The sequence below is a fragment of the Arthrobacter sp. Soil762 genome (assembly GCF_001428335.1).
Classification (GTDB): domain Bacteria; phylum Actinomycetota; class Actinomycetes; order Actinomycetales; family Micrococcaceae; genus Arthrobacter.
In genome coordinates, this window is sequence record NZ_LMSG01000012.1 from 1 (window position 1) to 230686 (window position 230686).

The following is a 230686-nucleotide window of genomic DNA, read 5'->3' on the forward strand; positions in this document are numbered from 1 at the left end:
CTGCAGTGACGGCCGTGCACCGTACCGGACGCCCGCAGATGCCGCACTCGTCCTAGCAACACCCCCGCTGACGACGCGCATCTGACCTGACTGAATACTGGCTTCCAAGGGAGCCACCTGCCGTGCGCTCCAGAGCCACCTGCCCAGATCACGGATCGTGTCGTTCAGAGCCACGATTGGCGTGGTTGAGAGCCACCTGAAAAGCTCCTCCCACCATGTGATGGCCACGTGGTGGGAGGAGTACCGGTAATGGTACGGAAGATCAAGGCGAAACTTGTCTTGCAGTTACGAAATCAGGGTTTATCAGGCAGGTCGATCGCCTCGGCGCAGGGCATCGCGCGCAATAGCATCCAGGCGGTGCTCGATGCAGCGGACCGGCTCGGCGTCGTCTGGGATGACGTCGCGGAGCTGTCGGAAGCCGAGGTGTATGCGGCCGTGTTCCCCGGCCGCGGCGTTCATGAGAGCGTCTTCGCGCAGCCGGACTGGCCCCGGGTTCACACTGAGTTGGCCCGGGTCGGGGTGACGTTGAAGCTGTTGCATCAGGAGTATGTCGACGCAGCGTCCATGGCGCAGGCAACGATGAGCTATGACCGGTTCTGCCGCCTCTATGGCGAACACGCCGCCGTCTCGGGGGCGACGTCAAGGGTCGGGCACAAGGCCGGCCGCAGTATCGAGGTCGACTGGTCCGGACCCACGATGCAGCTGTTGGATCCGACGACGGGTGAGCTGTCGAGGGTGTATTTGTTCGTCGCGTGCCTGCCGTTCAGCCGGTATGCGTTCGTGGAAGCGAGCCTGGACATGAAGCAGGAGTCGTGGCTGCGCGCCCACACGGCGATGTTCGCGTTCTTCGGTGGCAGCGTCCCGCGCCTGGTCCCGGACAATTTGAAGACCGGGGTGATTTCCCACCCGAAGGAGGGCGAGGTCGTGCTCAACGACGCTTACCGGGAGATGGCGGCGCACTACTCGGCCGCGGTCCTCCCGGGCAGAGTTCGCCACCCTCGAGACAAGAGTGGTGCCGAGAACACCGTCTCCCATGTCGCGACCTGGGTCATCGCCGGCCTCCGGCACGAGCAGTTTACGTCGCTGGCGCAGCTGCGCCTGCGGATCCGGGAACAGATCGATGCCTATAACCGGGAGCCGTTCCAGAAGCGTGACGGGTCACGCCTCAGTGTGTTCACCGCGGAGGAGAAGCCGTTGTTGCAGGCGCTGCCGGCGGCCCCATTCGAGATCAGCACGTGGGTCTATAAACGCAAGGTGAACGCCAACGCTCACGTGGTTTGGGCGAAGAACTTCTATTCCGTCCCTTTCAGCCATATCGGCGCCCTCGTTGACTTGCGCGTGACGGAGACGATGCTGGAGGTTTACCGGCGTGAGGAGCGCCTGACCAGCCATTTGCTGCTGCCGGCCACGGCCAGCAACCAGTATCGGACGAACGAGGCGGACCTGCCCGAGGGGCGCAGCTTCCAGGCCTGGGACCGGGGCCGGATCGAGGAGTGGGCGGCGCGGGTCGGACCTGCGACGGCGGCAGTGACAGCCAAGATCTTCGAGACCGTGTTCATCGATGAGGTCGGCTTCGACGCGGCGCTGGCGGTGCTGAAACTGTCGCGCCGATTCTCCCCGGCACGCCTCGAAGCGGCCTGCGCGCTGGCGCTGCGGGGCCCGATCCGCTCACCCCGCTATGCGCACCTGCGGCCGATCCTCGACACCGGACAGGACAAAACCGGACACACCCCCGAGCCCGAGCCGGATGATGGCGGTTATGTTCGCGGCGGCGCCTACTACGCCGGAGGCACCCGATGAGCGTCTTGGATGGGGAGACCAAACGCAAGCTCCGCGAGATGAACGCCGGCGAGCTGGTGGAGGCCATCGACCTCCAAGACGACACCCTCAGCATTGGCTTGTCGTTCGAGGAACGGGTCCGCCTGGTCGTCGACGACGCCTACTCCACCTTCATGCACTCGAAAGTGGACGGGCTGATCCGACGGGCGGGGCTTCGTTACCCCAACGCGGACCTGCGGCGCATCGACCTGCTCGACGAGCGCGGCCTCAACCGGCAGCTCCTGACCCAACTCGGGACCTGCTTGTTCGTCACTCGGCAGCAGAACGTCGTCTTCCAGGGGTTCACCGGGTCGGGGAAGTCGTATCTGGGCTGCGCGATCGCGAAACGCGCCTGCGAACATCGGATCCGCGCCCATTATGTTCGGATGCCCGACCTCGAAGAGGCCTGGGTCGCAGCTCAAGACACCCCCGGCGGCGCCGGCAAGTTCCTCCGGAAATACGCTGCCTTCACCCTGCTCGTCATCGACGAGTGGTTACTTGATCGGCCGACGGAATCGATGCGGACGATGTTGCTGGAGTTGATGGAGCGCCGTTACGGCGAGACGTCGACGGTGTTCTGCACCCAGTATCAGCAGAAGGACTGGCATCACCGCCTCGGCGCCGGCGTCCACGCCGACGCCATCATGGACCGCATCATCCACAACACCACCTGGGTCGACACCGGCACCTACAACATGAGGGAGCAGACCGCCCTGGCCAGCGCCTAACGATGAGGTCGAGGGCCAGTGGCTCCCAGGCACACCACCACTGGCTCTCTTCCGCACGATCGGTGGCTCTGAAGCGCAAGATTGGGTGGCTCTCAAGGCATCAAATACTCANACCTGGCCGCCGGCAACATCGTCATCCCCAAGTCGGTTAACCCGTCCCGTATCCGCGAAAACTTCGGGGGAGGGCCAGTGGCTCCCAGGCACACCACCACTGGCTCTCTTCCGCACGATCGGTGGCTCTGAAGCGCAAGATTGGGTGGCTCTCAAGGCATCAAATACTCACTCCGGTGGAGCAACCCTGTCGGAACTTCTTAGACCTGCTGAGTTCGGCACCCTGCGCCATAACAAATACACCAAGTTTTCCAGGGTCTCACCTAATGGCAAACGCCACACAGTGACCAGACGAAGCAGCCGACAAATTCCAATGCGTAGACGTGGCGGATACGTCGTCTATCCGGCCGCTGGTCGCGCCACGAAGCGCATAGTTTCACTCTCAGTACAGACAGTAACCAAACGAATTTATGACTCCATAGGGGGTTAACCATGGCTGGACGCCCAATTGAAATCCCAATCGCGATTACCTCAGACAAAGCTGAGCAGGGCGCTGAGAAGGTAGTTGACGCCTTAGAGCAGGTTGAGGATGGTCTTAAGGACCTCACCAAAGCCGGTGACAAAGCCGCAGATAACCTCGCAGATGATATGTCTGATGCAGCTAAGAAGATTGATCGTGATCTTACTAAAGCCCTTGATGAGGTAGAAGACAAAGCTAAGACCACAGGTAAAACAATTGGTAGGTCCGTTAAGGACGGAACTGATAAAGCTGGTGAGGGTCTTGGTGAACTCAAGGACGAGTCCAAGTCAACAGCTAAAGAAGCCGCTGCATCATTTGGATCTATCGAAGACGCCGCAGACGCACTACAGGAAGTTGTAGCTAACGCGTTCGTTGGTTTCGGTCCTGCTGGTATGGCTGCCGGTTTAGTCGCAGCTGTTGGTATTGGTTTTGCTATCTCTGCTCTTACTGAAAATGCGGACAAGATCAATGAGAACAAAGAGAAGATGCTTGACCTTGCTCAAACGATCAAGGACAACGGTGGCACCTTATCTGAGAGCGACTACATCCAATCAATGGAAGATTACGGCTATGCCATTCAGGATACCAAAGAATGGTTTGAAATCTTTCAAGAAGATGCAATCTCAGGCTTTGATAAAATCCGTGATGGTGCTGATAAAGCAGGCGTCTCACTCAAGGATTCTTTCCTAGGTCAATTCGGTTCCATTAATGATTCCACAAAGGTTCTTGCTGACCTTGATACCCAACTAGCTGACCTCGAAAAGCAGTCTCAAGCTGCGGGCTACGAGTTCGACATGATGGGCAACATGATCGATAATACCGATCCTGCAATTCGTAAGCAGATTGAGGGCAACAAAGAGCTTTCCCAGAAGGTACGTGACCACGTACAGCAGCTTCAAGATGCCGCTGAGATTGAGCGTATCCGACGTGCAGCAATTGAGGGTACTACTCAAGCAACCCTTGAGGATATTGAAGCTATTGAAAAGCGCACTGATGCAGTCAAGGGCTCCATCTCTTCTGAGCTTTCCTACCTGGATTCAGTTGATGATCTAACCGCAAAGCTTTCTGAGAACGGCGCACAGCTAGATAAGAACACCACAGCAGGACGAGATAATATCCGCGCTGTTCTTGATCAGGCATCCGCTATCGAAGAGATGGCTAAGGACTCCTTGGCGGCTGGTGAATCAACGGACACTGTGACAGCCAAATTCAACTCCCAGAAGGACTTGCTGGTCAATCAGCTTATGCCTGCTTTTGGTGGGTCCAGAGATGCCGCACAGCGCTACGTAGATACCGTTCTAAAGGTTCCTGGCAACGTCAAAACAGATGTTCTCGTGAACGACCAAGAGGCCCGAAACAAGCTGGACGCGCTCACAAAGGCGCGTACTGCTCCACTCCAAATTCTTCCTGACGGTACCGCCGTTGAGAAATTCATTATGTCTCAGCAGGGACGCAAAATCTTTGTTGAATTCGCACCTAGAGGGGGTGGGCAGGCTATCGCTCTGCCATAACTATGACCACAATTACAGCAACTCCTGATACTGCGACCGGCTCTATAACTCTTACAATTAACCAGACTGATTCCATTACTGCTATTACACGCACAAACGTGAATGGTACCTCTAGCGTGCGTGTAGCTACAGGACAGATACCCTCAGTATCACCAGGTACCACAATTGTTACCGACTACGAAACTGCACATGGTCTAAATACTTACAACGCTTACCATGCTGACGGTTCCTTTGTTACAACATCGGAAACTCTGGTAATTGATAAGCCATGGCTCCTGGTTCCTATTGCACCAAACTATTCGGAGCAAGCCGAGACAATCACTAACTACTCAGCAGGCCGTGATAGCTTCTCAACTATTCACCAAATTATCGGACGTGCTGATCCCCTTGTTGTTATGGGTAAATTGGGTACCCGTATTGGAAACCTTGAAATCTGGACTGAGAACCTGGAAGATGCTAATCGCCTAATCCGCGTATTTGATCGTGGTGAAGCTGTACTCCTAAAGCAAACGGTTCCAGGCATGGATATGTACTTCACGACTACAGGCCTTGACGTTACTCCATATTCCGTGGAAGGACCTGAGCTAACCAGATACCGCTTCGCTGTTCAGTACCAGGAAGTTGTCCGCCCGTTCGGTGACCTTGCTGGAGCTCTTGGCTGGAACTTCGATGCCCTGGCTGCTGAGTATTCATCCTTTGATGCTGTTACCGCAGCATTTGCATCCTTTGATGATCTAACACTTCAGGATGAAATCTAATGGCTATTACTTTCACAGCAGGTACGTCTGTAGAAGGCACAGCCAGTGCTACCAGTACGACCGTAACCCTTCCTTCTGGCCTTGCTTCCGGCGATTACACGATCATTATCGTTTCGCTAAATGCCACGTCAGGTGTTATAACAACCCCATCAGGTTGGACTAATATTCTGGCATCTACAAACAGTGCTAATGGTTCTACTTCCTATGCAATGGCTATTTTCTATCGCAAATGGGTTTCAGGTGATACTAACCCAGCTATTACAACAAGCAATGGGCGTGTTGCTGCAACTCCTATTCGTGTACAAGGGGCTGATGGAACTACTTTCGTAGATGTATCTGCAACTGTTACACAGGCCGCAGACGCTGCTACGACATTAACAGCCCCTACTATTACACCCGCCCAGGTAATGTTTTTATCTGTATTTGGTGGCCGTCGTCCTACTGGTGGCATATATCTGACCCCGTTTACTAATCTTTCGGGTTCTATGACCTCAATTGCGGAAGCATCGGCTAAGTCCACGACCACTAATGGTGGACATCTTATAGCCTTTCAGACAGTATCAACTGGTACTCCTACAGGCACCCGAGTAGCCGATCCAGCAGGTGCCACTTCAGGTGCTATGGGTGTATCTTTCTCGTTGAAACCAGCTTCTGGTGGTTCTTCAGATTACTCAGGAACAGCTGCATTATCCGGTTCGGGAACTCTTTCTTATAGTGGAACAGCAGCTTTTGCAATCGCAAGTGCTGTCTCTGGTTCAGGCACACTTTCTAAATCCGTGACAATGGGTGCAGGTGCTAGCATCTCCCTCATAGGTACTGGCACGCTAACTGCTGAAGGTATTTATACTCCTGCTGCTTTTGTTATACCGGATGATCACACCTATCCATACAAATACGATGCAGAAGACCGCATTAGATTCTCCGCTATGCACATTGTTTCAGCTACCGCATACCCTGACGGTGCTGATCCTGTGGAGTTGGATATTGAAACCGGTTGGGTAAAGTTTGACGACTCGGTTGCACCGCGTATTCAGGCCAGCCTGACATGTAAGATTCCGGCTGACACTTCAGTTCTTGAGTCCCTGGATGCCCGTAGAACCTTCCGCGTGCGAATCTATGCCGGTTACAAATGGAACTCAGTAGAGAAGGACGTGCAGCTTCTGGCTGACCTTCATGTGCGTAGTCGCTCTATCACTCGTCCTAACAACAGGATGGAACTGGAGTGTTGGTCTGATGAAGGCCTTGCAATGGATTACAAGCGTCTTGCCTGGGACTCTCAGCCTCCGCAGACAAACCTTTTGGATGCTGTGGCCTACCACAGACTTATTGCCACTATCGGCAGTGAGCTACCGGATATCGTTTCGGATTATCCACCCGAATTCGGTACATCCGCTGTAGAGGATCTGGTTCAGGAACCTGGGCAAAGTGGATGGGATTTGACTGTTGAGTCTGCCTCACGCGCTGGAGTATCTGTTTATTGCGATCCTGACCGTACATGGAGAATTGCCAAGCCTCAGGAACTCTCGTCTAAAACTGCCTTGAACCTGACCACTGGTGGCGGCGGTATCATCATTGATTCCAACTCCGTCTACAGTCGTGAAAACTTCCACAATGCAGTTTGTATTAAGTACGCGTGGAAGGACGATAGCAACGTTGATCATGTGGTTTACGGTCACGCCTTTATTGCAACAGGTCCGCTCTCGCTAATTGAAATTGGATACAACTCCTATTTCGAAGAGCGCAATGTACCGGCAACTCAGGCACAGGCAGATGCAGCCGCTTCAGCGGTTCTGACAGCACATTCAAGACGTGGCCGCAGCTTCTCAGTTGCAGCTGTATCCGCGTATTGGCTAAGACCTGGAATGACCGTTACAGCAACCCTTCCCGAAGGCGAACAAGAGCGCGTGCTTGTGTCCGCCGTTTATTACAACTTCCCTTCAGGCTCTATGTCGGTTCGCCTTCGTCAGCCCGAAGACATCGATATCTCAAACACCGAATAAGAAAGGCCTCAAAATGGCAACAACTATTACTCACAGTATCTACTATCCATCAGGCTCCCAAGCCCCTAACGTTCCCGTTGTCATGCAGACCGCAGCCGAGTCTGTTGATGCAGCCATCACCGCAGCCAAGGTACACCCAATGGGTCACATGGGTAAGACAGACGGCTTTCAGGCTATAACGTCGTTGGCCAAAAATACATTTTCGGCTGCTCAGATACTTAGGGGTGACGTTACCTTTAGTAATGCTGACGATGCCTTAGTAATAGGCACGACCGGTATATATAGAATTAATTTTCAGGTTTATGCCACAGGTGATGGGGCCGGTACTCAGAAGGGCATTGTTTACGTAGGCAATACTCAGATCGGTATAGGTACTCGTTACTTTAAAGAGGCTTTTACAGATACCGTTTCGCATGGCACTGGTCTTTACCTTTTGACAGCAGGGGACAAAGTATCCCTTCACTCAGAACACGCAGGTGCAAGCCTCAGTAGCTGGGGCAGCACCGGCTATAACGGCACCTACCTTGAGGTTGAGTACATCCAGCCATAGCACTTCCGGCCCCGTCTACCTCCTGGGATAGGGCCGGAACCACTTGTAGCACTGAAATGTTCATGCCCAACCGGGTACGTCGCCACGTTCCGGGTGGTCTTGGGCCGGCGCGTCGGGATCTGTCGCGGCGTACCTCAGGCGGCCTGACACAGTTTCATTGGTCCGTGCCCACAGGCCGGCCAGCAAAGCGAGGAGCAGCAGGCTGCTCGAGATTCCCAGGTTTTTCATTTCGGTCCCATTCATTGTGTAAATGACGCGGTGTAAGTCATGTGGCGGTTAGGGGATGTGACGGCTTGGCCATGCTCTTGGCTACAGTCCGAGGCTGATGGCCGCGATGCCGGGGAACACCGCGAAAACCACTGTTAGCGGGAGGACACCAAAGACCAAAGGAACCATCATGGCGATTTCTTTCCTGCCGGCCGATTCCATGAGGTCCCGTTTTGCGGTGTCCCGGACGTCCTGGGCCTGAGCCCTCAGCACATCTGCCAAGGGTGTGCCCCGCTCGACCGCGACGATGATTCCGTCGACAAATCTGACGAGCGGCCCCAGATCTGTCCGCGCGGAAAACTCCTGGAGCGCTTCCACCAGCGGTTTCCCCGCTCTGGTCTCAGCAAGAATCTTGGAAAACTCCTTGGCCAGCTCGCCACTGGCACTGCGACAGACGCGGTCCAGTGCACCAGTGGCACTTTCACCGGCACCGACAGCCAGGGCCATGAGCTCGGCAAGACTGGGAAACTCCGCCATCATCCGGGATTCCCGCCTGCTGATCTGGACGCCCAACCAGAAGTCACGGAAGAGAAAGCCGCCGAGCGCGCTTCCGAGGACGGCCACAACCGCGAGGAACGGACTGAACCGGCCGGCCACCGCGCCCAGCACCACCGCGGCCACGGCGGCGGCGAATCCAGCGGCGGCCCAGAGGAGCTGTTCGGCCCGGAAATCTATGGGTGATTTGTTGATGCCGGCTTGGGCGAGCCTGCGGGTCAGCGCCTCGGACCCGAGGTTCAGCTTCCCAAAGGCTGCGAGTCCGTCGTGGAGCAGGGGACGCGCGATCCGTTCCAACGGTCCGAATGGCGTGGCGTTCTGTCCGCTGGCCCGCAGCAACCGCGATTCAAGGTTTTGCGATTTCAGCTGCGGATCGATGCGTTCGACGAATGTGAGCGGCCGCATAAAGGGCAACCGGACGAAGAGTAGCCACAGGCCCGTCCCGAGGACGATGCCGCACACAATCGCAGCCGCCGAGATCCCGTTCATCGCAGCACCCGTTCGTCCTGCGGAAGGGCGCCGATGCGGAGCATGATGGAGTAGCAGACCAGCGACACCACGAGCCCGCCAAGGAGGACGCCGGCTCCCATGGGCGTGTTGTAAGCGTTCACGGCTTCAGGCCTGGTGGCCAGGAGGAGCATAACGATCCAGGGAGCGGCAACCGCGAGCCTGGCGGCGTTGACAGTCCAGGACTGCCGGGCCTCGAGCTCGCTGCGTGTCCGCGCATTTTCCCGGAGAAATTCCGCAAGGGTGCCCAACAGTTTCCCCAGGTCCGAACCGCCCACTTCACGGGTCAGCCTGAGTGCCTCGACGATCCGGTCCGCCACCGGGTCCGCCAGTCGGTCCTTGAGTTTATTAAGAGATGCATCGAATTGCCCGCCCGCGCGGTAGTCGGCACCGAAGTCCCGGAAAACATGCCGAAGCTCCTCGGGGCCTTTCTCCCCCAGCTGGATCAGGGCCTCCGGCAGTGAAAGCCCGGCGCGGATGGCCGAGCGCAGGTGGTCCACCACGTCCGGCCAGAGCTGGCGTAGGACAGCGGTTCTCCTGTTCGCCCGCCACCGGACAATGCTGACGGGCAACCACGCGCCGAAGAGTCCGAAGCAGACGGATATAGGCCATGACCGGCTGACGACAAAGAGGATGAGAGCCACAAATATGCCCAGTCCCAGGCACGACGCGACGAGGCCCGTCCCGGTGACCTTTTCGATTCCGGCGGACGCCAGCAGGTCCTCGAGGCGGCTGACCCGCGGGCGGCGCTTCAGCGCTGCCGGCTTTTCCCAGAACGACCACCAGATCAGGAAGAGCCCGGCGCCCGCAAGCACCCCTACCAGAGGCGCCATCAGCGCGGCTCCAGCAGCGCCGCGACGTCGTACCCTGCCCGGGAAAACTTCTCCGCCGCGGGCATGGAGTTGGCCCGCGGCTGCAGCTGGCCGTCCTCCATGGCGAAAACCATGGAGGATTCGATGATGCCGTTTTCCACCCGCCGGCCGAGGGAAAGGATCTCGGTTACTTGGCGGCGGCCGTTGGCGTGCCGGCTGCAGTGGACCACGAGGTCGATGCAGGATGCCACAGTGGGGACAACGAAGGCAGACGAGATATTTTCACCGGCGAGTAGCGGAAGGGTGCAGATCTTGGTCACAGCGTCGTGGGCTGAGTTTGCATGGACGGTGCACATCCCCGGAAGTCCACTGTTTAAGGCGATCAGCATGTCCAGGCTTTCCGCTTCCCGTACCTCTCCCACCACGAGTCTGTCCGGGCGCATCCGGAGGGCTTCCTTTACAAGCCTGCGCAGTGGGATCTCGCCTTCGCCTTCGAGGTTAGGCTGCCTGCATTGGAGTCCGACGACGTCCCTGAGCGGGAACTGAAGTTCGAAGATTTCCTCGACCGTAATGACGCGCTCACGGCTGCCGATGCTCGCGGCCAGGCAGTTGAGCATGGTGGTCTTGCCCGCCTGGGTTGAGCCCGACACGAGGATGTTCAGTCCGCTGGACACCGCTGCACCGAGGAAACGGGCAGACTGAGGTGTCAGGGTTCCAAGCTCGACCAGGTGCTCCAGGCGGCTGGCCTTCACCACGAACTTGCGAATATTCACGGCCCAGTGCCTGCGGGTGACATCTGGAATGACTACGTGGAGTCTCGAACCATCAGGCAAGGCTGCGTCCACGAAGGGCGATGACATGTCCAGGCGGCGGCCGGAACTCTTCAACATGCGTTCCACGAGATCGCGGACCTGCTGGTCCGTGAGGCTGAGTGAGGTCAGTTCCGACTCGCCGTTCCTGGCGACGTAGATTTCGTTGGGCGCGTTGATCCAGACTTCCTCGATAGTCGGATCGTCCAGCAACGGCTGGAGGACACCGAAGCCGGCCACCGCATCAAAGACAAACCTGCGTGCGGCCTCCAGCGGACCAATCGGAGGGAGCGGCCCCATCAGGGCCCGTTCGTCGTAGTCGCTGACAGCCGCCTCGACGAGACGACGGACCTCGCCCGCCTGCCTCAGCGGGTCAAGACCCCGACGGCGGATCAGCTCGCGGACTTCATCTTCCACGATTCGCACAGCGTCCAAGTTGTTCCCAATACAACTGCCGCCCCCGGCGGAGGCAGTTCAACTGGGTACAGCCTAGGGAGCGTATCGCACGCCGCCAAGTCAAATTCGCAACACTGTGGATAAGTATCCGTAACCGCATACCTTGTGACGGATAATGTGGCGACGGCAACGAGGTGCGGAGCCGTTTTTGAAATCAACTACAGGCCTCTTGGGGGAAGAATGAAAAATTTGCGTGCAGGACTGGCGTCGCTGGCAGTCGCAGGCTCTTTGGTGTTATCTGGCGTCGGAATACCCGCCGTTGCCGCCGACCCTTCCGTGGGCGGTGCTATCGGGGTCAAATACTATTCGATCGGCGGACCATCTTCTCAGTTGGGACGGTCCGTAAGCAGCGAGTTTCCAACTTCCGGCGGAGCCATGCAGAGGTTTCAAGGGGGGATTATTTTTTGGTCACCCGTCGGAGGAGCACATCCGTTATGGGGGGCAATCGAAAATAAATGGTATGTCGGCCACGATGCTGGCTGGCCCATCCGAGACGAGGAATCACTGGGCGGCGGCGCAATTGCCCAACACTTCACAAACGGAACGATGTACTACACACCACAAATCGGTCTTCACTACATCGGAGCAGGGATACGCGAGGCCTGGTGGAACAAGGGCGGCCAGACTGGCGTTGCCGGCTATCCAGTATCCGACGAAGGCTACTGGTATGCAGGCGGCGCCGTACAGACCTTCCAAGGCGGTACCTTCTACTTCACGCCCCAGTACGGGACCCGGTTACTGCAGGGAGCGATCCGGTGGGAGTACGAAACCAGCGGAGGATACTTCTATATGGGGCGTCCCGTGACCGACGAGTACGCCGCAAATGCAAGCACTCGGGCGCAGCGCTTCGAAGATGGCATCATCTACTGGTCCAACGGAAGAACCTGGACCGAACGGTACTAGAGGTAGAGGGTTAGGTGACAAAAACCTTCGGCCGCCTAACGGCGGCCGAAGGTTTCATCACCCCCTTGCCAGCCACACACCAGGCAGGCGACCCGGGGACCATGGGCACGAACATAGAGGGATTAGCAGCAATGAAGCCCTTCTTGCCCCGACACAGGACCCCCGACAGCGGTACGTCGGCGGGTACCGGTAAGGCGTCCGCATTATCCGCTGATCAGCCCCAACTACGGTTAGGGCAAACAGATCGCTCCGGGACGAGGAGGCACCGGGCATGCGGCGTCACCACGCTACGACCCACAGCGAGCGGTCGAAAATCACATTAGTAACAACTGAACCACTGGTTCCTCTGGTAACAGAGTGTTATGGTGGGCGCGTTAATCATCGAATACCACTGCCTGGTGCTTTCCCTGGGGGGAAATCACCTATGCAGCAACCAAATGAGCGCTCGGCGGAGCGCCACATTGTCTCCGGAGCAAAAATGAAGCGGAACCTGTCTCAGTCCCGTCGCCCTGCGTTTATGTCGTTGGGGATAGCGCTTCTGGCTGCCACCCTGGTAGCTTGCCCGGGCCTAGTTGGCGTTGCATCCGCCACCGAACCTGCGCCTACCCCGACTGTGTCCGCTTCCGGGCCTGCTCCGACGCCGACTGCGTCCGCCGATACCGGTGCTGCTTCAGCGACTGTGTCACCGTTTCCCCCCGCTTCGACAACGCCCACTACTCCCGACGAAACAACTCCATCAGCGACGGCATCTGCCCAGGCGCCGTCAGAGGATGCAGTGTCGATGGCGGAAGCAGTTGGCGTCGGCGGAGCCGAAATGGGCCAGCGGTCCGCTCGCGTCACTTCGACCACTCCCTCCAATTCCGTTAGGCGGCTTAGCACGGAATCGTTGTCCACCGAAGGCACTTGGATGCCCACGTTTGGTGTTCAAGGACTGGACGTAAGCGGACACCAACCTAGTGTGGACTGGCAACAGCAGTGGAATATGGGTGCGCGCTTTGCCTATGTGAAGGCCAGCGAGGGCAACTACTTCACGAATGACTACTTCAACTCCCAGTACCAGGGATCGCGCAACGTCGGCATGATCCGTGGCGCTTACCACTTCGCAGTCCCCAACTGGTCCTCCGGTGCCGACCAGGCTCGCTTCTTTGTGCAAAACGGCGGTGGCTGGTCTGCCGACGGTTACACCATGCCGCCGGTGCTGGACTTCGAGTTCAATCCTTACGAAGGCCGAACGATCAACGGCTTTTACTTCGGTAATACCTGCTACAACATGTCGCCGGGGCAACTCCAGTCCTGGGTTATGGATTTTGGCAACACTATGTTGTCGCTGACTGGCCGCCTGCCGGTCATTTATACCAACACAAGCTGGTGGAACCAGTGCCTAACTAATCCTTCAGGCTTCGGCGACTACCCCCTCTGGATCGCGGCCTACCCCAGCTCTGCAACGAATAATGCAGGCCCAGTTCCTACTGCGAGCTGGAGCAGTTACAGCATATGGCAGTACAGCAGTACCGGGCCGTTCGCCGGTGATTCGAATGTGTGGGATGGCGACTATGCGAGTTTGCAGCGATTTGCCCGGGCGGGCAGCGGCGTCGACGAAGCGTTTAGCCGTGAATACCAAGCGTCCAGCACATGGCTTGGAAACGCATGGGGACCTATTGCCTGCGGCTTGGTAAACAACGGGTGTTATCAGATTTACCAAGGTGGGTCGATCCAGTGGTCGCCCGCTTCGGGAGCACATTCAGTCCGGGACGGGGCGATACGCGGGACGTACCAAAGGACGGGATCAGAAAACGGACCTTTGGGATACCCCGTTGTAGGACCAGAAATATGTGGACTTAAGGGCGGCGGCTGCTACCAGATGTTTCAGGGAGGCGCCATCATCTGGACCGGCACGGGTATCCAGATCAGCCCTGCGGGCCCAATCCGCGACCGCTACGCAGCGATGGGCTTCGAAAACGGAGTTCTGGGCTACCCGACTTCGGGCCAGGTTTGCGGATATGTAGCTTCAGGATGTGTCCAGACGTTCCAGGGAGGTGACATCTACTGGTCTCCCTCATCCGGAGCCTACGCCGTCACTGCAGGTGCGATCCGTGCAAGCTTCCAGCGGCTTGGTTCCGAGAATGGCCAGACTGGTTATCCGGTCAGCAACGAAGTATGTGGCTTGAAGAACGGCGGTTGCTACCAGTTCTTCCAGGGCGGCTCAATGATCTGGTCGTCCACGACTGGAGCCCACTTCAGCCCCTTCGGATCGATCCGGTACGTGTGGGCGACTCAGAACTTCGAAAACGGTTGGCTCGGATATCCCTACACTGACGAATACTGCAGCTCTTCAGGTGAATGTCGGCAGGACTTCCAGGGAGGGTCACTGATCTGGACTCCAACCACCGGGGTGAACGTCTACCGTCGCTAGCCGTTGCTGAGCGCGGCGTCCCATGGTGTTGCTTGGCAGCCCTCTGGCGGAAGTAGCCGGGCTGGCCTTGAGACTCACCAGCAACTCTAGCGGCGACTCAAGGCCTCGGAACTTACAGCTAATGGATAGGCGTGTCTATACGACTTTGTTGTAAAGACACGCCTATCCAAAGGCAGTGTAACCAGAGCCATATTCAGCCAATAGCGACGGTCTCGGCTGGACTCACGACACGGCGAACCCGCGGCCTATCACTGCTGTGGGCGAGGACCCATCGATGCTGGGATGATCTATCGTTCTTCTTGAGATCGGAGCCCTCGGACATACTCTTCCAAGGCTTCTTTCGAATTCCGCGCAATGTAACCCTGCGAAGCGATTTTGCTGAGATCGAGCGTGCTGTTGAGCGGCCTCGGGGCGGCCTCTTTATCTCTGAAGTACTCAGCTGTGCTCACGCCCGTCACAGCTTGCCCGCTTACGCCGAGCAACTCATAAACCACAGCCGCGATGTCTGCCCAAGTCTGTGGCGCCCCATCGTTGGTCAAGTTGTAGGTTCCATAAGTAGTGCCGCTTTCAAGGAGGTGCCTAATCCCTGACGCTATGTCTGCGGCGAAACTTAATCGACCCGTCTGATCATTGACAACGGATGGTTTGACTCCGCGCAAGGCCAGATTCGCCATGGTCTTCACAAAGTTGTTTCCGTCACCAATTACCCAACTGGTCCGCACGATGTAGTGCCGCGGCACCACACTGACTATCGCGTCGCCTGCTGCCTTCGTCTGGCCATACACACCCAACGGCGTGAACGGTTCGCCTTCGTCATGAGCATCTCGGCCGCCGTCGAACACATAATCGGAAGAGACATGTACCAGAGTGAGGTCATGCTCGACGGCGGTCCTCGCTAGGTGTGACACCGCTGAAACGTTGACTGCCCAAGCTGCCGCCCTGCCTGCTGTGGTCTCCGCGTTGTCCACGGCAGTGTATGCAGCCGCGTTAATGATGGTGGAATAGTTCTTCCAGTTCAGGGCCTTGTAGGCGTCCTCGTTGCCGAGGTCGAATTCTGCGCGACCAGCAAATTCGACTGATTCGTCACCGTCATAGAGCTCCCGGAGTGCTTTGCCGAGCTGTCCATCGGCGCCTACTACCAGTATCTTCTTCCCTGGCATTGGGACCACGTCTGCCAGCCTTGGGTGGGCTTTGTCCTTATCGGAAAGTTCGGCCAGCTCCAAGGAGATGGGCCACTGTATGGCCGATGTCTCATCCGCCAGATTCAGGAACGTGTACTGACCTTGTGCTTCAGCAGACCAGTGATCGTTGACCAGATATGTATAGGCGGTGTTGTCCTCGAGGGTCTGGAACGCGTTGCCTACTCCGCGGGGGATGAAGATTGCTTGGCTGGCATCCATCACCGCGGTGAAAACGGTGCCAAAGGACGGGCCTTCGCGGAGGTCAACCCAGGCGCCAAAAATGCGTCCTGTGGCGACAGAGATGAACTTGTCCCACGGCTCGGCATGAATCCCGCGGGTGGTTCCAGCCTTCTCATTGAAGGAGATGTTGTTCTGCACCGGTCGGAAGTCGGGCAGGCCCAGAGACACCATCTTCTCCCGCTGCCAGTTCTCCTTAAACCAGCCACGATTGTCCCCGTGCACCGGAAGGTCATAGAGGACAACTCCTGGAATCGGGGTCTCGCGAGCGGTCAGTTTTTTCGAGAAGTCGATCGACATCGTCTACTGGCCCTGTTCTCTATATTTAGCTTCTGTGGCTGCTTTTTGGGGCCTCCACCAGTCTTCGTTATCGCGGTACCAGGCGATGGTGTCTTCGATGCCGGCGTCGAAATTGGAGAACTTCGGCTCCCAGCCCAACTCATCGCGGAGCTTGGTCGAGTCGATCGCGTAGCGCAGGTCGTGGCCCGGCCGGTCAACAACGTGGTCATATGCGTCCGGCGCCTGGCCCATGTGCTTGAGGATGAGCTCCACGACGTCTTTGTTGTTCTTTTCGCCGTCGGCGCCGATCAGGTAGGTCTCCCCGATCTTGCCGCCTGCGATGATGGCCAGGACGGCCGACGAGTGGTCGTTGGCGTGGATCCAGTCGCGGACGTTTTCCCCCTTGCCGTAGAGCTTGGGGCGAATCCCGTCGATCACGTTGGTGATTTGGCGCGGGATGAACTTCTCCACGTGCTGGTACGGGCCGTAGTTGTTCGAGCAGTTGCTGATCGTTGCCTGTAGCCCGAAGGAACGCACCCATGCGCGGACAAGAAGGTCTGATCCAGCCTTCGTGGAGGAGTACGGGCTCGACGGGTTGTACGGGGTCTGCTCCGTGAAGCGTTCCGGGTCATCGAGCTCCAGGTCTCCGTACACCTCGTCGGTGGAGATGTGGTGGAAGCGCTTGTTGTGCTTCCGGGCGGCTTCGATCAGTGTGTATGTGCCTATGATGTTCGTATCCAGGAACGGGCGCGGGTCGTGCAGGGAGTTGTCGTTGTGCGACTCGGCGGCGTAATGAACAACCACATCGCACTGTGCGACGAGCCCTTCCACGAGGATGGCGTCCGTAATGTCGCCCTGGATAAAGCTGAAACGGTCCTCGGAGAGGCCCCTCAGGGATTCGAAGCTTCCTGCGTAAGTGAGTTTGTCCAGCACCGCGACAGAATGCTCGGTGTGCTGCAGCACGTAGTGGACAAAATTCGAACCAATGAACCCGGCACCGCCGGTAATGAGGAGTCGCGACATACTCTTAGATTACCTGCTAGCCCGCAAGCCCCGGTTTACATGGCTCCGGCCGCGGGCGCTGTCCCTGACTCAGTACCCGGGCGCCGGCGGATAGCCGTAGTACTGCTCGAGTGTGCTGATACCGCGGTGGCGCATATCCCGGCCACGCCCTTGCCCGCGTAATGCAGGTGCCAGGGTTCGTACGCTAGCCCGTCCACGACGTCAGCCCGTCGGGGTAGCGGACGATGAAACCGAACTCATGGGCGCGGCTGGCCGCGAACCGGCCCGCAGGCGTGGTGGCAAAGCATTCCTGCAGCCCACAGCCACCATCAGGGTTTCCGATGTCCACAGCCAGGCCGCTCTGGTGCTCCGAGAATCCGGCGCGTGCTGAAATAGTGTCGGCACTGGCCTGGCCGTAGAGGGCCACGTAACTGTTGTAGAGAGAAGCCTGATCGACGTAACTGCGGAAGCCGCTGACCACGGTGACCGGGATGCCGGAGGCTGAGGCGGCGTCAGCGAACTGCCAGAAGGCTAGGGCCATCTGGTATCGAAGATAGCGCCCGCCCACATTCACCAGATCCGAGGGCGCGTAATCAATGGGTGAGAGAGGATTACGCTTATTGATTACCCGCTGGTACTCCCCAGCCTGACTGTAGGTGACGGTGACGCCGGTGGCCGGCTGCCAGGTCTTGGAGCCGCCCTGGAAGTTCTGGGTGCAGCTGCCGTCCACGGCGCATGTCTCGTCGCTGACCGGGAAGCCCAGCGGGCCGTCTTCCCAGCCGAGGCTTCCCCAGACGTAGTCGATGGAGCCCCCAGTGGCGTAGGCGCCGATACCAGGGGCCCAGTGGATCTGGCCGCCCTCGAAGCTCTGGTAGCAGCCGCCCGCGGCCAGCCCGCAGACCTCGGCAGCGAGAGGATACCGCAGGGCACCTGATTCAAAGCCACCGGCCGCCCACCGGTTCCGAATGGCTCCCCAGGTGGTGGGCTGCGCTCCGGTGTCCGGGGACCAATGGATCTGGCCGCCCTCGAAGCTCTGGTAGCAGCCGCCGCCGCGCAGTCCACAGAACTCGTCTGATACCGGATAGCCCAGGCGGCCGCGTTCCCAGCCCTGTTGCTGTCAACGGACTCCTATGGCGCCGTACGTTGCCATGGCACCGGTAGCCGGCGTCCAGTGGATCTGCCCGCGCTGGAAGTCCTTGTAACAGCCACCGGCGGGCAGCCCGCACGTCTCGTCGCTCATAGCCGCACCGAGTGTTCCACCGGCTCCTCCCAACACCTGGTACTTCGCCTCGATAGGTGTGACGGCCGACGCCGGGGCGGTCCCCAGGAGCACGGCAAGAAGGGCCAACAGGGTCATCACAGCAGAGAATTCGGTAAAACGCGAGCGCTTTATGATTGCCTAACTGATTAGGGGTGGGGGCTCCTGTTTGGGCGGCCAGACCCGGGAGCGCGCACTGCGTTGTGCGACCGTGCAGCAAATTCTAGTAGCTCCGGAACAGCAGTTACACTTGTTGCCGGCGCCTTGCAAAGTACGGGCGCGAAACGTTCGACATTCCGCAACGAGGACCGGCAGGTCACGAAAAATCTGAGCAAATGAGCGAGGACACACAGGGGACTGAGCCAAGGAGCTTACCGTAAGATCGAAAGGCACCTGGGAAACCCCGGTCTTCGCGTCGCCACGGAAAGCCCCACATGAATTTGCCTTGGAAAAAGCCCGCCACCGTACCGTCGATGCGGGCTGCCGAAGCTTCCATCGATCGGACGATCAGTACCAAGAGCGCGTCCGGGGTGGGCGCCGCTTCCATCGTGGCAGCGGCTGCAGGTTTTGTGGTCCTGGTTATTGCCGGAAATCACCTGCGCCCGGAAGAGTACGCACAATTCAGCGTGTTCTGGGGCGCGCTGTTCGGCGTTTTCGGCGTCCTCTCTGGCATTCAAAGCGAAACCACCCGCGCAGTACGCTCAGCCGAAACCCTTGGTGCCAATCATGTCGGGAACCGTCCGCACCCCACAGTGATGGCCAACGGGCTCCTCGTGGGAACCATCCTTGCCGTGCTGGTGGTGCTGTCCTCTTGGTTGTGGGCTCCTTCCGTGCTCGGCAGCAAGACCCCCTGGCTCCTGCCCACACTGGCTGTCGCAGCCATTGCCTACTCCGGGCATTCCGCACTTGCCGGCGCAGCTGCCGGAAGGCAGGACTGGACCCTTTACTCTAAACTGATGGGTGCTGAGGCGCTCGTTCGACTGGCCATCGTGGGTGCTGTGGTGCTTATCGGGGTCGGACTCCTTGGCCTGGAAGTTGCCTGTGCCCTGGCAGCCTTCCTCTGGCTGCTGTTCTTACTGTTGTCACCCGCGGCCCGGCGCGCCGCCGCCGCCCGCGCCGATGCGCCGAGCAGTGCCTACCTAAAGCAGACGGGACACGCCGTACTCTCGTCCAGTGCGACGGCAGCCTTGATCGTAGGTTTTCCGGTGATCCTCAGCTTTACCAGCACTACGGAGGAGTTGACTACCGCGGGCGGCCTACTGCTCGCCATCCAGCTCACCAGGGCACCGATCATGGTGCCGCTGCAGGCATTCCAGGGTGTTGCCATATCATCATTCGTCAATCAGCGCCATCGGGGCATCCGTGCGCTCGTCCGACCGGCGGCCCTATGTCTCGCCGTAGGTATGGTTGGCGGCATCGGCGCCGGACTCCTCGGTCCTTGGCTGATGGAGTTGCTATTCCCGGGAAAGTACGACGTCCCTGCGTGGCTTTTGTCCACATTGACCTTCGACGCCGCTCTGATGGCCATCCTGACGCTGACCGGTACCGCTGCTCTCGCCGTGGGCATGCACCGTGGTTACTCAGCGGGATGGGTCAGCGGCACCGTCGTGAGCCTACTCTGCCTACTGCTTCCCCTTCCTCTGTCCGTCCGCACCGCGGTAGCGCTCGCCGCCGGACCCGCCGTTGGAGCGGCAATTCACGTCGCAGCCATTTTCCGCGGCGGTCGGACCGTTGCTACCGCGCACCCCTGATTTATCTCCTCGACAAACTACAAGTGAAGGACGTCTAGTGCCCCACAATCCCGTCAGTCCGCGGACCACCGTTATCCTGCCTGCCTACAACGCAGCCGAGTTCCTGGAGCGGGCTGTGCGGAGCGTAATGGCGCAAACCGACACGGACTTCGAACTGATCGTGGTGGACGACCACTCCACGGACGGGACCTTAGCCTTGGCCAGGAAACTCGAAGCAGAATTCCGCAGCCAGCTTACGGTAATTGCCCTGCCCTTCAATGCCGGGGTTTCAGCAGCTCGCAATGCCGGGCTGGATGCCGCCCGTGGCGGCTGGTTGAGCTTTATCGACAGCGATGACGAGTACCTTCCAACATTCCTGGAGACCATGCATGCAGCTACTTCGCCGGGCGTGGACCTAGTGGTGGGAGGGCGGATCGTGGTCCAGTCCGACGGTCAGGAGCGTCCCAACGCCTCACGGGCTCTTGGCGAGTTCGACGGCGCTGAGGCGTGCCGGTTGGCCATGTGCGATGCGCTCACCCCGTTCCCGTGGGACAAGCTGATCCGGCGGGGGCTATTTGAGAAGGTTCGCTTCGCCGAGGGAGCCGCCCGCTTCGAGGACATGGCCAACAATGTCGTACTGCATTCGCTTTCCCGCCGTGTCCGGTCCATCAATACGCCCGTGTACCGGTACTACATCATGGACAGCTCCCTGACCTGGGGCCGGATCCCCACAGTAGCGGACACCGCAGTGGCCATGAAACACCTCGATGAACATTTAGGCGCGCGGTTCAAGGAAGGCAAGTACACGCCGGCCTACAACTGCATGCGCACGTTGGTGATCCTGCAGGTGGCTCAAAGCGCTATTGCCCGCGGCAGCGACTCGCCCGCAGCGGCGGCCACTGTGGCGGCGTGCCGCCGTGACATCTCATGGGCGATGCTGGCAAAGACTCTGGCCGCACAAAAGGTCATCGGCGCGGGAGCTACTTTGCTCAAGCTGGCACCCAGGGTGTATTCGTTACTCTACCTCCGCCACATCCACGCCGCGTACGGCGTCAGGAAGGCTATGACTCCCGGATCCGAGGCCCCTGGGGCCGCGCCGTCCTCCGTTCCCCGCGGCGGTTCTGGTATAGATTAGTAGCTATGTCAATACCCCCTTACACCCGCGCCCTCGTCATCATGCCGGCGTGGAACGAAGCAGAGTCGGTAGGCAATACAGTCCGGGAAGTGCTGGCACTTCCCGAGACGTATGACGTCCTGGTTGTCAACGACGGGTCCCTGGACGCCACTTCCGCAGTCGCTTCGGAAGCCGGCGCAGTAGTACTGGACCTTCCGTTCAACCTCGGTGTGGGCGGCGCCATGCGCGCCGGCTTCAAATACGCTAAGCGAAACAGTTACGACGCCGTCATCCAGGTAGACGCAGACGGCCAGCATCATCCTAAGGAGATTTCCCGGGTCCTTGCAGCACTCTCGGAAGCGGACATCGCAATCGGCGCCCGCTTTGCGGAGCGCGGCACGTACAAAGTCTCAGGGCCCCGGCGCTGGGCCATGGTCCTCCTCGCCAAAGTCATTTCCGGCCTAGCCCACACTCGCCTGACAGATGTTACCTCCGGGTTTAAGGCGGCCAACCGCCGCGGCATCGATCAGTATATTGACCACTACCCGGCCGAATACCTGGGAGACACCATCGATTCCCTTGTTGTGGCCATCCGTTCCGGCTGCGTGATCACACAAGTTCCTGTGGAAATGCGCCCACGTCAGGGCGGCACTCCCAGCCACAACCCGGTCAAATCGGCGATCTACCTCGGCCGCTCGGTTTTCGCCCTGCTCTTCGCCCTGATGCGGCGACGCTCGCAGATTGGAACACCTTCACCCCTACCCGAGAGAGCATGATCTTGTCCGTTTTGGCCCCTTTCGTCCTTTCCTTAATAATCGTCGTCATCGTCGTCGAGATGCTCCGACGGAAAAAACTTCGCGAAAAATACGCAGCGCTGTGGCTGGTGGTTGGCCTGGCGACGCTGGTTCTGGCAGCCTTCCCACAGCTTCTGGCCCTCACGGCCCGGCTGCTCGGCGTCCAAGTTCCCTCCAACCTACTGTTCGCAATGGCCATCGTGCTGGCCCTCGGCGTCTGCCTTCATCTTTCGTGGGAAATCTCTGTAGTAGAGGACGAGACCCGCACCCTTGCCGAGGAAGCAGCAATCCTCCGGACGCACATCGAACGGCTCGAAGCCCGGCTGGACGCTGAACGGCCCAAGCCAGCAGCGCCCGCAACAGCAGCCGAGCCCGCCCCCCTTGACCGCGGCTGACTCCCGCTCAGCCCCAATGTATTGGATCCCTCATGGCACTTGATATTTTCATTCCCTACTGGGGCCACCCAGGCTACATGAAGGAAACGGTCCGCAGCGTCCTCGAACAGGACTCTGGCGACTGGCTCCTCACCGTTGTGGACGACGCATACCCCAATGATGAGATCCAGCAGTTCATGGCCGCCATCGAAGATCCGCGCGTCAAATACATACGCAAGGATCAGAATGCCGGAATCACCGAGAACTACAAGACCTGCGTTTCCCTGGCCACGGAAGAGGTCATGGTCATCCTGGGCTGCGACGACATCCTGCTGCCCAACTACGTCCGGGTAGTGACTCAGTCTCACGAGCGCTTCCCAGAGGCGGCCATTATCCAGCCTGGTGTCCAGATCATCGATGGCGGGGGGGCGCTAGTGCGCACACTGGTGGACAGCACCAAGCAGTACATCGTCCGGCCCCGCACGCAGGGACCCCGGCTGCTGTCCGGTGAACACCTCGCCACCAACTTGATGCACGGTGACTGGCTCTACTGGCCGTCACTGGCATTTCGCACGGACAAAATCCGAGCCGTCGAATTCCGCTCCGGATTCCCCATCATCCAGGATCTCGCCCTGGTAATGGACATGGTTTATCGAGGTGGCCAACTCCTTCTCGAGCCCACTGTGTGTTTCTCCTACCGCCGCCACTCTGAAAGCGCATCCTCCACCAAACTTGTTGACGGCTCACGGTTCGCTGGCGAACGCGAGTATTTCGCAATGTCGGCAGACCAGGCAAAACTCAACGGGTGGACTAGGGCCTCACGCGCTGCGAACCTGCGCCTGACATCCCGTGCCCACGCTCTCAGCCTCCTACCCAAGGCCCTGGCGAGCAGGAATTTCCCGGCCGCCAAGGTCCTCCTCGGCCATACGTTCGGAAACTAGATGTCAGCCACAGAAAGGCCCACGATGACTACACCCGCCCCCGAAGCACAGACCAAGGGAACGATCCTGGTAACCGGCGGTGCCGGTTTCATTGGCTGCGCCATCTCAAGCGACCTGGTGGCCAACTTTGACCGTGTCGTGGTGGTGGACAACCTGCATCCGCAGATCCACGCCTCCGGTGACCGTCCCGCGGAACTCCACCACGGTGCCGAGCTGGTGGTAGCGGACATCACCGAAGCACACACTTGGGACAAGGTCCTCGCTGACGTCACCCCCGACGTCGTCATCCACCTGGCAGCCGAGACCGGCACCGGACAGTCGCTGGAGGAATCCACCCGCCACGCTCACGTCAACGTGGTGGGTACTACTCAACTTCTCGATGGCCTGAACCGCCACGGCAAGCTACCGCGGCGGATCGTCCTCTCCTCGAGCCGCGCCGTCTATGGTGAGGGCCCTTGGTATGACACCGACGGGCAACGGTTCTACCCGGGTCAGCGCACCAGCACCACCCTGGACCAGTCCCAGTGGGACTTCCCCAATTCCACTCCTGCAGCAATGAAAGCCTCCGAGACGTTCCCGGCCCCGGTCAGCGTCTATGGTGCCACCAAGCTCGCCCAGGAAAACATTATTCAAGCCTGGGCAAAGTCCTATGGCGTCCAGACCGTGATCCTGCGGCTCCAGAACGTCTACGGCCCTGGACAGTCTCTGATCAATCCCTACACAGGAATCATGAGCCTCTTCTGCAGGATGGCGATGGGCGGCAAGTCCATCCCACTGTATGAAGACGGCGAGGTCCGTCGCGACTTCGTCTTGATCGACGACGTCGCTGCGGCCATTGTTGCTGGCGCCCTCTCCCCTACCGTCCAGGGCGAACCGATGGACATTGGCTCCGGTGAATTCCAGACCATCGGCACCGCGGCGCAGATCATCGCGGCCCGCTATGGCGCGCCCCAGCCGCACGTCACTGGCCAGTACCGCCAGGGAGACGTCCGCCACGCGTGGGCAGACGTGACGGAAGCTCAAGCCACGCTCGGCTGGAAGCCCCAGTACAACCTGGAGCAGGGCATTGATAGGCTCGGCGCCTGGATTGACGCGCAGCCGGACGTCCAGCCGTACTAAAAGTAAGGCGACGGCGGTACCGAAAGGTACCGCCGTCGCCTTACTTTAGGCCGAAGTTACGTTTGTCGTGACGCGTGAAATCCCCGTCGTGGCGGGGATTTCGTGGGTTCCGGTGGTTGTTTGTCTGGCTACTTGCCTCCGATAGTGGTCGGGATGGGCTGGCCGATGAGTTCGAAGGCTTGGCGCTGGATGGGTGTGGGCGTGGTGACGAGGTCGAAGCCGGCGTTCTTTCCGGTGCCGTTGACGTGGAGTCGGTTGCGGGTCAGGGTCCCGAGGTGGTCGAGCAGGGAGCGGAAGCTGTAGGCAGGTTGCCCGTCGGCTGTGGTGCGCCGGGACGCTTTGGTCTGCGCGGCGGTCGAGCGGGCGGCGGGCGCGACGGGGTTCTCCGGTTCGGGCCGGTGTTCGTCCGTGAACGTCAGCGGTGCCCAGGCTTTGCGGAGGTGCCAGGTCAGGTAGGCGGCGAGCATGCAGATGAACACGTGGGCCCGTACCCGGGTTTCGGTGTAGTGGTGGACGGGGCGCAGTTGCAGATCGATCGCTTTGATTGAGCGGAAGTCGCGTTCGACGTTGGCCAGGGACTTGTAGGTCGCCACGACCCTGGCGGCGTCCATGTGGGTGTCCTGGATGGTGGTGCGGATGATGTAGATCCCGTCCAGGGCGGCTTCGGCGGCGATCTGTTCCTCGTCGCGGGCGAAGGTGAAGGAAGTCTCGGTGATGGTGAGCCTGTAGTGCTTTTCCATCTTGTATCTGCCGATGACTTTGCCGGCACGGAGCCCGATTTTCCCGGCGTCTTGGAGGCGCCCGGCTTCGGCGGCGGCGGTGATTTTGACCAGTTCCGTCTCGGTGGCGGTGAGCAGTTCGCCGCGTTTGCGGGCCCGTTCGGCGGCGAGGGCGGGGTTGCGGCAGGCGATGAGGCGTTCGCCGGGATAGTCGGGGTGGGAGATTTCGGCCAGGTCCGTCTGGTCGAACAGGGACATCTGCAGGGGCCCGTTCTCGGCGGCCAGGGCCATGATCGCCGGGGCGCGCAGCGCGGTGACCCAGCCGAGGCCGCCGAGTTCCTTGAGTTGTTCGATCCTGGCGCTGGTGATCATGCCGCGGTCCCCGACCATGACCATCTCGCCAAGCCGGTACCGGGTCTTGAAGTCCGCCGCGAGGTCCTCGAAGGCTGTGGGATCGGCGGTGTTGCCGGGAACAACGCGGACGGAGACCGGCCGGCCGTGCGGGTCGGTGAGCAGCCCGTATTCGATCTGCTCCAGGCCCTTCTTCCCGTCGCGGGAATAGCCGCGGGCCGCCAGCGGGCACTTGTGTCCGGTCACCCAGGACGAGGACAGATCGAACAGTGCCAGCCGGTCCGGATTCGCTTCTTCGGACAGGTGCCGGGACGCCAGGGCTTTCTCGAGCGCTTCCTGCCGGCCGGCGAGCCAGTCCATCGCGGCGTAGACCTCGTCCGTGGTCGCGTCGGCGACTCCGAGGTCCTCGGCCAGGGTGGTGTCGGTCCACCAGCGGGTGGTCGCCAGCTTCGAGGCGGGACGGCAGACCCGGGCGATCACCAGGGCGACGGCAATGTCGCGCATCCGCCCGGCCCGTCCCAGCAGCGCGGGCATCCCGAGCGCTTTGGCCTGGGCGGCCACGGCGGCAACGTGGCCGTGGGGCAGGGACCGCACAACTTCCAGGCCCTCGGCGGAGAACACCGCCGGGTTGCCGGCCAGCGCGCCGCGGACCGCTTCGATTGCCGGTTCCGGCAGCGCCGAGAGGTTCGCCAGGGTCTCGTGCTTGACCTTCCCGTCCTGCCGGAAGGACCGGCGGAGCAGCACCGATTCGTACTCGACCGTTTCCCCGGCCTTGTTCACCCGCCGGCTCTTCGTCCGGGCTACGTGCATCGCCTGCGTTGTCCGTGCCATGCCCTGATTCTACAGCGACCCACGGTGACCATTTGTCAGCGACACGCACAATTTAGTGGCTACAAATGACGGTACAAAAGTGGCCCCTTGGCCGGGAACGCAACGGAACCCGGCCAAGAGGCCAACGTAACTTCGGTCTAAGCTTGGCTGCTCACGCCTACTGCGGCCCATGCACTGTGGTGGAGCGCAGCAGTTCAGTCGTCCAACGTGGCCAAGATGTGATTAAGCGCCGCCTGGTTGTCCGGATCGACGATGATGAGCGCAGACGGGTCTGCCTTCACGATCTTGTTGACCACCAAACGCAGGTTGTCCACGCCGCCGCTGAGCTCGAACATGTTCAGCGACAGTCGCCAACCACCCTCGGTGTAGGTTGCGGTGAGGCCGTCATACCACTGCTTGGCTAGGATGGCGTCAATGTGCGTGGGCTGCGTGGTGACGTACACGGCAGGCTGGCCCTCACGGTCCTTTGTGGCAGCCATCAACATCGCCACGGACGGGGGCACCTCCTTCAGGACGGCCAGTTCCTTGGCCATGGCCACCGCCGAAGGGGACGACGGCGGGAGGCCCTTTGCAGCCAGTGGAAAAGTGAAACCGAAGGCCTGGGTGACGGCAACTGTGGCCAGCACCGACGCGGTAATGGTTCCGGCTACCCTCAGCCCGCCTGAGTGCACGATTTCATCCTCCTGACGCTGCGCGTCCGCAGAAGGACGGCGAATGCGCGAGACCTCTAGTAGTGCAGCCAAAGACAGGCAGAGGGTCACCAACCCTGCCAGGAACAATGCAATCCCCAGCTTGTAGGAATAGTACGTCAGCGTGCCGCCCTTGGTCAGCTGAGCCACCGCCATATAGACTGCCAGCACAAACCCTGCGGCCAGGCCAGCGAAGGACCACCGCAGCCGCTGCAGGGCGCCGCCAGAAAGTCGGGACGATTTGACGAACACCAGCAGGGCCAATGCCGCGCTACCAATGATGATCAACGCCAACTGGCCCAGGTCCGGAATAGGTACGCCGCCCACGCCATAGAGGACGGCCTCTGTGGAGACCCCAGCGAGCTGAACTAGGGCCGGGACAATTCCCACCAGGCCTACCAGCCCGATTCCGGCCGCGGTCAAGTAGCCGGCGCGGGTGGCACGCCAGCGCCGCAGGTTCCAGGGCAGCAGCACTGCCCCTGCGGCACCCAGCACCAGCACCTCGAGGAGCACCCAGTTGTGGGCCACGCCCACTGCGCAGGCCACGAAGGAAAGCAGCGGGGCCGATCGGAGGGGTCTGTCCATGCCGGTGGCGAGGACGATGGCCACCGATGCCAGCCCGACGGCCAGGAAAAAATTGGGGAAGCCATGGAGGGATGCCGAAGATCCCGGACCGAAAATCCAGCCTGCGGCCACGAGCATCAACGCTGGGAATGCGATGACGGGCCGGCGTCGGAATGCGCGTACGGCGGCGAGGGCTGCAAGAACCATCACAACCACCAGAACTGAAACCAGTGCGCTGCCGTTGGCATAGTTGACCAACTCTGAGGCGGCCGTCCCGGCGGCTTTGGAGGATGTTAGCTCGGCGAAAATGGCCACAATGCCGTGGAAGCCCTGCGGGTAATCTTTGAAGGACCAGCCGCTTCCATCCGGAGAGGCTCCAAGCAACGGAATAACCTGGCCGTAGACCCTCTGCATGTGGAAGATATCGAAGTGGGAGGCGTTGTCCCAGTTCATGGTTAGCAGACTCAGGGCCTTGTCATAAGCGCGAACCGACAGAAGTCGGAAATGGACCCAGACGGACAGGGCTGCAGCGATTATCGGAAGTGCATCGAGCCAAGTGAATTCCGGAACGAGCCTACGCGCGCCCGATGGGAAGCCTCTCGCCACCACAAATGCGACAGCCCCGAGCACAGTGGCGAGCACCAGTGTCCCGCGGCCCAACGCACCGAACCCCGAGGGAATCCACCACAGCAGCGGCACCAGGCCCAGCAAAATGCTGAGGGAAAGCGTCACGCGGCCGGAGAATGTCCGGGCGGAGGGTAATGCCACTAGGCAGGCCAGCAGCAGTGCTATGGCCCACCCGGCGGTCAGGAAGCCGCTAAGCCGCAGGGCGATCACGACGGCGGCCACGATCGCCCCTGCTGCCACGCCCCTCAGGATGGCCGCAAGCTCAGTTCGATTCGGCTGGGCATAGAACAAGCCGCCGACACGCCAGCGTCCCCGAAGTCCGCCCGCGCCCGCTTTCCGTCGAGTTTCCAACGCGGTCACGAAGACGTATGGACGGCAACCGCATCCTGGGCCAGCTTGCGCGTGGGCGGCGCCAGGGCGCCCGTCTCTGCCGCCACAGGCTTAGCGCCATGGTCGTTCCGGCGGACTCGGCGCATGACCGGCCGCTCAATCAGCAGCCAGCTCGCGATGGCCGTGGGGATCGTGAGGGCAGCGGCGGACAGGGAGAATAAGACAAGGCCCATATGGTGTGCACCAAAGACAGCCAACAGCTGCTGGAACGCGAAAGCGTAAATGTAGACACCGTAGGAAATATCGTTCTTGGCAATAACCTTGGGCTGCGGGAGTCTCGAGGAGATCCAGAGCGTGCCGTAGGCAATCAGGGCACCGGACGCCTGTCCGCCCCAGGAGGGGAAGACAGACACCATCAGGATCGCAACAAGGAGGCTGGCCACCGCGGGTGCCCAGTGAATCCCGATTCTGGATTTCCATGCAAAGACCACAGCGCCACCGAGAAAGAACGGCAAAAGTTTGAGGAGCAGCACCACATCGAAGTTTCCGTCGGTGTATTTGTTGATGAATTCAATGTTCGCCTGGGCCAGTACCGAGACAGCGAAGAACACCGTGATAAACCAGGGCGACTTGCGGAAAATCGCAAAGCAGCCAATGACCGCCACCACTAGGTAGCAAAGGAACTCATAGTAGAGACTCCATAGGGAACCATTCCAAGCCCCTGCGTACGGGACATTCAAAGGCGTCCCTGCGATGTCATAGTGGTTCATTTTCAATGTCAGGTTTGAAATGACGAAATTCAGCGGCGACGTTGCCGTTCCGAAATACCCTGCAAGACTGCCTTTGGCCGCAACGTAACCGATGGGACCAAAGAAGACGACCATGATGACCAGGCAGACGATGAACGCGGGCATGATCCGTGCAACGCGGTGCACCAAATAGTCTCCGAGTCCATGGCTGAACCTGCTGCCGGTAATTAGGTAACCACTGATGACGAAGAATCCTGAGACGGCCCAGCCGCCCAACGTGTCGCCAGCGAAGATTGGTTCGTCCGGAGTTCCGGATAACGGCCAACTGTGGTGGACCAACACGGCGAGGGCCAATATCAGTCTGATGAGATTAAGGCTGTTGTTCCGTGGATCAAGTGGTCGGCCCACGATGAGTCCTGAACGGGCTTTTTTTGATGACACGCGGGCTCCGGGTTCGGCTGATTGGAATTGGCGGCGACACGCTATTCTACCTCGCGGACGTTACCGTCCCGGTTTGCCTCGCGCCAAGGCTGCGACAATGATGGACGCATGCGCGGAATCATCCTAGCCGGGGGCACCGGATCACGGCTTCACCCCATCACCCTTGGCATCAGCAAGCAACTAGTCCCGGTTTACGACAAGCCAATGATCTATTACCCTCTATCTACATTGATCCTGGCGGGCATCCGCGACATCCTGATCATTACGACGCCCCACGACGCGGACCAGTTCAAGCGACTGTTGGGTGACGGTTCGCAGTTCGGCGTAAACCTCACCTATGTTCAGCAGCCCAACCCGGACGGCCTGGCTCAAGCCTTCATTCTTGGCGCAGATCACATCGGCGATGACACCGTTGCCCTGGTCTTGGGTGACAACATTTTCTATGGGCAGGGCATGGGCACGCAGCTGCGACGGCACGCCAACATCCAGGGCGGTGCCGTCTTTGGCTACTGGGTCAAGGATCCATCTGCCTACGGCGTGGTGGAGTTTGACGCGGATGGCAAGGCGCTCTCGCTTGAGGAAAAGCCAGCAAACCCCCGCAGCCACTACGCTGTCCCGGGCCTGTATTTCTACGATAACGACGTCATCGACATTGCGAGGAAGCTCAAGCCCTCCCCACGCGGAGAGTTGGAAATCACCGACATTAACAAGGTGTATCTAGAGCGCGGCGACCTTCAGGTGGAGATCCTTCCCCGCGGCACTGCGTGGCTGGACACCGGAACCTTCAACGACCTCAGCGACGCTTCGAATTTTATCCGAACGGTAGAAACCCGGCAGGGTCAAAAGATCGGCGCTCCTGAGGAAATCGCGTGGCGGCTGGGCTTCCTTTCCGACAACGACCTCCGCCAGCGAGCAGAGCCCTTGGTGAAAAGCGGCTACGGCGCCTACCTTTTGGAACTCCTGGACGCCTGACCAATCATTTCCTGTTCGCACCAACTGACGAAGCCTCAATAAGGTGAGCCCGCTGAACACGCTTGTGGAACGCTCTCTCAGTCTCAAATCCGGTCGACCCTACTATCGAACTGTCACGTGCTTTCCCTTGCGTACCGGTCGATTCGCATCGCTTAGGAGCCATGATGTGGGCATCGTTGCTCTCGAACATCAGGATGGAATGCGAAAGAACAAGGTTGGCACGCCGGCCAAGGGAATCCACAGAGGGTCCGACAAACAGAGATTACAACTGCCTTGCGGCAGATCCAGTATCGTGAAGGTTGCCGTTCAGCCAAGGAGCTTCATGCGAACCCCCCTCAAAGTCATGCTTTCGATAGCCACTGCCGCTATAGCACTCAGCGCCTGCAGCATCGCGGATTCATCCCCCAGAGATTCGCCGACACCCACTCTTCAACCTACTCAAACCAGCAGCCCCACATATCCAGCATCGGCCAAGGAACCAAACGTGCGGCTAACAGTGACCACTCTCAAAGGAAACGCTGCCGCCCAAGCGACACGCCACCTTGTCTGTGTTGGAGCTTCAGCTGTAGACGGGACAGATTTCCCCGATGCGGACCAAGCGTGCAGTGTTTTGGCCAGAAAACCGAGTCTCCTTGACTACAAATCCGCCGAGACCAGCGAAGAATGCCATGCCGTCGATCAGCAGAACATCGCTGATGTTTTCGGCGAGATCAACGGCGAGGCAGTCCGGACCAATTTCCGACGCGACAACTCATGCAACGTCGGCACCTGGGACGAACTCAAATCACTTCTGGGAACGATCACAGAAGAGTAACCCAGTCAGCCGTGGGCTTGGAACAACTTCTGATTAGGCACAACACATCACATTGTGGGTCCGTGGGTGCAAGGACTTGCAGAACGTGGAGGTGTCCAAACGGACCAAGGAGCTGAAAGCGGAGAACGCCACCGTCAAGCGCCTGGTGGCGGAGAATGATTGGCCATCGACATCCTCAAGGAAGGCCCGCTGGCCCAGCCCGGCTCGGACGGCCTGGTGGCACTGAACGGGTAGGGGATCCGCCGGCTCTGGCGCGATGAAGGTCTGATCTGCAAACTCAGAGCGCGGACGAAGCGACGCACCGGGCTCGGCGCCGGGGAACAGAACCGCCTCGCGGCCGAGTACCCGAGGCATGTGGTCACCTTAGACATGCAGTCCGAAGTGACCTCCTGAGGGCCGCACGCTCCGGTTCTGTAACCACATCGATGCCTACACGCGCACCGCGATGGCCATCATCCCGCGCCGGTCGTTCAAAGGGTCGGACGTATCGGCGGCGGTGCTGGGAGAACAGTATGGCCGAGCCTGCATCCCCCGACCTATGTCAGACGTGATAGCGGGCCGGAATTCACCCGCTGCACGGGTCGATTTGGTGCGACACCGCGGGCGTCGACACCGCATTCACCGACCCAGGATCACCCCGGCAAACGGCTTGATCGAGTCCTTGAGCGCCCAATTCACAAGGAAACAACTCTCCGGAGAAATCATGGACACCATGGCCTAAGCGAAGTATTTTCGCCGAGCAATGGAAAGCTATCTGCAATCATGAAAGGCCCACGGATGCCCAACGGCATGACGCTGAAACGCTACGTCACTCCCAGCATGCTGTGACTCGGAACAAGCGCGCACTAGGACCTTCCGAATCGATGAGCTTTAGACTCTCGTTCGGTTCTAGATCCATTACACCGCCATAGCCAGCTAGCGTTCCTGTGACCGTCCGGGTTCCAAAATCCAGAACATATCTAACATTCAACTTGCGGACTGATTCACAGACCGAAGGAAAAGTTGCGGCATCCTTTAAGCCGGCGTTGATCACGTCTACATCAGAGCCATGCGTCGTGAGGATGTGGGGCTGTATGACAGCTCTGTCCGACAACGCATATGCAAGCGACGTGCCGCTGCTCGGGAGACCGGCAATGGTGGCGCCGGATTCGACGATGCCGGGCAGGCGCGCTAATAGTCTCCTCTCATCCGGTGACAGGAGCCCAGAGTGTTCGCTGTTCTTATACTGCCAATGTGCCCGTTCTACGGCGAAACTAACAGGCCCCAACTGGGCAACTAAGACGATCACCGCAAGAGCTGGCACTGCGAGCATTGCAAAAGCCCTGCGGGACGTCATCGATTTAGCAATTCGGCCATACCGGGCCGGCACTGAATCCGGGATCTTTGCGAGTCGCCGTCGCAAAATGTCTTCGAGATAGACGGCTCCGATCACAGACGGGCCGATGGTAACGACCGGAAGGAGCGCTGCCAAGCGGTAGCTGTCAAAGTACCATACTCCTGTTACAAACCATCTCGGCTCCGCATTGAACCCTGCGGCGAGGAAAAAGAACAAGGCCCCGACCCAGTACATTCCAATAAGCCACCTTCGAGATTTGTCCACCCAAAGTCGGATCAGACCAACGGCAAGGCAAAGGCTAAGGACGCCAAGAGTCGGACGGCCAAGGGGCGCGTTGAACAGCAACTCACCGATGGCCTGAGGCGGAGTTTCGACAACCCCCCAAGTGGCTGCGTCGGCGGGCGGGCGTAGATACCCCCACAGAATGGTGAGACCAACAAACCCGGCCAATAACGCCAGCGAAAGAACGACGACGCGCCGCCTGTTGGAGGGGGACCGCGGTGGCCATGACCCTCGGACGTTTAAGTAGTAAACAGCAACGATTGCCGGCACGCTGAAGGCCAGGAAGGCCATGAACGTACTGGGATGAGCTAGCGCAACACCCGCAACTACGACGCCCAGGCTGAGCCAGGCCACTAGAGAGTTCGGCCGGTAATGGTGGCCTAAGCCCATGGCTGTAAAAGCGAGTCCAAGGGCCGCAGGGAGTACTGAGATCGACAGTAAATTGGGGTACAGCACGCCCCAATCGATCATCAACATGGGGAAGGTTGAAAAACCTGCCGCGAAAATGAACGAGAAGATTGCAACGCTTATACGATGTCCGGCCACCGATTGAACCATGTAAAGGCACCCGAGCGGCCAGACGACCGCACCGATGGCGAGGTTCGTAGCGTTGACCGCCACCGGAATTGTTGATCCACTCAACTCGCAAATAATGGCCACCAGGCCGTGCCAACCAGCAGGGTAAGCGCTGATTCCGGTGAGGGCGCCAAGGTTCAGCGGAGATGCGTCTCGCGTCTCCATTGCCCAACGCACGGCGTTGAGATGGAACACGTTATCGTACGTTTGCGAGATCGAGTCCGGAGAAATCATAGCCGTCGCCATCTGGAGCCCAATTACAAGAGCCGCCGCGAGTGCCCCAAAACCGACGACCACGCATAAAGATCGTGGCGGCGAATCAATTTCAGGATCAGGCCGCTTTCGGATCACTAGGTATCTGATACCCCACGCCACGGCGGCGACTACCAGCACCCCAAGCAGGAGACTCACTGGACCCCAGGAGATTCCCAGGAACGGAAAAACGGCCGCTAGAAAGCCTGTAATTCCGACTGTAAAAGCCGGCGCAAGGAGCACCGAATTGACGCCTCGAATCCGGATGGCCAGAGACAGAATCAAGCCAGGCACGATGAACACCAGCACGGCAAGAAGAATCACTGGCAATGACTGCCACCAGGACACGGAAACACCACTCTCAAGTACTCGTTAAATGGACACCAGCGAAGGTCGACTGCGCTGGACGGGACTAGGTAACTTTACTTCAACAGAGGCGTGCCGCTCAGGCGGCCGTACGGCTCCGCAGCTCGGCCACAACCTCGTGCACTTCGCCGTCCATGATGACTCGGCCTTGTTCGAGGAGAATCCCCCGCTCGCAAACAGTCGACACCAAATCCAGGTCGTGGCTGACAACAAAGAGCGTTTTGCCTTTGGCCGAGAGTTCCTTGATCTTGGCGATACACTTCCGCTGGAAGGGCTCATCCCCCACCGCCAGGATTTCGTCAATGAGGAACACCTCCGGGTCCGTGTGTACGGCAATGGAGAATGCCAGCCGAAGATACATGCCTGAGGAGTAAAACTTGACCTCGGTATCGATGAACTCGCCGATCTCCGAGAATTCAACGATGGAATCGAACATCTCGTCGATCTGCTTCTCGGTCATGCCCAGAATCGCACCGTTGAGGTAGACATTGTCCCGCCCACTGAGGTCGTGGTGAAACCCCGCACCGACTTCAATGAGGCCGGCAACACGCCCTCGGGTGTAGACGGTGCCGCCGTCGGGCTGAAGGACTCCCGAGATCAGTTTCAGGAGAGTGGACTTCCCGGAGCCGTTCAGCCCCAACAGGGCCACAGTCTCCCCCTGTTTCACTTCCAGAGAGACATCCGTCAGTGCCATGAACTTCTTGGATAGGTCACCCTTGCGCCCCTTGACCAGCCAGACGACAGCTTCCTTCATGGAGCGCGTGTGGCGGAGTATGAACTGCTTGCGCAGCCCACTACAACTGATGGCTATATTGCCGAGTGCACTCACGTCACAGCTCCTGAGCGAAATGGACGGCCGCGTGGCGGAAGGTCAGTTGCCCTACGAACAACACGGCCAAAGAAATAAGGAAGGCGACGGGAAGCCAGACCGTCATGAGGTCCGGGGGCATCGAGGCGAGCCCCAGCTGGTCTTCCTTCAGTGTTGGGAACCAAAATGCCCAGTGGAAGATTTCCACGGCGACGGTCATGGGATTCAGCTGATACAGCCAGTACCAGGGGCCCATGACGTTCTGAACCATCGTCCAGACGTAGAGCACCGGCGAAGCCCATGTGACCACCATGAGGATCATGTCAACGATGTTCTCCGAGTCACGGAAGTAGACATTGGCGGCGCTGAACAGGAGGCCCAGTCCGGTGGCCAGAATTGAAACCAAGACAAAGGCCAACACGGCTGCCGCCAGTTGAAGGACGCTGGGGGTCCACCCTGCCATCAAACATGCCCCGATGAGTACAACGATTTGTGGCAGGAAGTGCGCTGCCGACACCCAGACCGTGGCCACCGGAAACAGCTCACGAGGAAGGTAAATCTTTCTGATGAGATCCCGGTTATCCACGATGGATCTGGTGGCGTTGCCCAGGGACTCGGTAAAGAAGTTCACCAGCACGATGCCGGCAAACAGATAAATCGCGTAGTTGGGCGTTCCGCGCTGCAGATTCAGGAAGATCCCAAGAGCCACGAAGTAGATGAGGAACTGCATCAGTGGTTTAACGTAAGACCACAACAATCCCAAGACCGATCCGCGATAGCGGACCTTGATTTCCTTCCGCACTAGCAGCTTGAGCAGGAACCGGTGGTCATAGACGTCAAGCAGGCCGCGCCCTTGGCCGGGGCGGATCATTTCGTCAGTGGTGCCGTACATCTACTTTGAATCCTCCGACGCAGCATCGAAGGTCTTCTTCCACGACTCCATAGAGCTGACCTCGGCAACGGCGTTGCGGTACTGCACGGCCAGCCGATCCCACTCGTGGAAAAGCCTTACATGCAGGCGGGTGGCTTCTGTCAGCATCGATTTCAGCTTTTTCGGGTCGCGCTGGTACCACGAAGCGCCCGTTCCTTCGGCGTTGGAGACCACCACGCTGTCGTAGTGAGCAACCCTGAACCAACGGTTGTCCCGGTGGGCGAGATATCCCTGGGGCCGCTCGGCACTTTCCGGACCCGGCGCCTTGATCAGCTGCCGCGCAACAGTCTTGATGCCCCACGGGATCAGGTCCTTCTTGCTGGGCATCCCGACGAGGGTGCCTCCCATCGGTCCGCGCCCCAGTTTCGGAGCAGGGAAGTCATCAACGTCGTCCTTCAGCTGGGCGTCGGGATAGGAAGCCTTCAGCGCGTTGATTTCCGGTAGCTTAGTGCCGAGTACCCGGTGGAGGTCCTCGGGCCCCTTGAAGAGGTCTTTCAAGGCCTCGATGCGCCCGTGTTCGGTGAAGTACTGCATCGATACCAGGTGCTTTACATCTGACTGAACCGATTCCCGCAGTACTCGCCCACCCTTGGGATAGGGGCTGTGGATCAGGGTGGTGATCAGGCGGTTGCGTTCGTGGAAGTACGCCTGCCATCCCACCAGGTCGTCCTTGTCGATCCATGAAACATGCCACACCGCGGCGCCGGGAAGGGACACAGTGGCGAATCCGGCCTCCCGCGCGCGAAGCCCATATTCGGCGTCGTCCCATTTAATGAAGAGGGGCAGTGAAAGGCCGATCTCCCGGATGACCTCGGTGGGAATCAGGCACATCCACCAGCCGTTGTAGTCCACATCCACTCGCCGGTGCAGCCAAGCCGTTTGGCGGAGGTTTGCGATGCTGAAGTCGTGGCGTACTTCCATGTCCGCGTGGGGCAAGGCCGGGACGATCCGGAACGGATCAACAACCTCGCCGAATGTGTGGAGCACACTTCGGTTGTAGAGGTCGAACATGTGCCCGCCAACAATGGTCGGCTTTTTGCAGTGGTCGGCGAAGGTCAGCAGCCGAACGATGCTTTCCGGCTCCACCACAATGTCGTCGTCAAGCAGCAGTACGTAGTCGCTGCCATTCTCCACGGACTCATACATCCCGCGCGCGAAGCCACCGGATCCTCCAAGGTTTGCTTGGTTAATGACCCTGAGTTTTCCGCCCAACGATTCCTTGACGGCTGCGAAGCCATCCTGTGCCTCGACCTTTTGTGTCCCCTGGTCCACGATCAGGATCTCCTTGACGTTCTCAAGGACATCAGGATTCTCTGCGAGGATGCGGGCGTTGTTCAGGCAGAAATCAGGCTTGTTCATCGTGGTGATCTGCAGAGTGACCTGGCCTTTGGATTCGAGGCTGGTCTCGGCCTGCCACTCACCGTTCTCCAACAGGAGCTCTCCGGAACTTGCGGCCAGATCAAACCAGTACCAGCCGCCGTCTCCGAACGGCTTCAACGTGAGATCAAAGACAGACGTTGCGTCTCCGTCGACATGTTTGCCGTCAACGCGCTGAACCGACCCGCGCGCATTGGATTTGTATACGGTGACAGTTCCGGCGCCGCTGGTGCGGACGACAAGGCGTACGTCCCGGACGGAGGTCCAGCGCTTCCAGTAGCTGGCAGGGAAGGCGTTGAAGTAGGTGCCAAACGACATCTGCTCACCCGAACGGACACGCATCGACTGCCTCGTCAGCAGGTCCTCGAAGTGCGCCTCACGGCTGCCGGAGCTGAACATCTGCAGCTTCTGTTCCGGGAGCTTGGGGGTGCGGGCCAGTTCGTCATTCTCCCGAAGCCTGATCCCGCTGGCCGTTCCGGCATCAACGTACAGCGAAACAGTGTCCATCTGGTCGCCCGACGGTAGTATCACGCGCTGCAAAGTTGACCATGTGTTCGCCGATGCCGTCTCGCTCATGCGTCCACTCCTCCACTTTCAAGCTTGGCGCCGCCTTCAAAGTGCGGCCGGATCTGGTTGTCGAACATGGTCAGGGCCGAGCCGATGGCCATGTGCATATCGAGGTATTTGTAAGTGCCCAGCCGTCCGCCGAAGAGCACGTCCTTCTCGGCTGAAGCAAGGTCGCGGTACTTGAGAAGGCGTTCCCGGTCCGTGGCCGTGTTGATCGGGTAATAGGGCTCGTCGCCCTTTTCTGCGGCACGGGAGAATTCGCGCATGATGACGGTCTTTTCCGTCTGGTAGTCGCGTTCGGGGTGGAAGTGGCGAGGCTCGATGATACGCGTGTACGCCACATCGGCGTCGTTGTAGTTGACCACCGATGTTCCCTGGAAATCGCCGACGTCGAGCACTTCCTTTTCGAAATCGATCGTGCGCCACGAGAGGTCGCCCTCTGCGAAGTCGAAGTAACGGTCCACCGGACCCGTGTAGATCACGGGGATGTTCCCGACAACCTTGGTTTTGCTGTACTCGTGCGACTCGTCGAAGAAGTCGGCGTTCAGCCGGACTTCGATGTTCGGGTGTTCCGCCATCTTTTCGATCCAGGCAGTGTAGCCGTTGGTCGGCAGGCCCTCGTACTTGTCGTTGAAGTACCGGTTGTCGTAGTTGTAACGCACCGGGAGACGGGAGATTATGCCGGCCGGCAGGTCCTTGGGATCGGTCTGCCACTGCTTGCCGGTGTAGTGCTTGATGAACGCCTCATAGAGCGGCCGTCCGATGAGCTGGATGCCTTTGTCGTTCAGGTTCTGCGGATCGGTTCCGGCGAGCTCGCCGGCCTGGTCCTGAATCAGTGCCTGCGCCTGACCTGGTGTCAGGTTGGCTCGGAAGAACTGGTTGATGGTGGCCAGGTTGATGGGCAGGGAGTAGACCTCGCCCTTGTGCACGCCATAGACCTTGTGGACATAGTTCGTGAAGGTGGTAAACCGGTTCACGTACTCCCACACGCGCTCGTTCGACGTGTGGAACAGGTGCGCGCCGTAGCGGTGCACTTCGATCCCGGTCTGCTCTTCCTTTTCGCTGTACGCGTTCCCACCAATGTGGTGGCGGCGGTCGAGGACAACCACCTTCAAGCCGAGCTCAGTGGCGGCCTGTTCTGCGATTGTCAGGCCGAAAAAGCCCGACCCTACGATGACGAGGTCAGCGGTCACAAAATCTCCAGTTTCGAGTGAGGGCAGCACAACGCAGTGCATTGTCTGCTGTTCCAGCCTACCCGAGACCCCATCGTGACCTACTAATCCGCCAGCTCAGTCCTTATCCACATACGGGCATCACCCCCGCGACACGCTCCACCCTGATGGCTAGCTTAGAGACAAGCTGACCGTTAGGACTTCACATCATGCCGCTGCACTGCACACTCGTTCGGAGCCCGGGCGCAGCTCTCCAGGAACCACCCGTGGAGCTGACCATCGAGGGTCCGCACGGGGCTGCCGGTGCGGAACTGCAGGCCGCGCTGAGGGCAAGCTTCGGGACCGGGATTGTGTCTGTCGCCGGCCAACACGTCGCTGACCTCAGGCTCGGACAGCCTCCTCTGGTCAATGGAGCCACGCTCGTCGACGGGGCGGACCTGACGGCGCGCAGGTCGCGGCAGCGCACCTCCGAACCTCCGGCGTCACTGGCATTGGCAGTCCACAGCGGTGCCGGCGCGGGGACAGTTGTGCCGCTGCGGCGGGGCACTTACACCATCGGCCGCAGCAATGCCGACATACTCATCCCCGACGCAGACCTTTCCCGCACCCACGCGCGCCTGGTTGTCACTGAAACTGCCATCACGATTATTGATCTGGACAGTGCCAACGGCACCGACGTGGACGGAGAGCGCGTGCGGAATGCCGAGATTTCGACCGGCTCCAGCATTCGTTGCGGCAACTCCACCATGGCGTTGGTGTTCCTCGAGCTTGCCGGTGACGGACTGGCCGACGCGGGGATGGATGTCCACGAGCCGCTGGTTGTCAGCCGCCGCGACGATCCAACGAATCGCGCGGCCCTGCTCCTGGCTGCTGTGCTCCCATTGGTCATCGGCGTGGGCCTTGCCGTCATAACCGGAATGTGGATGTTCCTGGCCTTCACCGCCGTCTCCGCAATCTCCATCCTGGTGCCGGTGATCGGTGGACGCCGGCAACGCCGAGAACTCGCTGCCGCGGTCAGTGCCGCTGTCACCCATGACCAGGAACGACGACGGCGGGCCGCGCCGCCGCTCTCGGACCTGACCATCGGGGATACAACAGGGAGGGACCGTGCCGGGCCGCGCACCAACGAGGGCATCTGGCTGCGGCTGGGCCAGGCGATCCAGCCGGCCAGCCTCCGGTTCGAGCCCACGGATCCGGGCCGCTCTGTCCCTTCAGCCGGCATGCTGCCACTAACGTTGAGTCCAGCCCGACCCCTCACCACCATCCGCGGGCCACGCGCCGCCGTCGACGGGCTGGTGCGCGCACTCCTGATGCAGCTTGCCGGTTATCCGCTTGGCCGGAATACCCGGGTGGTCATCCATGGCAAGGCGGAGCAGCTCCCCCTGGCCGCACGGTATCTGGACGGCGTCACCCTTTCCAGTAACTCAAGTACTCTCGGGACCCTGCTTAAGCGAGGCTTCGGACCTGCTCATGGACACGGCGTGCTCCTGCTTTTGGACGGCAAGGAGTCCTCGGCCAGGATCACAGCAACGGCCTTGGAACACGGGTGGCAGGTCATCCATGCCCCCGAAGGCGGGTCCGCGCTGACGAATGCTGACGTGAAACTCGGTGAACGCTCGTCTGTGTTCAATGACAGTGATGACAGCATCCGATTCGCTCCTGATCTGGCGCCCGTTGACGTCTTCAACAGGTTTTGCCACCGCATGGCGCGGGAGGCAAACCAGCCCGTCGGTGCGGGACGGTCCATCCCCACGTCCTGCCGGCTCGCAGAGCTGCTCCCCCACTCCACGCCCGAAACATCCAGGCGATGGTCAGCAAACAGCAGCTTGCCCGGGCTTGCCGTTCCCATAGGGCGCGGTCTTGAGGGTGTCCGGACACTCGATCTCCAAAACGACGGACCCCACCTGCTGGTCGCCGGGACCACTGGCTCAGGAAAATCCGAACTCCTGCGCAGCCTCACTGTTGCTCTCGCCCTCAGCTACGCGCCGGACCGCATCAACTTCCTCTTTGTGGATTTCAAGGGCGGCTCCGGACTTGGACCCCTGACCGAGCTCCCGCACTGTGTGGGTATGCTCACCGACCTGAGCAGCCATGAGCTCGAACGCGCCCTGCAGTCCCTCCGCGCCGAGATCAGATTCCGGGAAGAGCGCCTTGCGGCAGTTCAGGCGCCGGACCTGACGTCATTCCGGGCAACGTCGGCGGGCCGCGCGTCGCCGCTCCCCCATCTTGTGATTGTCATAGATGAATTCCGGATGCTGGTGGAGGATGCCCCCGAATCACTGCGGGAATTGATGAGGATCGCCGCCATCGGCCGTTCCCTGGGCATCCACCTGATCATGGCCACACAACGGCCCCAGGGCGCGCTGACGGCTGACATCCGCGCCAACGTCACCACCAGCATCGCGTTGCGCGTCCAGTCGGAGATGGAATCCGTGGACATCATCAATTCGAAAGCCGCGGCCGGGATCAGCGTCGATACTCCGGGCCGGGCTTATCTGGCCCGCGGAACGGAGGCTCCGCTTGAGTTCCAGGCCGGATCCCTGACAGCCGGGGCCATCCGATCCGAACCCGCCGGAATCTCGGTATGGTTGGCCTCCGAGTACATCGATGCCCCTGCAGTGATGGGGGGTTCCGTATCCGCCGGTGATGAACCGACTCCGGCCGAGGCAACAGCCCCGTTGATAGCTTCCATGTCCGCGTTGTGGGAGACCATGAACCGTCCGGCCATCCGGAAGCCAATGGCTGCACCGCTCCCTTGTCTCCTCCCCGAACCTGCAGGCTCGCCTACCGCCAGGACCGTAGAAGGCGACGCTGACGACGACGATGGCGCCAGTGACAGGACCAAGGCCGACGCCGGTGCCACCAGCTGGTCCGTGACGCTCGGCCTGATGGACCTGCCCGCCGAACAGCGAACCGCACCCTTGATCTGGGAACCTGCCGGCCACGGACACCTGGCCCTTATTGGCGGACCGGAATCAGGAGTGCCCGAGGCCATCCGGCTGGCAGTCCTCGGCTTGGCATCCCATGCCGGGGAATCCCACTTGTATGTGCTGGACCCGGACAGTTCGTTCGTGGGGTTGGCTTCCCACTGCCGGGTGGGCGCCACGGCAGGACTGCACGAGCTTCGCCGTGCGGTACGCATCCTGGAGCGTCTGGCACGGGAGCAGTCACTCCGGCTGGGACGTCCCGCCGCTGGCGACGACATACCGCTGGTGCTCGTGATCGCCGGCTGGGGATCCTGGCTCTCGGCCTTACGTGCCGGGCCGTTGGCGTGGGCTGAGGACGTTCTCCACGACCTTGTCCGGGATGGAAACCGGGCCGGTATCACGGTGATCATCTCGGGACAGCGGGAACTGGTCACTTCCAGGTTCTTCGCAGCCGTACCCAACCGGGTGTACTTCCCGACCGGATCCAGCGACGACAGCCGGATTGCCTGGCCGAAACTGCCTCCGACAGCGCCCGCGGTGGGAAGGGGCGTCGCTGTGGGCGCGCTGTCGGGTGGAAGAACTACAGTCTGCCAGTTCTACACGGCTGCCGGCGCTGCGGCCGCAGATCCGCGGGTAGCCCAAGCACCGGAGCCCTCCCTGCGGCGTCGACCATTCCGAGTGGAGCCCCTGCCGGCCGTGGTTCCCGCGGCCCGGATCCTGAACCGGGCTACCCCTCAGATCCCGGCTGAACTGAAAGGCAGGATCCCGCTGGGGCAGCGCGTCCTCCGCATCGGCGTGGGCGGCGACGAACTTGAACCGATATCCGTCCGGGCGCCTGCGGGTGGAGTGCTGGCCGTGCTGGGCGGCCCTTCGTCTGGCAAGTCGTCTTTCCTCCGGCTCCTGCCAAAGGTCAACCCTGAAGCAGGACCGTGGCTTATGCCGGAGCAGGACACCGACCCGGGTGCCTATTGGTCCGGGATCCTGCGCCAAGCCACCACGGGCGGTCTGGAGCGGAACCCGGTTGCCTTGGTCGACGATGCGGACCTGTTGCCGCAGGACGTCACCCGCGACCTCACCGAGCTCAACACGCTCGGAATCACGGTGGTGATGACCGCGGGGTACAGTCCGGTACTCGCCCAGCGGGTCCCACTGGCGTTCCAGGCGCGCAACCTGGGCTGCGGCATCCTGATCGCGCCCCGGACCTTCATGGACGGCGACCTCTTTGGGGTCCGCTTCGAGGCGGATCCCAACCCGCCACCGGGACGGAGCGTTCTCATCCAGAACGGCCGCGCCACCGCAGTCCAGCTGGGCTGGGTACCGCCGGATCAGGCGAAGGACGGATTGGCCGCCGAAAGTGCCGGTGGTGCCTAGAACGCCGGAGGCGATTCGCCTGTCCGGGATGCGTAGCTGATGACGCGTTTGTCGAACAGGAGCACTAGGGCCGCAAGCGCCGGCACCACCATGGCGATCCCCGCCCAAATGACGCCGCCGGTAAGGGTCGGGACGCCGATAGTAAGGACGAACAACTGGGCTACCAGCGCCGCTGCCCTCGTCCACCGGCGCCCACGGAAGAGGAAGTGCCCCACCGAATAGAGCCAGGCCGAGAAAGCGAGCAAGAGGACCAGAGTAAATACGGCTCCCCAAAAAGACAGGACCGGCGCACCGGTCAGGAGTTCGTAGCCGTACCAGGCGGCGGCAATCAATAGCGCGGTGGCCTCGGCGGCAACAACAAGGGCTATCGCCACAATGCCGTGCGGGCGCGTGGATGGCGACGGATCTGCAGGGTTCGTGGGGGGTCTTGACACACTGGCACCCTACCGGAGATAGTCGGACAGTGGCGGGGGTCGGCAATGCCCGTGTGATGTATCGCTCAGCTATCCGGGGATTTCAAGCGGTATTACCCCTTGTTTACACAGCGTTAACATGACAGGCTTGACTGAGATGACCAAGGGGGCCCCTCAGGGCCCTTTTCCTTTGTAGCTACTAGTGAATTATTTCACAAAGAGCTTTTCCCAGAATTGGAGCAACTGATCAGCATGGATTGGCGTAACCGCGCGGCGTGCCTCGACAAGGACCCGGAACTGTTTTTCCCCGTAGGAAACACAGGGCCTGCCCTCCTCCAGATTGAGGAAGCCAAAAGCGTTTGCCGCCGCTGCCCCGTCGTTGACACGTGCCTCCAGTGGGCTCTCGAGTCCGGCCAGGACGCCGGCGTCTGGGGCGGAATGAGCGAAGACGAACGCCGCGCCCTTAAGCGCCGCGCCGCACGCGCCCGCCGCGCCTCCTAGGCCCGGTCCTTAAGGCCTAGCACCAACAGCCTCACACAACGATGGCCGCAACCCTTCCGGGTTGCGGCCATCGGCCGTTAAGTCACGGGCAAGGTCCCCGGGCTACCTAGCCGCCAGGCTCAGGCGGATCTGGACAGCCGTTCCGCCGCCGTCGCGCGGGTGCCACGCGATGGTGCCGCCCAGCTCACTGGTGACCAGCGTGCGGACAATCTGCAGCCCCAGCCCCTCGACGTGCGGCGTATCCGGCAGTCCCACACCGTCGTCGGCAATCGTGACGGTCAGCAGTTCCTCGCCGTCTTCCTCCTCGGAACGGTCCGCGATGAGCCACACGGTGCCCGTACGTCCTTCGAGCCCGTGCTCGACGGCGTTGGTCACCAGTTCATTGATGACCAGTGCCAGCGGGGTGGCGAAGTCGCTGGGCAGTTCCCCAAACAGTCCGGACCGCTCGGTCTTGACCTGCTGCGATGGCGAGGCGACCTCTGCGGAAAGCCTGAACTGGCGGCCGATCAGCTCGTCGAAGTCAACACTCTGCGCCAATCCCTGTGAGAGAGTCTCGTGGACCAGCGCGATGGTGGCCACGCGGCGCATCGCCTGCTCCAGGCCCTGCTTGGCCTCGTCGCTGACCATCCGGCGGGACTGCATACGCAGCAGGGCTGCAACGGTCTGCAGGTTGTTTTTAACCCTGTGATGGATCTCGCGGATGGTCGCATCCTTGGTAACGAGTTCCATCTCCCGGCGCCGCAGTTCGGACACGTCCCGGCACAGCACCAGCGCACCAAAGCGCTGCTGCTCATCCCGCAGCGGGATGGCCCGCAGCGACAGGCTCACACCACGGGATTCAATCTCACTACGCCACGGCATCCGCCCCGTCACCACCAGCGGAAGCGTCTCGTCAACCAGCCGCCGGTCCTTCAGCAGGCCGGCGGTCACCTCGGCCAGGGAACGGCCTTCCAGCGACTCGCCGTCGCCCAGCCGGCGGAAAGCCGACACCCCGTTGGGACTTGCGTACTGCACAATTCCTTCGGCGTCGAGCCTGATCAGGCCGTCCCCCACACGAGGCGCGCCGCGGCGCGAACCGGTGGGCGAGGCAAAGTCAGGCCACAGCCCCAGCGTTCCCATCCGGAGGAGATCATAGGCGCACTGCCGGTATGTCAGCTCCAGGCGGGACGGCATCCGGGAACTGGACAGGTCCATGTGAGTGGTCACCACAGCCAGGGTGCGGCCATTGCGGACCATCGGCACAGCCTCCACCCGCAACGCCATGTCAGTGCTCCAGTTGGTCTCACTGGACCGCTCGATGGCACGGCTGCTCCAGGCCTTGTCCACCAGCGGCTGCAGGTCCTGCCGGATGGGCTCGCCCACAAAGTCGCCGTGGAACACGGTGTGCGTGGTGGACGGCCTGACGTGCGCCAGCGCCACATAGCCGTGATCCGGGTGCGGGAACCATAACGCCAAGTCGGCGAACGCCAGGTCAGCGACCATCTGCCAGTCGCCCACCAGGAGGTGCAGCCATTCGGCATCGCCCGGCCCGAAATCAGCGTGTTCCCTGATGGGGTCCGTAAAGATTGCCACTGCACCTCCAGTTACGACGCCGGGATTCCTAGCGTCGGACGATTGACCTCAAGAGCCTCAATGCTACCGACAGTGAGGCCATGTCGTCGGCCTCGAGCGAGTTGACCTCGTCAAACATGCTCTTTGCCCTGCCCAGCTGCTCGGCATTCTGGCGTTCCCAGTCCTTCAGCCTGTCCTCCGCGGAGTCCCCGGACGCCGTCGACTCGAGTACCGCCGTCGTCATGTCCGAGACGGTGGAATAGAGGTCATCCCGGAGTGCGGCCCTGGCCAGTGCCTGCCACCTGTCCTGGCGTGGCAGGCTGCTGATCCGTTCCAGCAGCGAGTCAGCGTGGAAGCGGTTGAACACTGTGTAGTAAACCGCCGCGATCTCCTCCACCGGCTCCTTACGGGCATGCACGATCTTGGCGATGTCCAGCAGGACAAAGCTCTCGAAGAGCTCGGCCCACCGGAAGGCAAGCCCCTCCGGGAGTTCCCACGCACGCGCGGTCTCCAGCCAGTCCGCAACGCGGTCACGGTCATCGCCACGCAGGTAGTCCAGGAGCCGGGCCCGCATCGGGTCCAGGAGCGGCTTGAACTCGGCCACGGTGTCTGCGATGGGCCGGGACGTGCCGCCCTGCGCCAGCAGCCACCGGACAGCGCGGTCCAGCAGACGGCGGATGTCCAGGTGGACGGTGCTCCAGTGCTCTGTGGGGAACGACGCCGGCAGGCTGTTCAGCTCCCCCACCATGGTGTTCAGGTCGAAGATCTCGCGGAGCGCCACAAATGACTTGGCCACAGCCACTTCCGTGGCCGAGGTTTCCTCCATGGTCCGGAAGGCGAACGTGATGCCGCCCAGGTTGATCATGTCGTTGGCCACCACCGTGGCAATGATCTCGCGCCGCAGCGGATGGGTGTCCAGTTCGGCGTCGAACCGTTCGCGCAGCTGCTGCGGGAAGTACGCCCGCAGCGTCCCCCGGAACCACGGATCGTCGGCGAGGTCGCTGTCACGCAGCGCCGAGGCCAGCTCGATCTTCGCGTAAGCCGCCAGCACCGAAAGCTCCGGTGACGTCAGCCCCTGCCCCTGGCTCAGGCGCTCCCGCAGGGTTTCGGTGCTGGGCAGCGCTTCAAGGTCACGCTTCAGGTCCGCCGACTTTTCCAGCCAGTCCATCAGGCGCTCATAGCTGGGGCTCCACTCGGCCACCCGCATCCGGTCATTCAGGAGCAGGATGTTCTGGTCCACGTTGTCCTCGAGGACCAGCCGACCCACCTCGTCCGTCATGGAGGCGAGGAAGCCTGCCCGTTCCTCCGGGGTCAGTTTGTCCGCAGCCACCATCCGGTCCACAAAGATCTTGATGTTCACTTCATGGTCGGAGCAGTCGACGCCGGCCGAGTTGTCGATCGCGTCGGTGTTCAGGATGACCCCCTGCAGGGCGGCTTCAATGCGGCCGCGCTGCGTCATGCCCAGGTTTCCTCCTTCGCCCACCACTTTGACCCGCAGGTCCTTGCCGTCCACGCGAATGCTGTCGTTGGCCTTGTCACCCACGGAGGCGTTGGACTCGGTGCTGGCCTTGACGTACGTTCCGATCCCGCCGTTATAGAGCAGGTCGGCGGGGGCGAGCAGGATGGCGCGGAGAAGCTCCGGCGGGCTGAGCTCGGTGGTCGCCTCGGGCAGGCCCAGGGCCGCCCTGACCTGCCGCGAGACCGGAATGGACTTGGCTTGGCGGGCGTACACGCCGCCGCCTTCGCTGATGAGGGATTTGTCGTAGTCGTCCCACGAGGACCGCGGCAGTTCGAACAGCCTCCGGCGTTCCACGAACGACGATTCCGTTTCCGGTGCGGGGTCAAGGAAGATGTGCCGGTGGTCGAACGCTGCCAGCAGCCGGATATGCCTAGACAGGAGCATGCCGTTGCCGAATACATCGCCGGACATATCACCCACGCCCACCACGCTGAACGGCTGCGTCTGGGTGTCCACGTCGAGCTCGCTGAAGTGGCGCTTGACCGACTCCCAGGCGCCACGGGCCGTGATGCCCATGGCCTTGTGGTCGTAACCCACCGAACCTCCGGAGGCGAACGCGTCACCGAGCCAGAACCCGTATTCTGCGGCCAGCCCGTTGGCGATGTCCGAGAACGTGGCCGTCCCCTTGTCCGCCGCCACCACAAGGTAGGAATCGTCGTCGTCGTGCCTGACAACGTCCGACGGCGGCACTACAGTTTCGCCCCCAGCTCCGGTGACGAGGTTGTCAGTGAGGTCCAGGAGGCCCCGGATGAACGTCTTGTAGCTTTCAACACCCTCCGCCATCCAGGCGGCACGGTCCGCGGCAGGATCGGGCAGCCGCTTGGCGAAGAAGCCGCCCTTGGCCCCGGTGGGAACGATGACCGCGTTCTTGACGGTCTGCGCCTTCACCAGGCCAAGGATCTCCGTCCGGAAATCCTCGCGCCGGTCAGACCAGCGCAGGCCGCCGCGGGCCACCTTGCCGAAGCGAAGGTGGACGCCCTCAACACGCGGGGAGTAGACCCAGATTTCGAACATCGGCCGCGGGAACGGCAGGCCCTCAATCCGGGCAGGATCGAGCTTGAAGCTCAGGTGCGTCTTGTACTGGTAGTAGTTGGTGCGGAGGGTCGCCTCGATCAGGTTCGCCAAGGTCCGCAGCACACGGTCGGCGTCGAGCGTTGCAACCTCTTCAATGGCAGCTGACAGCTCGCCGCGGACCTCTTGCTGCGCCGCGAGGCGCTCTGTCCCGCTCAGGGCGGGATCGAACCGGGCCGCGAAAAGGGCCGTCAGGGCCTTGGTGACAGCGGGATTGGCGAGCAAAGTGTCCGCCATGAAGCCCACCGAGTTGGTGTTCCCCATCTGCCGCATGTACCGGGCGTAGGCCCGCAGGACCGTGATCTGGCGCCACTGCATCCCCTCACGCAGCACCAGCCGGTCAAAACTGTCCGACTCGACGGCGCCGGATACGGCCGCACCGAACGAGTCAGCCAGCAGCTGTCCCGTGGCCAGCGGATCAATGCCGGCGGGGTATTTCAGCCCGAGGTCATAGAGGAAGAAGTCCCGCTGGTCAGCCGTCTCGATCTCAAAGGGCCGCTCATCCAGCACCTCGAGTCCCAGGTTGTGGAAGAACGGCAGGATCTGGCTCAGGCTCTTGGGCTCCAGCATGTACAGCTTGACGCGGGCGTCCTCTTCCAGGACTTCACCGGCACCCTTGGGCAAGTACACATGGACGCCCGGCCGTTCCTGCCTTGCACCGGCTGTGCGCTCGGCTTCAGCCCCGTATTTCTCGAAACGGGCGATGTCCTCCAGAGCGTCTTCGACCTCGTAATCCACCCGGTAGCCGGCCGGAAAAGCCTCCGACCAGATCGCGGCGAGCTCCTTCGCCTGCTCATCGGCGCCGCGTTCCCGCAGGACTTCAGCGATGCCCTCACTCCACGAACGGGCTGCCCGGACCAGCCGCGCTTCAAGCTCATCGGCGTTGAAGTGGCTGACCTCGCTGCCCTTGGGCAGGCGGATCCGAAAGAACACGCGGGCGAGCGCCGATTCGGTCATCCGCGCCTCGTAGTCGATGGACTCAGCCTGGAACGTGGTGCGCAGTTCTTCTTCGATGCGGAGCCTGACATTGGTGGTGTACCGGTCACGCGGAAGGTAGACCACCGCGGACATAAAACGGCCGTAGATGTCCGGCCGGAGGAACAGCCGGGTCCGCCGCCGCTCCTGCAATTTCTGGATGCCGGTTGCTGTGGCCGCCAGGTCCTCGGTCTCGATCTGGAACAGCTCGTCGCGGGGGTACGTCTCCAGGATCCCCAAAAGGTCCTTGCCGGAGTGCGAGTCCGGCGGGAAGCCGGCATTGCCCAGCACGGCGTCAACTTTTTCGCGCACGACGGGGATGTTCCGGACGGATCCGGCGTAGGCACTGGTTGCGAACAGGCCGATGAAGCGGCGCTCGCCGTTGACGTTGCCTGCCGCGTCAAAACTCTTCACGCCGATGTAGTCAAGGTACGCGGGGCGGTGGACGGTGGACCGTGAGTTTGCCTTGGTGATTACCAGTGCCCGCTTTTCACGGGCCTTCTTTCGGCCGGCGTCAGTGAGGTGCTGCATGTGCGGAGCGCCCGGCTTAGCCCGGAGCAGTCCGAGACCGCTGTCTTCACGCAGTTCCAGTACATCTTCACCGTCGACGGTAACGAGGTCGTACTCACGGTAACCGAGGAAAGTGAAGTTGCCGTCGTCGAGCCAGCGCAGAAGATCCTGCGCCTGCCGCAGTTCGGCAATCTGGGCTGGGTGGGACACCTGGTCCAGGCTCGCGGCAATCTGTTGGGCCTTGTTGCGCATCTTGGGCCAGTCTTCGACGGCGGCGCGCACGTCTCCCAGGATGCGGTCCAACCCGTCCAGCAACGACGCCTTTGCCTCGTCGGAGACGCGGTTGATTTCCACGGCGATCCACGACTCCATGTGGGAGGCGTTTTCGCCCTGCGCGATGAGGTGCGACAGCATGGGCATCGCCGCCGTATCACCGCTGGACAGACCGATGTGGGAGGGTACGCGGTCAACTTTAACCAGCTGCCCCGTTTCCCGGTTCCGGGTCACCACGAACAGCGGATGAAGCACAAGCCCGATGGCGGCGTTCTGGCGCACAAGCTCGGCGTTGACCGAGTCAACAAGGAAAGGCATATCGTCCGTGACGACATAGACGACGCTGCTGTCCTTCTCGTTGACGATGGAAACCTTCGCCTGGCCCGGCTGCCGGTTCGCGGCGACACCGCGGTGGGTGTCCGCCCGGCTGGCCAGCGCCTCCGGGGAATAGGTCCGGGCATCCTCTTCGGCAAGATGCTGGTAATAATCCGCCAGGAACCCCTCCCGGTCACCAATAGCCAAGGCTTGATCCTCCACGCTGGATCCAGACGACATCAACAAACGCCTCCATCACAAGTTTGATGCTGCACCGTTGCAGCTCCTACGGTGAGCCTAGCCCTTTCGCTGAAGCCTCGGTGTGGAAGAAAATACAGAGGATCGGGAAGATCGCTGGACAGGTGCACAAACCATTTTGGCGATCGCCTGCCTGAGCTTGGAATCCGGCGCCGTTTCGAGCAGCAGAAAGCCGCCCAGCAGCGCCGCGTCAGCTACGGGGCTGTCCGCCGGCAGGAAAACCGAAATCGGCGACGACGGGCCATACCGCCCCCACGCATCCTTCAGCTGGCGTTCCGGGGATCTCCCCACCGCCGCTGCCCGGACCTTGTTCATCACCACAACAGGCGACACGTGCGGTACTGCCAGCTCGAGCTCCGCCAGTCCGCGGACCAGCCGGGGAACCCCCACCGGATCGGCGGCCCCCACCGCATAGACGGTGTCCGCCAGTTCCAAGCTTCGGAGTGTCGCGGCATTCCGGCGCGGAGCCATCGTGTCGAAGCTGAGTTCCTCGTCCGCCTCCAGGCAGAAGCCGGTGTCCACAACCACGACGTCGGCAACTTCCTTCGCGCGTTCCAGCACCAGCGACAGGGCTGCTGCCCGCAATTCGGTCCACCTGTCCGCCCGCGTGATCCCGGTCAGAACCCGGAAAGTTCCAAGCTTGGTGGTGACAGGTGTGGCCACCTTCAGCAATGCATCGGCGTCGAGCAGTCCCTGGTCCCCAAGCCGGCAGGCCTGCGCGATCCCCGCAGATTCATCCAGCAGGCCAAGGACTGCCGCGATGCTGGCGCCGTAACTATCGGCATCGACGAGGAGCACGGACTTGCCATCCGCAGCCAGCTCCCCGGCAATGTTGGCCGCCACAAAGGTCCGGCCGGGTGAACCGGCGGGACCCCACACGGCAATGATCTTGCCCGCCCCGGAGGCCGGCGGCACGTCCGCCTGGTCGACAGGACGCTGACGCAGCGCAGCACTGGTATCCCCCAGCCCACTCCCGAACGTCGCATCCTTGGCGGTGCCTGTCAGCTGGGCAACGGCATCGGCAATCCTGCCGGCCAGGGCGGCGGACTCTACTCCGGTCAGTGCGGAGGCCACACCGATCCCGCGCAGCCTGGCAGCCTCGTCGGCGTCATCCGTGAGGGCGATGATCGCCACGCCCACGGCACCAAGCCGATCAACGAGCGAAGCAGTGAGGCCCTCGCAGCCGTCGGCCACAACCGCGGCCCGCGCCAGGCCGCTTTGGCAGGCCGCCAGCAGTTCCGTCAGTTCGGTGCAGCGTCGGACCACCGTGACGGGGCCGTGGAGCCGCTCCAACCCGCCCACCACGTCCTCGCGGGCCTGGCCCACGGTAACCACGGGGATACTCATGAGGCCCCGCCCGGGTTCCACACCACTGAAATCTTGGCCTGGTTCGCCTGCGCGCCGAGGATGGCCGGCATCTGGCCGTCGGCAACCAGCACCATCAGCACCGTATTGCGGGAGGACCCCAAAGCCGTGGAGCCGGCTGTCACCTGTGCAATTTCCGCGCCGGGCAGCAGGAGCTTCGGCTCACTGAAGCCGTTGCGGGCATCCGGCAAGGCAACCCAGACGTCCACCCGGGTCCCGGCAACCGCCTGCGGCGGCAGTGCTTCCTCAATGGTCACGGCCACGGGCTTGCGGTCCAACGAATCCACAGTGGCCAGACTTTCCTTGGGCACCAATTGGTTCTTGCCGATCCTTTGGACTGCGACCAACCCGTCGGGGAGCCCTGCTTCAACGGTGATGTAATGCTGTTCGGTCTCACCCAGGCGGACCTTGGCCCGGACCACGTTGTCCGCGGTCAGCTTCTCACCCACCGCAATGGAGTCCCGGGCGGCGTAAACCTCGGTGGTCTGATCAGCGCTGCCAACCAGCGAGATCACTCCCACCACCGATGCCAGGACCAGCAGCACGCCAACCAGCAGCCGGGGATCCTTCCACGACGGCGGTTTCAGCCTGGCACCTGTAGTAACAGCATCGTGGCTCATGCTCTTCTCCCCCTAGCTCCGGTCCAGGCGGCTGGCTGCGTCCGGACACCTCATTGTTACGGCATGGGCCCCGGAACAAAAGTCAAAAGACCAAACAACATCAAACTGTGGATAACCGCACCAGATGACGCCTTCAATGGCAAAATGGAGCTATGCCCAGATTCCTGACTCTCGCCGATGTTGCTGAACAGCTGCAAATCAACTCGCCGGCGGCCTATGCCCTGGTCCGCAGCGGAGATCTGAAGGCCATCCAGGTGGGTGGGCGCGGGCAGTGGCGCGTCGAGGAAAAGATGCTGGAGCAATACATCGAAGAGCGTTACGCCGAGGCCAGCCGCATGATCCAGGAAGCCAAAGCCAAGCAAGGCTGATTCTGGCTTTACGAATCAGCCCTCGCAACCGCTTGTCCGCTGAGTTCTTGTCCAGATAATCGCCTCAAACGGGCGGCAAAGTCCCATTAGGTGGACAAAAACTCCGGCCCGCGGCTACAGTTCCCCTGCACTCCGTGACCGCAGGGCACCCAGCGCCGCAAACGGAATCGTGGCTACCTGCCGAACCTGTGATGCCCGCCGGGACTCCCCGGGGCTGACCAGCGCCAGATCCAAAAAGTCACTGCCCACCCGGTCGATGACTCCGGCCAGCCCGGTATCCCTTTCCGGCGCGTGGCGCAGAGTGACTGCAAGTTCGGCCCGGTCCCGCGCCAGGCCCCGCAGCGCATGCGCCAATCCGATCCGGCGCCGCACCTGCGAAGTCTCGGCCACGGAGCCGCGGCCAAGGCCCGCATAGCGCGCCACCGCGCCGTACGGGACCAGGACCTGGTGACGCAACTCGTTCAGGACCAGCGCATCGGCGCCGGCATGGCTCAGGGTTCCTTCGAAGGCGCGCCCACACGCCAGGTACACGGCCACGTGGCTGTTCAGGGAACCCCGCAAGCGGTCAGCCAGAGCGACGGAGGCCGTTTCCGCTCTTGCCCGCTCAGAGATCTCGGCATCGACGGCCAGCCGCTCGCCCTCGGCGAACTGTGCCTCCATATCACTGAACAGAGCATCCCAACGCATGGGGCCAAGCGTAGGGTGCGGGTTTGTTCGCGGTCAATTCACCAACAACTTCACTCCAGTCTCTGGACAAATCCAGCACAGCTGCGTCAAACTGAACCTAGATTCATCAAACTGCATCAAACAACATCAAACATGAGATAGGAACATCATGACGGCAGCTACAGCACGTGGGTTCCGCGCAGACGCCGTCATGGCGGCGTCCATCCTCCTGTTGGGATTCTTCCTCTGCGTTGCCGGCGGGGGCATGGTGGGTCGATGGCAACTGTCCACAGCACGCCGGCAAGGCCCGGACCTCGATGACCTGCTTGGTGCCGTGGCTGTCGCTGCCGGGCTGGCCATCGTGGCGTGGTGGATCTTCTCGATGGTTTTGGCGTCAGTGGCTGCCGTCCTGGACAGGTGCGGCAGGCGGCGGGCCGCCGACAGGGCCGGCCAGTGCTGCCCGGCATTTATGCGCCGGCTCGCTGTGGCCGCACTGTCGGTGCAACTGCTGTCAGCACCGCTGGCTCACGCAGCCGTCCCACCGGCCGGACCCGCCTGGGTACCCACGCAGGAAGTGGCGGTCCAGGACGTACCGGTCCACGGCGCAGCCATCCAGGCCCAGTGGTCTCCCACAAGCGGCCACCGGCACCTCCAGGAACCGGAGGGCAAACACCCCGCAGACACGGGAGGACAGACCACCGAAGCTCCTGCGGCGGCGGTCCGGCCAGACTGGCGTCCCAGCCCGCCGGTCCCGGACCCCGGCCTGCTGGCGGCCCAGCCCGTCCGGGCGGAACAGGGCCCACCGGCGCCATTGAGTGAGGTCACGGTACTGGCGGGCGACACACTCTGGGACATCGCCTCCCGCCACTTGGGCCCGGCGGCTTCGGATGTGGATGTCGCCTTGCACTGGCCCCGCTGGTACGAGGCCAACAAATCCCGGATCGGCGAAAGCCCGCATGTCCTGCTGCCCGGACAGATTTTGAAAGCACCTTCCACGGCCTAACCGACGTTCCGATATTCAGCTCACGATTAAGGGGAATCACATGTACGCAGTTACGCCAATCCGCTCCGCCACGGTCAACCCGGGCGGCGCGGCAGCAGTCCGCCAGGTTCCTCCGCGCACCACTACCGCGCCGGTCGTGCCGCTGCGTGCGGCAGACGAAGCCTCCGAAATCCTGGCGATCACACGCAGTACCGTGCAGGCGGCCATGGAAGTCCTCGCCGGCATCCGGCCGATCCACCAGCTCGCCCGCCGTCTGGATCCGCGGTGCCTCGCCGTGCTGCAGCACCGTGCGGCCTTGATCCGCCGCGAACAGTCGCGCTCTGCCTCGCCGTCCCTGGCCCGGCTGCACAAGAACTCCATCGTGCGTTCAGTCCGCGCCTGCGAGGTCGCCCCGGGCATCTATGAGGCAAGCGCCGTGGTGGTTGATGACATCCGGGCGCGGGCTGTAGCGGTCCGACTTGAGCGCAGTAAGCAGGTCTGGCGCGTAACCGAGTTTATGGTCGGCTGAACCGCTGGCCCGCGAATGCAGAAGTGCCCGGAGCTGAGGCTCCGGGCACTTCCAGTGTCGAACTATTTCAGTGACGATCTATTGCAGTGCCGACCTATGGCTGATCAGTCTCGATCCCTGCTGTCAGCGGCGCTTTTTCCTGGCCGGACGCTTGGTGGCGTCCTGCGCTGCAGCCTTTGCGGGATTTCCGGACCGTGAAGAGACACGACCCTCCACCCGGGTCTGGGATGCGCCGTCTTCGCCGGGAGCCGTGTACTGCAGCTGGGCCGGCTTCTCCGGCGCCTCCAGTCCGGCAGCGTGGATCTGCGGCTCAACGTGCTCGGTGTGGCCACCTGCTGCGTCGGGCACCACCACATCCTGGGCCGGAGTCACCTCAACTTCAAGGTTGAACAGGAAACCGACGCTTTCCTCGCGGATGGCCTCCATCATGCTCTGGAACATAACGAAGCCCTCGCGCTGGTATTCCACCAGCGGGTCACGCTGTGCCATGGCGCGCAGGCCGATGCCTTCCTTGAGGTAGTCCATCTCGTACAGGTGTTCCTGCCACTTGCGCCCGATGACCGAGAGCACCACGCGGCGTTCCAGCTCGCGCATGCTCTCGGCGCCGATGGTCTCTTCCCGGGTCTGGTAGACCACGCGGGCGTCGGAGAGCAGCTCCTCCTTGAGGAATTCAACAGTGAGCTTGGACTTGCCGCCGGCTTCCTCGATGATCTCTTCCGCTGTGACACTGACGGGGTAGAGCGTCTTGAGGTTGGTCCACAGCTGGGCGTAGTCCCAGTCGTCGCCATTGCCTTCGGCCGTGGCGGAGTCGATCAGGGCGGTGATGGTGTCCTCCACAAAGAACTGGACCTTCTCGTGCAGGTCGTCACCTTCGAGGATCCGGCGGCGGTCACCGTAGATGGCTTCGCGCTGGCGGTTCAGGACGTCGTCGTACTTGAGGACGTTCTTGCGCTGCTCGGCGTTGCGGCCTTCAACCTGGCCCTGGGCAGACGCGATGGCCCGGGAAACCAGTTTCGATTCCAACGCCACATCATCCGGGACGGAACTGTTCATCAGCCGTTCTGCCGCGCCGGAGTTGAAGAGCCGCATCAGGTCATCGGTCAGGGAGAGGTAGAAACGTGATTCGCCGGGGTCGCCCTGGCGGCCGGAGCGGCCACGGAGCTGGTTGTCGATGCGGCGGGACTCGTGCCGCTCAGTTCCCAGGACATACAGCCCGCCGAGGTTCAGTACTTCCTCGTGTTCGTCCTTCACGGACTGCTTGGCCGCCTCCAGGGCAGCCGGCCACGCGGCTTCGTACTCTTCGGAATTCTCTTCCGGGTCCAGCCCGCGCTTGGCCAGGTCGGCCACCGCAGTGAATTCGGCGTTGCCACCCAGCATGATGTCAGTGCCGCGGCCTGCCATGTTGGTGGCCACCGTAACAGCACCCTTTCGTCCGGCCTGCGCAACGATGGCCGCTTCACGGGCGTGGTTCTTGGCGTTCAGGACTTCGTGCCTGATGCCCTCCTTGGCGAGCAGCCCGGAAAGGTATTCGCTCTTTTCGACACTCGTGGTGCCCACAAGGATCGGCTGGCCCTGTTCGTGACGCTCGGCAATGTCCTTGACGACGGCGTCGAACTTCACCTTTTCGTTCTTGAACACGAGGTCCGACTGGTCGATCCGCTGCATGTCCCGGTTGGTGGGGATGGCCACCACACCGAGCTTGTACGTGCCCATGAACTCGGCGGCCTCAGTCTCGGCCGTGCCGGTCATGCCTGCCAGCTTGGAGTACATCCGGAAGTAGTTCTGGAGCGTGACCGTGGCCAGGGTCTGGTTTTCGGCCTTGATCTCCACGGCTTCCTTGGCCTCGATGGCCTGGTGCATGCCCTCGTTGTAGCGGCGGCCGGCCAGGATGCGGCCAGTGTGTTCGTCAACGATGAGCACTTCGCCGTCGAGGATGACGTAGTCCTTGTCCCGCTTGAACAGTTCCTTGGCTTTGATGGCGTTGTTCAGGAACCCGATGAGCGGAGTGTTCGCGGATTCGTAGAGGTTCTGGATGCCCAGGTAATCCTCCACCTTTTCGATGCCGCTCTCCAGGACACCGACGGTGCGCTTTTTCTCGTCCGCCTCGTAGTCCTCGCCGGCCTTCAGGCGCTGCACCACCTTGGCAAATTCGCTGTACCACCGGTTGGTGTCGCCCTGGGCAGGGCCGGAAATGATGAGCGGCGTGCGGGCTTCGTCGATGAGGATGGAGTCGACCTCATCAACAATGGCGAAGTTGTGGCCGCGCTGGACCAGTTCTGATTGGTCCCACGCCATGTTGTCGCGCAGGTAGTCAAACCCGAATTCGTTGTTGGTGCCGTAGGTGATGTCCGCGGCATACTGCTGCCGGCGCACCGCGGGATCCTGGTTGGACAGGATGCAACCGCTGGTCAGGCCAAGGAATCGGTAGACCCGCCCCATAAGGTCTGACTGGTATTCGGCAAGGTAGTCGTTCACCGTGATGACGTGGACGCCGTTTCCGGTGAGGGCATTAAGGTAGGCCGGCGCGGTGGCCACGAGGGTCTTGCCTTCGCCGGTCTTCATTTCGGCGATATTGCCGAGGTGGAGGGCGGCGCCACCCATAAGCTGGACGTCAAAGTGACGCATGCCCAGGGTGCGGGATGAGGCCTCACGCACGGCGGCGAATGCCTCCGGGAGGAGATCGTCCAGTTGCTCGCCGTCCCGGTGGCGGGCGCGGAGGTGGTCAGTTTCCTCGCGGAGCTCAGCATCCGTGAAGGTTTTGAACGAGTCTTCGAGCGCATTGATGGAGTCGGCATAGTTCCGCAGTTGCCGCAGGGTTTTTTTGTCACCCGTGCGGAGAAGTTTTTCGATAAGTGATGCCACGTGAAGATACTCCCAGTCTTATGCTGCCGAATTCTGGCGTTTTTAGTCTACGGGAGAGACACAGGCCACGCGGCCGGTGTTCCCTGAGAGCGGACCGGCGCGGTGACGCAGGGCGGCGCCGAGGGACTCCGCCAGGTCCCCGATCGGGCTGACCACAATGTTGTCCAGCTCCAGCCATTCAGCCATCAGTTCCAGCTCGGCGGCGAGCTCGACGGCGGTCCCCGGCGGTGCGTCCGGCTCACCGTAGGCAGACCTGACCAGCAGATTTCCTGCCGCCCGGTCCGCTTTGAGGTCCACCCGCGCCACGATGGTGTCACCCAGGAGAAAGGGCAGGACGTAGTACCCGAAGCGTCGGAGGTGTGCGGGCGTGTAAATCTCGATCCGGAAATGGAACCCGAAGAGCTCCTCAAGCCGGCGCCGCTCGAAGACCAGGGAGTCAAAGGGGCTGAGCAAGGCCCGCCCTGCCGCCCGCCGCGGCAATGTGGCGTCGGCATGGAGGAATACCTTCCGGTCCCAGCCGGCGACAGCCACCTGCTCCAGCCTCCCTATGCTGACCAGATGGTCCACAGAGGCGGCGGCTGCCTTGACCGGTGTACGGAAGTAGTCCGCGAAGCACTTCACGGTTCCGATGCCATGGGCTTGTGCGGCCGCGTCGATGAGCCGATGCATTGCCTCAACAGGGTCCGGGGTGGGCTCGAGGGCCAGCCGGCGCGGCAGCACCCTTGCCGTCAGGGTGTACTTTCGCTCGAACTGTTCGGTTCTGGACGCCGCGGAAATGGTGCCCGCCTCGAACAGGTCTTCAAGCACGCGTTTGACGGCGCTCCAGTTCCATCCCCAGTTGTCGTCCCGGCGGTCCTCCACGTGCCCGATGTTCACCGTCAGTTCCGCCGCCGTCATGGGCCGCCCGGCGGCGAGGGCGTCGAGGATCTTTCCGGCCACCCCGTCGCGCAGCCCAGGGTCGAGGGCGGATGCACCCACCCACGTGCGTTTCTGCCACAAGCGGAGGTCCTGGAAGTGCTCGGGCCGGATGAAGCTGGCCTCGTGGGCCCAGTACTCCATCATGCGCCTCGGAGGCGAGCTGGCCATCCGCTGAAGGATGGTGCGATCGTAGTTGCCGAGCCTTGAAAAGAAGGGCAGAAAGTGACTGCGGGACAACACGTTGACGGAATCGATCTGGACAAGCTGGATCCGGGCAAAGGTCCGGCCCACCGTCCGTGAGGTCACGGGGCCGGCGGGCCGTCCTTTGTCGAGCCCCTGAGCTGCCAGGGCGATCCGCCGGGCCTGGTTAAGGCTCAGCGTCGCTGGCACATCAGTCCTTTCATTGAGGGGTGTAAACCGCCCTAGACTTTTGCAGCCTCGTCATCGGAACGGTAGGCGAGGATTTTTTCTTCGACGGCCGTCTCCCCCGGTTCGCATTCGTGGTCCAGGGTGATCACCCCGTACGTCCAGCCACGGCGCCGGTAGACCACCGAGGGCGTGTTGGTGGCCTTGTCCACAAACAGGTAGAAATCGTGGCCCACCAGCTCCATGTTGTCCACAGCATCGTCAAGGGTGAGGGAGGCCGCAGGGAAAACTTTGCGCCGGATCAGCACCGGGGAGTCCCCAGCCGGAATGTCGTTCTCGACATCGTAGGGCGATCGTTCAACAGGTGCTGCCTGGGGTTCGCTGCGATGGCTCGCCTCGACATAAAGGGGCTCACTGGTACTCGCGGGTTCCAGTGATGCGGTGGCCTCACGTACTGCCTTGGGGGTGTGGCGCCCGTGGTGGACCTTCTTGCGGTCCTTGGCGCGGCGGAGACGTTCCAGCAGCTTGGTGTAGGCGAGATCGAACGCAGCGAATTTGTCTGCGGCGCTGGCTTCGGCACGGATTACGGGTCCCCGGCCCAGGACCGTCACTTCAACGGTGAGCTGGTCGCCGGTCTGGCGCGCATTCGTTTCCTTGGAAACCTTCGCGTCAACCCGCTGGACCTTGTCGCCAAGTGACTCGATCTTCGAGATCTTCTCACCGGCGTATTCGCGGAAGCGGTCTGAGACTGTCAGATTTCGTCCGCTGATCATAAACTCCATGGTGCCCTCCAAATGACTTCGGTGACACGACGGCGGCACATCCCACGGGCCGATCTGCTTGACAGTCGAGCCCCTTTCCGAGCCGCCATCGAAAGGTACAACTTGTTCTTGGTACCCACAACCGACGTTAGTTCATAGCCACCTGTTATTCATCCTTTCTTCGTTTATTTTTTTCTAAGACGGGCAGCGTTCCGCCAGCTCCCGGGGCGGGGCTATTCGCCGCCAGCTGAATCGGGCGGGCGTGTCGCGGCAAGGACAACCGCCCCCACCACCACGGCACCGCTGAGGTGCAGCGCGCGGGCGGCTTCCGCGAGTGTGGCCCCGGTGGTGAGGACGTCGTCGACAATGATGCAGCGGCGTCCGGCCACCCGCGCGCGCTGGCGTTTCGGGACCTTCATGGACCCCTTGACCCGGCTCGCCCTGGCCCCGCGGCCGAGTCCCTTTTGGCCTCCAGGCAGCCGCTCCAGTGCGGCGCGGCGCCTGGATTTCCGGATCACGTCCACCACCGGTGTACCGCGGCTGGTGGTCCCCCGACGCAACTCTGCGATTAGGAGGTGGACCGGGCTGAATCCCCTCTTGATGTAGCCGGCCGTACTGCTGGGCACCGGCACCAGGCAGACGCCGTCGACGCCGGCCACGGACGCGGCAATGCCCTGCCCCAGTCCGCGCGCCAGGACTGACGTGAGCTGGTGCTGGCCATGGCTCTTGAACGAAAGCACGGCCTGCGCCAGCTCCTCGCGGTACACCCCGGCCGCCACCACGGGAAGGATCAGGCCGCCGTCGACGTTCATCAGGGCCGGCGCCTGCTCCTCTGCCCGGAACGGGTGCCTGGTCAACAGGCGGACGTTGCGTTCGCACATGACGCACAGGGACAGGTCCTCCGCACCGCAGCAAACGCAGTCCACAGGGACGGCAAGTGCCAGCAGCTCCGCGGCGGCCACGCCTAGCTGGTCGACGGCCCGCAGCCAGCGGCGGCGGTGGCCGCCGCGATGCTTGGCGGACTGCAGCGGAGGCGGCAGGAGGTCCGGATCCAGGCTTGCCGCATTTCTGGCGGGACTTCCCCCGGAGCGGCCCCCAACGCCGCCCCCGGACCGGCGGGCAGGAGCGTGGCGAGCAGGAGGACATCCGGGCTGAACTTCGGTCACACCCCATGGTGGCCTGCCGGCCGCGGCCCCGGAACCCCTGGTCCGCGCTATGTGGAAAGCTACCCAGGGAATGAGGGGTCGATGGGGCCCTTAAGCTGGGGCGACCAGCCGTTGCCCAGCCGCTGGAAGATGCCCTCGGCCGACTGGCCGTAGATTTCCTCCAGCCCGTTGCCTGCGCTGAGCCACACCAGTCCGGGCCACGGCGCCAACTGCTGCGGTTCTCCGGACGTGAGGGACAGCAGCTCCGGCGTGACGTTCGAGCCTGCCGAGGCTTTCATCACGGCGACCGTTGTGTCGTTCACCCAGACGCCCTGGTCCGGGTCACCGGAAGCCACCAGCGTGATCGGGGCAGTCAGTTCCCGGGGTGTCCCGTCGGCGTTCCGGATGATCCCGGCAATCTGCACCTTCGTCTTGCCGTTCTGTTCCGAAATGACCAGCGCCCGGACGCCCTCACGGGAGATCCTCAGCTCCTTGACGGTTCTTCCGGCCAACCACGACGGCGTGAGCGTAACGGTGGGAACGGCGGCACCTTCGGCAACTCCGATGGGCCGGTAGGCCACCACCTCCGTACCGCCGGTAGCTCCCGGCCCTGCGGCCCACACCCAGTCATGAATGCTGAAGGACGGATGCGTAATGGTGCTGCGCGTTGTCAGCGCACGGGCGGGTTGTCCCGGCACCATGCTGTAGAGCGTCGTCCGGCTTTCGTTGAGGAAGGCAACGGTCTGGGACACCGGGGATTCCGACGGGTAGCGGGGCCCGAGCGATGAAACTGGCTGCATATCCGGCAGCGGGGACACCCTGTTGTTTTCGTAGCGAACCAGCTCATTGCCGCTGACGGCGATCTCGCGGACCGGCACGTTTTTGTCCCGCACCGGGGGCAACACCGAACCGTTGTCTTCGACGCGGACCAGGTCCTGGTTGGCATGCAACTCCACATTAACGACGTCGGGCTGGCTGCGGAACGTGAGCGAAAGCTGCGTCTGCATCCGGAGCCTGTCCTCCGTGGACGCCTCGGTGAGTTCCTTGGGGGTGAGGTCCACCTGCGCGGCGCCGGACACCACCGGAACCGATTCGCGGGCGAGTTTGATGCCGGACGGGAAGGCGCTCACCACCGCGCCGCGAAGGTACGGCGCGGGGCCGGCCAGCAGGGCACTGGTCATGGCTTTGACAGTTTTGTTCTTGATGAACCAGCGGACGTCAGGCACGGCATAGGTGAAGCTGGGATCGTAGAAGTAGATAGGGTAGGCGCCGTAGATGACCTTGAAGGTTTCCTCCGGGATCGCTGTTCCGTCCGGGATCGCTGAGATCCGCCATTCGCCGTCCACCTGGGTGAGAGTGGCCGGAATGTTCTCGATGGTGCCTTCGGGCATCTGGGTGGCGATGCCGTCAACATCCACGCTGTACGCAACGTCCAGCTGGTAGTTGTAGACGTTGTCGACGCCGGTGCCCACCACTTTCGCCTCGCGGTACACCAGCGCGCGCTGGTCGGGTTTCCAGGACACTGACGCTGCCTGCGTCAGGTATTCGCGGGCCACCGCGTAGTCCCCCTCGTAGCCAGTACCGGCACGGTAGAAGTAATCAATGATGTTTTCCGGAGTAGCGCCGGGCTGGGGAGCGGCCGGGAGGAACACCGGTGCGTTGACGTTGCCGGCGCTGCCTTCCGCGCTCTTCCCCACCGGCCCGGCCGTGGGAATGCGCGCGCAGGAGGCCAGCACCAGGACAACGACGAACAGCACAACGCTCCTCTTCAGCATCGCCCGCACTTTTCGTCCCGTCATGAAGACTCCGTCGGTGTTGCGCCCGTCCCGGCGGGGGTACGCCCGGCGCCCTGGCCACGCCCGCCCCCAGCGGGGACCTCAGGCGCCCCAGTGGGGCCGGGCCCCAGGACCAGCACGTTTTTCGAATGTGGGACGTCGGGGAGGATGATGTCCTCAGGCTCAAGCTGCACAGGTGAGCGGTCGATCTCCGCGCCTTGGCGCAACGGAATGGTCAGCCGGAAGTTGGCCCCCCTGCCCTTGTTTCCCCATGCCTGCAGCCAGCCGTTATGGAGCTTGGTGTCCTCCATTGCGATGGACAGGCCCAGTCCGCTGCCTCCGGTGGTGCGGGCCCGCGCCGGATCCGCACGCCAGAACCGGTCAAAGACCCGGGCTGCTTCGGCAGGGGTCATGCCGATCCCCTGATCCCGGACTGCAACTCCCACCGCTGACTGGTTGGCTGAGACAGTCACGGTGACCGGCCTGCCTTCGCCATGCTCCACTGCATTCAGGATGAGGTTCCGCAGGATCCTGTCGATCCTCCTGGCGTCCATCTCCGCGACAATTCCCACGGCGGGAGCCCGGAGGATGATCTCCGAGCCGTATTCGGCCGCGACGGGCGCTGCCCCGTCAATGACATGGGCGATCACCTGCAGGATGTCCTCGGGCTCGGCGTCGAGCATGGCCACGCCGGCGTCGAAGCGGGAGATCTCGAGCAGGTCGGCCAGCAGGGACTGGAACCGCTCCACCTGGTTGTACAGGAGTTCCGCGGACCGCTTGTTGATGGGGTCGAAGTCGTGGCGGGCGTCGTACAACACTTCCGCGGCCATCCGGACGGTGGTCAGGGGCGTGCGGAGCTCGTGGGAGACGTCGGAGACAAACCGCTGCTGCATCTGGGACAACATGGCCAGCTGGGTGATCTGCTCCTGGAGGCTGGCGGCCATGTGGTTGAACGATGCCCCGAGGCGGGCAACCTCGTCTTCGCCTTTGACCACCATCCGCTCCTGCAATTGGCCGGCAGCGAGCTTCTCCGACACCAGGGCAGCGTGGCTGACCGGGCTGACAACATTGCGGGTGACGTACCAGGCGATGGCCCCGATCATCAGCACCAGCACCGCGCCGCCGGCCAGGAGGACGCCCTGGATTTCGTCGAGCGTCTGCTGGGCGGTGTTGACGTCATAGATCAGGTAGAGCTCGTACACGGTCCCGTTGAAGGTCACCAGGTTGCCCACGGCGATGCCCGGCCTGTCCTCGGTACCTACCGGAATCACGGTGGAGGCCCAGTACTGGTCCTTGCCTGAATCCTGTACGGCCGTACGGAGCCCAGGCGGGATGACGCTGACGGTCAGCTGGTCCGAGGCCCGCGACTCCACCCAGCGGTTCCGGGGCTTGGTCTGTTCGGGCTTGGCTTCGAAAACGTAGCGGCGCTGGATGACGGAGCCGCGGCCCTCCACCGCGTTCAAAGTGTCGTAGACCAGGGTGATGACGCTGGACTGGTCGGTGACCTGGGCGCCGTCGAACGTCTCCTGGACCTGCTTGACGTAATAACGGGTCTCGGATTCGGCCTGGGTGAGGCGCTCCTGGAACAGGTTGTTGGCGATCTGGTTGGACAGGTAGGCGCCCACGGCGCCAAAGGATGTCACGGCCAACAGCAGCGTGGTGAGGACTGTCCGGAACTGTAGGGACCGGCGCCAGCGCCGACGCATGGCCCGCCCGGCAAAACGGACCGCAGGGAAGAAACGGGTCACGCCGAGACGGACAAGGCGGCCCACCCGGAGCCCCACGATTACTCCACGGCGCCGCCAGATCCGTGCCCGGAATGGCAGCGTTGCCAGCTCCGACGGCAGCGCATCCGTGTGCTCCGGGCCCTTGGCTGCGGGAAGGTCCGGGGCGCGGTGCGCTTCTGGTCCTGAGGGCTCAGGAACCTGCTTTGTAGCCGACACCACGAACCGTCAATACAACTTCGGGAGCTTCCGGATCCCGTTCAATTTTTGACCGGAGGCGCTGGACGTGGACGTTGACCAGCCGGGTGTCCGCCGCGTGGCGGTAGCCCCAGACCTGCTCCAGCAGCAGCTCACGGGTGAACACCTGCCAGGGCTTCCGCGCCAGGGCTACGAGGAGGTCAAACTCCAGGGGCGTGAGGGAAATCCGCTCATCGGCACGCTTCACGGTGTGGCCGGCCACGTCGATGGTGATGTCAGCGATCCGCAGCGTTTCAGGCGCCTTCTGGTCGCCGGGCCGCAGGCGGGCACGCACGCGTGCCACGAGTTCGGCGGGTTTGAACGGCTTGGGCACGTAGTCGTCTGCGCCGGACTCAAGGCCGCGGACGACGTCGGACGTATCCGACTTGGCCGTGAGCATGACGATGGGCACGTCCGATTCGGAGCGGATCTGCCGGCAGACCTCGATGCCGTCCACGCCGGGCAGCATCAGGTCAAGCAGCACAAGGTCAGGCTTCGATGAACGGAAAATATCCAGCGCCTGGCTGCCATCGGCGCAAAAAACCGGCTCAAAGCCGTCATTGCGCAGAACAATCCCAATCATTTCGGCCAGCGCTTCGTCATCGTCAACTACCAGAATGCGTGCCTTCATAGTTATATATTCCCTTATTGAAAAGGGTTTGTCCTGTTGAACGGCCCTACGGCATGGCGCCACGCTATGACGCCCGACGCCGGAACTATAGGCTGGCAACACGCGGACAGTCCCGCACGGGGGAAGGAACAGGGTTGCCACACCAGGATCCGAACATGCAGCAGCCGCATCCTGCCGGCGAGGCTGGGAAGGGCCAGCCGCCAGGGAACCAGCCTCCATGGGGGCCGCAGCCCGGCCCGGAACAGCAGGCCTGGGGCGGCCAGCCTGTGTGGGGTGGCCCGCCGACTTGGGGCAATCCTCCGGGTGGCCCGCCAGCTTGGGGCACTCCGCCGCACAATCACTACGGCGGTCCGCCGCCGTACCAGCAGCCGCGTTATGTTGCCCCGCCCAAACCCGGCATCGTTCCCCTGCGACCGCTGATGTTCGGCGAGATCCTGGACGGTTCCTTCCAGGCGATCAGGCGCAATGCCAAGGCCATGCTGGGCGCCGCGCTGCTGGCGCAGACCCTCGCCGCAGTGCTGACGGCAGTCCTCACGGCATTTTCCGCCACGTCCGCGGCGTCGCTGGAGAGCTGGGCTGAAGGCCTGACGGAGCAGGACCTGGTGCCGATGGTGCTCACTTTCGCGTCCGGCATCCTACTCGTCTCGGTGCTGACCGTTTTTCTGTCGGCGGTGCTTCAGGGCGCCATGGTGGTTCCGGTGGCCAGATCCGTACTTAACCGCCCCACGGGCTTCAGGCAGATGTGGGCTCTGGCGCGGTCCCGCGCGTGGGCCCTGATCCGCCTCGCGGCCCTGCTGGTGGGCGGCGGGCTCCTCATAGCGCTGCTGTTTGTGGCGCTGGCAGTGCTGCTGGTCAGCACGGTGGGTGGAGTGGGCGCCCTGATCCTGATCCCGCTGGGGCTCGTGTGCTTTGTGCTGTACGTGTGGGTCTACATCAAGCTGATGGTGGCTCCGGCCGCCGTTGTGGTGGAGGAGCTCGGGGCGGTGGCCGGCATACGCCGATCCTGGGAACTCACACGAAACAGCTGGTGGCGCCTCCTGGGCATCACGCTGGTGGTGGGCATCATGGTGGGGATTATCGCCCAGATCGTCACCATTCCGGTCTCTCTTCTCTCCGGCTTTTACACCGGCGTGGTCTCACCGCACGGCGGTGCCGAGCAGGCCATGACGGCGGCCGTGGTGGCGGGCGTCGCCACCGCCATCGTTGGTGCGGTGGTGGGGGCGGTGGGATTCGCCTTCCAGACCTCCGTGATGGCGCTGCTCTACCTTGACCTCAGGATGCGCCGGGATGGACTGGATATCGCCCTGCTCCGGTTGCTGGAATCGGGCGCGGATCCCGACGGAGTTCCGGGCCGCGGAGTCCCGGTCTACAGGGCAGAACCCGGCCAAAATCCGTGGCCGCACTACGGGGCACCGCCAAACGGGGCGCCGCCCGGCGGGGCATGGCCGAATGGCCGCTGAACCACCGGTCCTGCCCGGCCGCGACGAGGCCCGCCGCTGGGCCGAAGAAGAACTTACCAAGCCGGAATACCGTGACGCGGCCCCCGGCTGGCTGGACAGCGTCTGGGCGGACATCCTGGACTGGCTGCGGTCCCTGGACGGCGGCTCCGGCCCGGACAGCACCGTGGCGGCGCCGTGGATCGGCGTGGCCATCGCCGTGCTGATCGGCGCCGCGGTCATCCTGGCCCGCCCGCGCCTCAACGCGAAAGCCAAGCGTGCCGGAGAAGTGTTCGACACCGACGCAACAGTCAGTGCCACGGCCTACCGCCAGCGCGCGGAAGCTGCAGCCGCAGCCGGCAACTGGAGTGCCGCCGTCGTGGACTGTTTCCGTGCGCTGGTGCGCACTGCCGAGGACAGAACGCTTTTCGACGCGCGGCCCGGCCGGACCGCCGACGAGGTGGCGCACGAACTGGCCACACCGTTTCCGTCAGAGGCCGGCCGCCTGACGGAAACTGCCCGTACTTTCGACGGGATCCGCTACGGAAAGGAGTCCGCAGGCCAGGCTGACTACGCCGCCGTGCGCGAACTGGACATTGCCCTGCAGTCCCTCATGCCGGCGAGCGCCGCCCTGCCCGCTGAACGTGACGAACCGGCGCTTCCGCGATGACGCAGGGTCCCACGATGCAGAACCCTTCGCCGGATCTTCTGACGCCCAAACTTCCGACGTCGGGTGCACCGGAGGCGCAGCCGGGTTCCGCCCCGGCACTCCGATCCGGTTCCGAGTCCGGCGCCGGTGCCGTGTCCGGTGCCCGTGCCTGGCTCCGGCGGCACCGCGGCGGGGCAGCGATCGGCGCGGCGGCCGCCGTCGGACTGGCGGTGGTTATTTCCACTCAACTCGCGCCCAAGGGCGATTCCCTGCCCTTATCCGTGCATAACGCCGGGCCGGGCGGCGCCAGGGCGGTCAGCGAGATACTGGGCCGCCACGGTGTCAAGGTCCAGGATGTTGAATCCTTTGACTCGGCCACGGCAGCACTCGCGGACCGGCCGGGTGCCACCCTCCTCCTGTACGACCGGAGCGGATTCCTGGACCAATCCCGGCTGGACGAGCTGGCCGCAAGTGCGGGACGCGTAGTGCTGGTGACGCCGCGGCTCAGCACGCTGAAGGCCCTCGATACCGGCATCAGCCAGGCCGGTGTGGTGCCTGAGTCAACGGCGCTCCTGGAACCGGGCTGCGATCTCACCGATCCCGCGGCGGCAGGTGCTGTCTCCGGAACCGGCGGATTCCTGTACGACGGCGGCACGGTGTGCTTCAGCCCGCCGGGAAGCACCGCCGGGCTGCTTGCCCGCACGGATGACGGCGGCCTGACCGTCCTGGGCAGCACCGCCCTCCTCAACAACGGCGGGCTGGCCGGCCACGGCCATGCCGCGTTGGCCCTGCGGACGCTGGGCAGCTCAAAGGACCTTGTCTGGTACCTGCCCGGACTGGGCGACGCGGCCGCTGCGGAGTCAACGCAGACACTGGATGACCTCGCCCCTGACTGGGTGGCATTCCTGGGGCCCTGGCTGGTCTTTGTGGCCGTGCTGGCCATGGTGTGGCGGGGTCGGCTCCTCGGCCCGCTCGTGTTTGAACCACTCCCCGTGGTGGTCAAGGCCGTGGAGACCGCCGAAGGCCGCGCGCGCCTTTATCAGGATTCCCACGCACTGGACCGGGCACGGGACAACCTTCGGGCCGGCACCCTGGTTCGTCTGGCGCAAGCCCTTCGAGTGGGATCCCAGGCCACCGCCGACGACGTCGTGCTGGCAGTAGCCCGGCACCTGGGCCGGCCGGCCGCCGATATCAGCGGCCTGATCCAGGAACGCCCCATGACCGCAACCAGGCTGGTGCAATGGTCACAGGAACTGGACAAACTAGAGAACGAGGTCAGGACCCGATGAACGAACCGTACGGCGCCCCGCAGATCATGGATTCTTCCCCGCAGACGCTGGATCCGGCCCGGCAGGCACTCCTCGACGTCCGCCACGAGGTTGCCAAGGCCGTGGTGGGCCAGGATGCCACCGTAACGGGACTCCTTATCGCGCTGCTTTCCCAAGGGCATGTTCTCCTCGAAGGCGTGCCCGGGGTGGCCAAGACACTCCTGGTCCGTGCCCTGTCCGCCGCGCTGAGCCTGGACACCAAACGCGTACAGTTCACCCCTGACCTGATGCCCGGCGACATCACCGGTTCCCTGGTCTATGACTCGCACACCTCGGAATTCAGTTTCCGCGAGGGGCCGGTCTTCACCAACATCCTGCTGGCCGACGAAATCAACCGGACGCCCCCGAAGACGCAGGCCTCCCTTTTGGAGGCCATGGAAGAGCGGCAGGTCTCGGTGGATGGGGTGTCCAGGCCGCTGCCGGCGAACTTCCTGGTGGCGGCAACCCAGAACCCCGTGGAATATGAGGGAACCTATCCCCTGCCCGAAGCCCAGCTGGACCGGTTCCTGCTCAAGCTCACCATGCCGCTGCCCAGCCGGACTGACGAAGTGGAAGTGATCCGGCGGCACGCGGCCGGCTTCAATCCCCGGGATCTTGCTGCCGCCGGTGTCCGGGCGGTGGCCGGCGCCGAGGACCTCGAACGGGCGCGGCGGGCTGTGGCCACCGTTGCCGTCGAACGGGAAATCATCGGCTACATCGTGGACCTCGTGCGCGCCACCCGGCAGGCGCCGTCGTTCCAGCTGGGCGTCTCGCCCCGCGGCGCGACTGCACTGCTTAATACCGCCCGCGCCTGGGCCTGGCTGTCGGGCCGCAGCTTCGTCACCCCTGACGACGTCAAGGCACTGGCGCTGCCGTGCCTGCGCCACCGGGTGGCCCTGCAGCCTGATGCCCAGATGGACGGGGTCCGCGTGGACGACGTCCTGGGCAGCATCCTGGCGTCCGTCCCCGTCCCCCGCTGATCCGCCTGCACATGGCACTCTCCGGACGGTTTGTCCTGCTGGCACTGCTGGGCCTGGTGCCGGTGTTGCTGTTCCCTGGCGTGGGAACGGTCCTGTGTGTGGTCGTGGCACTCGCTGCCCTCTTGGGCCTGGACCTCGGCCTGGCCGTTTCCCCGCGGGCCATCATCGTCACGCGCGCCGAACCCGGCAACGTAACGCTGCACGGCACGGCCGCTTCAGTCCTCACACTTCGCAACAGTGGCCGGCGGCGCCTGCGCGCCACTGTCCGGGACGCGTGGCAGCCATCTGCCGGGGCCGTGAATCCGGTCCAGGACCTGGACATCCCGGCCCTGGAAAACCGCCGGATGACCGTCCGGTTACAACCGGTCCGCCGTGGCGACGTGGGCGCCCGGCACGTCACTGTCCGCTCCCATGGACCCCTTCGGCTCGCGGCACGCCAGCGCACGTTTGACTGTGCCGGCCTCCTGCGGGTCCTGCCGCCGTTCCATTCCCGCAGGCACCTCCCCTCGAAGCTCAGGAAACTCCGCGAACTCGACGGCAAGGCCGCCGTGCAGATCCGGGGTGCCGGCACCGAATTCGACTCGCTGCGTGACTACGTCCGCGGGGACGACGTCCGGTCCATCGACTGGCGCGCAACCGCCCGCCGGTCCGCCGTCGTCGTCCGCACCTGGCGCCCGGAGCGCGACCGGCGCGTGGTGATCATGCTGGATACATCCCGCACGTCAGCCGCGAGGATCGAGGACGAACCAAGGCTGGATACCGGCATCGAAGCGGCGCTCCTGCTGGCGGTCCTGGCCGAGCGTGGCGGTGACCGGGTGGATTTCCTGGCCTACGACCGCCGTCCGCGGGCCAGGGCCGGTTCCGCCACCACCGGCAACCTCCTGGGGCAGCTGGTGCAGGCGATGGCGCCCCTGGAGGCTGAACTGATCGAGCTTGACTGGTCCAGCCTTCCGGGCCAGATCCGGGCGGTCTCCGCCCACCGGTCCCTGGTGGTGCTGCTGACGGCCTTGGACAGCGGGGCCCCGGAGGAAGGGCTCATTCCCGTGGCCGCGCAGCTCGCGCAGCAGCACGTTGTGGTGGTGGCGGCTGTCCGTGATCCCATGCTGGGGCAGATGCTGCGGGAGCGTGAGAACGCCGCCGGCGTGTTCCGGGCGGCAGCGGCCGAACGCGTGCTGCTGGAACGGGCGGCGGTCAGCGCCGAGCTCCGGCATCACGGGGTGGAAGTGGTGGATGCAGAGCCACACCAGCTGCCGCCGCAGCTTGCCGACATGTACATCCGGCTCAAGGCGGCCGGTAGATTGTGAGTCACAGCAGCGCCGCTGACGGTACCGTCCAGGAGGTCACCATGAACGTCCCTATTTACCGGCAGGCCCTGGGCGAGGATTTCCACCGGCTGCAGCCTGAGCTGCAGGAGTACTTTTCCCTGGCCCCCGGCTCGGGGCACTACGGCGTCGGGGAGGGCGTGTTCGACGTTGTGGGCTGCCGGCAGGCGTGGCTGCGGCCGCTGCTCAAGCTGACCTCCGGGGAGGACGCGTTTTTCCCGGATTACGGGGAAGGCATCCCCTTCCGGATTGAAAACCATGCCCACCAGGATCCGTTCGGCCGCTCCAGCCTGACTGCCCGGCGGGAAATCCGTTTCCCCGGGCACGTGCGGATATTCCAGGACACCACCAGCCTCGTGGATTCCGACGGCGGCCCGCGGCTGGTGGACTACCTGGGCCGTTTCCGGCGCATGGTGACCGACCTCAAGCTCAGTGTGACGAACGAGGGTAGGCTGCGCGGCGTTTCCGAAGCGTCGCGGCTGTTCCTGGGCCCCCTCCGCCTGCCGCTGCCGGCCACCGTGGATGCCAGGGCTTACGCCGAGCAGTGGTGGGACGGCGCCGCAGGCGAGCACGGACAGCACCGGATCCAGGTCAAGGTCATCCAGCCGCAGATCGGGCTGGTCCTGGTCTATGCGGGCGGTTTTGACTACCGCCTGCGTCCCTACATCGGCGGCAGTTCGGCGCAGAGTTTCCTGCCCCGCTACGCCCGGCCGGACCGTTGGGAGAACCGGACGTAGAAGTCTTGCCCTTAGGTCCGCTCAGCGGTGGCCCGCTCAGCCGTGCGCGCGCTGGTTCAGTCCGTCGGCCACCTGGGTGAGCCGGCCCAGCACCGCTGTGGCGGTGGCCGGCGTGTGGCCGGCAAGTCCCGCCGAGGGGGTGACCCGGATACTGCCCAGGGACGACGCCGGGAGCCCCAGCTCGTGCCACGGCCGCCATACGGACTCCACGACGTCGGCCACCCTGGGCAGTGTGCCGCGGCTGACGTCCAGGGCACCGGCCCAGATCCGCTTGCCTGCCTCCACTGCCGTGGCCAGCTGCTCCCACTGCCGTGTGGTCAGAGCCCTGAGCGGCACGGCCACGCCGTCGGCACCGGCGGCCATGATCCGGTCGATGGGGGCCTCAATTTCAGGCACGGAGATGACGATTTCGGCGGCGCCCGCCTCACGGAGCGCCTCGATCACCACCTGCCAGGACTCGGTGACCTCCTGGCCACCCACCGCCCGCAGCGTGCGGTAACCGCTCGACGTCGGAATAGTGCCGGCCAGTACGGCGGCGATATCAGGCTCATCGACCTGGACCACCAGCCGCGCGCCCGGAACCGCGCTGGAGATCCGGGACAGGTAGCCACCGACCCCGGCGGCCAGCGAGTCGGCAATGTCCCGGCGTGCGCCGTAATCAATCAGTGCCCGTTCGCCGTTGTGCAGGTGCAGCCCGGTGGCAAGACCCAGCGGTCCCAGCAGCTGGACCTTGAGTTCGGGGGCCGGGGTGTCCTCGGCGCCGGCGACGTCTGCCAGGACGTTGATGTCGGTGGACAGGGCCGACGCGGCCCGGCGGAAATCCTTGCCCGGACGGTCCACCAGGCGCCAGCCGTACGGCTGGACATCCACGGCCATTTCAACCAGGAGTGCGGCCGTCCGCCCCAGGGCGTCGGAGCCGACGCCGCGGTCCGGAAGCTCTGCCAGGAACGGCAGGTGCGGGCTGCCGAGCTCGCCGCGGATAATGCGGGCAGCCTCCACGGGGTCCTCCCCCGGCCAGGGCCCAAGCCCGGTGGCTGTTACTTCCACTCTGCAGCGGCCTGGTGGTCCTCGGCGATGGCTTCATGATGGCGGATGACCTCGCCGATGATGAAATTCAGGAACTTCTCCGCAAACGCGGGATCGAGGTGGGCATCCTCCGCCAGCCGCCGGAGACGGGCGATCTGGGCGGATTCCCGGCCTGGATCCCCCGCCGGGAGCCGGTGCGCGGCCTTGAGGAAGCCCACTTTCTGGGTGGCCTTGAACCGTTCGGCCAGGAGGTACACCAGGGTGGCATCGATGTTGTCGATGCTGGAGCGGATGGACAGCAGTTCCGCCATCACCGAGTTGTCCACCTGGCCTGCCAGCGAACTCGCGGCGGCATCGTAGGTGTCGGTGTCGGGAACATCGTGGTTTTGCTGCGTCATGGTCCAAGTCTATGGGGCGGCCGCGGAAATCCTTCCGGTGTTAAGCGGCGGACGGACACCCCGACTGGTGGGGCGGGATGTCCGTCTGGTGGCGCCGCGACTGTGGGGTCGCTGGTGGTGCCTACTGGGCCAGCAGCGCCCGGTGCGCCTCCCGGCGTCGTGCCTGTTCGTCCGGATCAGGGACCGGCAGCGAGGCAATCAGCCGTTTGGTGTAGTCGTGCTGCGGCGCGCCCATCACCTGGCTGCCGATGCCCTGCTCCACCAGCTTGCCCTTGTACAGGACGCCCACCCACTGGGACAGGATGTCCACCACCGCGAGGTCGTGGCTGATGAACAGTGCCGCGAACCCGAACTCGGCCTGGATTTCCTTGAAGAGTTCCAGGACCTTTGCCTGCACCGAAACGTCCAGGGCCGACGTCGGCTCGTCAGCGATCAGTAGCCGCGGGTTCAGGATCAGTGCCCGCGCCAGCGACGCCCGCTGGCGCTGCCCGCCGGACAGCTCATGCGGGTACCGCTGGGCGTACGACGCCGGCAGCTGCACTGATTCAAGCAGCTCAGCAACGCGTTTGCGCGCCTGCGCCGGGCTCGGGTTGGTGTGGATGATCATGGGCTCCGCTACGCAGTCGCCGATGGTCAACTGGGGGTTGAAGGACGCAGCCGGATCCTGGAACACAAAGCCAATATCCTTCCGGAGGGGCTTGAACGTCCGCTCCTTGAGGTTCAGCATCTCGTAGCCGAGTACCTTCAGGCTGCCGCCTGTGGTCCGGTTCAGGCCCGCGATGGCCCGGCCGATGGTGGTTTTCCCTGAGCCGGATTCGCCCACCAGTCCAAAGACTTCGCCCGGGGACACGGTGAAGCTGACCCCGTCCACGGCCTTGAAGGCCGGAGTTCCCAGCCTGCCGGGGTACTCGATGGTCAGGTTGGTTGCCTCCACCAGCACCGGCGAACCCTGGTGGGCGCGTTCCCGCAGGCCCTCCGACGCCGAGTTCCGGCCCAGGTGGGGCACGGCGGCCAGCAGCTTCTTGGTGTAGTCCTGCTTGGGCTCGGCAAACAGCACGCGCACCGGCGCCTCCTCCACCACATCACCCTGGTACATCACCACCACGCGGTCCGCGAGATCGGCCACCACGCCCATGTTGTGGGTGATCAGCACGATCGAGGTGCCGTACTTGTCCCGAAGGTCCCTGAGCAGCTCCAGGATTTCGGCCTGGACCGTGACATCCAGGGCAGTGGTGGGTTCATCGGCCACAATGAGTCCCGGATTCAGGGCCAGCGCGGCGGCGATCACCACGCGCTGCTTCTGGCCGCCGGAGAACTGATGTGGGTAGTAGTTGACCCGATGCTCCGGATCGGGGATCCCCACTTTGCGCAGCGCCTCAATGGCACGGGCCTTGGCATCCCTGGCCGAAACCCGCTTCCCGCCGGCACCGCCGGCGTGGGCACGGATGCCCTCGGCAATCTGCCAGCCCACGGTGAACACGGGGTTCAGGGCCGTGGAGGGCTCCTGGAACACCATGGCCACATCGCGGCCGCGGATCTGCCTCAGCTTCGCAGCGCTGACGCTGATCACGTTGTTCCCGTTAATAAGGACAGCGCCCCCACTGGTGGCGGTCTCCGGCAGCAGCCCGAGGATGGTTTTCGCGGTCACGGTCTTCCCGGAACCGGATTCGCCCACGATGGCCAGGACCTCGCCGGAGCGGACGTCCAGGCTCACATCCTTCACGGCGTAGACGTCTCCGCCGTCGGTGGCAAAGGTGACTTTGAGGTGGTCGATCTCCAGTACGGGCTGGTCTGCCGGCCTGGACTGGTCAGCTACGGAATCAATATTGATGGTCACAGTCCTCTCACATCCGCTGCGATGGCGGCGTTGGCGGCCGCGGTTGATGGTCCCGGGGCGCCCTTGGCGCCGGCAGCCTTGCGTCCGCGCAAGCGCGGATCGTTCAGGTCGTTGATGCTTTCACCCACGAGGGTCAGGCCAACCACCGTCAGCACGATGGCGAGGCCGGGGAACACGCCGGTCCACCAAATGCCTGAGGAGGCGTCGGACATCGCCTTGTTCAGGTCAAAGCCCCATTCAGCGGCGGAGCTTGGCTCGATACCGAAACCGAGGAAGCCCAGGCCTGCCAGGGTGAGGATGGCTTCGGAGGCGTTGAGCGTAAAGATCAGCGGCAGGGTCCGGGTTGCGTTGGCAAAGATGTGCCTCCTGATAATCCTGGTGCTGGAGGCACCGACTACCTGGGCGGATTCCACAAACGGTTCAGCCTTGAGCCGGATGGTTTCAGCACGGATCACCCGGAAGTACTGCGGTACAAACACTGCAGTGATGGCAAACCCGCAGGCGAGGATTCCGCCCCAGAAGCCAGACTGTCCCTTGTTGATGGCAATCGACATCACGATGGCCACGAGGAGTGTCGGGAAGGCGTAAATCGCGTCAGCAATGACCACCAGCACTCGGTCCAGCCAGCCGCCGAAGTAGCCGCTCACCAGTCCGAGGAACACTCCCAGGAAGATGGACATCAGCACGGCAGCAACAATCACCGCCATGGCTGTCTGCGATCCCCAGATCATCCGGGACAGCACATCGTAGCCGCCCACGGTTGTTCCCATCAGATGCTTGCCGCCGGGTTCGGCCTGCGCCGGGAAGGAACCGGCGTCATCGGAAATCTGGGAATACCCGTAGGGCGCCAGCACCGGCGCAAATATTGCGGCCACCACAAAAACAGCGCAAAGGACGACGCCGATGAGCAGCATGGTCCGTTGCAGGCCAACGCTTTGGCGGATGTGGGACGAGACCGGAAGCCGGTCCAGCAAGGACTTCTTTCTCGGTTCCAAAACTGTGGTGCCCATCAGTACCTCACTCGCGGATCAATCAGGGCAGCGGCAATATCCACTGCGAAGTTGGTGATCGCCACAATGACGGCCAGCAGCATCACGATGCCCTGGACAGCCACAAAGTCACGAGCCGTAAGGTACTGCGCCAACTGATAGCCCAGGCCCTTCCACTCGAAGGTGGTTTCGGTCAGCACCGCACCGCCGAGCAGCAGGGCAATCTGCAAACCCATCACCGTGATGATGGGGATCAGCGCAGGTTTGTAGGCATGCTTGGTCACCAGGCGGTATTCACTGACACCTCGGGACCGGCCTGCCTCAACATAGTCCCTGCCCAGCGTGCCGATCACGTTGGTGCGGACCAGACGGAGGAAGACGCCCGCGGTCAATAGGCCCAGCGCGACAGCCGGCAGGACTGCGTGGTGGACGATGTCGCCAAAGGCTGCCAGATTGCCGCTGCGGAGGGCGTCCAGCCAGTAGATACCGGATGACGCTGCCAGCCGGCCCATCGCCAGTTCCGTTGTGGTGGATGCACGGCCAGCCACGGGGAACCAACCCAGTCCTACAGAAAATGTCAGCTTCAGCAGCAGGCCGGCAAAGAAGACAGGGGTGGCATAGCAAAGGATGGCGAACATGCGCAGGACAGCGTCCGGAACCTTGTCGCGTTTGTGGGCTGCAAACATTCCCAGTGGAATGCCTACCAGCAGCGCCACCACGAGGGCGTTGATGCTCAGTTCCAGCGTGGCCGCACCAAACTTGACGAGCATCTCAACAACGGGGCGGCCATCCGAGATGGTCCGGCCGAAGTTTCCAGTGGCGATGTGGCCAAGGTACTCGATGTACTGGATGAAGAGGTTCCGGTCGTAGCCGGCCTGGTGCACCAGGGCGTCGATTTGTTCTTGCGGAAGGCGGCCGCCCTGGGCTGCCGTAATGGGATCGCCGGTGATCCGCATCAGAAAGAAAACGAGGGTGACGAGGATGAAGATCGTCGGGAAGATCAGCAGGAAGCGAATCAGGATATACCTCCCGAGGCCACCTCCCGCGGATTTGGATATGGGGGCTGCCACCGTTGGCGGCGGCGCATCTATCAAAGTGGCCATACTGAACCTGCTTGGTCTGGAAAGCGAAAAGTGTGGAGCCAACACGTAGGAGGTGGGGCCGGCCGGCCCCACCTCCTACGCAGGTGTAACAGGTGTTACTTGGAAATGGTGCCGAGCCGGAACTTGAACGACGCATCCAGCGTCGAATCCACGCCCTTCACTTTGGTCCCCGAAACGGCCACCTGGGCGCCCTGCAGCAACGGCAGGGTGGAGATGTCCTTGGCCAGAAGGTTCTGGACCTCCTGGATCGTCTTCTCGCGCTCTGCCGTGTCAGCCGTGACCAGCTGCTTGGCGATCAACGATTCGACCTCAGGGTTGGAGTAGTGGTTGTTCATGAAGCCACCGCCCACAAAGAAGGGTGTCAGGTAATTGTCCGCGTCGCTGAAGTCCGGGAACCAGCCCAGCTGGAAGACGGGGTAGCTGTCTTTCTTCGACGCCGAGTTATACGTGACCCACTCGGTGGACTGAAGGTCCACAGTGAACAGCCCGCTCTTCTCCAACTGGTCCTTGACCATGGCGTATTCGTCACCGGATGACTTGCCGTAGTGGTCCGGATTGTACTGCAGTTTGATGGTTACGGGACCGGTGATGCCGGCGTCGGACATGACCTTCTTGGCCTTGTCCAGGCTGGGTTTGCCGGAGCCATCCCCGTAGGCCTGCTTGAACGATTCGTTAGCGCCGACGAAACCGGACGGGACGTTGGACCACATGGGCAAGTACGTGCCCTTGTAGACCTGATCCGAGATGGCCTGGCGGTCAATGATGTCCGCAACCGCCTGACGGACGGCAAGCGCCTTCTTCGGGTCAGCTTCCGGAGCCTTGGCGCCGAAGGGCATGGTGTCGAAGTTGAAGACGATGTACCGCATCTCGCCGCCGGGACCGACGTGGACCTTGACGTTGGAGTCCTTCTTGAGGTCATCGATGTCCGTGGCGCTCAGGCTGCGGTTGGCAACATCGATCTGGCCGCCCTTGACCTCCAACTTCATGTTGGTCTGGTCGGTGTAGTACTTGATGGTGGCCCCGGCGTTGGCGGGCTTGCCAAGCACGCCCTTGTAGTCCGGCCATGCCTTCAGGCTGACCAGCGTGTTCTTGTTGTAGGAGTCGATGATGTACTGGCCGTGGAAGGCGTTGGCCTTGACGATTTCCTCGTCGCTGAGGAGTTTATCTGCCGGGAAGACTTCATCGTCAACGATCGGAGCGGCCGGGCTGGTCAGAATCTGCGGAAACGTCTGGTCGTTCGCCTTCTTCAGTGTGAAAACCACAGTGCTGGCATCAGGGGTGGCAATGGACTCGATGTTGGTCAACAAGGAAGCCGGCCCGTTGGGATCGTTGATGGCAGTCTGGCGATCAAAGGAGAACTTGACGTCTTTGGAATCAAGCACATGTCCGTTGGCCCATTTGAGGTCACTCTTGAGCTTGACCGTGAATTCGGTGGGCTTGGTGTACGACGACGATTCGGCCAGGTCCGGCACGGGGTCGGCACCACCAGGTTTGGAGTTCAACAAGTAGGAGTAAATCTGGTTCATCACCATAAACGAACCGTTGTCGTACGAGCCCGCCGGGTCCAGTGCTGTGACCTTGTCTGTGGTCCCGTATGCAATGACGCTGCTTGCATTCTCCGATGCTGTGCTGCCACCGCCGCCACCCGAGGGGCCCGTGCAGGCCGTCAATGCGAAGGCGGAAACGCCTGCGAGCGCGATTGCGCTGCGCAAGGCTTTAGTGCTCTTGGTCATCTGTGAACTTTCTGTTCGATGAGTTCGCGCTCGCCGCCCGCAAATGGGTGTCTTGGCTTGAGCGGGCAGCGCGCTGTCCTGATGCCTAGATTCAATCAGACGCCGGACTCATCAACCGGCTTATTTGTGAGTTGAGACACAAAATTTACCTGACCAAGGTAAATTTGCTCCGCCTCAGAGCTCCGCGCGCTGCAACGACCGGGCAGCGTCGATGGTGGCCTGGCCCAGGACGCGGCTGCCCTGGTAGAGGACCACCGTCTGGCCGGGCGCCACACCGCGCAGCGGATCGGTCAAGGTGACCAGGAGCTGAGGTCCATCCTCGCCGGACAGCATACGCGCGATTGCCGGCACGGGGTCACCGTGGGCGCGCACCTGGGCATAGCAGTCAAACTCGGCGCCCGTTTCGATTTCCGCGATGGGCAGGCCAGCCCACGACACCTTGATGCCGCGGATCTCGTCAATGGCCAACAGTGCCTGTGGCCCCACTACAACCTTGTTTTCCTTGGGCCGGATCTCCAGGACGAACCTGGGCTTGCCATCCGCTGCGGGTGTGCCGAGCTTCAGGCCGCGGCGCTGGCCCACGGTGAACGCGTTGGCTCCCGGGTGCTCTCCCACCTTCGAGCCGGTCTCGTCCACAATGTCGCCGGTGGTCATGTCAATCTTCTCGGCGAGCCAGCCCGCAGTGTCGCCGTCGGGGATGAAGCAGATGTCATGACTGTCGGGCTTGTTGGCCACCGACAGTCCCCGGCGCTCTGCCTCCGCCCGCACTTCAGCCTTGGAAGGCGTGTCTGCCAGCGGGAACATGGAGTGCTTGAGCTGCTCGTGGGTCAGGACACCCAGGACGTAGCTCTGATCCTTGGCCCAGTCCGCGGCCCGGTGAAGTTCGGGGTTGCCCTCGGCGTCCTTGATGACCTTCGCGTAATGCCCGGTGCAGACGGCGTCAAAGCCCAAGGCGATGGCCTTCTCCAGCAGGGCGGCAAACTTAATCCGCTCGTTGCAGCGCATGCAGGGGTTGGGCGTCCGCCCCGCAGCATATTCATCGATGAAATCCTGGACCACATCTTCCTTGAAGCGCTCCGAGAAATCCCAGACGTAATACGGAATACCCAACACATCGCAAGCCCGCCACGCATCGCGCGAGTCCTCGATGGTGCAGCAGCCGCGGCTGCCCGTCCGCAGGGTGCCGGGCATCCTGGACAGCGCAAGGTGAACGCCGACGACGTCGTGCCCGGCTTCAACGGCACGTGCTGCGGCAACGGCGGAGTCGACTCCACCGCTCATGGCTGCTAGAACTCGCATGCTGGCTTTCTTTTGGGTTCGGGGGATGCCGGCAGAGGGCGGCTACCGTTCAACCGGTGGCCGCAGGAATAGCACAATGCCTGCCGCACCAGTCTATCGCCACGCCGAATCCTCCCCAAAAGACCCTTGACCCAGCGAGCCTTCGCCTCTAAAATCAGGATTAACAGTTTTAGACTTCGAGTACGCACCAGCGGGAATCGGGCGGACATGGCTGAGGACATTGCGGCCGCGGGGCACATCGTGATTGCCGGCGGCGGACTGGCCGGCGCCACCGCTGCCAAGACCCTGCGGGCGGAAGGGTTCGCGGGCCCGGTGACCATCATCGGCGCCGAGCGCCATCACCCCTACCTGCGGCCGCCGCTGTCCAAGGAGTATCTGCTGGGAAAGGCTGCCGAGGACACCGTCCCGGTGGTGCCGCCGGGCTGGTACGCGGAGAACGACGTCGGCCTCCTCCTGGGTGCCCGCGTCACGGATATCCGGCCGGACGCCAGCACCGTGGAGCTGGACGACGGAAGCACGCTGGCATACGGTTCCCTGCTGCTCGCCACCGGGGCGACGCCCCGTACCCTGCGCCTGCCCGGAAGCGACCTGTCGGGTGTTTCCACCTTCCGCACCCTGGATGACAGCCGGCGGCTGCGCAGCAGCCTCGCGGCGGGCGGCAGGAACGTGGTGATGATCGGCTCCGGCTGGATCGGCATGGAGCTTGCTGCGGCCGCCGCCACGTACGGCAACAACGTCACCCTCCTCGGCCTGGAAGGGATCCCCTTGGCTTCGGCCATCGGTCCGGACCTCGGACGGTTCTTCCGCAGCCTCCACGAAGCCAAGGGCGTGAGCTTCCGGCTTCCCGCCTTTGCGCGCGAACTCACCGGAGCCGCTGGGGCTGTCACCGGGGTGGTCACCGATTCCGGAGAGGCGCTCCCTGCGGACATCGTGGTCATCGCCGTCGGCGTGGTTCCCGAGACCGGCATCGCGCAGGCGGCCGGCTTGGCCCTGGACAACGGGATCCTTACGGACGCGTCCCTGCGGACCAGCACGCCCGGCATTTTTGCCGCCGGCGACGTCGCCAACGCCCTGCACCCCTTCACCGGCCAGCACCACCGCAGCGAGCACTGGTCCAATGCCTTGAACGGCGGAAAGGTGGCCGCCAGGGCCATGCTCGGCCAGGATGCAGTCCTGAGCACCATCCCCTACTTCTACACCGACCAGTACGACGTCAGCATGGAGTACTCCGGCTTCCCGGCCCTGGCGGCGGGCGCTGAGCCGGTGATCCGGGGGTCAGTGGAGGGCAAGGAGTTCATCGCGTTCTGGCAGCAGGATTCCAGGGTGGTGGCCGGGATGAGCGTCAACTGGCCGCGGAAGCCACAGCCCGGCGCGCAGAAGACCATCAAGGCCCTCATCTCGGCCAGGACCCGAGTCACAGCGGAGCGCCTGGCCGACAACTCCGTTGGGCTCGATCAGCTCCTGCCGGAGGACGCCTGACGCGCTACCGTTCCCGCAGTCTGGATCGAGGATTCATGCCCGGCCATCCCTGCCTGGCGGGCGCGTTGGTACGCGCCGGGGAGGGCTGCCAGGAGGGCATCCACGTCCGCGTCGGTCGACGCATGTCCCAGCGTGAAGCGCTGCGCACCGCGGGCTGTCTCCTCGTCCAGCCCCATGGCCAGCAGCACGTGGGACGGGCGCGGCACACCGGCCGTGCAGGCTGATCCCGTGGAGGATTCCACCCCCGCCAGGTCCAGCAGGAACAGTAGGGAATCACCTTCACAGCCGGGGAACGTGAAGTGCGCGTTGCCGGGCAGCCGTCCATCACCCGGGGCGCCACGGAGTGCAGCTTCGGGCACCTGCTGAAGGACGCCGTCGATGAGCCTGTCCCGCAGGGCCGCGATCCTCGCGGACTCGGCGGCAAGCTGTGCCGTGGCGGCCTCGGCGGCGGCAGCGAAGGCGGCGATGGACGCCGTGTCCAGCGTCCCGGAGCGCACGTCGCGTTCCTGTCCGCCGCCGTGCTGTACCGGAGTCAGCTTGACGGCCCGTCCCAACAGAAGGGCGCCGACTCCCACCGGTCCGCCGATCTTGTGCCCGGAAACGGACATCGCGTCCAGCCCGGAGGCCTTGAAATCCACCGGCAGCGAGCCGAAGGCCTGTACGGCGTCCGAATGGACCGGAACGCCGGCGGCATGCGCCAGCTCCACAATCCGGTGAACCGGCTGGATGGTGCCCACTTCGTTATTGGCCCACATGACCGTAACGAGCGCTATGGTCTCCGGGTCCCGGGCCAGCTCGGCGTCGAGGACATCAAGGTCCACCACGCCGTCACTGTCCACCGGAAGCCATGTGACAATGGCGCCTTCGTGCCGCTCCAGCCATTCCACGGTGTCCAGCACGGCATGATGCTCGACGGCGGAGCAGAGGATGCGCCGCCGTGCCGGGTCTTCGCCGGAACGGGCCCAGTACAGGCCCTTCACGGCAAGGTTGTCCGACTCGGTGCCCCCGGACGTAAAGATGACCTCGGAGGGATGGGCGCCGGCCGCTTTCGCGATGGCTTCCCTGGCGTCCTCCACGGAGCGGCGGGCACGCCGGCCCGAGCCGTGCAGGGACGAAGGATTGCCGGTGCGGGCAAGTTCCCGGGTCAGGGCTGCCAGCGCCTCGGCGGAAAGTGGCGTGGTGGCTGCATGATCGAGGTAGACGGGCACGCCTCAATTCTAGCGGCGCCCAGGGCGGCACACCCGCGGCCCAGGCCCATCAAGTGTCAGGGCGGGGTGATCCTGGCGCAGCACTGGCCAGGCTCGCTGTTCGGCACTATACGTTCCTCCGGCTCCCCGCACGCCGCAGCCGCGCCCTGCAGAAATGATCCGTTCATGGCGCAGACCACTTCCGGGTGCCCGTCCGAGAGCCGATGGAACGGGCAGTTCACCAGCACAAAGCCACCGGCGCCGTCAGGCCTCGGCTCGTAGCCCTCCCCTGCCATGAAGTCCGTCAGGCTTGCGGCGCCGGCGGCCAGCGCCTGGCCCTTGCCGTACGACGCGGCCAGCAGGGAATCGCCCACGGCTCCGCCGGTCGCCGTGGAGTGCTCGATCGCTGCGACCAGCAGCTCAGCGGCGAGGTCATAGTTGCGGTCCGGCACGGAAGCGCCGACTTCACTCGTTGATTGCCGGTACATCTTCGCCGGCCGCCCGGAGCCAGGACCTGACTTCCCGGCGGCCTTGTGGAATTCCACCGCCAGGAGTCCGTCCTGGACAAGCCTGTCAAGGTGGAAGGACGCCGTGCTTCGTGGCAGGCCGAGGGCCAGCGCAGCCTCATCGCGCCCGACTGCGGCATCGGAAGCGGCAACCAGTTCAAAAAGCTGCCGGCGCTTGTCATCGCCCAAGGAAGCCACGGCCGCCATACGGCGGCCCCACGGAAGTCTGCGCACCCTGTACCCCTAACTCTAAAAACAACATCCATTGCTTAATGGTGCTAATCTTTCTAAAATAATCATACCTACTTTTAGAAGGAGTCCACCATGACGACCAACGCGAAAATCACCGCAGGCAGTCGGCTACAGGCTATGGCACCGGACAGGCAGGCCTACTTCCTGCTGCGCACCGTGTTCACCGTCGCACCGATTCTCTTCGGCCTGGACAAGTTCACCAACATCCTGACCGACTGGACCATCTACCTCGCGCCGGTTGCCACATCCGTGGTGCCAGTGTCGGCGCAGACCTTTATGTATATCGTCGGCGTCGTGGAGATCGCCGCCGGCATTGCAGTGGCCGTCCGGCCCCGGTTCGGTTCCCTGCTGGTCGCCGTCTGGCTGCTGGGCATCATCATCAACCTGCTGGTCCTGGGCAGCTTCTACGACGTTGCCTTACGGGACTTCGGCCTGCTCGTGGGCGCGCTGGCCCTGAACCGCCTTTCCCCCGCCGGGTCCTGGCGCAGGCATGGTAAGTAACCAACACCGCTAGTTCGACGGCGGAACCACACGGAGGCGTTCTGCGACGTCGGCCCGGGCGGCTGCCAGTGTGGCATCGTCCGGGCAGGCCACCGAAACGTAAACCGACGATGCCGCGGTGCCGAACACCCGGGCCATAACGGCTGTGGACCTGACGCCCGGTCGGCCGGGTTTCTCCAGCACCAGCACTTCAGCCGATGGCCCCGGCTTGCCAGCCTCACCGCCCCACCGCAGCGTCGCTGTCTTCAGATAGCCGGGCAGGATGGTCGGGTCCAGGTACGTGAAGAGGCCAGTGGTTGACTCCTTGTCGTCCTGAAGCGCCAGCGGGGCCTGGTTGGTGCGGACCTTGGCCGCCACCATGCAGCCATCGGCCTTCAGGTACTGGCTCTCGCCGGCAACGTCCTCCTTGACCTGCTGCCAGCCGGGTGCATCCTTGAGTCCGTCCGAGATCCCCACAGGGACCCCGGCGGCCAGGGAACCGCCAGCGGAGAACGGCATGTCCTTTGCGGCCACCGCTTCTGCGTCATGGCCCGGGGTGATGGTAGGGGTGGCCAGGGCGGTGACGGTTGGCTCCACTTTCGGGGCGGCGGGATCGGGAACGCCAACACTGCAGCCCCCCAGTGCTGTCACGCCGAGCAGCACCCCCGCCACGAGTACAGCCGCCTGCGCCTTCACGTCCACCCCAATATGTTCGCCCGGACGGCCCGCCTGCCGTCATCCCCAAAGAGTCTAGACGCCGGCCGCGGGAACCACTGAGGCCTGCGCAGACGTTGTGTGGGCAGGCCGTAAACTGGGGCCCACCGGGCTGCCTGCCGTGGACTGGCCAGACGAAGAAAAAGGATGAGTGCTTGACCGAGAGCAGCAGCTCCTACTACGAGGTGCTCCGCGTCGCCGTGACGGCCACCGACAAGGAGATCAAGGTGGCCTACCGCCGGGCCGCGCGGACGGCGCATCCTGACCACGGCGGGGACGCCGCTGCCTTCCGGCAGGTGACGGCAGCATACGAAACCCTGATAGACCCCACGCGCCGGAAGGCCTACGACCGCTCGTATGCCGCAGGGACTGCCCGCAACACTGACGATTCCGCCGCAGGGCCGCACTTTGATGCGCCGGCGGCGGGCAGCCATGCCTCGGCCACTGTCCACAGGACCACCACGCCCCGGAACACCGCGGGCGATCCGCCCCTTTACGTCCCGCCCTATGATGCTACGGCCTTCGAGGCGGCCGGCACGGTGCCGCTCATCCCGTTCGCCCAGGCCAGCCAGCAGGTCCACGGGACGCCGCGCAAGCGGGGCATTTTTGGCGCCGAGGCCAGGATCCAGCGCGAACTGCGCACAGTGCAGCTCATCACCCGCCAGGTCCTGCCCGCGATTCCTGCGGCCCGGCTGGTCAACGGACTGCAGTCCCCCGCCGACAACAGCAACATCGACCACGCGCTCCTGTCCGGCTACCGGCTGGCGCTGATCGGGTCCATGCTGCTGCCCAAGGGCGCCTATGCCTGGGACGGACAGACGCTGAAGCACGGCGGACGCTCCATCGCGCCCCCGCAGCTGGCCCACGTTGTCCGGGCCATGCAGGACATCTTCCCGGAACTGAACGTGACCGGCTGGACAGTCATCCACAGCGCAGACGGCAACCTCCACGAACCCGTCATCGACCGCCACCGGCGAACAGCAGGGACGTCCGAAACCATCCAGGTTGTGAACGCGGCGGGCCTGGTCCGCGGCCTCAAGCATTTCCTCTCCTCCGGTCCCACACCCAACACCGTCAATGTGTCCGTGTTGGCCAGGCTGCTTCGCGGCATGCACTGAACCGTTGACCCGGATTGGTTGACTAGGATTGGACGGTGTTCCGAATCCTCTTCTACGCCCCCGAGATCCCCGGCAACACCGGCAATGCGATCCGGCTGGCAGCCATAACCGGCGCCGAACTGCACCTGGTGGAACCACTCGGCTTTGATTTCTCCGATGCCAAGCTCCGGCGCGCCGGCCTGGACTACCACGACCTCGCCGTCGTCACGGTCCACAAAAGCATCGAGGATGCCTGGCGCGAACTGCAGCCGGAGCGTGTGTACGCCTTCACCTCTGATGGCACCGCCAGCTACGCGGACATCGCCTATCGCCCCGGAGATGTGCTGATGTTCGGCCAGGAATCAGTAGGTCTGCCTGAACACCTTAAGAGCGATCCCCATGTCACGGCCACCGTGCGCCTTCCCATGCTGCCGTCCCTGCGCTCGCTGAACCTGGCCAACGCGGCGTCCATTGCGGTCTACGAGGCCTGGCGCCAGCAGGGATTTTCCGGCGCCCAGATTTGAGCGCCCGCGGCCCATCCGCACGGATGCCCGCACCGAATCACTCCTGACAGCAATTCCAGGGCGAGGAAGGAGCGGCAGGTGACACTGCTAAAAACGAGGCGGGCGGCGCCGTCGGTTTCCCCCTTTCCCCGAGGCAGCACCGGCCGCGATGCTCAGGTTTCATCGCCGGGCGACTTATGCTGGGTAGTGATGGAAACTCCCAACGCGCCAAACTCCGAGGCCCCGGCCGCAGTCACAGACTCACCGGCGGATCTCAGCAAGCGCTTGGCCGGGCTGCTCGCCCGCATAGCCGGCGGCGACCAAGCCGCGTTTGCCGAGTTCTACCAATTGACCTCACGCAGGGTTTTCGGCATGGCGCGGCGGGTCCTCATCGATCCCGAACTCAGCGAAGACACCACCCAGGAGGTCTTCCTCCAGGTCTGGCAGAACGCGGCGAAGTTCAACCCGGAAGCAGGCAGTCCGCTCTCCTGGCTGATGACCATTTCGCACCGCCGGGCCGTGGACAAGGTCCGTTCCTCGCAGTCGGCCACCGACCGTGAGGCAAAGTATGGCGCCAGCAGCCAGGACGTGGACCACGACTCCGTCTCCGCCGAGGTGGACAGCAGGCTCGAGGCCGAGGCGGTGGTCCGGTGCCTGGAAACACTGACCGAAACACAACAGGAATCCGTGCGGCTGGCCTACTACGGCGGCCTCACTTACCGCGAAGTCGCGGAAAAGCTAAACGCAGCAGTACCCACCATCAAGTCCCGCATCCGCGACGGACTGATCCGCTTGAAGACCTGTCTGGGGGTGAGTTGAGATGACCGAAATGAATAGTCAGGGAGGCACCCGCCGTCCCGGCTCGTTCGGAACAGAGATCGCCGCCGACCTGGATTCCGGGCGGGCCGTGGACCTCGCGGAGCTCTATGCCCTGGACGCGATCAGCGATGCCGAACGCGCCGCCATTGACCGCTACATCTCAGCCGCGCCCGACGCCGAACGCACCGACTTCTTAGAGCGTGTCCGCCAGGCCAGGGAGACCCTCGCGACGTCCTTTACGGCTGAGGCCGAGCCCCCCACCGATCTTTTCGCCCGCATCGTGTCGCAGTTGCCGTCCCTCACGCAGCTGCCCGCCGACGCGCCCCCAGCAGTCGTGGCTGCACCCGCCACCGCTGCCACGCCGGCCGCACAGCCGCCGGCAGAAGCACTGGATGAGCTCGCCGCAGCAAGGGTCCGCCGGGAAGAACGACGCCGGCCTGCCGGTGCCCGCCGCTGGCTCACTGCAGTGGCAGCCGCCGCCGTGATCGCCCTCGGCGGCGTGGGCGTGGGTGCCTACATCACGGACCAGAACGATCCCCTGAACCAGGTGGTCCGGGCCGGCGACGTCCGCGAAGCCTCAGTACCTGTCTCCGCCGGCGGAACTGCCACCGTGCTGATTTCGTCATCGAAGGATGCCGTGGTGGTCAAGATGAACGGTGTACCCGCGCCGCCGGCCGGCAAGGTCTACCAGATGTGGCTGATCCCGAAGGACGGCTCGGCACCGGTTTCCCAGGGCCTGATGGATGAAGCTGCCCTGTCCAAGCCAGCCGTTGTGAAGGGCATTGCGTCCGCTGCAGCGCTCGGGATCACCGTGGAGCCGGTGGGCGGGTCGGCCACCCCGACGTTCCCCACCGTGGCTGCCGCACCTCTGGGCGCCTGAGCCCCCAGTTCCTGTCCCATACCCCGAGTTTTTGTCCAGATAACGTGGTTCAAACCGCGTTTAGGCACGTTATCTGGACAAAAACTCATGGGGAAATCCGCGGGACCGGAAGTTCTAGAAGCCGGCGATTGTCCCCGGGCCGTTGACGGCCACCACGTGGAAGGCTTCGGCGCTGCGGCCCTCGGCAAAGCCCGCACGCTGTGCATTCATGTGCATGCCGTTCCGCACCGCCGTTTCCATGGCCGCGACGTCAGGATGCTGGCTCACATGCACGTGGATAGCACGGAGCTTGGCGTCCAGGTGGTCGGTGACATCGACAAAGTGGTTCTCGCGCGCTTCCGGCCCGGCATAGAGCCACAGCCACGGCAGCTTGTAGGCCGCGAGGCCTGCCTCGGCCAGCTCCGGATAGGCGAACGGGTTTTCGACCGCAGGGTATACAGCCCGGGTCACGGCCTCCCCCACGGCAAGGTGGTCCGGGTGGCTCTTCTGGAGGCGGTTCCAGTTCCGTTCCGGATGCATGGCAAGCACGACGTCGGGACGGATTTCCCGGATCAGCTTCACCACACCTTTCATCACCTCGTGCGTCGGTTCCAGGTAGCCGTCCCGCTCATGGAGGTAGTGGATGTCGGTCACGCCCACGAGTTCGGCTGCCCGGCGCTGCTCGGCCGCCCTGAGGGCGATGATCTCCGCCCGGTGCGCCGGGTCGAAGCCGCCTGCATCGCCGTCGGTCATGATGCAGTAGCTGACGCGGATTCCCGCGGCCGTCCAGGCGGCGATGGTGCCGGCCGCACCGAAGTCGATGTCGTCCGGGTGGGCGGCGAAACAGAGCACCCGCCCAATCCGGTGGTTGTCCGGGTTGAACGGGCTCTGTGCTGAGGCAGCGGAGGGGGCCAAGGGTCAGCCTTTTCGCTTCTTGATTTCCTCGGTGGCCTGCGGAAGGACGTCGAAGAGGTCCCCGATGATGCCAAAATCGGCGATTTCGAAGATCGGCGACTCGGCGTCTTTGTTCACGGCCACGATGACCTTGGCTGTCTGCATCCCGGCTTTCTGCTGGATGGCACCGGAAATGCCGGCAGAGATGTAGAGCTGGGGCGAGACGGTCTTGCCGGTCTGGCCCACCTGGGCGTCGTGGCTGATCCAGCCGGCGTCCGTGGCTGCACGGGAGGCTCCGACGGCGGCACCGAGGGCGTCCGCAAGCTGCTCCACGGGGCCGAAGTCGCCGTCCACTCCGCGTCCGCCGGCCACCACGATGCGGGCGTCCGACAGATCCGGGCGGCCGCTGGCCGCCTTCTGCTCGCGGGCGGTGACGCGGGCCGCCGTGGCCGTACCGTCCGCCGGCACTTCGACGGTGGACGTCTCCGGGGCGGAAGCCACGGATGCCGGCTCCGGCGTGACGTTGTTGGCCTTCACCGTCAGCACGGAAACCGCCGTGGTGGCCCTGGCAGAGGTGGTGTAGGACCCCGCGAGGACCGACTTGTGGGCTGTACCGTCGGCGTCGACCGCCACAACGTCGGTGATGACGCCGGCGTTGAGCCGGATGCCGAGCCGCGCCGCGATCTCTTTGCCTTCGGGCGAGTTGTCCAGGAGGACCGTGCCGGCCATGGCGGCACCGGCGGCGGCCGCGAGATAGGCTGCCTTCGCCGAGACAAGATAGTCATCCAGGTCCTGGGCGGAGGGCCGGAAAACGGCGGTGACGCCGTACTCGGCGAGCGTGGCTGAAACATCCTGATGCAGATCGCCGTTCAGGGCAACAGCGGTCTCTCCGAGGGAACGTCCCAGGGTGAGCAGTTCCAGGGTGCTCTTCTTCAGGGCATCGCCGGGGTTGTCAATGAATACGAGTACGTTTGCCATGTCTGTGATCCCTCTTAGAGCAGCTTCTGGGCGGCGAGGAAGTCGACGAGCTTGATGCCGGCGTCGCCTTCGTCGGTGATGATGGTTCCGGCGGTGCGCGGCGGGCGTTCCTCGGCAGCGGTCACTGTGGTCCACGATCCGGCGTGGCCCACGTGCGCGGGATCGACTCCGATGTCGGCCAGCGACAGCGTGGTGATGCTCTTGCGCTTGGCCGCGATGATGCCCTTGAAGTTGGGGTAGCGCGGCTCGTTGATCTGGTCCGTCACGGAGACCACCGCGGGAAGCGTTGCTTCGACGGTCTCCGAGTAGGTGTCGGCGTCGCGGCGCGCGGTGAGCCGGCCGCCGTCGACCGTCAGGGAGGACGCGAAGGTGACCTGCGGCAGACCCAGGCGCTCGGCGAGCTGGGCCGGGACCAGGGAGGTTTCGCCATCGGTGGACGCCATGCCGGTGAGGACAAGGTCCACCGGGGCGCCGGTGCCGAGGTGGCGGATGGCGGCCGCGAGAGCGAGCGAGGTGGCGGCGGCGTCTGAGCCGGCCAGCGCACTGTCCGTGAGGTGCACACCTTCCGTGGCGCCCATCTGGAGTGACTTCTTCACCGCGTTCACCGCACCGGACGCGCCCATGCTCAGCGCAATGACCTGGTTGCCGGCTTTGGCGCCACCGCGGGCCTCAGCCAGCTGCAAAGCCGCCTCCAACGCGTATTCGTCCAGCTCGGACAGGATGCTTTCGTCACGGTCGGTGGTGTAGCCCTCGCCGGTGAGGTGACGGTCAAACTGTGCGTCCGGTACATGCTTGACCAGGACGATGATCTTCAATGTCTCTTCCACTGTGTTTACAGCAGCCTTCCATGCTTGTGGACAGCCAGCCGGATGGGGTCATGGCCTCGGAACGCCCGGGGTACGGGTAGATCCTAGCTAACCATATAGCCGTCCCCCGTTGCCGTCCGTTAACGCCTGTGTCACGGCCCTGCCCGGGCGCGCCGGAGATCACCGTACGACGGCGGCGGCACAGGGCGGCGACAACAGGACGACGGCGGCGATCACCTTTGGTGAGCCCCGCCGTCGTCCGCGTTTATGGTTTGCCGTGCGTTCTGCCGATCAGTCCTTACTGGTCCGCTGCGGTGCCGAGCGTGACGTCGAACGTCTGTTCCTGGCCGTTACGCAGGACCGTGAGCTTGACCTTGGAGCCGCCGGCCTGCTCGCGGACAGCCGCGGTCAGCTGGTTAGGCTCGCTGATGACCAGGTCATTGAACTTGGTCACCACATCTCCCACCTTGATGCCGGCCTTGGCTGCCGCTGAGTTTGCCTCTACCGTGGCCACGTCAGCGCCGACGGAGAAGCCCGAGGACGAGCTGGTGGACGACTTTTCCTTGACGCTGACACCCAGCTGGCCGTGGGATGCCTTGCCGGATTCGATGATCTCCTGCGCCACACGCTTGGCGTGGTTGATGGGGATGCTGAAGCCCACGCCGATGTTGCCGGCCGTGGACGAGGAATCGGAGCCGGCGGACGCGATGGCAACGTTGACGCCGATGATCTCGCCCTTGCTGTTGACCAGGGCACCACCGGAGTTGCCAGGGTTGATGGCGGCATCCGTCTGGATCACATTGATGGAGATGGACCCCTGGTTCGCGGTGCTTTGGCCTTGGCCACCGTTTGGCGGCGCGAACTGGAAGCCCTGATCGCCGCCCTGGGAACTGTCGCCTTCCTTGGGTGCTGCCGAAGACGCAACGCTGATGGTCCTGTTCAGCGTTGAGACGATGCCGTCAGTGACGGTGCCAGTGAGGCCCAACGGGGAGCCGATGGCGATGGCCGTGTCGCCGACGTTGAGCTTGCCGGAGTCTCCGAGGGTAGCAGGGGTCAGCCCGGAAGCGTCGTCCACCTTGATGACCGCAAGGTCAGAAAGGGGGTCAGTGCCCACGAGTGTGGCCTTGAGGACCTTGCCTGTGCTGGTGCGGATCTCCAGGGCTGCGTTGGCGCTCTGGCCATCCAGGGTCACCACGTGGGTGTTGGTCAGGATGTGGCCCTGGTCGTCCAGGACGATGCCCGAGCCGGTCCCGCCGGAGCTGCCGCTGGAGGCGCTGATGGTCACGACGCTGGGGGAAGCCTTCAATGCGGCCGCCGTGATGGCGTTGACATCGTCCTTGTTGTTAACAATCACGGTCTCAGGCTGGCTGCCGCTGCTCGCGGCCGACGGCGAGCCATTGTTGAAGAGGTTGCCCGAACCGACTGTCGCTACGCCACCACCAACGAGGCCGGCGGCAAGGATGCTGGCCACCAGCGTGCCGACGCCGAACGAGGCTTTCCGGCGAGGCGCGTCGGCAGGGTTCGGGGCAGCGTTGTACTGGCCGGGAGCGTACTGACCCGGGCTGAACTGGCCTGTTCCGAACTGACCCGGGTTGTGCTGACCCGCCGAGGTTCCGGGCGCGGCCGGATGCGCTCCGTGCTGGGCGTACTGAGGGCCGGGAGCCTGTTGGCCCGGCGTCTGGTGGCTCGGTGAGTGCTGGCTCGGAGTCTGCTCGCCGTAGAACGGCTCGCGGGGAGGATAAACCGGACGGGGTGCACCAGGCAGCGGCTGCGTGGGGTCCCCGGGTGCCCCGGAGCGGTCCAGCTGCTCTGTCGGATTAGCTTGACCGGCAGCGTCACTGCGGACCTCCGAAGGGTTCTCGTCCGCATTCCGGTTCTCATCCGGATTGCGGTTCTCCGGCGCTGCACCCTGGGTTGGGTTCTCAGTCATTGGACTTCCTTTCATCCTCGTCTGCATTAACTATGTACCGTCTTGCTGGAACTGGGGCGAACGTTGGCTGGGAGCTTGCTGGGAGACCGGATTCCGCTGCCAACAGGCTCTTCTTGGGGTTTCGCTGGTGGCATATTCGCCGCCGTGGACGCACCAGGAGGTGCACCATAGAATCAAAAGGAAATGCCACAGCGACCTGCGGCTTTACACCACGCGTGGGGGCGCTGCTGCATTCTGCGACGCTTATTCGTCCCGAATCGGTGTCAGGCGTGCTGAAGGGTTGCACATGCGGTCAAAGTTCAAACGTATCCTCGCCGTGATCGGCCTGACCGGGCTGACCGGGCTGCTCGCGGTTCCTGCCGGCGCGGCCTGGGCTGAACCGCCGGTCACGCTGGACCCGGTGACAAAAATTGTCGATCCCAATGGCGTCCTGGGCGGTGACAAAGCCGAGGTTGAGTCGGCCATCAAGAAGCTGGGCACGGACCACTCAACAGTGCTGCACGTAGTAATTGTGAAGAAATTCGAAAGCCCGACCGATCGGGAAGCGTGGAGCGACGAGGTTGCCCAAAAGGCCAGCCTGGGACAGAACGCTTTGATTTTCGCGGTCGCTACCGATACAAGGCAGTATGTCCTGAATAAGCCCGGCAACAGCAAGATCACCACCGCCCAAATTGAAAACATCAAGAGCAAAGCCATTGGCCCGCAGCTGGCGAACGACAACTACTCCCAAGCCGCCATCAATGCCGCAGCAGCCATCGGCGATGCAGCAGGCGGTGGCAGCGGCAACGTCCCCGGTGACGGCGCCGGGGCTGCGGTCCTGGTAGGAACGGGTATTGCAGTTGCCGGTGGGGCCGGCGCGTACCTTTACTTCCGCAACAAGCGCAAGAAGGCTGCTTTGGCATCCAGCGCCAGCTACGGCCCCCAGGGCGCCGAGCTCGATCCGCTGGCTTCGCTCAGCATCGAGGAACTCCGCCGCAAGAGCGGCTCGCTGATCATCGAGGCGGACGACGCCATCAAGTCCAGCGAGCAGGAACTCGGCTTCGCAGAGGCCCAGTACGGCGATGCCGCGGTGGGAAACTTCACCAAGGCCCTGGCCGAAGCCAAAGCCCACATGTCCGAATCTTTCAAGCTCCAGCAGCAGCTTGACGACCACATCCCGGACACGGAAGAACAGCAACGCAGCTGGCTCGGCGAAATCATCCGCCGTTCAGAGGCGGCACTCGGCTCGCTCCAGGAGCAGAAGGCCGACTTCGACTCACTCCGGGAGCTCGAGAAGAATGCCCCGCAGGCACTGGCAGCCATCAGCGCCGGAGCCCACGACGCCGACGCCAAGATCGCCAGCGCCGAACAGTCACTGACGGCTTTGCGCGCCAAGTACGCGGACAGCGCCCTGGTTCAGGTCGCTGACAACATCACCCAGGCCAAGGAACGGCTGGCCTTTGTGCAGAATGCCACTGCCACTGCACAGGAGAAGCTCACGGCCGGTGAAGGCAGCCTCGCCGCGGTCGCCGTGCGGGCGTCTGAAGAGAGCCTGCACCAGACCAACGTTCTGCTGGACGCCATCGCCAAGGTGTCCACAAGCCTGGACGAGGCCCGCAACGGCCTGGAGGCGGCTGTCGTCGAAACCTCCCAGGACCTCGCGCAGGCGAAGGCCATGATTCAGTCCGGCGAACACCCCGAACTCGCCGGCCCGGTCGCCGGCGTTGAAGCCGCTCTGGGCCAGGTCAAAGCCGAAATCCAGGGCGGGAAAATCGATCCCATCGCCACCCTGCAGCGCGTTGAAACAGCACACCAGGCACTGGACCAGTCCCTCACCGGCATCCGGAACCAGCAGGACCAGGCCCGCCGCGCGCAGGCGTCTCTGCAGCAGACCATCATGTCGGCGCAGGCCCAGATCAGTGCCACGTCGGACTACATCACCGCCCGTCGTGGCGGGGTGGGCACCGAGGCCCGCACGCGGCTCGCCGAGTCCCAGCGCAACCTCGACTACGCACTGTCCATCTCGCGCAACGATCCCGTTACTGCCCTCACATACGCCCAGCAGGCCCACGCCCTCGCGGCCCAGGCAGCGCAACTCGCCCAGGCTGACGTCGACAACTTTGGTGGCTACGCCAACCAGGGCTTCGGCGGCGGTGGCATGTTCGGCGGGCGCGGCGGAGGCGGTGGCGGCCTCGGTGGCGCCATCCTTGGCGGTATCCTCATCAACTCCATCCTCAACGGCGGCAGCGGCGGCGGCTGGGGTGGAGGCCACAGCGACGGCGGGGGCTGGGGCGGTGACTCCGGCGGCGGCGATATGGGCGGCGGCTGGGGCGGCGATTCCGGCGGCGGGGACTTCTGACCATCAAAGGCTAGGCGCCGACAGGAACGAACCTGCCGGCGAAAAGAAGCGATACAACAACTGTTCACTGATCTCAGTGGCCACCATTGAGCAGGACGAAAGGTAACACCATGGTTAAGCAGTCCATTTTCGGCCGGATCGCACAGCTGGCAAAGGCAAACATCAACACTTTGCTGGACAACGCTGAGGATCCGCAGAAGATGCTGGACCAGATGGTCCGGGACTACACAAACAACATTGCGGAGGCCGAATCCGCAGTGGCCCAGACCATCGGCAACCTGCGTATGCTCCAGGATGACTACCGCGAGGACATCAAGAATGCCCAGGACTGGGGCAACAAGGCCCTCGCCGCGTCCCGCAAGGCTGACGAATACCGCAGCGCCGGCGACAGCGTTGACGCCGAGAAGTTCGACAACCTCGCCAAGGTAGCCCTGCAGCGCCAGATGTCCGCGGAAAGCGAAGCCAAGGGTGCTGAGCCCAGCATCGCCTCGCAGACCGAGGTCGTGGACAAGCTCAAGTCAGGCCTGGACCAGATGAAAGGCAAGCTCAACGAGCTGACCAGCAAGCGCAACGAGCTGGTTGCACGCTCCAAGACTGCAGCGGCGCAGTCCCAGGTGCACGATGCCATTAAGAGCATCGACTTCATGGATCCCACCAGCGAAGTTGGCCGCTTCGAAGAGAAGATCCGCCGCGAAGAGGCCAAGGTCCGCGGACAGCAGGAGCTTGCCGCGTCGAGCCTGGACGCCCAGTTCAACCAGCTGGAAGACCTCGGCGAGCAGGTGGAAATCGAAGCACGTCTGGCAGCCCTGAAGTCCGGCGGGGCCAAGCCGGCCATCGGCGCTTCCGGCACGCGGTCCGAGTCCACGGTCGACGAAGCCGACTTCGACAAGCTGTAGCCAGCCGCGTCCGCCGCTGAGCGGGCAGCAGGGGGCCGGGGTTCATCACGAACCCCGGCCCTAGCCATGTCCGGACAGAGACCTGCAAACGACCGTGCGACTGCTGTCGCGGATGTGTAGCGTGGAGGCCATGGTCTCCCCCGTTGCGTCCTCCATCGTCTGGCTCCGTGATGACCTTCGACTGGACGATAACCCCGCTCTGTCCCACGCCGCCGAACTCGGCTTACCGCTCACGGTGGTCTACATTCTCGACGAGGAATCCCCCGGAATCCGTCCCCTGGGAGGCGCGGCCCGCTGGTGGCTGCACCACTCGCTGACTTCGTTGGCGGGGGCGCTTGCTGAGGCCGGTTCCGCACTCATCCTCAGGCGCGGACCTGCCAGCCGTGTGATCCGGGACCTGGCCGCGGAGACCGGCGCGCGGCAGGTGCTGTGGAACCGCCGCTACGGCGGTCCCGAGCGGTCCCTGGACGCGGAGATCAAGGCCTGGGCGGCGGGGAACGGCATCGAAGCCGCCAGCTTCCAGGCCAACCTGCTGTTCGAGCCGTGGACCATCACCACCGGCAGCGGCGGCCCCTATAAGGTGTTCACGCCCTACTGGCGGGCCTGCACAGCGTCCGGCGAGCCCCGTCCGCCGCTGGATGCGCCGGCCCGCCTGCCCTCCCCGGCCGTCGCCGGTTCGATGAAGCAGGCCTGCAGCGACGCGCTGACAGAGTGGTCGCTGCTGCCCGTGTCCCCGGACTGGAGCGGCGGACTGGCTGAGACCTGGGAACCCGGGGAGGCCGGAGCGCACAGCAGGCTTGAGGACTTCCTGGACGGGCCCGCACAGGACTACAGCTCTGGGCGGGACATTCCCGGCGTGGAAGGCACTTCCAGGCTGTCCCCGCACCTCCGTTTTGGTGAAATCAGCCCGTTCCGGGTCTGGCACGAGCTCCGCCGCCACTTCCCCCGCGAGGCGACGCCCGATGTCGGGATCTTCCGGTCCGAGCTGGGCTGGCGGGAGTTCTGCTGGCAACTGCTTTACGCCAATCCCCAGCTGGCTACCCGAAACTACCGGCCCGACTTCGACCGCTTCGAATGGCAGCAGCCCACCGCCGCGGAACTGGAGGCGTGGGAAAAGGGCTTGACCGGCTATCCGCTGGTGGATGCGGGGATGCGGCAGCTCTGGCAGACCGGTTGGATGCATAACCGGGTCCGGATGGCGGCGGCGTCATTCCTCGTCAAGAATCTCCTGGCCGACTGGCGTCTGGGTGAGGCGTGGTTCTGGGACACCCTGGTGGATGCCGATGCAGCCAGCAACCCCGCCAACTGGCAATGGGTTGCAGGCTCGGGCGCCGACGCGTCCCCGTACTTCCGGATCTTCAATCCTGTCACGCAGAGCAAGAAGTTCGACGCCGACGGCCGGTACCTTCGCGAGTTCATTCCGGAACTCGCCTACATGGACCGCAGAGCCATCCACGAACCGTGGAAGCAGCCCGATGTCCAGGGCTACCCCGCGCCCGTGGTGGGACTCCCCGAGTCCAGGGAGCGTGCGCTGGCCACCTACCAGAGGCTTCGGGAGGACCGGCAAGGCCAGGACAACGTCACCGGCCCGGAAATTAGCGGCTGACTTTGCCCATCAGGGAGGCGATGGGGCGAAGGAAGAGGGGACGTGCCAGGAACCAGGCTGCCACCATGGCTGCCACCGAGGCGACGAAGACCCAGAAGCCGAACCAGCCGGCGTCGTCGCTGCCGCCGTACATGTGGTTCAGGTTCCGCAATGCACCGGTGGCGAGCACCAGGAAAACATGCACCACGATGAACGCCACGAAATAGATCATGACCGGAAAGTGGATGGCCCGCGCGAGCTCAATGGGGTAGGCCTTATTGAGAGCCGTGGCCTTCTTGGGCCATGCGGAGGACGTCCGAATACCGGAGATGAAGGCAAGCGGTGCGGCGATGAAGACCGTGGCGAAATACGTCAGCAGCTGCAGCGCGTTGTAGTTGACCCAGCCGTTGTCAGTGGGCCAGTTCAACGAGGCGTACTGAAGCGCCGCGGAGAGGGCATTGGGGATAACGTCCCAGCTCGTGGGCACGATCCGCGTCCATTGGCCGGTGGCGAACAGCAGGATGGCGAACACCAGGCCGTTGAGGACCCAGAGCACGTCCAGCGTCAGGTGCAGCCAAAGCTCCAAGGTGATCTTGGTGGGCGCATTCCTGGTCTTGATCAGGCCCTTGTTGTTGCGCGTCCAGTGGCCGCTGGGCCGCGTGGTGGTCCGCACCTGCCAGCCGGTCCTGATGATGAGCAGCAGGAAGAAGCCGTTCAGGAAGTGCTGCCAGGCCAGCCACGCCGGGAATCCCACAGGCGCGCCGTCAGGCAGTTCCGAATGGCCCGGATAGTCAGCCAGGAACGAGGCCACCGCAGGAAGGCCGGTCATCCACTTGGCCAGCAGCACCACGAGCACCAGCACTACGAGCGCGGCAGGAACACCCCAGTAGAGTCTTGACCGCTTGCTCGTCGAGGAGCCGGGCTTCTTCGTGGGTGTGGACATCGAACAACATTCCTCTCGAGAATGACTGACCAGGTGCTCAAATGGCTTTGCGAACGAGAATACTAGGAACCAGGTGTAATCGGGCAAAAGAAGACCCCGGCCGGCGTCATGCCGGTCGGGGTCTTCTACATGGTTGCGGGGACAGGATTTGAACCTGTGACCTCTGGGTTATGAGCCCAGCGAGCTACCGAACTGCTCCACCCCGCGTCGCAAGATCAACACTACCGTACTTTGGAGTAGGTTAAAACCAATCGTGATTGAGTGTCCCCACGACGCCGAGGTTGCCTGCCTGGGACAGGTCCGCTTAAACCAAAAAGTCCGGATTCTGTTTCCAGAATCCGGACTTTTCGCCAGTTGCGGGGACAGGATTTGAACCTGTGACCTCTGGGTTATGAGCCCAGCGAGCTACCGAACTGCTCCACCCCGCGTCGCAAGATCAACTCTACCGTCCGGTGAACGGGAGGCCAAATCCTGGTGGCGTGATGTGCGTCTCGCTGGGTCAAACGCCTTAGTTGCTGGCCGCCGGCGAGGGCGTCGCCGTCGGTGTAGCTTCCGGCGACGGTGTCGCTCCGGGCGATGGCGTGGCTTCAGGGGCCGGTGCCGGGATCTTACCCTCGGCGTCAATCGCCTTCTGCAGGGCCGCCGCGAGTTTCTTCTGCTCTTCCCCATAGGCTGCAAAGTCGCCAGCTGCCAGGGCTGCCTGGCCGGCCTTGATGGCGGCGTTCGCCTCATCCAGCGCCGCCTTCAGGTCAGCCTGGGCACCTGCGCTTACGGGCGGCGTAGTCCCCGGAGCGGGAGGCGTCTGGCCGGTGTTGCCGGAGTCACCCGCGGCAGCGCCTGAGTCGCCGCCGAAGAGCTGCTTCAGGGCACCGTCGAGGGTCGGCGCAAAGCCGACCTTGTCACCGAAGGCCACCAGCACACGCTGCAGGGTGGGGTAAGACGTCTCGCCGGTCGACTTGAGGTAAACCGGCTGGACATACAGGATGCCACCGCCCACAGGCAGTGTCAGCAGGTTGCCGTTGAGCACTTCGGAGGCACCCTGCCGCAGAAGGTTCAAAGCCTGGGACACCGTGGGATCGGAGTTGAACTTGTTCTGGGCCTGGCCTGGCCCGGGAACCTGTGTTTCCGGCGGAATCTGCAGCAGCCTCAGCTTGCCGTAGCTTTCAGCTTTGACGCCCTTCTCGTTTCCGGCGTCAGAGTCGGCGGCCAGGAAGCCATAGAGGACGTTCCGGGCAGTGCCGTTGACGATCTGCGGGATGAAGGATGAGGTGAGCTGGAAGGCCGGCTTTTCCTGGTCAGGCATCTGCAGCGACATATAGAACGGCGGCTGCTTGACTTCGGTGTCCACGGTGGGATCGTTCGGCACGCTCCATACTTCGTCACTCTTGTAGAAGCTCACTGGTTCCGTGACGTGGTAGCGGCCCAGGAGCTCCCGCTGCACCTTGAACAGGTCTTCCGGGTAACGGACGTGGCTCATAACATCGCCGGACATCTCCGAGTACGGCTTCACGGACGCGGGGAAAACTTTCTGCCAGGCCTTCAGGACGGGATCCTGATCGTCCCATGCATAGAGGGTCACCGAGCCGTCATAGGCGTCGACCGTGGCCTTGACCGAGTTCCTGATGTAGTTCACCGAGCTGTTCGGCAGGGCAACCGTCCGGCCTGAAGTGGTCTGGGAGTCCGCGGTGGCAGCCGAGAGCTGCTCCTGCTGCGAGTACGGGTAGTACTGGCTGGTGGTGTACCCGTCCACGATCCACTTGACGCGGCCGTCAACAACGGCCGGATAGGAGTTGCCGTCAACGGTGAGGTACGGGGCAACCTTCTCCACGCGGTCACGCGGACTGCGGTCGTACAGGATCTGGGATTCCGCGTTAACTCCGTCGGAGAGGAGGAGGTCCGAGGACTGGAACTTGATGGAGTACAGGACCTTGTTGAAGAAGCTGCCCACGTTGGGCCCGCCGTTGCCGGTGAAGGTGTACTGGGTTTCCCCGTCCCCTTCCTTGCCGGAAGGCCTGTCCTGTTCGCGGTGCGGTGATCCCGCAGGCGCCCCGACAATGGAGTACTCCGGGGAGTCTTCGCCGAAGTAGATCCGCGGCTCGTAGGTGGAGTCATCGCCAAGTACACCGGTGGACGGGATGCCCGACTGGAGGAACTCCGGCTTGCCGTCGACGGTGAACTTGTTGCCCTTGGCCGCCACCACGCCGTAGCCGTGGGTGTAGACGACGTGCTGGTTGAGCCAGCCCTGCTGGTTGGTGGCAACGTTCGCCGGGTTCAGCTCGCGCACGGCGATGACCGTGTCCTGGATCTTGCCGTCAACCTCGTAGCGGTCGACGTTCAGTGCCTCCGGGAACTGGTAGTACGGGCGGTACTGCTCCAGCTGGGAGAACGCATCGGAGATCAGGTTGGGGTCCAGGAGCCGGATGTTGGCTGTGGTCTGGGCGTCCGGGGCCAGCGCCCCGGTGCTGGCAGTGTTCGTCGCGTCATAGCGGTCCACCTGAATCTGGTCCAGGCCGTAGGCCGCCCGAGTCATCTCGATGTTGCGCTGGATAAAGTCCTTCTCCAACGTCTGCTCGGAAGGCCGCACCTGGAACTGCTGGATAACCCAGGGGTACACGCCGCCGGCCAGGATCGAGGTGATGATCAGCATGGCCGTGCCGATGACCGGCAGGCGCCAGCGGCCGATAACCGCCGCAACGATGAAGAGGATGGCCACCAAGCCTGCCGCCACGGCGAGGATCGCCTTGGTGGGGATCACGGCGTTCACGTCCGTATACAGCGCACCGGCCCAGCGCCCGCCGTTGCCCTGCAGGGCGGCATAGCGGTCCAGCCAGAAGTTTGCGCCGAGCAGGATCAGGAAGGCTGCGCCGGTTACCGCGAGGTGGATCTGTGCAGCGCGGCTGGTGAACACGCCGCGTTCCATCAGCCGGATGCTGCCGTAGAGGTAGTGGGTGAGGATTCCGGCGATGCCGGCCACCACAACCACACTGATCAGGAAGCCTGTGACGAATCCCAGGAACGGAAGAGTCATGAGGTAGAAGCTGATGTCCAGGCCGAACTCAGGATCGCTCTGGCCGAATGGTTCCTGGTTGAAGAACAACAGCACTTTCTGCCATTGGCTGGCCGCGGCGCTGCCCGCGAACAGCCCGAACAGGATGGGCAGGCCCACCATAACGACGTGGCGGACCGGTTCAAGCTGGGCCTGGTAGCGGTTCAGGTTGTCGCGCATCTCCGAGTCCGGCGCGTACACGGGCCGTGCGTGGTAGGCAACCCGGATGGCAAAAAAGACGGCCAGGAACATAAGTGCGAAGCCGGCGAGGAAGATCCCGATCCGCGAGAGGTTTTCTGTCACAAACACTTCGAAGTAGCCGAGCTGCCGGTACCAGAGGACGTCAGTCCACACGTTGGCGAAGAAGATGAAGCCCACCACTGCGATGGCAACAACAATCAGCGTGGGCGTTAGGGCCCCGCGTCGCGAGGGGGGTCTTCCGGGCGGGATGGGGCTGGTAGGACGGGACAAACTCGGTACCTCATAGCTGGTCGTCAGGTTTACATGAGAAGCGTGCGTGCGGTTGACGTCCGGCACCGGTCAAGCGTGTGGCAACGTCCGTCATATCTGCCACGAGTGGCGGTAAAGCTTAGTTCCTGGCCTCAGTCTAGTTGCTGGCGCAGACCGGCAAAGCGCCCGTGTCCTGCCCGGATCCGGCGAGTTCGACGGCGTGACGCGCCTCTGCGATGTTCTCCACTTTGAGCACCTGCAGTCCCTCCGGAACATGGCCCACAACTTCGTCACAGTTTTCTGCCGGGGCGAGGAATATGGTGGCTCCCCCGGCACGCGCGCCCAGCATCTTCTGCCGGATGCCGCCGATGGGACCTACGGTGCCGTCGGGGGTGATGGTCCCCGTTCCGGCGACATGTTTGCCGCCGGTCAAGTCCCCCGGTGTCACCGTGTCGATAATGCCCAGCGAAAACATCAGCCCGGCACTGGGTCCACCAACCTTGTCCAGTGAAATCTTCACGTCGAACGGAAACGTGAACAGGTACTTGAGCATGACTCCCAGAATGTAGCGGCCCGCACCGTTGTTCATGGGGGTGATGGTCTGTGTGACGGATTCCCCCGCGCGCTGCACCACCAGGGTGGCCGGCGCTCCCTGGCCGGCGGCCAGTTCCTCCTGCACCACGGCGAGCGATGTGATGGGTTTGCCGTTGATCGATTCGAAGATGTCGCCGTTTTCAACCTTGCCGGCGGACGGCGAACCATCGGGCAGCCCCGCGGCCTGGAGCTGCTGGCCGAAGGGAATTTCGAGCTCTTTGAGTGCTGACGCCACCGCATTCTCCTGCGACGACGTCATGGCCACGGAGCTCTGCTCGTCAGCCTCCTCCTTTGTGGTGCCGCTGGGGTAAAGCATCTCCACCGGGTGAACGGACTTGGACCCGTCCAGCCAGGCGGTGAAGGCACCCAGGACGCTCACCGGGCCGTTGGGGCCGCCGTCGACATAAACTGTGGTCAGGTCCAGATTTCCCTTGGCGGGATGGGTTTCGTGGCCCGTCACGCTGATGACAGGGCTGCCCTGGCTCTGGCCGAGGGTGTTGAAGGTTGGTCCGGGCGATTCCACAACATAAGGCACCGGTACGGTGACGGCCGCGATCCCCAGTCCCAGTGCCAGGACGCCGGAAAGCATCATCACGGACACCCGCCGGTCCCCGGGCGGGGTGCTGCGGGGGGCATTCTGCCCTGTTGGCGGGAGGCCGGCCACACCCGTTCTGGGCGCCGGGGCACTCCCTGCGGTGCCGGCGTCGAGCTCTGGAGCGTGGTCCTCATGCGGATGTTCGCCGCGGGTTGTAGTCACTGAATCAACACTACGCGGTGCCGCCTCCCGCCAGCTCTTTGCCTACAGCGAACGTGACGCCTGTCCGGCAGACAGCCGCCCCTGCCCGGGGTACCGTGAAGTGAACAGTCACACCGACGATCGGCGGGATCATGACCTCCAACCCACTCAATCCGTCCAACGGCGACGATACGCCGAAGGATCCGTTGACCGAGATGCTGCAGAACCTGATGGGCGGCAAGGGCATGGAAAACTTCGACCCCGCCGAACTCGCAAAGGCGGCCGGCCTGCCGAACGACCCCAATCTCCTGGCCCAGATGTTCTCCCAGGTCCAGGCCATGATGAGCGCCCCTTCCGAAGGACCCGTCAACTGGCAGCTCGCGCACGAGAACGCCCGCCGGGTTGCCGCCAGCAGCGCCGACCCGTCCGTCACGTCCCTGCAGACCCGCGAAGTCGACGAGGCCCTGCGGCTGGCCGAACTGTGGCTCGATCCCGTGACCGACCTTCCTGCCACCGGCCTGATCGGCCGTGCGTGGTCGCGTGCCGAGTGGGTGGAAGCCACCCTTGGAACATGGAAGCGGCTGACCGAGCCCGTAGCCAACAGCATCGCCAACGCGCTCTCCAGCGCCATGACCGAACAGATGCCCGAAGAGATGAAGGCCATGATGGGCGGAGCCTCTTCCATGCTGCAGAACATGGGCGGCGCGATCTTTGGGATGCAGCTGGGGCAGGCGATCGGCGCCCTGTCCGCCGAGGTTGTCAGCTCCACGGACATCGGGGTTCCTCTGGCCGACCTGGAAATGGCGCTCCTGCCAGCCAACGTGTCGAAGTTCGGCGAGGGCCTGGGCCTGCCGGAGAACGACATCCGGCTGTTCCTGGCCGTCCGCGAGGCAGCCCATGCGCGGCTGTTTGTCCAGGTGCCCTGGCTGCGCGGCCACCTGCTCGGCGCCATCGAGGCCTACGCCCGGGGCATCCATATCGACACTTCCAGGATTGAAGAGCTGGCCCGTGACCTGGACCCCAGCAACCCTGAAGGCATCCAGGAAGCCCTGTCACAGGGTGTCTTTATGCCGCAGCGGACCCCTGCTCAGGAGCAGGCGCTTGAGAAACTTGAGACGGCCCTGGCTCTCGTTGAAGGCTGGGTGGACGAGCTCACCGCTTCGGCCACAGAGAAACTGCTGCCCTCCGCCGGTGCGCTCCGGGAAACAGTCCGGCGGCGCCGTGCCACCGGCGGTCCGGCGGAACACGCTTTCTCTTCCCTGGTGGGACTCGAACTGCGCCCCCGCCGCCTGCGCGAGGCTGCCACTCTGTGGGCCACGCTAAAGGACGAACGGGGCATTGCCGGACGCGATGCCATCTGGCAGCACCCGGACCTGCTCCCCACCGCCGAGGACCTCGATGACCCGCAGGGGTTCAGTGGCCGCCGCCAGCTGGCCGAGGCCAGCGACAGCGAAGTGGACGACGCCCTTCAGAAGCTGCTGAGCGGCGGCTTCGACAACGCGCCGCAGGATGATTCCGAAGGCGGTGACGACGGCGACCAGCCCACCGGCGACGGTGAGCAGCCCAAGGGTTAACCGGACCGCACGGTACGACGGCGGCCGCGCCGCCTGTCGTCGCCACTGGAGGTGTTCGAATGCGCAAGATCATCCTGATGATGTCGGTGTCTTTGGACGGATTCTTCGAGACGATCGACCGGGGCATCAGCTGGCACCTGGTGGATGACGAACTCCTCAACCACTTGAACGGGCAGTTCCGGACGACCGGGGCCTTCATGTTCGGGCGCGTCACCCATGAGCTGATGGCCGGTTACTGGCCCACTGCCGATTAGGATCCGGACCTCTCGGCGCCCATGGTCAAGTTCGCTGTTCTAGGCCCTGATGTCCGGATGGACCTCAGGCTCGAGGAGACACGGACGTTCGGCAACGGCGTGGTCCTGCTCAATTACTCGCGCGACGGCGCCCAGGGTGTGTTTCGCCCAACGTCGTGGAACGCAGCTTCAACCTGGCCTGCCTGATCGCTGGCAGACATATCGCCGACCCCAGGCGTGCCATCGGCGAGCGCGTAGCGCTGCAGCACTGCACACTTCGGTGAGGCGACGACCGGCTCGATGAGTCTGAGGTTCGTCGGAACCACCCCGTCGGCGAAAACCTTCTTTGCACTGCCGAGGAGGATCGGATACACCCAGAGCGTGAGCCGGTCAAAGAGCCGCTCGGCGAACAGGGTCTGCACGAAGTCGAGACTGCCGATAACGTGGATGTTCGCGTGCCGCCTAGTCGGCGTCTCCTGGCTCTGAATCATTGCTGCCCGCGGTCAGGCCCCGGGAAGTGGCGAACGAGACGCCTTCCAGGAAGGCCTTGGCCCGCATCGTGTCGGGGTAGGCCTCCAACAGCTTCCAGAACGCGGCGCTGTGCCCTGCCACCAGCAGGTGCGCGAGCTCATGCAGCAGGACATAGTCGATGACCCACTGCGGCATGGGCCGGAGCTTGTCGGAGAGCCGGATGGATCCTTCCGACGGCGTGGCGGAGCCCCAGCGCGAGTTCTGGTTGCTGACCCAGCGGACCGACGTCGGGACTGCCCTGCCGCCGAAGTACCGGGCCGAAAGGGCTGCGGCGTGGGCGGCCAGGGCAGCATCAGTGGCCGGCTGTTTGCTTCCTTTGCGGGAGCGCCGCTCCCCCTGGCGGTGCAGCTTCTCCAGCATGCGGTGCACCCATTCAGACTCCTGCGCGACAGTGAACCGGGCCGGAATGGCCACCACTGCCGTCCCGTTCTCCCAGAAGGCAGCCACGGTCCTGGTCCGGCGGGCCGACCGCCGCACCTCAACCGGTGATCCGTCCGCCGTGGTGACAGGGAGGGCGTCCTGTCCTGCCGGCCGGCGGGTCACAGGGTGGTGCTTTCGACGAGCACCCGCAGCACGTCTTCGCCATAGCGTTCCAGTTTGGACGGACCCACGCCGGCCAGTGCCGCGAGTTCCTCCAACGTGGACGGTTTGGCCTCTGCGATGGCCGTCAGCGTGGCATCCGTGAAAACCACAAATGCCGGCACCTCGGCCGCCAGTGCTATTTCCTTCCGCCATTGCCGAAGGGCATCGAATGTCTGTTCTTCGTAGCTGGGAGGACAGTCGTTACAGCGGCCCACCTTGCGTTCGGCGCCGCTGGCCAGCATGCTCCCGCACACCCTGCAGGTGGCGGGGGCCGCCGATTTCCGCCGCGGCGCCGGCCCTTTTCCGCGTGCGCTGGAGCTGGCCACCGAGTTGGGCCTGAGCCCGTCGAGGAAGCGTGAGGGTTTCCGGTTGGCCCGGCCGCCCGGTGTCCGTGCCGTGGACCAGGAAAGCGACAGGTGCTCGCGGGCACGGGTGATGCCCACGTAGAGCAGCCGGCGCTCCTCATCCACGGATTCGGGTGTGTCCGCGAAGGAAATGGGCATCAGGCCTTCGCAGAGGCCCACTAGGAACACTGCGTCCCATTCGAGGCCCTTCGCGGCGTGCAGCGATGCAAGCGTTACGCCCTGGACAGTGGGAGCGTGCTGCGCCAGCGACCGTTCCTGGAGTTCATTAACAAAGTCACTGAGACTGAACTGCTCGCCGCGGACGTGGACCAGCTCGTCCGCGAGCGCCACCAGCGCTGCCAGGGACTCCCAGCGTTCGCGCAGCGCGCCTCCGTTGTGGGGCGGGGCGTCCGTGTAGCCGAGCGAGGCGACGATATCGCGGACCAGCTGGCCGAGCGGTTCCGGCGTCGCCGTTTCTGCGACGGCCCTGGTTGCCGCGCGCAGCTGAAGGATGGCGTCGCGCACTTCCTTGCGGGCGAAGAACCGCTCACCGCCACGGAGCTGGTAGCTGATGCCGGCGGCCGCAAGCGCCTGTTCGTACGCTTGGGACTGCCCGTTGGTGCGGAAAAGGACAGCTACCTGGCTGGCGGGAGTGCCGGCGTCGAGCAGTTCCTGGATCTTGATGGCGACCGTGGCGGCTTCGGCTTCATCGTCGGAGCACTCGGTAAACTGTGGGACAGGCCCCGCCGGTCGCTGCGCCACGAGCTGCAGCGGAGCCGCCCAGGCAGCATCGGCCACCGGCCCGCCGCCACGCCGCGCGGCCAGCAGATCGTTGGCCAGCTTGACCACCTGCGGCGTGGAACGGTAATCCCGGATCAGTTTCACCACATTGGCCTCAGGGTACTGGGCCTTGAATCCCAGCAGGTGTTTGGGCGAAGCGCCGGTAAACGAGTAGATCGTCTGGCTCGCATCGCCCACAACGCACAGCTCGTCCCGCCCGCCCAGCCACAGCTCCAGGAGGCGCTGCTGCAGCGGCGAAACGTCCTGGTACTCATCCACCACAAAATGCCGGTACTGCTCACGAACGGTGGCCGCGACTTTCTGGTCCTCCTGCAGGATCCCCACCGTGATCAGGAGTACGTCCTCAAAATCAATGACGTTGCGGTCCGTCTTGACATCCTCATAGGACTGGAAGACCCGGGCGACGGCGGTGAGGTCGAACCCGCCGGGCGTTCCCCTGCCCTGTGCGTTCTCCAGGTAGTTGGCCGGGGTCAGCATGGAGACCTTGGCCCACTCAATTTCGGAGGCGAGGTCCCGGATGGACGCGCGGTCAGTGCTGAGCCGCAGGCGGCGGGAGGCTTCGGCGATCATCTGGGCCTTGTGGTCCAGCAGGTTGGGCAGCGTGCCGCCGACCGCTTGTGGCCAGAAAAACTGCAGCTGCCGCAGGGCGGCGGCGTGGAAGGTGCGCGCCTGGACATTGCCCACACCGAGGTCCCGCAGCCTGCTGCGCATTTCCGCGGCGGCCCGGGCCGTGAACGTCACGGCGAGGAGCCGCTGGGGGCTGTACACGCCTGAGTGCACGCCATAGGCAATCCGGTGCGTAATGGCCCGGGTCTTGCCGGTGCCGGCGCCGGCGAGGACGCACAGCGGCCCGTTCAGGGTGCTGGCGACCTCGCGCTGTTCAGCGTCAAGTCCCCCAAGGATTCGTTCCTCAAGGGACTCTGCACTGTCAAAATTCTCTGTGGTCACTTCTGCTGCTCTGTTGTCGCGACTGCCACGTGCTGGCGTCTGGCCAATGGTGATGCCTGTTCCGGGTGTCAGGTGTCCGAGCGGTCCATGATCCGGCCGCCATACCAGTGCTCAATCAGCGAGCGTGCAATGGACAGCCGACTGGAGATGGTGATTTCTCCGGTGAGCACGGCGTCCTGGAGTTCCTCCCGGCTGAACCAGCGCGCACGGGTTACCTCCACGCCGTCGGGCTTTGCCACGGCGTCTTCGGTGATGGCGGTAAATCCAAGCATAAGGGAGGCCGGGAACGGCCATGACTGCGAGCCCAGGTACTGGCATCCGGTGACCCGGACGCCCACTTCCTCGTGGATTTCCCTGACGACGGCCTGTTCCAGGGATTCGCCTGGTTCGACGAATCCGGCCAGCGTGGAGTAGTTCTTCGCGTCAACCGGCCCGCCGCCACCGAGCAGCAGCCGTCCGTCCGGCCCCACCACCGTGACGATGATGGCCGGATCCGTGCGGGGGTAGTGTTCCGAGCTGTCCTGGGGGCAGCGGCGGACCCAGCCGCCGGCCTCCACGGCAGTTCGGGCGCCGCAGCGGGGGCAATGCGTATGGCCGGCGTGCCAGTTGGCGATGGCGCTGGCCTCGACGAACAACGCCGTGTCAGTGGGGTTCAGGACGGCAGCGATGTCGCGGAAGCCAGCCCACTGCGCGTTGGCCGGGATTCCGGCAGTGCCGGGCTCGGCAGGTTCGGGAAGGACAACCAGGACCACTTCGGTGCCGGCGGCAAGATCCGAGCCGTCCAGCGCGGCGCCAAGATAGATGACCTGCTCCGGGGCTGAGCCACGGTCCCGCAGGTCAGCCAGCAACTGGGCGGCTGCGGGCAGCAGAAGCTCGTTACCCTGCACCAGGGCCTGCCGCCCGGCAAGGACCACTGCCCGGGTGTGTTCGCTGTCCAGCAATTCCTCCACCATGCCTGGCCGGACACGGTCTGCGGAGCCGCGGTCCACGGCGGCCGGGAGAACCGGCAGTACGGTATCGAACAGGTGGTTGGCCGGCAGCTGGGCTGCCTGCGGCTGGTAGGCCGGTATAGCGGACTCCGCATGACTCATGTGTCCACCGTACTGACTCGGACTGACAATTTACATTCGGCGGGGACATTCGGCGGGACAGGTGGCGCGGACGTCCGGACCGGGTGCGGAAGCCGACTTTTGCAGCATATCTGGAGACTCGCCGCCGCACATCGTTGTCTTGGACGCCACTCAATCTACCGTGGAACGGTGAGAAGAAAACCGATCGAACTGGCAGCCGTAGCAACCGCGGCAGTCCCCGGGCTGACCCCAACCGCCGTTAGCTCCGCTGCGGACGATCCCGCGGATTTTGACTCCGCGTTGCTGCTGGATTCGGAAGACAAACAGTGGCGGGTCCGGTCGCCGCGGCATGCGGAAGCAAGCGCCAGGCTTGAGACGGAGTTCCTCGTCCTCCGGGCATTCGTACCGGCCATCCGGGCCGAGCTGCCCTTCCTGATGCCCACGGTGGCCGGCAGCGTCCGGCTTGGTAACCTCAGCACTTTTGTGTACTCCCACCTGGCCGGGAGCACGCAAAGTGTGGAAGAACTCACCGCGGGTCCGGCCGCGCTCGCCCGGGAAATCGGGACAGCGCTGGCGGCCATCCATGATCTTCCGCACTCCCTGGTCAGCAATGCCGACCTGCCCAGCTACACGCCCAACGAATTCCGCCAGCGCCGGCTCAACGAGCTCGACCAGGCGGCCACAACCGGAAAGATCCCGGCGTCGCTGCTGCTCCGCTGGGAACATGCCCTTGAAGACGTCTCACTGTGGCGGTTCAACCCGTGCGTTGTCCACGGGGACCTCCATGAGGACAACCTGCTCGTGGAAAGCAGCCGCGTCACGGCCGTTACGGGCTGGACGGACCTGCGGATCGGGGATCCCGCCGACGACTTCGCCTGGCTGGTTGCCTCGAACGAACAGGATTTCGTGGACGCAGTTCTTGCCAGCTACACCGGCAGCCGCCGCGACGCCCCGGACCAGCATCTGATCCGGCGGGCCGCTTTGTCTGCCGAGTTCGCGTTGGCGCAATACCTGGTCAAGGGCATCGCTGCCGGCGACGCAGGTATGGTTGCCGAAGCCGAAGGCATGCTGGAAACCCTCGCAGCCGACGTCGAAGAGCACGGCGGCCAGGCCATCAGTGTCGAGCCGCTGCCCGCCCCGGCTGCCGTGGCCGACGACGCCGCCCAGTCCCCGGCAGCCCAGGCCCACGCGGTGGGTGTGGCCGCAGCTCCGGCGGTGACCGTCGTCCCCGTGCCCGTCCCGTCGGTGGAGCCTGTTCCGGTGCCGGCAGTGGAAGTCAGCCCTATCCCGGCTGAGCCCCTCCCGGGCAACGAAGCACCGTCGGACGAAGCACCGGCGGACGAAGACTCTGCAGACGAGTCACCGGCGGACAAGCCGTCAGCACGCCCGTCCGCCGAGGACACGTCCACCGCGGCCATCAGCATCGTCGACGTCAGGAAGCACTGACACCTGGGAGCGCTTCCTGAAGTCAGGTGCGCTGACCTCAGCGGGCACTGACCTCGAGGGCGGCGGCCACAATCTGTTCGAGCTCCTCAGCGGAGCCCAGATCGTGCGGCCGCACCACTTGGTTGTCCGCAACGTAGAAGAAGGCGGCCCTGACGTCTGTCACAGCCACGCCCTTGAGCCGGGCCCAAGCCAGCCGGTACGCGGCCAGCTGCACCGATTTGGCCCGCAGCTGCGCGGCAGACGGCCGACGGCCGGTTTTCCAGTCCACGAGGTCCCACCTCCCGTCCGCGTCCTGGAAGACGGCGTCGATGCGTCCACGGACCACCACGTCGCCCACGCGCGTTTCCACCGGCACTTCGACAAAAGCCGGTGACCTGTCGGCCCATTCCGAGGCTTTGAAAGTGGCCACCATGGTGTCAAGGTCGTAGGCGGCATCAATGTGGTCGTCGGAGCCGGGGGCCTCGCCGAGATCCAGCATGCCAGCTGCGCCGAAGTACTCTTCAACCCAGGCGTGGAATGCCGTTCCCTTCCGCGCCGACATGCCGGGCTCACGCGGAACAGGCCTTCGCAGCCTGCCCACTACCCCCGCCGGGTCCTCGCCAAGATCCACCAGCGTGGACGCCGAGATGTGGCCGGGCAGGTGAACGTCCTGCCCGGAAGCGCGCCTGGACCGCCGTTCCAGCAGCAACGCAGCTTCCCTGGCCCAGCCCGCCGCATTGCCCCGGAGCCTTGGCCCGGACTCATTGGCGGATACAGGCTCAAGGACCGGCACAGAGTCCTCGGGATCCAAGGGCTCCAACGCGGCCCGGACGCGTGCCGCGGCGCCCTCCATGGCCAGCCGCCTGCCGGGAACAACCCGCAGGCGCTCCCCGGTCCTCGCATCCACAGGACCTTCGAGGGGGTCATACGGCCATCCGGCCACCTCCGTTTCCGTGGTCAACGGACTCTTTTCAGGCAGGGAGGCTTCCTCCACTGACGCCGGATGGACCAGGGCGGGAGAGATTTCCGCGGCGTCCACCGGGGCCGTGTTGGGGCCGGAGCCGACAAGCTGTTCCAGTTCAGCGAGGAACGGTGACATCTCGGCACGGCCTGCCCTGGAGCCCACCCATGCCGCGCTGGAGACCCAGAGGACGTGCTTTGCCCTGGTGTAGGCCACATACGCCAGGCGGCGTTCCTCGCCCTCACCATGGACCTGGACGGCTGATTTGAAGTCCTTCTCGGCATCCAGCCAGCCCTTCTGGTCGGGCTGGTCAGTATCCCACTGGGGCAGATCCGAACGGTCCCCCCGCAGCGGCCACGGCAGGGCCGCCGCGCCGCTGCTCCAGCGCGAGTCCTTGTTGCTGGGGAAGGCGCCGGCGTTGAGGCCCGGTACAAAGACGACGTCCCATTCGAGGCCCTTTGAGGCATGGACGGTCAGCAGTTGCACAGCCTCCCGGTTGATATCCGACGGCGGAGCTTCGAGGCCGTTTTCCTCGGCCGCGGCAGCTTCCAGCCAGGCAAGGAAGGCGAGGATGTCCACCCGATGCGAGGTCCGCAGGAAGCCGGCCGCCGCGTCCTGGAAGGCGTCCAGGTTTCGGCGGGCCTGGTGGATGCTGGTCCCCGGGCGTGCTGCCACTTCGATGTCGAGCAACATGGCGCGTTCCACTTCGCCGAGCAGAGTGGTGAGGTCGTCCCCGAGGTAGCCGCGCAACTGCCTGAGTTCCGTCGAAAGCCTGCCGAGGCGGTCGTGGGCCACTTCGGTCAGCGACCGACCGTTGGAAGAGGTCCAATCTTCGCGTGGCAGCCAGTCCAGCGCTTCAACCAGGCTGGCACCGTCCGTCAGGTCGCTTTCGATGACGGCCTCGTCGGACGCGTCAGCGGCCCCGTCCTCCGGCGTGGCCGCGCCGGCGGGGCGTCCGCGACGGCGTGCGAGGTGGCTGGACCAGTCTCGGAAGGCCATCAGGTCTGCCGGCCCGATCCGCCAGCGTGCGCCTGCCAGGAGGCGCATCAGGGAGTCCGAGCGACCGGGATCGGCAAGCACCCGGAGCGTGGCCACCAGATCAACGATCTCGGGAGTGTCGAGCAGTCCGCCGAGCCCCACGATTTCGTAGGCAATCCCCCGCGCCTCGAACTCCCGCCGGATGGTTTCCATCTGGGCGCGCCGCCGGCACAGGACAGCCAGTGCGGGCGGCACGGGTGTGCCGTCGGCCTCGCGTTCAAAGTCCGTGACCCGGTACTTTATGACGTCCTCGGCAAGGGCGGCGGCTTCGTCGAGGTCTGTGCCGAAGCGGCCCAGTACCACCCGTCCCTCCACCGCGAAGGGACTGGGCTGCAGCGGCGGCACCGTCGCCGCCGCGGTAGCCGTGCCCGCGGGCATTGCACCTGCCGCGGCGGTGCCCACCGGGGTGATGCCTTCCGCGGCGGCGCCCATACCGGCGCTGCCGGCAGGGGCCTTCTGCGCCTCGGCGCGCCCTAAGGCCTCTGACATGATGTTGGCGGCGGACAGGATGGCCCGGCCGTTGCGCCACGCCGTCGTGAGGTACGACGTAGGGGCCAGCGTGAAGCGTCCCGGCCCGTCGTCCCCGTCCATGCGGACAGGGAATTCACGGACAAAGTGGAAGAGCTGGCCTGCCGAAGCACCCCGGAAGCCGTATATCGACTGGTTGGGGTCCCCCACAGCGGTGACCGCGTGGCCCTCGCCGAAAAGCCGCGAAAACAGGACCAGCTGGGCATACGACGTGTCCTGGAATTCGTCGAGGAGCACCACTTTGTAGCGCTGGCGTTCCATGTCGGCAGCAAGGGGGATTTCCCGGGCCACACGGGCCGCAAGTGCCACCAGGTCGCCGAAGTCCAATGCCCCGCGTGACTTCTTGGCGGCGGCGTAGCGGCCCACCATGTCAGCCACGCTTGCCCGGGTGCGCAGCATCGCAGCCAGCTCACCGGCCGCCTGGGGGGCGTTCTTCTTCGCCCCGGCCACGTAGGGACGTTCTTCAAACTCAGACAGCCGCGCCAGAAGCCAGGCCTCGACGTCGGCCGGTTCCTGCAGGTGCTCTGCGCACTCCCCCGCGAGCTGGATGACTGCCTTGACCAGCGTGGACTTGGCTGCCTTGAAGTGGCTGTACTCGCCGTCGAACGCTTCCACCACTTCGCTGGCCAGCTGCCAGGCTTGGGCTCCGCCGAGCAGCACAACGTCGCGTTCCACGCCCAGCCGCAGCCCGTAGTCAGAAACGATGCCGCTGGCAAATGAGTGGTAGGTGGACACCTTGGGCTCCAGGGCGTCGCTGCTGAGCAGCCCCTCGGGGAACACTTCGTGCCGTGTGTCCTGGGCAGCGACCCGCTTCAGTGCCGCCAGCTTGGCCCGGATCCGCGTGGCCAGCTCGCCTGCTGCCTTCCTGGTGAAAGTTACGCCCAGGACTTCCTCAGGCCTGACCCAGCCGTTGGCAACGAGCCAGACGACGCGGTCGGCCATGGTGGCGGTCTTGCCGGAGCCCGCCCCCGCGATCACCAGCCGGGGAGCCAGGGGTGAGGAAATGATGGCGGACTGTTCGGGGGTCGGCGTGTTCTTTTCACCCAGCAGCCTGGACAGCTGCTCGGGGCTGAACAGGGGCCCTGGAACCTGCGGCTGGCTCATTCGGTGACCTGCTTTCCGCGGACACAGAGCGGACAGACCTCAGGGAGCCTGCAGCCGTGCCCCCCGTGGCTGCTTTTTGCCGGGTCGTGCCGGGCTTCGAAGCTGCTGCCGGACATGACGGCGGCCGCATCGGTGACCATGTCCAGCGCCCAGTTGTCCTGGGCCTCCAGGGGATCCTGTTGCTGGACGCCGGGGCTTTTGGTTGTTGTCCCGAGCTGCGCCAGCACGGCGCCGCCCGGCAAAGGTGAGCCCGGTACTACCGTGTTGGGTCCTGCTGAGCCGGGCATTCCGTGTACCTCCGTGAAACCGCCCGCCAGGACCGCCGCCTGGTAGGCCCCCAGCTGGGGATGGCGGGACAGCTCGGTCTTGCCAGGCTGCCTTTTGCCCGTCTTGAGGTCCACAATGACGAGCCTTCCTTCGGCGTCGATCTCCAGCCGGTCAACCTGGCCGCGGAGCACGGCGGCGCGGGGAAGGCCGGTCCCGCCGGCCAAATCTCCGACGGACTTGGCATCGTCCTGCCCGGTGTCCGCGGGCGGAACGTCGGGCAGCCGGACCTCAAAGTCCTGCTCGACGCCCAACAGGCTCCGGCCCTCGCTCCGCATCACCAGGACGTACTGGGCGAGCTTGCGCACCATTGTTTCGGCACGCTGGAAATCGAGTTTGCCTTCCCAGTTGTCCTTCATCCCCAGGGTTGGCCACCGGCGGATGAGTTCGGCGACGTACTCACCCCCGGAGGCTTCCGGCAGGTCCTGCGCGATGGCGTGCACCAGGGTGCCCAGGCTCCGGGCGAAGTCGGTGGCGGCCTCCCCGCCGGCCGCCTGCACAAACCAGTCGAGCGGTGATTTCTGCACGGATTCCACCTTCGACGGCGAGACGTAAACCGTCCCTCCGGGCGGGACAACCGGTTCCGACGTCGTCAAAGGAGGCAGGCCCCACCAGCTGTCCGGATGCGCTCCCGGGACCGCCGGTTCCGCGGCGGCAAGTCCGGCCAGGACCCTGGCGGCCTCGGCGGCTTCGGGCTCATACTTTCCATCCAGCTGCGCGTATTGCCGCAGCTCGGCCACCAGGGCACGCAGCGTCATGGGCCGTTCCACCGGCGTGAAGCCCCTGCCCTCGGCGCCCGGCTCAAGCGGCGCCACATAGTCGAGGAAGGACGACGGCTGGTCGTCCTCGGACGAAACAGCGGTGCAGATCAGGATCTCGCAGGCCCTGGAAACGGCCGTGGAGAAGCTCCGGAGTTCGTCGTAGCGGATTTCCCGCAGCCGGCTCAGCGGGTCCAGCTGCAATGCATAGCTGACCCCATGCTCGACGGCGTCAGCGTACAGGCTGCTGCCCAGCAGCTCACCGCGGAGCCGGGTATTGGGCCAGACGCCTTCCTGCAGCCCCGCCACAATGACCACCGGCCACTGCCGCCCGGCAGCACTGGCCGGGGTCATCAGCTCGACGGCGTCGTCCACCTGCGCCCGCGCGGCCAGGGTATCCATCGGCAACTCCTGGTTCAGGAGGTACTCAAGGAACTGCTCCGGCCCGGCGCCCGGCATCTGGTCCACGTAGCGCTCGGCTGTATGGAAGAGCGCCATCATGGCATCAAGGTCCCGGTCGGCTCGGGCTCCGTGGGAACCGCCGGTGAGGGCAGATTCGGTCCACGCGTTGGCCAGTCCGGTGGAGTGCCACAGGGCCCAGAGCACGGTCTCGGCATTGGCGCCGGGCTCGGCGGCGGCGCTCCGCCCTGCCTGGATCATGCGGGCGGTCCGGCGCGCTGAACGGCCTTCCAGGCCCAGCGTCCCCAGGGCGCCGGGCTCCAATAATGCTTCAACCAGCAGCGCGTCGCTGGTCCGTCCGCCGCCGCCCAGCAGCTCCTCCCGCCTCAGCGACTGGCGGAGCCGGCGCAATTCAATGGACGTGGCACCCCCGATGCGCGACGTCAGCAGCGCGACGGCGGCTTCCGGAGTCAACAACTCGGAATCCAGGGCTATGGCGTAGGCGTCCAACAGCGGGCGCACGGCCACTTCATCGCGGACCGCGGACTCGGCTACCGGAACCCGGACCGGGATCCCCTGGCCCGCGAGGTAGCGCTGCAGCTCACTGAGTTGGCCGCCGTTACGCACGATCACGGCGATCTCGGCCAGGTCGCGGCCATGGTTGACGTGCTGGTCCAGGATGCGCTGGGCGACGTACCGGAGTTCGTGGACCGGCGACGGAACCAGGTGTGCTTCCACCGTTCCGGCGGACTGCGGCTGGGGTTCGACGACGGCGGTGGGCCCGTGCGCGGTTCCGGCCAGGGGTTCGGGCTGCTCGAGCCGCCTGGCCAGCTGGCCGCCCGCACGTTGTGAGATCCGGCCAGCGACGCCGAGCCAGGCTTCGGCAATCGCCGGGGCGTGCCGATGGGTGTGCCACAGCGGCCGCTCGATGACGCCGGCTGTCGCAGAAAGCAGGCGCGGCAGCTCCGCAACGAGGTCGGGTCTGGCCCCGCGGAAGCCCTGCACAACGGTGTCCGGAGAGTAGGCGACATAACAGTCCTTGCCTGCGGCGATATCGGCGAGCAGTTCGAACACGGCAGGGTTCGCCTCCTGCATATCGTCCACCAACACGAGCTGAAGACGATCCCGTTCCGCGGCCAGGAAGTCAGGCTCGTCCTGGAAGATCTGCCGTGCCGTGGTGATGATGCCGGCGGGGTCGAAGGCCTCCGGCATGCGCAGGTCCAGGACGTCCCGGTACTCGGCGTATAGCGCCGCCGCGGCGATCCAGTCGGGCCGGCCGCACTGGTGGCCCAGCTCCTCCAGGTCACCGGCGGTCCGGCCGGATTCGATGATCCGGTCAAAGAGTTGGCGTACTTCGTGGCGGAAGCCCCGCGTCTCAAGTGCCGCTTCCAGGTCCGCAGGCCACGGAAGTTCCAGTCCGGGCATCCGGTGGCCCTCCAGGAGTTCGCGGATGATGAGGTCCTGTTCCGGGCCGGACAGGAGGCGCGGCGCGCGCGGAAGCGGAAGGATTCCCTCAGCCTTGGCCCGGCGGATCAGGTCAAACGCATAGGCTGCCCAGGTACGGGCCGGCGTGGTGCTCAGGCTCCTGTCCAGCCGTGCGGTGAAGCGGTCGCGGAGTGAGTCGGCGGCGAGGCGTCCGGGCGCCAGGATGAGGATCCGCTCCGGATCCACGCCGTCCTGCAGGGCCCGACGGACGGCGGCTTCGATCAGGATCGTTGACTTTCCGGTTCCCGGTGCGCCGGGAACCAGGACGGGCCCTGAGCCGTGGGGCACGTCGACGGCGTCGCGCTGGTCTGCGGACAACACCGGGACATCGGCGTGCAGCTGCCGCGGCGGGAGAAGCCGCAGGCCCGTTCCGCCGGAACGTCCGGCCGCGGACGCGGGCCCGGCTGACGTGCGTGTGGACTCGGCGGGGTCAACATCGGGGATTGTTACGGTCACACAGACATTTCATCATCAGCCACCGACAATCTATGCAGCCGCCGCTCCAGCTGCTCCGCAATAGCGTCGATCCGGTCGAAGTCTTCCTCGCCCGGCGCCCAGCGTGCTGCCATCAGGTCCACGCGCCATTTGCCTTCCCCTGTGCGCAGGAAAGCATCGTGGTTGCCGAGCAGCGGTGTCCGCTCCTGCAGGTAACGGCGGAGGGCTTCGGCCTCGTGGCCTTCCGGACCCTGGCCGCTTGCCTTCAGGATGCGCCACCACGCGACCTGGCTGCCGTAGTGGCTCATGGCGTGGCCCACCTGCCGCGGACCGCCGGACCCCAGCAGCTCGGCCACATCACCGTAGGCCAGTGCGGTGCCGGGTGGAACCAGCTCGACCAGCGCGAGCACCGCCTCAATGTACTCAGTCCGCATACCTCAAGGTTACCGGCAGTGGCGTTGGCGGATCCTGTCGGTGCTGGCCGGTAGCGTTGAAGCATGACGTCCTGGAACACCCTCCCCCGCGCAGCCTTCGATCTCGAAACCACCGGACGGAATTCGCGTGCCGCGCGGATCGTCACAGCGTCGGTCACCGTGGTGGACCACAAGGGGGACGTCATCACCGAACACGAATGGCTGGCCGATCCCGGTGTCGAAATCCCTACCGAGGCCAGCGATATCCACGGCATCACCACGGAGCAGGCCCGGCGTGAGGGACGGCCGGCCCATGAAGTCACCGGGGAGCTCGCCACGGTCCTGCAGGACCTGTTCGACGCCGGAATTCCGGTCATTGCCTTCAACGCCAGCTACGACTTCACCGTCCTGGCCGCTGAGTCCGCCCGTTACGGCGTCCGGCAGTTGAGCCGGTTCCCTGTCCTGGACCCGTTCATCATGAACAAGCAGGTGGACCGGTACCGCAAGGGAAAGCGCACGTTGACGGCGTTGTGTGAGGAATACGGCATCACGCTGGACAACGCCCATACGTCGGCCGCGGATGCTTTGGCCACGCTCCGGATGCTGGATGCGATGGCCATCAAGTTTCCCAAGCTCAAGATGCCGGCCAGCCAGCTTCACGAACTGCAAAAGGACTGGGCTGTCAGCCAAGCTGCGGACTTCCAGAACTACCTGCGCAAGACCAAGCCCGCCGCCGTGATCGAAGGGGAATGGCCCGTCCTTCCACCGGAAGACGCCAGCGGCGACTTCTAGCTGAGAGCTAACTCACAATTAGGCCGGAACCGCGAACTGCCCCCGCCGGAACCCGCAGATTCGGCCACGCGGGCAGCATCCATTCATCAGATGTTCAGGAAGAGTTTCGCTCAGCATTTAATTCGGTAAAATTCGCTTTGGAGCAAGGTTTTATTCGTCCGAAGGTGCTGAAAGCCGGAAATGAGATGATTAAGTTCAGCGGTAATCCCGCCCCGGCCGGCCAACATTTGGGAGCAAGGCGCCAGGCGCCACGCGTGCAGCCTTCGGCCCGGTTGAACTTATGACTCTGATGAAAGTGACTTTCTCATGAAGACCAAAGCCATGAAGTGGCTGACCAGCGTTCCGGTCGCGGTTGCGCTGGCCGTCTCGCTGGCCGCCTGCGGCAGCGGGGCTGCCCAGCCGAGCGGCACGCCCACCGATGCCCTCGCCGGCAGCGACCAGCAGACGCTGGACAAGTACACCACCGCCGACGTCACGCCGTTGGACCAGATCGACAAGACCAAGCTGGGCCTGAATACCGAAGGCAAGCTTGAAGTTGGCACGCTCTCCGATGCGCCGCCGAACATCTTCATCGACCCTGCCGGCAAGTTCACCGGTTATGATAACGAGCTGCTGCGCGCCGTTGCCGGCAAGCTTGGCCTCGAGGTTGAGTTCGTAGCCACAGACTTCTCGGCGCTGCTCTCCCAGGTACAGACCAAGCAGTTCGATGTGGGATCGTCCTCGATTTCCACCACAGAAGCCCGCCGCACCAACGTGGGCTTCACCAACGGCTACGACTTCGGCTTTATGGCAGTCGTTGCCAAGACCGACAGCGACGTCAAGGGTTTCGCAGACCTGGATGCCAATGTCCGCATCGGCGTCGTCCAGGGCACGGTCCAGGACGACTACGTCACCAACACGCTGAAGCTTGAGCCGGTCCGTTTCAAGGACTACGCCACCGTGTACGCCAATGTGCGCAACGGCCAGATCGATGCCTGGGTTGCACCTTCGCAGCAGGCCACCGGCCAGGTGAAGGAAGGCGACGGCACTGTCATCGCCGAGTCCGTGGTGAACACCCAGAACTTCACCGCCTACGCCGTGAACAAGGACAACAAGGCCCTGATCGACGCCTTGAACTCCGGGCTGGACGCTGTGATTGCCGACGGTACCTGGTCCAAGCTGACCAAGGAATGGTACCCGGACCGCGAGACCCCCGCCGACTGGAAGCCGGGAAGCAAAGCTGCTCCGGCTCCCCAGAGCTGATCTGGGCCTACCCGCTTATGGATCTCCTGGACCAGCTGGGTGAAACGTTCCTCAACTGGGAGGAAATGGCGAAAGTCGTTCCCTCCCTTCTCACGGTGGGCTTGCCCAACACCCTGATCCTGGCCTTGGCCTCGGGCATCCTCGGCTCCTTGCTGGGGCTGCTGCTCGCACTCATGGGTATTTCCCGGAATCCTGTGGCCCGCTGGGCAGCCCGGATCTACACCGACCTGTTCCGGGGCCTGCCCGCCATTTTGGTGATTCTGGTGATCGGTATCGGGCTGAGCCCCATTGCCCGGGAACTCACCGGCAACCGGAACCCCTATCCGCTCGGGATCCTGGCGCTGACCCTGATCGCCGGCGCCTACATCGGCGAGATCTTCCGCTCCGGCATCCAGAGCGTGGAGAAGGGCCAGCTGGAGGCCTCGCGTGCCCTGGGCTTCAGCTATGGCAAGTCCATGCGCCTGGTGGTGGTGCCGCAGGGCATCCGTCGAGTCCTGCCTGCCCTGGTGAACCAGTTCATCTCGCTGCTGAAGGATTCCTCCCTGGTGTTCGTGCTGGGCCTGGCTGCCTCCGACCGCGAGATTTTCCGGATCGGTAACGACGCGATGGCCAACACGGGGAACCTTTCACCGCTGGTGGCCGCGGGCGTTCTGTATCTGATCCTGACCGTGCCGCTGACCCACTTCGTCAACTTCATCGACAACCGGCTCCGTACCGGCCGGCCGGAGAAGAAGGAACCGGACGAGCTGGCGGCACCTATCGGCAAGGGGGCACAGGCATGACGGAATTTACTTCCGGTACCCTGACCGGCAAGAACCTGCACCTTTCGTTCGGGCACAACCACGTGCTCCGCGGCATCGACCTCCACGTGGAGAAGGGCACCACGGCTTCGGTCATCGGTCCCTCCGGATCCGGAAAGTCGACGCTCCTGCGGGTCATGAACCGGCTGATCGAACCGGACCAGGGCGACATCCTGCTGGATGGCCGGTCGGTCCTGAAGGACAACCCGGACGAGCTGCGCCAGCGGATCGGCATGGTGTTCCAGCAGTTCAACCTGTTCCCGCACAAGACCGTGTTGGACAACGTCTCGCTCGCGCTGCGCAAGCTCCGGAAGCTCTCCAACGAGCAGGCGCGCGCCGAAGCCCTGGAGCAGCTGGACCTGGTGGGCCTCAGGCACAAAGCTGACGCCCGCCCCGCCAACCTCTCCGGCGGCCAGCAGCAGCGTGTCGCAATCGCCCGTGCGTTGGCCATGAAGCCTGAGGTGATGTTCTTTGACGAGGCCACCTCCGCCCTGGACCCCGAGCTCGTAAAGGGCGTCCTGGCGCTGATGACCGACCTCGCCAAGGGCGGCATGACCATGGTGGTGGTGACCCACGAAATGGGCTTCTCCCGCAACGTCTCAGACACCGTCACGTTTATGGACGCCGGCGTCGTGGTCGAATCGGGTCCGCCCGAGCAGATCTTCACGGCGCCCGCAACGGACCGCCTGAAGGGCTTCCTTTCGGACGTGCTGTAGACGCACCAACAGAAAATCCCCGTCTCCCGGACATTTCCCCCACGCATTGTGCGGGGATTCGTCCGGGAGACGGGGATTTTCTTGCTTCAGCCGTTGCGGGCGCGCGTCAACGGCCGACGGCGGCGCTAGGCTTTCGCGGCAGCTGCAGCCTTCGCGGCGGCCGGGAGGGCGTCAAAGATCCTGTTCATCGCGGCGTCGTCGTGGGCGGCCGAGAGGAACCAGGCCTCGAAGACCGACGGCGGCAGGTAAACGCCGGATTCCAGCATGGAGTGGAAGAACGGCGCGTACCGGAAGGTTTCCTGGGCCTGGGCGTCAGCGTAGTTGTGGACGCCGTTGGCGGACGTTCCGAACGCCACCGAGAAGAGGTTTCCGGCGAACTGGATCGAGTGGTCCACACCGGCGCTGTCCAGTGCCCCGGACAACGCAGAGGAAAGCTCCAGCGAGCGGGCGTCCACAAACGAGTAGACGTCGCGGGTGGCGTGCGTCAGCGTGGCTACGCCGGCTGCCATGGCCACGGGGTTCCCGGAGAGTGTCCCTGCCTGGTACACCGGGCCGAGGGGCGCGAGGTAGTCCATAACGTCGGCACGCCCGCCGAGGGCCGCCGTCGGCATTCCGCCGCCGATGACTTTTCCGAAGGTGAGCAGGTCAGGGGTCCACGGGTCCGTTGCGTCAGCAGCGCCGCCGGTGAGCCCCCAGTAGCCGGAGTAGCCGGTCCGGAAGCCGGTGAGCACTTCGTCCAGAATCAGCAGGGCGCCGTGCTCGCGGGTGATGCGGGACAGCCCCAGGTTGAAGCCCTCCCCCGGCGTCACCACGCCCATGTTGGCGGGGGCGGCTTCCGTGATGACGGCCGCGATGTTGGGCCCGTGCGCGGCAAAGGCGGCTTCGACGGCGGCGAGGTCGTTGTAGGGCAGGACCAGCGTTTCGGCGGCGGTGGCGGCCGTGACGCCGGCGGAACCGGGCAGCGCCAGGGTGGCAACACCGGATCCTGCAGCGGCAAGGAGCCCGTCGAGGTGGCCGTGGTAGCAGCCGGCAAACTTGATGATCAGGTCGCGGCCGGTGAAGCCGCGGGCCAGGCGGACGGCCGTCATGGTGGCCTCGGTGCCGGTGGAGACCATACGGACGCGTTCGGCGGCCGGCACACGCTCCTGGACGATGGCTGCCAGGTTGGCCTCGTCCGGGGTGGACGCGCCGAAGGAGAGACCGCGGTCCACAGCCGCGTGGACCGCCTCCAGTACGGCCGGGTGGGCGTGCCCCAGAAGGGCCGGGCCCCAGGAGCAGACCAGGTCGACGTACTCTTTGCCGTCGGCATCGGTCAGGTAGGGGCCCTGGGCCGACACCATAAACCGCGGGGTTCCGCCCACCGAGCCGAAGGCACGGACGGGTGAGTTGACGCCACCGGGCATCAGGGTCTGGGCACGGGCGAAGAGGTCTTCGGAACGAGTCATGCCCCTATTCTTCCATCACGTGCGGTGGCATCCGGCGCCACGCCATGGTGCGGGCGCCGGATACAGTCGCCGCCTGCCTCAGCGGTCCGCGAGCATGTCCGCCAGCTTGTCTGCAACGAGGGGAGCCACCTTGGAACCGAACAGTTCGATGGAGCGCATCATCTGCTCGTGGGGCAGCGTGCCGCTGCTGTACTTCATCTCGAAGCGGTCCGCACCGAGGGTGCCCTTGAGCCGGGCGATCTTCGCCGCCACGGTCTCCGGGGAACCAATAAACAGGGCGCCGTCCTCGTCCGCCGCGGCTTCGAACTCGCCGCGCCCGGCCGGTCCCCAGCCGCGTTCCGCGCCGATCTTGTTCCGCATGGCGAGCCAGTGCGGGTAGTACTCCTCGAGGGCCTGCTCGTCAGTTTCGGCCACGTAGCCGGGCGAATGCACGGAGAGTGCCTGCGGTTCCTTACCGGCTTCGGCGAGGGTGCGGCGGTAGAGGTCGGCGTAGGGGCGGAAGCGCTCGGGCTCGCCGCCGATGATCGCCAGGACCATGGGGTACCCGTAGGTGGCCGTGCGGACGACGGATTGTGGTGAGCCGCCCACTCCGATCCAGGTGGGAAGCAGGCGGCCTTCCACGTGCGGATAGACCATCTGACCCCGAAGCGACGCCCGGGTGCGGCCGTCCCAATTCACCGGGTTCTGGGACCGTACGCGGTCGTAGATGTCCAGCTTCTCCTCGAAGAGGGCGTCGTAGTCGCCCAGGTCGTAGCCAAAGAGCGGGAAGGACTCGGTGAACGAACCCCTGCCCAGGATCACTTCGGCGCGGCCGTTGGAGACGGCATCGAGTGTGGCGAAGCGCTGGAAGACGCGGATGGGATCGTCCGAGCTCAGGACCGTGACCGCACTGCCGAGCCGGATGTTTTCCGTGGCCGTGGCGATGGCCGCGAGCACCACGTCCGGCGCACTGACGGCGAAGTCCCTGCGGTGGTGCTCCCCCACGCCGAAGGAGTGCAGTCCGACGGCGTCGGCCACCTTGGCCTGTTCCACCACCTGGCGCAGCACCTCGGCGTGGTGCTTGGGTGCGCCGTCGGCAGCCAGGTCGACGTCGCCGAAGGTGCTGACGCCCAGCAGGATGGTGTCCGCGGGGACGGGGGCAGTGGGGTTGCCCGGGGTGGACGGAGTGGTTACGGAAGGCTCGCTGTTTTCATGCATACGCATACAAACCACCGAGCATCCGGAAACATTCCCTGCCGCGTCAGGATTCCTTGAGCCAGCCTGCTACTTCGGAGGCCCAGTAGGTCAGCACGGTGTTGGCGCCGGCCCGCTTGATGCCGAGGATGGATTCCGTGATGGCACCCCGCCGGTCGATCCAGCCATTGGCTGCGGCGGCCTCGATCATCGCGTATTCACCCGAGATCTGGTAGGCCGAGACGGGCACGGGACTCATGGCGGCGACGTCGGCCAGGATATCCAGGTAGCTCATGGCCGGCTTCACCATCACCATGTCTGCGCCTTCCTCAAGATCCAGCTCCACCTCAAGGAGGGCTTCGCGGCGGTTGGCGGCGTCCATCTGGTAGGTGCGGCGGTCGCCCTTGAGCTGCGAATCCACGGCTTCCCGGAAGGGACCGTAGAAGGCGGAGGCGTACTTGGCAGCGTAGGCCAGGATGACGGTGTTTTTGTGGCCGGATTCCTCAAGGGCCTGGCGGATCACGGCGATCTGGCCGTCCATCATGCCGGAGGGCCCCAGCACATGGGCTCCGGCGTCGGCCTGGGCCACCGCCATCTGGCCGTAGATCTCCAGCGTGGCGTCGTTGTCCACATAGCCGTCGGCGTCCAGGACGCCGCAGTGGCCGTGGTCGGTGAATTCGTCCAGGCAGACGTCGCCCATAATGACCAGGTCGTCGCCCACCTCGGCGCGGACGTCGCGGATGGCTTTATTGAGCACACCGTCCGGGTCCAGGGAGGCCGTGCCGCGGGCATCGCGCACGGCGGGAACGCCGAACAGCATGATGCCGCCGACGCCCAGTTCCACGGCTTCCGCGGCGGCGCGCCTGAGCGAATCTGTGGTGTGCTGCACAACCCCGGGCATGGAGGAAATGGGCAAGGGCTCACTGAGGCCTTCACGGATGAACGCGGGCAGGATCAGGTCCGCCGGAGCCAGGCGGTATTCGGCGGTGAGACGGCGCATGGCGGGCGTGGTGCGGAGCCGGCGCGGGCGGTGGTTCGGAAAGCTCATCGGGTGTTCCCTTCGTTGGCAAATACGGTGCCCAGCGCGGCCACTATGCCGTCCGGGGTGGGGACTTGGGCGGTGGCGGCCACCGGAATGCCGAGTGCGGCAGCCTCTGCCGCCGTCGGGCGTCCGATGGCGATGAACCGGCAGCGGCCCAGCGGCAGCAGGGTCTCCGCGATGCGGCGGGCGGCGCTCGGCGAGGCGGCCACGACGGCGTCGAGCGTCCCGGCGTCGAGCTCTCGGCGGGTCTGCGACTGGCTGAGCTCACGGGGAGCGACAGGGTGGGAGATTCCGACGGCGGACGGCAGTTCCGCCTCCAGGCGGAGTTCTTGCCGGGCCGGGTAGTCCACGGTGTGGTAGGCCACAACTGCGGTGACGTCGGCGCCCTTGGCTGCCAGGCCATCGCGCAGTGCAGGGGCCGCGATGTCGGCCTGTGGCAACAGCACGCGCGCCGGCGCGGCGGTCCACAGTTCCACGAGTCCTTCGGCGGATTGGATATCCACCGGGGCCAGCGCCACAGGAATGCCCACGGCTTCCAGGATCCGCCGCGAAGACGGCCCGATCGTGGCCACACGCATTCCCGCCGGCAGCAGTGCCGCCGGCGTGGTGCCGCGCTCAACCGCTTTTTCCACGAGCACACGCACCGTGGTGATGCTGCTGACCACCAGCCAGTCGAAGCCCCCGGCCACCAGATCATCCAGCGCGGCATCGAGGGCCAGCTGGTCCGCGGCCCGTTCGAAGTCGATGAGCGGCAGGAGCAGCGGTTCGGCCCCCAGGCCACCGAGCAGCGCGGCCAGCGGCCCGGCACGGTCGGCGCTACGGGTGATCAGGACGCGCCGGCCACCCAGAGCGCCCGCCAGGTCATCAGGAGGCGGCAAGGTCCGCGATCTCCGCGGCGCCGGCAGCCAGCAGGAGCTCGGCCACCTCGATGCCGAGCAGCGTGGCACCAACCTCGGTGAGACCGTCGGTTGCCTTCTTTTCGCGCACAGTCTTGGTGCCGTCCACGGCGCACACTGCCGCCTCGAGATACAGCATGCTGCCCTTGCGGTATGCGAAGGCACCCACGGGGGCGGCGCAGCCAGCCTCGAGGCGGGCCAGTACGGCACGCTCGGCGGTCACGGCGAGGCGGGTGTCCTCATCGTTGAGCGCGGCCAGGGCCTGCGCCAAAACACCCTGCGAACCCTCGGTGGAACCTGCCTTGCGCGGGGCGTCAGCCGTCCGGCATTCGATGGCCAGCGAACCCTGTCCGGGCGCCGGCAGCATCACGTCCATCTCGAAAAATTCGCTGACGGCGTCCAGGCGGCCGATGCGTTCCAGTCCTGCGGCGGCCAGTACGACGGCGTCCAGGTCACCCGGTGCGCCGGCGGCGTTTCCGGGCAGGCCGGGCACGCGGCCCAGGCGGGTTTCCACATTGCCTCGAATGTCCCGCACTTCCAGGTCAGGGCGGGCGGCACGCAACTGGGCAGCTCGGCGCGGAGAGCCGGTGCCCACCCTGGCGCCCTGCGGCAGATCAGCCAGCTTAAGGCCGTCGCGGGCGCACAGGACATCCCGTGCGTCGGCACGCTTGGGCGTTGCGGCGATGGTGAGGCCCGGTGCGGCGCCCGTCGGAAGGTCCTTGAGCGAGTGCACAGCGACATCGCAGGTGTCCTGCAGCAGGGCATCGCGCAACGCGGCGACAAACACCCCTGTGCCGCCCATCTGGGACAGCGATCCTGTCTTGACGTCGCCTTCCGTGGTGATGTGCACCAGCTCCACCGGGAAGCCTCCGACGGCGGCCAGCTGGTCCGCCGTCTGCTGCGTTTGGGTCAGGGCGAGCTTGCTGGCCCTGGTTCCGATCCTTACCGTCACTGCGTTCCTACTCCCCCGGCAGCGCCCGCAGATGCGGCCGGATATGCGTCATGTCCGGTGCCGACGGTGGTGTCGGCTCCGGCGATGGTGGGCTTCTCGCCGCGGAAATTCGCGCAGCAGCCCGGCCGGCAGACGTCGTACCACGGGCCCAGGCCGGTCACGGCGGGCCGGTCACCGATGTTGTTGGCGAGCGTCCGTTCGGAGATGAGGTCCACCAGGCCGTTCACAAACTTCCGGTGCGTGCCCGGGGTGGGTACCCGCGTGGCGGCCAGGCCGAGGTTGCGGCAGGTCTCCAGGGCTTCGGTGTCCAGGTCCCAGACAACTTCCATGTGGTCGCTGACGAAGCCCAGCGGGACAATGACGATGCCTTTGACGCCCTGGCCCGCCAGGTCGGCGATGGCGTCGTTGATGTCAGGTTCGAGCCACGGGACGTGAGGCGCGCCCGAGCGGGACTGGTAGACGAGGGACCAGGGTGCGGTCAGGCCCGACTCGGCCTCCACGCGGCTGATGACTGCTGCGCCGGTGGCCAGGTGCTGGGCCACGTACGCAGAACCTTCGTCGAACTCACGCGGCTCGTCCGCGGACCGTCCGGCGGCCTCGGCATCCCGGGTGGGGATGGAGTGGGTGGCAAAAAGGATGTGCACGGGGGCGTCGGGTGTTCCGGCCGCAGTGAGCTGCGCCCGCACGTCCGCCAGGCCGGCCGCGGTGCCTTCAATGAAGGGCTCCACAAAGCCCGGGTGGTCGAAGTACTGCCGGACCTTGTCCACCTCAAGCCGGCCGTCCAGCCCCGACTCCGTCAGGGCGATGCCGATGTCCTCGCGGTACTGGCGGCAGCTGGAGTAACAGGAGTACGCACTTGTGGTGACCATCAGCAGTTTGCGGTGACCCGCGTCGTACGCGTCCTGCAGGGTCTGCGGAATGTAGGGGTCCCAGTTGCGGTTGCCCCAGAGCACGGGAAGCTCGATGCCGCGGGCCGCGAGCTCCGCTTCGATGGCAGCCTTGAGCTCGCGGTTCTGCTGGTTGATGGGGCTGATGCCGCCATTTGCCCGGTAGTGGTGGGAAACCTCTTCCAGCCGCTCGTCCGGGATGCCGCGGCCGCGGGTGACATTGCGCAGGAACGGGATGACGTCTTCCTGGCCCTCAGGCCCGCCAAAGGAGGCCAGCAGGACGCCGTCATAATTTTTGGGCGCCATCCGGCCGGCTTCGGTGACCGGGTTGATTCCGGTGAGCACGGCGCCCGCCGCGGGCTCGGGCTGGGTCATGCGAGGACCTCAGCGACCTCTGCAGCGGTGATGCGGCGGCCGGTGTAGAACGGGATTTCCTCCCGTACGTGGTTGCGTGCTTCGGTGGCGCGAAGGTGGCGCATCAGGTCCACGAGGTCCACCAACTCGGGGGCTTCCAGTCCCAGGATCCACTCCCAGTCACCCAGGGCGAAGGAGGATACCGTGTTGGAGATGACCTGCGGGAACTCCCGGCCCAGCATGCCGTGGTCGCGCAGCATCTTGCCGCGTTCTTCCTCGGGCAGGATGTACCACTCATAGGAGCGCACGAACGGGTAGACGCAGAGCCATTCGGCCGGGGCCACACCGCGTGAGTAGGCGGGGGTGTGGTTCTTGGCGAACTCGGCTTCGCGGTGCACGCCCATGGCGGACCAGACAATCTCGGTTCCGGCGAAAAGCGTGCTGCGGCGGATGTCGCGGATGGCCTGCTGCAGCGCTTCGGGCTTCGGGCCGTGGAGCCAGACCATGACGTCGGCGTCGGCGCGCATCGCGGAGACGTCGTAGCTGCCGCGGTGCGTCACGCCCGCTTCGGCCAGGCGGTCCAGCAGGGCATCGAAATCGGCGGCAGCGTCAGCGCTGCGCACCAGTTCCTCGGACCGCTTGAAAACAGTCCAGAGAGTGAAGAACTGCTCGGCTGATTCTTCGGTTTTAGTGACAGATTCGGCAGAAGTGTGGCTCATGGTTACCAGTTTGCCCCTTCCCCACCGCCAAGTCGAAACCAGCGACTTCTACAAGACGTAGAAGTGCTGAATGTCACAGGTTCGGTGCAGTATGGGTCTTGAGTCGATTCGGCACTGAGGTCAGATCCGGCGGATCCGGGCAAAGAGGAGTCCGGCAGCTCCGGCGGACCCCACCAGTCCCACGCCAAGCCAGACCTTTGCAGGTTCGGCTGCCGCGGCTGCCTCCGTGGCGGACGCCATGTTGTCCCGGCTGGCGGGTGCGTTTCCGTGGCGCCCCGGTCCCGAAACAGGCGTGGCGCTGGTGCTGTGGGCGTCCGTGGGCTGGTCCGCAGCAGGATCGGCTTCCTGGCCGGCATCCTGCGCCGCGTCGGCGGGGGCACCGGGCTGGCCGTTCGGCTGCGCGCCTGCCGCTGAACCGGCGGTTTCCGGAGACGTGCTGACCGGCGCTGGAGCGCTCGACGGCGGGACGGCACCTTGGGGAGCCGTGCCTTGCGGAGTGGTGTCCTGCGGCGCTGGGCTGGCAGATGTCGACGGAGCGGACGGCGGCGGCGCAGTTGACGTGGGGGCCGTGGACGTCGGGGCGGGAGACGGTGTGGCCGTCGGAGTGGAAGAGCCTGTGGGCGCGGGAGTCGGTGAGGCTGTGGCCTGTGTGCCGGAACCGCCCAGGAGGTCATTCAGCAGGCCATTGACCCCGGAGAGGTCCCCGTCGGCCGCAACCTCGGTGGACCCTGTGGGTTCGGCGCTGCCGTCAGCCGCCTGGGATGCCGGAACGCCGGCAGACAGGACCAGTACCGCTCCGACGGCAGCCGCTGCAGCGCCACGCCGGAGTCCCCCATGGATACTGGTCCGGGAACGGGAAAATTCGGACCTGTAAATAACCATAGGTATCGACCCTAGCCACATCAGGGGCGGATGAAAAACCGGAAACCGCACCCCGGGGTGGCCCCTTCAAGGCCCATATTCCACTGAACAGGGGCGATGGTCAGCTGAGCAGACTGCGAATTTCTTTTCGCGTATCGGCCACCACCGCGGCGAGTCCGTTGCCGGCCACCCATCCGCCCACAATGCCGAGGCCGGCCTCTGCCGCGCAGAGCTTCCTGACCTCGGCCACCCGGGCCTTGTGTCCCACGGCAGCGAACGGCAAGGCCCCCTGCCACCTGACAACATCCCAGCCGACGACGTCGGTCCCCTGCACCGGGAGGCCCAGCAGGGCCGAAGCGTCATGCAGGGCAGCAGCCAGGAGTTCGGTGTCGAGGGCAGGGGCGGCGCCGCCGGCGTCCGGGGTCGCGGTTGCCAGCCTGCCGGTTTCCGGGGTCGCGGGTTCCGAAGCCTCCAGGCGGCCGTAGGAGAGCCGCAGCACGTGGGTCCCGGGACCTGCCGCAGCGGCGAGCCAACCCCACTTCGCGGTGGCATGCGTGAGAGCTTTTGCCTGGACGCCCGGCGTCTGGGGGGCCACGAGGATCCCGGTGCCCCGCGGCCTCCGGTCAAGTTCGGGCAGGTCCACCACCAGGGTGACGAGCCGGACGTCCGGCCCGCTTTCAGGGCTGCTGCCGGCGAGGGCGGGTACGGCCGCCTGAAGCAGCCCCACGGCTGCCGGGCCGGGCAGCGCCACCACCAGCAGGCCGGCGTCGTACGTTACGTCACCGGCGGTGACCCGCCACCCGTCCGGCGTCCGTTCGACGGCGTCCGCGGCTGCTCCAATCATCAGGGTGACCCCGCGGCTGCGGAGATCGCTGAGCAGGGCAGAAACCAGGGTGTGCATCCCGCCTTCCAAGCCGGCGACGGCGGAACCCGCCTTCGCGGCGGACGGCTGGGTGGAACCGCGCCGCTGGGCGGACACCGCGGCTGCGAGGGAACCATGCTCACGGATTCCGGCGCGGAGGCCGGGGGCCACCATGTCGACGTCGAGGAGACCGGGGTCCGCGGAGTGCACGCCGCCCACCACCGGGGCCACGAGGCGCTCCAGCACGCGGCGGCCCATCCGGGCCCGCACGACTGCCGCCACGCTGGTGACGTCCGCCGACACGCCGATGGACGCCGGCAAGTACTTGTCCAGGGACGCCCGGAGCGAGCCCACAAATCCCAGCGACCGCCTGACCTCCGGGTCCCAGGGGTTGGCGGGAATGCCCAGGACTCCGGTCTTGGGCAGTTCGCGCGGGCCGTCCGGAAGCTGCACCCAGGCACCGCCCGGGCGGGGCGCCACAACCTTGCTACCGAGTCCAAGTTCATCCGCTAGGTCAGCCACGGATGGGGAGCGTGTGGCGAAGGACTCTGCTCCGCTGTCCAGGGTGAGGCCGGCCACCACGTGGCTGCCCACGCAGCCGCCCCAGGATGCTGTGGCTTCCAGAACGGTGACGGTGCGTCCGGCAGCTGCCAGCTCGCGTGCGGCCAGCAGGCCGGAGATGCCGCCGCCCAGGACGACGGCGGTCTGGGCCGGTGTCACGGAACTGCCCACGGTCCTACTCCGGGGAAATGGAGTGGATGAGTTCTACAACGCGGGTCAGGACCGTGGGGTCGGTTTCCGGCGGCACCCCGTGGCCAAGGTTGAGCACGTGGCCGGGCGCAGAAGCGCCGGCCGCAATGACCGCACGGACATGGGCTTCCAGCACGTCCCACGGCGCGGACAGCAGCGCGGGGTCGATGTTGCCCTGCAGGGGCACCGTTCCGCCCAGGCGCCGGTTGGCCTCATCCAGCGGAAGGCGGTAATCCACGCCCACCACGTCCACGCCGACGTCGCGCATGGCAACAAGCAGTTCGGAGGTTCCGGTACCAAAGTGGATCAGCGGCGCGCCGAGGTGGCGGACATGGTCCAGCGCCCGGGCCGAGGCCGGTGCCACGAACTTGGTGTAGTCGGCCAGGCCCAGCGACCCTGCCCAGGAATCAAACAGCTGCCCGGCGGACGCGCCGGCTTCCAGCTGGGCGCGGAGGAACATCCCCGAGGCGTCGGCGGCCCAGTTGGCCAGCGCCGTCCAGGTTTCCGGGTCCGCGTGCATCATGGTGCGCGGGCCCAGGTGGTCACGGGAAGGTTTGCCCTCCACCATGTAGGCGGCGAGGGTGAACGGGGCACCGGCAAAGCCGATCAGCGGGGTTTTGCCCAGCTCGGCGACGGTCAGCCGCACGGCTTCGCGGATCGGTTCCAGCGCTTCCCAGGTCAGCCGAGGCAGGGCAGCCACATCTGCAGCCGTGCGCACCGGTTTGTCCAGCACGGGGCCCACGCCCGGCACAATGTCCACGCCGACGCCGGCGAGCTTGAGCGGAATGACGATGTCGGAGAAGAAAATGGCAGCGTCCACGTCGTGGCGCCGGACGGGCTGCAGGGTGATCTCGGACGCCAACTCCGGCCGGAGGCAGGAGTCCAGCATGGCCACGCCTTCGCGCACCTTCAGGTATTCCGGCAGGGAGCGCCCGGCCTGCCGCATGAACCAGACCGGCCGCCGCGACGGCTTGCCGCCACGGTAAGCGGTGATGAGCGGCGAATCTGCGGTGCGCCCGTCCATCAGCGGATGGCCGGCAGGTAGGGCTCCGTCGTTAGACGGGACACTAGGCACGGCATTGGACACGGCGGAGCTGGAAGTCATGCCTTTGATTGTGCCAAAAATCGGCCCTAAAAGATAACGACAGCCTGTCACGTGGGGCCGCCGCAACCGCACCGTGGCAGGAATCACGGCCCTCCACGGCCCGTGGCCGATTGGCGGGTTGTTCTACCGGGCAACGAAAAAGCTATGATTGGTCTGCTGTGGTTCTTTTTTCATTGGTGGCTACACACGCCGACATCGACCTTGAGACCGTTGCTCAACTGAGCAACGGTGCTTCCGGGATCGCCACATCCGCACTCTCCGGATCGCCGGCAGTGACGGGTGCGATTGTGCTTGCCACCTGCAACCGCTACGAAATCTACGGCGAAGCACCCCACGCGGACGATGTGGAGGCTGCCCGGGCGGCCCTCGTCTCCGAGATCAGCGGCCTCAGCGGACTCAACGAACAGCTCGTGTCCCGCTCCTTCAGCACACGCACCGGCCCCGAAGTCAGCCAGCACCTTTTCGCCGTCAGCGCCGGACTGGATTCCGCCGTCGTGGGTGAACGTGAAATCGCCGGCCAGGTCCGCCGCGCCCTCATCACTGCCCAGCACGAGGGCACGGCCAGCTCCGGACTGGTCCGCCTCTTCCAGGCCGCGTCCAAGACGGCCAAGGATGTCGGTGCACAGACCGCCCTCGGATCCCGGGGCCTCTCCATCGTTTCCGTGGCACTGGATCTGGCCACCGATCTTTCCGAGAGCCCCGACTGGTCAGCGAAGAAGGTGGTGGTGTTCGGCACCGGCGCCTACGCAGGTGCCACCATGGCGCTGCTCCGTGAAAGGGGCTGCACCGACATCTCCGTGTTCTCCTCCTCGGGACGCGCCGAAGCGTTCGTCGCCACCCGCGGCGGAACATCGCTGGACAGCGATTCCCTGCCGGCGGCCGTTGCGGCGGCCGACGTCATGATCGGCTGCAGCGGCTCGGACACCCGGGTCGAGGCGGGCGAACTTGCCGAGATCCGCGCGGATTCTCCCCAGCCGCTGATCGCGATCGACCTCGCCCTCACCCATGACTTTGACCCCGAAGTCGGCCAGCTCGACGGCGTTGAACTGCTCACGCTGGAATCCGTGCGTTTGGCGGCACCCCAGGAACAGGCCGAGTCCCTGACCCAGGCCAGCGGCATTGTGTCCGGCGCGGCCCAGGCCTTCGAACAGGAACGGGAAGCCCGCTCGGTGGATTCCGCCATCGTGGCGCTCCGCCGGCACACCATGAACGTCCTGGATGCGGAAATGGAACGCGTCCGTGCCCGCCACGGCTGCACCGCCGCCGCCGAGGAAGTGGAGTTCGCCCTCCGCCGGATGGTCAAGCAGCTGCTGCACGTGCCCACCGTCCGTGCCCGTGAGCTCGCCGCCAACGGCCAGCAGGACGACTACGTGTCCGCGCTCGAAACCCTCTACGGCATCACCGTGGAACAGCCGGCCGCCGCAGCGCAGGCGGAGTGCCCCGTGGACCACCGGGGCCTCGAAACCGCCTGACCCGCCCGGTCAGTAGACAGGCTTCTGCGGCTCCACGTCGCGCACCCAGGCCAGGATTCCGCCGTCGAGATGGCTGACCCGCTGGTAGCCTGCCTTCCTTGCAGCCTCCAGCACGTTGGCTGACCGCGTGCCCGCCTTGCAGTGGAACACAATGTCCTTGTCCTGCGGAAGTTCCGCCCAGGCCTCCCCCGCCAGGATCCTGCCCTGCGGGATCAGCACCGAGCCGTCGATGCTCACGATGTCGTGTTCGCCGGTTTCCCTGACGTCCACCAGCTCGAAGTCCTTCAGGCCTGCCTTCCGGGACGCCAGCATGGTGGCCAGCTGGGTCGCCGTCACGGTGTGCTCGGTGTCGGCGAGGGCGGCGGGGGTGATGCCGCAGAAGGCTTCGTAGTCCGTAAGTTCCGTAATGGGCTCGGCCGCCGGGTCCTTGGACACCCGGATCTCGCGCCAGCTGCCGCCCAGCGCATCAAACAGTGCCACCCTGCCCAGGAGTGAACGCCCGACGCCGGTGATCAGCTTCACTGCCTCGGTCACCATGAGTGAACCCACAGCAGCACAGAGCATGCCGAAGACGCCGCCCTCGCCGCAGGAGGGCACGGATCCGGCCGGCGGGGCCTCGGGATAAAGGTCCCGGTAGGTGGGTCCGTGCTGTTCCCAGAACACGCTGACCTGGCCGTCGAAGCGGAAGATCGATCCCCACACATAGGGCATGCCCAGGATGGCGGCGGCATCGTTGACCAGGTAGCGGGTGGCGAAGTTGTCCGCCCCGTCAAGGATCAGATCGTAGTCCGCGAACAGCTCCAGTGCGTTGGACGCATCCAGCCTGACGTTGTGCAGCCGGACCTCCACAAGCGGGTTCAGTGCCGCGATGGCGTCCCGCGCGGATTCGATCTTGGGCCGTCCTACGTCGGCGACGCCGTGGATCACCTGGCGTTGCAGGTTGCTGAGGTCAACGTCGTCGTCGTCGATGATTCCCAGGGTCCCCACGCCCGCTGCCGCCAAGTAGAGCAGGGCGGGCGAGCCCAGTCCCCCGGCACCGATAACAAGTACCCTGGCGTTCTTCAGGCGCCGCTGCCCCACCGCTCCGATTTCGGGAATGATGAGGTGCCGCGAGTAGCGTTCCACCTCGGCCGGCGTCAGTTCACCGGCGGGCTCCACGAGCGGGTTAAGCGAGACAGAGGAATCATTTGCGGTCAAAGTCGAAGCCATACTTCAATGTATGCCCCGAGATACCGCCCGGTCATATTACCGCGCAGTATTGTGTAGGTAACGGCAAGCGAAAGTAGGGCAACTGTGGTCCATGAAGCACGGGCTGACCGGGCGTCCGGCGGCGAACCGGCCGCACCTCAACGGACCGCGGGCCAGAGGTCCGCCCGGCTTCCCCGGGATGAGCGCCGGGCGCAGCTCCTCGCTGCGGCGCAGGAGGTTTTTGTCGCCAACGGCTACCATGGCGCCGCCATGGATGAAATCGCCGAAACGGCCCATGTCAGCAAACCGGTGCTGTACCAGCACTTCCCGTCCAAACGGGAGCTGTATCTTGCCCTGCTGGACAGCCATCTCGCGTCGCTGACGGACCTGATGCTCGGTGCATTGAGCTCCACCACCGACAATGACGAACGTGTCCAGGCAGTGATGCGCGCCTACTACCGCTTCATCGCCAGCGACGACCAAGCCCACCGCCTGGTCTTCGAATCGGACCTCATTAACGATCCCGATGTCAGCTCACGCCTCGAGACATTCAACAAGACGTTCGCGGACGCCGTTGCCCGCGTGATTGCCGAGGACACCAAGCTGCCCCACCTGGAGGCGCAGCTTCTGGGCCGTGGCCTGGCCGGAATGGCCCAGGTCAGCGCGCGTTACTGGCTGGAAACGGACGGGAACCTGGACCTCGATGTGGCCAGCGACCTCATTTACCGTTTAGCTTGGCGCGGAATCTCTCGCTTCCCCAAAGAGTCCTAGACTACAAATAAGAGAACCCAAAGAAACTTTGATTGGCTGGGAGGCCCCCTTTTGGAAATTAAGATCGGCATTCAGAACATTGGCCGCGAAATCGTATTGGAATCGGCTCAGGATGCTGACGCTGTAGCCACGGTCGTTGAAGAAGCCATCACCAAGGGCACCGAGCTCCGCCTCAAGGACGACAAGGGACGCATCATCATCGTTCCCGGCAACGCCCTGGGCTACGTGGAAATCGGCGCCGAAGAGGCCCGCAAGGTCGGTTTCGGCCAGTTCTAGCACGTCCGCGGCCAGCCCCCTTTGGCGGCTGGCCGCTGCTTTCCGAGGAGATTCCATGCTTTCGCTGACTATCGTTGTCCTGGTCACAGCGGCCGCAGGCTTTGTTGTCTGGGCCAATGACAAGCGCCATACGCGGTACGGCACAGGGTTGCCCGCAGGGGTTGCCGTGGTGGTGGGCGCGGTCAGCTGGATCCTTTTCATCGCGGCAGGTTTTGGCTACCAGCCGGGCCTGACGTGGATTCCGTGGGTCCTGCCCATGGCGCTCGGCAGCGTCGCTGCCATCGGGACGGTCATCTACCTGGGCCGGACGCGCGAAAGCCACGATACGCGGCGGCTGACGCAGGCGCTCAAGCTTTAGGCCGCGCCTTTTCCTTAAGAACCCGTGACCACCACCCAGCAGGGTGCGTGGTCACGGTCCTTTAACCCGGCGGCTTAACCCACCGGCTGGGCTGTGGCGCCGAGCCGAACGGCAGCAGCACTCACGGCCGCGGCAGCAGCGGCATCCCGCTCAGTGACCTCACCGCCGGCGTCATGGGACGTGTAGCGCAGATGCACTCTGTTGTAGCGCCAGTCAAGGTCCGGGTGGTGGTTCTGTTCTTCCGCCAGGCGTCCGACGGCGGCAATCAGCTCCAGTGCGGCGGCGGCCGTCGGAGTCTTATAGACAGCGACGAGCCCGCCCAGCCGGTACTGCCAGTCGGGCAGCGCGGCCAGGACGGCGTCGATCCGCTCCCGGGTGAGTATGTCTTCCTTGCCGGCCACAGCGGCCTCCTCGGCTCGTCCGGTGAGCCGCCCCGGCGTTTGGCCGAGGGCGCCGGGCCTGGAGAAAGCGGCCTAGAGAAACTCTGCCCGGCCTTCCATGGCCGATGACGCCAGGGCGTGCTCGCGGCGCGGAATCCTCCCGGCCGCTTTCGCCAGCCTACCGGCGATGACGGCGTGTTTGAAGGCCTCCCCCATAAGTGCCGGGTTCTGCGCACGCGTGACCGCGGTGGCCAGCAGCACGGCGTCACAGCCAAGCTCCATGGCCAGGGCGGCGTCGGAGGCCGTGCCGATGCCGGCGTCCAGGACCACGGGCACCGAGGCGCGGGAGACGATCAGTTCGATGTTGTGTGGATTCAGGATGCCCAGGCCGGTGCCGATGGGAGCCCCGAGCGGCATGACCGCGGTGGCACCCAGGTTCTCCAGCCGCAGGGCCAGGACCGGGTCATCGTTGGTGTAGGCGAACACTTTGAAGCCCCGGTTAACAAGCTGTTCCGTGGCATCCACCAATTCCACGGCGTCCGGCAGCAGGGTCTGTTCGTCGGCGATGACTTCCAGCTTGATCCAGTCCGTTTCCAACGCTTCGCGGGCCAGTTCCGCCGTCATGACCGCGTCCCGGGCGGTGAAGCAGCCGGCGGTGTTGGGCAGGATCCGGATCCCGTGGTCCACCAGGAGCTGGAAAAGGGAGCCCGATTCTGCCGGCGAATAGCGGCGCATGGCCACCGTGGTCAGCTCGGTTCCGGACGCCAGCAGGGCGGCGCCCAGCCCGTCGAGGCTCGGGGCTCCCCCAGTGCCCATGATGAGGCGGGAGCCGAGCTCGACGCCGTCGATCACCAGCCTGTCGGCGGCTTCGGGCAGGTTCTGTGTGCTGATGTTGCTGGTTACTGTCATGGTGTCAGCCTCCCTGGACTGCTGTGACCAGTTCGACGTCGTCACCTTCGGCGAGCGCCGTGACGAACCACTGGCTGCGGGGTACTACTTCGGAATTATGGGCGACGGCGACGCCGAGTTTCTGCCCGTCTGTCGCCTGGCCGTTGGCTGCGAGGGAACGGCCAGTGATATGGCTGATGAGGGTGGTGATGGAGGCGTCGTCCGCCACGGAATGGCGCGAGCCGTTGAGGGTGATGTTCATGCTGATTCTTTCTGTGGGTCGAGGTCCTTCGTGCTGCTGATGTCCTTGTCTGGGGACTGTGTGCCGGCAACGTGGTGCTTTCCTGAAAAGCGGGCCGGGCTGAGGGCTCCCCATCGCGGGTCCGTCCGGCCGTCCAGCAGGTCCCGGCAGATGGCCGCCGCCGCCGGAGCCAGGAGCACTCCGTGTCGGAAAAATCCGGTGGCGACCATCAGCCCGGCAATGTTCGCCGTGTTCCCCGTCCGTGGCGCGGAAACCGGTACGCGGCCGAGGAGAGGCGCATTGTCCGGGGTCGCCGGTCTTGCCCGTGCCGTGCATTCCAGGAGTTCAAGCTCCGAGACGGCCGGCACCAGGACCTGGGCGTCACGCAGCAACTGGTAGACGCCGCCCGCCGAGACGGCGGCGTCGCCCGACCCGGCGAGCGCGTCTTCCCGCTGCGTAGCCCCGATCACCACCGTGCCGTCCTGCCGGGGAACGATGTAGACCGGCACACCATGGACCATTCCGCGGACAGTGGAAGTGAGGAGCGGGCGCAGGTGCCGCGGAACAGCCAGCCGCAGGATGTCACCGTAGACGGGCCGCAGGGGCAGGTGCAGTCCAACCGGCAGGCCTTCCAGCGACCCCGCCTGCAATCCGTTGGCCACGATGGTCTCCCGGGCCTGGACAGTTCCGCCGTGGGCGAGCTTCACGCCTATGACGCGGCCGTCCTCCCAGAGCAGGGCAGCGGCACGTTGGTCAACGGCGAATCCCGCGCGGGCACCTGCCACGGCGGTTCCTGCTCCCGGTTCGTGGATGGCCAGGACTTCCTGGAGGCACGCCACAAGTCTGCGTGGATCCACCTGGTGGTCGGCGGGGATGTCCAGGGCGCAGGATATGGCCGGGCTGAGCAGGGATTCCCTGGTCCTGGCCTCACGGACAGTCAGGGGTTCCACCACCAGGCCGCTGGCCTGCTGCACGGCCCGGAGGTCCATCAGTGCCCGGCGGTCCGCAGCGTCCGCGCCGATGGCGAGGGTCGGCGTCGTCAGATATCCGGTATCGCCGGCCCCCGCCAGGGCGAGGTCCGCTGCAAAGGCAGGCCACAGGCCGGAGGAAGCCAGCATCAGCTCAAGGAGGTCTTCCTCCTGGTAGTGCAGTTCGCTCACAGGGGCCAGCATGCCGGCGGCTGCCCAGCTGGCGCCGTTGCCGGGCGCGTCATCGATCAGCACGACGGAACGGCCGGATCGGCGGACTTCCCAGGCTATGGCGTGGCCGATGACTCCGCCGCCGATGACGGCCACGTCGGCGTGCAGGGCGGTGGCCGCGCTGGCTGGTGCGGGCTCAGGTGGGCTGCTTATTGCGGGGGGCATATGTTCCTTCCCTACGCCGGTACTAGCCGGATCAGGTCAAGCGGTCGGCTCTGACGCCCTCTCAGCCCGGCCGCTTTGTGACGGCTGCAACGGGCTCCCGCAGTACCCGCCCAGTTTAGGGGACTTAGGCTGGTTTCCATGAACGCGCAATCCTTCGCCGCCGCAGGCACGCCCTCCGGCCCCTCCGCCGCTCCCGAATCCTTGACCGGAACAGACCCCGCCGCCGGCATCAACACCGGCCTCCCGCACAGCGCCAGGCTGTACCTGTGCACCGACGCGCGCCGGGACCGCGGGGACTTTGGCGAGTTTGTGGACGCGGCGTTTGCCGGCGGCGTGGACATCATCCAGCTCCGGGACAAGGCGATCGAGGCGGCGGAGGAGCTGGAGCTGCTGGCCGTGCTTCAGGCCGCCGCCGAACGCCACGGAAAGCTGTGGGCAGTCAATGACCGTGCCGATATCGCGCTGCTGTCCGGCGCCCCCGTCTTCCACATCGGGCAGAAAGATCTGCCTGTCGCTTCCGCCCGCACGCTGCTCGGGGCACCAGCCGCGATCGGCCTTTCCACGCACACCGCCGAGCAGATCGAAGGCGCCATCCGGCTGTCCGGAGGGCTGACTGACCAAGGCGGCCTGGACTACTTCTGCGTAGGACCGGTCTGGGCCACTCCCACGAAACCGGGCCGGGCCGCCGTCGGCCTTGACCTGGTGCGGTACGCGGCCGAAGCCGTCCGCGCTGCCGGTGGCACCCGGGCCACGCTGCCCTGGTTTGCCATCGGGGGCATCGATCTCGGCAACGTGGAGCAGGTGGTGGAGGCCGGCGCCGGCAGGATTGTTGTGGTGCGTGCCATCACCGAAGCCTCGGACCCCGCAGCGGCGGCCGTGGCACTCCTGGCGGCCCTGGACGCCGGCGCATCCTGACAATCCCCCGCGTGGCGGGCGGCGGGCGTGCACGATCCGTGGAAATCGAGCTAACCTGATTTTCGTGTCACATCATCGGTTGGCCCCCAATGTCCACGAGCAGACGAACGACCTCGCGGCGGCGCTGAGCGCCCTGCGGACCGAGCTGGAACTGCCGGGACCCTACCCGGCGGAGGCGGTCCGGGACGCGGAAGCGGCAGTGGCCGCACACGAGTTGCCGGGCGCTGACCTGACGGACGTGGCCTTCCTCACCATCGATCCGGCGTCGTCCACTGACCTGGACCAGGCGCTGTTCATCGAGCGCGCGGACACTGGCTACCGGGTGCTTTACGCCATCGCTGACGTGCCGTCCTTTGTCCGCCCCGGCGGCGGACTGGACGCAGAGACCCGGCGCCGCGGCCAGACGTTCTACGCCCCTGACGGCCGAATCCCGCTGCACCCGGAAGTCATCAGCGAAGGGGCCGGCAGCCTCCTGGCCGGCCAGCTCTGTTCCGCCTACGTCTGGGAGTTCGGGCTGGACGACGCCGCGCAGGTCTCCACGGTGAGTGTCCAGAGGGCCACCATCCGCAGCCGGGCCAAGCTGAGCTACAAGGGAGTCCAGGCCGAACTCGACGCCGGAACGGCCGGCCCTGTCCTGCAACTCCTGAAGGAAGTGGGCCTCAAGCGCGTTGAACTGGAGCGGCAGCGTGGCGGCGCAAGCCTGAACATGCCTGAACAGGAAATCCTGCAATTGCCCGACGGCGGCTACCGGATTGCCGCCGCGCCGCAGCTTCCGGTAGAGGACTGGAACGCCCAGATTTCCCTGATGACCGGAATGGCGGCGGCGAACCTGATGTTGGCGGGAAAAGTGGGTATCCTGCGCACCATGCCCGCCCCGGACGAGCGCTCCCTGCGCCACTTCCGCCTCCAGACCGAGGCCTTGGGAAAGCCGTGGGACGGCAAAATCAGCTACGGCGAATACCTCCGCAGCCTTGACCCGACAGAGCCCCGGCAACTGGCCATCCTGCACTCCGCCGGCATGCTGTTCCGCGGCGCCAGCTACACGGCGTTCGATGGCACGGTCCCGGACGACGCCGTCCAGTCCGCCATCGGCGCCGCCTATGCCCACACCACGGCACCGCTCCGGCGCCTTATCGACCGCTTTGTGCTGGTGATCTGCGAAGCCCTGAGCAACGGCAACCAGGTGCCGGGCTGGGCGCGGGAAGCCCTGCCGTCCCTGCCGGAGATCATGGCCGGATCCGACCAGCTGGCATCGCGGATGGAACGGATGGCGCTGGACACTGTGGAGGCCGCGCTCCTCGTCAACCATGTAGGCCAGGAATTCGATGCGATCGTGATCTCCGGCTCCAAGCCGCAAAAGGACAACGGAAACGGCAACGGGAAAAACGGCAACGGCGCCAAGAACGGTGCTGCGAAAAACGCCGCAAAAAACGGGAACGGCCCCTCGGGGATCATCCAGATCGCCGAACCCGCTGTGACGGCCCGGTGCGGCGGCGACCTGGAATCCGGCACCAAAGTGCGGGTCCGCCTGATCTCCTCCGATATCGCCGCCCGCGAGGTCCACTTCGAGCTGCTGGCCTGAACGATTTCCGCCCTGCCTGATCGGCCCAAAGCCGGAATTCCGGGTCCGTACGGCTAGACTGAAGAAGTAGATATGGATGCCCGGTCGTTGATTTCCTTGATTTTGAATTCAACAAGCCCGCCCCTACGCGATCTTGAGATGCACCCGTTGGTCACCAGTGCCAGCATTTTGATACCCCGCGATCGGCTTCCACTGGATTTGCTTGCGCGCTTCGAGCGTGCTCCGGAACGGCCACGTTGGCCGGCCCGTTGAGCAGGCAGCGCCAATGCCCAAATGAATAAGGAAACTCCCCTGTGAGTGAATTGCATACCCACCAGATCCTGACTGACGACTCCGGCATCGAGACGATCGAACCCGAAGAAACCATCATCTCGGACGAGAAGCCGCACGAGATCGAGGAGAAATCCTTCGCTGACTACAACGTCCGCGCCGACATCGTGGAGTCCCTTGCCGACGCCGGGATCACCCACCCCTTCCCCATCCAGGCCATGACCCTGCCGGTGGCGCTTTCGGGCCACGACATCATCGGGCAGGCCAAGACCGGCACCGGCAAGACCCTCGGCTTCGGCATCCCCGCCCTGCAGCGCGTGGTGGGTCCGGACGACGCCGGCTACGACAAGCTCGCCGTTCCGGGTGCACCGCAGGCCCTGGTCATCGTGCCGACGCGCGAGCTGGCCGTCCAGGTGGCCAATGATCTTCAGAACGCTTCCCGCAAGCGGAACGCCCGCATCACCACCATCTACGGCGGCCGTGCCTACGAGCCCCAGGTGGAGGCCCTGCAGAACGGCGTCGAGGTGGTCGTCGGTACTCCCGGCCGCCTCATCGACCTCTACAAGCAGAAGCACCTGGTCCTGAAGAACGTCAAGATGGTCATCCTTGACGAGGCCGACGAAATGCTGGACCTCGGCTTCCTGCCGGACGTGGAAACCCTCATCGCCGGTACCCCTGCAGTCCGCCAGACCCTGCTGTTCTCTGCCACCATGCCCGGCCCGGTCATCGCCATGGCCCGCCGCTACATGACGCAGCCCACCCACATCCGGGCCGCTGATCCGGACGACGAGGGCCTCACCAAGCGCGACATCCGCCAGCTCATCTACCGTGCCCACAGCATGGACAAGATCGAGGTCGTTGCCCGCATCCTGCAGGCACGCGGCCGCGGCCGGACCATCATCTTCACCAAAACCAAGCGCACCGCCGCGAAGGTTGCCGAGGAGCTCGTGGACCGTGGCTTCGCCGCCGCCGCCATCCACGGTGACCTGGGCCAGGGCGCCCGCGAGCAGGCGCTCCGTGCCTTCCGCAACAACAAGGTGGACGTCCTGGTGGCCACCGACGTCGCCGCCCGCGGCATCGACGTCGACGACGTCACGCACGTCATCAACTACCAGTGCGTTGAAGACGAAAAGATCTACCTGCACCGCGTGGGCCGCACAGGCCGCGCCGGCAACAAGGGCACCGCCGTGACCTTCGTCGACTGGGACGACATGCCGCGCTGGGGCCTGATCAACAAGGCCCTGGGACTCAGCGTTCCGGAGCCCGTGGAAACATACTCCTCCTCCCCGCACCTGTTCGAAGAGCTGGACATCCCGGAAGGCACCAAGGGCCGCCTCCCCCGCAACAAGCGCGTGCTGGCCGGCGTCGACGCCGAGGTCCTCGAGGACCTGGGCGAGACCGGCAAGAAGAACACCCGCCCCAGCGGCGGCCGTGACGGTGGCCGCGATGGCGGCCGCGACAGCAACCGCGACGCCGGCCGCTCCGGTGCTCGCGACAGCAGCAGCCGCCGCACCAGCGAGCCCGGCGGACGCTCCGGTGACCGCCGTCGTCGTACCTCTGATGCGGCGACCGCCGGCACCAGCCCCGCCCCCGAACCGGCTGCTGCGGCTCCGGCCGAAGGCGAAGTGGACCCCCGTGCCCGCCGCAGCCGGACCCGCACCCGCCGCCGCAACGGCGAAGTGGTGGCCGGTGCCGACAACGGCCCGCAGCAGCGCAGCACCGAGGCATAACAGCCTCGATGACTGACACCGTCTGGGCGCCGGACGGCAGCAACCTGGTGGTTCACGCGGACAACGCGGAGTTCCTCCCCTCGCTGCCGGACGGCGCCTTCACCTTGATATACGTCGACCCGCCGTTCAACACCGGCAGGGTCCAGAAGCGCCAGGAAACGCGGATGGTGCTGAACACCGATGGTGACGGCGACCGGATGGGCTTCAAGGGGCGTTCCTACGACACCATCAAGGGCGCCCTGCACCGGTACGACGACGCCTTCAGTGACTACTGGTCGTTCCTGGAACCCCGGCTCGTGGAGGCCTGGCGGCTGCTGGCTGACGACGGCACGCTGTACCTCCACCTGGATTACCGGGAGGTCCATTACGCCAAGGTGATGCTTGACGCGATCTTCGGCCGGGAATGCTTCCTCAACGAGATCATCTGGGCGTACGACTACGGTGCCCGCGCCAAGTACCGCTGGCCCACCAAGCACGACAACATCCTCGTGTACGTCAAGAACCCGGCGAAATACCATTTCGACAACGCCGAGGTGGACCGCGAGCCCTACATGGCCCCTGGCCTGGTGACACCGGCCAAGCGGGAGCTCGGGAAGCTGCCCACCGACGTCTGGTGGCACACGATCGTCTCCCCGACGGGCAAGGAAAAGACCGGCTACCCCACGCAGAAGCCCGAGGGCCTCATCCGCCGTGTGGTGACGGCGTCAAGCCGGCCCGGTGACTGGTGCCTGGACTTCTTCGCCGGTTCCGGGACCCTGGGCGCCGTGGCGGCCAAACTGGACCGGAAGTTCGTGTGTGTGGACCAGAACCAGCCGGCCATCGACGTGATGGCCAAGCGGCTGGGCGCCAAGGCAACCTTTACGTCGTTCCCGCCCAGCTAATCACGGACGCACCACAGCGGTTCCCGTGCCGAGTTCCTCAATCCGCGCCAGCACATCCGCTGTGGTCAGGTTTTCTCCCAGCAGGTTCGGTTTGCCCGCTCCGTGGTAATCCGAAGAGCCGGTGATCAGCAGTCCATGCTTGGCTGCAAGGCCCCTGAGGAATTCCCGTCCCTCCTCGGGGTTGTCGCGGTGGTCGATCTCCAGGCCGGCCAGGCCGGCGTCGATCATGTCGCGGTAGGTGCGCTCCCCCACGATCCGGCCCCGGCCGGACGCCACGGGATGCGCGAACACGGGAACACCACCAGCGGCACGGACCAGTTCGACGGCGGTGGCGGGGTCGGGTGCGTAGTGCTGGACAAAGTAGCGCGAATGGGACGTCAGGATGGACGCGAACGCCTCCGAGCGGTCTGCCACCACACCGGCCGCCACCAAGGCATCAGCGATGTGCGGCCGGCCCAGGGTAGCCCCGGGAGCCACATGGTGGATGACGTCGTCCCACGTCAGCGGGTAGTCTTCGGCGAGCAGGGTCACCATGCGTTCGGCCCGCGTGAGGCGCGCGTCCTTGGCCTTGGTGATCTCTTCAAGCAGCCCAGGGTGGGCAGGATCGTGCAGATAACTCAGCAGATGCACACTGATCCCTTGCGCGGTCCGGCAGGAGACCTCCATGCCAGGGACCAGGGCCACCCCGTTTTCCAGGGCCGCCAGGGATGCCTCAGCCCAGCCGTCCGTGGAGTCGTGATCGGTCAGCGCCACCACGTCCAGGCCCGCCCGGGCAGCCGAAGCCAACACATCGGCGGGGGTTTCGGTGCCGTCCGAAACGTTCGAGTGGGCATGCAGGTCAATCCTCACTTGCCCAGCCTAGTTGACCGCGTCCGCGCCGGTATTGGCCCCCGACTCGGTGCTGGTGAGACGATGGTGCCGTGAACGATGCCGAAAACACCCCGACCTCTGTCTCCCAGCCCCTCGACGAGCGCGTCAACAACCGCTCTCAGCGGCCCAGTTCCGCCGCTTTCAAGGCCTTTATGGCCAGTAACTGGGCGCCGTCCGGGCAGCAGGTGCCGGCGCTCGACGCCGTGGCCAACTACGCCGCGGCCCGGCGCAAGGCCATCTCAGAGAAGTTCAAAGGCGAACGCCTGGTCATCCCCGCCGGTCCGCTGAAGGTCCGCTCCAACGACTGCGACTACCGGTTCCGTCCGCATTCCGGCTTCGCGCATCTCACCGGACTGGGCCTGGATCATGAGCCGGACGCCGTGCTCATTCTGGAACCGGCCGGTGAAGGAAAGGGCGACGGCGGCAGTCACCACCGTGCCACGCTGTACTTCCGTCCGCTGGCCGGCCGGGATACAGAACAGTTCTACGCTGACTCCCGTTCCGGCGAGTTCTGGATCGGTGCACGGCCCACCCTGGCCGAGTTCGAAGCGCGTCTGGGCCTGGCCACCGCCCATATCGATGGACTTGAATCGGCGATCACCAAGAACGTGGGTGCCCCGGAGATCGGCGGCATCTCCATCCGACTGGTGCGCAAGGTGGACGAGAACATCGACGCCCTGGTGGATACTGCCCGGTACAACACTGCCAAGGACCCGGACAACCTGGACCTGGCTGTCCTGGATGCACTGGATGAAAAGCTTTCCGAAGCGCTGTCTGAACTCCGCCTCCTGAAGGATGAGTGGGAAATCGAACAGATGATGACTGCAGTAGCTGCGACTGTCGAGGGCTTTGTGGAGGTAGTCAAGGCCCTGCCCCGCGCCCTGACCCATGCCCGCGGCGAGCGCGTGGTGGAAGGCGCGTTCTTTGCCCGTGCCCGCGAGGTAGGCAACGAACTGGGCTACGACACTATCGCCGCCGCCGGCAACAACGCCACAGTCCTGCACTGGACGCGGAACACCGGCAGGATCAACGCCGGCGAAATGCTGCTGCTGGACGCCGGCGTTGAAGCGGACTCGCTCTACACCGCCGACGTCACCCGGACCCTGCCAGTCAACGGCACGTTCACCGCAGTCCAGCGAAAGGTCTACGAGGCAGTCCTGGATGCCGCCGACGCCGGATTCGCCGCCGCCCAGCCGGGTGCCAAGTTCCGGGACATCCACACCGCGGCCACCAACGTGTTGGCGGAACGTCTAGCCGAGTGGGGGCTGCTCCCGGTGAGTGTCGAGGAAGCCGTCAGCACGGAAGGCCAGCAGCACCGCCGCTGGATGCCGCACGGCACCAGTCACCACCTTGGCCTCGATGTCCACGACTGCGCCCAGGCAAAGCGCGAACTGTACCTCGACGGCATCCTGACGGAGGGCATGGTCTTCACCATCGAACCCGGCCTGTACTTCAAGAACGAGGACCTGGCCATCCCGGCGGCGTACCGCGGCATTGGCGTGCGGATCGAGGACGACATCCTCATGACGGCCGATGGTCCGGTGAACCTCAGCGCCGCACTGCCCCGCAAGGCCGACGACGTCCAGTCCTGGATGGCAGGCATCTACCAGGAGCTGGACGGTGGTTTGGCAAGCGGAGGCTTCCGCTAGAGGTCTTTGCGTCCAGCGCATCTCGGCAGCGATGCGCTGGACGACCATACTCCTTGGTGAAACTCTCATAACAGTTTTTGGCAATCGCTTGCCAAAAGTTGGCGTTGATGAATACGCTAGCCGCAGAGAAAGAAAATCGTAGACTGAGTCCCAGTCTCGGGTCTCTGCCGCAATGTATGTCTTCAAAGGAGAAGTCTCATGGGTATGTCCAAACCGCGTCGCCTCGGCACTATCGCCGCAGCGGCCATTTCCGTCCTGATGCTGGCCGCATGCGGGGGCTCGGGCGGTACGGGCGGTACCACCTCCGGCGCCTCGGGCGGCAAGGTGGACGGCACCGGAAAAACGCTTAATGTGCTGATGAACGTCACCGCACAGTATCCGCAGGAACAGCAGGCCTGGTTCAAGGAAATGGGCGCCAAGTTCAAGGCGGAAACCGGAGCCGACATCCAGTGGGAGACGTTCGCCAGCGCCAATGACGAGATGACCCGGATCCAGACGTCAGTCGTCTCGGGCCAGGGCCCTGACGTCTACGGGCTCGGCACCACGTTCACCCCCACGGCTTACTCCACGGGGGCGTTCGTGAAACTGGGTGACAACGAATGGAACCAGCTCGGCGGCAAGGACAAGTTCGTTCCCGCGGCGCTTGGCATTTCCGGTCCGGATGAAGGCAACCAGATCGGTATCCCGTTCGTAAGCCGGCCGTTCGTGATGGCCTACAACACCGAGCTGCTGGCAGCTGCCGGGATCGAAAAGCCCGCCACCACCTGGGATGAATTCACCGAGCAGGCAAAGAAGCTCACCACGGGCGACCAGTACGGTGTTGCCGTGGCCTACAAGGACAACTTCGACCCCTGGAAGTACATCTGGGGCATGTCCATCCAGGCTGGCAACCCCATCATCGACGGAAGCAAGGTCCGTCTGGATGACCCCATCACCAAGAAGGCCTACGAGACCTACTTCGGCTGGGTGACCAAGGACAAGGTGGTCGACCCGTCCTCCGTTGGTTGGGCCAACCCGCAGGCACTCGCGGCCTTCGCAGCCGGCAAGGCAGCTTACTTCCCCATGACCTCGCCGCTGTCCATCCCCGCACTGGATGCCTCGGCCGTCAAAGGCAAGTACAAGTACGCCCTGATGCCCACCGTTCCTCCGGGCGAGACCTCCAACCCGTCCGGCGCTAAGCCTGCCACCAGCATCCTCTCCGGTGACAACCTCGTGGTAGCTGACTACTCGAAGCAGAAAGACCTCGCCTTCGCGTTCGTCAAGATGATCACCGACAAGGATGTCCAGCTCAACTACTTCAAGGTCTTCGGCCAGCTTCCCGCCAACCAGGAAGCCGCGAAGGAACTTGCAACCAACGAAGTGATCGCGCCGGCCCTTGAGTCGGGAGCCAAGTCCGTAGCGACGCCGTTCAGCGGTGCGTGGGGCGATGTCCAGCTGTCACTGACCAACGTGGTTGTCCAGTCCATTCCGGATCTTTCCTCCGGCGCGGTCAGCGGCTCCAACCTGTCCCAGCGGCTCAAGGACGAACAGGCCAAATCGCAGACCGCACTGGACCGGGCCAAGAAGTAAGCCCGACCCACCAATTGCGGAAGGTTACGGAAAATGGCTAGCAGTGTTACCGAGCCCCGGCCATCGGACAGCAGTCCGGTGGCCAGGGCGGCCGCCGGACCCGGCGAAACCACACCCCCTGGGAAACGCCGGAAGGGGCTGAGCGAACGGAACCGGCCGCTGTGGCTCCTGATTCCCGGCGGGCTGCTGATGACGATTGTCATCCTCGTCCCCCTGGCCATGGGCATTTGGATGTCACTGATTGATCTGGATCAGTACACCCTGCGCCGATGGGTCAGTGCCGAATTCATTGGCATCAAGAATTACATTGAAGCGGCGGTCAGCAGTGACCTGCTCCGCTCCATCTGGCTTTCTGTTTCCTTCGCGGTGATCTCCACCGCGGTGACCGTCCCGCTGGGGGTGGCCGCCGCCGTCGTTACCCAGAACGCCTACCGTGGCCGCGCCCTGGTGCGGTCCGTCTTCCTGATCCCTTATGTCCTGCCGTCGTTCGTGGTGGCCAGTGTGTGGCGGACAATGCTGCAGCCGGACGGCATCGTGAATGTGACGCTGAACAATTTGGGAATGGACGGCGGATTGTGGCTGAACGGCCCCAACTCGTACTGGACGCTGGTTTGGGTGGAAATCTGGGCGGCCTGGCCGTTCATCTACCTCCTGGCCCTGTCGGGCCTACAGGCTGTGGATCACGAGGTCCACGAGGCATCGGCCCTGGACGGGGCACTGTGGTGGAACAAGCTGCGGTACGTGATCTTCCCCTACCTGAAAGGACCGGTTTCGCTCGCCTTCCTGCTTGCCACCTTGAACCACATCAACAACTTCACTCTGCCCTATGTCCTGTTTGGTGCGCCGGCACCGTCGGACGTGAATGTGCTGCCGATCCTGGTGTACGTCACCAGTTTCCAGAGCTTCCGGTTTGGCCTCAGCGCCGCCATGGCGGTCGTTTCGCTGATCCTGATCGCCATTCCGCTGTTCATCTACCTGCGCGCAGTCCGGCTTGATGTGCACGAAGGAGGAAAGAAATGACCATCGACGCGGCAAACCCGATCGAGCAGCAGAAGAAGCAGTCCATCCGGCGTGACGCTGCCCTGGAGGTCACCCGCCTCCTGCCCCGGCCTCTGCTGGCCACGCTTACTGTCCTGCTCTGCGCCCTGGTGCTGGTTCCCATCCTGTATATATTCCTGGCCTCGCTGAATACGGATGTGGGCGTCGCCAGCGGTGAGTTCTGGCCGAGCAGCTTCTCCCTGGAGAGCTACACCAAGATCTGGGACTCCGTGGGGCTGGCGAAAGCCATCGGCAACAGCCTGATCGTTTCCGGTGCCACGGCCATTGTCTCCGCCATCATGGCAGTTGGCACGGCGTACGTGCTGGTGCGGTTTGAGTTCGTCGGCCGCCTGACGGTGCTGCGCGGGCTGCTGGGTCTCCAGTCCATCCCGGGAACCCTCATGCTGCTGCCCGTGTTTGTGCTCTTCTCGTCCGCAGGCACCTATTTGGGTGTGACCGTCATCGGCACGCTCTGGGGCCTGTTTATCGCCTACCTGACGTTCGCCTTGCCGTTCTCAACGTGGGTGATGGTCACCTACCTCCGCGGCCTGCCTCGGGAACTGGAGGAAGCGGCGCGCATTGACGGTGCCTCCAACCTCGGGATCCTGTTCCGGATCATCATTCCGCTCAGCTGGCCCGGAATCATCGTTTCCGCGATTTTCGCCTTCCTGCTGGGCTGGAATGACGTGCTGTTCGCGTCGGTATTCACCCGCCCGGACACGCACACAGCCGCAGTTGCGCTACAGGTGTTCGCGTCCGCTGTTGAGGGCGGAGCAATCCCCGTGTACTCGCAGTTGATGGCAGCTTCGCTGGTTTGTGCTGTCCCTGTGGTGGTGCTGTACTTCATGTTCCAGAAGTACCTCGTTGGCGGCCTGACAGCTGGCGGCGTCAAGTAGGACAGCTTCGAGCAACAAACAACTCCGCCCGGAACAGCAGCTGCTGTTCCGGGCGGAGTTGTTTGTTTACTGCGTGCCTTGCTCCTTGGGCCATGGATAAACAGGCCTCCGGCGGCGTCGCCTAAGGCGTGGATTCGCCGGAGTCCTTGGCGGAGTCAGGCTGGGCCTGCGTCCGGGACCGATCTGAGCTGGGCTGTCCTGTGCTGGCCTCGCCTGCGGTGGCCTGGTCTGAGACGCGGACGCCGTACTGCGGCCGTCCGTCAGGAAGGTCCGGGTAGCGGACGGCGGCAGCGGGAGCCTTCGCAGGCTGGGCGGCTGCCTCCGGCTGCGTGCCCTGGTCCGGGCCGGCGGCCTGGCCCACGCCTTGGGCTGTCCCTTGGCCCGAAGTTCCGGCACCCTGCTGTCCGTAGGGGTCATTCCAACTGGCAGGGCGTGCGGGTGCCGGACCAGGCTGATTGCCCGGCTGGCCCGGCATGCCGGGCTGCTGACCCTGCTGACCGGGCTGGCCGGGCTGGCCGTACTGCTGGTCCTGGTAGCCCTGGGGATTGTATGGGGCGGCAGCTGCGTCCGAGCGGGTCATGGGCAGTTGCTGGAGCAGCCGGCGCGCGTCATGGGCGGCTTCAACGGACACCACAACGTCGTAGCTGGTGGCCACCACCTGGCTGGTGGAGGTGAAATCCCGCTTTCCGCGCTGCATGGCATACGTGACGATCCCGAACAGCATAAAGAAGGCGGCGCCCATCAGCACAGACGCCAGGATCGAGAAGTAGCCGGGCGATGGTGCGAAGAAGGAAAGCATGACGCCAACGAAGAGGCCGAACCACATACCGCTGAGCGCCCCGGAGAGAGCCACCCGCGGGTAGCTGAGGCGGCCGGTCACCCGCTCAACCATCTTCAGTTCGTTGCCCACGATGGAAACCATGTGAACCGGGAACTGCTGGTCGGCGAGGTAGTCCACCGCCTTCTGGGCATCCAAGTAGGAGGTGTACGAGCCGACGGTGTCGCCGGTGGGCACCGTGCGGGCGTCGTCGGGCCCACTGGGGCCACCGGCCTTGGGAGCACCAAAAATGTTTGACATACACCCATTCTTGCCCATCAGCATGTATGCCGCCTGTAAATTCAGCTAAAAGAGAGCAGACTCGGTAGCCTGTAGACGTGAGTACAAATCTTTCGCGCGTCTTCGTGGCCCGCCTGCTGGGTCTTGATGTCTTTGACCCCTTGGGCGACCGCCTGGGCAGGTTGCGTGATGTGGTGGTGCTCTCGCGTGGCAGCCGCGGTGCCCCGCACGTGGTGGGTATCGTCGTCGAAGTTCCCGGCAAAAAGCGCGTCTTTGTGCCGATGACACGCATTACCTCCATCGACCAGACACAGATCATCTGCACGGGCCTGGTTAACCTCCGGCGCTTTGAGCAGCGCGGCGCGGAGACGCTGGTGGTCGCGGAAATGTTCGACCGCCGCGTGACGCTCCGTGACGGCAGCGGCGACGCCACCATCGAGGACATCGCCATGGACCAGCACCGGTCCCGCGACTGGTTCGTGAGCAAGCTGTTCGTCCGCCGGGGCCACTCCCTGTCCCCGCTGAGCCGGCTGCGCCGGAACGAGACCATGATCATCGACTGGGCCGACGCCCTCCAGGGCGCCCGCACTGAACCTCAGGCAGCCACGCAGTTCGTGGCCAACCACGAGGACCTCAAACCCGCTGACTTCGCCGAGGCGCTGCAGGAAATGAGCGACAAACGCCGCTTCGAAGTGGCCAGCGAACTCCAGGATGAACGCCTGGCCGACGTGCTGCAGGAAATGCCCGAAGACGACCAGGTGGAGATCCTCTCCGCCCTCGACGTCGAACGCGCGGCGGACGTCCTGGAGGAAATGGACCCCGACGACGCCGCCGACCTCCTCGCCGAGCTCCCTTCTGCACAGGCGGAGGAGCTTCTCCGCCTCATGGAACCCGAAGGCGCCGAGGACGTCAGGCGGCTCCTCGAATACGACGAGGACACGGCCGGTGGCCTGATGACGCCTGTTCCCGTGATCCTCCCGCCGGAGGCAACTGTCGCCGAGGCACTGGCCCACGTCCGCCGCGAGGAACTCTCCCCCGCCCTCGCCTCGTCCATCTTCATCACCCGGCCCCCATTGGAAACCCCCACTGGACGGTTCCTGGGCGTTGTGCACATCCAGCAACTACTCCGCTATCCGCCGCCGGAACCCCTGGGCAACCTCGTGGACAAGAACCTTGAGCCGGTCTCCGACCAGGCCCACATCAGCGAGGTGGCGCGCACGCTCGCCACCTACAACCTGAACTGTCTTCCCGTGGTCAATGACGCCGGCCGGCTCGTGGGGGCGGTGACTGTTGATGACGTTTTGGATCATCTGTTGCCGGATGACTGGCGCGCCTATGATGGCGAAGCCCCGATAAGAAAACTGGGAGGCCGCATTGGCTGACACCGGCGCCCCCAAGAATCCCAGCAAGAAGGCGGCGGCCAAGGGCGGACTCGACACACCCCTGAGTGGCCGCCAGCGCATCCTGCCGAAGTTCTCCCCCGACCCGGATGCATTCGGCCATGCGACGGAAGGCTTCGCCCGGTTTATGGGCACGCCGCAGTTCCTGGTCTATATGACGGTCTTCGTCGTCATCTGGCTGGTCTGGAACACGTGGGCACCGGCGGAGTGGCAGTTCGATTCGCGCCTCCTGGGCTACACCCTCCTGACACTAATGCTTTCGCTGCAAGCCTCCTACGCGGCCCCGCTGCTGCTGCTGGCCCAGAACCGGCAGGACGACCGCGACCGGGTCTCCCTCCAGCAGGATCGCCAACAGGCGGCACGCAACCTGGCCGACACCGAGTACCTGACCCGGGAGCTGGCGTCGCTGAGGATCGCCCTGCGTGAGGTTGCCACCCGCGACTACGTCCGGGCCGAACTACGGACACTCCTCGAGGACATGTTGGAAGCGCAGGAGGAACTGCGGACCCACGATCCCGCCGGATCCGGCAGCCACGAGTCCCCGCGTGAGAAGGTCAAGGAAAAGCTGAAGGAAAAGCGCGACAAACAGCGGAACCCCCGCACGCAGCAGATTCCCAAGGTCAAACCCAGCCATGTCGCCAAGGACGTCGTCGCCAAGGACACGGCCGCTACCGACCCCGCAGTCCAGGACCCGGCCGTCCCCAAGCACATCCCCACCACCGAAAGCTGAGCCCCGCCCGCATGAGCGCCTCCCTGGAGCAGGCAGTCCACGCTGCGCTGGCCACCGTGATCGATCCTGAACTCCGCCGTCCCATCACGGAACTGGGCATGGTGGAGTCCGTGGATGTCGCTGCGGACGGCCGGGTCAGGCTGGCTGTCCTGCTGACCATCGCGGGCTGCCCCCTGCGCGGGACCATTACCGCAGACTCCGAGAAGGCGCTGTCCGCAGTTCCGGGCGTGACCGGCGTCGAGGTTGAACTGAAAGTGATGAACCAGGCCCAGCGGGACGCCCTGAAGGAACAGCTCCGCGGCGCCTCCGGGCAGCGCGGGATTCCGTTTAACGAGCCGGGGTCCCTGACCAAGGTGTTCGCGGTGGCAAGCGGCAAGGGTGGGGTGGGCAAGTCATCGCTGACCGTCAACCTTGCCTGCGCCCTGGCCGCCCAAGGCCTCCGTGTGGGCATTGTGGACGCCGACGTCCATGGCTTCTCGGTTCCGGCCCTGATGGGCATCACGCAGGCGCCCACCCGGGTGGATGACATGATCCTGCCGCCGGTGGCCTACGGCGTAAAAGTGATTTCCATCGGTATGTTCGTCGCCGGAAACCAGCCGGTTGCCTGGCGTGGGCCGATGCTCCACCGGGCCCTGGAACAGTTCCTGACGGACGTCTACTTCGGCGACCTCGACGCCCTGTTCCTCGACCTGCCGCCCGGCACCGGTGACATCGCGATTTCGGTGGCCCAGTTGCTGCCGAAGGCTGAGATCCTGGTGGTCACCACACCCCAGGCCGCAGCTGCCGACGTCGCCGAGCGCGCCGGTGCCATCGCCACCCAGACAGGTCAGACGGTGGCCGGCGTCATCGAGAACATGTCATACCTGGAAATGCCCGACGGCGGAAGGATGGAGCTGTTCGGAAGCGGCGGTGGGGCGGTCCTCGCCGAACGGCTCACAACGACGGTGGGCACCGATGTGCCGCTCCTGGGACAGATTCCGCTGGACATCCTGTTGCGGGAAGGCGGCGACGCCGGCGCGCCCATCGTGCTTGGCCGGCCAGAGACTCCGGCGGCCATTGCACTCACCGAAATTGCCGGAAAACTTGCTGCCAGGCCCAGGGGCCTGACGGGGATGAAGCTGGGGCTGCAGCCGCGTTAACGCAACGCTGCCCACCAGAGGCAGCGGGGCCTAGGTGGCTTCGGTGTCGAACGGCGCGGGTTCGCCCGGAGGCAGCGACTGGACTACTCGTTCCGGACGGGAGGGAGCCGCCCCGCCCTTGGCAACCGCCCCTGCACCGGCAACGGCAGCCACGGCGGCCGGAGCGCCGGCACTGACGGGTTTAGCGTCGTCGTCCAGGAGGGCTTCCTTGATGATGCGCCGCGGATCATACTGGCGGGGATCGTATTTCTTCCAGTCGACATCGTCGATGTCGATGCCCACTTCTTCCTTGATCTGCTCCCGTGCACCGGAGGCCATCCGGCGGACTTCCTTCACAAGATTCGCAAGTTTCTGGGTGTATTCGGGCAGGCGCTGGGGACCGATCACCAGGATGCCGATGATCAGCAGGAGGAAGAACTCCGGGCCGTTGATTCCAAACACTTTAGGAAGATTACCCTCTCCGGAGCCCCGCTGACGATTCCTGCCCGCCAGCGTCGCAAAGTGCCTGCATCACGGAGCCAGCATCTCCCCGAGTTTGCGGATTCCCCGCTCCAACCGGGCCCCGGGAGAGTCGTCCGCCGCGGTCACCGGGGAGGCGGCAGGCGCGGTGCTGGCACCCGCGTTAATTCCTTCTACGGCGAGGACGCTGAGCCGCTGCAGCACTGGGACGGCGTCATCGGCCTGCTCCGCCGGGAGGTCTGACTCAACAGTGAAAGTTCCTGCAGTGGTCTCCACGGTGGCCGTCCAGGGCGCCAGGCTGCTGACCAGCAGTTTCCCCCCGTTCTCACCGGAGTTCTGTTCGGAGTTGTGCTGGGCGTCCTGACCCGACTGCTGCTGGGCGTCCATGGGATGCTGTTCCACGATCGTGGCATAGTGTTGCCCATCAGTCAGGTGCATTTCCACCGCCGGCCGCCCGTCAATTGTTATGGCATTTGCGCTCCGGATGTGGAAGCCAAGTTGCTCCAGTTCCGGACAGACCCAGCCTTCAGAGCGTAGGGCCAACAACTGCGGAGCACTGATCTCCCTGCCGTCGGCCGGTAGCTGGGCCGTATGCTGCACCAGGCTCCCGTTGATGGCCGATTGGGCGACGGGCAGGCTGTCCCCCGCCAGCGCAAACGCGCTGACGGCAAGGATTCCAGCGGCTGCTGCTGTCCCACCGGCGGCAAGTGCCACGGCTCGCGCGGCCCGGTACGGGCTCGGGACTGGCTCGGCCGCGGCCGCGAGCAGCTGCGTCCTGACCAGCAGCCGGGCCGTCAGGTCCTCGCTGGCAGGCGGCACGGCCGCGTCACGGAGCCGCTCGATGTACTGGCGTTCACGCTTCAGCGCCGCTGCACATTCTGCGCAGGTCAGCACGTGGTCGGCGCCGCGGTGATGCCGGCGGCCGAAGGGGTTCTGGGGCGTCATGGTGCCGATCAGAGGATGCCGGCGATGCGCGGCAGCGAAAGCTTCGGCGTACGTCCTTGCTGTGGCCTGGGATCGCGATGGGCCAGCTTTTCGCGCAGCATGGTCCGGCCCCGGTGGATACGGGAACGGACGGTACCCAGTTTGACGCCGAGTGCAGCGGCCACTTCGTCGTAGGACAGGCCTTCCAGGTCGCAAAGCACGACGGCGGCGCGGAAGTCCGGGGGCAGCTCCTCCAAGGCAGCCTGCACATCGAGGTCCAGGTTGTTGTGTTCGAAGCTCTGTTCCGGTCCGGGTTCACGCCCGGGGATCCGGGACTCGGCGTCTTCGGCCAGCGCGTCAAACCGGATGCGGGTTTTCCGGCGCGCCTGGTCCAGGAACAGGTTGGTCGTGATGCGGTGCAGCCAGCCATCCAGTGTCCCTGGCTTGAAATTCTCCAGTGACCGGAAGACGCGGACGAACACCTCCTGGGTGAGGTCCTCGGCGTCGAACTTGTTCCCCGTCAGGCGGTACGCCAGCCGGTAGACCTTGGCGGAGTGGTTGGCCACCACTTCCTCCCAGGTGGGCCTGACCCATACAGCGGCGGAATCTTGCGTCGCAGGGACAGGCGCCATACCTGATGCTGACATCGTCCACTCCCATCGTGGATTGCTATCGCCCGGATACTGTTGACATCTCTTGTTCGGCGCCGATCACCTCACGGATGACCGGATATCCATCATTTCAAAGTTGGCTGGGAATTTCCTGACCGGGGCGGTTCTTCAGCCAGAGGCACAACGATTCCCTTCCGCGGCTGGCACCCCCGCACACAGTAGGCTGTACTAAACACTCCCCTGCCGCCCAGAAAGCGAATCACATGAGCGCCGACAAATCCACGAGCTGGTCCTATGCAGAAGATCTGCCCGCAGAGGATGAGGTTATGCTTCGTGCCAGGGAGCGCTCTTTCGAACTGGGCGTGACGCCCATCGGCGCAGGTGTTGGTGCGGTCCTGACGGTGTTGGCTGCGGGCTCGAAGGCCCAGACCGCCGTCGAAATCGGCACAGGCGCGGGTGTCTCGGGCGTATGCATCCTGCGGGGGCTCGGACCGCAGGCCGTGCTGACCACCATCGACGTGGACGTCGAACATCTGAAGGCGGCACGTGAAGCTTTTTCGGAGGCCGGAAGTCCGGCCAACCGCACCCGTACCATTTCCGGCCGCGCCGGTGATGTCCTCCCGCGCCTGACCGACTCCGCTTATGACCTGGTGTTCGTTGATGCCGACAAGCCCGGCCTGCCCGGCTACGTGGAACAGGCCGTCCGGCTCCTGAAGGCCGGCGGGCTGCTCATCATTAACGACGCACTGGACAAGGACCGCGTGGCCAACCCGGCTGTCCGGGAGTCCAACACGGTGGTGCTCCGCCAGGTGGGCAAGGCAATCCGCGACGACGACCGCTTGGCGTCCGCGATGCTTCCCACGGGCGACGGCCTGCTGGTCGCGGTTAAGAAGTAGATCCACAGCAAATAAGCCAAGGTCCGCAGCGGGTTGGCTGCGGACCTTGGCCCTGCGGGATTATTCGGCAACGCCGAACAGGATTATTCAGTCACGCCGACGAGGCATTCCTTAAGGTTGGCCGCCTCCGCAGCGTTCAGTTCCACCACAAGCCGTCCGCCGCCTTCGAGCGGTACGCGCATGATCAGGCTGCGGCCCTCTTTGGTGACTTCCATAGGGCCGTCGCCGGTGCGTGGTTTCATAGCCGCCATGAGGAATTTCCCCTCCATTTAGTCCCAGGACATATCAGCCCGGATGGGCTGTGTCCGCATGGTCAAATCAAGCCGCTATGGCGGCCCGTACTGATGCCGCCATGGCTGAACATTTCTGAATGCTTTCTGTCCCTGCTTACTTACTATTATCCCGTAATGACCCGCACGTAGCTAATCGATGGACATTTACGGCCGCGTCGGATTCCCCAATCCGCCGGCCAGGCGCCGCCCGCGATCACGGCGGATAATCGCCGCCGCCCGGAAGCTGCGCCCATGCCCACAGCCAGACGATCCACACGATCTGGAGCAGGACAAACATCGTCAGGACCGTGCCACGGTATGCCTTCGACTGGGACAAGAGCGCGGCAGCCAGGGCCAACGGGAACAGCGGGAGCAGCATCCGGAAAGTACTGGTCTGGGGGTGGAGGAACACCAGGAGGTAGCCCATGTAGCAGGCGCACCACAAGCGCAGTTCCACACCAAGCCGGACCACCGGCGGGGAGAGCAGCAGGAGCGCAAAGAGGCCCGCAAAGACGAATGGCGCCACGATCCCCAGGACGGGGCCAAAGAGGTCGACGCCGGTGTCGAACCAGGGCTTGAACGGCACCAGGTCGTGGCCGCGCCACACTGTTTCGGTTTTGGTGTACGCCTCGATGTCCCCGGTGGCGGCCCAGGCCGCTGCCGGCCACAGCAGGGCAGAGGCGCCGCACACCACGGTTAGGCCCGCCAGGGACGCCAGCTCCCCGAGGCTGTGGGTGCCCGGCCGCTCCTCGCGCCCCCGTTCGACCAGTCGCCAGAGGAAGAGAAGCCCCACCATGGCGGCAAAGGGAACGCCCACGGGTCGGGAGAGGCACAGCAGCAGGACCACCGGCATGGCAACGAAATAATGACGCCTGATGACGAGCAGCAGGGCGGTGGCCAGCAGGAGGACTGTAAGGGGCTCCGCGTACGGGACTTGGAGAATGGCGGACACCGGAAAGGTCGCGAAGAATGCCACGCCCCAAAGCGCCGCTGTGTGCGAAGCCTTGTGCCTGAACAGGCAGTACAAAACCAGTGCCGCACCCAACCCCGCCAGCATGGCGACGACCGTCAGCGCCACGGCAGGGCTGATTCCGGTCAGGTCTGCGAGCGCACGGCCCAGGGCCGGGAAGAGCGGATAGAAGGCCCACGCATTTTCCTGCACGTTGCCGGCGGCATCCGTTGGAAGCGGTGAGGGATAACCGTCCGTGATGATCCGGCCGTACCATCGCGCGTCCCAGATATTGATGAAGTTCCAGTAGTCAGGGCCGGCCGGAAACCACGGGTTGGGTCCTTGGTGCAGGGCTGCTGCCATAAAGATGCAGGCGCTGACCAGCCGGGCAGTGGCGTAGAGGGCGGCAACCTGCAGCCACCAGGGCCAGCGTTGGACCGCCCACATGGCGCGGGCGCCGAATGCGGTGATCAACGCCGTCGGGCCCGTCCGGTCCCCAGTGTCAGTGCTCAAGCGCCGGCCTCCGGGCGCGCCGCCCGTTCCGATTCCAGCAGCCGTGCCCGGAGCCTGCCCATTTCTTCGTCTTTGGCCGCGATCTGGTCCCGCAGTTCGTCGAGGACCTCGTCCACCTGATCCATCCGGTACCCACGCAGGCCGAGGGAGAAGCGGACCCGGTCGACGTCGGCCGGGGCAGCGTCCGCGGGCAGCAGCACCGGCGGAAGGTTGGCGGGCGGCTGCCCGAACCCCGGGTAGAGAATCGGATTCTCCAGGACCTCAGAGCCCGTGGCCGGTTCACTGCCCCGGCGGAGGCTGCGCAGAATGCCGCGGCGGCCACCGGCGCCTGCCCACAGGGTGGCGGCGATCAGCACGATGGCGAGGTAGACCAGGAAAAAACTCACAGCACCCATCGTGCCAGATATGGGCCGACGGCCTATTCGGGCCGTTGCTCGCCGTTGGTGGAAACCGGGGGCGTCCAGTGCAGCACCAGTTGCACTGCTTCGGCGGGATCATCCACCACCTGGATGAGGTCCAGGTCCTTTGCGGAGACCATTCCCTCGGCCACGAGGGTGCCCTTGATCCATTCGATCATCGGCCCCCAGAAGTCGACGCCGAGGAGCACGATCGGGAAGGAGGTAACCTTCCGGGTCTGGACCAGGACCATGGCTTCGAAGAGTTCATCCAATGTCCCCAGCCCACCGGGAAGAACGATGAATCCCTGGGCATATTTGACGAACATAGTCTTCCGGGCGAAGAAGTAGCGAAAGTTAATGCCGAGGTCCACCCACTGGTTCAGGCCCTGTTCGAAGGGCAATTCAATGCCCAGGCCGACGGAGACGCCGTTGCCTTCCACGGTGCCGCGGTTGGCGGCCTCCATGGAGCCCGGACCGCCGCCGGTAATGACGGCCACGCCCGCGGCTGCCAGCTTCCGGCCTACTTCCATGCCCATTTCGTAGTACGGGCTGCCGGGCTTGGTGCGCGCCGAGCCGAAGACACTGACGGCGGGCCCCAGATCGGCAAGCGCGCCGAACCCCTCGACGAACTCGCTCTGGATCCGGAGGACACGCCAGGGGTCCGAATGGACGAACTGTCCTGCGCCCTTGGTATCAAGCAAATGCTGGTCGGACATTTCCACAGCCGCCTGCTTGCGACGGAGTTCAAGGGGCCCCTTACGGCGCGGCTGGGAAGTTTTGGCCGGATCTGCGTTGATGCTCATCCCCCAAGGCTAATGCCAAGGCCAGCGTGCCTGTGGCAGGTATCTCTTGAATCACGATCCGCGCGAACTTGGCGTGATTCACCTCATAACCAGCCAATGTTCGCTAGATTCTTCTTTATGACTACTCATGTGCCCGGCGATGCGCTCGTCTCCCTGAATGGTGTGAATAAGCATTACGGTCAGTTGCACGTTTTGAAGGACATCAATCTCCACGTCCGTAAGGGCGAAGTGGTGGTGGTCATTGGCCCGTCAGGCTCAGGAAAGTCCACGTTGTGCCGTGCCATCAACCGTCTGGAAACAATCGAAGGCGGCACCATCAGCATTGATGGAAAGGTGTTGCCGGAGGAGGGGAAGGAGCTGGCCCAGCTCCGCGCCGACGTCGGGATGGTCTTTCAGTCCTTCAACCTCTTCGCGCACAAGACCATCCTTGAGAACGTGACGCTTGGTCCCATCAAAGTCAAAGGCGTTGCCAAGGCCCAGGCCGACAAGGAAGCCATGGCATTGCTGGAGCGCGTGGGCGTGGGGCACCAGGCCCCCAAACTCCCGGCGCAGCTCTCCGGCGGCCAGCAGCAACGCGTGGCCATCGCCCGCGCCCTGGCGATGAAACCAAAGGTCATGCTCTTTGATGAGCCCACCTCTGCGCTGGACCCCGAGATGATCAACGAGGTCCTTGACGTTATGATCCAGCTGGCCAAGGAAGGCATGACCATGGTTGTGGTCACGCACGAAATGGGCTTCGCCCGCAAAGCCGCCGACCGCGTGGTTTTCATGGCGGATGGCCAGATCGTGGAGGATACCAAGCCGGAAGAATTCTTCACCAACCCGAAGAGTGACCGCGCGAAGGACTTCCTGTCCAAGCTGCTCACCCACTGATTTTCCATCAACGAACACACCCTCCAGTTCGCACCCAGGCCGTGACCCGCGGCCGACCAATGAAAGGAATGTCATGAAGGCATTTATGACCCGCCGGAAGTCGTTCTTCGTGGCGGCTACTGCTGCCCTGGCGTTGTCCCTGAGCGCATGCGGCGGCACCACCCCCGGCACCACCAGCGATCCCACTGTTGCCGACAAGCCGACGTTTGCCGCCGGCACCACCATGGCCAAGTTGTCCGCCGCAGGCACCATCAAGATCGGCACAAAGTACGACCAGCCGCTCTTCGGCCAGGTGGGCCTGGACGGCAAGCCGGTGGGCTTCGACGTCGAGATGGGCAAGCTGATCGCAGCCAAGCTGGGCATCGCCGCGGACAAGATCGAATGGTCAGAGACTGTCTCAGCCAACCGCGAACCCTTCATCGAGCAGGGCAAGGTGGATATTGTCATCGCCACCTACACGATCAATGACAAGCGCAAGCAGGTTGTCAGCTTCGCGGGCCCGTACTACGAGGCCGGCCAGGCGCTGATGGTGAACAAGGACAACACGTCCATCACCAAGCCTGAAGACGTCAAGGGCAAGAAGGTCTGCTCCGTGACCGGTTCCACCCCGGCCGCGACGATCGTGGAGAAGTACGGAGCTATCCTGGCTCCGGCCCAGACGTACTCCGCCTGCCTTGAGCCGCTGCGCAACAAGCAGGTCGAAGCGATCACCACGGACAACGTGATCCTGGCCGGCTTTGTGGACAAGGAACCGGATGCCTTCAAGCTGGCGTCGGATCAGACCTTCACCAAAGAGCCGTACGGCATTGGCCTGAAGAAGGACGACACCGAGTTCCGCAACTGGATCAATGACCAGCTCGAGGCGTTTGGCAAGGACGGGTCCTACAAGAAGGCCTGGGAAGCAACTGCAGGTTCGGTCATCAAGACCGCCCCTGAACTTCCCGCCATCAAGCGCTACTAGGTAGCCACGGCGGCTTCCGGGGAATTCGTTGACCGCGTTCCCCGGAAGCCGCCAGCCTGCTTTTTGACCCCCTACTCCCAGAGCCGAAGGATCCTATGGAAGTCATCATCGAAAACCTGCCCCTTTATTGGGAAGGCCTTCTCCGCACCCTTTTCCTGTCCGTCGTCTCCGGGATCATCGCCCTTATCCTCGGAACACTCCTGGCAGCAGCCCGAGTTTCCCCCGTTGCGGCCCTCCGGGGGTTCAGCACCGTCTACGTGGAAATTCTCCGGAACACTCCACTGACCATTGCTTTCTTCTTCGCAGCGATCGTCCTGCCCCGCCTTGGCGTGACCTTCCAGCAGTTTGAGGTCGCAGCGATCATCGCCCTCAGCGCCTACACAGCGGCCTTCATTGCTGAAGCCGTCCGCTCGGGCGTTAACAGCGTCCCGCTCGGCCAGGCTGAGGCCGCGCGCAGCATCGGCATGAACTTCGGCCAGGTCCTGAATCTCATCATCCTGCCGCAGGCGCTTCGGACCGTGATCCCGCCGCTGATCAACATCCTGATTGCCCTCGTCAAGAACTCCTCCGTCGCCGGCGCGTTCTTTGTCCTGGAACTGTTCGGCTACGGCCGCCAAATGGCCAACGCCAACGGTGACCAGGTCATGGCAGTACTGCTCGGCGTAGCGTTCTTCTATCTGCTCCTCACCATTCCGCTGGGCATCCTTGCCAGCACGGTGGAACGAAAGGTGGCGATTGCCCGATGACTTCAGTCCTCTACGACGTTCCCGGCCCCAAAGCGCGCCGGGTCTCGCTGATCGGTTCCGTGGTTGGAACCGTGCTGATCCTGGGACTCCTGGCATGGATTGGCATGACTCTCGCCCAGCAGGGCATTTTTGAAGGTCGCCGCTGGGCGATCTTCACCCGGGGCGACGTCTGGACGCTGCTCGCCAATGGACTCGGTGCAACGCTCACCGCCGCCGCCCTCGCCGCAGTGATCGCGTTTCCCCTCGGCCTGATGTTCTGCCTGCTGCGCATCTCGCTGGTCGCCTGGATCCGGATTCCCGCCCGCGTGGTCCTGGAGTTCCTGCGCGGCATGCCGGTTGTGCTAATGATGCTCTTCGTCCTGCTGGTGTTCGGGACGAGTTCCTTCGTCGCAGTGGTGGCCGGGCTCGTCCTCTACAACACCGCTATCTTCGCGGAGATCATCCGGGCCGGCATCCAATCACTGCCGAAGGGACAGCGGGAGGCGGGCCTGACCATCGGCCTGACCAGCTTCCAGTCCCGGATGCTCATCGAACTGCCGCAGGCTGTCCGCCGTATGATGCCGTCGCTGGTTGCCCAACTCGTGGTGCTCCTGAAGGACACCTCCCTGGGCTACATCGTGGCATACGGTGAACTTCTGCGCGCAGTGCAGGTCATGGCGGACTTCCTCGGGAACGCGTTCCTGTTCCCCATCTTCTTTGTGGCTGCAGCCATCTACATTGTGATCAACATCTGCGTTTCCCGGCTCGCAATCTGGATCGAGCGCCGCGGTTCCAAGAAGGCGGCAGGCGGTGTTGCGCCGGCGCCAACCGCCGTGGTCGCACCGGAGCTACCGGACGTAACGGAACGTAAATAGCAGCACGCGCTCACACGCAAAAGGTCCGGAACCCTTCAAGGGGTTCCGGACCTTTTTGCTGGACGATTTCTCGTCGAATTCGCTGGATCGCGGGAGCTACGCCGCGAGCCAACTCCGAAGCGCCCGCAGGCACTCCCGGATGGCGTCGGCGTCGACGTGCTCGTTGTCCTTATGGGCCAGCAGCGGATCGCCGGGGCCGAAGTTCACTGCCGGGATCCCCAGTTCACTGAAACGCGCGACGTCGGTCCAGCCGTATTTCGGTTTCGGCTCGGCTCCGACGGCGGCCACGAAGGACGCGGCGGCCGGGTGGTTCAGTCCCGGGCGCGCACCGGCGGCGGCATCCGTGCGGACCACAGCGAAGCCCGCCAACAGTTCGCGCACATGCGCCTCCGCCTGGTCCGGCGTCTTGTCGGGGGCGAAGCGGTAGTTGATTTCCACGACGCAGCGGTCCGGGATGACGTTGCCGGCCGTGCCGCCATTGATCTTCACGGCGTTGAGGCTCTCGCGGTAGTCGAGGCCGTCCACGTTGATGGTCTGCGGCTCGTAGGCTGCCAGCCGGGCCAGGATGGGTGCCGCCGCGTGGATGGCGTTGCTGCCCATCCACGCACGGGCAGAGTGTGCTGCCTCGCCCAGCGTCGTGGCCTCAAAACGGCTGGTGCCGTTGCAGCCACCCTCGACGGTGCCGTGGGTCGGCTCCAGGAGGATGGCGAAATCGCCGCCCAGGAGGCTGCCGTGGTTGCGGACCAGCCGGCCCAGTCCGCTCTTGACCGCTTCCACTTCCTCATGGTCGTAGAACACGAAGGTGACGTCCCGCTGGGGCGCCGCGCCGCCGTCGAACATTGTGGCCGCCAGCGCGAGCTGCACGGCGATGCCGCCCTTCATGTCCGTGGCCCCGCGTCCGTAGAGCACGCCCTCTCCGGGGACACCAGAATCCCAGGTGGACGGGACGGTTCCGCGCGCGCCTTCAGTAACCGGCAGCGGCACTGTGTCCAGGTGTCCGGCGAGGATGACGCGTTCCGCCCTGCCGAGTTCCGTGCGCGCGATGATGGCGTCACCGTCGCGGACCACATGGAGTTCCGGGACGGCCCGCAGCGCCACTTCGACAGCGTCCGCCAGTTCCGTCTCGTTCCCGGACACGCTGTTGATGTCCATGATGGCAGCGGTGAGCACGGAGACGTCCTGGCGGAGGTCCAAAGGCACGGTGATCGATTCAGGGGCGGTTTCGGCAGTCACGTTGCCAGTCTAGTTCGAACCCGGTGCCCGCCTCTCGCTAGACTGGGGCCATGACTGAGACCGCTACCTCCGCCGCGCCCAAAGACCAGAACGCAACTTCCGAAGCCCGCTCCGCCTACGGCTTCGGCTTGGCAACCATCGCCACTGCCGGCGAAGCCACCGTCCTTGACGTCTGGTTCCCCGCGCCTGCCCTGGGTGTTGCGGCCGAAAACCTGCGCGCCGTGGAGAATGCCGACGAAACACTGGGCCAGCTCGCCGCAAGCGGCACCGACGCGGACCGCGGGACCGAGCAGAAGGTGGTCTTCGTCCAGATCAACCTCGATGAAGCCCCGGCCGACACCGCCGACGCATACCTCCGGTTGCACCTGCTCTCCCACCGGCTGGTCCGGCCCAACACCATCAACCTGGACGGCATCTTCGGCAAGCTCCCCAACGTGGTGTGGACCAACTTCGGCCCCGCCGCGGTGGAAGGCTTCGAACTGACCCGCGCCAAACTTCGCCGCCGTGGCGCCGTGACCGTCTACGGCGTGGACAAGTTCCCCCGCATGGTGGACTACGTGGTGCCCACCGGTGTCCGGATCGCCGACGCCGACCGCGTCCGCCTCGGTGCCCACCTCGCCGAAGGCACCACCGTGATGCACGAAGGCTTTGTGAACTTCAACGCCGGCACCCTGGGCGCTTCCATGGTGGAAGGCCGCATTTCGGCCGGCGTCGTCGCCGGCGACGGCAGCGACGTGGGAGGCGGCGCGTCGATCATGGGCACACTCTCCGGGGGCGGCAAGGAAAAGATCGTCATCGGTGAGCGCGTCCTGCTGGGCGCCAACTCCGGCGTCGGCATCAGTGTCGGCGATGACTCCGTGGTGGAGGCAGGCCTCTACGTCACCGCTGGAACCCGTGTGCTCGTTCCCGGGCCCAAGGACGAGAATGGCGAGGACACCGCCAAGATCGTGAAGGCAGCCGAGCTGTCCGGCGTCGCCAACCTCCTGTTCCGGCGCAACTCCACCACCGGGGCCGTCGAGGCACTGCCGCGCAAGGGCCAGACGGTGGAACTCAACGACGCCCTCCACGCCAACTGACCCCGTCCGTGGCACGTGGACGCAGTTTCGTTCGCCCCACCGTGCTGCTGCTTACCCTGGCGCTGGCGGGCGCCGGCATCTACACGGCGGTCTCTTTCCTGCAGCGCTCCGAAACTCTGGTCGCGGAGCGCTGCACGGCCGCCGTCGGAACCCAGAGCGCGGAGCTTGCAACGGACCAGGCGGTGAATGCCTCACTGATCACAGCAGTGGCGGTGCAGCGTGGGCTGCCTCCCCGGGCAGCCAGCATCGCCCTTGCCACCGCCATGCAGGAATCCAAGCTGCGCAACATCGCCCATGGCGACCAGGCCGGCCCTGACTCCCGCGGACTCTTCCAGCAACGTCCCTCGCAGGGGTGGGGAACCGAGGCCCAGGTGATGGACCCGTACTACGCTGCCAATGCTTTCTACGATGCCCTGGTCAAGCTTCCCGGCTACGAGTCCTTGGAAATTACCGACGCCGCCCAGCGTGTCCAGCGCTCGGCCTACCCCCTCGCGTACGCCCAACACGAAAATATGGGCCGGTCCTTTGCGTCCGGCCTGACCGGCCAAGCGCCCGCCTCCGTGCTGTGCACTTTGCGCGCCCCGCAGGAACCGGGCATCCCCGCCGCCGTCGAGTCCGAGCTAGCCCAAGCGTACGGGCCGCTCGCCATCACCACGGAGAATGATTCGCTCGTGGTGGCAGCTGACGGCACCCAGGCCTGGTCCGTGGCGCAGTGGGCAGTTGCCAACGCCAAGGGCCTGGAGGTGACGCGCGTGGATGTTGCCGGCCGGAGCTGGGACCGTGGGGATCAGGGCGGCTGGCAGGAATCCAACGCGCCCGCGGGACAGGTCCGCATTACCGTGGCACCGGCCGGCACCGGCAACTGACTGCCCGGCAGCTGATTGCCAGGGTGTCGATGCCCGCATGCTGGGTGCCCTGATGCTGACTGCCCGGGGTGCTGACCGCGGCCTCAGACCAGGATGTCCACCACGGGCTGGACGTAGCTGCGGAAGAGCTCGGGCGCGGACATGAGGTTATGGCTCATGATGATCTTGTCCGGCTCCACGTACCACGCCCGCTGTTCGTTCAGCGGAAGTTCGATGATGGTCAGGGTGAAGTCCCGTGACCCCCGGCCCACCTCCATGAGACGGTCATCCACCATGTCGCCCAACAGCTGGTCCGAGCCGCTGGCCACCCGTTCGGCTTCCAGCCTGACGTACTCGCTGCGGCGCTCCCGTGCCCAGGTCAGGGCTGACCCGAAATGTGCCTGCAGGACCCGCTGGAGGGCCGGGGAATTTCCGAATTCCCCAAAGTCCGGCGGGGACAGCTCCGGTGACGTCTGGGGGTGTGCCTTCAGCAGCTGCTCCCACCAGGCTTCCCATTCCGTCTTGAGCGCACTCTGGCCGCCGACGTCGGCGGTGAGGTGGGAGTGGTCTGCATGGCGGATCTTTGGCGCTGCATGCGACAGCGCGGGGTGGCCGGCGCCGTCGAGTCCTGCCGCGTCACGGACAAAGAGCGCGATCATCAGAGGCCCGGACGTGTCCGTGGTGATCTGCCAGCCGGAACCACCTGTGTGATGCATCCCTACTCCTCCTGTGGCCTGCCTGCACCGGCCTTACCAGCCGGTTCCGCTCCCCCGGCTCCCAGTCTATTCCCGATGCCACCGGACGGTAATGTCAGGCGGCCAGGCTCTTCAGGTGCCGGTCCAGGACGTCATGGCACATTTGTGCCGTCATCCAGGCGGGCTGCAGGAGGGCGTGCATGCACAGCCCGTCCAGCGTAGCCAGCAGCCTCTCCGCCTCGACCGCCAGCGACTGCTGCCCGTCGCCGTCGTCCGTTACCAGGGCGGTGATGACCTGCCCGACGACGGCCGCCACCTCCCGGTGGCTCCGATCGGCCTCGGCCGCGAGGAAGGGACGGATCCTGGCCGCGTTCTTGAAGGCCATCCACACACAGGCGTCCACGGCCCGTTCCTCGTCTAGCGGCAGAAATTCACTCAGCAGGACTAAAACCGCCTCACGATGCGGGCCGGTCCCGGGTTCGCTGGCGGCCATAGCCGGTAATGCCGCGGTGAGCCGGCCCGTGATCCGGTCCACAACCGCGGCAAAGGAATGGCTGAGCAGTTCTTCGCTGCCGGCAAAGTAGTGCCGGACGGAGCCCACGGCGAGGCCGGCTTCGTCTGCCACCTCCCGCAGTGACGCACGCTCGAGGCCGTCGACGGCGATGATCCTGAAGACTGCTTCAACGATTACTGCGCGCCGGGCTTCGGCATCAACAATTTTAGGCACCCTCATTATTTAGCACACCTGTGCTTAAATCCACGCATCCGCGGAATTGGGATAGCGTGGGGGCATGAAAATTCTGGTCACAGGTGGCACCGGGTACATCGGTTCGCACACAGTCTTGTCCCTGCAGGAAGCCGGCCACGATGTGGTGGTGATCGATAACCTGGTGAACTCCAGCGAGGAGTCACTGCGCCGGGTATCCGAACTCAGCGGCAAGACCGCCGAATTCCACAAGGTGGACCTGGTGGACGAAGCCGCAGTGGAAGGCGTCTTTGCCACCCACACGATCGACGCCGTAATCCACTTTGCCGGGCTCAAAGCCGTGGGCGAGTCGGTCCGCGAACCGCTCAAGTACTACTACAACAACCTTGTGGGCACGCTGAACCTGATCCGGGTGATGGACCGCCACGACGTCCGCTCCATCGTGTTCAGCTCCTCCGCCACCGTGTACGGCGAGCACAATCCCATCCCCTATGTGGAAAAGATGGAGATCGGCGCCAACAACCCTTACGGCCGCACCAAGGAACAGATCGAGGACATCCTCGCAGACCTGGGCGCCGCTGACACGCGTTGGCACATTGCCCTGCTGCGCTACTTCAACCCGGTGGGTGCGCACCCGTCCGGCCGCATCGGCGAGGACCCGCAGGGCATCCCCAACAACCTGGTGCCCTTCATCGCCCAGGTGGCCGTTGGACGCCGCGACAAGCTCATGGTGTTCGGCGGCGACTACGACACCCCTGACGGCACTTGCCTGCGGGACTACATCCACGTCGTCGACCTCGCCGAAGGCCACGTGGCAGCCCTCAACCACGTGGCGGACCGCTCAGGCGTCTACCGCTGGAACCTTGGCTCCGGGAAGGGCTCCTCCGTGCTGGAGGTCCTGCGGTCCTTCGAGAAGGCCGTGGGCCAGCCCATCCCCTACGAGATCACCGGACGCCGCGCGGGCGACCTCCCGGCCTTCTGGGCCGACGCCACCTCCGCCCTGGCCGACCTGAGCTGGTCCACCACGAAGACCGTGGACCAGATGTGCGAGGACCACTGGCGCTGGCAGAAGAACAACCCCCTCGGCTACGACTCCTAGCATCGATTGCTCCGTAAGGGCCCTTCAGGACGCTCAAAACGGCGCAGGGCCCACGCCGGCAGGGTTCCCTGGCCGAGCTTGCGAGGCGAGGGCGCCGGTGGGGATCAATCGATGAGAATACGACGGCGGCCGATCTTGGTGTTCGGGTCGCTGATCATTTCACGCCACTGGGCGATCCAGCCCGGCAAGCGGCCGATCGCGAACAGCACGGTGAACATCTTCTCCGGGAAGCCCATGGCCTTGTAAATCAGGCCGGTGTAGAAGTCCACGTTCGGGTAGAGCTTGCGCTGGATGAAGTAGTCATCGTTCAGCGCCTTCTCTTCCAGGCGCATGGCGATCTCGAGCAGCTCGTCGTTGCCGCCGAGCTTGCTGAGGATCTCGTGGGCCGTGGCCTTGACGATCTTGGCGCGCGGATCGTAGTTCTTGTAGACGCGGTGTCCGAAGCCCATGAGGCGGACGCCGTCTTCCTTGTTCTTGACCTTCTCCATGTAGTCCTCGGGCTTGGTGCCGTCGGCCTGGATCTGGCGGAGCATCTTCAGCACTGCCTCGTTGGCGCCGCCGTGGGCGGGGCCGAAGAGGGCGTTGATGCCGGCTGACACCGAGGCGAAGAGGTTGGCGTTGGAGGAGCCCACCAGGCGCACGGTGGAGGTGGAACAGTTCTGCTCGTGGTCCGCGTGGAGGATCAGGAGGAGATCCAGTGCCTTGGCGATGACGGGGTCAACTTCGTACTGTTCGGCCGGGAGGCCGAAGCTCAGGCGCATGAAGTTTTCCACGAGGTTGTGGGAGTTGTCCGGGTACAGCATCGGCTGGCCAATGGACTTCTTGTGCGCGTACGCGGCGATGACCGGCATCTTGGCCATCAGGCGGATGGTGGAGACCTCCACCTGCTCGGCGTTGAACGGGTCCAGGGAGTCCTGGTAGAAGGTGGACAGCGCCGAAACAGCCGAGGACAGCACGGGCATGGGGTGCGCGTCGCGCGGGAAACCGCTGAAGAAGCCCTTGAGCTCTTCGTGCAGGAGGGTGTGGCGGCGGATCTTCTGGTCGAACTCTTCCAGTTCCGTGGGGGTCGGCAAATTGCCGTAGATCAGCAGATAGGACACCTCGAGGAAGCTGGAGTGCTGTGCCAGCTGCTCGATGGGGTACCCGCGGTAACGCAGGATGCCCGCATCACCGTCGATGTAGGTGATAGCGGAAGTGGTTGCTGCGGTGTTCATGAAGCCGGGGTCAAAGGTGACTGCGCCCGTCTGCTTGAGCAGCTTGGAAACGTCGTAGCCTTCGTTTCCTTCAACAACCTGGATGCGCGGGAGCTTGAGCTCGCCTCCTGCATGGTGCAGGGTTGCGCTGTTGGTCTCAGTCATGGAGTCCCCTTCATGAGGCGCGTGGGCCTCTGTCGAAAGCTTGATCCAACATCCGGTGAGCCGTGGCAGTGACCCTGTTCATCCAGGAATCCAACACCCGGGCTGCCTTCTTGTAGAAAGCCACCATTGATAGTCACTTAAAAAGTACCGCCCGATTGCGGGTGTCACTAATCGGAGGCGTGCGAAACCCCCGTAAAATGCCGCCTTTGTGGTGCGAGTCACATGATTGTTACGGCGCCGTGGCCAGTGTGGCCACTGCAGCATCAATCCGTTCATCCGTGCCTGTCAATGCGACACGCACAAACCCATTGCCGGCCTCGCCGTAAAAGACGCCCGGCCCCACCACGATGCCCCGCTCAGCCAACCTCGCAACGGTGTCCCAGGTGCTCTCTCCGGCGGTGGACCAAAGGTACAGTCCGGCGTCGGAATCCTTGATTTCCAGCCCGAAGCCCTGCAGTGCCGGCATCAGGCGCTCCCGGCGTCCGCGGTACAGGTCCTTCTGGGCCTGGACGTGGGTGTCATCGCCCAGCGCAACCCGCATTGCTTCCTGCACCGGGTAAGGGACGATCATGCCTGCATGCTTGCGGCTGTTGACGAGGTTGGCCATGATGGCCGCGTCACCGGCCACAAATGCTGCGCGGTAACCTGCCACGTTGGACTGCTTGCTCAGCGAGTACACGGCCAGGAGGCCCTCGTGGGACCCGCCGGAAACGCGCGGATCCAGGATGCTGGGCACGGGCTCGCCGCCGCGCTGTGCGTCCCACGCGCCCCACCCGAGTTCGGCGTAGCACTCGTCCGAGGCCACCACGGCGCCCAGTTCGCGGGCCTGCGCCACAAGCGCTTTGAGGGACTCAACATCCCTGACGCTTCCGGTGGGGTTGCCCGGGGAGTTTACCCAGATCAGCCGCACGCGTGCGCGGGTGGCATCGTCCAACTCGTCAAGGTGGTCGGTAGCGACGGAGGTGACGCCGGCGAAAGTAGCCCCGATGTCATAGGTGGGGTAGGCAACCTTGGGGCGGACGACGACGTCGCCCGGCTTCAGCCCGAGCAGGAGCGGCAGCCACGCCACCAGCTCCTTGGAGCCGACGGTGGGCATAATGTTCTTAGGGTCCAGGCCGGGGACGCCGCGTCGCCGCTCGAACCACGCCGCAATGGCTTCCCGCAACGGAACGGTGCCGTGGACCGTGGGGTATCCCGGGGCGTCCGCGGCGGCCCTGAGGGCATCCTGGATCACAGCGGGAGTTGGGTCGACAGGCGTGCCGATCGACAGGTTCACCGCCCCGCCAGGGTGCTCAGAGGCTTTGGCCAGGTACGGTGCCATGGCCTCCCACGGGTAGTCCGGCAGGCTCAGGCCAAAGCTGTTCACGGCAGCGGTCAACGCGATGCCCGGCTCAGTGGTCTTGGTTCTGCAGCGGCAGGGCGGCGATCATCGGGTGATCCTTGCCCGTGTTGCCCACCTTGGCGGCGCCACCGGGCGAGCCCAGGTCATCGAAGAATTCGACGTTGGCCTTGTAGTAGTCAGCCCACTCTTCGGGGGTGTCATCCTCGTAGTAGATGGCTTCCACCGGGCACACCGGCTCGCAGGCACCACAGTCGACACACTCATCGGGGTGGATGTACAAGGAACGCTCACCCTCATAGATGCAGTCAACGGGGCATTCCTCGATACATGCCTTGTCCTTGACATCTACACACGGCTGCGCGATTACGTACGTCACGTCCCTTGCCTCTCCACGATATTTCCCGGCAGCGGCCGGCACTTGAATCCGGCACAGGCCGGACTATTGACTTCTGAGCCTATTATCTCCCAGTCCGTCCACGCGAACCTAGCCGGCCGCCTTAGTATGAACTGGTGAGTCCCGCCCAGCCTACGCCCCGAGAATTTCTGGCCACCGCCCCACCCGGAACAAGGGTCGTAGTGCGTTACCGGATCGACGGCGGCCTGACGGACGCCCTGGGGCATCTGGTGGCCACTGACGACGGCGGCTGCACAGTCCGCACACGGAAGGCCGACGTCGTGATCCCCTTGGACCTGGTGGTGGCCGCCAAGGAAGTGCCGCCGGCGCCGGAGCGGCGCCCGGCCCGCGTCCGCAACTGACGCTTTCCTGACACAAAAGAAGCTGCCGGCACGACGGCGGGTTCCCGCCTGCCGTACCGGCAGCTTCAGTGACGTGCTATTAGGACTAGGCCTTGGCGCGTGCCCGTGTGGACTTGGCGCGTTCGCTGGCGTCCAGGATGAGCTTCCGGATACGGATGGACTCCGGGGTCACCTCAACGCACTCGTCTTCGCGGGCGAATTCCAAGGATTCTTCCAGAGTCAGGTTGCGCGGCGGCGTCATGTTCTCGAAGGTGTCCGAGGACGCTGCACGCATGTTGGTGAGCTGCTTTTCCCTGGTGATGTTCACGTCCATGTCATCGGCGCGTGAGTTCTCGCCAACGATCATGCCTTCGTAGACCTCGGAGGTGGGCTGCACGAAGAATGACATGCGCTCCTGGAGCTTGATCATCGCGAACGGGGTGACCACGCCAGAGCGGTCAGCCACGATCGAACCGTTGGTGCGGTACTCGATGGGGCCGGCCCACGGCTCGTAGCCCTCGGCGATGGAGGAAGCAATGCCGGCACCGCGGGTGTCGGTGAGGAACTTGGTGCGGAAGCCGATCAGGCCACGGGCCGGAACGATGAACTCCATGCGGCACCAGCCGGTGCCGTGGTTGGCCATGTTGGTCATGCGGCCCTTGCGGGCTGCCATCAGCTGGGTGACGGCACCGAGGTACTCTTCCGGCACGTCGATGGTCATGTGTTCCATCGGCTCGTGGGTCTTGCCGTCGACGGTCTTGGTGACAACCTGCGGCTTGCCGACAGTCAGTTCGAAGCCTTCACGTCGCATCTGCTCAACCAGGATGGCCAGCGCCAGCTCGCCACGGCCCTGGACTTCCCAGGCGTCGGGACGCTCGGTGGGGAGAACCTTGATGGAGACGTTACCGATCAGTTCCTTGTCCAGGCGGTCCTTGACCTGGCGGGCCGTGACCTTGGCGCCCTTGACCCGGCCGGCCAGCGGCGAGGTGTTGATACCGATGGTCATGGAGATGGCGGGATCGTCAACGGTGATCAGCGGCAGCGGCTGCGGGTTGTCGACATCGGTCAGGGTCTCACCAATGGTGATTTCCTCGATACCGGCAACGGCGACGATTTCGCCCGGACCTGCAGACTCGGTGGGAACACGGTCCAGTGCCTTGGTGGCCAGCAGTTCGGTGATCTTGACGTTCTTGAGCTCTCCGTTGGCGCGGGCCCAGGCAACGGTCTGGCCCTTGCGCAGGGTGCCGTTGTAGATGCGCAGCAACGCGAGGCGGCCCAGGAACGGGGAGGCGTCCAGGTTGGTCACGTGTGCCTGGAGGACACCGTTCGGGTTGTACGTCGGGGCCGGGATGTGCTCGATGATGGTCTTGAACAGCGGCTCAAGGTCTTCGTTGTCCGGAGCGGAGCCGTCGGCGGGCTGGTCCAGGGAGGCGCGGCCCACCCTCGCTGCTGCGTAGACGACCGGTACTTCAAGGATCTTGTCCAGGTCCAGGTCCGGAACTTCGTCAGCGAGGTCCGAGGCCAGGCCCAGGAGGAGGTCCATCGACTCGTGGACAACTTCCTCGATGCGGGCGTCGGGGCGGTCCGTCTTGTTGACGAGGAGGATAACCGGCAGGTGCGCGGCCAGGGCCTTGCGCAGCACAAAGCGGGTCTGGGGCAGCGGGCCCTCGGAAGCGTCAACGAGGAGTACAACGCCGTCCACCATGGACAGGCCGCGCTCTACTTCGCCGCCGAAGTCGGCGTGGCCGGGGGTGTCGATGACGTTGATGGTGATGGTTTCACCGTTGGAGGACGGTCCGTTGTAGGCCACCGTGGTGTTCTTGGCCAGGATGGTGATGCCCTTTTCGCGCTCCAGGTCACCGGAGTCCATCACGCGGTCTTCGAGGTGGTTGTGTTCGGCAAAGGAGTTGGTCTGCTTGAGCATGGCGTCGACCAGAGTGGTCTTGCCGTGGTCAACGTGGGCCACGATCGCGACGTTGCGGAGGTCACTGCGTGATGCAGTGGCTACCGCAGTGTTGGTGGTGGTTTCAGACATGCGTGATTGCTCGATTCAGTGGTGAAGTCAGCTGTTGTATCGCGACATTTCCAACCGGAACGCACGACGGATTAGCCCAATAACACAGGGCTCCTTCCCTCATTCTAAACGCTGAGCCTATTGTTGGCCTAAAAATCTTGGGCCAGCCCAGTCCGGCCAGTGGGTAATTCCGGCCCGCCACGGCTCAAAAAGTGACCAAGCTCACTGGATTTTTGTGACTTGATGCCCCATCATTGCTGTGATAACCACAGCAAGCCCGGAGAATCCCTGATGCGAAAAGCCTCGGCGCTGACCCGCTTTGTCGCATCTGGATTCGCGGTAGCCGCGCTCCTGTGCGGCTGCGGACAGACCCCAGAACCCACCGCTGGTTCCGCCGCGCCGCCATATGTACAGGCACCGGCGGCCGTGGCCGGCGCCTACCAGGCCCGCGGTGGCGATCCGATCAGCCTGCCTGCCGGTTCTGTGTACCGCAACCCGGCCAGCGGGCGTGACGAGGTGGTGGTGCCGGACATGCGGCACACTGCCCTCCTGATCGGCGATTCCCAATCCGAACCTACTGAGGGCTGGCCGCGCCTTGGCCTTGCGGCCGTTGGTTACAAGGTCCACTTCTGCGGGCTCGGCGGAACGGGATTCGTGGCGTCCAACGGCAAGACAGGCAACTACATCGACGCCTTGCAGCGTGGCGACTGGAAGCTGCCGTACGGGACGCCCGCGCTGATCGTCATCCAGGGCGGCGGCAACGACGCCGCGCGCGGCGCTACCGATGCACAGATCGTGGCCAACGCCGACCGCCTGATCGGGGCACTCCAGGACCGCTATCCAGGCGCCAGGATGGCCATGATCGGCACCCTGGCCCGCGGCGCCAACTATGGCGGCGGGCGCAGGACCCAGGTCGATGCGCTGCTGGGTACAGTGGCGGCACGGCATGGCCTACCGTTTGTGGGCGTGGGTGACTGGCTGTCGAAATACAACCTCGCGAAGAACCTGGCAGATGCCGTCCACATGGATGCCGCAGGCCACAGGTCTCTGGGCGGGCTGCTTGGATCCAGGCTTCGGCACTTGGGCCTCGAAGGCCCACCGCTGGATGGCACAGTCCCGGTGGCGGCGTCCGCACCCACCCCGGCGGGCTGAACAGGCTCTTAGCCTACTGAAGTGGCCCCGTGGCGCACTTTAATGACCGTAAAAAGCGATGGAGCCGGTGCCCTGAAGGCACCGGCTCCATCCTTAACCCGGGATACTGCAGCCGGATCAGGCCACTTCGGGCGGAAGCATCAGCTTCGCACCGGGAATGGCGTTGAGCAGTGCCTTCGTGTACTCCTGCTGAGGGGACTCGAAGACATCGTCCGTGGAACCGGTCTCCACCAGCTTGCCCTTTTCCATCACACAGACGTGGTCGGCAATCTGCCGGACCACAGCCAGGTCATGGGTGATAAAGAGATAGGTCAACCCGAGGTTGGCCTGCAGGTCCGCGAGCAGGTTGAGTACCTGCGCCTGGACCAGCACGTCCAGCGCGGACACAGCTTCGTCGCAGATGATCACGTCAGGGTCCAGGGCTAGCGCACGCGCAATGGCGACGCGCTGGCGCTGGCCGCCGGAGAGCTCGTTCGGAAACCGCTGCATGGCCGACTGAGGCAAAGCCACCTTGTCCAGCAGTTCGCGGACCTTCTTTTCGCGGCTGGCGGCGTTACCGATCTTGTGGACCCGCAAAGGCTCCTCGATGGTCCGGTAGATGTTGTACATCGGGTCCAACGAGCCGTAAGGATCCTGGAAAATGGGCTGCACCCGCCGCCTGAACTTGAAGAGTTCCGACGCTTTCAGCAGCGAGGTGTCGACGCCGTCGAAAAGGATCTTCCCATCGGTAGGAGTCTCGAGCTGCAGCACCATCTTTGCCACGGTGGACTTGCCAGACCCGGACTCCCCCACGATCGCTGTGGTGGTCCCCCGCTTGACGTCGAAGCTCACCCCGTCCACAGCGGCGAAGTCCGACGACTTCCCGAACCCCTGGCGCAGCTTGTACACCTTGCGCAGGTCCTGGATCTGGAGGACATTGTCCGCGGCGGCTGCCTCCGCAGCAGAAGCGAGAAGATCAGACGCTTCCACGCCCTGTTCCTTGGCGACCTGGATCCGGCGGCTGGCCAGTGACGGCGCAGACTCAACCAGCCGTTTGGTGTAAGGGTGCTGAGGATTCTGGAGCAACGCCAGCGACGGTCCAGCCTCTACCACCTGCCCCCGGTACATCACCACAACCTTGTCCGCACGCTCGGCCGCCAGTCCCAAGTCATGGGTGATCAGCAGCACAGCCGTGCCCAGTTCAGTGGTCATTGTGTCCAAGTGATCCAGGATCTGCCGCTGAACAGTGACGTCCAGGGCCGACGTCGGCTCATCAGCGATCAGCAGGCGCGGCTGGCAGGACAGACCGATGGCGATCAGCGCGCGCTGGCGCATACCGCCTGAGAACTCGTGCGGATACTGCTTGGCGCGCCGGTGGGCATCCGGAAGACCCGCCTGTGCAAGCACGTTGGCGATATCATCGGGACCACTGGGCAGCCCATTTGCGCGGAGCGTCTCTTTGACCTGGTAGCCGATCTTCCACACGGGGTTTAGGTTGGACATGGGATCCTGCGGGACCATGCCGATCGTGTTGCCCCGGAGCTCGATCATACGTTTCTCGGAGGCGTGGGCGATGTCCTCGCCGTCGAGTAGGATCTGTCCGGCTGAAACGCGGCCGTTATTGGGCAACAGCCCGATGGCGGCGAGTGCCGTCGTCGACTTGCCCGAACCCGATTCCCCCACGATAGCCACGGTTTCGCCCGGCATGATAGTGAGGTGCGCGTTGCGGACTGCCTGGACTTCACCGCTGCCGGTGGAGAACGTGATGGCCAGGTCGCGGATTTCCAGCAGTGGCTTCACTCCCGCAGACCTGGCCTCATCGATGTGGATTTCTGGAGTAGTCATCTCTTTCTCTCTCATCGCTGCCGGCTCTTGGGATCGAGGGCGTCACGTACCGCGTCGCCGAGCATAATAAAGCTCAGCACGGTAATGGACAGCGCCGCCGCCGGATAAAGCATGATCTGCGGGTTAGTGCGGATTGACGCCTGCGCGCCTGCAATGTCATTTCCCCAGGACATGATGCTTTGCGGCAACCCAACCCCCAGGAAGGATAGTGTGGCCTCGGCCACGATGAAGACACCCAATTCCAACGTTGCAAGCACGATGATCGGCGCCAGTGCGTTGGGTAGGACGTGGCGGACCAATGCGCCAAACTTTGATACACCCAACGAACGGGCAGCCGTCACGAAGTCGGCGTTACGCACCTCAATGACAGCGCCGCGCGTGATGCGTGCCATCTGTGGCCACGCCAGCATCGAAATCACCAAAACTACGGTCCAGACGCTTTTGTTCTCACGGAAAGCCGGCAACTGCGTGATGATCAGCGCGCCAAGAATGAGGGGAAGGGCGAAGAATATGTCACCGAGCCGGGCCAGGACTGCGTCCACCCATCCGCCGTAATAGCCGGCGATAGCGCCGATCGTCACTCCCACGATCAGAACGCAGAGGACGGACAGGACACCCACCGAAAGGGACGCCTGCGTGCCGTGCACAACCCTGGAATATATGTCGCAGCCCTGGAATGTGAAGCCGAACGGGTGCCCCGCCGCAGGACCGCCCTCGGAATTGGAAAGCTCGCAGCCATCGTTCGGAGCCACCGACGAGAACAGGCCGGGGAACAGTGCGACCAAAGTCAGCGCCAGAATGAGTAATGCCGAAAGAATAAACAGCGGACGACGCCGCAGCTTGCGCCAGGCGTCAGACCATAGGCTCAGCGGCGCCTGGTCTGCTTTCAGTGTGTCAGTTGCCAGCAGGGGCGTCTCATCGACAGGTGCCACGAAGTGTGTGTAGTTACTGGTCATAACGGATCCTCGGGTCTAGCCAGGCGTATAGGAGGTCGACGAGCAGGTTGGCCACCACAAAGATCAACACCAGCACGCTGACAATGGAAACGATGGTGGGTCCCTCTGTGCGCAAGATAGCCTGATAGAGCTTGTTTCCCACGCCCGGAACGTTGAAAATGCCTTCGGTGACAATGGCGCCGCCCATGAGGCCGCCCAGGTTTGCACCAAGGTAAGTGACCACCGGGATCAGCGAATTGCGCAGGATGTGGGCCACAACGACGCGGGGACGTGACAAGCCCTTCGCCGTGGCAGTCCGGACGTAGTCTGCGTTCATACTTTCGCTGACCGAGGCCCGGGTCAGCCGGAGAACGTACGCGAAAGATACGAGGCCGAGAACAATGGCCGGCAGCAGCAGGCTGCCCCAGTCGGCGTTCGCCCCTACAGTTGGCTTTGCCCAGCCCAACTGCACACCGAAAACCAACTGGAGGACGAAGCCAAGGACGAAGGTGGGAACTGCAATGACCACCAATGAAACGACCAGGACAGTGGAGTCAAACCAGCCGCCACGGCGAAGGCCGGCGAAGACGCCGAACGCAATGCCGAAAACTGCCTGAATGAGGAGTGCCTCAGTGGCAAGCATCGCCGTCACCGGGAAGGCACGGGCTAGGCTCGCTGCAATGGGCTGCCCGGTGAAGTCATTGCCCAGATTGAAGGTGAAGAGGTTCTGCAGGAACAGTCCGTACTGGACCCAGAAGGGTTCGTCGAGATGGTACTGCGTGCGGAGCGTATCGATGACCGCCTGCGGGGGCTGGCGGTCCCCGAAGAGTGCCGCGATGGGGTCGCCCGGAAGGGCAAACACCATGTAATAGACAAACAAAGTAGTGCCAATGAAGACGGGGATCACTTGCAACAGTCGTTTCAGAATGAAGCTGACCACAGGATCACCGGCTTTCCTGATGCGAAGAAAACGGGTTCATTTGTGCCTTCCTGCCGTACAGGACAATGGGGGCCCGGCTTTTGACCGGACCCCCAATGCGCCTGTCGGCAAGTTAGATCGTGGTGATTACTTGGCCGTGATGTTGTAGTACAGGACTCCGCCGTTCCAGCCGGTCTCGGCCTTCACAACGTTGTTGCTCCACACAATCGGCTTTGCATAATCCCAGAGCGGCAGGCCGGGGAGGTCCGTGAACAGGATCTCCTGCGCCTTGTTGAACTTATCGTTCGCCTCAGTGGTGGACTTGGCGGCAAGGCCTTCCTGGAGCAGCTTGTCGAACTCAGGGTTCGAGTACTTCTCGTAGTTGGAGGATGCACCCGTTGCCCAGACAGGTCCGAGGAAGTTGTAGAGCGACGGATAGTCACCCTGCCAGCCGGCGCGGGTCAGGCCCGGGAGGGACTGGGACTTGCGCAGGTTGAGGACTTCGGCGAACTTGGCGAAGGGCTGGATTTCAGCCTGAATGCCGAGGTTGTTCTTGAAGCCGTTAGCCACGGCATCAATCCACTCCTTGTGTCCGCCATCGGTGTTGGAGGCAATCTGGAGCGGCTTGGAGTTGTCGTACGGCTGGATCTTTTCAGCCTGGGCCCACAGGTCCTTGGCCTTGGCGGCGTCGAACTTCAGGACTTCGCTGCCCGGGATGTTCTCCTTGAAACCATCGATGACCGGCGGGGCAAAGCCCTTGGCAGGCGTGCGCGTTCCGTTGAAGACCACCTTGGTGATTTCCTCGCGGTTGATTGCGTGGGAGAGAGCCTGGCGGCGCAGCTTGCCGGCTTCGCCCTGGAAGTTCACGTTGTAGCCGGGGATGTTAAGCGTGCCGTTTGTGGCAACGGCCTTGCTGGCGTTGCGGTCCGGAAAGTCCGTCGCGAAGGTCTTCGTGGCGTTGGATGGCAGCACGTCGGTGATGTCCAGGTTGTCGGCCTGAATGTCCGTGTAAGCAGGACTCGGGTCCGTGTAGAACTTGAAGGTCACGCCACCGTTCTTCGCTGCGCGTGGACCGCTGTAGTCAGCGTTCTTCACCAGGGAAATCGACTGGTCGTGGACCCAGGCGCCGGTCTTTTCGAACTTGTACGGGCCGTTGCCTACCGGATTTTCGCCGAAGGCCTTCGGATCCGCCAACGCTGCGGACGGCAGCGGGTAGAACGCCGAGTACCCGAGTCGGAGCGACCAGTCAGCCTCTGGCTGCACGAGCTTCACCGTAAGGGTGGAGTCATCCGTGGCCTTCAGGCCGGACATGGTTTCGGCGGTGGGCGCCGGCGTGGTGGTGGTCTTGCCGTCCGCCGACTTCTCGGTGGTCACTGCCGAGACATCGGCATAGCCGTCGATGGACTCGAAGAAGAAACCGTTGTTCTGCAGGTTCTTAGAGTTCGCGGCGAAGTTCCAGGTATCAACGAACGTCTTGGCGGTGATCGCTTCTCCGTTGGTGAACTTCTGGCCCTGCTTGAGCTTGATGGTCCAGTTCTGGGCATCCGGCGACTCAATGGACTCTGCGAGGGCGTTTACCGGCTTGCCATCGGGGTCGTAGGCGCGGAGGCCCTCGAAGAGCAGCTCAACAACCCGGCCGCCGTTGGTTTCGTTAGTGTTTGCGGGCAGCAAGGGGTTCTGGGGCTCACTGTTGTAGGCAGTGATGACCTTGTTGGGATCGCCGGCAGACTGGCTGGCACCGTCATTGCTGCCGCCTCCAGCGCCGCAGCCGGTCAGGGCAAGGGCAGCGATCGCCACCATGCCGAGTGCTTTGGAAGTGCGCGTGAAACGCATTCCGCCTCCTATGAGTTGTGGGAGATATTCAGGGGAAATCTTTTGCTCCCCGGCAGGCTCATCACAGGTTCTCACTGTGACGTGGCCTACATATACGAGTAGCCTAACCGCACAAAGTCCAAATACTGGTACTCCGTTGTCAAACCGTAACCAGTTAACCGCCAATAACTAGCCGGCGCTCGGAAGTTGCGCAAGTCACATGCTACTCGCTGGTAGGGGATGCTGCGAACCGAGGACGGGGACGGGCTCCCAGAACGGCGACAAGCCCCCGGGACGGCCTATTTCAGGCGCCACTCCCAGACATTCCACCAGACGCCCAAAGGGCCTGAGCTGGGCTTGATGCCCGTCACGCGGCTGCTGAAAGCCACGGTTCCAGTGGTCTGGTACAGCGGCAGGCCATAGGCGCTTTCCCACACGCGTTTGTCTATGTCGGCCAACAGTTCGTCCTGCTTTGCAAGGTCCGTAATGCCGGACAGTTGCTCCATGGCTTTGTCTGCGTCGCCGTCGGAGAATCGGTTGAAGTTGCTGCCGCCACCGGTTTTGAAGATTTGCGGGACGCGGCTGACGCCGACCCCGGGTCCGATGGAGCCGAGGATGGCGGCATCGTAGCTGCCGCCGCCGAGCGCTTTCGCCCAGTCCGAGCTGCCGAGGCCCGCGTCTTCAACGATGAATCCGGCGAGGCGGGCGGAGTCGCGGATCAGGGAAAAGGCCCGCACCCGGTTGGGGTTGTCCTTGTTGTACAGGATGCGGACCGTCGGAGCAGAATCCCGCAATTGCGACTTCGCGCCTTGGATGTCCAGGTCGGCGTATTCGGCCGAACCGTTGTTCTTCACGGTGTCCGGATACTTCGGATGGGGCGGCAGGAAGACGTGTGAGTCCAGGGGTTTCGCGTCGGCGACGAATCCGCCCACCACGTCATCCACGATCTCCTGCCGCGGAACAGTCTTTAGGAACGCCTCCCGGACATCCTTGTTGGCGAACGGTCCTGAAAAGTTGAGATCGAGGTGGTCGTAGCCGGACTGGCTGTAGCGCTGGACGGTGTTGCCCTGCTCCACCAGTCCATCGAAGAGGCTTTCGGTACCGGCGGAGGGTTGCGGGGCGATGATGTCCGCCTGGCCGTTCCTGAGCGCGGCAATGGCGGTGGACGCGGCACCGGTGAACCGCACGGTGATGTCATCCAGGTAGGGCTCCGGCCCCCAGACATAGTCCCTGTTCCGGACCAGCCGGATCGAGGCGTCCGGAACGATGTCCCTGACGATGTAGGGGCCGCTGGAAAGGTACATGGCAGGATCATCGGTCAGAGTCTTCGTGTCGAAGCCTGAGTTCCAGAAGTCGCTGACCCGCTTCAGCGGGGCGTTGACCGACGGCTGTTCCGTGTCGCCCCGGGGCGAGTTCTTGATCAGGTCCACGAGGTCGTCTTCGTCGTTGAGGCCGCTTTTGGCGGCGACAACATGGGCGGGGAGCCCGACGTCGAACGCTACTTCCCAATCAGCGTAAGGCGAAGCGTATTCCAGGGTGATGGAACGCCTGTCACTGCCGATCTCCGGGAGGGCGGTGGCCGCCAGGCCTGTCTTGTCAGCTGCAGCCGAAAAGTACGTAGTGCCGGTCCCCGCCCGGGGTTCAGCGTCGTCGAAGTAGCCCGAGCCGGCTGCCCAGGACAGGAGGAGGTCGCCGGCGTCGATGGCCTCGCCGTCGGACCATTTCACACCCTCATTGACGGTGTACTTCACCTTCAGCGGCTTGTCGGAGATCTTTTCGTACCGGCCGAACTTCTCGTTCCGGACCACTTTTTCGGTGTCATCCACGTAGTAGAACCCCGAATGGGTGATGTGGCCGATCTTGGTGTTGATGTCCGTGTTTCCGTCGGCGCTGAAGGGGTTGAAGGACGTGAAGGCATTCACCTCGGCGACGGTGGCGCTGCCGCCGCGTTTCGTCTCACCGACCACCACCGGAGGCGCTCCCCCCGAAGCGGAGCACCCCGAGATAACCAGCGCCGCAGCGACGGCCCCGGTGATGACCTGAATCAGACGCCTCAGGGGCATGCCGTCTCCTTTGCCTGTCCGGAATCAGACGTTGAATGTCCGTGTTTTCCTTGAATTCTAGCGGTTCGGGGCGTCGGCCAATGTCGGCTTATCATGAGCATCAGCCGCACACCGATCCTTGAAGGAAACCTATGCCCGACTCCTCGCGACCGTTACGCAAGCTTGGATTCCTCACGATTGGCCTGTTCGATCCGGCGGATCCGGCCGCGGGTCACGAATCGACGTTGCAGGTTTTCGAACGTGGCGAACGGCTTGGATTCGACAGCGCCTGGCTGCGCGTCATCCGATCAGGTAGACCATGCCGCGTCCCTCGGCAGCGAGGTTCGCCGTAAAGGTTCGCGCCTGCCGAAGGTAGCTCACGACAAAGTCGAACTCACCCTCAAAGTCCCGATTGAAGCAATGCGATTCCCGCAGCCGCGACTCCACGTACTCGTCGGAGAAATCTACGAGGTCCCTTGCGACAGCCAAAACCTCCGGTGGGGTTAATGTCCGCACCCAAGGCTCACAACCCATGTCGTTCATGACCACTGCGCCCTCGAACATCCGATAGGCACGACGGGCGATCAGGCCTGGTTCCGCCGGTGCAGTGAGGCACTGCAAATGCCGCCATGCTTTGTCGAGGTACAGCATGTCCCGCTTAGGCACCGCTTGCTCAAACGTCGGGGTGCTGATCGTGGCGCCATGTTCGAATCCCCATGCATCGGCGAGCGGATCATCGGAGAGAAAGCTGAGAGGATCGGCAAGCGCTTGATCGGTCAGGTTGCCGTCGAATGCGTACGCGTAGTATCTGATTCCCATTCGCCAAGCATCGCCGGACTGCGGGCTGCATGTAACCGCCACATTCGGATATGTGGATAACCAGTACGCCACCATGAGTGCACGAAAATCGCGCCCAGGCTGTGACAAGGCGCGATTCTCGTAGATGGGGCTAGACGTTGAAGCGGAACTCCACTACATCGCCGTCAGCCATCACGTACTCTTTGCCTTCAATGCGTACCTTGCCACGGGACTTGGCTTCCGCCATGGACCCGGCCTCGATGAGGTCATGGAAGGAAACCACTTCTGCCTTGATGAAGCCGCGCTGGAAGTCGCTGTGGATGACGCCGGCGGCCTGCGGCGCGGTGTCGCCCTGGTGGATGGTCCAGGCGCGTGTTTCCTTCGGACCGGCCGTGAGGTAGGTCTGGAGGCCCAGGGTGTGGAAGCCGACGCGTGCCAGCTGGTCCAGGCCGGACTCGTCCTGGCCGTTCATTTCCAGCATTTCGCGCGCCTCCTCCTCGTCCAGCTCCACGAGGTCGGATTCGAGCTTCGCATCGAGGAAGATGGCGTCCGCCGGAGCCACCATGGCCCGCAGCTCGTCCTGTTTCTCCGGGCTGCCCAGGATGCCTTCGTCGGCGTTGAAGACGTAGATGAACGGCTTGGCGGTCAGGAGGCTGAGCTCCTTGAGGTGCTCCATCTCCAGCTTGTCGCTCTTGATCGAGGAGAAGACTGTGTCGCCGCGTTCCAGGACCGTCTGCGCGGCCTTGATGGCTGCCAGCTCGGCGGCTTCCCGCTTCTTGATCTTGACTTCTTTTTCGATCCGGGGAATGGCATTCTCAATGGTCTGAAGGTCAGCAAGGATCAGCTCGGTGTTGATGGTTTCCATATCCGAGCGGGGATCCACTTTGCCGTCGACGTGGATGACGTCGGGATCATCAAACACCCGGACCACCTGGGCGATGGCCTCGGCCTCACGGATGTTGGCAAGGAACTTATTGCCCAGGCCTTCGCCCTCCGATGCGCCCTTGACGATGCCGGCGATGTCCACGAAGGACACCGGGGCGGGAAGGAGCCGCTGCGAGCCAAAGATATCGGCCAGCTGCTGGAGCCGGGGATCCGGCAGGTTCACGACGCCGACATTGGGTTCGATGGTAGCGAACGGATAGTTCGCAGCCAGCACCTGGTTCCGGGTCAGTGCGTTGAAAAGAGTTGATTTGCCGACGTTGGGCAGTCCGACGATGCCAATAGTAAGAGCCACGAGCATTGATTCTACCGGTTGCCGGACACATGGGCCCCAGGCGGTCCCCCGCAGTGTCGGCACCGTGGTGGAACGGGTGGTCGAATATGTCGCTTCCGTAAATTGTCACAGGGTCATGCCACAGTGAGGATATGGATGCTTTAGCCCTGATTCTTGCCCTGTTGATGCTGCTGGTGGGTGCCGTCGCCGGCGCCGCCGCCACCTACTTTTCCCTCCGCCGGCACAGTCGTGCCCTGGAGGAGGACTTCGACGCCGTCTCGTCGCGGCTTTCCGAGGTCAGCGCGCAGTTCGCCGCCGCGGACGCGGAGCGCCGCCTGCTCTCGATGCAGAACCGGGAACTCGGCGAGTCCCGCAACCAGGACGGGAGCGTCCTCCGGGCACTCGCCCCCGTGGCGGAAAAGCTGACCGCTGTGCAGCAGCAGGTGGCCCTGCTGGAACGCGACCGCCTTGAACAGTACGGCCAGCTCGCGCAACAACTTCAGGAGGCCAGGCTTTCCGATGCCCAGCTGATCCGGTCCACGCACGCCCTCGAGTCAGCGTTGCGCTCCAACAGTGCTCGTGGACAGTGGGGCGAAGTTCAATTGCGCCGCGTGGTTGAGGCATCGGGCATGCTCAAGCACGTGGATTTCCTGGAGCAGGTCCACAGTGGCGGGGCCGATTCAGCGGTTCGTCCCGACCTCGTCGTCCAGCTGCCGGGCCAGAAGCAGCTGGTGGTGGACGCGAAGGTTCCGTTGTCCTCGTACCTGGAGGCCCAGGAGCTGGGTGCGCGTCAGGAAACGGGTATAACCGGGAATCCCGGCAGCCAGCAATCCCTGCTGGCCGCCCACGCCAAGGCGCTGCGGGCCCACGTGGACTCGCTCAGCAACAAGAAGTACTGGGACATCACCGGGAACTCCCCCGAGCTGGTGATCTGCTTCCTGCCGGCCGAATCCATCCTGGCCGCCGCCCTGACAGCCGATGCGACGCTGTTGGACCACGCGCTTTCCAGGAATGTGGTTCTTGCCTCGCCGAGTACGCTGCTCGCAGTGCTCAAATCGGTGGCTTTCACATGGCGCCAGGATGTGCTGACGGACAGTGCGCGGGAACTGTTCGACCTCGCCCGCCAGCTGTACGAACGCATGGGAACGCTCGGCGAAAACGTGGGCAAGCTGGGTTCGTCCCTGAAGTCCTCGGTGGACCGGTATAACGCCCTGATCGGCACCCTGGAAGCGCGGATCTTGCCCACCGCACGGAAGCTCAATGCCATGGATGAATCCGGGCTGCTCACCCCGCCGGCACTCGAGGTCACGCCGCGCACGCTGGCGGCCCCGGAGTTTCAGCAGGACGAAGCCGCCGCCTGACGTTGCCGGAGACCGGTCAGTTGCGGGAGCGGCGGCCGCCGAGCGCCCGGCTGACGTCTCCGGCTTCCTTCAGGGTTGCGCGGAGTTCCTTAGGCAACGAGAAAAGGAGGTCTTCTTCGGCCGTGACAACTTCTTCCACGGAGCCATAGCCGTAGTCGGCCAGCAGTCGCAGGACGTCCGTGACCAGGATCTCAGGTACAGAAGCCCCGGATGTGACTCCGACCGTTGCCACGCCTTCAAACCACGCCTCGTCCACTTCGTTGGCGAAGTCCACACGGTAGGAGGCCTTGGCACCGTACTCCAGCGCGACTTCCACCAGGCGGACCGAGTTCGAGGAGTTGGCCGATCCCACCACAATGACAAGCTCAGCCTGGGGGGAGATCTTCTTGATGGCCACCTGACGGTTGGTGGTGGCGTAGCAGATGTCGTCGCTGGGCGGATCCTGCAGGGTGGGGAACCGATCCTTCAGCAGGCGGACCGTTTCCATGGTCTCGTCCACGCTGAGGGTGGTCTGGGACAGCCAGATGACCTTTTCCGGATCCCTGACGGTTACCTTGTCCACTTCATGGGGACCGTTAATGATCTGGATGTGTTCCGGGGCTTCGCCCGCGGTGCCCTCAACTTCCTCGTGACCGTCGTGGCCGATCAGCAGGATGTCGAAGTCGTCCTTGGCGAACCTCACGGCTTCCTTATGAACCTTTGTCACCAACGGGCAGGTGGCGTCAATGGTGCGAAGCCCGCGGTCTTCGGCTGACTGGACGACGGCCGGGGATACCCCGTGGGCGGAAAAGATCACCAGGGCGCCTTCTGGGACCTCGTCCGTCTCGTCGACGAAGATGGCGCCCTGGGCCTCCAGCGAGCTCACCACGTGGACGTTGTGCACGATCTGCTTCCGGACGTAAACCGGCGGACCGTAGTGTTCCAAGGCCTTCTCGACAGCGATCACGGCTCGGTCCACACCGGCGCAATAGCCGCGGGGCGCAGCAAGGAGTACCTTTTTGGGACCGGTCACCGGAGCCGCGGCGGCTACCTCCTCAGGCGAGCGCCGCCTGCGCGGGACAGTTGGCATCGAGAGGGACACAGCTGAGGAAGTCATCCCTCCATGCTACCGGGTTGGGGCCGCCGCCCCGGCGAGGCGATCCGGATCACAAGGGCCGCCGCAACCAGCACACCGCCGGTTATCGCTGCACCACCGACCCAGGATTGGAAGCTGCTGGAAGCGGCCTCCACAAACGCATCTTTGAACATATCCGAAAGCCCATTGCCGCTCGCCACCCCCATGACGGCATCCCTCGCGAGTTGCGAGCCGGCAGACCACAGGCCGGCCAGTACCAGCGCCGCAAGTCCCACAGCGAAAGCCACTGACCAGCGACGGCGGGCGGAAACCAGGGCCAACGCAAAGGCGATTCCCGCTCCGATGGCAAGGGAGTAGCCGAGCGGCGCGTAGGCGGACACCCTCCCGACCATTTGGCGCTGCTCAGGCTCTCCGACGTTGACCAGCGTCTGCTCCGGCGAAGTCAGCGGGAGTCCGGTGGTGAGTGCGAGCTCCTCCGTCGCCAGCGCCACCAGGGGTGCCACGTCCAACGTAAGCGACGACGGGGAGTCAGGTTCGGCGGGAACCGATGCGGGTGCGGCGAAGCTGAGCCGGTGGCTCTTCCGCAGCGTTTCCTCCCAGGCCGCCGGGTAGCCGGGCAAGGCTGTGAGGGAACCGGCAGCCGCCTCAAGCACTGGCGTGACCAGACCTGCCAGGGCGTCCGGGATGGCCCCTGTATCGATGGTGCCCACAGCGGCCGCGGCGAGCCGCTGCTGGAATTCTGCGTCCTGCCCCAGGGGAGCGGCCAGTGCCACAAAGCCATCCTCCTGAACCACGTTGCGGTCAAGCCAGATGGCGGGTACGGCCAGGGCGGACAGCAAAACGCCCACGACGACGGCGATGGCTGAAACGAAGGTGCGCAAAACGGGTCCTCACGGGTGGGCGGCAGCACAGCCATCATAGGGCTGGTGTCTGGACAAAGAATGTCAGTCTCGGGTGATACAGCTTATGGATAAGGTTGAATGGCAACCGCCAGCCCACTGACGGCCGCCATCCAAGCACGAACCGCTACCTGCCGAACAAAGGACCACCATGCCGCCACCCACAGTTTCCCGGGGCAGCGGACATGTCTGAACAGGCTGCGCTGCCGGGCACAGCTGCCACCACGTTGCCTGCCACGGCCGCTGAGACCAGCCCGGACAATCCATGGCCGCTGCAGTTACTGTCGCAGAAACTCAAAGCCCATATCGACCGCACCCCGTCCGCATGGGTCGAAGGCCAGGTCATAGAAATGAACCGCCGCGGCGGCAACGCGTACCTCACCCTCCGGGACGTGGACGCGGAGGTTTCCCTGCCGGCGTCGGTCTGGACCAAGGTTCTGGACCGCCAGAACATGCCCCTGGAGCGAGGCTCCCGAGTGGTTGCCCTGCTCAAGCCGGAGTTCTGGCTGAAGACCGGGCGGCTCAACATGCAGGTCAGGGACATCAGGCCTGTAGGGCTTGGCGATCTTCTGGCGCGGATCGAACGGCTGCGGCAGGCCCTCGCCGCCGAGGGGCTGTTTGCCGATTCACGGAAGAAGCCGCTGCCGCTGCTCCCCCACCGTATTGGCCTGATTACCGGACGGGACTCCGACGCCAAAAAGGACGTCGTCCAAAACGCCGCACTGCGCTGGCCGGCCGTCGAGTTCGAGATCCGGGAGGTGGCAGTGCAGGGCAACACCGCGGTGGCGCAGATCATCCGCGCCCTTCAGGAGTTGGACGGCCGCCCTGACGTGGATGTCATTGTCATCGCCCGGGGCGGCGGAGCGTTGGAGGACCTGCTGCCTTTCAACAGCGAGGAACTGATCCGTGCCGTCGCGGCTACGGCTACCCCGGTGGTCAGCGCCATCGGACATGAGGCGGACCGCCCCCTTCTCGACGACGTGGCGGACCTCCGCGCGTCCACTCCCACCGATGCTGCCAAGCGGATCGTGCCTGACGTTGCGGAGGAACTCGCCGGAGTGCGCCAGGCACGCGAGCACCTGCGCAGGAGCATCGGCAGGCTGGTGGACAGGGAATCGGACCGGTTGGCTGCACTCCATTCCCGGCCGGTTCTGGCCACCCCCGAAGCAATGGTCACCGGACGCGCGGAGGAAATCGAACGCCTCCTGAGACGATCATCGGCCGCCGTCAGTTCAACGGTGGTGCGGGCGGCTGACCAGCTGGTTCACCTACAGGCCCAGGTCCGTGCCCTGTCACCGCAAAAGACGCTGGACCGCGGCTACGCCGTCGTCGAACTGGCCAACGGCCGGCCGGCCCGTGGCACTGAAGCTGCCGGCCACGCTGTGGTCCGCGACCCGTCGGAGGCGCCGTCGGGAACTGCGTTGTCCGTACGCGTCGCCCAGGGCCTGTTCGGCGCCACATCCACTGGGGAACTTCAACAAGGAGAAGCACATGCCCGAGACAAAGCCTGACCCGGAAATCGAAGCCCTGAGCTATGAGGAAGCCCGCGAACAGCTGGTGCAAGTGGTGGGGAAGCTTGAGGCGGGCGGCGCCAGCCTTGAGGAATCCCTGGCACTCTGGGAACGCGGCGAAGCCCTGGCAAAGCGCTGTGAGGAGTGGCTGGAGGGCGCCCGCAAGCGGCTCGCTGCCGCCCGCGACCAGCCGCTCTGACCAGCCCTTCATCGCGGGACAACCGGACGGCTCAGCTGATGGCGTCAGGACCGCTCTGTCAGTTCGCGTTCAGTAGGCACATCGAACTCCGCTTTGGGCCATTCCAGTTTCATGTCTGACAGCGCCGCCAACACCAGCTGCTGGACGGCGATCCTGGCAAACCACTTCTTGTTGGCCGGGACCACGTGCCATGGGGCCACCTCGCTGCTGGTGTTCTCGAAGGCAGCCTGGTAAGCATCCATGTAATCGCCCCAGAAGGCCCGCTCCTTCAAATCGGCGCTGCTGTACTTCCAGTGTTTGGCGGGGTTGTCCAGCCTGGCCAGGAGCCGTGACTTCTGTTCATCCTTGCTGATGTTGAGCATCACCTTTATGATTTTGGTTCCGGCATCGGTCTGACGCCCCTCGAACTCATTGATGGCCCGGTAGCGGCGCTTGAGTTCGTCGGGCGTCGCCCAGTTGTGGACTCTGTGGATCAGGACGTCCTCATAGTGGGAGCGGTCGAAGATCCCCACCATGCCCGCTGCCGGGACAGCCTTCTCGATCCGCCAGAGGAAGTCGTAGGACTTTTCCTCCTCCGTGGGGGCTTTGAAGGCCTTGAACTGGACACCCTGCGGATCCATGGTGGCCATAACGTGGTTGACGATCCCCCCCTTGCCTGCCGTGTCCATGGCCTGCAGGACCAGAAGGATCCGCTTCTTCCCGCCGAAACGGGACTCCGCGAACAGCTGCTCCTGCAGCTGGGCCAGTTTCCCGTCCAGGTCCGCCAACAGGGCCTGGCCGTCAACCTTGTTGCCGGTGTAGCCGGGGGTGGAATCCGGGTCAACATCCGCCAGTGTGAAGCCATCCCCCACCTTCAGCGTTTGGGACGGGTGCTGCTTGAACTCAACCAAGCCGGCCATGGCGTTCCTTTGTCCGCAGTTACCGCGCCGAAGGGCGCGTCACCACAGGCTAGTTCCCTTTGTACCTGCTCAGGAAGTCCCCCATCCGGTTGATTGCCTCCTCAAGGTCCTTCACCAGCGGCAGCGTGACCATCCGGAAGTGATCCGGGCGAACCCAGTTGAAGGCGCGGCCGTGGGAGACCAGAATTTTTTGCTCGCGCAGCAGGTCCAGGACAAACTTCTCGTCATCGCGGATGTGGAAGACCTCGGGATCGAGCTTCGGAAAGAGGTACATGGCACCACGGGCCTGCTGCGTGCTCACACCCGGGATGGCGTTGAGCATGTCGTAGGCCTTGTTCCGCTGTTCCAGCAGCCTGCCGCCGGGCAGGATGAGGTCGTTGATGCTCTGGTAGCCGCCGAGGGCGGTCTGGATGGCATGCTGGGCGGGCACATTGGCACACAGGCGCATGTTGGCCAGGAGGCTGATGCCCTCCAGGTAGTCCGAGGCATCCTTCTTCGGGCCCGAGATGGCCATCCAGCCGGCACGGTAGCCGCAGACGCGGTAGGCCTTGGACAGCCCACTGAAGGTGAGGCACAGGACGTCGTCGCCCGTAAGCGCGGCCATGTTGATGTGCACGGCGTCCTCGTACAGGATCTTTTCGTAGATTTCATCCGCGAAAAGGATCAGGCCGTGCTTTTCGGCCAGGGCCACGATCTTCTTCAGCGTCTCTTCCGGATAGACCGCGCCCGTGGGGTTGTTGGGGTTGATCACCACAATGCCCTTGGTGCGCGGCGTGATCTTGGCTTCAAGATCCTCAAGGTCCGGCTGCCAGCCTGATTCCTCATCGCAGAGGTAGTGCACAGGCTTGCCGCTGGCCAGGGCAACGGAAGCGGTCCACAGCGGGTAATCCGGCGTGGGGATCAGCACCTCATCGCCATCGTTGAGCAGCGCCATGAGGGACATGGTGATCAGTTCGCTGACACCGTTGCCCAGGTAGATGTCGTCCACATGGATGTTCTGGATACCACGGGTCTGATAGTACTGCGAGACCGCGGTCCGGGCCGAGAAGATGCCCCGGGAGTCGCTGTAACCCTGGGCATGGGGCAGATGGCGGATCATGTCCACCAGGATGGCGTCCGGGGCTTCAAATCCAAACGGGGCCGGGTTTCCGATGTTCAGTTTGAGGATCCGGTGACCCTCCGCCTCCATCTGCTGGGCGGCCTGAAGGATCGGTCCACGGATGTCGTAAAGGACGTTGTGAAGCTTGGTGGACTGCTTGAATTCTGCCATCCATCAAATATGCCATATGACGGATGTACTTCCGTTGAGACCTCAGACACAGAAGTGTAGGGCGGACGACGGCGGCTGCCGGCCCGTGCGGGTCCGGCAGCCGCCGTCGTGATTTGCGTTGTGGAGTCAGGTGTTACTTGACGATGCCCTTGTCCTTCAGCCAGGTGGCGGCCGCGTCTTTGGCATTCTGCTTCTGGCTGCCGCTGACTGCGCGGTTGAGGTTGACCAGGTCCTCAGTGGTCAGGATCTTCGAAACGGCATTGAGGGCGTCCTTGGCCTTGTCAGTCATCTTTGCCTTGTTGTAGAGCGGCAGGACCTGCTGGGCCTTGAAGTTGTTCTTGGGATCTTCCAGCACCACGAGGTCGTTGTCCGCGATGGACGGTGTGGTGGTGTAGATGTCAGCGACCTGGACGTCGTCGGTCAGCAGTGCCTGCAGGGTCAGGTTGCCGCCGCCGTCGCTGAAGGGCTTCAGGGCCTTGAGTTCGCAGCCGTAGTTCGTTTTGAGCCCGGGCAGGCCATAGGCACGGGTTTCGAACGTGGCCGGGGCCGCCATGGTCAGGTCCTTGCAGACTTTGGCCAAATCCTCGATGGACTTCAGCTGGTACTTCTCTGCGGTGGCTTTGGTGACCACCATGGCGTCCTTGGACTCAGCCTTGGATGCTTCCAGGACAGCCAGCCCTTCGGGCAGCTTTCCCGGCAGGGCCTTGTAGATGTCGTCGGCCGAGACCTCGGCAGCTTCAGGATCCACATGCGAGAGCAGGTTGCCGGAGTAGTCGGGGACGAGGTCAACAGAGCCGTCCTGGACCGCCTTGAAGTAGATTTCGCGGGCACCGATGTTGGGCTTGGTGGTTGCTGTGACCCCTGCCGCAGTCAGTGCGCCGGCATAGATCTCAGCCACGATCTGGCTCTCCGGGAAGTCAGCCGAGCCGACCACCAACGAGCTTCCGCCGGCGCTTCCGGCGCTGGTGCTGGGGGTCGCCAATGGATCGCTCCCGCCGCAGGCCGTCAGCGCGACGGCAAGGCCGACGCCGGCAGCCATGCCAGCCAGTCCCCGGCGGGTAAGGATTGTCCTGGTGTTTTCTTTCATGGGGTACCTCCTTGAACGGCAGCTGGCGCAGGCGCGGCAGCTGGGAGATCAGCGGCGGCCTTCTGGCCACCGCGCAGATCGGTTTTGAGGCCGGGCGAAAGAAGGACTCTTTGCACCGCGGCCAGGATGAGGTCAACAACGATGGCCAGCCCTGCAATCAGCAGCGACCCGGCAAGCATCCGCGGGAAGTCCTGCAGCGCCAGGCCGTCAAAAAGGTAGCGGCCCAGCCCGCCCAGGGGCAGGTAGGCAACCACCGACACCGTGGCGATGACCTGCAGCACGGCGGTTCGGACACCGCCGAACATGACCGGCAGCCCGTTGGGCAGCTCAACCCGGAACAGGATCTGCAGCTCGGTCATGCCCATGGCCCGGGCAGCGTCCACCACGGTCCTGTCGACACTTGAAATACCGGCGTATGTTCCGGCAAGGAGCGGCGGCACGGTCAGGATGACGAGCGCCCATACGGGCGGCATCAGGCTGCTTCCCGCCAGGAGGGCAAAGAGGACCAGCAGGCCCAGCGTCGGCAGAGCCCGCAGCGCACCTGCCACCGCGACGGCCACCACGCGCCCGCGGCCCGTGTGACCGATATACAGCCCCGCCGGAACCGCGATGGCAGCGGCAATCACGAGGACCAGCCCGCTGTACTGGAGGTGCTCCAGGAGCCGGACGGGGATGCCGGAACTGCCGGTCCAATGCAGGGGATCGGCAATCCAGGCGAGAGTGTCCACAAAAATGTTGCTCATGGCGCGGCCCCTGTGTGGATGTTGGCGTCGGCCAGGTAGCTGGCGGCGGAAGGCGCCGCCGGGCCGGACGCCTTGGCGGGGCGGGTCCACGGAGTCAGCAGCCGTTCCAGGACGACCAGTACAGCATCCATCAGCAGCGCGAGCACGAGGATGGCGATGATTCCCACCACCACTTCCGTGACGAAGTTCCGTTGCAGTCCGTCGGTAAACAGCATGCCCAGGTTTCCCACGCCCAGGAGTGCCGCGACGCTAACCAGCGAGATGTTGCTGACGGAGACCACCCGCAGCCCGGCGAACATCACCGGAAGGGAGAGTGGCAGGTCGATCTGGACAAAGCGGAACCACGGCTTGTACCCCATGGCGATCGCAGCCTGCCGGAGATCCTCCTCCACGGAGTCAAAGGCATCCAGGGCGGCCCGGACCAGCAGCGCCACCGCGTAGATGGTCAGAGCCACAATGACGTTGAGCGGGTCCAGGATCCGGGTTCCGAGAATTGAGGGCAGGATGATGAACAGCGCCAGCGACGGGACGGTGTACAGCAACGAGCTGGCGGTCACCACCACGGACCGCAGCGCCGGGTGCGTCCGCGCCAACTGCGCCAGCGGAATGGAAATAACCAGCCCCAGGACCATCGGGATGAGGGCCAGGACCAGATGCTGGCCTGCCAGTCCCATGACCATGCCGCTGTTTGCCAGGAACCACTCCATCAGAGCGCAGCCTGCCTGACCTGGCGGGCTTCCTCAATGACACCGAGGACTTCCTGTGCCCTGACGGTTCCCAGGACCTTGCCGTCGCCGTCCACCGCCACACCTTGGCCGGACGGGGACGAAAGGGCCGAGTCCAGCGCCCGCCGCAGGGTCTCGCCGGGGCGGAAGAGTGACCCGCCCGGGATGAGCTCTGAGTCCGTCCCCGGCCTCGCCCAGCCCAGCGGGTGCAGCTCCGGATCCACCACGAGCTGCCAGTCGGTCACCGCAGCGGGATCGCCGGCGAACTGGCCGCCACTCATCACGAGCGTGGGCACCGGGTGGATGGTCACGGCGTCGGACGTGGTGAACCCGAGGTGGCGGAAGCCGCGGTCCCGCCCCACGAAGGACGCCACAAAATCATTGGCCGGTGCCCGGAGGATTTCCTCGGGGGTGGCGTACTGGGCCAGCCGGCCGCCGACGGCGAAAACGGCCACCTTGTCGCCGAGAATGGTTGCCTCGTCGATATCGTGCGTGACGAAAACGATGGTTTTTGCGAGGTCCTTCTGCAGCCTCAGGAGTTCCTGCTGCAGTTCGTCACGCACCACGGGGTCAACGGCGCTGAACGGTTCGTCCATCAGCAGGACGGGCGGATCGGCGGCGAGCGCCCGGGCCACACCGACGCGTTGCTGCTGGCCGCCCGAGAGCTGGGAGGGGTAGCGTTTCCCGAGCGCGGAAGCCAGCCCGACGACGTCGAGCAGTTCCGTGGCGCGCTTGCGGGCCTCAGCCTTGGAAACGCCGTTGAGCCGGGGCACAGTGGCGATGTTGTCCAGCACGGAACGGTGCGGCATCAGCCCGGAGGACTGCATGACGTAGCCCATGGACCGTCTCAGCTCCGCGGCTGGAACCGAGGTCACGTCCCGCCCGTCCACGGTGATCACGCCGGACGTCGGTTCCACCATGCGGTTGATCATCCGCAGCGAGGTGGTTTTGCCGCAGCCGGACGGCCCTACAAAAACGGTGATGGAGCCCCTGTCGATGGACATGGTGAGCTGGTCCACAGCGGGCTGCCCGCCCTGGTACTGCTTGGTGACGCTCTGGAACTCAATCATGGCTTGGTCCATTCCCGGACTTACCTGTTCTGTTGGACGGCATCGGACAGTGTTGGGTCATAAGCTCACTGACATTTACGGTAACGCAATCCGTTCACAGCGTAACCGGATCCGAAGGCAATGCGGGCAAGAGAATCCCTACTGTAACCATTCGTTGGACAGCCGCCCGCGGATGGGTCCTTCGATCACCCGGTGAAGGGACTGCGCTTACGCCCGGCCCTGCCCGCGCCTAGAGTTGGTCTGTGACCAACTTGGAAGTGGCTCCGCAACAGGAACTTTGTCCGCCAGCGGGCCCTGAAGGGACGTCCGGCCCTTGCCTGCAGCTCTGGCCCGAACGGGAGGTTCCGCTGGGCGGCGTGCGGGCCATGAACGTCCGGCGCACGCTCCCGCAGCGCGGCCTGCCCACCATCGGAGCCTGGTGCTTCCTGGACAGTTTCGGTCCGGACCGCATCGCCATGTCCGTACTCCCCCACCCGCACACCGGGCTGCAGACGGTCACCTGGCCGCTTGCGGGGAACATCCGGCACCGGGACAGCGTGGGTAGCGATGTTGTGGTCCGGCCAGGTGAGCTGAACATCATGACCGCCGGGCACGGGGTGTCGCACTCCGAGTTCGCCGCGCTTCCAGATTCCGATGCAGGTCCCGGCGCGGGTGCGCCGCTGCCCGTGCAGCGCGGCCTGCAGCTCTGGGTAGCGTTGCCGGATTCGGAACGCCATCGCGAACCTGCGTTCGAGCAGCACCGCGAACTGCCTTCCGTGACGGGGCCGGGTTTCACTGCGACGGTGATGGTGGGCGAATTCGCCGGGGCGGTGTCACCGGCCACGATGTACTCCCCCATCATCGGAGCGGACATCTCCTGCGACGGCCTGGCCGTCCTGCCCCTGAACGCTCACTTTGAGCATGCCGTCCTGGTGCTCGACGGCGGGCTGACGCTGGACGGGCAGGAGGTCCCGCCCGGGCCGCTGGGCTACCTGGGTGCGGGGCGTTCGGCGCTGGAGTTCCAAGCCCTGCCCGGCACACGGTTCCTCCTGGTCGGCGGGGAACCTTTCCAGGAGGAACTGCTGATGTGGTGGAACTTCGTGGGCCGCACGCACGACGAAGTGGAGCAGGCCCGTGCGGACTGGGAAGCCCAGGCCGCACTGCCTGACGCTGCTGCCCGCGGAGCCCGCTACGGGCTGGTTGAAGGGCACGGCCCGGATGCGGGCGCCGAAGCCGGACGCATCCCCGCCCCCATCATGCCTGCCGTCAGGCTGACACCCCGGAAGCGGTCAGTGGGCCCCTGACGCTTCCGAGACCAGCTTCAGGACGCCAAACACAGGGTCCTGGTCCAGGACCCGGACATCGGAGACGCCGGCGGCGGCCAGGTGGCTCCGGAATGAGTCCTGCAGCGGAATCACGTTCATGCCCAGTCCGCTGCCGAGAATTACCGGGCCGTCGATTCCAAGCTTCCGCAGGGCCTGCGCAGCCAGGCCGGCAAGATCCTTGCCGGCCTGGTCCAGCAGTTCCTGGCTGGCCGTGTGGCCCGCCGCTGCCGCGTCCACCACCAGGCGTGCCTGCTGGGCCCAGAACCGGCGGCCGGTGTCCGGGGAATGGAAGAGCGCAATCAGCCTGTTGGGGTGGTCCACTCCGCACGCGGCAAGCAGAGCCTCGGTCAGCTGGTCCGCCGGGAGTCCCTGGTTCATCCGGCGCAGGCTGTGCCGGACTGCCTCACGGCCGAGCCAGTAGCCGCTGCCTTCATCCCCAAGCAGGTAGCCCCAGCCGCCTGCCCGGGCCTCGTCGCCGGCGGCGTTCCTTCCCCAGGCTGCAGAGCCGGTTCCCGCGATCACGGCCACGCCGGTGCTGGCGCCGCCCGCGGCCAGCAGCAGCCGTGAATCGTGGACCACCGTGACTTTGGCTCCCGGAACATGGGGTTCGATCAGCGCGGCCAGGGCTGCGGCGTCGTCGTCGGTGTCTATGCCACCGGCCCCGGCATACACCTGGGCCACCTGGCCGCCGCCGATCCGGGAGAAGAGATCCGCGAGGTTCAGTGCAGCCTGTTCGCGGCTGACGTTCTGGACGTTGGAACTGCCGGCGGACTCGTCGGCCACGGCAACCCCGTCCTCAAACCTGACGCCGCGGGTCTTCGTGCCGCCGATGTCCAGGCCGATGATGACCCCCGCGAGGGGACCCGGGGCGGCCGCGGACGCGGCGCCGCCCAGCGGGTGGTCTCCGGAAGTTGTGGTCTGGGGGTGTTCGCTGTCAGTCACGTCCCCCAGCCTACTGAAACGCTGGCGGCGAATCGCTGCCACGCCGCCGGACGCCGCCGTGTCCCAACACCGCGCCGCCTATCCCCTGCCTGAACGGGCGGCCACGAGGCCCGCCAGCAATTGCGGGCCCTCCTGCAGGACCATCTCCCGGAAGAAGCGCACAGGATCGGGCTCGGCGTCGGGGCCGGGTTTCCGCCTGCGCCAGCCCAGCCCGATTTCGCGGAATGCCAGACCGGATTCCAAGCCAAGTTCAACCCAGCCCAGGTCGCCGGTTTCCGGGCTGATGTGGCGCCCCGGGGCATTGCCGCCGGGCGGCAGGATGCTGACGCCAAGTCCCGCGGCGACCAATCCACGGGCGGTGTGGGTGTCCTGGCTTTCGAAGGCGATCCGCGGCCGGAAGCCTGCCTCGCGGAACAAGGCATCCGTCAGTGACCGCATGCCGTACCCCGGCTCCAGCGCGACGAAGGGGTCCCGGCGGATGTCCTGCATCCTGACGGCGTCCCGTCCGGCCAGCGGGTGGCCGTGATGAACCACCAGCCGGAGGGGCTCACGGTAGAGCGGCGCCGAAGAGATGGTGCTGCTTGCCGCCGGAACAGGGGCGGTCAGTGTCAGGTCCGCATGGCCCGAGGCCAGCTCCGCCAGGCAGGTGTCCCGCGCCCCCTGGCTGAGGATGAAGCCGGCCTCCGGGTGGCGGCTGCGGAAGGCACTGATGAGCAGGGGCAGGGTGGCCTCCCCGAACGTGTGCTGAAAGGACAGCGACACCTTCCCCCGAACCACGTCCGACTCGTGCCGGACCAGGTCCAGTCCGGCCTGGAACTCGGTCAGGGCGGACTCGATGTACGGCAGCAGCGTCCGTGCGGCCGCTGTGAGGCGGATGCCCCGTCCGTCCCGGATCAGCAATTCTGTTCCGACGACGGCGCTGGCCCGGGACAGTGCCCGGCTCACCGTGGACTGGGGTACTCCCAGGAGCTCGGCCGTTTCCGTGACGTGCTGGGTCCGGCCCAGCTCAGCCAGGATGGGGAGGAGCGGCAGGAGCTTCACCAGCTGTTTGTGGTCCGCGTGCATGGGCTCCACCTTTCAAATGATCCACTCTGGATATGAATTATGCCTAAAAGATGCATTGGAAGCATATATTGCCGAAGCCTACCCTTGAGCTATGCCACAGAATGCCGCAGCCCCAGGAACGTTCACTCCAGCGCAGGATCACTGGGCGGGACATCCCAAAGGCTCCGCTGCCTACAACAAGATTCTGGCCGGCCTGGCCTTCGCAGGCGTGGCAACGTTCGCCCAGCTCTACTCCACCCAGGCGGTGTTGCCGCTCCTGGCGGCAGACCTGAAGGTAACCGCGGCAGAGGCCGCGTTGACCATTTCGCTGGCCACCGTGGGCCTGGCCATCACCGTCATTCCGTGGTCCTTCCTCGCGGACAGGATCGGCAGGGTGAAGGCCATGGCATGGGGCATCTCCGCCGCCACTATCCTGGGCTTGCTGGTACCGCTCGCCCCCACTTTCGGCGCCCTGCTTGCCTTGCGGCTGCTGGAAGGCATGGCGCTGGGCGGGATCCCGGCCATCGCCATCGCCTACCTGAACGAGGAAGTGAACAGGGCCCATGCGGCCATGGCCGCAGGCAGCTACGTTGCCGGCACTACGCTGGGCGGGCTGGCCGGCCGGCTCGTGGCAGGTCCGGCAGGTGAGCTCTGGGGCTGGCGAACGGCCGCCCTGGCCGTTTCCCTGCTGGCAACAGTGGCCGCGGTACTCTTCCTGGGTCTGGTGCCACAGGCGAAGGGATTCACCGCCGCCAAGGCCGCCGGGCTGCGCGGTGCCATGGCGACGCTCCTCGGGCATGTGCGCAATCCCCGGCTGCTGGCGCTCTACATCCAGGCCTTCCTGATGATGGGCGGGTTTGTGGCCGTCTACAACTACCTCGGCTTCCGGCTGTCCGCTGAGCCTTTCACGCTGCCTGCCACCCTGATCAGCCTGGTCTTCCTGGCGTACCTTTCCGGAACGTTTTCTTCCCGCTGGGCCGGCGGGTTGACGGCCAGGTTTGGCCGCAGGAATGTGCTGCTGGCTGGCATCGTCCTGATGGTGGCCGGGCTGGCGCTGACGCTTACGCAGCTGCTCGCCCTGATCCTTGCCGGCCTGGTGATCTTCACCGGCGGCTTCTTCGCGGCCCACAGCATCGGCGCAGGCTGGACCGGAAGCATCGCCACCACCGGCCGCGCCCAGGCATCGTCGCTCTACAACCTGGCCTATTACCTGGGCTCGAGCGTCATCGGCTGGGCGGGCGGACTGGTGTTCCAGTCCCTGGGCTGGACGGCGCTTGCCGTGGCAATCATGGCCCTGGCGTGCATCACGGCGGTGACAGTCGCCGTCGTACATCCCCGGGGGAACGACGAAACGGCACGGGCCGCCACACAAGGGCAGGCGGAAGCCGCGCGGCCGTAGAACTATCCGCCATTAAATGGCACGTGTGTCTGGCGATTGTTCGGCAGGGATGGTTGCGTTCCGGGGTGATCAACAGGAATCCGGCGTCTAGGATGAACTGACGGACATTCAAGGAGATTCCATGAGCAGCAACCCAAAAAGCATCCGGCCGGCCAGCCACTTTGAGCCGCTGGATGCCATCGATGAACGGCTTCTGGCCGCCTTGGTGGACGATGCCCGGATCTCCAACAAGCAGTTGGCAGAACTGGTGGGCATTGCACCGTCCACCGCGCTCATGCGGACCCGCGCATTGTCCGAACGTGGCATTGTCCAAGGATTTGAGGCGAAGCTAAGCCTCTCGGCCATCGGCAGGTCCGTCCAGGCGCTTGTGGCCGTCCGGTTGCGGGCCCACGACAGGGACCAGATCGACCGCTTTACAGCCCGCGTTCCGCACCTGCCCGCGGTGCTCTCCACCTTCCACACGTCAGGCTCCGTGGATTACCTGCTGCACATCGCCGTTGCCAGCACCGAGGACCTGCGGGACTGGGTCCTGGACAATCTCGCCACCGACCCCGTGGTGGGCCACACCGAGACCACCCTCGTCTTTGAGCACATCCAGGGGAACCACGGTCCGCTGCCGGACTAGGCTGTCCGCTGCAGCGCCGTCCGAAGCGTGACGGCGGACAGCGCCAGTGCGGCGGCGCTGCACAGCACCACGAAGCCCGTCACCGCCGTCGGCAGCCCGAACACCGCGGTTGCCCAGCCCAGCCCGATGACCGGCACGGCGCTGCCCAGGTACGTGATGACATAAACCGTGCTGATGACCTGGGCGTGCTGTGACGATTCCACCTTCGCGGCCACATCATTGAAGACCGTCCGGAAGGCGACGCCCTGGCCCAGCCCCGCGCAGACGCTGGCACCGGCCAGCAGCAGCGGACTGCTCCAGGCGGCCGCTGCAGCCAGGAGCAGCACCGAGGCGCCCAGGACGGCCAGCCCCACGGGCACGACGAAGCGGCCCCGCACGGACAGCACCTGGCTCAGGGCGGAGGCGGCCAGCGTCATCCCGGCCAGGGCACCGATCAGCGGCCGTGAATCGGTCTGAATGATCGGGGCGAAATAGGCCGGTGCCAGCGACAGGCAAAATCCAAAGACGGAGAAGCTGAGGAAGCCGACGGCGGCCGCAAGCCAGAAAGCGCCCCTCGCCTCGGTGGATACCGAAGGCCGTCGGGGAGCCAGGACCAGGACGCGCCGCCGGCCCGCCGGCGCCTTGATGGCCGGCCGGGCCTGAAGCAGGTAGAGCGGTACCAGCATTGCCGCCAGGACGAGCGAGTGAACGTAGTACGGGGCGGTGGTGGGCCCCGGCAGCAGCGACAGCAGGCCGCCGATGACCGGACCGGCCGCCACGCCTCCCGCCGTCGCGAGCAGCGTGAAGCGCGTAGCCCACTCCGGCCTGGACGGGAGCAGTTCCCGCAGCGCGGCGGCACTGGCACCAGTGGCCAGGGCAACGGCCACACCCTGAAGGGCCCGTCCGGCAGAGAGCGCCACGAGGTTTTCTGCCTGCGAGAAGACCCAACTGCCAGCCAGTCCGGCGAGTACAGCCAGGATAAGCGCCGCCCGCCGGCCGATGTGGTCCGACCAGTGGCCGGCCAGCATCAGGGTTGCCACCAGGGCCAGGACATAGCTGGCAAAGGCCGCCGTGACGCCGAGTGCCGAAAGGCCAAGACTTGCCTGGAGCAGCGGATACAGGGGCGTGGCCAGGTTCGCACCGACCAGCAAGGTGAAGATGACGGCGCCGGCCATCACCAGCCGTGCGGTAGTGGATGCATCCCAGCCCTGACGCCCGGCGGTAGCCGGACGCATGCGGAGTTCATTAAAGACTGTCATTGGCGTTGCCTTGGCGTCGACCGGGGAGGGAGGTCCTTGTGGGAGGCCGCCCCGGGGGAAATTGATACCTATAGAATGCTTCAGAGGTGACCGTTTGGGCGCTTGTCCGTGGAACAATTGAGCAAAATACGCAATTCTTAACGGCGCAAATAACTGAAAGTGACAGTTTGCCTACCCTTGATCCCACTGACCTGAAGATCCTCCTGGAACTCATCCACGATCCCCGCATCCAGATCGGCGAGTTAGCCGAGGCGCTGGGGATTGCGCGCAACACAGCGCAGTCGCGGGTCCGGCGCCTGCTCCGGGCCGGAGTGCTGCACGACGGCGGCCGCGAGATCGACCTCGAGGCCGTGGGGTACGACGTCGTCGCCTTCGTCACGATCGAAGTGACGCACCGGGAACTGGACGGAGTCGTGGGCGCCCTCCGGCTGCTCCCCCAGGTCCTGGAGGTCCATGAGATTTCGGGGCGAGGTGACGTGTGGTGCCGTGTGGTGGCCACCGATACGCACAACCTGCAGTCCGCCCTCCGCCAGATCCTCCGCATCAAGGGCGTCATCCGGACCGAAACTGTCCTGGCTCTCCACACCCATATTCCGTACCGGACCGAACCCCTGATCAGGCGCCTCGCACAGGCCGCGCCCGGCACCCCAACACGGCCCAAGGAATTGACCGAACGCGGCGGCGGGCCTGCCGAAGGCCGTTAGGATTCGAGCATGGATTGGCTTTCGCATATTTCACAGATCAACTGGCTCGCCGTGGCGCTGGCCTTCATCGCGAGCATGGCCATCGGCTTTGTCTGGTACATGCCGGCCGTGCTGGGCAAGCGGTGGATGGCCGCCATCGGAAAGACTGAAGAGGACCTCAAGAACATCAGCGGCGGCGCGGGAATCTGGGTTCCCATGATGGTCACCGCCGCCCTGACCGCCATCCTGCTGGCTGTCCTGATCAGCAAACTGGGCCTCGAAAACGCTGTGGCGGGCGGTGGGTTCGCCCTGGTGCTCGCGCTGGTGTTCCGCGCCGGCGGGCACGTCATCCATAACGGGTTCGCCGGCCGCCCGACAACAGTCACCCTGATCGATTCCGGACACGACCTGCTTGCCATGACGGTGGCCGGCGTGATCATCGGGGCAATGTCCTGACATGACCATCATCGACAATGCCGTCTACGTGGACGGCGTCCGCAGCGCGGAACCGGAGAGCCTGGAACAGACCTTCGAAACGCTCGCCGAGCACGGAGGCATGGCCTGGATCGGGCTGTACCGGCCCACGGCGGCGGAAATGACGGCCGTTGCCACCGAATTCGGGCTGCACGCCCTGGCGGTGGAGGACGCCATCTCGGCGCACCAGCGGCCCAAGCTTGAACGCTACGAGGACAACCTGTTTACGGTGCTCCGCCCGGCGCGGTACCTGGACGCCACCGAGACCGTGGAGTTCGGCGAGCTGCACATCTTCACCGGCCGGAATTTCGTGGTCACCATCCGCCACGCCGAAATGGCCGGCGTCGCCCGGGTGAGGCGCCGTCTGGAGGGCCGACCCGACCTGCTCCGACACGGCCCGGAAGCCGTTCTCTACGCGCTGCTGGACCTGGTGGTGGACGACTACGCGCCCGTGGTGGCCGGGCTGGAAAACGACATTGACGAGATCGAGGACCAGCTCTTCAGCGGGGACACCACCGTCTCCCGCCGCATCTATGAACTGGCCCGCGAAGTCATCCAGTTCCAGCGGGCCATCCATCCCCTGCCGGACATGATGCAGCAGCTCAAGCGCGGCTTTGAAAAGTACGGCGTGGACACTGAACTGCAGCACAGCCTGCGGGACGTCGAGGACCATGTGGAGAGAGTCATCTCGCGCGCCGATTCATTCCGTGATCTGTTGCAGAACGCCCTCACGCTGGACGGAACGCTGACCGCCAACCGGCAGAACCAGGCCAGCGCCGAACAGAACGAACAGGTGAAGAAGATCTCCTCCTGGGCGGCGATCTTCTTTGCACCGTCCTTCGTAGCAGGGGTCTACGGAATGAACTTCGACCACATGCCCGAACTCCACTGGGTCATTGGCTACCCGATGGCCATCGCGCTGATGGCCGGCACCGCAGGCCTGATGTACGCCATCTTCAAGAGGAAAGGCTGGCTGTAGGGCTGGCGGCCGCGGGGCCCCGGGCTCCGCCGAGCCTCAGGCGACGTGGAGTTCCACACTCCCGTGGCCTGAGTCTGCAGCGCTGAATACCAGCCGGCGGTTGGCAATCTTGTCGGTGAAGAATCGGTCATGGCTGACCACCACCACCGCTCCCGGGAAATGCAGCAGGGCGCGTTCCATAACCTGGGTACTGGAGAGATCCAGGTGGTTGGTCGGCTCATCCAGCAGCAGCACCGAAGCACCCGAGAGCAGGCACTGGGCCATGGCCACACGGGCGCGCTGGCCGCCTGAGAGGTTGCCGATCTTTTGCTTGAGATCAGCTTCGGAGAACTGGAACATGGCAAGGAACCTGTTCACCGACTTCTTCGTCGCAGTCAGGGCCAGGCTGTCAGGCATCGCGTTGACCGCATGGGTGACCGTGTCGTCGTCGTCCAGTTCTTCCAGGACCTGGTTGTAGGAGACCATTCCGGCGCCCTTGGCCCAGGCCACGCTGCCAGAATCGGCCGGCTCTTCGCCGGTGAGCGCCCGGAGCAGCGTGGTCTTGCCGCTGCCGTTGGACCCGACGACGGCGATGCGGTTACCGCGCCCGATCTCGAAACTGAGGCCGCTGAACAGCGTCCGGCCGCCGTAGGCCTTGCTCAGGGATTCCACCCGGCACAGGACATCCTTGACGTACAGACCGCCGTATATCTCCGTGATGATCTGGTCCACGGGCCGTGGCGCCCGGGACTTCTTGATCCTGGCCAGCTGGTTTGCCAGTCCCTTGCCGGCCGCCTTGGCCGCTTCCCGCCGGTCTGAGATGCCTTCGGCCTCGAAGGCCAGCAGCTCGGACTCGTGGACGAACTGGCTCTCCAGGCTCTTGAGCTTGAACTGCTTCGCCACCACGTATTCGGCGAAGTTGCCCGGGTATTCGTGGAGGTGGAAGTTCTCCACTTCGATGATCCGGGTGACAACGGAGTCCAGGAACTTCCGGTCGTGCGAGACGATGATCGCAGCGCCTTTGAAGGTCCGGAACCAGCCTTCGAGCCATTCGACGCCGGCCACGTCAAGGTAGTTGGTGGGTTCATCAAGCAGGAGGACGTCCGGGGCTTCCAGCAGGATCTTTGCCAGCGCTGCCCGGTTCCGCCAGCCGCCGGAGAGTTCATCGATGGCGCAGGTGCGGTGGTGGTCGCTGAAGCCGAGGGTGGTGAGCACTTTGTCGATGCTGCGCTGGTAGTCCCAGCCATCCAGCCGGTCCATGGCCTCAAAAAGTTCGGACTGGCGGTGGATCAGTTCATCCAGCCGAGCTGCGTCCGAGGAGTCGGCGGCGATGGCCGCGTCGATGCCTGCGAGCTCGGCTTCGATCTCCTTCACATGGGCGAACAGTCCGTCCAGGACCTCCGCGATGGTGGATTCGCCGTTCAGCTCGGAGAACTGGGAGAAGTAGGCGGCCTTGGTTCCGAGCTCGACGGCGACGGTCCCGGAGTCGGGAGCCACCTGGCCCTGGATCAGCTTCAGGATGGTGGACTTGCCCGAACCGTTCTTGCCGATCAGGCCGACCCTGTCCCCTGTTTCAAGCTTGAAAAAGGCTTCGCGGAGCACCTGGGTTTTGTCAAAGCTCACGTTGACGTCGTTCAGCCGGATCAAACTCATTGATGGTGTCCAATCCAGTGCTAGCTAGCTGCGGGCCTGGGAAACACGGTTCTGGCCAGACAGATGATGTGTGGAGCTAAGGAGATTCGAACTCCTGACCTCTTCGATGCGAACGAAGCGCTCTACCAACTGAGCTATAGCCCCGGAACAGTCCGTGTCCCCGGGAAGGAACGGCGGTACCGGTGACCTTAGGCTACAAATTTTCGTCCCGCATTGCGAATTGACACTCCGCGCCCGGGCTGATGGGCGGTTGGGTCTGCTTCGGGCGAACCCGGTGGGGTATCAGGCGCGGCGGCGCTGCAGGACGTCGTCGAGGTTGCTCAGGGCGCTCTGGGCCTTTGTGAGGGGCTTGGCAGCAGGCGCGGCCGGCAAGGCTGCGGGGACGCCCTGCTTCAGGGACGGCTTACCGACGGCTTTGGGCGCCTCGGGAAGGTCAAGCGGCTGGGGAGCCGGGCGCTCGGCCTTGGCGGCCGCAACGTACACGGGTGTCGGCACATCCACCGGTTCCCAGGTTGTGTCAGCCGGCGCCAGGGACGCTGCAGCGGCGCTGGCATCTCCGGCGGCAACAGCGACTGCCAGTGCGGCTTCGCGGAGCTCCATCGCGGTCAGTGGCTTGGGCTTCGGCTGGGGCTGGTGGGCCTCGGCGTCGAACAGCCGGCTTTCCGGCTGGGCGGCGGGACGCGCTGCGGTGTCCGTGGCGACAGATCCCTGTCGCCGCACGGGGGCACTCATCGCTGAGCGGAACGCGGCGTTCACTTTGGCTTTGCGGTCACGCACGGCGAGGAAGCGGAGCACCGCAACGGCTGCGATGGTGGTGGCAAGGCCGGCGACCGGTAGCAGAGCGCTCCCGATTCCGAACGGCAGAAGAACGCCCGAAACAAACGCGGTCAGCAGCGCCAGGACACCAACGAGGGCGATCCCTGTCCTGCCATAGCGGATCCGGAACGCGCCGCCCGTCGTCGAACGGCCGGACGTTTCCGTTGCGGTCTCGGGGCTCTTCCTGATCTCCATGGCTTTCTCCTGCTGGGCGGTGATATTCAGTACCATCCCGGCTCTCGGTTCCGATGATTCAATGGCTGGTACTTCCGCCAGGAAGTCGCCAGCGGCCTGGGCCTGGTGCCGGCGGTTCCGCAGAACGTAGGGCGCAACCCACACGATCCAGAGCACAACGGCAACCACAAGGATCACTGAGCTGCTTAGGGGGAAGTCCACAATCAAAACCGTATGAGTATTACGGCAGCCGCCCCCGCATTAGCCACGGTGTGTCGCGGGCATCGTGGCAATTGATTGGATTTATGACCTTGGAAGTACCCATGGAGGGTTCAGGTCCCGGGGGTCAGGACCGGGACCTGAGCCACGGGGCGAGCAGCCCCTCCGGGACCTCGTCGGCGGTCAGCGCGAAGGACCGGTGGTCCGCCCACTCCCCGTTGATGTGAAGGAAGCGTGGACGGTAGCCTTCGTCGCGGAATCCCAGCTTCTCAACCACGCGTAGGCTGGGGCCATTCTCGGGCCGGATGTTGATTTCCATCCGGTGCAGGCCCATGGCTTGGAAACAATGGTCAGTGGCCATGGCCACCGCCGTGGGTGCGATGCCGTGACCCGCGCGCGCATGGTCAACCCAGTACCCCAGTGTCGCCATCATGGCCGAACCCCACACAATCGAGGACACAGTCAGCTGGCCAACAATGACCGGAGCTGCCAACCTGGGTGTGCGCTCAGTGATCAGGAACGGCAGGGCCGTCCCCTGGGCGGCCTGGATTTTCAAGGACCGCACCATCTGCCGGTAGTCAGGCAGCGCACCGCCTGGTGCCGGGTTGGATGCTTCCCATGGCGCCAGCCACTCGCTGTTGCGCCCACGGACCTCGGTCCATTCCTTCTTGTCCCGGTACCGGATGGGGCGCAGGATCAGGTCGCCGCATTCGAGTGTCACGGGCCAGATGGGTCCGGGGCGCACGGCAGTTATTTAGTGAGGCCGGCCGTGAAGCCCGGCAGCCACTCCCGCAGTCCGGGGCCGAGGTCGTCGCTGTCAATGGCGAGCTGGACGCAGGCCTTGAGGTAGCTGAGCTTGTCACCGGTGTCGTAACGGCGGCCGCGGAAGACCACTCCGTAAACTCCGTAGCCATCGCCTTCGCCGGCTGCCAGTTCCTGCAGGGCGTCGGTCAGCTGGATTTCCCCGCCCCGGCCGGGGCCAGTGTGCTCGAGTACGTCAAAAACTGCGGGGTGGAGGACGTAGCGGCCAATGACGGCCAGGTTCGAAGGCGCCTCGTCCACGCTGGGCTTTTCGACCAGCTTGTTGATCCTGACGTAGCCTTCACCGTCGATCTCCTGCACATCGGCGCAACCGTAGGCACTGATCTGGGAGGGTTCCACCTCGATGAGGGCCACCACGGATCCGCCGGTCTTGGACTGGACTTCGATCATGGTGCTGAGGAGTTTGTCCCGCGCATCGATCAGGTCGTCGCCCAGGAGGACGGCAAACGGTTCGTTGCCGACGTGCTGCTTTGCACGCAGTACCGCGTGGCCCAGGCCGTTGGGGTCACCCTGGCGGACGTAGTGAATGTCACCGAGGTTGCTGGCTGCCTGGATGGACTCAAGCTTCGCCAGGTCGCCCTTGGCTTCCAGGGTGTCCTCCAACGAAGGAACCCTGTCGAAGTGGTCCTCCAGGGCACGCTTGTTGCGTCCCGTGATCATCAGGATGTCGTTAAGGCCAACATTGACAGCCTCTTCAACCACGTACTGGATGGCCGGCTTGTCCACCACCGGGAGCATTTCCTTGGGCATGGCTTTTGTGGCCGGCAGGAACCTGGTGCCGAGTCCGGCAGCGGGAATAACGGCCTTGCGTACTGTCTGCTGAGTGGTAGTCACTGGACTAATCTAACGGAGGGGCTGACCATTCAGTAATTATTGGTGGCTCCTGAGCCGGCGCGGCGCAGACGCTGCAACGGCCACCCTAACGGCAGAGAAGGAGCGGCATGTCCCAAGGAAGCAGCGAAGCCAAGGCGGACATCCGCGCACGCCATCGTGCGCGCCGCGCCGCGACGGACGCCACCCAGCGCGACGCGGCCGGTGCCGCCCTGGCCGTCCACGGCGCCGCATGGGCCGAACAACTGACCGGTGGGACGCCGTCGACCTTTTGCGCCTACCTGGGCGTCGTCCCCGAGCCGCCCACGCTGCCCCTGATCAGCGAACTCCACCGCCGCGGCCACACCATCCTGCTCCCTGTCTGCGAGCCCGGCCGCAGGCTGAGCTGGACGTACTGGACCCCCGGCGTCGAGTTTGTCCGCAGCCGCTATGCACCGGTGCTGGAACCTGCCGGACCGCGCCTTGACCTCGGCATCATGGCGTCCGTTGCTGCCCTCTTCATCCCCGCCACGGCCGTGGACAGGGACGGCAACCGCATCGGCCAGGGCGGCGGCTACTACGACGTGCTGCTGGCCGCCCTGGCCGGGGACGGCCTCGATATCCCGTTTGCGGCCATCGTCTTCGATTCCGAACTGCTCCCGGCCGGAAGCATTCCCGCCGAAGACTTTGACCGGAGGGTTCCGGCCGCGCTCACGCCCTCAGGTTTGATCCGGCTGCCGGACCCGGCCTGACGGAGGGCTGCTTTCCGGGGGTGATAGAATTGGCACTCAGGCCCTGCGACTGCTAATGGACGGTTTCCGCTCACCGCAGCACAGGACCTCTCGTTTGCCCCCGAGGAGGATCACCAGTGCCCACTTATGCCTACGCCTGCAAGGATTGCGGCCACGCCTTCGACGTTTTCCAGTCGTTTACCGACAGCACCCTGACTTCATGCCCGGAGTGCCAGGGCGCCTTGCGCAAGAAGTTCAACAGCGTGGGTGTGGTCTTCAAGGGCTCCGGTTTCTACCGGACCGACTCCCGGGATGCCAAGGGAAGCACCGTTTCGGCTGGCCCCTCCGCCCCCGCGGCCGCACCGGCGCCGGCGCCTGCCACCGCCGCTGCCGCCAGCTGACCTCCGGTCCAAAAAGACGTACGACGCCGGCAGCACGGTTGTCCACATAGGCACCACTGCTTCTGTCGGGTTTGGTTGCCGCTACGTAGCGTGGTTCCCATGCCCGCTACCCTCTTTCGTTCCAGCCGTGGATCCGCCCCGCCGGGACGCCCGGCCCGCCGTCCGCTCCCGTCCGCACGACCCCGGGGCGCAGGCGGCCACAGGCTGTTGTCCTGGCTGGGCCGGAACCGGCGCCTCGCAATAGCACTCCTGCTCTGCCTTGCTGCCGGGATCACGGTCCATCAGCTCACTCCCCCGCCCGCCGATACGGTCTCGGTGTTGGCGGCGGAGCGGGATCTCCCCGCAGGCACGGCTTTGACAGCCACGGACCTGACGGCAACGAAGATCCCGCCGGGGATGCTCACTGCCGGGTCCTTGTCCGACACCGGTGAAGCCGCGGGAAAGCAACTGGCAGCCCCGTTACGGAAGGGCCAACTGGTGACGGACTCCCTGCTGCTGGGTCCCGGCCTCCTGACCGGAACGCCACCGGGCTCCGCAGCCGTGCCCTTGAGGATGGCCGATCCTTCCTCCATCCAGCTCGTATCGCCCGGGCAACTGGTCAACGTGGTCCTGACCGGGGCGAACGGCTACGACCAGCAATCCCCCTCGGAGGTGCTGGCTTCATCCGTTCCCGTCCTGTGGACATCAGGACAAGGCGGCAAGACGGGTCAGTGGTTGGGCGCCGGCGAAACCGACGGGCTGATCGTCGTGGCAGCAGCCCCGGAGCAGGCTGCCAGGCTGGCGGGGGCCTCCACACAGGGCAAGCTGTTTTTCGTCCTGGTGGGACCCGAGGGCGGGGCCGGGTGACGCCGCTGCAGCCTGGAGGTCAGCCCCAGTGCGGCGGCTTGTTTTCCTTCAGCCATGCGTCGTGATCGTTGTCGGGGCCATCGCCCCAGCGCTTCGGGTCATCCTCCGCAGCCTTGTTGGGCAGGATGCCCGCGGCCCCAGGCAGCTGGCGTTCCGGCACAGCCGCGTTCCCGTTTCGTGCGTCGTCCGCCTGGTCGTTACCGTGCATATCTGCCTGATCGGCGTTCCGTGGGGTCACAACAACCGCCTCCTCACTGGCCAGGCGTCCGGCCTGGTCGTCGTTCCTGTCGTTTCCTTCGCTCGCAAGCGCGAGCGGGTCCATGTCCTCGTCAAAGAACCCGCCCGAGGCCGTGCCCCGTCCGGGCGGCAGAACATTCTCAAGGCCCAGGTAACCCGCGATCCGGTCCGCGCAGGCGGACGGGTCCGTGAAGACTTCAATGGTCCACAGCGGCATGTACCGCCAGCCCATCCGTTCCAGCAGCTGCGGACGGAGCCGGCTCCGCTCACGGACACTCATGGTGCGGTATTGCTCCGTGCCGTCCGATTCGATGGCCACCGGCCACGGAATCTCGGCGTCGTCCTGACCCATGGTGCTGAGTGGGTCTGCTGCGGCCACCACGTCAATCACGCCGTCGTACTGGTGCCAGACGCGGGCGCCGCGGGCACGCAGCCGGTCACCAAGATCGGCGACGAGGGGATCGGCCCCAAGGGCCTGCTCACTGGCGGCGGCACGCGAGGCCGGAGTTCCGAGATCGGTCTTTCCCGCAATCTCACGGTTCAGGAGCTCGTAGAAGTCCACCGCACCGTAGGACAGCCGTGTGTGATCGAGGTCTTCGGGCTGGAAACACGTCAGGACGTGGAGTGAACGGCGGGCACGCGTCATCGCCAAAGCGAATTTTTCCCGCCCGCCCTCAGCGGACAGGGGGCCGAAGTTGTGCAGTGCCCGGCCATGCGGAGTGCGGCCGAAACCGGGCGAGAAGATCACGTGGTCACGGACCAGGCCCTGCGCCCGCTCAAGGTCAACCACCCGGAACGACTCGGACCCGGCGCTGAAGAAGCTGGCCAGGCCCGGGTGGTTCGGCAGCTGAAGACGGATGGACTCACCGATCCGGGCAGCATGGCGCAGGCTGGCGGTGACCACTGCCAGCGACGTGCGCGGCCGTGTCCGGGCGTGCTCAAAGACCAGCTGCACCACCCTGTTAACCTCGGCCACTACGGATTCGACGCCTTCGTGGTCGGCACTGGGCAGTCCGGTGCCGTCGGGAAGGTACTCCACCAGGAGTGCCCTATCCAATCCCGTGGCGGACTGTCCCTCGGGGAGCCTGCGGAGGGCGCCGTCGTAAGAGTTCTTGCTCAGCTGCAGGACCAGGTCCTCGTCAACCGCGCGGTAGACAAAATTCAACCGCCAGACAGGCAGGATGGCAGACAGCGCCGAGAACGCGCTTTCGACGCGCTGGTGGGCCGCTTCACCGGCGGCCATCCGCTCAACACCCACGGTGAACGTCCGGGGGCTGGCAATCTTGGCATCACCGAAAGCAATGACCTGCCTGGCGCGGGCGATGGCGGGCAGGACGGCCTGCAGCGACGTCGCTTCGGCGTCCAGGACGACCACGGCGTCGAAGCGCTGTTCGGCCGGCAGGAGCCCGGTCATGAGGTACGGGCTCACTGACCAGACCGGCACCAGCATGGGGACCAGCTCGGCGGCCTGGGCCGTCAGCGCGGCGAGGGTAACCCGGCCGTCCTTGAGCAGGCTCCTGAGGAGATGAGCCTGGCGCGGGTGTTCCGCAAGCGCGGCCCGCCACCGTTCGGACAGTTCCCAGCGCAGGCGCGCCGCGCCGCTGGCAATATGGGCGTTGTCCGCGAGCCGGTATTCGGCCTCAAGCTGCCGGAGTGCGTCCCCGTCAGACATGGCCAGGTAATCGTCGCCGCTGATCATCGCTTCCAGCGCGGACTGCCACCAGGCCAGCTCAAGCTCGGCTGCGACGGACCCTGCGGGAACCTCCCGCTCCGCAAGATCGGCGAGGAGCTCCCCCAGGCCGTGCTCGCGCATGTTTTCCACAAGCAGCGTGCGCTCGGGCAGCGTTTTCAGCGTGTGGGTGTCAGCCACGAGCCGCTCCAGCCGCTCCATGAGCTCCTCATAGCGGGCCGTGGCCAGCGAGCCGCCGGCCTGCGTGTGCCGGAGGGCTTCCCCCAACTGGGTCAGCTCCCGGTTCAGGGACCGGTACATCACGTTCATTTCGGCAAGGCCCGAGGGGACGGCCGGATGGCGCTGAGAGGTGGCGTAGCCGGACCAGAGGGCACGCTGGTCCTGCACCAGCACCAGCGAACTGTGGAGATCGGTGATGTGGACGCCCGGACGGACGTACTCCTTCGCGACGCGGCGCAGGCGGGAACGCTGCATGGAGGCCATGTCGACATTCCGCTCCCGGCGCCAGGCCGAGGACGCCGTGGCGGAGATGAGATCGTTGACCGGCCTGTCGAAGATGTCCGGTGTGAACTTGTCGAGGCTTTCGCGGACAGCCATGAGGAGTTCGAGCTGCTCCCCCCACTCCGAGAAGGACGTACCAAGCCGGATTTCGGCATGTTCGGCCACGCTGTTCATCCGGTCGCGCAGGACAGGCAGGTTCCTGGCCACTGACCGGGCGAGTTCCTGGGCCTCCTCGGTCTCCTTGCGGGTGAGCAGCCGGGCGCCGTGCCACGGGCTGGTAGTGGAGGCGCGGCTGAAGCTGCCAAGCTCCGCAGCGCGGTGAAGCCTGCCGGCGAGCTCGTTGCGGTCGCGGATGCTGTCCAGCACACTGCGCTTGAGCCGCACGGTGGTGGCGGGGGCGGGGTGGATGGAGGTCAGCTCGGCAAGTGACTGCATGGCCTGATACGGCGAGCAGCCCCAGCGCTGGCGCACGTTATGCAGGGACGCCACGTGGTCCATCAGGGAGTGCCGGTGCTCAGTGAGGGTCCGGTGGAGGTTCCCCAGCTGCGGTTCGAGTGACTTTTCGTTCCGTACGATGGCCCGCACCAGCTGGGCCTTGAGCTGCTGCGGTGTGGCTGTGCCGGAGAGCTGGAACAGGATGGATTCAAGTCCAAGCGATTCCAGTTGTGCCGATACTTCATTCAGGCTGGCCCGGCGGTCACCCACCACCAGGACGGACCGCCCAGCGTCCACCAGTGCACCGATGGTGTTGATGGCCGTCTGCGTCTGTCCCGTGCCCGGCGGGCTGCTGACCACCAGGGAGTCGCCTGCGCGGGCGGCATCAATGACGTACTGCTGATCCGGATCGGCGTCGAGGAGGAGGAGTTCGTCGTCCGGGTGGCGCGCGTCCACGCTCGGGAAGCGGGCGGGGTCCGGCACGGGTACATCAATGACTTCACCGCTGGCCGCCTTGGCCAGGGCGGCCACCAGCGGGTTGCCCTCATTGATCCAGGGATCGTCCAGGTTGCCGGAGAGGTCCGCAAAAGTGGACACCAGCAAATTGTGCTGGGCTTCGGCGCCATGGATGGGCCGGATGAGGGTTGCGAGCCTGTCCAGGACAGGCTGGGGATCGAAGCGTGCGGTGCTGTACGCGAGGCGTGTCACGGCGTTGACGTCAAAAACAATGCCATGGATGGTCTTCAGGTGCCGGACCAGAGCCGGGTTGATGTTGGCCTGCTCGGTGAGCTGCAGTTCGTAGTCGTCCTCACCCGGGCGGACCGTGAGCGAGATTGCGGTGAGCATCACCGGCGCGGAAACCCGCTGGGGTTTGCCGCCAACGGCGGAGGTCCACACCACGGTGCCTGCGGAAAGGTAACCGGCATCTATGCCACGGTCATTACCGAGTTCGAAGATTTTCGAGCGGATGTTCCGCGATGCCCGGGCCGCGACGACGTACTGCTGGTGGTCGCGGATGAGTGTGGACAACCGTGTGCGGCGGCCGGCCATGAGCTGGGCCAGACCTGACGGGTGCGCATGAGTCAGGTCAATGGACCCTTCGGGGGTCTTGGTGAAACGCAGCATGGTGTCTGCCCCGGTGACGGGTTTAAGCCCGGACAGCCATTTTCCGAGCTCCTCAGAACCCTCCGCGTGGCCTTGACCAACTGACACTACTGCCTTCTTTTCTGCGTTTGCACGTGACGCCCTGGACCATACCGGCATACTTTCGAGCGTAGCCGCAAAGGAGCCGGGATGAGAGACCGCAACACTGGATCAGGCCAAATTGCGGCGGATTTCAACGGATGACAGCAATGGCCGGCCTCCGCTGACGGAGACCGGCCACTCACACTGTTATTCCCACTCGATGGTTCCCGGTGGCTTGCTGGTCACGTCCAGCACCACCCGGTTTACGCCTTCCACCTCGTTGGTGATCCGGTTCGAAATCCGGGCCAGGAGATCGTACGGCAGGCGGGACCAGTCCGCCGTCATGGCGTCCTCGGACGAAACGGGGCGGAGCACAATCGGGTGGCCGTAGGTGCGGCCGTCACCCATGACGCCCACACTGCGGACGTCGGCCAGCAGGACCACAGGCATCTGCCACACCTCGTTGTCCAGCCCGGCCGCGGTCAGCTCGGCACGCGCGATGGCGTCCGCCTTGCGGAGCAGGTCCAGGCGCTCCTGGGTGATGTCGCCGACGATGCGGATTCCCAGGCCGGGGCCGGGGAACGGCTGGCGGCCGACGATTTCCTGCGGCAGGCCCAGCTGGGCGCCGACGGCGCGGACCTCGTCCTTGAACAGTGCCCGGAGCGGTTCCACCAGTTCGAACTGCAGGTCTTCGGGAAGGCCACCGACATTGTGGTGGCTCTTGATGTTCGCAGCACCTTCGCCGCCGCCGGATTCGACGACGTCCGGGTACAACGTGCCCTGGACCAGGAACTTGATCTTCTCGCCATGGGCCGCGGCCTCGGCGATGATAGCCAGCTCGGCCTCTTCGAACGCGCGGATGAACTCGCGGCCGATGATCTTGCGTTTGGTTTCCGGATCGCTGACGCCGGCCAAGGCGGACAGGAAGCGCTCCTGCTCGTTGGCTACATACAGCTTGACGCCGGTGGCGGCCACGAAGTCGCGTTCCACCTGCTCGGCTTCGCCTTCGCGCAGCAGGCCGTGATCCACGAACACACAGGTCAACTGGTCGCCGACGGCCCTCTGGACGAGCGCCGCTGCAACGGCGGAGTCAACGCCGCCGGAGAGCCCGCAGATAACGCGGGCATCGCCGATCTGCTTACGGATCCGGTCCACCTGCTCCTCGAGGATGTTCCCCGTGGTCCAGTTGGGCTCCAGCTTTGCGCCCTTGAACAGGAAGTTTTCCAGCACCTGCTGGCCATAGGCCGAGTGCTTGACCTCGGGGTGCCACTGCACGCCGTAGAGTGCCTTCTCTTCGTTTGCGAAGGCAGCCACTTCAGCGCCAGCCGTCGTCGCCAGCACTTCGAAGCCTTCGGGTGCCTCGTGCACGGAGTCGCCGTGGCTCATCCAGGTGTTCTGGTGCTGCGGCATCCCCTCGAGGACGGAGCGGCCCTCGCCGAGGATGGTGGTCTGGGTGGAGCCGTACTCGCGCAGGCCGGTCTTGTCGACCTTCCCGCCCAGGGCGTTGGCCATGGCCTGGAAGCCGTAGCAGATGCCGAAGACCGGGATTCCGGCCTCAAAGAGGTCGGCGCCGACGGCGGGCGCCCCGTCCGCGTAAACGCTGGAGGGGCCACCGGAAAGGATGATGGCGGCGGGGTCCTTGGCCAGGAGCTGCTCGGTGGTGAAGGTATGCGGAACCACTTCCGAATACACATTCGCTTCCCGGACGCGGCGGGCAATCAGCTGCGCGTACTGGGCACCGTAGTCAACAACCAGCACCGGCTTCTGGGAAGTCTGGGATGCAGTGGGAGTAGTCACCGCACTAGCCTACTTTGCGGCGTCGCCCTGCCGCACATTCAGGACCGTGGGTGTGACGCAGTGAACGTCCGACGGCGGGACTCCCCCAACCACTGCAGCGCTCAGTACCGCTGTGCGGCCTGCGGGTTCGCGGCAAGTTCGGCTTCCACCTCGGCGTGCAACTTCTTCTCCACCACGAAGGACAGGAACGGCACCACACCGCCCAGTGCCAGGAGGATGAGCTTCATGAACGGCCACCGCATCAACGTCCAGAGACGGAAGTTGGAGATCAGGTACACCACGTACATCCAGCCGTGGACGATCAGCACGGCGACGGAGATGTTCGCGCCGCCCACCACGCCCTTGGGCTCGGCGTCGGCGAAACCCAAACCGAACGGTTGGCCCGTGACGGCGTTGGTGCCACCGGCAAACAGGTACTGGCCAAAGGCGTACCGTGCGATGAGTTCGGCGCAGAGCAGCAGCAGCATGGCGCCTGTGAGGTACGCCAGCACCTTGTAGAACTTCAGGGCGGAACGGATCTGCCGCTCGGTACCGCCGAAGCGGCGCTTCTTGCCCTTGCCCTGCGCAGAATCCTGCTGGACGGCCGGTTTCGGTTCGATCATGGCTTTACCTTTTGTTGGAGCTGTTCAGAAGTTGCTGGGGTGGGCAGTGCGGGCGGAGCATCCTGGTCGTCGTCGTGTTCCTCTTCGAGGTCCCGCCGGTAGTCGTCCTTGACCAGGCGCCACCAGATAAACAGGGCGAAGCCGGCGAACACCACCCATTCGAGCGAGTAGAAGAGATTGAGCCAGTTGACCTGCTGCGCGGGCGGCTGGGGGCCGATTTCCAGGGGTCTCAGGGCACCATCAACCGCCGCGGCGGACAGGTCGGACCCAGCTGCCAGTTCGGAAGCTGCAGCCACGAATCCCGGGTACATGCTGACGTCCCAGTAGTTGATGAGTTCGGCAACAGACACGGCGGAGGCGCGTCCGGGTTCCGGTGCGGTGGACGGCAGCGGCGACTCTGACGGCAGCAGCCGTCCGGTCAGGTTCACCACGCCCGACGGCGGTGCGCCGGCGTCGTCGGGATCCGCCACCCAGCCGCGGGCTACTGGAATCCAGGTCTGGGGTGAAGCAGCGACGCCCGTGAGCGCGGGCGCTCCGGTTACGGCGAAGGCGGAAACCACCCAGTAGCCGTTCGCACCATTCTTCAGGCGGCCTGGCACCAGGACCTGTTTGGCGGGGTCGTAGGTTCCCTCGGCGGAGACCATCTGGTCTGACACTGAACCGGGGAAGAAGACTCCGGGCTCAAGCGTATCCGTCAGCATCCTGACGTCCTCGGTGGCGGGACTGACCACAACTTCGGGCTGCGTGGAGCGCCCGAACTGCCACTGGCTGAGCAGGACAAACACCCCTGAGACGGCGATCGCGAAGACCAGGCCTGCGATCCATCGGGGCTTAAGGGCTGTTTTCCACACGTGTTAACCGTACTTCGTTCCTCTGTAGAACAACTAAACGACCAGGCGCGTCCCGGCCTTGGAGTGTGGCCGCCGGGTCCCTACGTGGCGACGGTGTCGACACGAAAGGGCCTGCCCCAATCCTTAGTGGTCGAAGAACACCAGGCTGGAGTTGATGAGCTCGGCGATGACTTCGGCATCGTAGGCCCGCCGCAGCGACTCCCGGAAGGACTCCTTGGACAGGGAGCGGGCCAGGGTGGCCAGGACTTCCAGGTGATCGGAAAACGAGCTTGCCGGGGTGGCGATCAGCAGGATGACGGTGGCCGGACCATCGGCGGCACCGAAGTCCAGCGAGTGGCCGTACTTGGTAATTCCCACGGCGATGGAGGTCCGCGAGACGAATTCGCTGCGGGCGTGCGGGAGGCCGATCCCACCCGGCAGGCCGGTGGCGAGCTGGTGTTCGCGGGCGTTGACGTGTTCGAGGAACCGCGGCAGGTCCGTGACCCGCCCGGCGGCGTAGAGGCGCTCCGCCAGTTGCGCCGCGGCGTCCGACTTGCCCGTTGCCTCCAACTCCAGAATCACCAGATCGGAGGTGGTGAGATCGGCATCGTACCGGTCAAGTGGTTCCGCCAAGGCGTGTCCCTTCAGTCAGGAGAATTGCTGGTGTGCGGTGCCGCCTCAGCGCAAAGGGACGATGTCCTCCACACCCAGCCGTGCGGCGTCGGCGGATTCGTCGTCCGGCTGCTGCTGGCTCAGCCGTTCAGCTTCAACGCGTGCTATGTAGTGCTTTATTTCGCTTTCGCGCTGAACATCGCTCCAGCCAAGGACTTCGCCCATCAGTTTAGCGACAACCGGCACCGCCGACACGCCACGGTCCCAGGCCTCGATGGAGATGCGGGTCCGCCGGGTCAAGACGTCATGGACATGCCGGGCACCCTCGTGGGTTGCGGCGTAGACGGCTTCTGCCTGCAGGTAGTCGTCAGCACCGGGCAACGGCTCCGCCAATTCAGGATTCCGGGCGATGATGTCCAGCACCTCCGGAGTCATGGACCCGTAACGGTTGAGCAGGTGCTCCACCCGGGCCACGTGCACGCCGGACTCTTCAGCTGTCCGGCTCCGGCGGTTCCAGGCCGCCTTGAAGCCACTGGCGCCCAGCAGCGGGATGGTTTCGGTGCAGCTCGCCGGGACCCGCTCATCCATGGTGCGGGTGGCCTCGTCCACGGCGTCCTTGGCCATAACCCGGTAGGTTGTCCATTTGCCGCCTGCCACCACCACCAGGCCCGGTACGGGGTGGGCCACGATGTGTTCACGGGACAGTTTCGCCGTGGAATCGTTCTCCCCTGCCAGGAGCGGGCGCAGGCCGGCGTAGACGCCTTCAACATCCTCCCTGGTCAGCGGGCGTTTCAGGACCCGGTTGACGTGCTCGAGGATGTAGTCGATGTCCTTGCTGGAGGCCGCCGGGTGGGCCTTGTCGAGGTTCCAGTCAGTGTCTGTGGTGCCGATGATCCAGTGCCGGCCCCACGGAATAACAAACAGCACGGACTTTTCGGTGCGGAGGATCAGCCCCACCGTGGACTGGAACCGGTCGCGGGGCACTACGAGGTGGATGCCCTTGGACGCCCGGACCTTCAGCTGCCCGCGGTCGGTGACCATGGCCTGGGTTTCATCGGTCCACACCCCGGTGGCGTTGATGACCTGCTTGGCTTTGATGTTGAATTGCGAACCGTCTTCGTGGTTGACCACTTTGGCACCCACCACGCGTTCGCCTTCGCGCAGGAAAGCCACCACCGCCATCTGGTTCACCGCATGCGCGCCGTAGTGCACTCCCGTGCGGACGAGGTTTGCCACGTACTTTGCGTCATCCACCTGGCCGTCGTAATAGCGGATGGAGCCCACAAAGGCGTCTTTTTTCAGGCTGGGGGCGGCCCTGAGGGTGCCCCGCCTGGTGAGGTGTTTGTGGAACGGAACGCCGCGGCTGTGCCCGCCGGTAATGGACATGGCGTCGTAGAGGGCGATCCCGGCGCCCACATAGGGCCGCTCCAGAAACGGTTTGGTCAGCGGATACAGGAACGGCACCGGCCGGGCCAGGTGCGGGGCCAGGACCGAAAGAATCAGGCCACGTTCGTGCAGCGCTTCCTTAACCAGCCCAAAATCCAGCATCTCCAGATAGCGCAGGCCGCCGTGGATCAGCTTGGATGACCGTGACGACGTGCCGGCCGCCCAGTCGCTGGCCTCCACGATCCCCACGGTGAGGCCGCGGGTCACGGCATCCAGCGCCGCACCGGCGCCCACGATGCCGCCGCCGACGATCAGGATGTCCAGTTCGTTGCCGGGTTCCGAGGTGGCCCTGAGCCTGGCGATCGATGCTTCCCTGGCCGCAGGCCCCAGGACCCCGCCTTCGTTTGGAACAGTATTCACGGAACGCCTCCCTTGCCGCTGCTGCCGGTGGTAAAACCACACTACTTCCTTGCCGCACAGTTGGGCAGGGCGGGTTCAGCGGGAGGCATCCCGTCAGAGGCCGCCGGCCCCTGACAGTAAGAGGCTGTCAGTTGCCCGTGTACGGGGAAACTACGACGTCGACGCGCTGGAATTCCTTCAGGTCCGAATAGCCGGTGGTCGCCATCGAACGGCGGAGTGCGCCGATCAGGTTGGATGTGCCGTTGGTGTGGTGGCCGGGCCCGAAGAGCACCTCTTCGAGCGGTCCGACGGTGCCGACGTTGGCGCGGTCTCCGCGGGGCAGTTCGAGGTGGTGGGCCTCCTGGCCCCAGTGCCAGCCCTTGCCGGGTGCCTCTTCGGCCCGGGCCAGGGCGCTGCCCAGCATCACGGCGTCGGCGCCCATGGCAATTGCCTTGACGATGTCACCCGAGGTGCCCATGCCGCCGTCGGCAATTACATGGACGTACCGTCCGCCGGATTCATCCATGTAGTCACGGCGGGCGGCCGCGACGTCGGAGATGGCGGAAGCCATGGGCGAGTGGATCCCCAGGGCGCGCCGCGTGGTGGCGGTGGCTCCGCCGCCGAAGCCGACCAGGACGCCGGCGGCTCCGGTGCGCATCAGGTGCAGGGCGGGCGTGTAGCCGGCCGCGCCGCCCACAATCACGGGGACGTCCAGTTCGTAGATGAATTGCTTGAGGTTCAGGGGTTCGTGGTCTTTCGAGACGTGCTCAGCTGACACGGTGGTCCCGCGGATCACAAAGATGTCGACGCCGGCAGCCACCACGGTCTTGTAGTGTTCCTGGGTGCGCTGCGGGGTCAGCGAGCCGGCTACCGTCACGCCGGCGGCGCGGATCTCCGCCAGGCGGGACGTGATCAGGTCCGGCTGGATGGGAGCGCGGTAGAGCTCCTGCATACGGCCGGTCACGGCGGGGCTGTTGACCTCATCCTGGAGGGCACCGATCTCGTCAAGGATGGGCTGCGGGTCCTCGTAGCGGGTCCAGAGGCCCTCAAGGTCCAACACGCCGAGCCCGCCCAGCCGGCCCAAGGCGATGGCCGTCTCCGGGGACATGGCCGAATCCATCGGGGCTGCAATCACGGGCATGTCGAACTTGTAGGCATCGATCTGCCAGGAGACCGACACGTCCTTGGGGTCGCGGGTACGACGGTTAGGGACAATCGCAATGTCATCCAGGGAGTAGGCACGACGCCCACGCTTGCCACGGCCAATCTCGATCTCGTAAGTCACGTGACCACTTTACTTGACCACGCGGGATGCGGTGGGGCGCCTCCTCTTGGGTTCATCCTGAAACTGATAGTCAACACTTTATTGACAAGTTTTGTCAACTATTTACAAGTATTGAAAATACCTTTATGTTTACTCTCGGTTACCACCTGATCCACCACGTGACCACCCTCACTCCCCTTCATACGGGCCACACCTGTGCCCGTTCCGAGAAAGAAGCTCCTATGGGACGTTCATCAATCAGGCGCCACCGCATCCTGGCTCTGTCGCTCGCCGCAGCAGTCGGCACCCTGGCCTTCGCCAGTTCGCCGGTCTTCGCCACCCCCGAAGACGGCGACGGCACGGCAGCCGGGCCGGCCGCCGTCCAAGGCACTGCGGTGCACGACGTGGCCGCCGGAGAGGCTTACACGAAGTTCATCGTCGAATTCAAGGAGACCACGGCGAACGCCACCCCGAACGGCCGCGCCAATGCCTGGGGCACAGCAGCCAAGTCACAGGGCGTGAAGGTGCAGGAACTCCGCACCCTGGCCACCGGCGGAACGCTGATCGAGGCGGACAGGGCCCTGTCCGGGCAGGCTGCCGAAGACTTCATGGCCGAAATTGCGGCGTCCGGGTCGGTCGAGTACGTGGAACCTGACGCCCGCATGACGGTGGCTCTCACGCCCAACGACCCACGCTATGGCGAGCAATGGGATTTCACTGGCACCAACGGCATGCGGGTCCCCGGGGCTTGGGACGTTGCCACCGGCACCGGCGTGACAGTGGCCGTGATCGACACCGGAATCACGGCCCATCCGGACCTCGACGTGAATGTGCTGCCGGGCTACGACTTCGTCTCCGACGCCACGGCAGCGCGTGACGGCAACGGACGGGACGCGAATGCGCAGGACCAGGGCGACTGGTACACCGCCGGCGAGTGCGGCCAGTCGACAGCCGGCAACAGCTCTTGGCACGGCACGCACGTCGCCGGCACCGTTGCAGCCGTGACCGGCAATGCCACCGGCGTGGCGGGCGTCGCACCCAACGCCAAAGTGGTGCCGGTACGCGTCCTGGCCAAATGCGGCGGGTCACTGTCCGACATTGCCGATGCGATTATCTGGTCAGCCGGCGGCACCGTCCCGAGCATCCCGGCCAACGCCAATCCCGCCACGGTCATCAACATGAGCCTGGGCGGGTCCGGTGCCTGCGGCAGCACGTACCAGGCAGCCATCAACTCCGCAGTTTCGCGGGGGGCCACCGTGGTGGTGGCGGCCGGCAACAGCAACCAGGATGCTTCCGGATTCCGCCCGGCCAACTGCAACAGCGTTGTGAGCGTGGCCGCCAGCAACCCGAGCGGCAGCCTCTCCTACTACTCCAACTACGGCTCCACGGTTGACCTGACCGCACCCGGCGGCGACGTCCGCGTAGCAGGCGGCGGAATCCTCTCCACTATCAACACCGGTACCTCCACACCGGGCTCCGCCGGCTACGCCAGCTACCAGGGAACGTCCATGGCAGCTCCGCACGTGGCCGGGCTGGCCGCACTCATGAAGTCCAAAACGTCCACGCTTACCCCGGCCCAGGTTGAGTCCACGCTCAAGCAGGGAACCCGGGCAATGCCGGGCGGCTGCACCACGGGCTGCGGCACAGGGCTTTCGGACGCCACCAAGACCATGGGCCTGCTGGGCGGGGTCACTCCCCCGCCGTCCGGCAACCTGCTGCTGAACCCGGGCTTCGAATCGGGCGCAGCCTCCTGGACCTCTGACCACGCCGACACGTTCGAGATCGGAACGAATGCCAGGACCGGTTCCGGCTTCGCCGGCCTCAACGGCTGGGGCCAGGCAACGTCCTACATGCTCGACCAGGCGTTTGCAGTCCCGTCCACGGTGGCCACCGCGTCACTGTCCTTCTACCTGAAGGTGCAGTCGGACGAGACCACATCCAGCGCGGCCTATGACACCCTGAGGGTTCAGGCGGTCAGCAACGGTGTGACCACCACGCTGGCCACTTACTCCAATCTCAACGAGTCCGCCGGCTATCTGCAGAAGCAGCTGGACCTCTCCGCCTACAAGGGCAAGAGCGTGACCCTGCGCTTCCTGGGTGTTGAGGACTCGTCGCTGGGGACGTACTTCTACCTCGACGACACAGCGGTGACCACCTCTTAGCCTCGGGGCCGCACGAATCCGGGACCGCCGGCCACGCCTTGCAGCGCGGCCGGCGGTTCCTGCGTGGAGTGGGTGACCCTACGCCCTGACGTCGTCAGACGCCCTCGGCCTCCTCCACGGTCAGCTGGGATTCGAACATCCTGAAGTAGCGGCCTCGCAGCGCCACCAGTTCCTTGTGGGTGCCCTGTTCCACAATCCGCCCGTCCTCGAGCATGTAGACAATGTCGGCCTTCTCAATGGTGGCAAGCCGGTGGCTGATGGCAATGATGGTGCTGCTGCGGTCCGCGAAAAGCCGGGTGAAGATCCGGTGCTCGGCCAGTGCGTCGATGGCGGACGTCGGCTCGTCCATGACCATGAAGGTGGCATTGCGGTAGAAATTCCGGGCCATCGCGAGCCGCTGCCACTGGCCGCCGGAGAGCCCGCTCCCCTTCCGCCCGCGCGGATCCTCCATCCAGTTGCTGACGTAGTTGTCCAGGCCGTTGGGCAGCTTGTTGATGAACTCCAACGCTTCGGCGTCGCTGGCTGCCTGGCGGATCCGTTCGTCGTCACGGGGCGGGTCCACGTCGCCAAAGCGGATGTTGTCGGCAGCTGTGGCGAATTCGTACTTGAGAAATTCCTGGCTCAGGACGGCCAGGTGGCGGTGCCAGGACTTAACGTCGACGGCGGCGAGGTCGACGCCGTCGAGCATTACCTGCCCGGAATCCGGGCGGTAGAGGCCGGCGAGGATCCGGATCAGCGTGGACTTCCCCGCCCCGTTCTCACCTACGAGGGCGATGTGCTGGCCTTCGCGGATGGTCATGCTGATGCCGCGGATCACCTCGGTGTCGCTGCCCGTGTAAGTGAAGCGGATGTCCTGCAGTTCCACGGTTTTGGGCGCCTGGAGCAGCGGCGGCGAATGGTCCGAATGCACCGGCATTGCCATGAACAGCTCGTAGTCCTTGAGGTTGGCGAGATCCTCGTCGATCGAGCTGAGGGAGGACACCAGGCTGTTGGCTGTGGACAGTGCGCGGCTGACGATCTGCTGGACATAGAGGAACTGGCCAACGGGCTGGGCGCGGGCGATGATCTGGCCCACCACCCAGATCAGGGAGATCACCTCGGCGCCGTACTGCAAGGCGTCGGCGGCGAGCTGCTTGGGAATGTAGCGCTTCTGGAAGTCCAGGCGGCGCCGCTCATCAGCATCGCGCAGCCGGGAGCGGAGGTCCATCAGGTAGCCCACGATCCCGTACAGGCGCATTTCGGCGATGTGCTGCGGTCGGAGCAGGTTGGTCTCGATCATCCGCCGTTGCCGGCGGGAGTCCACCTGCGTGTTCCAGTGCGCGATCTGCTCGCGTGAGAGCTTGAACTGCAGGTAGACGCTGGGCACAATCGCCACCAGGACAATCACGGCGATCCACCAGCTGACCAGCAGCAGGGCACCCACGGCCAGGATCACGGAGACCAGCTGGGTGAAGATGGCCGCGATCCTGTCCAGCACGCGGGCATAGGAATCGGAAAACCGTTTGGCCCGGTCGTAGAGGTCCACGGTTTGCTTATCGTCATAGCGCCAGAACTCCAGCGCCAGGAAGCGCTCGTACATCTGGTCGCCCACGATGGCGCCCACCTTGAAGCTCATAAGCTGCTGGATGTAGCGGTCCACGCTGCTGAAGCCGCCCCAGAAGAGCCCCAGGGCAGCCGTGATGATGACGTACACAATGGCCTGTTGGCCTGCTGCGGAATCACCGGCGTAGGCGGCCGCCAGCGCTGTGGTGGTCAGCGCTGCGAAGTACGTGGTCACCAAAGGCAGCGTCGCCGAAATGAGCGAACCGACTACTTTCATTACGACGGCGGCTGGCGAGGCCCGGAAGCTGACCCGCAGCACCTGCGCCACGGCCCCGGCGTAGGGCCGCAGCGCCAACCGCCGCTGAGGGTCCTTTTTTGGGTTCAGTTCGGCGGGATGGCGTGGTTGGGACATGGCTCCAGCCTAGTTCCCACCGGCGGGCCCACGCCGGCAGGGTTCCCTGGCCGAGCTTGCGAGGTGAGGGTGCCGGTGGGGACTAGCGCGAACCGTAGTTCGGGGCCTCTACGGTCATCTGGATGTCGTGCGGGTGCGATTCCTTGAGGCCGGCCGGGGTGATGCGGACGAACTTGCCGCGGACCTTGAGCTCCGGGATGGTGGGGGCGCCGGTGTAGAACATGGTCTGGCGGAGGCCGCCGACCAGCTGGTACGCCACCGAGGCGAGCGGGCCGCGGTAGGCGACGCGGCCTTCGATGCCCTCGGGGATGAGCTTGTCATCACCGGAGACATCTGCCTGGAAGTAACGGTCCTTTGAATAGGACGTGTTCTTGCCGCGGGACTGCATGGCGCCCAGCGAGCCCATGCCGCGGTAGCTCTTAAACTGCTTGCCGTTCACGAAGATGAGCTCGCCCGGGGACTCGTCGCAACCTGCGAGGAGGGAACCCAGCATGACGGTGTCGGCGCCGGCAACCAGCGCTTTGCCGATGTCGCCCGAGTACTGCAGGCCGCCGTCGGCGATCAACGGTACGCCGGCCGGGATGGCTGCCTTGGCGGACTCGTAAATGGCGGTGATCTGCGGGACGCCCACGCCGGCCACCACGCGGGTGGTGCAGATGGAGCCGGGGCCCACGCCCACCTTGATGCCGTCGGCACCGGCGTCGATCAGTGCCTGGGCACCTTCGCGGGTGGCAGCCTGGCCGCCGATGATGTCCACGTGCGCTGCTACGGGATCGGACTTCAGGCGGCGGATCATGTCCAGCACGCCCTGGGAGTGGCCGTTGGCCGTGTCAACGAAGAGCGCGTCCACGCCGGCGTCGACAAGTGCCATGGCGCGTTCCCAGCCGTCACCGAAGAAACCGATGGCGGCACCTACGCGGAGCCGGCCTTCGTCATCCTTGGTGGCCAGCGGGTACTGCTCGGCCTTGGTGAAGTCCTTGGTGGTGATGAGGCCCTTGAGCCGGCCCTGCTCGTCAACGAGCGGGAGCTTCTCGATCTTGTTGGTGGCCAGCTTGTGCGAGGCTTCCTCGCGGCTGATGCCGACGTGGCCCGTGACGAGGGGCATCTTGGTCATGACGTCGCTGACCAGTCGCAGCGGGAAGTCGGCTTCGGGCACAAAGCGGGTGTCGCGGTTGGTGACAATACCGAGGAGCCGCATGCCCTCGTCCACCACGGGGAGGCCGGAGACCCGGTACTGCGAGCAGATCTCATCCAGTTCCGCCAGCGTGGCCTCAGGGCCGATGGTCAGCGGGTTGGTGATCATCCCGGATTCGCTGCGCTTTACGCGGTCCACCTGGTCGGCCTGGTCCTGGATGGACAGGTTGCGGTGGATGACGCCCAGGCCGCCCTGGCGTGCCATGGCAATCGCCATCCGGGATTCGGTGACCGTGTCCATGGCGGCGGACAGCAGCGGTGTGTGAACGGTGATCCGCTTGGAAATCCGCGAAGACGTATCAGCCTCAGACGGGATGACGTCCGTGTGGCCCGGGAGGAGCAGGACGTCGTCGTAGGTCAGGCCGATAAAGCCGAAAGGATTGTGCTCGGGCTGGGTCATGAGTGCGCCTCTTACCTTGGTTACGGGTTCACGGGTAGGGGTTGCAGCTAATGACCAGCCCGTCATTACGGGACTGGTCCGTGCAGGGCCTTAGTACATTCGAGTGCCTCATGCGCGGTCACCGCGCAGAAAGCTTTGAGTAAATATTAGAACCTCCACGCCGATCCCCCTATTCCGGGAGCACATTGTGAGCAACGGCACCCAATAACCGAAAGCCGCGTGTCAGTTCCAGCCCGTCGCCGCCAGCAGCCGCTCCTCAAACATGGGAATCATGCTTTCCACATACGTCCGGCTCAGGTGGTTGTCGTCCTTGTACACGTAGACGTTGCCTACCACGGCCGGGCAGATGCCGCCGGCGCAGATGAAATCGCTCAGGTCCATCAGGTGCAGCCCGTCCACCTTCCCGCGGTAACTCTCCAGCGGTGACGGCTCCACCAAAGATTCGTTCAGCGGCGGGTTGCACGCCGGGGCGTCCGCACTGTGGCGCTGGACGCACTCGGGCATGTTGATGGTGAAGCGCGGGTTGTCCCGGATGCCCAGGATCTCGATGCCGGCATCGGCGATGGGCTGGATGCCTTCGAGGTAGGCCGGCACGTCGGTCTCGAACGGGGCTTCCTCATGGGTCAGGGTGGCCACGGTGAAGACGGCATCGGGCCGGTGTTCGAGCACGTACGCTGCGCTGGCCCGGTTGTAGGCGTTGCATTCGGCAGTCCGGGTCTCGGATTCGGCGCCGAACCGGCAGGCCGGCATCAGCAGGGTGACCAGCTCCCAGCCGCGGGCTTCCGCGATGGGTGCCAAGGCGGCCAGATACTGCTGGGCATGGGAATCGCCCAGCACAACGATCCGTTTGGTGGGTTCGCCTTCA

The 230686-nt window shown here is 64.5% G+C and carries 196 protein-coding genes, 3 tRNA genes, 2 pseudogenes and 1 riboswitch (1 of these 202 cut by a window edge); of the genes and pseudogenes, 83 read left to right on the plus strand and 118 right to left on the minus strand.

Annotated elements, in window-relative coordinates; translation table 11 throughout:
- Positions 1 to 249: 249 nt before the first annotated feature.
- The 6 genes from istA to ASG77_RS21795 all read left to right on the plus strand — a co-directional run bounded on the left by istA (position 250) and on the right by ASG77_RS21795 (position 7936).
- Entirely contained in the window at positions 250 to 1800 is a 1551-nt protein-coding gene (gene istA, locus ASG77_RS08100; RefSeq protein ID WP_056343656.1) for an IS21 family transposase, read from the plus strand.
- Positions 1797 to 2546, plus strand: coding sequence for an ATP-binding protein (locus ASG77_RS08105; protein ID WP_056343660.1), 750 nt, complete (start codon positions 1797 to 1799; stop codon positions 2544 to 2546). Before istA ends, ASG77_RS08105 begins: the two co-directional genes overlap by 4 nt.
- Positions 2547 to 3089: 543 nt before the next feature.
- Entirely contained in the window at positions 3090 to 4628 is a 1539-nt protein-coding gene (locus ASG77_RS08110; RefSeq protein WP_056343664.1) for a hypothetical protein, read from the plus strand.
- 2 nt (positions 4629 to 4630) lie between these two features.
- Positions 4631 to 5386, plus strand: coding sequence for a hypothetical protein (locus tag ASG77_RS21785; protein ID WP_156380230.1), 756 nt, complete (start codon positions 4631 to 4633; stop codon positions 5384 to 5386).
- Positions 5386 to 7386, plus strand: a complete 2001-nt coding sequence (locus tag ASG77_RS21790) for a hypothetical protein (RefSeq protein WP_156380231.1) — start codon at positions 5386 to 5388, stop codon at positions 7384 to 7386. The genes ASG77_RS21785 and ASG77_RS21790 overlap by 1 nt, the downstream gene beginning before the upstream one ends.
- 13 nt (positions 7387 to 7399) lie before the next feature.
- Complete coding sequence (locus ASG77_RS21795; protein WP_156380232.1) at positions 7400 to 7936, plus strand: hypothetical protein; 537 nt, start codon at positions 7400 to 7402, stop codon at positions 7934 to 7936.
- Positions 7937 to 8245: 309 nt separating this feature from the next.
- On the opposite strand, the gene ASG77_RS08115 is transcribed toward ASG77_RS21795, so the two are convergent.
- The 3 genes from ASG77_RS08115 to ASG77_RS08125 are packed head-to-tail and all read right to left on the minus strand — an operon-like array spanning position 8246 to position 11261.
- A complete protein-coding gene (locus ASG77_RS08115; protein WP_056343668.1) occupies positions 8246 to 9187 on the minus strand; it encodes a type II secretion system F family protein in 942 nt (313 codons plus the stop codon).
- Complete coding sequence (locus ASG77_RS08120; protein WP_056343669.1) at positions 9184 to 10038, minus strand: type II secretion system F family protein; 855 nt, start codon at positions 10036 to 10038, stop codon at positions 9184 to 9186. The genes ASG77_RS08115 and ASG77_RS08120 overlap by 4 nt, the downstream gene beginning before the upstream one ends.
- Positions 10038 to 11261, minus strand: a complete 1224-nt coding sequence (locus ASG77_RS08125) for a CpaF family protein (protein ID WP_056343673.1) — start codon at positions 11259 to 11261, stop codon at positions 10038 to 10040. Before ASG77_RS08125 ends, ASG77_RS08120 begins: the two co-directional genes overlap by 1 nt.
- Before the next feature lie 201 nt (positions 11262 to 11462).
- Here ASG77_RS08125 and ASG77_RS21225 point away from each other — a divergent pair, with 201 nt between their 5' ends.
- Both ASG77_RS21225 and ASG77_RS22120 read left to right on the plus strand, forming a co-directional pair.
- Complete coding sequence (locus ASG77_RS21225; protein ID WP_082575911.1) at positions 11463 to 12185, plus strand: LGFP repeat-containing protein; 723 nt, start codon at positions 11463 to 11465, stop codon at positions 12183 to 12185.
- A gap of 907 nt (positions 12186 to 13092) precedes the next feature.
- Positions 13093 to 14598, plus strand: coding sequence for a GH25 family lysozyme (locus tag ASG77_RS22120; protein ID WP_162254924.1), 1506 nt, complete (start codon positions 13093 to 13095; stop codon positions 14596 to 14598).
- A gap of 287 nt (positions 14599 to 14885) precedes the next feature.
- On the opposite strand, the gene ASG77_RS08140 is transcribed toward ASG77_RS22120, so the two are convergent.
- The 4 genes from ASG77_RS08140 to ASG77_RS08155 all read right to left on the minus strand — a co-directional run bounded on the left by ASG77_RS08140 (position 14886) and on the right by ASG77_RS08155 (position 18654).
- Positions 14886 to 16316, minus strand: coding sequence for a sugar nucleotide-binding protein (locus ASG77_RS08140; protein ID WP_056343683.1), 1431 nt, complete (start codon positions 16314 to 16316; stop codon positions 14886 to 14888).
- 3 nt (positions 16317 to 16319) lie between these two features.
- Positions 16320 to 17318: a dTDP-glucose 4,6-dehydratase gene (rfbB, locus tag ASG77_RS08145; protein ID WP_056343685.1), complete on the minus strand. Its 999-nt coding sequence runs from the start codon at positions 17316 to 17318 to the stop codon at positions 16320 to 16322.
- A gap of 184 nt (positions 17319 to 17502) precedes the next feature.
- The gene (locus ASG77_RS22910; protein ID WP_327019619.1) at positions 17503 to 18387 is read right to left on the minus strand and encodes a D-alanyl-D-alanine carboxypeptidase family protein; all 885 of its coding nucleotides are present in this window, start codon (positions 18385 to 18387) and stop codon (positions 17503 to 17505) included.
- 27 nt (positions 18388 to 18414) lie between these two features.
- Positions 18415 to 18654, minus strand: a complete 240-nt coding sequence (locus ASG77_RS08155; protein WP_056343689.1) for a hypothetical protein — start codon at positions 18652 to 18654, stop codon at positions 18415 to 18417.
- A gap of 335 nt (positions 18655 to 18989) precedes the next feature.
- Between ASG77_RS08155 and ASG77_RS08160 the strand changes: the two genes are divergently transcribed.
- From ASG77_RS08160 to ASG77_RS08185, 6 genes are read left to right on the plus strand one after another with little or no spacing between them, the layout of a single operon-like run.
- Positions 18990 to 20306: a lipopolysaccharide biosynthesis protein gene (locus ASG77_RS08160; protein WP_156380233.1), complete on the plus strand. Its 1317-nt coding sequence runs from the start codon at positions 18990 to 18992 to the stop codon at positions 20304 to 20306.
- 37 nt (positions 20307 to 20343) lie between these two features.
- Entirely contained in the window at positions 20344 to 21420 is a 1077-nt protein-coding gene (locus ASG77_RS08165; RefSeq protein ID WP_056343695.1) for a glycosyltransferase family 2 protein, read from the plus strand.
- Between the two features lie 5 nt (positions 21421 to 21425).
- Entirely contained in the window at positions 21426 to 22175 is a 750-nt protein-coding gene (locus ASG77_RS08170) for a glycosyltransferase family 2 protein (protein WP_056343698.1), read from the plus strand.
- Entirely contained in the window at positions 22172 to 22588 is a 417-nt protein-coding gene (locus ASG77_RS08175) for a DUF2304 domain-containing protein (RefSeq protein WP_056343701.1), read from the plus strand. Before ASG77_RS08170 ends, ASG77_RS08175 begins: the two co-directional genes overlap by 4 nt.
- Before the next feature lie 32 nt (positions 22589 to 22620).
- Positions 22621 to 23508 carry a glycosyltransferase family 2 protein gene (locus tag ASG77_RS08180; RefSeq protein WP_056343704.1) on the plus strand — a complete coding sequence of 296 codons (888 nt, stop codon included), beginning with the start codon at positions 22621 to 22623 and terminating at the stop codon, positions 23506 to 23508.
- Positions 23509 to 23532: 24 nt separating this feature from the next.
- Entirely contained in the window at positions 23533 to 24627 is a 1095-nt protein-coding gene (locus tag ASG77_RS08185) for an NAD-dependent epimerase/dehydratase family protein (protein ID WP_056345089.1), read from the plus strand.
- A gap of 128 nt (positions 24628 to 24755) precedes the next feature.
- Here ASG77_RS08185 and ASG77_RS08190 read toward each other — a convergent pair whose 3' ends face one another.
- From ASG77_RS08190 to ASG77_RS08200, 3 genes are all read right to left on the minus strand, one after another.
- Positions 24756 to 26528 (minus strand): IS1634 family transposase, encoded by a 1773-nt coding sequence (locus ASG77_RS08190; protein ID WP_056343706.1) that lies wholly within the window; start codon positions 26526 to 26528, stop codon positions 24756 to 24758.
- Positions 26529 to 26722: 194 nt separating this feature from the next.
- A complete protein-coding gene (locus tag ASG77_RS08195) occupies positions 26723 to 28648 on the minus strand; it encodes a hypothetical protein (protein WP_156380234.1) in 1926 nt (641 codons plus the stop codon).
- A 116-nt stretch (positions 28649 to 28764) separates the two neighbouring features.
- Entirely contained in the window at positions 28765 to 29928 is a 1164-nt protein-coding gene (locus ASG77_RS08200) for an acyltransferase family protein (protein ID WP_162254925.1), read from the minus strand.
- Between the two features lie 108 nt (positions 29929 to 30036).
- Between ASG77_RS08200 and rfbA the strand changes: the two genes are divergently transcribed.
- The 3 genes and pseudogenes from rfbA to ASG77_RS22505 all read left to right on the plus strand — a co-directional run.
- Positions 30037 to 30900, plus strand: coding sequence for a glucose-1-phosphate thymidylyltransferase RfbA (rfbA, locus tag ASG77_RS08205; protein ID WP_056343715.1), 864 nt, complete (start codon positions 30037 to 30039; stop codon positions 30898 to 30900).
- Between the two features lie 496 nt (positions 30901 to 31396).
- Positions 31397 to 31714: a hypothetical protein gene (locus ASG77_RS21800; RefSeq protein ID WP_156380235.1), complete on the plus strand. Its 318-nt coding sequence runs from the start codon at positions 31397 to 31399 to the stop codon at positions 31712 to 31714.
- 237 nt (positions 31715 to 31951) lie between these two features.
- Positions 31952 to 32487 (plus strand): annotated as a pseudogene (locus ASG77_RS22505) (integrase core domain-containing protein); the annotation flags it as partial.
- Positions 32488 to 32522: 35 nt separating this feature from the next.
- On the opposite strand, the gene ASG77_RS08220 reads toward ASG77_RS22505, so the two are convergent.
- From ASG77_RS08220 to glf, 5 genes are all read right to left on the minus strand, one after another.
- Positions 32523 to 34484, minus strand: a complete 1962-nt coding sequence (locus tag ASG77_RS08220; RefSeq protein ID WP_156380236.1) for a DUF6541 family protein — start codon at positions 34482 to 34484, stop codon at positions 32523 to 32525.
- A 121-nt stretch (positions 34485 to 34605) separates the two neighbouring features.
- Positions 34606 to 35280: an ABC transporter ATP-binding protein gene (locus ASG77_RS08225; RefSeq protein ID WP_327019620.1), complete on the minus strand. Its 675-nt coding sequence runs from the start codon at positions 35278 to 35280 to the stop codon at positions 34606 to 34608.
- A 76-nt stretch (positions 35281 to 35356) separates the two neighbouring features.
- Positions 35357 to 36205, minus strand: coding sequence for an ABC transporter permease (locus tag ASG77_RS08230; protein WP_442854234.1), 849 nt, complete (start codon positions 36203 to 36205; stop codon positions 35357 to 35359).
- Positions 36206 to 36226: 21 nt separating this feature from the next.
- Positions 36227 to 38218 carry a glycosyltransferase gene (locus tag ASG77_RS08235; protein WP_056343734.1) on the minus strand — a complete coding sequence of 664 codons (1992 nt, stop codon included), beginning with the start codon at positions 38216 to 38218 and terminating at the stop codon, positions 36227 to 36229.
- The gene (glf, locus tag ASG77_RS08240) at positions 38215 to 39402 is read right to left on the minus strand and encodes a UDP-galactopyranose mutase (protein ID WP_056345091.1); all 1188 of its coding nucleotides are present in this window, start codon (positions 39400 to 39402) and stop codon (positions 38215 to 38217) included. The genes ASG77_RS08235 and glf overlap by 4 nt, the downstream gene beginning before the upstream one ends.
- Positions 39403 to 39590: 188 nt before the next feature.
- Between glf and ASG77_RS08245 the strand changes: the two genes are divergently transcribed.
- Positions 39591 to 43679: an FtsK/SpoIIIE domain-containing protein gene (locus tag ASG77_RS08245; RefSeq protein WP_056343736.1), complete on the plus strand. Its 4089-nt coding sequence runs from the start codon at positions 39591 to 39593 to the stop codon at positions 43677 to 43679.
- On the opposite strand, the gene ASG77_RS08250 is transcribed toward ASG77_RS08245, so the two are convergent.
- Complete coding sequence (locus ASG77_RS08250; protein ID WP_082575914.1) at positions 43676 to 44113, minus strand: hypothetical protein; 438 nt, start codon at positions 44111 to 44113, stop codon at positions 43676 to 43678. The two genes, ASG77_RS08245 and ASG77_RS08250, sit on opposite strands and share 4 nt — an antisense overlap.
- A 231-nt stretch (positions 44114 to 44344) precedes the next feature.
- Here ASG77_RS08250 and ASG77_RS08255 point away from each other — a divergent pair, with 231 nt between their 5' ends.
- Positions 44345 to 44593, plus strand: a complete 249-nt coding sequence (locus ASG77_RS08255; RefSeq protein ID WP_003804966.1) for a WhiB family transcriptional regulator — start codon at positions 44345 to 44347, stop codon at positions 44591 to 44593.
- Between the two features lie 102 nt (positions 44594 to 44695).
- Here the strand turns inward: ASG77_RS08255 and ASG77_RS08260 are convergent, their stop codons facing one another.
- The 4 genes from ASG77_RS08260 to ASG77_RS08275 are packed head-to-tail and all read right to left on the minus strand — an operon-like array spanning position 44696 to position 53050.
- Positions 44696 to 46165, minus strand: coding sequence for a sensor histidine kinase (locus ASG77_RS08260; RefSeq protein ID WP_056343739.1), 1470 nt, complete (start codon positions 46163 to 46165; stop codon positions 44696 to 44698).
- 28 nt (positions 46166 to 46193) lie between these two features.
- Entirely contained in the window at positions 46194 to 51047 is a 4854-nt protein-coding gene (locus tag ASG77_RS08265) for an NAD-glutamate dehydrogenase (RefSeq protein WP_056343741.1), read from the minus strand.
- A gap of 57 nt (positions 51048 to 51104) precedes the next feature.
- On the minus strand, positions 51105 to 52412 hold the full coding sequence (locus ASG77_RS08270) for an AAA family ATPase (RefSeq protein WP_056343744.1): 1308 nt from the start codon (positions 52410 to 52412) through the stop codon (positions 51105 to 51107).
- A complete protein-coding gene (locus tag ASG77_RS08275; RefSeq protein WP_056343747.1) occupies positions 52409 to 53050 on the minus strand; it encodes a hypothetical protein in 642 nt (213 codons plus the stop codon). The genes ASG77_RS08270 and ASG77_RS08275 overlap by 4 nt, the downstream gene beginning before the upstream one ends.
- Before the next feature lie 152 nt (positions 53051 to 53202).
- Between ASG77_RS08275 and ASG77_RS08280 the strand changes: the two genes are divergently transcribed.
- Positions 53203 to 53418: a helix-turn-helix domain-containing protein gene (locus ASG77_RS08280; protein WP_056343750.1), complete on the plus strand. Its 216-nt coding sequence runs from the start codon at positions 53203 to 53205 to the stop codon at positions 53416 to 53418.
- Between the two features lie 114 nt (positions 53419 to 53532).
- Here ASG77_RS08280 and ASG77_RS08285 read toward each other — a convergent pair whose 3' ends face one another.
- On the minus strand, positions 53533 to 54105 hold the full coding sequence (locus ASG77_RS08285; protein ID WP_056343753.1) for a hypothetical protein: 573 nt from the start codon (positions 54103 to 54105) through the stop codon (positions 53533 to 53535).
- Between the two features lie 148 nt (positions 54106 to 54253).
- Here ASG77_RS08285 and ASG77_RS08290 point away from each other — a divergent pair, with 148 nt between their 5' ends.
- Positions 54254 to 55087 carry a LysM peptidoglycan-binding domain-containing protein gene (locus tag ASG77_RS08290; protein ID WP_056343757.1) on the plus strand — a complete coding sequence of 278 codons (834 nt, stop codon included), beginning with the start codon at positions 54254 to 54256 and terminating at the stop codon, positions 55085 to 55087.
- Between the two features lie 40 nt (positions 55088 to 55127).
- Positions 55128 to 55595: an Rv3235 family protein gene (locus ASG77_RS22510; protein ID WP_056343758.1), complete on the plus strand. Its 468-nt coding sequence runs from the start codon at positions 55128 to 55130 to the stop codon at positions 55593 to 55595.
- Between the two features lie 123 nt (positions 55596 to 55718).
- Here the strand turns inward: ASG77_RS22510 and secA are convergent, their stop codons facing one another.
- The 7 genes from secA to mtrA all read right to left on the minus strand — a co-directional run bounded on the left by secA (position 55719) and on the right by mtrA (position 66014).
- The gene (gene secA, locus ASG77_RS08300) at positions 55719 to 58457 is read right to left on the minus strand and encodes a preprotein translocase subunit SecA (RefSeq protein WP_056343761.1); all 2739 of its coding nucleotides are present in this window, start codon (positions 58455 to 58457) and stop codon (positions 55719 to 55721) included.
- Positions 58458 to 58499: 42 nt separating this feature from the next.
- Positions 58500 to 59765 carry a winged helix-turn-helix domain-containing protein gene (locus tag ASG77_RS08305; protein WP_056343765.1) on the minus strand — a complete coding sequence of 422 codons (1266 nt, stop codon included), beginning with the start codon at positions 59763 to 59765 and terminating at the stop codon, positions 58500 to 58502.
- Between the two features lie 32 nt (positions 59766 to 59797).
- On the minus strand, positions 59798 to 60523 hold the full coding sequence (hpf, locus tag ASG77_RS08310) for a ribosome hibernation-promoting factor, HPF/YfiA family (RefSeq protein ID WP_056343769.1): 726 nt from the start codon (positions 60521 to 60523) through the stop codon (positions 59798 to 59800).
- Positions 60524 to 60735: 212 nt separating this feature from the next.
- Entirely contained in the window at positions 60736 to 61668 is a 933-nt protein-coding gene (locus ASG77_RS08315; protein WP_235564408.1) for a ComF family protein, read from the minus strand.
- A gap of 59 nt (positions 61669 to 61727) precedes the next feature.
- On the minus strand, positions 61728 to 63446 hold the full coding sequence (locus tag ASG77_RS08320; protein ID WP_056343771.1) for an LpqB family beta-propeller domain-containing protein: 1719 nt from the start codon (positions 63444 to 63446) through the stop codon (positions 61728 to 61730).
- The gene (gene mtrB, locus ASG77_RS08325; RefSeq protein ID WP_082575915.1) at positions 63443 to 65368 is read right to left on the minus strand and encodes an MtrAB system histidine kinase MtrB; all 1926 of its coding nucleotides are present in this window, start codon (positions 65366 to 65368) and stop codon (positions 63443 to 63445) included. The genes ASG77_RS08320 and mtrB overlap by 4 nt, the downstream gene beginning before the upstream one ends.
- Entirely contained in the window at positions 65340 to 66014 is a 675-nt protein-coding gene (gene mtrA, locus ASG77_RS08330) for an MtrAB system response regulator MtrA (RefSeq protein WP_056343773.1), read from the minus strand. The genes mtrB and mtrA overlap by 29 nt, the downstream gene beginning before the upstream one ends.
- A gap of 155 nt (positions 66015 to 66169) precedes the next feature.
- Here mtrA and ASG77_RS08335 point away from each other — a divergent pair, with 155 nt between their 5' ends.
- The 6 genes from ASG77_RS08335 to ASG77_RS08360 are packed head-to-tail and all read left to right on the plus strand — an operon-like array spanning position 66170 to position 72445.
- Entirely contained in the window at positions 66170 to 67474 is a 1305-nt protein-coding gene (locus tag ASG77_RS08335) for a hypothetical protein (protein ID WP_235564410.1), read from the plus strand.
- Positions 67464 to 68120 (plus strand): DUF4129 domain-containing protein, encoded by a 657-nt coding sequence (locus ASG77_RS08340; protein WP_056343775.1) that lies wholly within the window; start codon positions 67464 to 67466, stop codon positions 68118 to 68120. Before ASG77_RS08335 ends, ASG77_RS08340 begins: the two co-directional genes overlap by 11 nt.
- 14 nt (positions 68121 to 68134) lie before the next feature.
- The gene (locus tag ASG77_RS08345; RefSeq protein WP_082575960.1) at positions 68135 to 69388 is read left to right on the plus strand and encodes a DUF4350 domain-containing protein; all 1254 of its coding nucleotides are present in this window, start codon (positions 68135 to 68137) and stop codon (positions 69386 to 69388) included.
- Positions 69385 to 70386, plus strand: a complete 1002-nt coding sequence (locus tag ASG77_RS08350; RefSeq protein WP_056343778.1) for an AAA family ATPase — start codon at positions 69385 to 69387, stop codon at positions 70384 to 70386. The genes ASG77_RS08345 and ASG77_RS08350 overlap by 4 nt, the downstream gene beginning before the upstream one ends.
- An 11-nt stretch (positions 70387 to 70397) precedes the next feature.
- Positions 70398 to 71690 (plus strand): DUF58 domain-containing protein, encoded by a 1293-nt coding sequence (locus tag ASG77_RS08355; protein ID WP_056343781.1) that lies wholly within the window; start codon positions 70398 to 70400, stop codon positions 71688 to 71690.
- 41 nt (positions 71691 to 71731) lie between these two features.
- Positions 71732 to 72445 carry a DUF4166 domain-containing protein gene (locus tag ASG77_RS08360; RefSeq protein ID WP_056345111.1) on the plus strand — a complete coding sequence of 238 codons (714 nt, stop codon included), beginning with the start codon at positions 71732 to 71734 and terminating at the stop codon, positions 72443 to 72445.
- Positions 72446 to 72481: 36 nt separating this feature from the next.
- On the opposite strand, the gene ASG77_RS08365 is transcribed toward ASG77_RS08360, so the two are convergent.
- From ASG77_RS08365 to mnmA, 7 genes are all read right to left on the minus strand, one after another.
- A complete protein-coding gene (locus ASG77_RS08365) occupies positions 72482 to 73492 on the minus strand; it encodes a hypothetical protein (protein WP_056343784.1) in 1011 nt (336 codons plus the stop codon).
- Complete coding sequence (locus ASG77_RS08370; RefSeq protein ID WP_056343785.1) at positions 73483 to 73869, minus strand: chorismate mutase; 387 nt, start codon at positions 73867 to 73869, stop codon at positions 73483 to 73485. The genes ASG77_RS08365 and ASG77_RS08370 overlap by 10 nt, the downstream gene beginning before the upstream one ends.
- A gap of 121 nt (positions 73870 to 73990) precedes the next feature.
- The gene (locus ASG77_RS08375; protein ID WP_056343789.1) at positions 73991 to 75706 is read right to left on the minus strand and encodes an ABC transporter ATP-binding protein; all 1716 of its coding nucleotides are present in this window, start codon (positions 75704 to 75706) and stop codon (positions 73991 to 73993) included.
- The gene (locus ASG77_RS08380; RefSeq protein ID WP_056343792.1) at positions 75703 to 76716 is read right to left on the minus strand and encodes an ABC transporter permease; all 1014 of its coding nucleotides are present in this window, start codon (positions 76714 to 76716) and stop codon (positions 75703 to 75705) included. Before ASG77_RS08380 ends, ASG77_RS08375 begins: the two co-directional genes overlap by 4 nt.
- Positions 76716 to 77798, minus strand: coding sequence for an ABC transporter permease (locus tag ASG77_RS08385; protein ID WP_056343794.1), 1083 nt, complete (start codon positions 77796 to 77798; stop codon positions 76716 to 76718). Before ASG77_RS08385 ends, ASG77_RS08380 begins: the two co-directional genes overlap by 1 nt.
- A gap of 95 nt (positions 77799 to 77893) precedes the next feature.
- Positions 77894 to 79531, minus strand: coding sequence for an ABC transporter substrate-binding protein (locus tag ASG77_RS08390; protein ID WP_056343796.1), 1638 nt, complete (start codon positions 79529 to 79531; stop codon positions 77894 to 77896).
- Between the two features lie 174 nt (positions 79532 to 79705).
- Positions 79706 to 80830 carry a tRNA 2-thiouridine(34) synthase MnmA gene (mnmA, locus tag ASG77_RS08395; RefSeq protein WP_056343798.1) on the minus strand — a complete coding sequence of 375 codons (1125 nt, stop codon included), beginning with the start codon at positions 80828 to 80830 and terminating at the stop codon, positions 79706 to 79708.
- Positions 80831 to 81037: 207 nt separating this feature from the next.
- Between mnmA and ASG77_RS08400 the strand changes: the two genes are divergently transcribed.
- Entirely contained in the window at positions 81038 to 82309 is a 1272-nt protein-coding gene (locus ASG77_RS08400; protein WP_056343799.1) for an NAD(P)/FAD-dependent oxidoreductase, read from the plus strand.
- Here ASG77_RS08400 and ASG77_RS08405 read toward each other — a convergent pair.
- A complete protein-coding gene (locus ASG77_RS08405; RefSeq protein WP_056343801.1) occupies positions 82285 to 83517 on the minus strand; it encodes a cysteine desulfurase family protein in 1233 nt (410 codons plus the stop codon). The two genes, ASG77_RS08400 and ASG77_RS08405, sit on opposite strands and share 25 nt — an antisense overlap.
- 56 nt (positions 83518 to 83573) lie before the next feature.
- Entirely contained in the window at positions 83574 to 84236 is a 663-nt protein-coding gene (locus ASG77_RS08410) for a helix-turn-helix transcriptional regulator (RefSeq protein WP_200950713.1), read from the minus strand.
- A gap of 90 nt (positions 84237 to 84326) precedes the next feature.
- Here ASG77_RS08410 and ASG77_RS08415 point away from each other — a divergent pair, with 90 nt between their 5' ends.
- Complete coding sequence (locus ASG77_RS08415) at positions 84327 to 84755, plus strand: hypothetical protein (RefSeq protein WP_056343807.1); 429 nt, start codon at positions 84327 to 84329, stop codon at positions 84753 to 84755.
- Between the two features lie 9 nt (positions 84756 to 84764).
- Here the strand turns inward: ASG77_RS08415 and ASG77_RS08420 are convergent, their stop codons facing one another.
- The gene (locus ASG77_RS08420; RefSeq protein WP_056343810.1) at positions 84765 to 85436 is read right to left on the minus strand and encodes a hypothetical protein; all 672 of its coding nucleotides are present in this window, start codon (positions 85434 to 85436) and stop codon (positions 84765 to 84767) included.
- Positions 85437 to 85603: 167 nt separating this feature from the next.
- On the opposite strand from ASG77_RS08420, the gene ASG77_RS08425 reads away from it, so the two are divergent.
- From ASG77_RS08425 to ASG77_RS08440, 4 genes are all read left to right on the plus strand, one after another.
- Positions 85604 to 86566: a J domain-containing protein gene (locus tag ASG77_RS08425; protein ID WP_056343815.1), complete on the plus strand. Its 963-nt coding sequence runs from the start codon at positions 85604 to 85606 to the stop codon at positions 86564 to 86566.
- A 35-nt stretch (positions 86567 to 86601) separates the two neighbouring features.
- On the plus strand, positions 86602 to 87069 hold the full coding sequence (locus ASG77_RS08430; protein ID WP_056343817.1) for a tRNA (cytidine(34)-2'-O)-methyltransferase: 468 nt from the start codon (positions 86602 to 86604) through the stop codon (positions 87067 to 87069).
- Between the two features lie 189 nt (positions 87070 to 87258).
- Positions 87259 to 87867 (plus strand): ECF RNA polymerase sigma factor SigK, encoded by a 609-nt coding sequence (gene sigK / locus ASG77_RS08435; RefSeq protein WP_056343820.1) that lies wholly within the window; start codon positions 87259 to 87261, stop codon positions 87865 to 87867.
- A gap of 1 nt (position 87868) precedes the next feature.
- Positions 87869 to 88747 (plus strand): anti-sigma factor domain-containing protein, encoded by an 879-nt coding sequence (locus tag ASG77_RS08440; protein WP_056343824.1) that lies wholly within the window; start codon positions 87869 to 87871, stop codon positions 88745 to 88747.
- A gap of 114 nt (positions 88748 to 88861) precedes the next feature.
- Here ASG77_RS08440 and ASG77_RS08445 read toward each other — a convergent pair whose 3' ends face one another.
- From ASG77_RS08445 to ASG77_RS08460, 4 genes are all read right to left on the minus strand, one after another.
- Positions 88862 to 89641: a PIG-L deacetylase family protein gene (locus tag ASG77_RS08445; protein ID WP_056343827.1), complete on the minus strand. Its 780-nt coding sequence runs from the start codon at positions 89639 to 89641 to the stop codon at positions 88862 to 88864.
- Between the two features lie 3 nt (positions 89642 to 89644).
- Positions 89645 to 90598 carry an electron transfer flavoprotein subunit alpha/FixB family protein gene (locus tag ASG77_RS08450; protein WP_056343830.1) on the minus strand — a complete coding sequence of 318 codons (954 nt, stop codon included), beginning with the start codon at positions 90596 to 90598 and terminating at the stop codon, positions 89645 to 89647.
- A gap of 14 nt (positions 90599 to 90612) precedes the next feature.
- Positions 90613 to 91413 (minus strand): electron transfer flavoprotein subunit beta/FixA family protein, encoded by an 801-nt coding sequence (locus tag ASG77_RS08455; RefSeq protein ID WP_056343833.1) that lies wholly within the window; start codon positions 91411 to 91413, stop codon positions 90613 to 90615.
- A 289-nt stretch (positions 91414 to 91702) separates the two neighbouring features.
- A complete protein-coding gene (locus ASG77_RS08460; RefSeq protein WP_056343836.1) occupies positions 91703 to 93334 on the minus strand; it encodes a S1C family serine protease in 1632 nt (543 codons plus the stop codon).
- A 286-nt stretch (positions 93335 to 93620) separates the two neighbouring features.
- Here ASG77_RS08460 and ASG77_RS08465 point away from each other — a divergent pair, with 286 nt between their 5' ends.
- From ASG77_RS08465 to ASG77_RS08475, 3 genes are all read left to right on the plus strand, one after another.
- Positions 93621 to 95672 carry a TPM domain-containing protein gene (locus tag ASG77_RS08465; RefSeq protein ID WP_200950715.1) on the plus strand — a complete coding sequence of 684 codons (2052 nt, stop codon included), beginning with the start codon at positions 93621 to 93623 and terminating at the stop codon, positions 95670 to 95672.
- A 110-nt stretch (positions 95673 to 95782) separates the two neighbouring features.
- A complete protein-coding gene (locus tag ASG77_RS08470; RefSeq protein WP_056343844.1) occupies positions 95783 to 96568 on the plus strand; it encodes a PspA/IM30 family protein in 786 nt (261 codons plus the stop codon).
- A 130-nt stretch (positions 96569 to 96698) separates the two neighbouring features.
- Positions 96699 to 98174, plus strand: coding sequence for a cryptochrome/photolyase family protein (locus tag ASG77_RS08475; RefSeq protein ID WP_056343848.1), 1476 nt, complete (start codon positions 96699 to 96701; stop codon positions 98172 to 98174).
- On the opposite strand, the gene ASG77_RS08480 is transcribed toward ASG77_RS08475, so the two are convergent.
- The 5 genes from ASG77_RS08480 to ASG77_RS08500 all read right to left on the minus strand — a co-directional run bounded on the left by ASG77_RS08480 (position 98164) and on the right by ASG77_RS08500 (position 103943).
- Complete coding sequence (locus ASG77_RS08480) at positions 98164 to 99096, minus strand: cytochrome b/b6 domain-containing protein (RefSeq protein WP_056343851.1); 933 nt, start codon at positions 99094 to 99096, stop codon at positions 98164 to 98166. The genes ASG77_RS08475 and ASG77_RS08480 overlap by 11 nt on opposite strands.
- Before the next feature lie 130 nt (positions 99097 to 99226).
- A tRNA-Met gene (locus ASG77_RS08485) sits at positions 99227 to 99303 on the minus strand.
- A 147-nt stretch (positions 99304 to 99450) separates the two neighbouring features.
- Positions 99451 to 99524 (minus strand) — tRNA-Met (locus ASG77_RS08490).
- 80 nt (positions 99525 to 99604) lie between these two features.
- A complete protein-coding gene (locus ASG77_RS08495; protein WP_082575917.1) occupies positions 99605 to 102613 on the minus strand; it encodes a UPF0182 family membrane protein in 3009 nt (1002 codons plus the stop codon).
- Positions 102614 to 102749: 136 nt separating this feature from the next.
- Positions 102750 to 103943: a YlbL family protein gene (locus ASG77_RS08500; RefSeq protein WP_442854235.1), complete on the minus strand. Its 1194-nt coding sequence runs from the start codon at positions 103941 to 103943 to the stop codon at positions 102750 to 102752.
- Between the two features lie 131 nt (positions 103944 to 104074).
- Here ASG77_RS08500 and ASG77_RS08505 point away from each other — a divergent pair, with 131 nt between their 5' ends.
- The gene (locus tag ASG77_RS08505; protein ID WP_056343860.1) at positions 104075 to 105496 is read left to right on the plus strand and encodes a zinc-dependent metalloprotease; all 1422 of its coding nucleotides are present in this window, start codon (positions 104075 to 104077) and stop codon (positions 105494 to 105496) included.
- Between the two features lie 59 nt (positions 105497 to 105555).
- Positions 105556 to 105750, plus strand: coding sequence for a dihydrofolate reductase family protein (locus ASG77_RS22515; protein WP_235564411.1), 195 nt, complete (start codon positions 105556 to 105558; stop codon positions 105748 to 105750).
- Between the two features lie 113 nt (positions 105751 to 105863).
- Here the strand turns inward: ASG77_RS22515 and ASG77_RS08515 are convergent, their stop codons facing one another.
- The 4 genes from ASG77_RS08515 to nudC all read right to left on the minus strand — a co-directional run bounded on the left by ASG77_RS08515 (position 105864) and on the right by nudC (position 110026).
- Positions 105864 to 106220: a dihydrofolate reductase family protein gene (locus ASG77_RS08515; RefSeq protein ID WP_442854236.1), complete on the minus strand. Its 357-nt coding sequence runs from the start codon at positions 106218 to 106220 to the stop codon at positions 105864 to 105866.
- Positions 106192 to 106803, minus strand: coding sequence for a M48 metallopeptidase family protein (locus ASG77_RS08520; RefSeq protein WP_056343863.1), 612 nt, complete (start codon positions 106801 to 106803; stop codon positions 106192 to 106194). Before ASG77_RS08520 ends, ASG77_RS08515 begins: the two co-directional genes overlap by 29 nt.
- Positions 106800 to 108935, minus strand: coding sequence for an ATP-dependent DNA helicase UvrD2 (locus tag ASG77_RS08525; RefSeq protein WP_056343866.1), 2136 nt, complete (start codon positions 108933 to 108935; stop codon positions 106800 to 106802). Before ASG77_RS08525 ends, ASG77_RS08520 begins: the two co-directional genes overlap by 4 nt.
- Before the next feature lie 68 nt (positions 108936 to 109003).
- A complete protein-coding gene (gene nudC, locus ASG77_RS08530) occupies positions 109004 to 110026 on the minus strand; it encodes an NAD(+) diphosphatase (protein WP_056343869.1) in 1023 nt (340 codons plus the stop codon).
- A 168-nt stretch (positions 110027 to 110194) separates the two neighbouring features.
- On the opposite strand from nudC, the gene ASG77_RS08535 reads away from it, so the two are divergent.
- Positions 110195 to 111451, plus strand: coding sequence for a macrolide 2'-phosphotransferase (locus tag ASG77_RS08535; RefSeq protein WP_056343872.1), 1257 nt, complete (start codon positions 110195 to 110197; stop codon positions 111449 to 111451).
- Positions 111452 to 111488: 37 nt separating this feature from the next.
- Here ASG77_RS08535 and ASG77_RS08540 read toward each other — a convergent pair whose 3' ends face one another.
- The 3 genes from ASG77_RS08540 to ASG77_RS08550 all read right to left on the minus strand — a co-directional run bounded on the left by ASG77_RS08540 (position 111489) and on the right by ASG77_RS08550 (position 118896).
- Positions 111489 to 115061, minus strand: coding sequence for an ATP-dependent helicase (locus ASG77_RS08540; protein WP_056343876.1), 3573 nt, complete (start codon positions 115059 to 115061; stop codon positions 111489 to 111491).
- On the minus strand, positions 115058 to 118390 hold the full coding sequence (locus ASG77_RS08545; RefSeq protein WP_056345114.1) for an ATP-dependent helicase: 3333 nt from the start codon (positions 118388 to 118390) through the stop codon (positions 115058 to 115060). The genes ASG77_RS08540 and ASG77_RS08545 overlap by 4 nt, the downstream gene beginning before the upstream one ends.
- Positions 118391 to 118479: 89 nt before the next feature.
- Entirely contained in the window at positions 118480 to 118896 is a 417-nt protein-coding gene (locus ASG77_RS08550) for an MGMT family protein (protein WP_056343879.1), read from the minus strand.
- 63 nt (positions 118897 to 118959) lie between these two features.
- Here ASG77_RS08550 and ASG77_RS08555 point away from each other — a divergent pair, with 63 nt between their 5' ends.
- The 4 genes from ASG77_RS08555 to ASG77_RS08570 all read left to right on the plus strand — a co-directional run bounded on the left by ASG77_RS08555 (position 118960) and on the right by ASG77_RS08570 (position 122425).
- Positions 118960 to 119667: a 3'-5' exonuclease gene (locus tag ASG77_RS08555; RefSeq protein WP_056343881.1), complete on the plus strand. Its 708-nt coding sequence runs from the start codon at positions 118960 to 118962 to the stop codon at positions 119665 to 119667.
- A gap of 306 nt (positions 119668 to 119973) precedes the next feature.
- Complete coding sequence (locus ASG77_RS08560; RefSeq protein ID WP_056343883.1) at positions 119974 to 120909, plus strand: substrate-binding periplasmic protein; 936 nt, start codon at positions 119974 to 119976, stop codon at positions 120907 to 120909.
- 17 nt (positions 120910 to 120926) lie between these two features.
- Entirely contained in the window at positions 120927 to 121691 is a 765-nt protein-coding gene (locus tag ASG77_RS08565) for an amino acid ABC transporter permease (RefSeq protein ID WP_056343886.1), read from the plus strand.
- A complete protein-coding gene (locus ASG77_RS08570) occupies positions 121688 to 122425 on the plus strand; it encodes an amino acid ABC transporter ATP-binding protein (RefSeq protein ID WP_056343889.1) in 738 nt (245 codons plus the stop codon). The genes ASG77_RS08565 and ASG77_RS08570 overlap by 4 nt, the downstream gene beginning before the upstream one ends.
- A gap of 125 nt (positions 122426 to 122550) precedes the next feature.
- Here the strand turns inward: ASG77_RS08570 and hemL are convergent, their stop codons facing one another.
- From hemL to hemE, 10 genes are all read right to left on the minus strand, one after another.
- Positions 122551 to 123870: a glutamate-1-semialdehyde 2,1-aminomutase gene (gene hemL, locus ASG77_RS08575; RefSeq protein ID WP_056343891.1), complete on the minus strand. Its 1320-nt coding sequence runs from the start codon at positions 123868 to 123870 to the stop codon at positions 122551 to 122553.
- A 78-nt stretch (positions 123871 to 123948) separates the two neighbouring features.
- The gene (locus tag ASG77_RS08580) at positions 123949 to 125073 is read right to left on the minus strand and encodes an LLM class flavin-dependent oxidoreductase (RefSeq protein ID WP_235564415.1); all 1125 of its coding nucleotides are present in this window, start codon (positions 125071 to 125073) and stop codon (positions 123949 to 123951) included.
- A gap of 37 nt (positions 125074 to 125110) precedes the next feature.
- A complete protein-coding gene (gene hemB / locus ASG77_RS08585; protein ID WP_056343897.1) occupies positions 125111 to 126091 on the minus strand; it encodes a porphobilinogen synthase in 981 nt (326 codons plus the stop codon).
- On the minus strand, positions 126088 to 126963 hold the full coding sequence (locus ASG77_RS08590) for a uroporphyrinogen-III synthase (RefSeq protein WP_056343901.1): 876 nt from the start codon (positions 126961 to 126963) through the stop codon (positions 126088 to 126090). The genes hemB and ASG77_RS08590 overlap by 4 nt, the downstream gene beginning before the upstream one ends.
- A complete protein-coding gene (hemC, locus tag ASG77_RS08595) occupies positions 126950 to 127933 on the minus strand; it encodes a hydroxymethylbilane synthase (protein ID WP_056343904.1) in 984 nt (327 codons plus the stop codon). Before hemC ends, ASG77_RS08590 begins: the two co-directional genes overlap by 14 nt.
- Complete coding sequence (locus ASG77_RS08600) at positions 127930 to 129195, minus strand: ferrochelatase (protein WP_056343907.1); 1266 nt, start codon at positions 129193 to 129195, stop codon at positions 127930 to 127932. The genes hemC and ASG77_RS08600 overlap by 4 nt, the downstream gene beginning before the upstream one ends.
- On the minus strand, positions 129192 to 129893 hold the full coding sequence (gene hemQ, locus ASG77_RS08605; RefSeq protein ID WP_056343910.1) for a hydrogen peroxide-dependent heme synthase: 702 nt from the start codon (positions 129891 to 129893) through the stop codon (positions 129192 to 129194). Before hemQ ends, ASG77_RS08600 begins: the two co-directional genes overlap by 4 nt.
- Positions 129894 to 130013: 120 nt before the next feature.
- Positions 130014 to 130775, minus strand: coding sequence for a hypothetical protein (locus ASG77_RS21805; RefSeq protein ID WP_056343913.1), 762 nt, complete (start codon positions 130773 to 130775; stop codon positions 130014 to 130016).
- 100 nt (positions 130776 to 130875) lie between these two features.
- Positions 130876 to 132348 (minus strand): protoporphyrinogen/coproporphyrinogen oxidase, encoded by a 1473-nt coding sequence (locus ASG77_RS08615; RefSeq protein WP_056343916.1) that lies wholly within the window; start codon positions 132346 to 132348, stop codon positions 130876 to 130878.
- Between the two features lie 4 nt (positions 132349 to 132352).
- Positions 132353 to 133471, minus strand: a complete 1119-nt coding sequence (hemE, locus tag ASG77_RS08620) for a uroporphyrinogen decarboxylase (protein WP_056343920.1) — start codon at positions 133469 to 133471, stop codon at positions 132353 to 132355.
- A 158-nt stretch (positions 133472 to 133629) separates the two neighbouring features.
- Here hemE and ASG77_RS08625 point away from each other — a divergent pair, with 158 nt between their 5' ends.
- A complete protein-coding gene (locus ASG77_RS08625; RefSeq protein WP_056343923.1) occupies positions 133630 to 134943 on the plus strand; it encodes a glutamyl-tRNA reductase in 1314 nt (437 codons plus the stop codon).
- A 9-nt stretch (positions 134944 to 134952) separates the two neighbouring features.
- Here ASG77_RS08625 and moeB read toward each other — a convergent pair whose 3' ends face one another.
- Entirely contained in the window at positions 134953 to 136152 is a 1200-nt protein-coding gene (gene moeB, locus ASG77_RS08630) for a molybdopterin-synthase adenylyltransferase MoeB (RefSeq protein WP_056343926.1), read from the minus strand.
- An 84-nt stretch (positions 136153 to 136236) separates the two neighbouring features.
- Between moeB and ASG77_RS08635 the strand changes: the two genes are divergently transcribed.
- The 3 genes from ASG77_RS08635 to ASG77_RS08645 are packed head-to-tail and all read left to right on the plus strand — an operon-like array spanning position 136237 to position 137536.
- Positions 136237 to 136902 carry a TetR/AcrR family transcriptional regulator gene (locus ASG77_RS08635; RefSeq protein WP_056343929.1) on the plus strand — a complete coding sequence of 222 codons (666 nt, stop codon included), beginning with the start codon at positions 136237 to 136239 and terminating at the stop codon, positions 136900 to 136902.
- Between the two features lie 51 nt (positions 136903 to 136953).
- On the plus strand, positions 136954 to 137178 hold the full coding sequence (locus ASG77_RS08640) for a DUF3107 domain-containing protein (RefSeq protein ID WP_056343932.1): 225 nt from the start codon (positions 136954 to 136956) through the stop codon (positions 137176 to 137178).
- A gap of 55 nt (positions 137179 to 137233) precedes the next feature.
- Positions 137234 to 137536 carry a hypothetical protein gene (locus ASG77_RS08645; protein ID WP_056343935.1) on the plus strand — a complete coding sequence of 101 codons (303 nt, stop codon included), beginning with the start codon at positions 137234 to 137236 and terminating at the stop codon, positions 137534 to 137536.
- A 74-nt stretch (positions 137537 to 137610) separates the two neighbouring features.
- On the opposite strand, the gene ASG77_RS08650 is transcribed toward ASG77_RS08645, so the two are convergent.
- From ASG77_RS08650 to thiO, 4 genes are all read right to left on the minus strand, one after another.
- Positions 137611 to 137937, minus strand: a complete 327-nt coding sequence (locus ASG77_RS08650; protein ID WP_056343938.1) for a 4a-hydroxytetrahydrobiopterin dehydratase — start codon at positions 137935 to 137937, stop codon at positions 137611 to 137613.
- A 72-nt stretch (positions 137938 to 138009) separates the two neighbouring features.
- Positions 138010 to 138825 carry a thiazole synthase gene (locus tag ASG77_RS08655; protein WP_056343941.1) on the minus strand — a complete coding sequence of 272 codons (816 nt, stop codon included), beginning with the start codon at positions 138823 to 138825 and terminating at the stop codon, positions 138010 to 138012.
- 4 nt (positions 138826 to 138829) lie between these two features.
- Positions 138830 to 139066 carry a sulfur carrier protein ThiS gene (gene thiS, locus ASG77_RS08660; protein WP_056343944.1) on the minus strand — a complete coding sequence of 79 codons (237 nt, stop codon included), beginning with the start codon at positions 139064 to 139066 and terminating at the stop codon, positions 138830 to 138832.
- Positions 139063 to 140409 carry a glycine oxidase ThiO gene (gene thiO, locus ASG77_RS08665; protein ID WP_056343947.1) on the minus strand — a complete coding sequence of 449 codons (1347 nt, stop codon included), beginning with the start codon at positions 140407 to 140409 and terminating at the stop codon, positions 139063 to 139065. Before thiO ends, thiS begins: the two co-directional genes overlap by 4 nt.
- Positions 140400 to 140520, minus strand: a riboswitch (TPP riboswitch). Its footprint overlaps the gene before it by 10 nt.
- Before the next feature lie 27 nt (positions 140521 to 140547).
- Between thiO and thiE the strand changes: the two genes are divergently transcribed.
- The 4 genes from thiE (at position 140548) to ASG77_RS08685 (ending at position 145787) form a co-directional block, all read left to right on the plus strand.
- On the plus strand, positions 140548 to 141324 hold the full coding sequence (gene thiE, locus ASG77_RS08670; RefSeq protein ID WP_082575919.1) for a thiamine phosphate synthase: 777 nt from the start codon (positions 140548 to 140550) through the stop codon (positions 141322 to 141324).
- A gap of 64 nt (positions 141325 to 141388) precedes the next feature.
- The gene (locus ASG77_RS08675) at positions 141389 to 142906 is read left to right on the plus strand and encodes an RNB domain-containing ribonuclease (protein WP_056343949.1); all 1518 of its coding nucleotides are present in this window, start codon (positions 141389 to 141391) and stop codon (positions 142904 to 142906) included.
- Positions 142907 to 143199: 293 nt separating this feature from the next.
- On the plus strand, positions 143200 to 144906 hold the full coding sequence (locus ASG77_RS08680) for a DEAD/DEAH box helicase (protein WP_056343952.1): 1707 nt from the start codon (positions 143200 to 143202) through the stop codon (positions 144904 to 144906).
- A gap of 8 nt (positions 144907 to 144914) precedes the next feature.
- Positions 144915 to 145787 (plus strand): DNA-methyltransferase, encoded by an 873-nt coding sequence (locus ASG77_RS08685; protein ID WP_056343957.1) that lies wholly within the window; start codon positions 144915 to 144917, stop codon positions 145785 to 145787.
- On the opposite strand, the gene ASG77_RS08690 is transcribed toward ASG77_RS08685, so the two are convergent.
- Positions 145788 to 146636 (minus strand): PHP domain-containing protein, encoded by an 849-nt coding sequence (locus ASG77_RS08690; RefSeq protein ID WP_056343960.1) that lies wholly within the window; start codon positions 146634 to 146636, stop codon positions 145788 to 145790.
- A 71-nt stretch (positions 146637 to 146707) separates the two neighbouring features.
- On the opposite strand from ASG77_RS08690, the gene ASG77_RS08695 reads away from it, so the two are divergent.
- From ASG77_RS08695 to ASG77_RS08710, 4 genes are all read left to right on the plus strand, one after another.
- Positions 146708 to 148306: an aminopeptidase P family protein gene (locus ASG77_RS08695; RefSeq protein ID WP_056343963.1), complete on the plus strand. Its 1599-nt coding sequence runs from the start codon at positions 146708 to 146710 to the stop codon at positions 148304 to 148306.
- A 204-nt stretch (positions 148307 to 148510) separates the two neighbouring features.
- On the plus strand, positions 148511 to 149875 hold the full coding sequence (locus ASG77_RS08700) for an ABC transporter substrate-binding protein (protein ID WP_200950746.1): 1365 nt from the start codon (positions 148511 to 148513) through the stop codon (positions 149873 to 149875).
- 33 nt (positions 149876 to 149908) lie between these two features.
- A complete protein-coding gene (locus ASG77_RS08705) occupies positions 149909 to 150895 on the plus strand; it encodes a carbohydrate ABC transporter permease (protein WP_056343966.1) in 987 nt (328 codons plus the stop codon).
- A complete protein-coding gene (locus tag ASG77_RS08710) occupies positions 150892 to 151809 on the plus strand; it encodes a carbohydrate ABC transporter permease (protein ID WP_082575921.1) in 918 nt (305 codons plus the stop codon). The genes ASG77_RS08705 and ASG77_RS08710 overlap by 4 nt, the downstream gene beginning before the upstream one ends.
- 121 nt (positions 151810 to 151930) lie before the next feature.
- On the opposite strand, the gene ASG77_RS08715 is transcribed toward ASG77_RS08710, so the two are convergent.
- On the minus strand, positions 151931 to 152887 hold the full coding sequence (locus tag ASG77_RS08715; RefSeq protein ID WP_235564420.1) for a general stress protein: 957 nt from the start codon (positions 152885 to 152887) through the stop codon (positions 151931 to 151933).
- A 77-nt stretch (positions 152888 to 152964) separates the two neighbouring features.
- On the opposite strand from ASG77_RS08715, the gene ASG77_RS08720 reads away from it, so the two are divergent.
- From ASG77_RS08720 to ASG77_RS08730, 3 genes are read left to right on the plus strand one after another with little or no spacing between them, the layout of a single operon-like run.
- Positions 152965 to 154248, plus strand: a complete 1284-nt coding sequence (locus tag ASG77_RS08720) for a magnesium transporter MgtE N-terminal domain-containing protein (RefSeq protein ID WP_056343970.1) — start codon at positions 152965 to 152967, stop codon at positions 154246 to 154248.
- The gene (locus ASG77_RS08725; RefSeq protein ID WP_056343973.1) at positions 154241 to 154996 is read left to right on the plus strand and encodes a DUF1003 domain-containing protein; all 756 of its coding nucleotides are present in this window, start codon (positions 154241 to 154243) and stop codon (positions 154994 to 154996) included. The genes ASG77_RS08720 and ASG77_RS08725 overlap by 8 nt, the downstream gene beginning before the upstream one ends.
- Before the next feature lie 11 nt (positions 154997 to 155007).
- Positions 155008 to 156135 carry an Mrp/NBP35 family ATP-binding protein gene (locus ASG77_RS08730; protein ID WP_056343976.1) on the plus strand — a complete coding sequence of 376 codons (1128 nt, stop codon included), beginning with the start codon at positions 155008 to 155010 and terminating at the stop codon, positions 156133 to 156135.
- Between the two features lie 30 nt (positions 156136 to 156165).
- Here ASG77_RS08730 and ASG77_RS08735 read toward each other — a convergent pair whose 3' ends face one another.
- The 3 genes from ASG77_RS08735 to sigE all read right to left on the minus strand — a co-directional run bounded on the left by ASG77_RS08735 (position 156166) and on the right by sigE (position 158165).
- Positions 156166 to 156576 carry a hypothetical protein gene (locus ASG77_RS08735; RefSeq protein ID WP_056343979.1) on the minus strand — a complete coding sequence of 137 codons (411 nt, stop codon included), beginning with the start codon at positions 156574 to 156576 and terminating at the stop codon, positions 156166 to 156168.
- A 69-nt stretch (positions 156577 to 156645) separates the two neighbouring features.
- Complete coding sequence (locus tag ASG77_RS08740; protein WP_200950717.1) at positions 156646 to 157539, minus strand: anti-sigma factor; 894 nt, start codon at positions 157537 to 157539, stop codon at positions 156646 to 156648.
- An 8-nt stretch (positions 157540 to 157547) separates the two neighbouring features.
- Positions 157548 to 158165: an RNA polymerase sigma factor SigE gene (gene sigE / locus ASG77_RS08745; protein WP_056343982.1), complete on the minus strand. Its 618-nt coding sequence runs from the start codon at positions 158163 to 158165 to the stop codon at positions 157548 to 157550.
- Positions 158166 to 158392: 227 nt separating this feature from the next.
- Here sigE and ASG77_RS08750 point away from each other — a divergent pair, with 227 nt between their 5' ends.
- Positions 158393 to 159025, plus strand: a complete 633-nt coding sequence (locus ASG77_RS08750; protein WP_056343985.1) for an O-methyltransferase — start codon at positions 158393 to 158395, stop codon at positions 159023 to 159025.
- Positions 159026 to 159108: 83 nt separating this feature from the next.
- Here ASG77_RS08750 and ASG77_RS21255 read toward each other — a convergent pair whose 3' ends face one another.
- The 4 genes from ASG77_RS21255 to ASG77_RS08765 form a co-directional block, all read right to left on the minus strand.
- A complete protein-coding gene (locus ASG77_RS21255; protein WP_009357720.1) occupies positions 159109 to 159276 on the minus strand; it encodes a DUF3117 domain-containing protein in 168 nt (55 codons plus the stop codon).
- A gap of 235 nt (positions 159277 to 159511) precedes the next feature.
- Positions 159512 to 160693 (minus strand): hypothetical protein, encoded by a 1182-nt coding sequence (locus tag ASG77_RS08755; protein WP_056345120.1) that lies wholly within the window; start codon positions 160691 to 160693, stop codon positions 159512 to 159514.
- A gap of 62 nt (positions 160694 to 160755) precedes the next feature.
- Entirely contained in the window at positions 160756 to 161154 is a 399-nt protein-coding gene (locus ASG77_RS08760; protein WP_056343988.1) for a DivIVA domain-containing protein, read from the minus strand.
- 23 nt (positions 161155 to 161177) lie between these two features.
- Positions 161178 to 161960: a TIGR00730 family Rossman fold protein gene (locus ASG77_RS08765; RefSeq protein ID WP_056343990.1), complete on the minus strand. Its 783-nt coding sequence runs from the start codon at positions 161958 to 161960 to the stop codon at positions 161178 to 161180.
- A gap of 117 nt (positions 161961 to 162077) precedes the next feature.
- On the opposite strand from ASG77_RS08765, the gene ASG77_RS08770 reads away from it, so the two are divergent.
- From ASG77_RS08770 to ASG77_RS08785, 4 genes are all read left to right on the plus strand, one after another.
- Complete coding sequence (locus ASG77_RS08770) at positions 162078 to 162833, plus strand: amino acid ABC transporter ATP-binding protein (RefSeq protein ID WP_056343993.1); 756 nt, start codon at positions 162078 to 162080, stop codon at positions 162831 to 162833.
- Between the two features lie 73 nt (positions 162834 to 162906).
- Positions 162907 to 163794, plus strand: coding sequence for a glutamate ABC transporter substrate-binding protein (locus ASG77_RS08775; RefSeq protein WP_056343994.1), 888 nt, complete (start codon positions 162907 to 162909; stop codon positions 163792 to 163794).
- Between the two features lie 95 nt (positions 163795 to 163889).
- Positions 163890 to 164540, plus strand: a complete 651-nt coding sequence (locus tag ASG77_RS08780) for an amino acid ABC transporter permease (RefSeq protein WP_056343998.1) — start codon at positions 163890 to 163892, stop codon at positions 164538 to 164540.
- Complete coding sequence (locus ASG77_RS08785) at positions 164537 to 165394, plus strand: amino acid ABC transporter permease (RefSeq protein WP_056344002.1); 858 nt, start codon at positions 164537 to 164539, stop codon at positions 165392 to 165394. The genes ASG77_RS08780 and ASG77_RS08785 overlap by 4 nt, the downstream gene beginning before the upstream one ends.
- 96 nt (positions 165395 to 165490) lie before the next feature.
- Here ASG77_RS08785 and dapE read toward each other — a convergent pair whose 3' ends face one another.
- Positions 165491 to 166627: a succinyl-diaminopimelate desuccinylase gene (gene dapE / locus ASG77_RS08790; protein ID WP_056344005.1), complete on the minus strand. Its 1137-nt coding sequence runs from the start codon at positions 166625 to 166627 to the stop codon at positions 165491 to 165493.
- 50 nt (positions 166628 to 166677) lie between these two features.
- On the opposite strand from dapE, the gene dapD reads away from it, so the two are divergent.
- Positions 166678 to 167703 (plus strand): 2,3,4,5-tetrahydropyridine-2,6-dicarboxylate N-succinyltransferase, encoded by a 1026-nt coding sequence (dapD, locus tag ASG77_RS08795; RefSeq protein ID WP_056344007.1) that lies wholly within the window; start codon positions 166678 to 166680, stop codon positions 167701 to 167703.
- Positions 167704 to 167711: 8 nt separating this feature from the next.
- Complete coding sequence (locus ASG77_RS08800; protein ID WP_056344009.1) at positions 167712 to 168569, plus strand: hypothetical protein; 858 nt, start codon at positions 167712 to 167714, stop codon at positions 168567 to 168569.
- A gap of 83 nt (positions 168570 to 168652) precedes the next feature.
- Here ASG77_RS08800 and ASG77_RS08805 read toward each other — a convergent pair whose 3' ends face one another.
- Together ASG77_RS08805 and ASG77_RS08810 are read right to left on the minus strand one after the other, a co-directional pair.
- A complete protein-coding gene (locus ASG77_RS08805; RefSeq protein WP_056344011.1) occupies positions 168653 to 169264 on the minus strand; it encodes a hypothetical protein in 612 nt (203 codons plus the stop codon).
- Positions 169265 to 169358: 94 nt separating this feature from the next.
- Complete coding sequence (locus ASG77_RS08810; protein ID WP_056344014.1) at positions 169359 to 169970, minus strand: TetR/AcrR family transcriptional regulator; 612 nt, start codon at positions 169968 to 169970, stop codon at positions 169359 to 169361.
- A 64-nt stretch (positions 169971 to 170034) separates the two neighbouring features.
- Here ASG77_RS08810 and galE point away from each other — a divergent pair, with 64 nt between their 5' ends.
- Complete coding sequence (galE, locus tag ASG77_RS08815; RefSeq protein ID WP_056344018.1) at positions 170035 to 171048, plus strand: UDP-glucose 4-epimerase GalE; 1014 nt, start codon at positions 170035 to 170037, stop codon at positions 171046 to 171048.
- A 104-nt stretch (positions 171049 to 171152) separates the two neighbouring features.
- On the opposite strand, the gene ASG77_RS08820 is transcribed toward galE, so the two are convergent.
- From ASG77_RS08820 to fdxA, 3 genes are all read right to left on the minus strand, one after another.
- Positions 171153 to 172406 carry a citrate synthase gene (locus tag ASG77_RS08820; RefSeq protein WP_056344021.1) on the minus strand — a complete coding sequence of 418 codons (1254 nt, stop codon included), beginning with the start codon at positions 172404 to 172406 and terminating at the stop codon, positions 171153 to 171155.
- A 229-nt stretch (positions 172407 to 172635) separates the two neighbouring features.
- Positions 172636 to 173784, minus strand: a complete 1149-nt coding sequence (dapC, locus tag ASG77_RS08825) for a succinyldiaminopimelate transaminase (protein WP_056344024.1) — start codon at positions 173782 to 173784, stop codon at positions 172636 to 172638.
- A gap of 13 nt (positions 173785 to 173797) precedes the next feature.
- Complete coding sequence (gene fdxA, locus ASG77_RS08830; RefSeq protein ID WP_056344030.1) at positions 173798 to 174124, minus strand: ferredoxin; 327 nt, start codon at positions 174122 to 174124, stop codon at positions 173798 to 173800.
- A gap of 134 nt (positions 174125 to 174258) precedes the next feature.
- Between fdxA and ASG77_RS08835 the strand changes: the two genes are divergently transcribed.
- Complete coding sequence (locus tag ASG77_RS08835; protein WP_082575922.1) at positions 174259 to 174504, plus strand: putative acetyltransferase; 246 nt, start codon at positions 174259 to 174261, stop codon at positions 174502 to 174504.
- Between the two features lie 85 nt (positions 174505 to 174589).
- On the opposite strand, the gene typA is transcribed toward ASG77_RS08835, so the two are convergent.
- On the minus strand, positions 174590 to 176518 hold the full coding sequence (gene typA, locus ASG77_RS08840) for a translational GTPase TypA (protein ID WP_056344034.1): 1929 nt from the start codon (positions 176516 to 176518) through the stop codon (positions 174590 to 174592).
- Between the two features lie 270 nt (positions 176519 to 176788).
- Between typA and ASG77_RS08845 the strand changes: the two genes are divergently transcribed.
- A complete protein-coding gene (locus ASG77_RS08845; RefSeq protein WP_056344039.1) occupies positions 176789 to 177649 on the plus strand; it encodes an SGNH/GDSL hydrolase family protein in 861 nt (286 codons plus the stop codon).
- 117 nt (positions 177650 to 177766) lie between these two features.
- On the opposite strand, the gene ASG77_RS08850 is transcribed toward ASG77_RS08845, so the two are convergent.
- The 5 genes from ASG77_RS08850 to ASG77_RS08870 form a co-directional block, all read right to left on the minus strand.
- On the minus strand, positions 177767 to 179473 hold the full coding sequence (locus tag ASG77_RS08850) for a dipeptide ABC transporter ATP-binding protein (RefSeq protein WP_056344040.1): 1707 nt from the start codon (positions 179471 to 179473) through the stop codon (positions 177767 to 177769).
- 11 nt (positions 179474 to 179484) lie between these two features.
- Positions 179485 to 180429: an ABC transporter permease gene (locus ASG77_RS08855; RefSeq protein WP_056344044.1), complete on the minus strand. Its 945-nt coding sequence runs from the start codon at positions 180427 to 180429 to the stop codon at positions 179485 to 179487.
- On the minus strand, positions 180419 to 181348 hold the full coding sequence (locus ASG77_RS08860) for an ABC transporter permease (RefSeq protein WP_056344048.1): 930 nt from the start codon (positions 181346 to 181348) through the stop codon (positions 180419 to 180421). The genes ASG77_RS08855 and ASG77_RS08860 overlap by 11 nt, the downstream gene beginning before the upstream one ends.
- 126 nt (positions 181349 to 181474) lie before the next feature.
- The gene (locus ASG77_RS08865) at positions 181475 to 183160 is read right to left on the minus strand and encodes a peptide ABC transporter substrate-binding protein (protein WP_056344051.1); all 1686 of its coding nucleotides are present in this window, start codon (positions 183158 to 183160) and stop codon (positions 181475 to 181477) included.
- A 278-nt stretch (positions 183161 to 183438) separates the two neighbouring features.
- Entirely contained in the window at positions 183439 to 185202 is a 1764-nt protein-coding gene (locus ASG77_RS08870) for an ABC transporter family substrate-binding protein (RefSeq protein WP_056344053.1), read from the minus strand.
- Positions 185203 to 185333: 131 nt separating this feature from the next.
- On the opposite strand from ASG77_RS08870, the pseudogene ASG77_RS22520 reads away from it, so the two are divergent.
- A pseudogene (locus ASG77_RS22520) lies at positions 185334 to 185480 on the plus strand (LLM class flavin-dependent oxidoreductase); the annotation flags it as partial.
- A gap of 1 nt (position 185481) precedes the next feature.
- Here the strand turns inward: ASG77_RS22520 and ASG77_RS21810 are convergent.
- Positions 185482 to 186000 (minus strand): DUF1877 family protein, encoded by a 519-nt coding sequence (locus ASG77_RS21810; protein WP_056344055.1) that lies wholly within the window; start codon positions 185998 to 186000, stop codon positions 185482 to 185484.
- A 130-nt stretch (positions 186001 to 186130) separates the two neighbouring features.
- On the minus strand, positions 186131 to 187216 hold the full coding sequence (ychF, locus tag ASG77_RS08880; protein ID WP_056345125.1) for a redox-regulated ATPase YchF: 1086 nt from the start codon (positions 187214 to 187216) through the stop codon (positions 186131 to 186133).
- Between the two features lie 131 nt (positions 187217 to 187347).
- On the opposite strand from ychF, the gene ASG77_RS08885 reads away from it, so the two are divergent.
- Positions 187348 to 188556 (plus strand): DNA recombination protein RmuC, encoded by a 1209-nt coding sequence (locus ASG77_RS08885; protein WP_056344057.1) that lies wholly within the window; start codon positions 187348 to 187350, stop codon positions 188554 to 188556.
- A gap of 16 nt (positions 188557 to 188572) precedes the next feature.
- On the opposite strand, the gene ASG77_RS08890 is transcribed toward ASG77_RS08885, so the two are convergent.
- The gene (locus ASG77_RS08890; RefSeq protein WP_056344059.1) at positions 188573 to 189652 is read right to left on the minus strand and encodes a 4-hydroxy-3-methylbut-2-enyl diphosphate reductase; all 1080 of its coding nucleotides are present in this window, start codon (positions 189650 to 189652) and stop codon (positions 188573 to 188575) included.
- Positions 189649 to 190512 (minus strand): hypothetical protein, encoded by an 864-nt coding sequence (locus ASG77_RS08895; protein ID WP_056344061.1) that lies wholly within the window; start codon positions 190510 to 190512, stop codon positions 189649 to 189651. The genes ASG77_RS08890 and ASG77_RS08895 overlap by 4 nt, the downstream gene beginning before the upstream one ends.
- Positions 190513 to 190715: 203 nt before the next feature.
- Here ASG77_RS08895 and xseA point away from each other — a divergent pair, with 203 nt between their 5' ends.
- Positions 190716 to 192041: an exodeoxyribonuclease VII large subunit gene (gene xseA / locus ASG77_RS08900; protein WP_056344064.1), complete on the plus strand. Its 1326-nt coding sequence runs from the start codon at positions 190716 to 190718 to the stop codon at positions 192039 to 192041.
- Complete coding sequence (locus tag ASG77_RS08905) at positions 192022 to 192240, plus strand: exodeoxyribonuclease VII small subunit (RefSeq protein WP_056344066.1); 219 nt, start codon at positions 192022 to 192024, stop codon at positions 192238 to 192240. The genes xseA and ASG77_RS08905 overlap by 20 nt, the downstream gene beginning before the upstream one ends.
- A 44-nt stretch (positions 192241 to 192284) precedes the next feature.
- On the opposite strand, the gene ASG77_RS08910 is transcribed toward ASG77_RS08905, so the two are convergent.
- From ASG77_RS08910 to ASG77_RS08935, 6 genes are all read right to left on the minus strand, one after another.
- A complete protein-coding gene (locus tag ASG77_RS08910; protein ID WP_056344069.1) occupies positions 192285 to 193139 on the minus strand; it encodes a polyphosphate kinase 2 family protein in 855 nt (284 codons plus the stop codon).
- A gap of 49 nt (positions 193140 to 193188) precedes the next feature.
- Positions 193189 to 194409, minus strand: coding sequence for a pyridoxal phosphate-dependent aminotransferase (locus ASG77_RS08915; protein WP_056344072.1), 1221 nt, complete (start codon positions 194407 to 194409; stop codon positions 193189 to 193191).
- Between the two features lie 133 nt (positions 194410 to 194542).
- Positions 194543 to 195496: an ABC transporter substrate-binding protein gene (locus ASG77_RS08920; RefSeq protein ID WP_056344075.1), complete on the minus strand. Its 954-nt coding sequence runs from the start codon at positions 195494 to 195496 to the stop codon at positions 194543 to 194545.
- Positions 195493 to 196239, minus strand: coding sequence for an ABC transporter permease (locus ASG77_RS08925; protein WP_056344078.1), 747 nt, complete (start codon positions 196237 to 196239; stop codon positions 195493 to 195495). Before ASG77_RS08925 ends, ASG77_RS08920 begins: the two co-directional genes overlap by 4 nt.
- Entirely contained in the window at positions 196236 to 196946 is a 711-nt protein-coding gene (locus ASG77_RS08930) for an ABC transporter permease (protein ID WP_056344080.1), read from the minus strand. Before ASG77_RS08930 ends, ASG77_RS08925 begins: the two co-directional genes overlap by 4 nt.
- Entirely contained in the window at positions 196946 to 198046 is a 1101-nt protein-coding gene (locus ASG77_RS08935; protein ID WP_056344083.1) for an ABC transporter ATP-binding protein, read from the minus strand. Before ASG77_RS08935 ends, ASG77_RS08930 begins: the two co-directional genes overlap by 1 nt.
- 230 nt (positions 198047 to 198276) lie before the next feature.
- Here ASG77_RS08935 and ASG77_RS08940 point away from each other — a divergent pair, with 230 nt between their 5' ends.
- A complete protein-coding gene (locus tag ASG77_RS08940; RefSeq protein WP_056344086.1) occupies positions 198277 to 199317 on the plus strand; it encodes a pirin family protein in 1041 nt (346 codons plus the stop codon).
- Here ASG77_RS08940 and ASG77_RS08945 read toward each other — a convergent pair.
- Positions 199303 to 200232: an N-acetylglucosamine kinase gene (locus ASG77_RS08945; protein WP_056345128.1), complete on the minus strand. Its 930-nt coding sequence runs from the start codon at positions 200230 to 200232 to the stop codon at positions 199303 to 199305. The two genes, ASG77_RS08940 and ASG77_RS08945, sit on opposite strands and share 15 nt — an antisense overlap.
- Positions 200233 to 200358: 126 nt before the next feature.
- The gene (locus ASG77_RS08950; RefSeq protein WP_056344090.1) at positions 200359 to 201345 is read right to left on the minus strand and encodes a LysR family transcriptional regulator; all 987 of its coding nucleotides are present in this window, start codon (positions 201343 to 201345) and stop codon (positions 200359 to 200361) included.
- A gap of 91 nt (positions 201346 to 201436) precedes the next feature.
- Here ASG77_RS08950 and ASG77_RS08955 point away from each other — a divergent pair, with 91 nt between their 5' ends.
- Both ASG77_RS08955 and ASG77_RS08960 read left to right on the plus strand, forming a co-directional pair.
- Positions 201437 to 202723, plus strand: a complete 1287-nt coding sequence (locus tag ASG77_RS08955) for an MFS transporter (protein ID WP_056344093.1) — start codon at positions 201437 to 201439, stop codon at positions 202721 to 202723.
- 121 nt (positions 202724 to 202844) lie between these two features.
- A complete protein-coding gene (locus ASG77_RS08960; RefSeq protein ID WP_056344094.1) occupies positions 202845 to 203348 on the plus strand; it encodes an Lrp/AsnC family transcriptional regulator in 504 nt (167 codons plus the stop codon).
- On the opposite strand, the gene ASG77_RS08965 is transcribed toward ASG77_RS08960, so the two are convergent.
- Positions 203345 to 204586, minus strand: a complete 1242-nt coding sequence (locus ASG77_RS08965) for an MFS transporter (protein WP_056344096.1) — start codon at positions 204584 to 204586, stop codon at positions 203345 to 203347. The genes ASG77_RS08960 and ASG77_RS08965 overlap by 4 nt on opposite strands.
- 167 nt (positions 204587 to 204753) lie before the next feature.
- Between ASG77_RS08965 and ASG77_RS08970 the strand changes: the two genes are divergently transcribed.
- From ASG77_RS08970 to corA, 3 genes are read left to right on the plus strand one after another with little or no spacing between them, the layout of a single operon-like run.
- Complete coding sequence (locus ASG77_RS08970) at positions 204754 to 205290, plus strand: Lrp/AsnC family transcriptional regulator (RefSeq protein WP_056344100.1); 537 nt, start codon at positions 204754 to 204756, stop codon at positions 205288 to 205290.
- Between the two features lie 9 nt (positions 205291 to 205299).
- Entirely contained in the window at positions 205300 to 205725 is a 426-nt protein-coding gene (locus ASG77_RS08975) for a DUF1761 domain-containing protein (RefSeq protein ID WP_056344103.1), read from the plus strand.
- Between the two features lies 1 nt (position 205726).
- Entirely contained in the window at positions 205727 to 206722 is a 996-nt protein-coding gene (gene corA, locus ASG77_RS08980) for a magnesium/cobalt transporter CorA (protein ID WP_056344106.1), read from the plus strand.
- Between the two features lie 36 nt (positions 206723 to 206758).
- Here the strand turns inward: corA and ASG77_RS08985 are convergent, their stop codons facing one another.
- The 5 genes from ASG77_RS08985 to galU all read right to left on the minus strand — a co-directional run bounded on the left by ASG77_RS08985 (position 206759) and on the right by galU (position 211219).
- Positions 206759 to 208354: an ABC-F family ATP-binding cassette domain-containing protein gene (locus ASG77_RS08985; RefSeq protein ID WP_056344109.1), complete on the minus strand. Its 1596-nt coding sequence runs from the start codon at positions 208352 to 208354 to the stop codon at positions 206759 to 206761.
- Positions 208355 to 208425: 71 nt separating this feature from the next.
- A tRNA-Ala gene (locus tag ASG77_RS08990) sits at positions 208426 to 208498 on the minus strand.
- Between the two features lie 138 nt (positions 208499 to 208636).
- The gene (locus ASG77_RS08995; protein ID WP_056344112.1) at positions 208637 to 209542 is read right to left on the minus strand and encodes a hypothetical protein; all 906 of its coding nucleotides are present in this window, start codon (positions 209540 to 209542) and stop codon (positions 208637 to 208639) included.
- A 148-nt stretch (positions 209543 to 209690) separates the two neighbouring features.
- A complete protein-coding gene (locus tag ASG77_RS09000) occupies positions 209691 to 210308 on the minus strand; it encodes a GNAT family N-acetyltransferase (RefSeq protein ID WP_056344116.1) in 618 nt (205 codons plus the stop codon).
- Between the two features lie 5 nt (positions 210309 to 210313).
- Positions 210314 to 211219, minus strand: a complete 906-nt coding sequence (gene galU, locus ASG77_RS09005) for a UTP--glucose-1-phosphate uridylyltransferase GalU (RefSeq protein WP_056344117.1) — start codon at positions 211217 to 211219, stop codon at positions 210314 to 210316.
- A gap of 107 nt (positions 211220 to 211326) precedes the next feature.
- Here galU and ASG77_RS09010 point away from each other — a divergent pair, with 107 nt between their 5' ends.
- From ASG77_RS09010 to cpaB, 3 genes are all read left to right on the plus strand, one after another.
- Positions 211327 to 211947, plus strand: a complete 621-nt coding sequence (locus ASG77_RS09010; protein WP_056344120.1) for a 5-formyltetrahydrofolate cyclo-ligase — start codon at positions 211327 to 211329, stop codon at positions 211945 to 211947.
- A gap of 116 nt (positions 211948 to 212063) precedes the next feature.
- Positions 212064 to 212327, plus strand: a complete 264-nt coding sequence (locus ASG77_RS09015; protein WP_056344123.1) for an FmdB family zinc ribbon protein — start codon at positions 212064 to 212066, stop codon at positions 212325 to 212327.
- A 99-nt stretch (positions 212328 to 212426) separates the two neighbouring features.
- Positions 212427 to 213173 carry a Flp pilus assembly protein CpaB gene (cpaB, locus tag ASG77_RS09020; protein ID WP_056344126.1) on the plus strand — a complete coding sequence of 249 codons (747 nt, stop codon included), beginning with the start codon at positions 212427 to 212429 and terminating at the stop codon, positions 213171 to 213173.
- A 19-nt stretch (positions 213174 to 213192) separates the two neighbouring features.
- Here cpaB and ASG77_RS09025 read toward each other — a convergent pair whose 3' ends face one another.
- The 7 genes from ASG77_RS09025 to ASG77_RS09055 form a co-directional block, all read right to left on the minus strand.
- Entirely contained in the window at positions 213193 to 217299 is a 4107-nt protein-coding gene (locus tag ASG77_RS09025; protein ID WP_056344130.1) for an AAA family ATPase, read from the minus strand.
- A 129-nt stretch (positions 217300 to 217428) separates the two neighbouring features.
- Positions 217429 to 219018: a glutamine-hydrolyzing GMP synthase gene (guaA, locus tag ASG77_RS09030; protein ID WP_056344133.1), complete on the minus strand. Its 1590-nt coding sequence runs from the start codon at positions 219016 to 219018 to the stop codon at positions 217429 to 217431.
- 101 nt (positions 219019 to 219119) lie between these two features.
- A complete protein-coding gene (locus ASG77_RS09035; protein ID WP_056344136.1) occupies positions 219120 to 219620 on the minus strand; it encodes a DUF3817 domain-containing protein in 501 nt (166 codons plus the stop codon).
- Positions 219617 to 220471: an SURF1 family protein gene (locus ASG77_RS09040; RefSeq protein WP_056344139.1), complete on the minus strand. Its 855-nt coding sequence runs from the start codon at positions 220469 to 220471 to the stop codon at positions 219617 to 219619. Before ASG77_RS09040 ends, ASG77_RS09035 begins: the two co-directional genes overlap by 4 nt.
- 123 nt (positions 220472 to 220594) lie before the next feature.
- Positions 220595 to 221083 carry a PTS sugar transporter subunit IIA gene (locus tag ASG77_RS09045; protein WP_056344142.1) on the minus strand — a complete coding sequence of 163 codons (489 nt, stop codon included), beginning with the start codon at positions 221081 to 221083 and terminating at the stop codon, positions 220595 to 220597.
- A gap of 45 nt (positions 221084 to 221128) precedes the next feature.
- A complete protein-coding gene (locus tag ASG77_RS09050; RefSeq protein ID WP_056345131.1) occupies positions 221129 to 222868 on the minus strand; it encodes a glycerol-3-phosphate dehydrogenase/oxidase in 1740 nt (579 codons plus the stop codon).
- Positions 222869 to 222995: 127 nt separating this feature from the next.
- On the minus strand, positions 222996 to 224132 hold the full coding sequence (locus ASG77_RS09055) for a GuaB3 family IMP dehydrogenase-related protein (RefSeq protein ID WP_056344144.1): 1137 nt from the start codon (positions 224130 to 224132) through the stop codon (positions 222996 to 222998).
- Between the two features lie 221 nt (positions 224133 to 224353).
- Here ASG77_RS09055 and ASG77_RS09060 point away from each other — a divergent pair, with 221 nt between their 5' ends.
- Positions 224354 to 226273: a S8 family peptidase gene (locus ASG77_RS09060; RefSeq protein WP_056344147.1), complete on the plus strand. Its 1920-nt coding sequence runs from the start codon at positions 224354 to 224356 to the stop codon at positions 226271 to 226273.
- Between the two features lie 94 nt (positions 226274 to 226367).
- On the opposite strand, the gene ASG77_RS09065 is transcribed toward ASG77_RS09060, so the two are convergent.
- The 3 genes from ASG77_RS09065 to ASG77_RS09075 form a co-directional block, all read right to left on the minus strand.
- Positions 226368 to 228227, minus strand: coding sequence for an ABC transporter ATP-binding protein (locus ASG77_RS09065; RefSeq protein WP_056344150.1), 1860 nt, complete (start codon positions 228225 to 228227; stop codon positions 226368 to 226370).
- An 82-nt stretch (positions 228228 to 228309) separates the two neighbouring features.
- Positions 228310 to 229821 (minus strand): IMP dehydrogenase, encoded by a 1512-nt coding sequence (gene guaB / locus ASG77_RS09070; protein ID WP_056344153.1) that lies wholly within the window; start codon positions 229819 to 229821, stop codon positions 228310 to 228312.
- Positions 229822 to 230043: 222 nt separating this feature from the next.
- A protein-coding gene (locus ASG77_RS09075) for an acyltransferase family protein (protein WP_056345134.1) crosses the window boundary here: on the minus strand, positions 230044 to 230686 show its end. It continues 1400 nt past the right edge of the window; the window shows 643 of its 2043 coding nt (coding positions 1401-2043); its start codon lies beyond the right edge, outside the window; it ends in the stop codon at positions 230044 to 230046.

Excerpts from the sequence above, each read along its gene's own strand:
- ASG77_RS08400 (WP_056343799.1), top strand. The coding sequence starts at position 81,038 with ATGGCTGAGGACATTGCGGCCGCGGGGCACATCGTGATTGCCGGCGGC.
- cpaB (WP_056344126.1), top strand. The coding sequence starts at position 212,427 with ATGCCCGCTACCCTCTTTCGTTCCAGCCGTGGATCCGCCCCGCCGGGA.
- galE (WP_056344018.1), top strand. The coding sequence starts at position 170,035 with ATGAAAATTCTGGTCACAGGTGGCACCGGGTACATCGGTTCGCACACA.
- ASG77_RS08350 (WP_056343778.1), top strand. The coding sequence starts at position 69,385 with ATGAACGAACCGTACGGCGCCCCGCAGATCATGGATTCTTCCCCGCAG.
- ASG77_RS08140 (WP_056343683.1), bottom strand. The coding sequence starts at position 16,316 with ATGTCGATCGACTTCTCGAAAAAACTGACCGCTCGCGAGACCCCGATT.
- ASG77_RS09035 (WP_056344136.1), bottom strand. The coding sequence starts at position 219,620 with ATGATCGAACCGAAACCGGCCGTCCAGCAGGATTCTGCGCAGGGCAAG.
- nudC (WP_056343869.1), bottom strand. The coding sequence starts at position 110,026 with ATGAGTCATGCGGAGTCCGCTATACCGGCCTACCAGCCGCAGGCAGCC.
- ASG77_RS08710 (WP_082575921.1), top strand. The coding sequence starts at position 150,892 with ATGACCATCGACGCGGCAAACCCGATCGAGCAGCAGAAGAAGCAGTCC.
- ASG77_RS08265 (WP_056343741.1), bottom strand. The coding sequence starts at position 51,047 with ATGTCGTCTGGATCCAGCGTGGAGGATCAAGCCTTGGCTATTGGTGAC.
- ASG77_RS08775 (WP_056343994.1), top strand. The coding sequence starts at position 162,907 with ATGAAGGCATTTATGACCCGCCGGAAGTCGTTCTTCGTGGCGGCTACT.
- ASG77_RS08115 (WP_056343668.1), bottom strand. The coding sequence starts at position 9,187 with ATGAACGGGATCTCGGCGGCTGCGATTGTGTGCGGCATCGTCCTCGGG.
- ASG77_RS08925 (WP_056344078.1), bottom strand. The coding sequence starts at position 196,239 with ATGAGCAACATTTTTGTGGACACTCTCGCCTGGATTGCCGATCCCCTG.
- ASG77_RS08985 (WP_056344109.1), bottom strand. The coding sequence starts at position 208,354 with ATGAGTTTGATCCGGCTGAACGACGTCAACGTGAGCTTTGACAAAACC.
- ASG77_RS08185 (WP_056345089.1), top strand. The coding sequence starts at position 23,533 with ATGACTACACCCGCCCCCGAAGCACAGACCAAGGGAACGATCCTGGTA.
- ASG77_RS08475 (WP_056343848.1), top strand. The coding sequence starts at position 96,699 with ATGGTCTCCCCCGTTGCGTCCTCCATCGTCTGGCTCCGTGATGACCTT.
- ASG77_RS08230 (WP_442854234.1), bottom strand. The coding sequence starts at position 36,205 with ATGATCCGCCCCGGCCAAGGGCGCGGCCTGCTTGACGTCTATGACCAC.
- ASG77_RS08935 (WP_056344083.1), bottom strand. The coding sequence starts at position 198,046 with ATGGACCAAGCCATGATTGAGTTCCAGAGCGTCACCAAGCAGTACCAG.
- ASG77_RS08110 (WP_056343664.1), top strand. The coding sequence starts at position 3,090 with ATGGCTGGACGCCCAATTGAAATCCCAATCGCGATTACCTCAGACAAA.
- ASG77_RS08785 (WP_056344002.1), top strand. The coding sequence starts at position 164,537 with ATGACTTCAGTCCTCTACGACGTTCCCGGCCCCAAAGCGCGCCGGGTC.
- ASG77_RS22510 (WP_056343758.1), top strand. The coding sequence starts at position 55,128 with ATGTACGCAGTTACGCCAATCCGCTCCGCCACGGTCAACCCGGGCGGC.
- ASG77_RS08370 (WP_056343785.1), bottom strand. The coding sequence starts at position 73,869 with ATGACGCAGCAAAACCACGATGTTCCCGACACCGACACCTACGATGCC.
- ASG77_RS08755 (WP_056345120.1), bottom strand. The coding sequence starts at position 160,693 with ATGTGGGCGGTCCAACGCTGGCCCTGGTGGCTGCAGGTTGCCGCCCTC.
- rfbA (WP_056343715.1), top strand. The coding sequence starts at position 30,037 with ATGCGCGGAATCATCCTAGCCGGGGGCACCGGATCACGGCTTCACCCC.
- ASG77_RS08740 (WP_200950717.1), bottom strand. The coding sequence starts at position 157,539 with ATGACGCCCCAGAACCCCTTCGGCCGCCGGCATCACCGCGGCGCCGAC.
- ASG77_RS08955 (WP_056344093.1), top strand. The coding sequence starts at position 201,437 with ATGCCACAGAATGCCGCAGCCCCAGGAACGTTCACTCCAGCGCAGGAT.
- ASG77_RS08870 (WP_056344053.1), bottom strand. The coding sequence starts at position 185,202 with ATGCCCCTGAGGCGTCTGATTCAGGTCATCACCGGGGCCGTCGCTGCG.
- ASG77_RS08930 (WP_056344080.1), bottom strand. The coding sequence starts at position 196,946 with ATGGAGTGGTTCCTGGCAAACAGCGGCATGGTCATGGGACTGGCAGGC.
- thiO (WP_056343947.1), bottom strand. The coding sequence starts at position 140,409 with ATGCCCCCCGCAATAAGCAGCCCACCTGAGCCCGCACCAGCCAGCGCG.
- hemQ (WP_056343910.1), bottom strand. The coding sequence starts at position 129,893 with ATGAGCCACACTTCTGCCGAATCTGTCACTAAAACCGAAGAATCAGCC.
- ASG77_RS08780 (WP_056343998.1), top strand. The coding sequence starts at position 163,890 with ATGGAAGTCATCATCGAAAACCTGCCCCTTTATTGGGAAGGCCTTCTC.
- dapD (WP_056344007.1), top strand. The coding sequence starts at position 166,678 with ATGACTGAGACCGCTACCTCCGCCGCGCCCAAAGACCAGAACGCAACT.
- ASG77_RS08280 (WP_056343750.1), top strand. The coding sequence starts at position 53,203 with ATGCCCAGATTCCTGACTCTCGCCGATGTTGCTGAACAGCTGCAAATC.
- ASG77_RS08470 (WP_056343844.1), top strand. The coding sequence starts at position 95,783 with ATGGTTAAGCAGTCCATTTTCGGCCGGATCGCACAGCTGGCAAAGGCA.
- istA (WP_056343656.1), top strand. The coding sequence starts at position 250 with ATGGTACGGAAGATCAAGGCGAAACTTGTCTTGCAGTTACGAAATCAG.
- ASG77_RS08480 (WP_056343851.1), bottom strand. The coding sequence starts at position 99,096 with ATGTCCACACCCACGAAGAAGCCCGGCTCCTCGACGAGCAAGCGGTCA.
- ASG77_RS08865 (WP_056344051.1), bottom strand. The coding sequence starts at position 183,160 with ATGCGTTTCACGCGCACTTCCAAAGCACTCGGCATGGTGGCGATCGCT.
- ASG77_RS22120 (WP_162254924.1), top strand. The coding sequence starts at position 13,093 with ATGCCCACGTTTGGTGTTCAAGGACTGGACGTAAGCGGACACCAACCT.
- ASG77_RS08975 (WP_056344103.1), top strand. The coding sequence starts at position 205,300 with ATGGATTGGCTTTCGCATATTTCACAGATCAACTGGCTCGCCGTGGCG.
- ASG77_RS08340 (WP_056343775.1), top strand. The coding sequence starts at position 67,464 with ATGGCCGCTGAACCACCGGTCCTGCCCGGCCGCGACGAGGCCCGCCGC.
- hemB (WP_056343897.1), bottom strand. The coding sequence starts at position 126,091 with ATGAGCTTTCCGAACCACCGCCCGCGCCGGCTCCGCACCACGCCCGCC.
- ASG77_RS08335 (WP_235564410.1), top strand. The coding sequence starts at position 66,170 with ATGCAGCAGCCGCATCCTGCCGGCGAGGCTGGGAAGGGCCAGCCGCCA.
- ASG77_RS09010 (WP_056344120.1), top strand. The coding sequence starts at position 211,327 with ATGTCCCAAGGAAGCAGCGAAGCCAAGGCGGACATCCGCGCACGCCAT.
- ASG77_RS08700 (WP_200950746.1), top strand. The coding sequence starts at position 148,511 with ATGTCCAAACCGCGTCGCCTCGGCACTATCGCCGCAGCGGCCATTTCC.
- ASG77_RS21795 (WP_156380232.1), top strand. The coding sequence starts at position 7,400 with ATGGCAACAACTATTACTCACAGTATCTACTATCCATCAGGCTCCCAA.
- ASG77_RS08705 (WP_056343966.1), top strand. The coding sequence starts at position 149,909 with ATGGCTAGCAGTGTTACCGAGCCCCGGCCATCGGACAGCAGTCCGGTG.
- ASG77_RS08600 (WP_056343907.1), bottom strand. The coding sequence starts at position 129,195 with ATGACCCAGCCCGAGCCCGCGGCGGGCGCCGTGCTCACCGGAATCAAC.
- ASG77_RS08855 (WP_056344044.1), bottom strand. The coding sequence starts at position 180,429 with ATGACCAGTAACTACACACACTTCGTGGCACCTGTCGATGAGACGCCC.
- ASG77_RS08270 (WP_056343744.1), bottom strand. The coding sequence starts at position 52,412 with ATGAGTATCCCCGTGGTTACCGTGGGCCAGGCCCGCGAGGACGTGGTG.
- ASG77_RS08440 (WP_056343824.1), top strand. The coding sequence starts at position 87,869 with ATGACCGAAATGAATAGTCAGGGAGGCACCCGCCGTCCCGGCTCGTTC.
- ASG77_RS08715 (WP_235564420.1), bottom strand. The coding sequence starts at position 152,887 with ATGTCAAACATTTTTGGTGCTCCCAAGGCCGGTGGCCCCAGTGGGCCC.
- ASG77_RS21255 (WP_009357720.1), bottom strand. The coding sequence starts at position 159,276 with ATGGCGGCTATGAAACCACGCACCGGCGACGGCCCTATGGAAGTCACC.
- ASG77_RS09060 (WP_056344147.1), top strand. The coding sequence starts at position 224,354 with ATGGGACGTTCATCAATCAGGCGCCACCGCATCCTGGCTCTGTCGCTC.
- ASG77_RS08950 (WP_056344090.1), bottom strand. The coding sequence starts at position 201,345 with ATGCACGCGGACCACAAACAGCTGGTGAAGCTCCTGCCGCTCCTCCCC.
- ASG77_RS08385 (WP_056343794.1), bottom strand. The coding sequence starts at position 77,798 with ATGGCCACTTTGATAGATGCGCCGCCGCCAACGGTGGCAGCCCCCATA.
- ASG77_RS08580 (WP_235564415.1), bottom strand. The coding sequence starts at position 125,073 with ATGCGTATGCATGAAAACAGCGAGCCTTCCGTAACCACTCCGTCCACC.
- ASG77_RS08960 (WP_056344094.1), top strand. The coding sequence starts at position 202,845 with ATGAGCAGCAACCCAAAAAGCATCCGGCCGGCCAGCCACTTTGAGCCG.
- rfbB (WP_056343685.1), bottom strand. The coding sequence starts at position 17,318 with ATGTCGCGACTCCTCATTACCGGCGGTGCCGGGTTCATTGGTTCGAAT.
- ASG77_RS08380 (WP_056343792.1), bottom strand. The coding sequence starts at position 76,716 with ATGGGCACCACAGTTTTGGAACCGAGAAAGAAGTCCTTGCTGGACCGG.
- ASG77_RS08415 (WP_056343807.1), top strand. The coding sequence starts at position 84,327 with ATGACGACCAACGCGAAAATCACCGCAGGCAGTCGGCTACAGGCTATG.
- corA (WP_056344106.1), top strand. The coding sequence starts at position 205,727 with ATGACCATCATCGACAATGCCGTCTACGTGGACGGCGTCCGCAGCGCG.
- xseA (WP_056344064.1), top strand. The coding sequence starts at position 190,716 with ATGTCTGAACAGGCTGCGCTGCCGGGCACAGCTGCCACCACGTTGCCT.
- ASG77_RS08255 (WP_003804966.1), top strand. The coding sequence starts at position 44,345 with ATGGATTGGCGTAACCGCGCGGCGTGCCTCGACAAGGACCCGGAACTG.
- ASG77_RS08355 (WP_056343781.1), top strand. The coding sequence starts at position 70,398 with ATGGCACTCTCCGGACGGTTTGTCCTGCTGGCACTGCTGGGCCTGGTG.
- ASG77_RS22515 (WP_235564411.1), top strand. The coding sequence starts at position 105,556 with ATGCGCAAGATCATCCTGATGATGTCGGTGTCTTTGGACGGATTCTTC.
- ASG77_RS08750 (WP_056343985.1), top strand. The coding sequence starts at position 158,393 with ATGAGCGCCGACAAATCCACGAGCTGGTCCTATGCAGAAGATCTGCCC.
- hemE (WP_056343920.1), bottom strand. The coding sequence starts at position 133,471 with ATGACTTCCAGCTCCGCCGTGTCCAATGCCGTGCCTAGTGTCCCGTCT.
- sigE (WP_056343982.1), bottom strand. The coding sequence starts at position 158,165 with ATGTCAGCATCAGGTATGGCGCCTGTCCCTGCGACGCAAGATTCCGCC.
- ASG77_RS08275 (WP_056343747.1), bottom strand. The coding sequence starts at position 53,050 with ATGAGCCACGATGCTGTTACTACAGGTGCCAGGCTGAAACCGCCGTCG.
- ASG77_RS08285 (WP_056343753.1), bottom strand. The coding sequence starts at position 54,105 with ATGCGTTGGGATGCTCTGTTCAGTGATATGGAGGCACAGTTCGCCGAG.
- hemL (WP_056343891.1), bottom strand. The coding sequence starts at position 123,870 with ATGACTCGTTCCGAAGACCTCTTCGCCCGTGCCCAGACCCTGATGCCC.
- ASG77_RS08505 (WP_056343860.1), top strand. The coding sequence starts at position 104,075 with ATGACCTCCAACCCACTCAATCCGTCCAACGGCGACGATACGCCGAAG.
- mnmA (WP_056343798.1), bottom strand. The coding sequence starts at position 80,830 with ATGCGAGTTCTAGCAGCCATGAGCGGTGGAGTCGACTCCGCCGTTGCC.
- ASG77_RS08555 (WP_056343881.1), top strand. The coding sequence starts at position 118,960 with ATGACGTCCTGGAACACCCTCCCCCGCGCAGCCTTCGATCTCGAAACC.
- ASG77_RS21225 (WP_082575911.1), top strand. The coding sequence starts at position 11,463 with ATGAAAAATTTGCGTGCAGGACTGGCGTCGCTGGCAGTCGCAGGCTCT.
- ASG77_RS21810 (WP_056344055.1), bottom strand. The coding sequence starts at position 186,000 with ATGGGAATCAGATACTACGCGTACGCATTCGACGGCAACCTGACCGAT.
- ASG77_RS08805 (WP_056344011.1), bottom strand. The coding sequence starts at position 169,264 with ATGCATCACACAGGTGGTTCCGGCTGGCAGATCACCACGGACACGTCC.
- ASG77_RS08465 (WP_200950715.1), top strand. The coding sequence starts at position 93,621 with ATGCGGTCAAAGTTCAAACGTATCCTCGCCGTGATCGGCCTGACCGGG.
- ASG77_RS08360 (WP_056345111.1), top strand. The coding sequence starts at position 71,732 with ATGAACGTCCCTATTTACCGGCAGGCCCTGGGCGAGGATTTCCACCGG.
- ASG77_RS08235 (WP_056343734.1), bottom strand. The coding sequence starts at position 38,218 with ATGAGCGAGACGGCATCGGCGAACACATGGTCAACTTTGCAGCGCGTG.
- ASG77_RS08460 (WP_056343836.1), bottom strand. The coding sequence starts at position 93,334 with ATGACTGAGAACCCAACCCAGGGTGCAGCGCCGGAGAACCGCAATCCG.
- ASG77_RS08120 (WP_056343669.1), bottom strand. The coding sequence starts at position 10,038 with ATGGCGCCTCTGGTAGGGGTGCTTGCGGGCGCCGGGCTCTTCCTGATC.
- guaB (WP_056344153.1), bottom strand. The coding sequence starts at position 229,821 with ATGACCCAGCCCGAGCACAATCCTTTCGGCTTTATCGGCCTGACCTAC.
- ASG77_RS08765 (WP_056343990.1), bottom strand. The coding sequence starts at position 161,960 with ATGAGCATCAACGCAGATCCGGCCAAAACTTCCCAGCCGCGCCGTAAG.
- ASG77_RS08225 (WP_327019620.1), bottom strand. The coding sequence starts at position 35,280 with ATGAAGGAAGCTGTCGTCTGGCTGGTCAAGGGGCGCAAGGGTGACCTA.
- ASG77_RS08515 (WP_442854236.1), bottom strand. The coding sequence starts at position 106,220 with ATGATTCAGAGCCAGGAGACGCCGACTAGGCGGCACGCGAACATCCAC.
- ASG77_RS08550 (WP_056343879.1), bottom strand. The coding sequence starts at position 118,896 with ATGCGGACTGAGTACATTGAGGCGGTGCTCGCGCTGGTCGAGCTGGTT.
- hpf (WP_056343769.1), bottom strand. The coding sequence starts at position 60,523 with ATGGAGTTTATGATCAGCGGACGAAATCTGACAGTCTCAGACCGCTTC.
- thiE (WP_082575919.1), top strand. The coding sequence starts at position 140,548 with ATGAACGCGCAATCCTTCGCCGCCGCAGGCACGCCCTCCGGCCCCTCC.
- ASG77_RS08885 (WP_056344057.1), top strand. The coding sequence starts at position 187,348 with ATGGATGCTTTAGCCCTGATTCTTGCCCTGTTGATGCTGCTGGTGGGT.
- ASG77_RS08920 (WP_056344075.1), bottom strand. The coding sequence starts at position 195,496 with ATGAAAGAAAACACCAGGACAATCCTTACCCGCCGGGGACTGGCTGGC.
- ASG77_RS08245 (WP_056343736.1), top strand. The coding sequence starts at position 39,591 with ATGCCGCTGCACTGCACACTCGTTCGGAGCCCGGGCGCAGCTCTCCAG.
- ASG77_RS08175 (WP_056343701.1), top strand. The coding sequence starts at position 22,172 with ATGATCTTGTCCGTTTTGGCCCCTTTCGTCCTTTCCTTAATAATCGTC.
- ASG77_RS08190 (WP_056343706.1), bottom strand. The coding sequence starts at position 26,528 with ATGGCACGGACAACGCAGGCGATGCACGTAGCCCGGACGAAGAGCCGG.
- ASG77_RS08560 (WP_056343883.1), top strand. The coding sequence starts at position 119,974 with ATGAAGACCAAAGCCATGAAGTGGCTGACCAGCGTTCCGGTCGCGGTT.
- ASG77_RS08345 (WP_082575960.1), top strand. The coding sequence starts at position 68,135 with ATGCAGAACCCTTCGCCGGATCTTCTGACGCCCAAACTTCCGACGTCG.
- ASG77_RS08290 (WP_056343757.1), top strand. The coding sequence starts at position 54,254 with ATGACGGCAGCTACAGCACGTGGGTTCCGCGCAGACGCCGTCATGGCG.
- ASG77_RS08565 (WP_056343886.1), top strand. The coding sequence starts at position 120,927 with ATGGATCTCCTGGACCAGCTGGGTGAAACGTTCCTCAACTGGGAGGAA.
- moeB (WP_056343926.1), bottom strand. The coding sequence starts at position 136,152 with ATGGCTTCGACTTTGACCGCAAATGATTCCTCTGTCTCGCTTAACCCG.
- mtrA (WP_056343773.1), bottom strand. The coding sequence starts at position 66,014 with ATGAAGGCACGCATTCTGGTAGTTGACGATGACGAAGCGCTGGCCGAA.
- ASG77_RS08845 (WP_056344039.1), top strand. The coding sequence starts at position 176,789 with ATGCGAAAAGCCTCGGCGCTGACCCGCTTTGTCGCATCTGGATTCGCG.
- ASG77_RS08850 (WP_056344040.1), bottom strand. The coding sequence starts at position 179,473 with ATGACTACTCCAGAAATCCACATCGATGAGGCCAGGTCTGCGGGAGTG.
- ASG77_RS21785 (WP_156380230.1), top strand. The coding sequence starts at position 4,631 with ATGACCACAATTACAGCAACTCCTGATACTGCGACCGGCTCTATAACT.
- ASG77_RS21805 (WP_056343913.1), bottom strand. The coding sequence starts at position 130,775 with ATGGTTATTTACAGGTCCGAATTTTCCCGTTCCCGGACCAGTATCCAT.
- ASG77_RS08170 (WP_056343698.1), top strand. The coding sequence starts at position 21,426 with ATGTCAATACCCCCTTACACCCGCGCCCTCGTCATCATGCCGGCGTGG.
- ASG77_RS08180 (WP_056343704.1), top strand. The coding sequence starts at position 22,621 with ATGGCACTTGATATTTTCATTCCCTACTGGGGCCACCCAGGCTACATG.
- ASG77_RS08910 (WP_056344069.1), bottom strand. The coding sequence starts at position 193,139 with ATGGCCGGCTTGGTTGAGTTCAAGCAGCACCCGTCCCAAACGCTGAAG.
- ASG77_RS08820 (WP_056344021.1), bottom strand. The coding sequence starts at position 172,406 with ATGACTGAGACCAACAGCGCAACCCTGCACCATGCAGGAGGCGAGCTC.
- sigK (WP_056343820.1), top strand. The coding sequence starts at position 87,259 with ATGGAAACTCCCAACGCGCCAAACTCCGAGGCCCCGGCCGCAGTCACA.
- ASG77_RS08390 (WP_056343796.1), bottom strand. The coding sequence starts at position 79,531 with ATGACCAAGAGCACTAAAGCCTTGCGCAGCGCAATCGCGCTCGCAGGC.
- ASG77_RS08685 (WP_056343957.1), top strand. The coding sequence starts at position 144,915 with ATGACTGACACCGTCTGGGCGCCGGACGGCAGCAACCTGGTGGTTCAC.
- ASG77_RS09025 (WP_056344130.1), bottom strand. The coding sequence starts at position 217,299 with ATGCCGGTATGGTCCAGGGCGTCACGTGCAAACGCAGAAAAGAAGGCA.
- ASG77_RS08770 (WP_056343993.1), top strand. The coding sequence starts at position 162,078 with ATGACTACTCATGTGCCCGGCGATGCGCTCGTCTCCCTGAATGGTGTG.
- ASG77_RS08655 (WP_056343941.1), bottom strand. The coding sequence starts at position 138,825 with ATGACAGTAACCAGCAACATCAGCACACAGAACCTGCCCGAAGCCGCC.
- ASG77_RS08155 (WP_056343689.1), bottom strand. The coding sequence starts at position 18,654 with ATGACCCTGTTGGCCCTTCTTGCCGTGCTCCTGGGGACCGCCCCGGCG.
- ASG77_RS08965 (WP_056344096.1), bottom strand. The coding sequence starts at position 204,586 with ATGACAGTCTTTAATGAACTCCGCATGCGTCCGGCTACCGCCGGGCGT.
- ASG77_RS09065 (WP_056344150.1), bottom strand. The coding sequence starts at position 228,227 with ATGTCCCAACCACGCCATCCCGCCGAACTGAACCCAAAAAAGGACCCT.
- ASG77_RS08760 (WP_056343988.1), bottom strand. The coding sequence starts at position 161,154 with ATGGGTGCTGTGAGTTTTTTCCTGGTCTACCTCGCCATCGTGCTGATC.
- ASG77_RS08160 (WP_156380233.1), top strand. The coding sequence starts at position 18,990 with ATGAATTTGCCTTGGAAAAAGCCCGCCACCGTACCGTCGATGCGGGCT.
- ASG77_RS21790 (WP_156380231.1), top strand. The coding sequence starts at position 5,386 with ATGGCTATTACTTTCACAGCAGGTACGTCTGTAGAAGGCACAGCCAGT.
- ASG77_RS08540 (WP_056343876.1), bottom strand. The coding sequence starts at position 115,061 with ATGAGCCAGCCGCAGGTTCCAGGGCCCCTGTTCAGCCCCGAGCAGCTG.
- ASG77_RS08450 (WP_056343830.1), bottom strand. The coding sequence starts at position 90,598 with ATGGCAAACGTACTCGTATTCATTGACAACCCCGGCGATGCCCTGAAG.
- thiS (WP_056343944.1), bottom strand. The coding sequence starts at position 139,066 with ATGAACATCACCCTCAACGGCTCGCGCCATTCCGTGGCGGACGACGCC.
- ASG77_RS08570 (WP_056343889.1), top strand. The coding sequence starts at position 121,688 with ATGACGGAATTTACTTCCGGTACCCTGACCGGCAAGAACCTGCACCTT.
- ASG77_RS08645 (WP_056343935.1), top strand. The coding sequence starts at position 137,234 with ATGCTTTCGCTGACTATCGTTGTCCTGGTCACAGCGGCCGCAGGCTTT.
- ASG77_RS08890 (WP_056344059.1), bottom strand. The coding sequence starts at position 189,652 with ATGACTTCCTCAGCTGTGTCCCTCTCGATGCCAACTGTCCCGCGCAGG.
- ASG77_RS08905 (WP_056344066.1), top strand. The coding sequence starts at position 192,022 with ATGCCCGAGACAAAGCCTGACCCGGAAATCGAAGCCCTGAGCTATGAG.
- typA (WP_056344034.1), bottom strand. The coding sequence starts at position 176,518 with ATGTCTGAAACCACCACCAACACTGCGGTAGCCACTGCATCACGCAGT.
- ASG77_RS08915 (WP_056344072.1), bottom strand. The coding sequence starts at position 194,409 with ATGGCAGAATTCAAGCAGTCCACCAAGCTTCACAACGTCCTTTACGAC.
- ASG77_RS08105 (WP_056343660.1), top strand. The coding sequence starts at position 1,797 with ATGAGCGTCTTGGATGGGGAGACCAAACGCAAGCTCCGCGAGATGAAC.
- ASG77_RS08730 (WP_056343976.1), top strand. The coding sequence starts at position 155,008 with ATGAGCGCCTCCCTGGAGCAGGCAGTCCACGCTGCGCTGGCCACCGTG.
- ASG77_RS08320 (WP_056343771.1), bottom strand. The coding sequence starts at position 63,446 with ATGACGGGACGAAAAGTGCGGGCGATGCTGAAGAGGAGCGTTGTGCTG.